Genomic DNA, 230,686 nt, shown 5'->3' with positions numbered 1-230,686 from the left:
TACTACTTCCATAAAGTAAAGCAGCATACACCTGCTTGCACTATCACTTATATATTGTGCCCATAAAGAAGCCAGTTCTGCCGACGTTAACCTGTTCGCACCTTCCCTCATATCTTTCTTAATCAGCCCTTATTTTCATTTTCCTAAAACCTTCAATTTTATGGTAGGAATAAAGTCAGAATCATGATACGTTATAGGTAACAAGACACAAGACGAAAATCACCATTTTTATGAGAACCTATATTTATAGTTGAGAGGCATTTATGTTAAAAAAAAGTTTACGATTTTGGATTCTGACATTGTTATGTTTAACTATGTTCGGGCTACTTAGCAGCACATTGTTGGTAAGTTACATTGTAACCAAAGAGAATGCAATAAATCATACAATGGAAATTAATAGAGTTTACTCTGAAAAACTTGCTCAAATCACAGATCAATCTTTTGAATCAATGAAGGAGAGTTTATCACTGAGAGCGATCGATATGGTGCCCTTACTTAATGATGAAGAAGGCTTAACAACAGCCCTTTATCACTATTTAAGAAGCAGCAATTATTTTAATTCCATAGCTGTTATTAATGAGGAAGCTAAAATTTTGACGTCCGCTCCTGCATTAGATGTTATAGGTTTTCATGTTCACTCTATTGGAATTACAGAAGCACTCCAAAAAAAAGAAACACTTATTTCAGATTTATATGACGGGGTTGTTGGGCAAAAAATTCTACTTATTTCAAGCCCGCTTCAAGATCACGAAGGCAATTATTATGGGCTGCTTGCTGGGGTGATTTACTTACAAGATCACAACATCATTGAAACAGTTCTTGGTGAACACTTTTCACAGGATGGATCCTATGTTTATGTTGTCGATCAGCATGGTTCTATTATTTATCACGCAGATCGCAATAGGATTGGAGAAGTCGTTAGTGAAAACCCGGTGGTTAAAAAGCTTATGAATGGTGAAAGCGGTGCGATGAAAGTCACAAATACTAAAGAAATTGATATGTTAGCCGGTTATACACATATCCCTTCTAGTAATTGGGGGATCGTATCACAAACTCCATATGAGGTTATTATGGAACCAGTGTTAGGAACAATTAAGAAAATGATGTTCTATTCTATTCCATTTGTTCTACTCACTTTCCTTCTCGCTCGTATGTTTGCCAATCGAATTGCTTATCCGCTCCAGCAGTTAGCTATGCAAACCTTTGAGTTAAAAGAGAATAACAATACAGTAAATGAAACAAAAATTCCAACCTGGTATTTTGAAGCCGAACGGCTAAATCACACATTTAAAGCCTATATTCAAAACCAGGAGTCTCAACTCCAATCTGCCACAAAAGAAGCATTAACAGACCCGCTTACCGGTCTTGCAAATCGTCGGGCTCTTATTAAGACCCTTCAGGCTTTACAAGAACAAATGCATTTTTCAATTATTTTAATTGATATTGATCACTTTAAAACAGTCAATGATACACTTGGCCACAAAACAGGAGATGAAACCCTTGTCTTTTTTGCAGAAGCAATGCAAAGAATTACTAGAGAGAAAGACGTCTGCGGGAGATTTGGCGGGGAAGAATTTATGATCATCCTCCCTGAAACCGGAACACAAGATGCCATAGATGTAGCAAAGCGTTTAAAAGATTTCTTGCAAGATACCATTTCACCTGCTGGCAGAGTAATTACCTTTTCTGCAGGAATCGGTTTTTACTGTGATTCATATGAAGGAGAGATTGATCAATTTCTTAACCTAGTAGATGCAGCCTTGTATAAGGCTAAAGATCAAGGACGTAATCAATATAAGACAGCATAAAAAAACAGTGTCTTTTAACAGGCACTGTTTTTTTACTCATGATACTCTAGTAGATCTAGAAATCATATTTTTCTTCCTCATTGTTCCTTCACCTTTCTTGAGGTGCTGGCAGATACTTTGTAAAATACGCTCCCATTAACAAGAGGAAGATAGTTAATCCCCAGCTGATCAGTCCCAGCATGCCAAATAGATTCGCTCCTGCATTAATTAAAGCAATAATGATAAAACAGACAGAGGTGATGAGTGATTTCCAGCCTGTAATGTGATGCTCTCTTCTCTTCTTCTGTATATAGAAAACAGAATATATAATTCCGCTTATAACGAATAATGTCAAAAGTAATTCCATTTAAGTTCCTCCTAAATGCCCTACTTTATAAATAAATAATAACCAATGATTCCACCAATCACTGCAGAGATTGAGGCAATCACCGTCAACGCCACTAAACTTAAATCGCCTGCAACAGCAGTTGTGCCAGCCATTACTACTGCTGTAAAGGCTGCTAAAAAAAATAAAATTGAAATATAGTTACGATTCATTACTACCCCTCCATTGATAACCTTATCACAATTAAACTGACAAAATATAGTCGTTCGATTACAATAGAGAGAGAACATTTATTAAAGGATGTTGATATCGAATGTTTGTAAAAAAATTCATTTATGAAATAATGAGCTGGACAAAAGCCATTGTGCTTGCCCTAGTCTTAGCTGTTGCTCTTAGTGTTTTTGTTATCCAGCCCTTTACAGTAGATGGGAGCTCGATGGAACCTACATTAGAAGGCTTGGATCATTATGATCAGCAAAAAGCTGGTGACCGGGTTTTTGCTTTTAAGACTCCTTACCTTCTCGGAAAGTCTCCTAAAGCAGGAGAAATTGTAATTGTAGACAGCCGGATCGATGACGAGCGAACATTAATGGATTCATTTGCAGAAAGTCCAATGCTTGCCGCTTTTATAGATCGACAAGTAGATTCTCGCCATAATTGGGTGAAACGGGTCATTGGCGAACCTGGTGATCGCATTGCCATAGAAGGCGGCTTTGTATATAAAAATGGGGTTCGTCTAGAAGAAGAGTATATTTATGAATCGATTTATCATGATTTTAGTGAGGTGATTGTTCCTGACGATCATGTCTTTGTAATGGGAGATAATCGAAACAGAAGTACTGACAGCCGGGAAATTGGTCCTGTTCCAATTGATCATGTTACGGGAAAAGTCATAGCAAGATTCTACCCTTTCGACCGTTTAGGGACGTTTTAACCCTTTTCAGACAGGATCCGAAACTTTTTAGCAATAAATGTATCATCTTGTTGGAATGTATGCGACAATCATTGTACAGCTTATAAAAACAGCTGAATTAGTGAGAGGAGTTGATCACTTGTTCAAGCTAGTAAGAGGTACAGGTATAGGTACAGAAAATAAGTTAGAAGCTTTAAAAGATTCTAGCAGCACCAAAGAAAAGATTTTCAAAGATGTCACAGAAGCAGAGCTTTTTGCCCAGAAACTTAATTCCAACACAGAACCAAGCCATCATTGGTACGTAGAAGAATATAAATAAATGACAAGTAGAGATGATTCCCTGCTTGTTTTTTTTGCAAAAAAACTCACTGGAGATGTTCATTCCAGTGAGTTTTTGATGTTAATTAGATGATGCATTAAAAATACTATTCGCTAATAGTCGGTAACTGTGTTCAGTATGTGCTCTGAACGCCAGGTCATTTGCAAATAATGTATAAGTGGTTCCATTAACCTCTGAGGTAAAGGCCATTGTTTGTCCTTTTGCTCCCGCATGTCCAGGCCACCAACCTGACACATAGAAATCTTCAGCGTCACTGAAAGTTAGCAGCACTTCTGCACTTTCAGGAACTTCGGTTATATATGACCCTGTCGTTACATAAAGAAGTTCATTGGCCTTATATCCTGCAGTCAACTTATGCGGATTCACGTTTGCTTTGACAAGCCCTTCATGAGTACCTCTTGTCTGCTCGTATTTGAATCCTTCTAACACTTCACTATCATATACAGACCTTAATGCACTGCCACCAATCCCGATGAAGGCTTTTCCTTCAGCCTGTTGAGCATTAAAATTACGAGCATCACTAACAATGACGTCTGCATCCTCAGTGTTTACTAATGTAAATCCTAATTTTCTTAACGAGAAATTCAACTGGCTTGAACCTGTAGCTGCAACCTTTGGCTGCACAACCTGCTCTGTCTCTACTCCCTTACCGTTACCAGTTGGGTGAGCTTCAAAATAGAAGGTAGATTCATAGCTTCGTAGATCCTGAGTAGAAATAATGTAATCACCGCGAGAAATATTTCCTTTACTCTCAACTGCCACTTCAACCTTTTTCCCTTCATTTAGGAGGGCATTAATAAGTTTTACCGTATCATTTGAAGTTGATCTAACCACTTGCTTAGGTGCATTACCCCTCAATTCACCAGTTGGCAAATTGACTTCAGCCATTTCTTGAGTAACTCCCTTGAACACGCCTTCTTCTCTTACCTCAAGCTGGTCGAATCCTCGAAGGGCAGGAAAGTTTACGACTACCGGATCATACATCGCATTCCAGTCCGAGACATTATCTCCTTGATAAAGTACTGCATTTGCGAGTCCTCTTTTAGCTTGGTTCATTGGGATAACAAATGTTCCTTTAGGAAACGTTTCGCCTTGTAGATGCACAGGGCGTGTTGTTTCTTCTACTTTCACACCATTACGAAGCAAGTATTCAGCCATTTTATGTGCTTCTAATACGTTTTTCTGGTGCTCCTTATCTGTCGGAATTACATAATAATCCGGGAAGAAGCTGTCATGCCCATGGCGGACGCGTCCTATTTCTTCCCCGTCTGCATTAACAAAATACTCATCCACAGCTCGATTATCTTCACCGTTAACTCCTCGTTTAAAGATTTCAAGCTGCTGTTTAAAAAGCTCGTCCTTATTCTCTGTCACAAAGTATGTGGAACCAAGTCCAACACCGACCATAGCATGCAATGAATCCTGGCTTAATGTCGGCACTTCAATTGTGTGGCCAAGCGAGCCATGAAGCATAGCATAGATCGCAGTGTAGGCAGGGGTCATATCATCCCAGCCGTCTTCCCATTCAAGCTGGGCAATGAAGTAATCTGTCAAATTTGAATTCCCAACACCCGCACGACCCATTGCATGTGCTTGGTCCATCATATTATGAATTAATAAATCATATTCAAAGTTAGGATTATGCGGCGGTGTACCTGGCTCAATTAAAAAGCCATTTACATAGCCATGCATATCAACAAAGGACAGCGGCGTCCATGTTGAGATCAATTCATTTACCTGCTGGGTTTCTACTTGTGTTTGATACGCATTATCTCTGTTCAAGTCAAACCCTTCAGCGTTTGCACGCGTATTAGCCACACGGCCGTCTGGGTTGCTTGTGAACATATATAAGAAGATTACATCATTAAGTACCTCATCCATATTTAATAAAACAGGCTCTTCGTTTCCATCCTCATCTGTATTCGTAAATGTCACTTCCTCTTCTAGTGCAAACTTCTTCAATAGTTCAACTTGTGCATCGACCCCTTCTACTTCATCAGGGTGAATATTATTAAACCAAATCGGAAGCTGATAGTCTCCCATTGTTCCATTTTCAAGCTTTTCTATTAAGCTCGCAGGATCTTCTAATGCTTGTGGCAGCGTTTCATTTAAGTATGTATCAACTGCAGCTTCATCTCTTGCTAACACAACAAAATGAATATCGCGACCTTCAGCCGACTCCCCTACCTTTTGGTAATCCAAATAGCGAGTATTATCTGTATCAGCCTTTGCTTCCTCAAACACTTGATCAATTGCAGGCTTTAATTCATCATAAAATAAGAATTCATCATATACATTCAGCCCGACAGCGGTAGCAGCCTTCTCGCCTGTTGCATGATTCACTAGTGATAGTTCATACTCTCCAATTAAATCTTGATATTGGACTCGAATCGTCCGGTTAGAAAGATCTGTACGATTAAAAGGCAGTCCAAATTCAATCGTTGCCGTCACTTCATTTGTACCTTCTACTACAGCAGGTCCTTCTATTACATTAATAAATGGATCACCATCATAATTCGACGAACCTGTCCATTTACGCCACTCTGATAAATCCTTCCCGCCAAACTGTACGTCAATTTGCTCAGGATCTACCTCTTCATTAAATGTCGCCCGGACTTCTGTTGTACGCGTTTCTGTTAGTGAAAAAAGTGATTGACTTACATCTAATTCAATTACATGATCAACCTCTACCGTGCTCTGTTCTGCGGCTGGTAATGAAGCAGGATAAGCAACTGACAGCACCATAACAATTGCTAGCCAGCTGATCATTATCTTTCTTAGTTTCATAGAATCGCCCTTCCTCTCCCAAACAATTATAGATTTATGGTTTCAAATATAGCAGAACCTTCCGAAATTCGAAATGTATGCTTCTTAATTTTAGAAAAAGGGTACTTTCGTACTGAATGAATATGCATCCACAGGCATGAATAATCAACTCGTGTAAGCTCCTTTTAGTAAAATGACCTACTTTCATATTCAGGATAAATGAATATTTAATGACCTTCATCCATATGATGTACATAACACTTATGAGGAGGGGATGAATATATGACAAATGAGAACGACCCCATCGCCAAACCATCACTAACAACGAAAAAGCTGTACCCTGAAAATCAAGAATCACCCATACATTTTCTTTTCAATAAACAGACACCAGCCTCCCTTTTTTATAAACGTAACCATTTTTCTTACCCACCTTTTAACTATGCTAACTTCTGGCTTTCCGTAAATGACTCTGTAAAAAAACCTATCGCTTTCTCCATTGAAGAGCTGCTCGCCCTTCCCTCAAAAACAGTGGAAGTCGTTATGGAATGCGCAGGAAATAAGAGAAGCTTATTCAGGCCTAAAGTATTTGGAGAACAGTGGGAAAAAGGAGCGATGAGTGTTGGTCGCTTTAAAGGTGTCCCCCTTAAAACTTTATTAGAAAAAGCAAACATAGATTCTGATTCTCAAGAAGTAGTCATAGAGGGTTATGATGATGGATATCGTTCAGATTTAGATAATGTGTATGCATACATGCGAAGCCTGCCATTAAAGAAGGCGCTGCATCCTGATACATTAATCGCTTATTCATACAATGATCAGCCTCTTCCTTTTAAACACGGCTATCCTATCCGCTTAGTTGTACCTGGCTGGTATGCAATGGCTTCTGTAAAATGGGTAAAACAAATAACGGTCATATCAGCATCTTTTGCAGGACCTTTCCAGACAATCGATTATATGTATTATCCAAACCAAGACAATGATGAAGACGCTTTTCCAGTCACAACCATCAATGTTAATTCAACGATTCAATATCCTTTAGATAGAGACATAGTAGATACCGGGAAACATACGATCAGAGGGGTCGCCTGGACAGGGGATGGAGTAATCAAGAAAGTGGAAATCAGTGTGGACGGGGGAGAGAGCTGGATGCCTGCTTCTGTAGATAACGGTCAGGAGTTCAGCCTGTCTCAATGGTCTCTCACTTATCCTTTTACAGCTAAGAAAGAGTATACCATTATGAGCCGTGCAACTGATTCGAATAAGCGTACACAACCTGAAACCCCTTTTTGGAACCGGAAAGGCTATGGGTATAATGCCGTTGATCAAGTTACTATAAAAGTAGAATAAAAAGACAAAAAGAGACGCACCTGACAGGGCGTCTCTTTCAATTTATTTCTCACATGAAAATGAATAACCAAGCACAAATGTATCAATTTCAACTAAGGGCGTGCCGCCGTGTGTGAAGCATTGTTCCGTAGCTGCCTGAATTTCTTTACTATTAAAGTAAGAAAGTGATCCTGCTAGAAGGATTCCAACAAAGAACGTGAGCGTTATAAGCAGTAGCCCTACTTTGATGTTTTTATTCATATATTTCAACCTCCTACACTTGTTTTGGACGCGGAAGCATAAAGCACATAATGGAAGCGGCAAGACAAAGAATGATCGCTGTCACAAACGTGATATCATAGCTTCCTGATTGATCAAATAATACTCCTGGAATAAAAGAACCAAGAGCTGCTCCTATTTGATGGCCAAAAAATAGAAGTCCGATCATAAGTCCAATAATCGTTTTACCGGCATACTCTGAAGCCAACTTCATCGTAGGAGCTACGGTGGCAAAATCAACGATGCCAAATGAAATAGCAAATATAAACAGAAGTTCCGTTTGCCCTAAGAAAAAGGTGAAAAAACGTTGTTCATGAACGATGACGAGCAAAATAATAATGGTTAACCCTCGCAGCCCATAAAGTCCTCCAAGCATCCACCTGCTGTCCCATTTATCTGATAGATACCCAGAGACAATCGTTCCGGAAAAATTGAAGAGAGCCAGTGTACTAACAGCTGCCCCTGCTGTGGCAGCTGTAAATCCGCAATACTGCGCAAACGGCACAAGATGGGTATCTATTAAACCCACTGTTGTAAAGCCGCAAATAAAAAAAGAGAAAAATAAAAATAGAAATGGCCTCTGTAAAAAGAACGAACCTTTTGGTTTTGATGTTAAACTGTTTCCCCCAGGAGATACAGGGGCAGTCTCAGGAAGTGCTCCACCATAAGGTTCGATTCCCTTCTCTTTAGGTGAGGCTTTAAATAAGAGTAAGATGATTGGAAGGAGAACAATGAGAACAATCATTCCTAAAATCATAACCGTCAACTTCCAGCCTATCGCTTCGATCATGAGAATAGACAAAGGAACGACACTAAACTGTCCTGTTGCCGTACCTGCTGACATGATTCCCATCGCAAACCCTTTTTTCACCGTAAACCATTTCGCAACAACAAGCGTACCAACTACATTAGACATTCCTCCAAATCCGATAGAGGCCATGATTCCGTACAACAGAACAATCTGCCAAGGTTTTGTTGCAAAAGCCGTTAGGATCATTGCTGCTCCAACCACGACTATACTCCAAATAACAACCCTCTTTACTCCAATACGGTCAATAAGCCTCCCGATAAATGGCTGCAAGACTGCAAATACAAGATAGCTTACAAGGGACACGGACGTAATTTGGGCACGGCTGGCTTCAAAACTCTCTTCCCAAGGCTCAATAAAGGCGCCAAACGATAGTCGTACTCCTTGAACAAATAACAGGGCAATAAATGTAACAAACAGTACAATCCAGCTGTAATGGATCCCTTTTTTCTTTGTCATTCCACTCCCCCTACTTGAATGCCCTCTCTTCTAAATTTCTCTTTATTTTAGAAGTTGGTCAATCTTCTTCTCTATTCGATCCAACTGTTCTTTTAATCGTTTTTGTTCTCTTTCTTTTTCATTCCATTTTTCTCCGACAAGCCATCTTAAAGTTAGGATGATTGCCAAGAAAAGAAGGAGCGGGAACATAATAAATAACGCAGCCCCTGCAAATTCATCCACTTTGAATCACCTCAGCTGTTATTTCTTTTCTTCCTATCATTTAATATTGAATAAATCACAAAAACTAATGCTAGAACATTAATGCTAAACATCACATAATCGTATGTATGTGTTGACCCATTAATAATATAAACCAAATACCTGATTCCATTATAAATTACGAGAATACTAAGAAATATAGTTAATTTTGTTTTCAAACACAATCACCTGCTTATTTATTCACTTTCCATATTATAACTGATATTCGAGCGTGGCAGGTGATAAGTAATTTTTCTTTAAGAATATAAAGAACCGCAGAGCAAATGTCTGCGATTCTTTAATATTTTTGAATCATCCCAATATCAACTGTCACACCTGGACTATAAAGCAGATGAGGTTCTCCTTTTTGAGAAGGCAGCCCGGCGGCCAAGATCAAGGAATTCTCTTTAATGTTGACTCCTGCTTGCTGCAGGGGCCATTGTTCATGTTTAATATCACCGTATTGAATGTCTCCATTTTTTGCTGTTGAATATAACCGATAACGCTCAGTCAGCCAATATTCTAGAGATTCTTCACGCGCAGCGAAAACGTCGCTTTTGGAGGAATACTCTCCTTTAAATACCGCTTGATTTGCCTTTCTTATACTTTCAAAATAAGTAAGATCGCCTTCTCTTTTCATTGTAATATCCGAGTGAAAATAGGGCATATCAAAAAAAGCATTTGCTCCAAGCACACTTATTTTACTATCTGTATCTAAGCTCAAAAAAAGAACTCCCTTTTTCCCATCTACCTCTACATAAGTACGGACATTAATTTCCGGCATAGAGAAACTAACTTTTTCAGGGAAGATTGTAGGGTGAATCTCATTCATCAGAAAAGAAACCACTCCAATATAAGCTTTCCCTTTGTAAGTATCAACTTTCATCCCCTTAGGCAGCTTTTCTTGTATAACATGTGGATCATATGCCCAATGCGCAAACAGAACATTCTCCCATTTCATTTTCACAAGGGATTTTTGAGATTTTGATAACATCGTTCAGCCTCCCATTTTGATGACCTTACTTCTTATATTACTTTAAAAACCCATCATTAAACTAGAAAAGCAGCACTCATCTAAGGGGATGAGTGCTGCTTGCTTTCTTATTTATCATGATAGGCTGTTAATGTATTCTCTACATTTATTAAATGTTCAAGCATCGCTTGGTTAGCTCCATTTGAATCTTTCTTTTCTATCGCCTCTAAAATCTTCTCATGCTCCACTTGAAGGCGGTCAAATGTTTGCTGATCCGAAAATAATGCAATTCTTCTGCTCTCAAACATGGTCCTCCCTAAAGTATCTGAAAGCTGCTGCATCATATCTTTCAAAATATTGTTTCCAGTGGCGTTAGCTAAAGCTAGATGGAATTTCACATCGGCCTTCTCCCCCAGATCTTCATCTCCTGAAGCGGCTTCCATCTCTTTTAAAGCCTCTCTCATTGCTTCAACATCTTTATCTTTTCGATTCTCAGCTGCTAAGCTTGCCGCCCCGACTTCAATTATTTTTCTCACTTGAAACAATTCCAGCATTTCTGGTTTAGAAATAATTCTTCTTTCAGCTACTGGTGCAATCATATTAGAAAAATCATATTTATTTACAAAGGTTCCTTCTCCTTGACGAATCGTAATTAACCCAACAGCTCTTAGGGCACTAAGTGCTTCTCTGACAGCCGAACGGCTTACATTAAATTCTTTAGCCAGCTTTTCAACAGAATCCAGCTTCTCACCAGGCTGCACCTCACCCGTCCGGATCATTTCCTCGAGCTGCTCTCTAATCACTTCAGATACCTTTTTTGTTTGTACATGTTTAAATGCCATTTCTTGCACCTCGTTCAATTCAATTGCTCTTATTATAGCATAGACCTCTTCCATCAACATAAGCCAGCCATTAAATCATGGCTGGCTTATCCTTACATATCGTCTACAATGATATAGCAGGCACGGACAGGCCCATGTACACCGACGACTAAATTCATCTCAATATCCGCACTATTACTAGGTCCTGATATGAAATTGATGCAAGAAGGAATGCGGCTTCCACTCTTCTTAGCCATTTCATGGATTGCACTAGTTGCCTGTGTCATACGAGGAACAAGAGTACTCTTAGGTATAATTGCGATATAGTAAGTCGGCAGCAAGCTGACAGAGCGCCCTTTACCTTTATCACTTAACAACACAACGGTACCTGATTCAGCTAAGGTGTAATCAGCAAAGGTAATTCCGACATCAGCACGTTCCGCTATTTCAACAGATTTGCTGTTTTCATCTGCCTCCCATACATCCACGGTATCTCTTTCCTGGAAAGAATTAAGGCCGTATTCCTTAAATCTTGAATCAGCCCACGTGATCACAGACTCGGCTTGGTACTCATCAAGTACTTCGTCAATAGCACTTACAAGAGTTTCTCGCTTCGTTTCCTTGACATCTGTATGAATAGCAAGACATTGTGTTTTAAGGACAGAAACAAGCTCATCTTGAGTGAAATCTTTCATCACCTCTAACTGAGGCTTATGACGATAATCCGGGCGGGTAACTCCTGTTGTCTTTCTCGCACGTCCGAGCTTCTTGGCTACGTTATTGAGAAATGTTTCGCGATGTTGAATCATGATGTGTCCCTCCCTTTTGGCCTTCACGTTTTTTAAACCAATCTCTGAATCTCTCTTTTTTACTTTCAGGAAAATCACGAATATCAGTCCATGATTTTAACGGGCCTGGACCATTTGAAACTTTTCCATCCTTCGTAAATGGTGAGAGCATCATTGGAGCCGTTCTTGTACTCATATTAAAGAGAGATGGCGAGCTTGCAACCATTCCAAATCCCTTCATAGCCAACGTTTCAGAAAGGGTCGTACGTTTCTCTTCCGCAATATTTCTTCTATGCTTAACGAGCAGTTCATGAAGAGGAATCTTTACTGGGCAAGCATCCGTACAGGCTGCACATAAACTAGAAGCATATGGAAGCTCTTTATGATCATCATAGCCCTCTAATAATGGCGTCAGCACTGCACCAATCGGGCCTGGATAAATCGAGCCATATGAATGGCCTCCTACATGACGATACACCGGACAAACATTAATACAAGCTGCACAACGAATACAGTTCAGAGCTGATTGGAATTCTGTTCCTAGAATATTAGAACGTCCATTATCAACAATAACAAGATGAAATTCTTCCGGTCCATCTAGGTCCCCTTCTGCTTTTGCACCTGTCAGCCCAGTAATGTAACTTGTCAGTTTTTGACCAACTGCACTCCTGCAAAGCATGCTGACTAAAATATCAAGCTCTTCCCAAGTAGGTACGACACGTTCCATCCCCATAACTGTGATCTGCGTTTTAGGAAGAGTTGTGGCAAGCCTTGCGTTTCCTTCATTTGTGACAAGTGAAATACTTCCTGATTCTGCGACCGCAAAATTACAGCCAGTTACCCCTATGTCAGCTTCAAGGAACTCTTTGCGCAGCTGCTCTCTTGCAAATAACGTCAGCTCTTCCGGTTTAGACGTGTTGGTGTAGCCTTTCTTCTCTTGAAAGGTTTCTCGTATTTGTTCCCTGTTTTTATGAAGAGCCGGCGCGACGATATGAGACGGGGGGTCATGATCATCAATTTGGAGAATATATTCTCCAAGATCAGATTCAATCACTTCACACCCAACACTCTCAAGCGCTTCATTCATACTAATCTCTTCTGTCACCATAGATTTAGATTTTATGACTTTTTTTGCGTTTTTCTTTTGAGCCACTTCTTTAATATAAGCATTTGCTTCTTCTGCCGTTTCCGCAAAGAAAACATATCCACCATTATTGCTTACGTTTTCACTTAGTTGATGCAAGTAATAATCAATATTTTCTAACGTATGCGTGCGAATCTCTTCAGCTAAATTACGCCACTCCTGCCAATTTTTGAGCTCATCTTCTGCTTTCGACTTTGCCATTTTCAGCCGTTCTTGAGCGGATGTAACAGCTTGTCGCATAAATGTATTTTTTAACCCTTTTTCTACTCGTGTATTAAAATTGGGGTCGCCTATTTTTACTGCCATGAACTATTCACCCTTTCTTCACAGATTCTTGGCTGTTTAATACTTGTGCAATATGCATCACTTTGACCGGCTTTCCATTGCGCTCTATCCGTCCGCCAATATTCATCAAGCACCCGCAATCTGCCCCAATTAATAACTCCGCCTTCGTTTCTTCAATATGACGAACCTTTTCATCGACCATTTGTTCAGATATAGGTGACATCTTCACTGCAAATGTTCCCCCAAACCCGCAGCATGCCTCGCGGTTAGGCAAGGTCTGCAGATTCAAGCCTTCTACTTGATCAAGGAGTTTAAAAGGAGCTTCTTTCTCCCCAAGCAGGCGTGTCATGTGACAAGATGTATGATAGGTTGCATTCGCATGTAAGCTGGCATTCACCTTTTCAACTTTAAGCACATGAACAAGAAATTGCGTAAACTCGTAGGTTTTTTTCGCCAAATCCTCTGCTCGCACCTGCCATTCTGGCTCATCTTTTAATAAATCATGGTATTCATAAATCATCGATGCACATGAACCTGAGGGCATCACTACATAATCAGAATGAGCAAATGTCTCAATCATATGCTTAGCCACTTTCTTTGTGTCTTTATGATAGCCGCTGTTAAATGCCGGCTGCCCGCAACAAGTCTGCTTTTCTGGAAAATCCACTTCGCATCCTAATCTCTCTAATACTTCAACCGTGTCTTTCCCCACTCCTGGATAAAATACATCGGCCAAACAGGTAATAAATAATGAAACTTTCATATAAATCAACCTCCGAACTTTTGCTGCCTGTGATCTTCTGTTGTCTTTTCCTTACGATTCTCTTTTATAATGATGGATACGATCGTGATAACAACGACTGCTGCCATGAATGTTCCGATATTTAAGCCAATACCATTTATAGCTATATACCCAACAGCGCCTGCAAAGAAGACATAATAGAAGGTAGGTATTAACATTTTTCGTATAAGCGTTCCTTCTCGCCCGACAAGACCTGCTGTAGCTGATGCTGCAACTACATTATGAACACAAATCATATTTCCTGCCGCTCCGCCAACGGCTTGTAGAGCGACAATTGTTGCCGGATTAATGCCAACATTTTCAGCTGTACCGAACTGAAACATCGCAAACATCATATTACTAATCGTGTTGCTTCCTGCCACAAATGCTCCTAATGCCCCAACGGCTGGTGCAACAAGCGGCCAATTTTGTCCCATTAATGCCGAGACACCCTCAGCTAATACTAGCGGCATACTCGTATACCCAGTTGTGTTAACTCCGGAATTAATAAATACTTGCACCATTGGCACAGCAAACAGCAAGGCCGGCGCTGCTCCAATAATCATTTTTGTTGAATTTTTCACTGCCGTTCCATACGTTGTCTGATTCATGCTGTATAAGATATAGCCTAATAGGGACATCAATACCATAATAAAACCTGGCAAGAAAAACGGCGTACTCTCAATAGCAATCTGTGTTCCAAATACCGATTCAATATGAATTTTGGCAAGCTTCAGCCAATCGCCAAACGGAAGGACATTTAATCGCGTAATGACGAGTAACACTCCCATTAAAATATACGGCAGCCATGCCTTTAACGGACTAATGGTCGTTTTTGATAAAGTTGTAGCTGACAGTGTTCCTGTCCATTCCGGATCCCATTTAGATGAATGTTCAAAATCCCATTTAGTTTTAGGTATAAACCAACCCTTTTTTGCAGCTGGTACAACAATCGCAAGACCAATTAACCCCCCGAATAATGATGGAAATTCAGGTCCAAGAAAATTAGCAACTAGTGCATATGGAATGGTAAAAGCAAGGCCTGCAAATAGAGCAAATTTCCATACTTCCATACCTGCCTTCAGCGACTTTTTAGGTCCAAAGAATAACGTCAGCATCGTGACCATAATTAATGGAATAAACAGCCCTACAATCCCATGAAATATAGCTACTTGACCGCCAATCATTCGAATATACTCTTCAAAACTCATACCAAGACTTGCTGCAGCCTGAACTACATTATCTGACCCGGTTAACCCAGACTGCACACCTATTAAGATTGGTGTTCCAACAGCCCCGTAAGATACCGGAGTAGATTGAATAATCAAGGCTACCATGACGGCTGCCATTGCCGGAAAGCCAATTGCAACTAGCAAAGGTGCTAGTACGGCAGCCGGTGTCCCCCAGCCGGAAGCGCCTTCAATAAAGGATCCAAACAACCAGCAAATAATAATGGCCTGCACCCGCCGGTCGGGGGAGATATCAATAAACCCTTGACGAATCGTTTGAATCGCTCCACTTTCTTTAAGGGTATTCAGCATGAGTACGGCACCAAAGACGATAAATAGCACCTCAAGTGCCGTCACCACACCTTTTGTACTGGCTGCTGCAATTTGTGCAGCCGGCACTTCCCAAACAAATAACGCCATTAGTACGGTAACCACAAAAGCTATTGGCATAGCATGCTTAGCCGGCCACCTAAAAATAACAAGAAACAAAAAAACCGTCAGTATTGGTATTAATGCAAATAACGATAAAATCCCTAAACTCATTCATGCCCCTCCCTTTATACCACAAATTGATCATACGGTCATCTGATGACCTTATATGTAAGTGCTTTCAATATAGCTGAAATGTTAAGAATTTTCAATAGTTGTTGGGGAATTTATTTTTTGGAATTATTTAGGTGGTCGATTTAAGCGTTTCCGTCCTTCCTGGCGCTTGCATGAAAAATAAAAAACGAAAGAAGAGAGGAATTCTTTCGTTTTTCTTCATTGCATTAAATTAGGAAGGAAGGTAATAATTTGCGGGAAGATAATAAAGAGAATTGTTATTAGGATCATAGATATTAACATAGGAATGACACTTTTAAAAATTTGTTCGAGTGGAATTGTCTTATCTATTCCATGAATAATGTAGCAAAGGACACCCAAAGGAGGTGTTAACAAGCCAATATTGATCATCATTACCATCATTACAGCAAACCAAACACCATCAAACCCTAGGCTAATAATTAGAGGATAAACAATCGGCAGAGTTAAGACTTGAATAGCAATCCCTTCCAAAAACAAGCCTAGTATTAAATAGAGACCTAGAATCATAGCCAACACTACATAGGGTGAAACATCTAATCCTGCCACTAGGGATGAGAGAGTCGATGGAATTTTCGTAATTGCTAAGAAGCTACCAAACAAACTTGCTCCAATTAAAATAATAAAAATCATTGCGGTCAGTCTAGCACTCTCATCAAATGCCTCTTTCATTTTTTTCCAGTTCAACCTTTTAGTTAAAACTGTGTATATAAAGGCTGAAAATGCACCTACACCAGCCGCTTCTGTCGGAGTAAATATACCAAAGTAAATTCCCCCAACGCTAATGAAGAAAATCAAAAAAAACGGCCATATAGGTATGAGTGATTTAAGCTGATCTCTCATAGAAGCCTTTGCTAAAGACCTTGGGGCAAGTAATGGATTCTTACGTACTTGAAAATAAATTGTTAAAATAAAAACAATCATACAAAGAATCCCAGGAACCAGGCCGGCAATTAATAATGGACCAATTGGCTCCATTGTTAGAACGCCATATAAAATGAGTGCCACACTTGGTGGTATTAATATCCCTAATGTTCCTCCTGCTGCTACACTGGAGGCAGCAAGACCCGGGTTATAACCATAACGCTTCATCTCAGGTAAAGTAACTCTAGCCACCGTTGCGGTTGTTGCATTTGCAGAACCAGAAATAGCAGAAAAGATGGCACTGGCCCCTATCGTAGCCATAGCAAGACCGCCCCGAACATGACCGAACCATCGATCAACCCCGTCAAATAAATCTTTTCCTAAACCGCTATAGGATAAGATCATTCCCATTAAAATAAATAAGGGCATGACACTTAACACATAAGAACTTGCTACATTAAAGGTTTGCATTCCCAGCTGAGCTAGACCGACATCCCACCTTGTTAAATAGGAATATCCAGTAAAACCAATTAATAATAATGATAAGCCGACAGGTGCACGAAGCAAGATTAGAACTAATAAGATCCCTATTCCAATTACTCCAACGATCTCATTACTCATGTCTTTTCACCGCCTCGTTCACTGATTTTAACAGCTCTAATAGTAAGGCCAAGGCAAAAAAGAAGAGACCGATACTGGCCATCGTAGCAATGATATAAATGGGGATTCCTAAGTCGGCTGTCTTATCATTTCCATTAAATAATCTTACAGCTTGTTGTACGACTTGCCATGTAGTCACACTTACTAGTGTTAAAAATATTAAATGAGTAATGATGTCGGCCGCTGCCTGGGCTCTTTTAGGCCATTTATCTACTAAAAAGCTTACAGTTATATGGCCTTTTTTTAATTGGGTATAACCAAGACTATAGAAGATCAATAAAGCCAAACCAAAGCCAGTTAACTCAAAAGCACCGTAAAGGGGCTTTGAGAACATTCGCCCCGATACGTCTATAAAGGTAATCAGCATCATAAGAAAAAGGACCAACATGGCAACACGATGAGCAATTGCATTTAGAGGATGTACGACTCTTTCTAAACCATGAATGACCTTGCTAAACAATTTAAGTCCTCCTCTATTCGTATTGATCACTTAAACGCATAGCTTCTTCATACACTTGTAAACCAGGAAGCCCATCGCCATCCATTTCTTGAACCCACGCTTCATGAATTGGATCGAGAGCTTCTTTAAATTCTGCTTTCACATCTTCACTTAATTCTGTAACTTCAACTCCGGAATCAAGTGCTGCTTTCTTTCCTAGTTCAGCATCCTCTGAATATACTGCTGCTGCTAAGTCTCTGTATTTATCCAGTAAACCGTTAATCGCCTCTTGATCAGCTTCAGATAAACTTTCCCAAGCCTGCTTATTCATCGTAATAGCAAAGTTTGTTGTATAAAAGTCACCTTCTGTAATATATCCGGTTACTTCATTCAATTTAAAATTTGCTACTGCAGAATATGGTCCAAGACGACCGTCAACAATTCCTCTTTGCATAGCTTCATATACTTCATTCATTGGCATAAACACCGGAATAGCTCCCCAAGCCTCAACCACTGCATTCGATGCAGGAGATGGTGTTGATATTTTCAGGCCGCGTAAGTCTTCAACAGTCTTAATTTCTTTATTGGTCGTTAAGATCTGATCGTTATCAATTCCAAACAACCACAGTACTTTATTTTCTTTATATTCTTCTTGAATCTCAGGAAACTCGTTATAAAGATCCCAGAGAATACTTGTAGCTTTTTCAGCATTCTCAGCAACAAATGGCAACTCAACCACTGAACTAAGTGGGAACTTCCCTGGTGTATAACCTTGAATAGCATACGTAATATCTGCAACTCCTGTAGTCGCCATATCATATTGAGCAGTTGGTGCTCCTAAAGCCGCACCTGGATAAATGGAAGCTGTAACACGCCCCTCTGTTAACTCAGCGACTTCTTCGCTAAATGGTTCAAATACTTTTGTATGTTGACCGTGCTGCGGAGAAACAAAGTGTGAAATGCGCAGTTCTACTGAATTACCAGCAGAAGGGGCCGCTTCTCCATCTGTTTCTTCTACTTCTGCACCTGTGTCTGCTTCAACCTCATTAGTGACCGTTTCATTTGAGCACCCAACAACCATGAGCATAAATGTGACTAGAAGCAATGTGATAAAACACTTACCAATTGAAATTGATTTCACTTTCACCATCCTGACACCCCTTAATATTTTTTTATTTCAGCCTGCCCCTCCATTAACTTGTGAGAAGCAAGGTTGATTTGACGAACAGAAATGAATCCGCTTTCATATTACCTGGAAGACAACTTCTTTATTAGTACATTTATACTAATTTAGCTTTGTTGTTAATACAATCCCTTCGTTCCTCTATAGAGAACGTTATCAAAGAAATCTAATAAATCTGAAAAATGTGTTTTTTACAGACAAAAAAACGACTGCTGCGATGGCGCAATCGTTTTTAAAATACAAATGATTATATACTTCCTTGTAATTTTTCCTCATTTTTAAAAGTCATAACGGCATTCCCGCTTCCCGATGACTGAGCATAACTTAAAAAAGCTGGCTTGAACTTACCTTTTAACGCCCCTAGCATCATTGCTAAATGACGTCCCCCTCCCTCAACTCCTGCAACTTTCGCATACTGAGGGAGCATTTCTTTTGCAAGGTCCATATCTCGATTCATCACATAGTCGATAAACTGCTTATCTAGAGCCTGCTCAGATACAGTAGGCATATGATGACGTCCTCGTACCAAGTTATGAGCAAGAGCTCCACTAAACACAAACACATAGCGTTTATCCGATTGATTTAATGTCTCTCCTATTACTTCGCCCCATTTATAGGTTTCATCGAGACCTGCAGCCATTGTTATCGATAAGTTCACTACAGGAATATCTCTATTAGGTACGAGATATCGGAGCGGTACTACTGTACCATAATCCCACACATATGTAGGATCGTTAACCGCAATAACTGGAAGACGAGCTTGTTTTCCAGCTAAGACTAAGGCTTCACCAAGTTCTTGATCCCCTGGATATTCATAGGCCACATCAGAAATAATATCAGGGCATTCAAAAGCGGTCAGGATGCCTTGATGTTGTGGTGATACATCCACATAGTGATGAAACGTAGACTGCCAATGACAGGAAACAATTACAACAGCATCAGGCTTCAGCTCTTTAATCTGACCCGAAATATCGTCTAATTTCTTTACAATATCCCATTGGAACTCAGGTACATTTTCTCTATGACAAATACTAGGAACATGAGCAGCTAAAACACCTAACTCTATCGTCATCCGAATACCTCCTTTTCACTAATTCAGTAGTTGACCACTATCTAGCGGCATTTCTCTTTTCAGCTGATTCTCCAGCAATACCCCAGTGAGATTTAGGGATCTCTGTAACTAGTACTCTAACTGTTTCTTTTGGCACTTCAAGAGTATTCGCGACCGTCTCCGTGACATCCGCTATAACTTGTTCTACTTTTTCCTTAGGTCTACCTTCCATCATATTTACATTTATAATTGGCATAAATGGCTCCTTTATTAACTTATTCTCCTACCGAAAAATGGACTTCACCTAGGCCATCAAGTTTAGCTGATACGTAATCGCCATATGAAAGGTGAACCGCCCCCGTGATTCCGCCTGTTAAAATCACTTGACCAGCCGTTAGCTTTTCCCCTTTACGGTGAAGCATGTTTGCAAGCATCGCAACTGAATTAGCTGGATGACCTAATACAGCAGCCCCCGCTCCTAAATCTTTGATCTCACCATTGATAGATAAAACTGTCCCGATAAGTTCAAGATCAAGCTCTTCTGGTTTACGAACCGTATTTCCAAAAACAACCTTTGAAGAAGAAGCATTGTCGGCAATAACATCAGGCAGAGTAAAGTTAAAGTTCTCATAACGACTATCAATAATTTCAAGCGCTGGGCAAACATACTCTGTTGCAGCTAATACTTGTGCACCCGATATAGATGGCCCTTCAATATCTTTTCCTAAAATAAAAGCAACTTCAGCCTCTACTTTGGGATGAATAAAGTCAGAAAGAGATATCGTGCCACCATCTGGAACAACCATATTATCAAAGATATAACCGTAAATAGGCTCTTCTACATTCATTTGCTTCATCTTAGCCAGACTAGTTAATCCCATTTTAGGACCAACGATAGAGTGACCTTCCTTTAACTTTAGCTTCACTAGTTCTTCTTGAATTAAATAAGCATCTTCTACATTAAGGTTAGGGACTTTATCAGACGTAATTCTGACAACATCTTTTCTCTCTAATTCAGCATCTAATAAAAACCTGGCTATCTCTTTATTCGAAATCGTGCTCATATGCTCCCCCTATCAAACCTTAAGGCTTTTTTGTTTATTAGCAATTTCTGCTGCTACATCTAAAATCATATCCTCTTGACCGCCAACGACTTTTCTTTTCCCGAGTTCAATTAAAATATCACGAGCATCAAGGTGAAAATGCTTAGCTGCTCTTTGGGCGTGTAATAAAAAGCTAGAATAGACCCCTGCATACCCCATCACTAGACTGTCTCTAGTAATTTCTTGGGGCTTTGGCAAGATTGGGGCTACAATATTTTCTGCTAAATCCATCATCTCATATAAATCAATACCAGTATTTATTCCCATGCGATCGAGTATAGCCACCAACACTTCAGTTTGCGTATTACCAGCACCAGCGCCTAAACATCTCACACTACCATCAATTCGTGTGGCCCCTTCTTCAATTGCTACTAGCGTATTAGCCATAGCAAGCGACAAATTATTATGGGCATGAAAGCCAATATTAATAGAAAGACTTTGTCTAAGAGCTTTAATACGTTCACGAACCTCGTTTGGTAAAAAGGCACCAGCTGAATCAACCACATACACCGTATCAGCGCCATAGCTTTCCATTAGTTTTGCTTGCTCAACTAATTTGTTAACAGGCGCCATATGTGACATCATTAAAAAGCCAACAGTCTCCAAGCCTAATTCTTTTGCCAGTTGAATATGTTGAGGAGAAACATCTGCTTCTGTGACATGTGTTGCAACCCGCGCCATTTTTGCACCAAGCTCAGCTGCTTCTTTTAATTCATTTTTTGTACCGATTCCTGGTATTAATAAAACGGCTATTTTAGTATCAGTACAAACTGAAGCAGCAGCTTCAATTAAACTCATTTCATTTGTTCTAGAGCGTCCGTATTGCTCAGAAGAACCGCCTAAGCCGTCTCCGTGTGCCACTTCAATATATGGAACCCCTGCTTGATCGAGTGAACGCGCTACACTCATTACTTGTTCAACCGTATATTGGTGACCGATCGCATGGCTTCCATCACGCAAGGCAACTTCTGTTATATAGAGATCTCGATTCTTTGCCATCTTACCCTTTCCCTTCTATAATAAGAGTTCTTTCATAAGACGATTTAATAGATTACAGTACCAAGGATCATTTTATAGAACAGCGGAATTATTAAGTTTATTCAAAGCAAGTTCTTCAGCCACTTTTACAGCTGCTGCAGTCATAATATCTAAGTTCCCAGAGTATTCAGGTAAATAATCACCTGCTCCTTCTACCTCTAAAAAGATTGTTACTCGATTTCCCTCAAATATCGGCTCAGACCTCAAACGGTAACCTGGCACATATGATTGGACACTTGTAACCATTTGATTAACAGATTCCTTTATTTTCTCTTTATTGAGCTTGCCTTCTTCAACAACCGCATATACCGTATCTCTCATTAAAATCGGAGGCTCTGCTGGATTTAAAATAATAATAGCCTTCCCTTGTTTAGCCCCTCCAATTTCTTCAATCCCTCGCTTAGTCGTTTGGGTAAATTCATCAATGTTAGCTCTTGTTCCCGGCCCCGCACTTTTACTAGAGATCGTAGCTACAATTTCAGCATACTCAACTGGCGAGATTCGATTTACAGCATGAACCATCGGAATTGTTGCCTGACCTCCGCATGTAATTAGATTAATATTCGGCACATCTAAATTTGAATCTAAATTAACTGGGGGAACAACAAATGGCCCGCGTGCAGCCGGTGTTAAGTCTAGTACTTGTTTGCCTGCTTCTTTTAATAATTTGGCATGTCGAACGTGAGCTTTGGCTGATGTCGCATCAAAAAAGATATCAGCCATCTCCCCATTAGATTGCAAGAAATCTTCTAAACCGTGCGTAAAGGTTTGGTAACCGCGTTCAATCGCACGAAAAACACCATCTGATTCAGGATCAATTCCAATCAATGCTTTTAATTCTAATGTGTCTGAGCGTTCTAATTTCAACATTAAATCTGTTCCTATATTACCGGTCCCTATAATCGCTACATTTATTTTACTCATATGAATCTCCTTTACTGTTAATTAGGAAGAGAAGCTTATTGAAACTTCACCTAAATGGGCTAATTTAGCTGTAAAAGTATCTCCTGGTTCCGCATTTACAGCTGCGGATAATGCTCCAGATAAAATCACTTCTCCAGCTTTTAAAGAAATATCATATTCACTTAATTTATTCGCCAGCCAAGCTACACAATTTGCCGGATGACCCATGACAGCAGCTCCTACTCCCGTATTAACGATTTCACCATTTTTCATTAACACCATACCAAGCTGTGAAAGGTCTACTTGATCGAGAGTAACTGGTTTACCGCCTAAAACGTATTGTCCGCATGAGGCATTATCCGCAATTGTATCTTGTAATTTAATCTTCCAATCTTTCACTCTGCTATCAACAATTTCTAAGGCGGGGAGTACATAATCAGTAGCTAGAACTACATCAAGAGCAGTGACGTTAGGTCCTTTAAGGTCTTCTTTTAAAATAAAAGCAATTTCACCCTCAACTTTTGGCTGCATTACTTTCCCAAATGAAAGCTCGCCCCCATTCTCTACAACCATCTCATTTAAGAGATGGCCGTAATCAGGCTCATCTACCCCTAATAGCTTTTGCATCGCCACTGATGTCAGGCCAATTTTTTTACCAACAATCGTCTGCCCATTTTCTGTTTTTTGTTTGATAATCTCTAATTGAACAGCATAAGCATCTTCTGTTGAAAATGATGGGTTCTGCTCGGTTAAGGCAGCAATCCCTGCTCTATTTTTCTCAGCTTGAAGCAATTGGTTAGCATATTCGACTGTTGAACTCATCAAGAAGCCTCCTTAAAGTTTGATACATATATTTTTTAATTCACTGTAAAACTCAAAACTATGCATGCCGCCTTCACGGCCGATCCCACTTTGCTTCATTCCGCCAAATGGTGTACGCAAGTCTCTTAAAAACCATGTATTAACCCAAATAATACCCGCCTCAATTTCATTTGCTACTCTGTGAGCCCGTCGCAAGTCATTCGTCCAAATGGAAGCACTTAATCCGTAATGAGATTCATTCACTTGTGCAACAACTTCATCTTCAAGATCAAATGGGATAACTGTTACAACAGGACCAAAGATTTCTTCCCGTACACACCTAGTATTACGGTCAAGACCTGTGATGATCGTTGGTTGAATGAAATACCCTTTATCAAATCCTTCAGGTCTTCCTCCACCAATTTCTATTTTTCCGCCTTCTTCACGGGCAAGATCTAAATAGCTAAGAACACGTTCATAATGTTCTTTTCCGATCATTGCACCCACTTTTGTTTTTTCATCAAAAGGATCACCGATTACCAATTCCTTCGTTTTTGCCACAAATTTCTCTACAAATTCATCGTAAGCCGGTCTTTCCACATAAATTCTTGATCCACATAAACACACTTGACCTTGATTAATAAAGCTAGATTTAATTGTTGTTTCTAACACTTCATCTAGATCTGAATCTGCAAAAATTATATTGGGATTTTTCCCGCCAAGTTCATATGAAAGCTTCTTAAGAGAATTGGCAGCCGCTTTCATAATTGCTGTTCCAGTGGACGTTTCACCAGTAAATGTAATTGCATCTACATCAGGATGTTCAGTTAGTGCAGCACCTGCGGAATCCGGTCCAAATCCATGTACTACATTCACCACACCGTCTGGAACTCCTGCCTCTTTACAAATTTCCGCTAGAATCGTAGCCGTCATAGGTGTCCACTCAGCTGGCTTCATTACCGCTGTATTTCCTGCAGCAAGACATGGTGCAAGTTTCCAAGTTAATAATAATAAAGGAAGATTCCATGGATTGATCAGCCCTACAACTCCAACTGGCTTACGAACAGAATAGTTAATAGCAAGGTCATCATGCTGATATGCTTCTGTCCCCATTGTCGTCATGTAATCTGCAAAGAAATGAAAATTATAAGCTGCACGAGGAATATCTATTGAGCTTGATAACCAAATGGGCTTTCCTGTATCTAATGATTCTAGACGTGCAAGTTCATCTTTTCTTTCTAAGATCAGATCCCCTACTTTGCGTAAAATTTGAGAACGTTCAGTCAGAGGCATCGTTTTCCAACGTCCATTCAGCGCTCTTCTTGCTGATGTGACGGCAAGGTTAATTTCTTCTTTTCCACCTTCAGCAACTGTACCTAATACATCCTCAGTCGCAGGGTTTGTATTTGAAAATGTTTTGTTATTAATCGAATCCATGTAGCGACCATTGATAAAGTGCTTGCAATCAATACCAGTAGCAGTAGTAACTGTTTTCATAATATATTCCTCCAGTAAATTAAGATCGTTTTATATTTTAAGCATACTCAGTTTTTGTACCTTATAAAACATCATAGTTCTTTCATATGGAACAATATTAAATTTTTTTATTTAATTTTTTGATTATTCAATTTTATTAAACGTTATGATATAGTGAATTTACATTTTATAAAAGAACTATGTTCCTATATGAAGAACAAAGGAGGTTTTTATGTCAAATACCGCTAAAAAAGACTACACATTATCCTCGGTAAAAAATGCCTTACGAATTTTACGAAGATTTTCTATGGATGAACCCGAACTCAAAATTACCGATCTAGCAAAAGACCTAGAACTTGGTAAAAGTACAGTCAGCCGCCTTATGTCTACTTTAGCTAGTGAAGGGTTTGTGGAGAAGAATCCTGAAAATCAACGCTATCGTTTAGGATTATCAATCCTTTCTCTAGCAAGTGTGTGTACATCTAATTTTGAAATTCATAAAGAGGCTATGCCAGTTCTGAATGATCTTGTAGAAAAAACCGGTGAAACATCTCACCTTTCGATCCTTGATGGCTTAGATGTTATTTATCTACATAAAGTAGAGAGTAAACATCATGTTCGGGCTTTCACACATATCGGAAAACGAAATCCCTCTTATGCGACAAGCTCTGGAAAGATTTTGTTAGCCTACAATGATGTCCATTTTGTAGATAAAATAATTGAAAACGGTTTAGAGCCTTTTACTGAGTACACAATAACGGATCCTCAGAAATTAAAAGAAACACTTGATGAAATCCGTCAATCAGGCTATGCAGTGAGCAGTGAAGAGATTTTTGAAGGGGTTGTCTCTATTGCATCGCCAGTACGCGATTACACTGGAAATGTTATTGCTTCTGTTAATATAGTCGGCCCTATTCAGCGCTTAAATCAGCACACAATCCCTTCCCATATAAAAAAAGTAATTGACGCTGGCAAACAAATATCGGCAAGGTTAGGTTACCGAGGATACTACTAATTAAGGAGTTGATTGTATGCATGATTTTCACACTCATTTCATACCTGAAGATGTATTAACTTGGATAACAGACAATCAGAAAACTGTTAATGCTCAATGGCTTAGGAAGAACCCTGAAAAAGAAGCGTTTTTATCAATTAATGATAAATGGGCCTTCGAATTAAAAAGGGAATTTGTTGATGCTGACCTCTACCTTGCAGAAAAAGAAAAGATTGGTGTTACTCATGCAGTTGTGTCTCCTATACCTCAACTGTTTTTGTACGACTTCTCGGCAGAGTTGACGAGTGAACTTGCAACCGTTTACAATTATTCTCTGGCAAAATGGTGTAAATCCAGTCCTGAAGGTCTCTCTGGCTTAGCTACCGTTTCTCTTAATCATCCTGGACTAGCTGCACAGAACTTACGTGAAGCTATGAATTCAGGTTTGAAAGGGGCTATTATTGGTCCAGGATTGGACGGTAAATTATTGTCTGATCCAAGCTTTGCTCCTTTTTTTGAAGAGGCCAATTATCAAAAAGCCATTCTATTTATTCACCCACTACTCTGTGAAGATCCACGCTTGAAGCAGCGAATGATGCCTAATTTAATCGGTGTTCCTTGGGAAACAACGATCGCTGCAACTGACCTTTTATTAAGTGGTATTCTTGATCAATATGACCAAGTTAAAATTCTCCTAGCACATGGAGGCGGCCTGCTCCCTTATCAAATCGGACGTCTTGATAAAGGGTATGAACAGTGGCCTCTTGTTTCAAATGTACTTAAGAAAAAACCAACTGAATACTTAAAAGACTTTTGGTATGATAGTGTGCTTTGGAACCCTACGGCGCTTGAATATCTAGCAAAAATGGTTGGCGAAGACCGTATTGTTCCAGGATCCGATTACCCTTTCGACTTAAGTGCATGGCCTCCTGAAAGAGCATTTGCTAAGGGAGGTGAATCCCTCCTTAAATAAGAATGAAGGCTACCAAGTACGGTAGCCTTTTTTATGCTTATATTTGCAAGGACCTCTCTTTTTCCCATTCAAAAGGCAGGCCGATATAGTTCTCTGATAAACTGGTAAGTGCTGCCCTTGAAGATGTAACATAATCTAATTCACTTAGCTGAACACTGCGTTCAAATGATGTATGGTTGAAATTAGTATGAAGCATTGTTGTCATCCAATAGGAGAATCGCTGAGCCTTCCAAATACGTCTTAGTGCAACTTCTGAATAATGATTCAACCAATTCATGTCCCCAGATTGGTAAAATGCAGTTATTCCTCTCTTTAAAACTTGAACATCAGCCATGGCCAAGTTTAATCCTTTAGCTCCTGTGGGTGGAACAATATGGGCTGCATCTCCTGCAATAAATAACCTTCCGTATTGCATCGGCTCACAGACAAAACTTCTCATAGAAACAATGTTTTTTTGAATAATAGGACCATCTGGCAGTTCCCACCCATCGGTTTCAACTCGAGCTTTTAACTCTGACCAAATTCGATCATCTGACCAATTTGCTATATCTTCAGTTGGATCTACTTGGAGATAATGACGTTGTATTTCTGGTGTACGCTGACTTATTAATGCAAAACCACGATCATGGTTGGCATAAATCAATTCAGGATTAGCAATAGGCGTTTTTGCAAGTACCCCTAGCCAGCCAAACGGATATATTTGCTTCTTCTCATTTCGAACGGATGCTGGAATCATTTGACGGCTTGGTCCATGATATCCATCACACCCCGCAATAAAATCACAAGCAAGTTCCATTTCTGCTCCATCTTTTAAGAATGTGATTCTTGGGGAATTGGTCTCTACATCATGTAAACCAACATCACTAACACCAAAAATTATTTCTCCTCTCGCTTCTAGTCTTGCAGCTACAAGGTCTTTAATTACTTCGTGCTGCGGGTAGACCATGATGCTTTTTCCACCTGTAAGCTCATGCATATTTACCCGTTGTCTGATTCCGCTATACTGAAGTTCGATCCCATGATGGAGATGACCTTCACGCATCATACGATCTCCTACTCCAGCTTCGTTCATTAAATCAACTGTGCCCTGTTCAAGTACACCAGCACGGATCGTACTTTCAATCTCTTCTCTTGTGCGACACTCTAAAATAACAGACTCAATACCTTCTAAATGTAGTAAGTGTGATAACATTAACCCTGCTGGACCTGCCCCAATAATTCCTACCTGAGTTTTCATATTTTTACACCCCTTTTATTTGTAAACGCTTACTTTTCTTAATTAAAATGTTATTATAAGAATGTTCAGAAAAAAATGTGTTTTTTCTTTTATGTGAAACAAATAATAAAACATCATACATTAGGGTGATTTTTCATGAAAACAAAAAAGTCTCTGCAATCTGTTCATAACGGTCTTATGATTTTGCATCTATTTTCAACTGAAAAGTCCACTTGGGGAGTAACAGAAATATCAGAAGAATTGTCCTTGAGTAAAAGTACCGTTAGCCGTCTTGTAAGTGAGTTGGTAGAGGAAGGTTTTTTAGAAAAAAACGGTAAGAAATATCAATTAGGAGTCTCTGTTCTTTGTTTGAGCGGAGTTATTACATCCCATTCTGATATTTATAGTGAAGCTAAACCAGCACTTGAAACTTTAGCAGCAAAAGTAAACGAAACTGCCCATATTTCAATTTTAGAAGACTCAAACATCACTTATTTACATAAGGTTGAATGTAGCCAGCCTATTGAACTCTTATCTTCTATTGGAAAAACAAACCCAGCAACCTGTACTAGTTCTGGGAAAGTCATTCTTGCTTATCAAAATGATCAAGTGCTTAATAAAATCCTCCATTACGAACTCGTAAAATGCGGTCCAAAGAGCGTAACAGACAAACAAATTTTACTAAATCAGCTTAAAGAGATAAAAAAACAAGGATACGCGATTTGTGTAAATGAAATGTTCGATGAAGTGGTGAGTATAGCAGCCCCTGTCAGAGATTTTACTGGAGAAGTAATTGCAGCTGTGAGTATTGTAGGCCCACTCTATCGGATGAAACAAATTAAGTTTGACGATTACATTAGAGAAGTTAGTCTAGCAAGTAATGAAATTTCTGATAAATTAGGTTTTCTAACTTTTTCATGAGTAGGGGGAGGAATATGAGATATAAGGCTTTAAATAATCATTCTTATTCATCGTTTAGAAACGCTTTACGTTTATTGAATTTATTTAGTTTAGATGAACCAGAACTTAACTTATCAGAGATTGCTGAAAGATTAAACGTAGCGACAAGTACTGCCCACAGACTAGTTCATACTCTAATGAATAATGGCTTCTTAGTTAAAGATCCTATATCAAAATGTTTCAGACCAGCTTCATCTATTCTATCAATGGGCAACCTCTTTCTAGCTAAATATAAACTCTACCAGACAGCCGTCCCTATATTAGAGAACTTAACAGAAACTACTGGAGAAACTGCCCATATCGCCATATTAAAAGGTAATAAGGTCGTTTACCTATATAAAATTGACTCAGAGCACCCCGTTCATCTGCTTTCTCATGCAGGCAGACAAAACCCCATCCATTGCACAAGTTCTGGACAGGTAATTCTTGCGTTTCAAAGTAAAGCTAAAATAGATTGCATCGTTAACCAAGACCTCACACGCTATACAGAATATACGATTACAAATCCCAAGATCCTTAAGCAACAATTATCTACTATAAAAAAACAAGGATATGCAGTCAGTCATGAAGAAATGCATAAAGGCGTAACTTCGATTGCAGCACCTATAAAAAGCGGGCAAGGAATCGTAAATGCTTCAGTAAGTATTGCCGGTCCTACTTCAAGAATAACTCAATTAAAATTGGACTCCCTATGTACATTGGTAAAGAGAGCAGCCAGCACTATAGAAAATCTTTCTTTCAATAAAACTAAAGCATAAATAACATGCTTAGACTGGAGTATCTATGAGTAAAAAATCTCCCCTTTCCTTTAAAACAATCCTTTTTTTAATTGGAATTGTTTTAGTTGCGTTTAACCTCCGTTCATCTATTACAGCTGTCGGTCCTTTAATTGGTGATATTCGAATTGCCACGAATTTGACTAACAGCTCAATAGGAATAATTACTACTCTGCCTTTACTTGCTTTTGCAATCTTCTCAACAATTGCACCTAGAATCGGTTTAAAAATCGGGAATGAGCGCACGGTCTTCATTGCTTTATTTATTCTGACGATAGGTATATTGGTACGTTCTACAGGAATGGTAGCTACTTTATTTATTGGTACAGCATTATTAGGATTAGGTATTGCTATTTGCAATGTGTTAATCCCAGCCATAGTAAAAGATAAGTTTCCATCTAAATTTGGCTTAATGACAGGTCTTTACACAACTTCTATGGGTACACTAGCTGCTCTTGCTTCAGGCTTAAGTATCCCGCTAGCTTATGGATTAAATCTGGGATGGGAAAAGTCGTTAAGTGTGTGGGCTGTCTTGTCAGGGCTAGCGTTACTATTTTGGCTCCCACAGCTTCGAACTCAAAATAAAGCGAAGCCAGTGCCTTATAGCAAACGCTCAATCTGGTCTTCAAAACTAGCTTGGCAGGTCACATTTTTTATGGGATTTCAATCATGTATTTTCTATTGTATTATTGCTTGGGTACCAGATATATTAATCAGTCAAGGAGTTGAAGTAACAACTGCCGGCTGGATGCTAACACTAACGCAGTTAGCAGGACTGCCTGCAACTTTACTAGTCCCAATCTATGCCGGTCGCTTTAGAGACCAACGAGGGTTGGTTGTAGGTATTGCTCTCCTCTATGTATCAGGGTTCATCGGGCTCTATATTGGTGGTGGGATCGGGCTTCTTAGTCTTTCTATTGTACTCATAGGGATAGCTCAAGGGGCCGGTATAAGTCTTGCCTTAACCTTATTCGGCCTAAGATCTGAGAGCGCATATGATGCTGCTAGTTTATCTGGAATGGCTCAATCTGCCGGGTATTTACTAGCTGCTTTAGGACCGATTGGCATGGGATTATTACTAGATCTATTTCTTACTCCTTCTCCAGCTATCTTACTTTTTATTATGCTCTCTGTTGCAATGATGAGTTTTGGTTTATTTGCAGGTCGAAATCAATTTGTATTCCAGCACGCTTCAGAGCAAATGAGAGCCTAGAGAGAGGAAAGATCCTGAATGAATTTATTTCATTCAGGATCTTTTTTATAGAAACATGCTCATATTCATAGTTGTCATGACTGTTTGATCAGGAATAATCGTTCTAGAAATGATTCTCCATTCACCTTCCATTTTAGTGATTACATCATGCCTCTCACCGAACATTTCTTCAATATCTGTTGTTGATCCCCTGCTTCTTTTAAAAAGGAAATAGCTGCGGACGTTATACTCACCCTTTTTTTCACCTTGATGTATAACTACATTGGAAATAAAATGCCGCTGCCTTGTAGCTGGATTTTCTACCCAGGCAGATTTAGTATATAAACGATTTACACGTGTTCGCAAAGAGGCTTTAGTCTCCTCAAAATAAGCAGAATCAGATGATATATTATTTATGTTTACCCCTTCAACTGTTTCTCTTAACGGCATTTTATAAGTCACATCTTCTGCTAAGAGTTCAATCCACTCTTTGTACATACGGTTATCTAAGTAATGCGCTTCTTGGTATAGGAGACTTATAATTTGATCTTTGATATCTAATGGCACTTCTGAATGCTTTTTAATACTCATCGACTTGCCTCCTCTACACGACTTGGCTTAGTCAGTAAATCGAGCCAATGTTCATGCATTCTTCTAGATAGGGCATCACAATATGTCGTCGGGTAAGCAACCCCAGGACCTGTAAAGGTATGATCAACTTCTACATTAGAAAAGCCCATTAAATAATTACTAACATTATTATAATTTAATTCTTTGTTGCGCATCATCGTTGCCCCGCTGACTTCAACAATCCTAGCCCAAGTCTCTGTATCGTCTTGCTCGAGTGTTCCTGTTGGTCCAAATGACCCTAGATAGCCTTTATAAGCATTATCCTTGTATTCTTTGGGAGCATTTTTATCAATCAAGAACCAGCACCATACTTCGACTTTATCTGGCCCAAGCGGTCTCCACACTCTGAAATTAAGATAATTATGCAAATACCCCTCTGTTCCATGAATAGGGCTGACGAAGGAAAGATTAGGGTAAACCCCACCGACAAAAACTGTAACCCGCTCTAGTATATCTCTTTGTTCTGATGATAAATTCCTCTCAAACATCGGCCACATCGATTCAGGCATCCCTTGATACTTTGCCCTAGACCGGCCCGTTTTTGAAGTGATGACATTAATACCATGTGCATTATCCATTACAACTTGATGACCATATCCAGCGTATAACGGATCTTCAGGGCTTATTCCCATTTCTACCGTTGATCTATGGGTGGTTTGAACATGGTATGGATCTGCAGCAAAGTTTTCGGCAGTTGATTTCCAGTTTGCTTTTGCTATCCACCTTTGAGGCAGCCCAATAACTTCCATCCCATCATCACTTCTTCCGAGCATTAAATCAAAATACCATTTCATATCCCCTAAATAATCCTCTAGTGGCTCAGCATGTGGATCTAAACATCCAAATACCATACCGCGGTAACTTGCTACTTGTGGAATCTCACGGAGTCCCCACTCATCTTTACACATCTCTTCACCGTATACTTTATTCCCTGCAACGATACCAACCAATTCTCCATCTAAATTGTAACTCCATCCATGGTAAGGACAGGTAAACGTTTTTTTCTTTCCGCGATCAGCTGTACATAGTTGCGTTCCACGGTGAGTACATGAATTTAGGTAAGCTTTGATCTTCTCTTTTCGATCTTTTACAATTAATACAGGATCGTTAACCATCCACCTCGTTACAAAAGATCCCGCCTCTTTTAACTCAGTTTCATGACATAGAAACTGCCAAGTTTTTCCGAATATTCTCTCTCGCTCAAGTTCATAAATATCTGGGTCTGTAATAACCCATTGCGGCAATAGTCCTTCTTTCATTTTATCTTTTAATTGCTGAACTAGTTTTGAGTCAATTTCCCGTTTAATCATTAAATGTCCTCCTTCAAAAAAATGCACTTCACAGGTTAAACCCTTTGAAGTGCACCTCTTTTATGAATTATTTTGCCTAGAACGCAAATTCACGATATTGCGTTTGAACTGAAACCCATTTTGTCACCGTAAACTCTTCCACCACCCACGGGTTACCAAAGCGGCCTAAACCACTTGCTTTGTTTCCACCAAATGGGATATGAGGTGCATCATTTACAGTCTGATCGTTAATATGAGTCATTCCTGCCTCGACTTGAAGAGCCAACTCTTCTCCTCTCACAAGGTCGCTAGTAAAGATAGCTGAGCTGAGCCCCATTTCTGTATCATTGGCAATTTCAATTGCCTCTTCATCACTTGACGCTTTAATAATAGAAGCAATTGGAGCAAACAACTCGCTTTGGGCAAGTTTGCTCGAATTATCAACATTCGTAAATACAAATGGTGTCAAAATATTACCTACCCGTTCACCCTCAAGGGCAACGGTAGCACCTTCCGCTTTAGCCTCCTCAATATAACGAATAGCTTTATCCATTTGAGTTTTATTAATAAGAGGTCCAATAACCGTTTTTGGATTGCTTGTATCCCCGTATGGAAGGGATTTAACCTTATCAACAAATTTACTCACAAATTCATCATGTTTATCTTCATGGACAATGATACGGTTAATAATCATGCAAATTTGTCCTTGATGAATGAACTTCCCAAAAACAGCCGCATCTACTGCACGGTCGACATCCGCATCAGACAGGACTATAAATGGACTATTACCACCAAGTTCAAGAGCCACACGTTTTAAGTTACGGCCTGCTATCTCTCCAATCTTACGACCTACTGCTGTTGAGCCAGTAAAGCTGATTAACTGCGAATGTGGGTTTGTTAATAGATCATCGCCAATCTCCTCTAAATCAGTCATAATCACATTGAGCACACCTTTTGGAAGTCCAGCATGTTCAAAGGCTTTAGCAATTATGGTTCCTCCGCTTAACCCAACTTGAATGTCTGGTTTATGCACCACTGCATTCCCCAAAGCAATAGCAGGTGCAATGGTCCTCATAGAAAGGTTCATTGGGAAATTAAATGGAGAAATAGATGTAATAACGCCTAAAGGCACTCGGTGTATCTGATTTAATTTGCCTTCAACATGTCCAGGCACTTCCTTTTTAGTGAATACTTCATCTGCATATTTAATGGATTCCTCTAAAAATTCAAGCGTCAGATGTAATTCCACATTTGATTTTAATACAGTGCCCCCTGTTTCACGACCTAGGATACTAACGATTTCTTCACGATTGTCCTTCAGATATTGAGCAGCTTTACTTAAGACGTCTCTTCTCTCTTCAACTGTACTTTTTGCCCATACTTTTTGAGCTTCTTTAGCTGCAACAAAGGCTTCCGAAACTTGCTCTTTTGTTGCTAAAGTCATTGTAGCAATAAGAGATTGATCATATGGATTGGAGATTTTATACGTTCGTTTGCTAGATCCTGCTACCCATTTTCCATCGATAAAGCTTTTGTCGTAATTTTCGAAATTCTCCACAGACAAGTCACCCTTTCATCTCTTTACTAAAATACTACCCTCACCTAAACAATCACTTAGTAAACGCTTACATATACTATAAAATATTTAAGTTGCAAATAAAATAGATGCGTTCTTGTAGGTGCAACAAAATTAAAACAAAAATAAAAAAACTTAAAATTAAGCTTAATTGAACGATTTTCCCCCTCTAGCTTTCACTTCAACAACAAGCTCTATTTCAAGAGGAATACGATAGGGCAAGGATTCAACACCGATAGCAGATCTTGCATGCCCGCCTCTCTCTACTCCAAAGATACTTATTAAAACATCTGATGCACTATCTAGAATATGAGGAAGTTGGTCAAAATCAGACTGACAATTAATATACCCTGTCATTTTTATAATTTGTACTACATGGTTTAAGCTCCCTAAATGACTTTTTATCGAACCGAGACAGTTAATTACCGTTTGCTTTGCAGCTTCCCTTCCCTCTTCTATCGTTAAATCAGTTCCAACTTTCCCCTGGTAAAGTAATTCATCTCCCACTCTGCAATCATGTCCAGACGTGTAGAGAATATTCCCTGCTTGCTTTACGGACAATAGTGATACACCTTTTGGTGTAAATGCGGTTGGAAGGTTTATCTTTAATTGGTTCAATTTCTCTTCATACGACAACTTTATCTCCTCACTTCGATTAATCTAACCTCGCATTAGGTTTGGTAAAGTCATAACAATTTCCGGGAAGATTACTAAAATGATAGTAAAGATCATCATTGCGATTAACATTGGTGTAACGCCTCTAAAAATAGTTTGAATTGGAATATCTTTAGCGACCCCGTTAATTACGTATACACTAATACCAAGTGGCGGAGTGACAACTCCCATATTAAATACCATAACCATAATAATCCCAAACCAAATTCCATCAAATCCTAATTGAATAACCAAAGGATACACGATTGGCAACGTTAATACGAGAATAGCTATCCCTTCTAGGAAAAGGCCTAGTAAGAAATAGATTAATAAGATGATGGCAATGATTACAAATGGTGACACATCTAAACCAATTACCATCGATGTCACTGCGGTTGGTACTCTACTCATTGCTAAAAATTGCCCAAATAAAGTAGCTCCAATCAAAATAATAAAAATCATTGATGTTAAACGAATGGTTTCTTCTAAAGAATCAAAAAATCCTTTCCAACCTAAGCGTTTCGTTAACACAGAAAACAATAATGCTCCTAATGCTCCTACCCCTCCAGCTTCTGTTGGTGTAAAGAAGCCGAAATAGATCCCGCCAATACTAAGCATAAATATTAAAACAAACGGCCAAATTTTTCCGAATGAACCCATTCTTGCTTTAAATGTTGAAGGTGTCTGAACGTTTGGAGCAAGTGATGGGTCACGCTTTACCCTAATATAAACTGTCAACATAAATAAAAATGTCAGTAAAATACCTGGCACAATACCAGCTATTAAAAGTGCGCCTACAGGCTCCATTGTCAGCACCCCATATAAAATGAGAATGACACTAGGAGGAATTAAAACGCCGAGAGTCCCGCCTGCTGCTACACAAGCTGAGGATAAACTAGGCTTATAGTTGTAATCCTTCATCTCTGGAATCGCGACCTTAGCAAGTGTCGCAGTCGTCGCATTTGCAGAACCAGAAATCGATGAAAAAATTGCTGCAGCTCCGATTGTAGCCATTCCAAGACCGCCTCGGACATGCCCTACCCAGTGATCAACCGCTTTAAATAAATCTTTCGCTAAGCCACTATAGGATAAAAACATACCCATTAAAATAAACATCGGCATTACACTTAAACTATATTTACTGGCTGTCCCAAAGGCACTCATCCCAAGCTGTGCTAGAGCGACATTTGATCCAGATAATGTAAGGTATCCGGTAAAACCAACGAGTAACAGAGCAATGCCCACTTGTACTCGTAGTAAAATTAAAATAAATAGAGTAACAATCCCTATGACTCCTATCAATTCAGGACTCATTTGGATTCACCACCTTCCGGAGCGCTTTCAATAAATCTAAAATTACTGTTAATGCATAAAGTAAAATTCCAACAGCGCATACAATGACAAACATATATACCGGAAGTCTAAGGTCCCCGGTTACATTATTTGAAATTTGCTGAGCATAGAGAAATGTTTGTCTAGACATCAACCCAAGAATAGACAACATAATTAAATACGTAATAATATCAACAACCGCTTGACCGCGGACTGGTAATTTATCAATCAGCACGCCAACTGAGATGTGTCCTTTTTTCTGCTGAGTATACCCTAAGCTCAGAAAGACAATTAAGGCTAACCATAAGTAAGTTAGCTCATAAGTGCCTGTAACAGGACGCCATAAAAAGCGTCCTGTTACATCACTAAAGGTTAATATCATCATTAAAAAAAGGAGGGCAGCTGATATTTTGGCTGATATATTGTTTAGAAAACTAACCACCATCTCAAACGAATGTATCAACTTTGTCATAAGTCATTACTCTCCTTGATCACGCAGTCTAATAGCCTCATCAAAAATTGCTTGGCCAGGTAATCCTTGTGCTTCCATTTCTTCAACCCACTCTTCATTCAAGTGTTCAAGTGGTGCTTTCCAAGCATCAAGCTCTTCATCAGAAATTTCATAGATTTCAATACCGCCTTCTCTTGCAGCGTTCCAACCACCTTCGCCGTCCTCATCATAAATTTCTCCGGCTTTAAGAGCCATTGCTTCACCCATTAATTCTTCAATAGCCACTTGATCCTCTTCAGCGATTTGAGACCAAGTATTTGGATTTATTACTACAAATAAGCTGCTCGTATAGAAGTCACCTTTTGTGATATAGCCTGTCACATCAGCTAGCTGAAAGTTCGTAATAACTGAGGCTGGAGCTAGTGCACCATCAACAACCCCTCTTTGCATTGCTTCATAAACATCACCCATTGGCATTGATACAGGTATCGCCCCGTATGCTTCTAGAATGCCGTTAGCTGCAGGTGACGGCGTTCTAATCCTTAAGCCATTTAAATCTTCAGGTGATTGGATAGGTTTATCGACAGTTAAAAGTTGAGCTGGATCATTTTTAAATAACCATGCAACCTTCGTTCCTTCATGTTCTTCAGCAATTTCAGGGAACTGTTCATGCAAGTTCCAGAAAATCTCCGTTGATTCCACTGCGTTCCCACCCATAAAAGGCAGCTCTGTTACCCCTGTTAATGGGAATCTGCCTGGTGTATATCCGTGAAGAGCCATAGACATATCAGCAACACCATTCACAACTAAATCATATTGGGCATTCGATTCACCAAGTGCATTAGCCGGATACATCGTACCCGTAACACGTCCTTCTGTTACCTCTTCCACCTGCTCAATGAATGGTTCAAATAAGTCAGTATGCTGTGGATGGGGACCAGGCATAAAAGAGGAGATTGATAGATCTACTACTGCCCCAGATGGAGCAGGTGTATCTTCTTCCGCTTCTGCTGTAGGAGAACCTCCCGTTGATTCGCTTCCTCCACAAGCTACAAGTGCACTTAGAGCCACACTTACCACACCGAACCCTAGTAAACGCTTCCATTTCTCTTTCTTCATAAACATTCACCCCTTTAATATGATTAAATTCCACTTCTATTTTTTACATAGTCAACTAGAAATGACTAAAAGGTATAGCACTTTTACCTGCCAGTTACACGAACATCGATGACTGCCGAACGCCCTCCCTTAACAACTTCTATTGCTTTTTTAAGCTCTTGTTTTAAAATATCTGGACTTGTAATAGTTACTGCATAGGCCCCGCCAGCAGCTTCGGCTACTTTTGCGAGATCTGAAGATGGGCCAAACTTCGTCCAAAATTCCCCTATCTCATTTGCAACACCATTTGGATGAACACCAAGGGCCGAAAATTTTGGTGCATTCCATTGTTCGTTATTATAAATAACCGTTAAAAATGGAACATTGTATTTACGTGACATCCAATGTACAGGAGTTGGATTACTGAATATGTAGCATCCATCCCCGCTTAAGCTGACAACGAGTTTATCAGGTGATGCTAACTTGGCACCGATTGAAGCCCCCCCATTCCATCCGAGTGAACTTGCCCCCATACTGAAGTATGTGCCTGGTTTCTCCCTAGGCAGATGTTTATTAACCGTGGAGAAGTTTGTTATTGTTTCACTCATTATGATGGTTTCACTATCAACTACCTCTCTAATACAAGTTGTTAAGAATTCGGGGGTAATAGACCCTTCAGTTGTTGGTGCCTCTAATGCTGCCCAGTCTATCCGCTGCTTTGAGTGATAGTCTGAAACTTTATTGTATCGACTTGTGACGAGCTTTTCATTAATTGTTTGATGAGTAAGGAATTCATTTATTTGCTGTAGAACAATATGAGTATCAGCTTTGAAGTAACTTTCTGATGGAATATACCATAACGGTGTTTTTTCTTTTAGTGGGTCAACATCGACATAGTATATTTTACAATTCTCTTGAGGCTTATTATTTAATGGAATCCATGGAACATCACTATCAAGAACTAGTATAAGGTCAGCATTAGCCAATTGCTCGTCTTGAACAGGTTCATTCCAAACATACCCTACATGAAGCGGATGTTCAGATGGAAAATTCATATAACTTGGTGCAGATTCTAGGACAGGTATGGCTAATCTTTCAGCAAGCTTTATTAGCTCTTCCACACTTTCATGGTTCCTACCTAAGTATGTTGTGACAATGAGCGGATTTTCTGCTTGGAGTAACTCACTGCCAATCTCTGCAATTCTGTTTGGGGGAATTGCACTAGGTGACAATGCTCCCCACTTACTTAAATCAAGTGTTACTTCCTCTACCTTTTCTTCAAGAACTTCTCTTGCTGCCATTAGATATACAGGACCTTTTGGATCACTAGTTGCAAGCTGCATTGATCGTTGAAGTAATTGCTTTACATTTTTCCCTGTTCTTATTTCATTTGTATATTTCGTGTACTCTCTTACAATTCCACGTTGATCTGAAACATCTTGTATCCAATGAATATACTCATTCCTGCTCCCCATCAGTTCCCCTTCTTGCGTAGCTGGGGAAGTCCCTGCAAAAATCAATACTGGAATTCGTCCTCTGGCTGCATTATGAACAGCCCCTCCTAAGTTCTGTGTCCCGCAGTCCACATGAATTAAGACAACTTGAGGTTCACCAGTTAATTGAGCATAACCATGAGCAGCGCTCAAGGCGACCATTTCATGCTGGCAAATAAGGACCTCTGGCATTTCCCTGCCTTCTTGTTGGAATCTAGCAAAACTCTCAATAAGTGCAGGGTGATCACTACCTAGATTCGCAAAAATATAGGATACCCCCATCTCTTGGAACGCTTCTAGCATTTGATCTGCTGTTGTATAAACCCGCTTTTCAACCGAGATATTTTTATTAGTATTCTGAAGCTTCATTCTCAGTCCCCCTTTTATTTGAAGCGCTTACATTATTTTTGTTTAAATAACTGAATATTTTAAATTATACTTCTTTTACATCTTATCATATGGTAAATTATATGAATAATATAAAAAAAGTCTTGATTATATACTTTTTTCATATAGATAGGAGTGAAAAGTAATGGATATGCGTCAACTTCGATACTTTGTGACGGTAGTCGATGAGGGACAAATTACCCTGGCTGCTCAGAAATTAAATATGGCTCAGCCCCCTTTAAGTCAATCAATTAAAAAAATGGAGCATGAAATTGGTGCAAAACTTTTGGTTCGTCATGGACGAAAACTAGAAGTCACTGAAGCTGGAGAAGTTCTCTATTCAAAAGGTCTTCAACTTCTTAACACATTTGATGAAACACTAGGGGCAGTTAGAGAGACTGGCGAAGGAATGAGGGGTACATTATCTCTCGGATGTGTCATGACGTGCATCCATCAATTGCCCGAGAGAGTTCAAACCTTCCATAGGCTATACCCGCAGGTTAAATTAAAAATCTTAGGGGGTGACCCTCACCAATTATCTGAACTAGTAGAAAGCAGAGACATTGAGCTGGCTATCGTTCGATCGCCTTTGCATTATAAAAATGTGAATATGATAGAAATAGCTAATGACCCCTTTGTCTTCATAGTTCCTAAAAGTTGGACAGATGTCTCTTCTTTATCTTCTATCACCATGAACCAAATCTCAGAATATCCACTCATTGCTCTGCACCGTGTAAATGGAATTGGGATTTATGAAATTATATTAGATGAATTTAGGCGTCATGGAATTAAACCTAAGTACATTTGTGAATCTCCTGACGCAACAATATTACTCTCAATTGTTAAAGCTGGTATAGGAGCTATTTTATTACCTGAGTCAGCATTGTTTAACTTTACAAGTAAAGATCTTGCCACAATTAAAATTGATGATTTTTCAGCAACTACTCAAACATGTGTAATTTGGCAGAAAGACCGCTATATATCGAAGGCTGCGAGAAAGTTTATAGAATTGTTTTCATAGGAAAGGAGTAAGGAAGCGCTTTCACTCTTCCCTACTCCTTTTTCACATATTAAAAGCTTACTTTAAGACTCGCGTACGTTCTGCTACATCTTCATCAATTTCAATGCCCAAACCTGGTTTATTACAAGCTGTCAGAAAAATACCCTCTTCGCTCTTCACTTCCTTAAACATTGGACCTTTTAATAAAGAATTCTGGAAGGAGGTGCGATCTGGCGTAAAGTATTCTATCCATTTAACATTAAATAAACCTACCGCTAATGGGATATGAATTTGTTGAAGATTCCAAGGTGAGACTGGTACATTCAATGCTGTTGCATAATTATATATTTTTAACCATTCAGTAATTCCTCCAGTCGCACTCGCATTAGGCTGTATAATATCTACTGCTTTTGAGTCTATTAGCTGTCTAAATTCATTTAATCCTCCGTTTTGTTCACCACCTGTAATATAAGTATGACCTGCTCGTTCACGGACTCGTATATAACCAGGAATATCTTCAGGTGCCACTGGTTCCTCCAACCAATATACGTTATAAGGCTCCCAAGCTTTAAGTTGTTGAATAGCAGTGTCTGCATCCCATGTACCATTTACATCCACTAAGAGTTTAATATCTGGCCCGATTGCTTCTCGTACCGCTTGAACTCTCATTGTAGACTCTTTAATAGAGACCGCGGTTTTACTCCCCCTAATTTTAACTGCTGTATGGCCCCTCTCAACATATTCTACGGCTTTCTCACCTAATTTTTCAGGAGGTAATTGATGACCTACATTTGCATAAGTTAATACTTGATCACGATGATTGCCAAATAGATCAGATATTGGTAAATTTTGTGCTTTACCCTTAATATCCCATAGTGCAAAGTCGATAGCTGCAATACAATCCCTAATCATACCCCTCATTCCTATTCTCCAAGGTCCTTCAAATAATTTTTGCCATATTCGTTCAGTGTAAAGAGGATTTTCCCCAATAATGTTGTTTCTTAAGTTCCTTGAAATCAAAGTTGCAGCAATATCTCCAGTTACCCCGTGAGAAAAAACAGGCGTGCCAATAAAGCTGATTCCTGTGATATCGGTATCCGTATGAACTTTTATAATGAGTATTTCATGCCCCTCTGCATGTGCCATATCAGGATTAGCCATTTGTAAATAACGTTCAACAGCTACATCTGTTATTTTCATATAATTCCCCTCTCTCCTTTTAATTTAAGTCACTCTATTGAGATATACTTCTATCGTATCGTCAACAAACTTCGCAGATTTTTCAAATTTCCCTCTTTCATCTTTAGATATCTCCCACTCATCAATACTAAGTATGCCTTTATTACTTATTGTTAAGGGTACTCCTAAGCTTACATTTGATACACCATATTCCCCATTTAAAATAGCAGACCCTATAATTGTAGAAGATTGCAAAGATAACAGTTTGTTTATTACTTGACCCATTCCTCTGGCTGTTGTCCACCCTGTGGTTCTATTAATACTTAATTTGTTAAATTTATGAAACCATCCGTTTAATTCATTAAGAATCTTTTCTTTAATATCATATGGAACTGTTGAAGAAAATTTATTGATAACTACTTGACTAAAGAGAGGTACTTGACTACTACCATGTTCACCAATAACAGGACTGAAAACATAATCAGTTGGAGTTAATTTCATTACTTTTCTAATTGCCCATTCAAACCTCAGACTATCGTTCATTGTATATCCTATAAGCTTATGCCTACTAAATCCAAATTCTTTATATAAGTAATAGTTTAAAATATCGACTGGATTTGATGCCGTTATTATTATTGAGTCGGGTGCGTGGATACTTAATTTCTTTCCAAACTCTTTAAATAACTTTAAATTTCCTTCTAGAAATTCATTACGTGAGGAAACATCATTTCGATTTGGTATACCAGCCGTAATAACAACTACATCTGAATTTTTTAGATTCTCATATGAGCCAGAATATATATCCTTATTAGGAAAAGCATTCTGTAAGTCCAATAAGTGGTTTAATAATAGTTTTTCATTGACATCTAATAAACATATTTCAGTAATTTCAATATTACTTGCTAAATCATAGGCAATTGCAGCTCCTAGTGTTCCTGCTGCACCAATTATTGAAACCTTGTACATTACATACCTCCTCCAATCCTTTTACCTAGTACAAGATGATATATTACGTATGAGGTAATACTTCGACTAATTATTCCTCTAGCTCTAAGAAAATAGATTCATAATGATTAACTTCATCGTTTAAAAATGTCTCATATTCTTGCGACCCCAACCAGCCATCTTTCAAATGTAAAAATTGACTTTCAGCAAACTCTTGATATCGTTCGGTATTAAGAGCTTCTAATAAAGCTTCTTCTAATTTATTTTTTATTCCGTCAGATACCTCAGACCGCATAACAAATCCTCTAGACATCCCAGATGTTAAGTTCCATCCCATTTCTTCAGTAGTTGGAATATCCGAATAATCTTCTAACCTCTCTTCTGCAAATAGCAAGAGCATTTTGGCACTTCCGTCCTCAATCATTGAAATAGCAGGTCCTGGTTCTTCTAATAAAGCATCAACGTGCCCACCAAGAAGAGCAGTATGCATTTGTCCTGCATTCTCAAAAGCTACATAATTCAAATTTATCCCCGCTTCTTTTTCAAAGCTTTTTACTGTCAATTCATCTATACCTAAAGACGCTGTTCCACCAATCGTGACTTTACCAGGGTTAGATGTTGCTTTGGAAATAAAAGCATTAATATCTTCAAATTCTCCGTCTTTAACTAAAATAGTGTACATATCATCATGAAATCTAGCTAATGAACTAACCTTCCCATCTTCAAGGTAATTTTCTGTTCGATTTGCAGCTATATTAATCTGAAAATCCGAAACGGTAGCTAAAACAGTGTAACCATCGGCTGGCATGCTCATCAGTTCTTGTGTTGCAATAGCTCCAGCTGCTCCAGGGTGATTCACAACATTTACATTTACATCCAATATATCCGAAAGTTCTCTTGCAACTGCACGAGCAAAAGTATCAGTTCCTCCCCCAGGTCCGCCCCCCGCAATAATATCTATAGATCTTGTAGGGAAATCTGTCTCGCTAGAATCTGAATTTATTACCCCTTCTGTTTCAGTTTCTGCAGCCTCACCAGTCACTTCTTCATCTTGACTACAACCAGCCATCATTACTACAACTAGAATAATTAGCATAAACCATTTTTTATTCATTGCATCTCCCCCTAAAAATTAATATTAGATTTATTTTTGTTTTTATTACTAATAAACCATTTTTTAATTGTAGGAAACACTAACGCTACAAATGCTAAACTGAGCAGAGTAGCACTAATTGGTCTTGTGAAAAATACTGTAAAGTCTCCGCCCGAAATTTGTAAGGTTCGTCTGAACTCTTCTTCTATCATAGGCCCCAATACGACCCCGAGTATTATAGTAGCAATCGGAAACTTGAGCTTTTCTAGGTAATATCCAACTATGCCGAATAACAACATTATGCCAACATCAAACATTGAGTTTCTCACTGCAAATGTCCCAATGATACATAATATAATTATAATTGGTCCTAAAATCGTGTAAGATATTTTAACAGTATAAGAAAACATTGTTATAAAGGGCTTCGCAAATACTAAGATCAATATGTTTACAATAATAAGTCCAGCAAAAATGGTATAGACTAAGTTAATTTCATTAGTAAACAACATTGGCCCTGGTTGTAAACCATGTAGTATAAATGCTCCCAATATAACGGCTGTAGTTGCACTTCCTGGGATGCCCAAAGATAATAGTGGCACCATAGCTCCCATTGCTGCAGCATTGTTAGCTGATTCAGGTGCTGCTATACCATGTGGGTGACCAGTTCCAAACTTTTCAGGGGTCTTAGACCAACGAACTGATTCGCTATAACTTAGTAGTGCAGCCGTTGTTGCACCAACGCCTGGCAAAACACCTACAAAAACACCTAAAAGTGATGAACGAGCTATTGTTCCTGCTATTTTCTTTAAAATAAATGCTTCAAAGATTTTCGTTTTTACTTTTTGTACATTATTTTTTATTCTATGATCCTCTCTAGTTCTTCTTAATACTTCTGAGATGGCAAAGAGTCCTATTAAAATAGGTACGAATCCAACTCCTGACATGAGATTAGGATAATCAAATGTGAATCTTGTGTTGCCAGAAAGCACGTCAATGCCAATTGTCGCTATAAATAACCCTATGAGTACGCCTATTAAGCCTCTTAGTAAGTCTCCTCCACTAAGTGATGCTACAACTGTTAATCCTAATACTGCTAAAGCAAAATATTCTGGGGAGGAAAATTTTAATGCAAAATCAGCTAATAAAGGGGTCAAAAAGATTAAAAAGATTACTCCTATTAAACCTCCTGCTACAGAACTGAAAATAGCAATACCTAGAGCCCTTCCAGGTTCACCATTTTTAGACATAGGATACCCATCGAAAATGGTTGCTATTGCCTCAGGAGAACCAGGTGTACGGAATAAAATTGCGCTAATCATTCCAGAAAAAACGGCTGCTGCATATATACCTGTCAAAAGTAAAAAGGCTGTGGTAGTTTCCATACCATAAGTAATCGGCAACAATATAATTACAAGCATAGCCCCACTGATTCCTGGCATTGCCCCACCTAAAAAACCTATAGTTACAGCTAGAAGTAATATTAATAAGTGTATAGGGTCTAATACTTGTAAAAACCCATTTAGTAGATTGGTTATTTTAACCTCCCCCTCAATAAGTCTAGAGTCAATAAATTAATAGACTAAAAGCCCTGAAAATTCCAACCCCTCTAGGGAGAGGCACATTTAAAACAATTGTAAAAACATAAACTATAACAAAACTACTACTTAAAGCTGTAATTATTAATTTAATCCAATTACTCATTCCAAGTAAAAATGCTAATATAAAAATAAAAAACGGTGTTGCAGTTAAAAAGCCTAATATATTTATCGATAAAACGTAACTAAATATTAAAAGCGTTACTATTAGATGCATTCTAGGAAACTTGATTTCTATTACATCACCCCGATCTTGTGTTTCCACCTCTCCTCGATATTGAAGCGCTTTCATTTTTTTCGAACTTTTGACGAGTAATATAATTCCCAAACTCATTAAGAGCAATAAAACAGTGGTAGGCCATGCACCTGCACCGATGTTACTACTAGTACCAATTGGCAATTTTAAAGACTGAATTAAAAAAAACATAGAGAAAACTACTATTAATAACGAAAAAATAATGTTAGGCATGATACCACACCTCCGTCTAAATGTAATGTAATTAGCTTTACTTTACCCCCTCTCTAGTTAAAATTATAAGAAAATTTAGAAAAAATAGTTGTTTATTATACTTTTAAAATATATATTTTAGTTATAAAAAGTGGATTTACTCATCAAAAAGAAAGAGGGTGTTTAAATTTAATAAGAAATTCAGGCTTACATTTCAAACAAAGATAATTTTTTTCGTAACTCTTATTACTTTTATAACTCTTGTAATTGTAAGTATTTCTACCTATACAATCTTGCATAATTCTGTAGAAGAATCTGTTGGTAATTATACGTTGAAGGTAGCTCAAATCCTTTCAAAAATGGACGTTGTAGAAGAGACCCTTAAGGCACCTCCAAAAAATAATAATCTTCAAAGTTCATATGAAAATTATTTAAAAGAGGTTTCAACAAGTGATCAGATCTTCATGGTATTAATTAATCAGGAAGGATTAAGATACACACATCCTAACAACAATTTAATTGGTAAACATATTACAGGTGACGATATTAATGAAGCCTTAAATGGTAAAACTTATATTTCTAAAGCGAAAGGTATATCAGGTACTACAATACGAACTTTCGTGCCGATTGTCGATTCTAATACGAATAAACAAATAGGGGTAATTTCAATTGGAATTTCCCAATCAAATTTAACAGCCGTTGCAAAAGAATATGTACAATCTCTATTTTTTTGGATTCTTGTGACATTATTAATTGGTTTTTTAGCTTCAATAATTCTCTCGAAACGAATCAAAAAAGTCTTACATGGATTTGAACCAAATGAAATTGCCTCTTTATTTAGGGAGAAAGATGCTATTTTGGAGTCGATGAGTGAGGGAATCATAGCTATTGATAATGATCAGAGGATTATACTCGTTAATAAGTCAGCGCAAAAATTACTCTCTCTTGAAAAATACTTAGCAGGGAAAAAAGTTGATGAAATTACAGTTTTTAAATCAATTTTTTCCTATATAAACAAAATTAGTCCTGGAGAGAGTATTGAGATACTTGTAAACAATATAATTATTTTAGCAAATTATTATCCTTATTTATCAGACAACAAGAAAGAATTAGGAATGATCGTTACATTTCGGGATATAACTGAGGTTCAAGAAATGGCAAATAAATTAACTGGTGTGGAACAATATATAGATGGTCTACGAGCAAAATCACATGAGTTTATGAATAAATTGCAAACGCTTTCAGGTTTAATTGAATTAAAACAGTATGATAAAGTGCACGCTTACATTGCTCAGACGACACATAAACAGCAAGAAATTATGACCTTTTTTAAAGATAGAATTAAAGAACCAAAGATTACAGGATTATTATTAGGGAAATTTCAACAAGCTGAAGAACTACATATCGATATTGTCTTTACTCCTGGTAGCTATTTAGGGGTTCTACCCAAAAATATACCCGTTAATAGCATTGCATTAGTATTAGGTAACCTTTTACAAAATGCAATGGATGCTTTAGTGGAGACTCAAAACGGAGAGATTCACCTCACCATACTTGATTCACCAGATTCTATCAAAATAGTTGTGGAAGATAATGGAGCAGGTATAAACTCCTCGGTAAAGGACGTCATCTTTATCAAAGGTTTTTCTACCAAGGGTGAAGAACGAGGAATTGGCTTGCACTTAGTTAAGTACCATATAAATCACATTTTAAATGGCAGTATAATATTTGATTCTGTATTAGAGGAAGGGACTTCTTTTTTTATAACTATACCAAAATAATGTTTATGATAAGGTGTAACTTTAGAAATTTTTAACTCAGTATTTAATCTTTTTTAGGGGGGACTATATTGAAAATTAAAACGCTTATTGTTGAAGATGACCCTATGGTAGCTAGTATTAACCAAGGCTATCTAGAAAAACTAGACTCTTTCTTTGTGGTAGATATAGTCACCAATGGTGAAGAAGCACTTAGTAAAATTAGGATGAAAAAGATTGAACTACTTCTCCTTGACGTATATATGGCTAAGATGAATGGTTTAGAATTATTAAGAAGAATAAGAAAAGAAAACGAAAAAATTGATGTAATTATGATAACAGCTGCAGACAGCCCAGAAATTATTGAAGAAATATTTCGGTTAGGAGTTGTAGATTGTATTCTCAAACCTTTTGATTTTAAACGTTTTGAAAGATCTTTACTAACATACTATAAACGCTACAATATGTTCAATACAAAAGAACCTATGAATCAATCAATAATTGATTCAATAAACATTAATGAAGAAAATAAGAAATTAACTTTTAATCCGTTGCCAAAAGGGATTGATTCAATTACTTTAAATACTATAAGAAAAGTATTAAAAGAAGCACCTTGTCCATTGACAATACAAGAATTAGAAAAGCATGTTCAAATATCTAAAATTACTATACGAAAATACTTAGAATTTCTTGCTCTAAATAATGAAATAAAGTTAGATCTAAACTATTCAACAAAAGGGCGACCCTCTAAGTTATATTCATACAAGCTAAAATAACCAAATTAATCTCACATTTAACGTAACCATTAAAGGTTACGTTTTTTTATTGTGTTTAATCCAATTCAAAATTATTGTCACTTCTCCTTTATTCCCCCCGAAACTTTTTTATCATTCACTTACAATTTCCGTCACCTTTTTCACCGGAAACCCCTTACAATATATTGAAAAAGTGAACCTGTTAAGGGAAGTGAAATAATTGAAATGCCACCTGGTAATCTTAATGATGATAACTTTGTTATTCTCAAGCGGCTGTACAATGAAAACAATGACGGGGGACCGAGTCTCAGCTGATGAAAAATTATACGCTGCGGATCACATCTATATGAAGGTAGAGCAAAAGAGCTTTCAAGCCCCTATACCCGCTTATAAAGCGGTACATATAGAAAAACAAGAAATACCAACTCTTACATACGAATCTAAAGCAGAAAGTACATTTGATTCTGCCTTGTTTCCTGAGGAGTATACCGATATCCCTGGTGTTCTTACATTTAGAGGAAACCATAGTCGCACGGCACCCGCCTACGGACGTATCTCTACAAATGTTTCTCACATTGAAAAAGCATGGAATTTCCGCACCGGGTCACATCATAAATGGGGCGGAGGGGCCGGCTGGACAGGACAGCCTAGTATCATCACATGGGATGACGAGGTACGTGCCATTATGAATGTTGATGAGTCTTTTAAACATCAAACAGGATTTACAGAGGTCATTTACGGATCGCTTGATGGATCTGTCTATTTTGCTGAGCTAGAAACGGGCATTCAAACAAGACCTTCAATTAAAGTAGGCGGCCCAATTAAAGGCACTGTTTCTATTGATCCTCGCGGCTATCCCCTATTGTATGTGGGGCAAGGAATTCCTGAGAGTCCGATAGGCTATCGTATATTTAGTCTAATTGATGGAAGTGAACTATTTTTTATTCCTGGAATTGATTCTTGGGCTTATCGAGGATGGGGTGCATTTGACGGGGCAGCACTCATTAACCGTGAGCTTGATCAACTAGTGCTTGGCGGAGAAAACGGCTTATTTTATCATGCAAATCTTAATACAACGTTCGACCTTGAACAGAAATCTATTTCTGTAAAGCCTGAGATTAAAAAAGCGCGATATAAAGTGGCAAATAACTCACATCAAGGAATTGAAAATTCGATCGCTGTTTATCGAAACATTGCTTATTTTGCAGATAATGGCGGGAGTGTAATAGCAGTCGATATAGAAGATTCTACTCCGATATTTGCGCTAGAAGCAACCGACGACACAGATGCGACGATTGTTATAGATGAAGAAGAAAACCACCCTTTCATCTATACAGGAACAGAGGTAGACCACCAAGGACCATTCGGTGATTGTCTGCTCCGCAAAATAGACGGCATTACTGGTGAGGTTATATGGAGCCTTAGCTATCCAGCTTACTCCATCCCAGATGTGAACGGTGGGATGCTAGCCACTCCTATAGTCGGCAAGGAGAAAATAGATCATCTCGTTATTTTCACGATAGCACGTTACGACACGATAAATGGTGGATTAATGGTCGCTGTAAATAAAGAAACAGGCGAAGAGGAGTGGCGTCTTCTGATGACCAATTATGCATGGTCCTCTCCAGTAGATGTTTATACAGAAAACGGAGATGTGTATATCCTTCAAGCAGATTCAGCCGGCAATATGCATTTGATCAGTGCACGTTCAGGAGAAGTGCTAGATGTAATGAATCTTGGGGCAAATGTGGAAGCATCCCCTGCTGTTTATAACAATTATGTCGTTGTCGCAAGCCGTGGCGGCGAGGTGTTTGGTTTGAAATTAAATTAGTAAAGTCAGGGACATAATTAAAGTGTTTGACTCAGGATACGAATGAAGCGCTAATTTAGCGGATGAAATATACGTAGACTCCTGTGTGGACTAGAGCAAATGTGAGATCCCACAGGGCGAAAGCCCGAGGAAGCTCGCTAGCTCCACACGGAAAGCGAAGTATATTTTAAGAGCGGTGTACAAAGGCCGCATCTGTAATATCTATATTCCTAGAAGTTATAATACTTTTGTTTCAGCCTCATTTGCTTTTTCACCTATACCACTTTGGAATATTGCTCTGGAAATAGTCATGGTCCTCTAACACTTCAAAAGCTCGTCCTGACAAAAATTCAAACTGCTTAGGGCCCATTTTCATCCCCCATACAAAAGCAGAAACTATATGCATCGCACTATACAGACCATAAAGCGGCCAGAACCTATCTTCCTCCCTTTTGTCTCTAAGGTAGCCGTCAATATTTCCTTTAGCAAAGGCCGGACTGACTTGCTTAGTAAAGAAACCTATCTTTTGCAAGTCATGAATAGGATCACCCCAATCCATCCTCTGAAAATCAATAATCCCGCTAAATTGGTCATGATGAAAGACTAGATTAGAAGGATGAAAGTCGTCATGCTGAAACTGATTTGGCCGCCCTTGCATTAAAGGTTCATTTTCTCTTATATAATTGGTCAAACGATCTTTCGTATGTTCATCTAAATTTATGAGTTTAAGTTCCTTTAAATAGTTATCGCTTTTATTCTTTTTAGCAATATGCCATTCCGGAAGTTCTAGCGGAGCATTCAATTGATGGAGTTTCTTTAATTCTTCTGCTGCTTTTACTCCTGCCCTGTATTGCTCACTTTCATTTAACCTCGTTAAATTTTCTTCTCCGTCAGTACCTGGTATGTAGGATAAAACCATATACCCCTTCTCCTCATCTATTAACTCTCCAAACTCTATTGGCCTTGGTATCTTTTTAGAAAAAGACGTCAGCTTAGAGATCGTTTCAAACTCGATCGTTCGCCGTTCTAATTCCTCTTTAGGGAAGATTCTAAGTAAATAGTTTTGATCAATAACATATTTTTCATCCGTCGAAAATCCTTTAGTAAGAGGCTGTATGGTATGTGCTTCTTTATAAATTTTTAAGTATTCTCGGTTCATCTGATTCACCCTCTCACATTCTTATTACCTTCCATTATATCAAATACTGGTGTAATTAATTTCATTCAGATATTGACTCTCACGTCACGTGATAGCTTATAGTAAGGTTTGAAGGGAGGGTTAGAAGTGAAAGTGAAGGACCTTGCAGAGCTCGTGGGAATTAGTGTGCGCACACTACATCATTATGACGAAATCGGCCTGTTAAAACCAGATACGATATCAGAAGCAGGCTACCGGTATTATTCAGAACGTAATTTAGATACACTTCAGCAAATTCTCTTCTATAAAGAACTTGGATTTTCATTAAAACAGATTAAAGAAGTACTCGAAGAGCCTGGTTTTAATCAGCAAAAAGCATTAGTGTGGCAACGTAAAATGCTCTTGGAAAAGCGAGATAAACTTAACCAAATGATTCTAACGATTGACAAAACCATACAGTATAAAAAAGGAGACATTCATATGACAAGCGAAGAAAAGTTTAAGGGATTCGACTTCAGTCATAACCCTTATGAAAAGGAAGCAAGAGAACGTTATGGTGATAAGAAAGTAGATGAGACTGCTAAAGGTATGACTCAGGAACGACAAGAAGAGATGAATAATCTCTACCGGGAACTAGCTGCTATTCGTCACACGGACCCAGCCTCAAAAGAAGCACAGGAAGCTATTAAAAAGTGGTTTATCTTATTAAATAAGATAGGCAGCTATTCTTTAGATGCTTTTAAAGGGTTAGGCCAAATGTATATCCTAGACGATCGGTTCACTAAAAACATTGATCAATTCGGAGAAGGTCTTGCCCAATTTATGAGTGAAGCAATGGGCAGTTATGCAGATGATCACCAAAAAATTTAACTATGATTAAGCGATACAGAAAAGATGCTGTATCGCTTTTTTTGTTGTAACCCCTTTCCTCCTTTACCTGTTCATCTCGAAAAAAGCTTTGACATTCATCAGAAAATGATGTAAATTACCAAATGTACGAACGATTCTTTTTAGATATAATTTAAATATTCGTTTTTAGGGGTGTAATTATGGAAAATGTGTTTGATTACGAAGATATTCAACTGATTCCAGCAAAATGTGTAGTAAATAGCCGATCTGAGTGTGATACAACCATCACTTTAGGTAAACATACATTTAAAATGCCAGTCGTACCTGCGAATATGCAGACGATTATTGATGAAACAATTGCAACGTTCTTAGCGAAAAATGGCTACTTCTACATCATGCATCGCTTCGAACCTGAAAAACGAGTATCTTTTATCAGAGATATGAAATCAAGGGAATTAATCTCCTCTATCAGCGTTGGAGTAAAAGCTGAAGAATACGATTTTGTACTTCAATTAGCTGAGGAACAATTAGTGCCTGATTATATTACGATTGATATTGCACACGGCCACTCGAATGCCGTCATTGAAATGATTCAACATATTAAAAAACATTTGCCTGATTGCTTTGTTATTGCTGGTAATGTTGGGACTCCAGAAGCTGTTAGAGAGCTTGAGCATGCTGGGGCAGATGCTACAAAGGTTGGCATTGGACCAGGTAAAGTATGTATCACGAAGATTAAAACTGGTTTTGGTACAGGAGGCTGGCAGTTAGCTGCGCTTCGCTGGTGTGCCAAAGCTGCAAGCAAACCTGTTATTGCGGATGGCGGTATTCGTACGCATGGTGATATTGCCAAATCTATCAGGTTCGGCGCGTCTATGGTGATGATTGGTTCACTATTTGCAGGTCATGAAGAATCACCTGGCGAAACGATTGAAAAAGATGGAAAGCTTTACAAGGAATATTTTGGATCGGCTTCAGAATTCCAAAAAGGCGAGAAGAAAAATGTTGAAGGGAAAAAGATGATTGTTGAGCACAAAGGTTCATTGAAGGATACATTAATTGAGATGGAGCAAGATCTTCAATCATCGATTTCTTACGCTGGCGGAACTAAATTAGATGCCATTCGTCACGTAGATTATGTTGTTGTAAAAAACTCTATCTTTAATGGTGATAAAACGTACTAATACAAGAATAACCTTATTTCCGTTTAGGAGGTAAGGTTATTTTTATATAAACGAAACCCTTATTGGTGTAAATAACGATGGATGACATTATGAAGATTACTTTGAAAAGAGGCCTCTACCTGATACCCATTCGTATTAAAATAAATCGCGTGTTCCGGTTTCACCCCAATAATAGTAACTGTTAAACCCATTACTTCAAATTGTTGAATCATCTTAATTAAAGCTGTAACACCCTCAGTAGATAATGTACCTATTCCACTGAAATCAATTAATATCACTTCAAATTCTTTCTCATAAGCCTTTGTTAACAGTTTACATTCATTTGCTTCTATTAAAGTTTGAGTCATGTCGCCAAAAAACAGAATTAATCCAGCGTAGTGGGTAATCCTTATCATTGGTGCTGAGAGCTGATGAATGTCTTGAATCGTCACCTCTACCTTTTCTTTATTATCAAGGAGCTCAAAATTTGTAGTAGATAGTCTCTTTTTATGGTCAAAAACTAATTGTTCAAGATGTTGAATCTTTTCAAGCTTCTTGATAAAAATTAAATGGCCAACTCTTTCTTCCCACTTTATATGACAATCAAACAACACGAAAGGAAGATCCTTTGTTCTTACTACAATCTCAAGTTCTTGACGCTTTGCAGCTGGTGACACATGGTGCTTAAATTTGTTCTTGCTTTCCACATCGATTAATAATAATACATTCTCACACGCTCCAAATACATTGATAGCTTCATCTGATTGTGCTAATACTTCATACTGTGGATCGATCTGAAAATAAGGAAGAATGATATGTTTTACTTGTGACACCTTGCCACGCTCCTTTCGAATGACGACGTAACCATCTTTTCAATTCTTCTACATCATCAAATAGAAGCGTTTGTTCAGTGATAAAAGAGGATAATTGATAGGTGGTTACCAATCTCCCGCCAATCATCATAACAGGTTTTAAGCCTGACTGATTTAATTCTTTAATATAATTCTCAATTTGTGCTAGATTGTAAGTGAGTGTAATGGAAATACCGATAACGTCTGGCTTCCACTGTTTCACAAACTGAACAGCATCTGCACAAGGGACGTTTGGACCAAGAAGTTTAGTAGACCACCCAAAGTCTTCAAACAAGTGAGAAACCATCGTTATTCCTATATCATGGTGCTCCCCTGCTGGGCATAAAAACATCGCTTTATGCTGAGACGATTGATAATTCTTTGATTTCTTAGAGTGATAGTAAGTCATAATAAAATCTATAGTAGATGTTGCTAAATGTTCATCAGCCACAGTAAGATCATTACTTTCCCAGCTACGTCCGATCTCTCTCATTGCAGCTGTGATCAAGTCTTCATATATATGTATATTATCTTTATATGTTTGCTCTGCTTTTAAAACAATCTCCCATGCCCTATGTTGATCGCCCTGAAGTATAGCTTCTATAAAGGACTCTAGCATCTTGTGCATTCTATCTCTCCTTTAGGCCCTCTCTTAAGAAAACAGTTATTTATAATTAACGTAACTTCTATTTATTATTACATCTTTTTATTATGTCATATCTTCGAAAAATAGAGAAGAAATTGCCCTTTTTACCTGTGAGTTCCATTTTCTTTTAAGATACCGAGTACCCGAAGCTGCATTTAAGATCCCTCTAGCACCCTCTGAACCTTTTCAAGTTCTTTTAGTGAGTTTATCATTTCAATAAACTCTAGTACGAGAAACCATAAGCCTACCAAACTACATAAAATCCCAACGATTCCCAACAGGACCCCATAGTGACCGTTTTTCTTTATATCTACAAATCCTACAATTCCAAACACGATGCTAATAACGATAAGAGGAAGGATAAAGATAAATAAAATGTGGTGAAATATAATTGCTAGCATTCCGAAAATTAGCGATGTGATAGTTCGTGTGTTATAGCCTTGAAAAGTATTCATCTTACCCGCCCTTCTTCTCAATTAACTTATCTTCACCATTACGAGTTCCCTTTCATAACACGAGAAATGATCGAGTCATACACGACATCCTCTTACATATTCCTGCTACAATAGAGTAAGTTAGGGCAAATTTTAAAAATAAAAAGGTGACTTCGTATGAGTCACCCTCCCTAACGTATAAATCCGCCTTCTGAATGAATCACCTGTCCAGTCATCCAGGCTGCGTCTTCAGTTACTAAAAATTTAATAACCTTTGCTGCATCTTCTGGCTCTCCCACTCGACCCAAAGGAAATTTAGCTGCTAAATCTTGCTTGATTTCCTCTGTCATCCATCCCGAATTTGTCGGTCCGGGGTTCACCGCATTTACCGTTATACCGAGCGGCGCCACCTCTTGAGCGAGAGTGACCGTTAATGCATCAATAGCTCCTTTGGTCGTTGCATACGCTAGCTCGCCCGGCATGGGTCCTTGAGATTGACCAGACGTAAGGTTGATAATTCTCCCTCCGCTGCCCTTTCTAAATGCTTGAGCAAAGTGATTTGAAAGCAGCATCGTTGCTCGTACATTAACAAAGTAATGCTTGTCTAATTCTTCAGCAGTTAAGGTTGTATAGCCATTATTGCTTGAATAGGCGGCATTATTAATTAATATATCTGGATCACCCAGTTGTCCAACCACTTCTTTAAATAACTTCTCGGGGGCAAGAATATCTCTTAAATCCAGTTCCATACACTGGACTTCCACACCAGATTGCCGAAGCTTTTCTTTTATCATTAAAGGTTCATTTACTTCGATCTGGTAGGACATTTGTTCATCATAGTCTGTCCAATATGTAAAAAAGATCTGACATCCTGCTTCTGCAAGCTCCTTACAAATAGCAGCGCCAATTCCCCTCAAGCGGCTGACGCCTGTTACTATCGCGATCTTTCCATCTAATGTTCCCATATTGAAGTCCCCCATTTCGCAGTCTTACTTTATCAAATCATATGACTTATGTATTAACCGGTTACCATCATAACAATAATCACAAAATACCAGCTTATTCCTATGACAGTCATGATAATATAAGCTATCCCTATCATTTTTAGAGCCTTGTTATAGCCTTTATTGATCGTTACGGCAATCATATAGAAAAGCACTGATAAGACTACTGGTACAAACCATAGCATGGAACCAAATAGTTCGGGTAAATTGCTGTTTTGAACGAGTCTTTCATAAACAAAAATAAGTGCAAACAGGATACTAATCCCACTGATGATCTTAGCTGAACTTTTCACCACTTCATACCTCCCTATTCCCCTCATCTTATCATAAATATAAGCTTTATATTCATGATGAATTGTCGAAAACAATGAGTATTCAAGCATTAAAAAGCGAGCAATTGAAGTCCCATATGCTCGCTCTTCCTTATATTACCTCATACTTTGCATCTGCCAATCGGGAAATCTCATCCTTATATGGTTCGAAAGCTCCATTCCCGCGATCCACTTCAACTAAGCGGATGTACTTTTCTTTTTCCAAGAATTTTAAATGCTGCATTAGTGGAGGATAAATTTTATATGTGCCTTGTGAATAAGTTGATGCATCAAATCCTCGGTTCTCAATCAACCATTTACAGATTTCCACAACCGTTTTACCGTCTTTCAATAACATCATAATATCCTCATCTACATGTAAAAACTTTGCCGAAGAACGCGGTACTTTCTCTGATTGTTTCGGCTTGGCTTCTTTATGATCATTTTCTTCCGAAGGATCTTCAAAAAGACTTAATTGTTCCATTAATACCTCACCTCATTTAACTTGCATGAAACTCTTGTTCTTTATTGTATCAAATGACTTGTAACAATTAAATTGTATTAATTGAAAGGAATTAATTGAAAGGTATAAGGTTCACTGATTGCTTGTATGTATCGTTAATGAGCTTTATATTTCAAAATGTTTAGATACTTACCTTTTTCGTTATGTTAGTATAAAAAATTAAAAAACTACCTGGTAATTATGACTTCATTTAATATTCTTAATTCTTTTTAAGCGGTTGAAACCTTTGATACATAGGCGTAATATAAGAAATCGTGTGACATGCAGCAAATAATTTGTTTGGAAAATCAAGATTAAAACCATAATCAAATTTAACTGTTGAGAAAAGGAGACTGGTCTTGGTAAAAAGTATAAACACTCTAGAATTTTCGGCTTGTTTAGAAGTTACGTTAGAGCACCCCTTAAAAGAATTTGGGGATACCTCCATGTCCGTCATGAAGTTTGATCAAAATAAATATCTATTCTCCATTCCAGTACACAACTGGACATACCTTAAACATGAAAATGAATCGATCAACCTGCGTACTGCCCCTAGCACTTATCGATATAGTCAATATCAAAAGGATTTAATTGAAACGATGCAAAAAGCCATATATGCAATTGATCAACCTACACTATCATAATTCCTGGAAAGACCGAGTATAGACACGTCTACATCCACTTGTTCATACTCGGTCTTTTTAATTTAAATTATCGTACATTTTTCAAATCCCCATTAGCATTCTTACAAAAAAGTCCTATCTTCCTTCATAAAACTCAAAAACTTTGTCGAAGCTCTTAACATCTAAGCAAAAGTGATCTAAGATAGAGAACGGTTACTTTTCACCTATAAATTGGATTAATTATATATAGATGGGAGTTACATACGTTGTTTAATGATGCATTACTAATAAAATTAGAAGGTCGAATTGAAAAGCTTCGCTGCGAGATGATTAAAAGCGGTCTTAAAAATGGTTTAAATCATCCAGATACAATTAAATACAGCCAGCAATTAGACATGCTCTTAAATCGTTACAATCGAATGAGAACCTCGTTATAATCCCCAGTATTAGTCCTGCATCCACTTCACTATCTACAAATTTGCCACCTCTTTAATTCCTTTTCCACAATAATAATAATTAATTTTGAAAGCGGTCGAGTCTTGTAAAAATCTTCTTTAAAAATTGATAAAACAGCTCCTCAGCTGGCAATAACGGTCTTTCCCCTGGAATAATGACTCCGACAGTCCGTGGAATCATTGGTTCTTCTACAGGAACTCTTACCGTTGAAGGAGGGACATGGTCCATTAACGTAATTTCTGGAATCAATGTTATACCGAGACCTGCTGCGGCAAGCCCTTTTAATGCATCAATATCATCACCTTCAAATGACACTTCAGGAGTAAAGCCTTGACTCTCGCAAGCCTTAACAATAATGTCTCTTAAAATATATCCTTCAGGTAATAAAATAATGGATTCCTCTTTAAGCTCTCTTAGCATTAAGCTCTTATAGTTTGCGAATGGATGGTGTATAGGAACTAGAGCGACAATTTTTTCTGTAAATAAGATCTCGCTTTTAAGTTTAGGTTCATTTCTCGGTACAGGCCCAATCAAAGCCATATTAAAATCTCCATTCACTACCCCGTTAATTAGTTCAAGATATGTTGCTTGCTTTAATTTGAATTTCACCTTCGGATATTGCTTTCTGAAGGCTACCACAGCCGTTGGCAATGTATATGCAGCCATGCTAATCGGAAAAGCAATGCGAATTGTTCCTTGTTCTGGGTCTAAATATTCTTCAACTTCTAATTTAGCATTGTCAATCACGTTCATCGCCTGATTCATCCGCTCTAAAAATAGACGTCCAATTGGGGTTACTTTTACTCTTCTTCCTTCTCTAATAAATAGCTTGACTCCCAATTCTTCTTCTAAATTTGAGATTTGTCTGCTGACTGCCGATTGTGCGACATGCAAGGCATCTGCAGCCTCTGTCATATGTTCTCGTTTTGCCACTTCAATAAAATATTTGATTTGTCTTAATTCCAATTTACCCACTCCATTATTAATTGATCTCAATTCGGCATTAATTTTATCTAAACTTCATATTGTTCATATCAATCAGTCAATAATAAAATACTACATAACAGAAAATCTAACAATCAGAACATTCAAAATCACTATCGGATATTGGGGGAGATTGAAATGGAGACATTAGAGAAGGTACTAGATTCAAAAACAGAGGAAGCTAGACTATATGTAGATCGAGTATTTAGTTCCGTTAAGGAAAGAAATCCTAATGAGTATGAATTCCATCAAGCCGTAAAAGAGGTGTTTGACTCGTTAGTACCAGTGCTTGCAAAGGATCCCTCTTATAGTAAGAACGGGATTTTAGAACGCATAGTTGAACCTGAACGAGTGATCAGTTTCCAAGTTCCTTGGGTGGATGATCATGGAACTGTCCAAGTAAACCGTGGTTTTCGTGTACAGTTTAATAGTGCCATTGGACCTTACAAAGGCGGAATCCGCTTCCATCCATCAGTTAATACAAGCATTGTGAAATTTCTTGGTTTCGAGCAGATCTTCAAAAATTCCTTAACGGGTCAGCCTATCGGCGGTGGAAAGGGCGGAGCTGACTTTGATCCAAAAGGAAAGAGTGATGCTGAAATTATGCGCTTCACTCAAAGTTTCATGAGCGAACTGGGCAAACATATCGGAGCAGACACTGATGTTCCTGCTGGAGACATTGGAGTGAGTGCTCGTGAAATTGGCTATATGTTCGGTCAATACAAGAAAATGCGCGGTCAATACGAAGCGGGTGTTCTAACTGGAAAAGGCTTCTCTTATGGCGGAAGTCTTGCAAGGAAAGAAGCAACAGGGTATGGAACCGTCTATTTTGTTGAAGAAATGCTCAAAGACAAGGGATTAACTTTTCAAGGAAATACTGTTGTCGTTTCTGGGTCAGGTAATGTTTCCATTTATGCAATGGAAAAAGCGATTCAACTAGGCGGCACTGTTGTTGCATGCAGTGATTCAAATGGTTATATCTATGATGAAGCTGGCCTTAATCTTGATACCATTAAACGTTTAAAAGAAGTGGAAAACAAACGAATCAGCGAATATGTGAAAGAACACCCACAAGCAAAGTATATCAATGACTGTACAGCTATTTGGGAGGTTCCTTGCAACATCGCTCTCCCTTGCGCAACACAAAATGAAATTGATGAATATCATGCAAAAACACTTGTAAACAATGGTGTCCTCGCAGTAGGAGAAGGGGCTAACATGCCATCTACTCTTGAAGCTGTGCATGTATTTCAAACAAACGGGGTTTTATTTGGACCTGCAAAAGCCGTTAATGCCGGCGGGGTAGCAGTATCTGCTCTTGAGATGGCACAAAACAGCATGAGACTTAGCTGGACATTTGATGAGGTAGATGCTAAGCTGCAGCAAATCATGAAGAACATCTACAAAACAAGCTTAGACGCTTCATATGAATATGGCGATCCTGGTAACCTCGTCCTCGGTGCAAACATTGCCGGATTTAAAAAGGTTGCAGATGCCATGATTTCTCAAGGAGTTATCTAAATAATCAACAAGCCGACTAATCTCTTGTTTCTAGTCGGCTTTTCAACATTATTTCTACTCTCTTTCTGGCCAAAGATGTTCTTCTAATTCTGCCTTTATCTTCTCTGGAATAGATTCAGTCTGTTGTGTATGGAGGTTGAAATTCACATAGATTGCTTCATTTTTAGCACATAGCATGCCCTTTTGATGAATTTCCTCATACAACTCTAAACTACTGTTCCCAATCCGCTTGATCCACATTTTCACTTCGACCTTTTCACCGAAATAGATTTGCTTTTTATACTCGAGTGTTGTCTTCACGATGACCATTTTCCAATCTTCAAATGAAAGGTCTGGGGTAAATAATCTGAATAACTCATGTCTGCCCGCTTCAAGCCACACAGGAATGGTTGTATTATTTATATGACCGGCTCCATCCGTTTCAGACACCCGCGGTTCAATCTCTGTAACATACATCTTTATTTTCCCTCCTTATTTAAGGGAACAGACTCATATAAGCAAATTCCATTAAATGCCATTTCATAGATACGATAAATGTCTTCTTTAGTTAACGGGAGCGGACTTCTGGCTAACAATCTAGTTTGCTTACATGCATCAGCAGTAAGAGCTTCTAGATCTTCTTCTCTTACCCCGTATTCTTTTAATGAAGTTGGTAAATTGACGTCTTCAATGATCTGCCTGAGGAGGACTAAGTAATCATCTCTTTCATACCTTTTAGTTGGATGATAACTCGGGTCAAGCAAAGCTGCCACTTGCTGCATTTTATCAGGACAGCTTTTGCTTATGTACGATAGAACGTATGGTAAAAGCACTGCATTCGATTCCCCATGCGGAATATGAAATTTACTTCCAAGAGGGTATGCAAGAGCGTGGACACCAGCAACCCCTGCGTGAAAAAAAGAAAGACCTGCTAAGTAGCTTCCTTCGCTTAAGTCCCTCCTTGCCTCCTTGTTATCACCATTATCTACCGCCTGTTTTAAAGACCCTGATATCAATTGCATTGCTTTTTGTGCTAACCCATCCGTGACGGAGTTAGCTTGTACAGAAAGAAAGGCTTCAACGGCATGAGTAAGAGCATCTACCCCAGTCGCAGCTGTTAACCTAGGGGGCACAGATACAGTTAATGCAGGGTCGACAAGAGCGACATCAGCAATTAAGTAATCATGTGCTACCACATCTTTCGTTCCAGGCAGGGAAAGTACTGAAATGTTTGTTACTTCACTCCCTGTCCCAGAGGTAGTAGGAACTAGAATTTTTGGCAATCCTCTTGCGATAATCTTTTTTTCTCCAGTTAGATTCAAATAATCTCTTACTGTCCCCTCATGAACGGAAAGCACGGCTGCTAACTTAGCTAAATCCAGCACACTGCCTCCACCTAACCCTATTACAACATCAACATTTTTTTCTTTTGTATAATTCACCAATCTTTCAGCACATTCAAGCGTAGGTTCGGCTTCCACATCTGAATACACATGAACACTTGCTACTGTCATGATATTTTTCACGATGTCTTTTACACTCTCTAATTCAAGCAAAATATCATCTGAAATAAGCAGAATCTCCTTCGCTTCCATTTTTAATACTTGTTCCATAAGCGATTGGGTCACTCCCCACCCAATTTCTGATACGCTCGGAAATCTCAATGCATACGACAAGTTAATCAGCCTCCTTATTAATTCTTTCTGTCCCTTTCATTATTTGACATAAGAAATGCAACGACCTTTATTTTTCTTATTTTGCAATTGGATTCTTCCTTTTTTATGTAAATGTTCATCAAAAAAGCTAACCATTCTTCAATATAAAAAAACGCCTCAAAAGGCGTTTTTTTATATTTGAAGAGACTAATTATCCGTAGTATAAGTGTCTTTGTCCTTTATTTCCTTTCTTAAACTCGCACTATGCATAAGCCTTAAAACCGGCCTAACAACTAAAAAAGTACTCCCAGCGAGATAACAAATGAGACCAATTTTTTCTGCCTGATCAAAAAAATTAAGGATACTTCCTATCACAAACAATATTCCAATTAATAAATCGTTAATCGTAGAAATAACTCTATATCTCTTATCGAAAAAGATTCGCATTCGGCCCAGCTTCACGTCCAGATACTCTTCACCATTTTTAATCTTTGTAACTTTATTCTTCATGAACATCCTCCTGTGCAGACTCACTGAGTCATTTTACCCGCTATCGAAATACATGAAACCGGTCCCAACTGCTTTTTCCCATGATAAAACATGGTCAATGCAATTAACAAGTTAGGAAGCTACACCTAGCCAGACTCTATTACAAAAAATATAACATGTGAATTGATAAGAATAGGAAGAAGTACATTATTCTCTTTTTCAAAATTTCATGTTTATTATGAAAATTAGAGTGGTATGAGTGTGAGTGAGCCAGATATACCAAATTATTGGGTATCTGAGACTATGTAATGGGAGTGTTTGCACATGCAAGATTTTTACCCTTCAAGAGTAAGCGATAAGCCGCAGATCACGAAGCGTAAGGACCCTGTGATTCATACCGACCGCAGACTAGACCATGAGGCTCCTCTTTCCAAAGAGCAGCTTGATTTTTATGAGAAAAACGGCTTTTTGCAAATTGAGAACCTATTCTCAGAAAAAGAAGTAGCAGCCATGCAAAAGGCCATTTTTGAGTTACAGGATTCAAACAAACACACACAGTCGGATAAAATTATCCGTGAACCAGATTCTGATGAGATTCGTTCGATCTTTTCTGTAGACCAAGACGACGAATACTTTAAAAACATAGCTGGAGATGAAAGATTACTTAAAATTGTTAACCACTTATTAGGAAGTGATGTCTATGTTCATCAATCTCGAATAAACTATAAGCCAGGCTTTTCAGGTAAGGAGTTTAACTGGCATTCGGATTTTGAAACATGGCACACAGAAGACGGTATGCCGCGGATGCGTGCCTTAAGTATGTCGATTGCTCTATCCGACAATTATATCCATAATGGCCCGCTCATGCTCGTACCAGGATCTCATAACTACTATGTGAGCTGCGTTGGTGAAACGCCTGAAAATAACTACAAGCAATCATTACAAACTCAAAAAGTAGGTGTTCCTGATAATGACAGCTTGAAATGGCTGGTAGAAAAAGGTGGAGGATTATCGGTTGCCACAGGTAAAGCTGGTACGATTACTATTTTTGAATCGAACACGATGCACGCCTCTACCAGTAATATGACTCCTTATCCGCGCAACAATTTATTTATGGTCTATAACAGCGTAGAGAATAAGCTCTTGGAACCATTCTCAGGAGCTGGCAAAAGACCAGAATACATTGCCGTTCGTAAAACGACAGAACCGCTTGGAAAGGAAACCGTACTTAAATAGAAAAAAGGCAATTCAGCATTGGGCTGAATTGCCTTTTTATTATTTTAATAACCCTACCATTTTCAATCCATGAACAATACCATCCTCATCTACTGATTTTGAAAGGTATCTCGCTGCTTCTTTCGTCTCTTCATGTGCATTTCCCATGGCTACACCGTGAGCGACAGTAGAGAGCATTTCAATGTCATTTAATCCATCACCGAATGCATACACATTTTCAGGATTGATTCCAAGCTTCTCAATCATTTTCTCAATTCCCTTTGCTTTTGAACCACCTGCTGGCAATACATCTACCGATAAAGGATGCCATCTTATGAAGTCAAATGCATTGAATTTCTCTTCATAGTATTTTTCCTCTTCGTGCTCACAAAATAGCAGTGTTTGATAGATATGTTCCATTTTGAAATAATCAGGATCATGAGTAGGAAAAGCCTCTACTTTTAACGTTCCGATACTTTCATCGATATGATCATGCTGTTCTACGTTCGCCTTCATTGTTTTTTTTCCCATATAAACAAGAGGATGGTCATTTGTAGCAGCAAGCTCAGTAATTTCTTCAAGCTTATCTTTATCAAGAGGGTTGCCGTAAATCATCTCACCATCCACTTCAACATATTGACCGTTATAGCTGACAAAATTATAGATGCCTAATTCCTCACGCAGATCTTCATACATAAAAGGAGCACGGCCTGTAGCAATTGCTACTTCATGCCCAGCTTGCTTTAACTCATTAATGGCTTCTTTTGTTGATTGAGGCAGCTTTTTATCATGGTCTAATAGCGTACCGTCAATATCAAAGAAAATGATTTTTTTGTCTGTCATCTTTTCACCTCATAATGTATGCATTTGGTTTCTCTCTTTATCTCCTACAGCTTTATCGTAACAAAGAATGGCAAATAAGATAACCATTTAACCATATCAAGTTAATGATTATTGCTTTCCTTCACCTCTCTCCTCAATCAATCTTTGAAATTCTCTTTCTAGAGTTATTTTATATGGTATAATTTAACAAACGAATGTAGAGGAGTTGATAAGATGAACGAGCAACAAAAAGATAAGGACATGCTGCTAAGCACCACGATTGGCATCATCGGTGATGTTGTACTATTTATCCCAAGATTAATCACGGGCTTTATTCGAGGTATTTTCTAAAACCTTACTCCGCTATTAAATGAAACCTGCCTGATCCTTTTTGCGTATACTATTATATGCGAAAGGAGCGAGAACTTTGTATTTCCCTTCAAAAAAAGATACGTGGCTGACTATTTTATTGTGGGGTGTGATTCTCTTATTTATTATCACTCCCATTTTATCTATACAAATTGACCAAAGTCCTCTAACTCAAGTCTTTGAGATTTTTATTACGTCTCTCCTTGCTGTCTTTATCGCATGGATTTGGTTTAAGACTGGCTATACCATAGAGGACACTACCTTAAAAGTCGTATGCGGTCCTTTTAAGAAAAACGTCCTTATACATGAAATTAATGGCCTTAGGAAAACGAAGAATCCATTTTCCGCACCTGCCCTTTCTATCGACCGATTAGAACTCAGCTATGGAAAGGTAAAAGTGTTAACGATCTCCCCAGAGGATGAAGCCGAGTTTATACGAATGTTGCTAAAGAAAAATCCAGAGATAAAATTATGGTATAATAAGCCTTCAACAACCAATCGATAGATGATGGAGGCACTATGTTAACATTTGAAGAAAAACTAGCGATAATTGAATCTTTTCCGGAGCTTGAGCGCAAAGATGTATCTCTTGGCCGAGTGAATTTTCATTACAATGAAAGCTCATACGATAATAAGAATGTTGTGTACCACTTGCACCCGAATGGAAACGGGTTTGTGTACGCAGGTAAAATGACTGGGTATAGTACAAATGACAAGGGTATGGTCAATATTCGTGACTTCACTGAGAAAGCTCTGCGTGCGACGATCCGTAAATCAATTCTTTCATTAACTCCTAAAGAGGAAGTGACCGATGAACCATTAGAGGAAACATGGATAAATGAGAATACGGTGACTCTTACTATTCTTAAAGAAGAAGATATGTGGAATGTATATGCTGATGATGACAGCTTAGACGGAACATTTACAACCTACCGGGAAGCCGCTAATTATTTAGAGGCTGAAGGGTTTGAGAGAATATAAAAAAAAACAGCTTCCATTGTGTGAAGCTGTTTTTTTATTGAGTTCAAAGCGGAGAGTTTAATCAGCAGTAGAAAGTTGATAAACCTTTCGAACCTTTTCTTCAAACGTTTCGATTGGAACAAATCTAGCTTCTCTTATCGTCTCTTTTCCATCGATAAATAGGAGCAGAGCCGGAACTGTGAATATAGACAACCTGCCAGCTATTTCTTCTAGTTGATCCGCATTTACGAATCCTTGGTTAATCAGCGGGAATTCCGACAATACTTCTTTAACTTGCGGCAGCAAGGCATGGCATACACTGCAATTCGTCCTTGATACGTAGACGAAACTAAATTTGTTCTCTTGTATAAACTCATCTACCATTTCAATTGTAGTTAAATCCTTCATCCGTTCCCCTCCTTTTTGTCCTTATTTTTTATCGTAACACAGAACGACAAGGGGTATTCATTACTATATAAAATCTACCACAATATAAAAGCAAGTTTCTTAGCCAAAACCCTCTCTACACATAGTTGTAGAGAGGGTTTTTCACTATAAATTAATCTGCATGATGAACGGCACAGCGGTTAGGTCCGATTTCAAGCTCTTGCATTTTTTCCTTATCAGCAGTTTCTACCCCACGGTTGATCCCCACAATTTCTTCAAAATTCGGAGGTTTTACTGAACTTGCAGACTTCTCTACATTATCTAAGAAAGCATCTCTTGTTGCGTTAAACATTTTCTCATTGCGTTCACGAATATTTCCTAGTGTATCACCGATATAGCCGTCCTCATTCATTTCTTCATCAAAGTCAGCATAATGACCAGGAAGCACGAATACATCATCAGCAATATCAGAAACTTTTGTGTAAACTGTATCATACAAATCATTCGCCCACTCACGAACTTTATTACCTAGGTCCGGGCGACCCAACCCGCTGACGAAAATCGTATCTCCAGAAAAAAGTAATGTATCATTTACAAAGAAAGAAACGCTTCCTGGAGTGTGGCCAGGAGTTTTCACAGCTAATACTTCAAGCTTCACTTGGTTAAATTCAATTTTATCGTGATCTTCTAGTGGTTCAAAGTCAAACACAGCACCCTCGCTTTTCATTAAATAATAGTTAGCCCCTGTTTGTTCGGCTAGAATTTTCCCACCTGAAATATGATCAGCATGAAGATGCGAATCCACAATATGAGTTATTTTAGCCCCGAGTTCAGCTGCTGCCTCTTTATACTCTTCAACAAAACGGGAAGGGTCTACAATTAACGCTTCACCATTTGAAACCACCATGTAAGATAAGCAGCCTTTCCCTACACGAATAAATTGATGGACAGAAATATTTTCATCTTCATATACCTTTGTTTGATAGAGATACTCACTCCATGATTTCATTCCGCCTTTCAAATAAGAAACATCATACCCAGCTTCTGATAACATTTCAGCAACCATCATAGATGAGCCTTCCTTTGCACAAACAACGAGGATTTCTTTATCTTGCGGAATGTTTGCTCTCACTTCATCAATTCCATCAATAAGCTCGAAATATGGAACATTCAAATACTCGAAGTTTTCCCCTTCAATTTTCCAATCTTCAAAATCACTTACATTACGTACATCAAAAATAAATAAATTCTCTTTGTTCAATACCTTTTCTGTCACTTCTTTAGCAAGCATTGCTTTAACTGTCATGATAAAACCTCCTAGTAATAAATTTATACACATCTATTTATATACCTAATAGGGTATATAAATAGGTAAAAAAATATACCAATTAGTGAAATTGTTCAGAATTCTTAATACCTCTATAGGTATATAATATAGCGGTTTCATTAAAATGTCAATACCTTCTTTAAAAATGGGCTTAATCCTATTATAGCAGCCTTTAGACGCAAAAAAGCGAATCCTTAAAAGGATTCGCTTTCTACTTTTAACGCTCTTCTAAACGTGCAATACGCTCATCAAGGTCTGGGTGAGTAGAGAATAATCTCATCACTCCACCTTTTCCGTTAATTTTCATCGTTTGAACAGCACTGTCATTCGTACGATCATGTACATTCGCACGGTCTACATATGCTTTAAGTGAACGTAGGGCATGTGCCATTTTGTCACGTCCCGCAAGATCCGCCCCCCCGCGGTCAGCATGGAATTCTCGGTGACGCGAATACGCACTGACAACAAGACTTCCAAGGATAGAGAAAAGGATTTGGAAAATAATAATAGCAGCAAACTGAACAATCCATTGTAATTCCTCACGTGCAAATCTTGAAACGATAATCGCTACAATACGCGAGAAGAAGACAACAAATGTATTAATGACCCCTTGCAAGAGCGTCATCGTAACCATATCTCCATTCGCTACGTGAGCTACTTCATGAGCAATAACTCCTTCTACTGCATCATCATCCATTGTATTTAATAATCCTTGCGAAACTGCAACAAGCGACCGTTTTTTTGATGGGCCTGTAGCAAAAGCATTGACCTCTGCAGATGGATAAATACCAACCTGCGGCATATGAGCCAGCCCTGCAGCACGTGATAGACGATGCACTTTCTCTACCACTGTGCGTTCTTCGTGAGTCAAATTCCCATCAGGATCTAGAATTTTTACTTTCATCATCATTTTTGCAACAAAACGTGACATTGCAAGGGAGATAAATGCCCCTGAGAAACCTACAAGCAAACTGAATACACCAAGCGCAATAAAGTCAATTCCAATACCAGGAGCACCTGTTTGGAATGATCCATTAATTCCCGTATAGGTCGTTATGAGTGACCAAACAATGACGATGGTCGTCATAACGAGAATATTTGTGACAATTAATAATAATAATCGTTTTCCCATTCTTCATCCTCCAATTACATTAATATGTGCTAGTTTAACACGACTATCTAATAAAGGGTGCACAAATGATAACAAAAACGTGAACTAACTGCCGCCTACCATTGCAAATGGAATTTCCTCGCCATTTTTATATGCGTTGATTTCCTCAATTGGTTTATCCAACTTAACAAGATACAAACGGTGGTTATTAGACCCTTCTTCTGCTTGCTCTTCTTCATAATAAATGTGTAATACATCCCCCTTACGCTCTACATTAAAATTAGAAATGTGCAAAGGTCTTTCTCCTTGGGTGAGATGACCGCTCGTTACATAAACATAAAAGCTGTCATCATTATGGAAGAAGAGATAAATCCCGTTCTCTGGTTCTGCTTGTTGAATGAATGCATCTAGATTGGATTCTACATGATCAATCGAGACTTCAGAGTAAGTTAAATCATTCCCGCAACCAGTTAAAGTTATGAGCAGTACGAAAGTCAATAATAAGATGAAAGGTGATTTTTTCATCACGGCAGCTCCTCTTTTTTAGATGTCACCCTACCTTGTATGTACGGGTGACATCGAATAAGGTTTCAATTTTCAAATGATATATTCAACCTCAAATTCTGTTGATAGTAACTCCCTTTTATCAAAATCCCAATCGAACAGTAATATCGCTGATTCTCTTGAATGATGGGCAAGCAAGTGTACCCCATGATCAATCACTAGACTTTTAGCTTCCCAAAAAGTAACGGTCTCATCTTCCCCTGTACGATTACATACAAACATCGGCAGACCGGTATCTATTGTTCTAGCTTCCCACTCTCCATTTGGCCCATGCAGCCCCGGTCCCCAGGAAGAGGGAGCAATAAGGATTTCCGCCCCTTTATCTCTAAGAGTTACAGCATTTTCTTTTGTGTAGGAATCAGCACAAATGAGAATACCAGCTTTTACATGATCAATTGTTATTAGTTGAAGACACTCTCCTGAAGAGGACCAGTCATCCGTCACACTTGAGCGCTTCCTCTGTCTTCCGATCAGCTGCCCCTCTCGATTAATGACAAATACTGAATTAAACAATTCCCCTTCAGGATCTTTTTCAGGTGCCCCTATAAAAAGGTTTACTGCTGAAGACTTAGCCAATTCCATTAAACTAGACATCCATTCATTTGGCTGCTGCTGAATCCAATCAATGCCGCATTCTTTGGTAAACTGAAGCCCGCTGACAGCTAGCTCTGGAGTAATAATCCATTCTGCTCCTTTTTCAGCTGCTTTTTGTACGGCTTGTGTTATGAGGCTTTGATTTGTTTTAATCTCTCCGGCATTAAGTAATAAATGCAGCATAGCTATTTTTCGTTTGTTCATGATTCATCCCCATTCTTCATTCCTTAAGAAAAAGCATCTCTGTGTGACAGAAATGCTCCCTTAAACATGCTTTTGGTCTTTACTCACGTGTCTGGCATAGTCTATTTTCTTTGTTTCAAGATCAATCTTCTTGTGTTCTAATTCTAGTTCTAACCGTTTTATATCATAATTCTTTTTTCTTTTATATCCATTATAAATGAGCGATAATGCAACAATCACTATGATAAATAGATACATATCTTCCATTCAATCACCTCACTCTCCTGCCGCTAGATACAGGGCGACTTCTCTAACTCGCTCATCTGTAAGGACCTCAACCGCTTCACGATCTTCGGTATAAGTGTATAGGGTGTCACCATTTATTAAATGATCAGAAAGAGTTAACAAACCTACAGCTCGTTTATTAAAATACTTTGCCGCTGCTATGGTCACAGCCGTTTCCATATCTACTCCTATACACCCTTTTCTAGCCCATGCTTTGATCAGACCCTTTGTTTCAAGCAGCAGGGTGTTAGTTGAATAAATAGAACCTGTAGTATAGCTGTATCCTTTGTTTTCACAATACTTCACAGCTAATGCAACAAGCTCAGGATCTGACTTCACAATTATCTGTCCAGGCAAATAGGAAGTGGAGACCCATCCCCCATCACAGCTTCCGTTACAATGAAAATATCTCCATACTTAACTTCTGAGGACAATCCGCCAAAATAGCCTGTTTGAATAAAGACTTCAGTCCCGCTAGCCGCAAACTGATGGACGATATTTGCAGCCATAGGCGCTCCGTATACATTGGCAAAACCTACTTGCGCCCCCTTGTGTCTGCCCATTACACTATTCCACTTCGGCAGCCGCATTTCCTCTTTTAATATATCTCTCCATTGAGTGATGTTCTCTTCATGCGCCCATTCCCCGTGAATGATAAATGAAGCAGGAACATCAGCTTTACTTATTTGTAGTGCATTCAGCCAATCCACTTGTGAAAATTCACCGTATAGTTTCATGAAGTCTCCTTACCTTATTATCTATTTAGAACATCTCTTACTCGAGTATTAAAAAGGGAGCCATCACATCATGTCATTGCTCCCTCCTTATCTATCTTAGCCCTGCTACAATTTGCAGTGCTTTTTCTTTTGTCACAAGGTCATTTTCAGGATAAAAACTGTATTGCACGCCGTCTTCTTGCCATGCAACCATTTTTAGTGAATGATCCCAAATTAACAAGCCCGGAGATTCTCTAACCGTTATTTCTTCTTCATTTCCAAAGACTGCTGCTAGCGGCTCATCCCGTTTAAATACCTCATATGAGAAAAGATGTCTTCCTTCTGCATCACTGTAAGTAAGAGTCACTCCCATTTCATCCTCTGGCCTAGGATACGTAGTCGCCTCATGAAAATGATATTCTTCCGACGGGATTAAAATGTCAAAGTCTGCTTTCTCTTTTGCCTCTTCTAAGTCAATGACCTCGTTTGTAACTAGATCATTTAGAGAGACTGGTTCGAAATCAATTGTATCATCAATGATAAAGAGCGACTCTTCCATTTTAGGATTTATGTCAAAAGCAGCTGCTTCACTTGTCATCCATTCCTCATCAAATACAAAATTCGTCTTCAGGAGTACCCAATTTTCTTTATCAATCCAAAGCTCCATTTCATCGTTATCACTTTGCTTTGAACTAAGTTCTAGTATAAATACTTCTCTATCAAGAAGCTTGGCTTCCTCTTTCATTTTAATGTCGTAATGATCATGCATTGCTTCAAGCATCTGCATCATCGACTCACGAGGTGTTTGTGTTAAATAGGATGCCGTTTCCGGTGAATCATACGTGATCAGCTGTTCTTCTTCATAATCTAAGAGGACGTGTCCAATGTCACTGTAAAGCGAAACATAAACAAGTTTCTCTCCTTCATACATTTCTGTACGAAACTTGCCATCCGCCATCCGCCATTCTTTCATTGTAAACGGATCACCGTCATTCCCCTGATAATCCGTTTCCATATAATAAGAGATCGCCGTTTGATTTGCTTCAAGCATGCTTGCCATGACCTCGTTGCCGCTTAACCCTCTCATCTGACATCCGCTTACTATGATAAGGAGTATACTCATGACCCCAATAGCTACATTTTTCAATCTTTTTCCCCCGCTATTCTTCTTTTTTTAAGGCGAAATAAAAGCAGCTGCCAACCCCTAATGTAGAAGCAGCACCAATCACACCGCCGTGCAGCTCGATTAGTTGTTTACTAATGGCAAGACCAAGACCAGCTCCCTTTCCCCGATCCTTACTTCTTGCACTGTCTGCTTGATAAAATAATTTAAACACATGAGTAAGGTCGTCTTTCGTTATGCCTGATCCTTCATCTTGTACGATGAAATAAATCCAATCATCTTCTGCCGGCACATCTGACGGCAGGAGATCTCGCTTAGTCGTGGCCGTTAATTCAATCTTTTTCCCTGTTTTCGTATGCCTGATTGCATTCATCACAAGATTATCCATCACTTGAACTAGGCGATCGACATCACAAAGAATGTCACATGGTTGGATGTCAATTTGAGTGATGAGTTCAATTCCATTTTGATGACACACTTCCGCGTATCCATCCACTAACATCTCTGCTACTTCTTCTCCATCAACGACCTGTCTATTTAACTCCAAACTGTTCATCTCAAGCCTAGAATACAAAAGAAGATCTTCCACGAGTTTTTCCATATAATTAGCTTTTCTAATAATCACATCCCGGTACTCTTCTTGCTTCTCGGGATGGTGAGCTAGTCCTTCTGCGTAGGCTTTTATAGAAGTTAAAGGGGTGCGCAAATCATGCGAAATGGCAGCTATGAGCTTTTGCTTAACCTCTTGAACCTCTTTAATCTCCCCACTCATCGTATAAAACCCTTCAAGCAGCTCACTAAATTCATCATTCATTCCGTAATCCGTTTTCTTCTTTGGAAAGGTTCCTGCCCCAAAATGTTTCATCTCTTTTACTAGAGTAGTCACAGGCCTTACGATTCTCCGCCTGACTAAGAAGTGCGTAATTAGTAATGTTAAAATAAGCACGCTAATCATAAAAAGAACCGTATAAATAGAGCCCCGATCAATTTGTTTCATCAATTCTGTTCTCTCTTTTTTAATTTCAAAATAGCCAATGATCTCATCTTCATAATACACTGGCTCCTTGTACGTAAAATGAGAAAGCGATTCCTCTGTTTCGTATAAGCCTTGCATTAATTGGTTTGCAGGGACGGCACCAGTATATAACGTCTGCCCATTAATATTTAAAAGGGCTTGGCGGTCTTTTGAATAAATATGTACAATTTCATCCTCCTTGATTTCACCCGCTAGGGCTTCTTCATCTACTGGAGGAAACTGATAAAGACGAGGATTTTCTTTTAAGGTGGAGGCAAGATGATGAATGCGAATAGAGGTATCTATATATTCTTGAAATTGTTCACGTTCAATCCAATCATTTATGTAGCCGATAAAGAAATAAGTCGATACAAAAGGGACCACCATCACGATACATAAAAGGAGAAGAAGCCAGTTACGAATCTTCATGTTTTTGACCTATAAATTTATAGCCGATCCCCCACACTGTATCAATAAAACGGGGGTGCTTACTGCCGTCGCCTAACTTTCGACGTACATTTTTTATATGAACCGTTACTGTACGAATATCATCCGCATCATCTTGCTTCCATACCCGGTTGTACAACTGTTCCTTAGAAAAGACTTGCCCCGGAGCCTCAGCAAGTGTCAGCAGAAGTTCAAATTCCTTCATCGTTAACGTCAGCGGCTTGCCGTCATTTTCTACCATTCTACGATTGGTGTTAATCGTTAAACCATCGAAGCTGAGCACTTTCTCTTGTTCCTTTAGACCATTGTAACGGTGATAACGTCTTAAATGGGATTTAACACGGGCAACAAGCTCGAGCGGACTAAACGGCTTAGTGATGTAGTCATCTGCGCCTAGCCCTAAACTATGTATTTTATCAATATCGCTTTGACGGGCGCTTACAACAATGATCGGCACCTCGCTTTGTTGACGCACCTGTCTGCACACTTCAAACCCGTCCACCTTAGGAAGCATTAAGTCTACTAAGAGGAGATGGGGATGAATCGAAGCAAAGCGTCTCAACCCGTCCTCTCCGTCATGAGCCATGACGACTTTATATCCTTCACGAATTAAGTATTCATTTAGTATTTTACTAATCTCTCGGTCATCTTCTATTACGAGAATTGTCTCTGTCATTCTCTTCATTCCTTCTAATGAATTATCATCCATTTCTCTATTTTCCTATTATAGTAAATTATGTGATTCGATAAAAGACCTCCTCGGAACTTCATACTTTCTTTATAAATTCCTTTCTTTTTCTTTATTTTTCCTCTTTATAGTTATATTCAGTTAGATAAATCAAAAATGAGGTGAAAAATTATGAAAAAAATCAAAGCTGTCTTCACGCTAGCAACTGCCATTTTCTTTACAGCAGGATGCTCTCTTGAAGATACTGACGAAATTATTGAAAAGGCTGTTGAAGCCCAAGAGAACTTAGAAAGCTATTATGCTGAGGTTTCCTCCACCTTTAATTTTAAAGGGGAAAATAATGGAAATGAGAATGAATCTTCGACGTATAAAGAATGGAATGTTAAACCTGACAAATATCGTACAGAAATGGAAGATGGTTATCTTCATATTTCTAATGGCAAAGAATCATGGTCCTACGATCCTCATGAAAATACGGTAACTGTCTTTGAAACATCAGATGAATTAGCTGAAGAGACTCCTAGCGAGGGAGAGATCATCCGCGAAATCCTGACTGAAATGCTTGATTCGACAGATGTGACTGTAATGGGAAAAGAAACGATTGCCGGACGCAGTACGATTCACTTGGCGCTGGCTAGTAAAGAAGGAGAAGAAGAGGATTTTCTAGGCGAAGTCAATTATGATATTTGGGTAGATGAAGAAACCTATATGCCGCTCAAGATGATGTGGATCAGTGATGAGTTTTCATCGGCTGTAGAATATACACATATTGAATACAATATTGACATTGATGAAACCCTTTTCCAATTTGATATACCAGAAGATGCAGAAGTTCTTACGATTGACGATTTCATGCCCGAATCTTTAACACTAGAAGAGTTAAAAGAAGCAGCACCTTTCTCCATTCCAGAATTAGAAGGCATCCCTCAGAATTTTGAATTCGAAGAGGCAACCTATTTTGAGGATATGGACATGGCTACGATCCATTACATTGATGGAACGGATTATTTAATGATCTCTTTAACAACTGACAAAACAGAAATGCTTGAAGAGTCAGAGCCAGTCTCTACAGAAGACTTTGAAGGCCACTATATGAACATGTTTGATATGCACTTTCTTTTTTGGTCGCAAGATGAAGTGTATATCGAGTTAATGGCATCTGGAGAAGAGATGAATAAAGATTCTCTTCTTGAGATCGGTGCCGTTCTTCAATAAGCAAATGACAATGTGAATGACAATGATAAGGCCCGTCCTGTATTAAGCAGGCGGGTTTTTATCGATTAGTGGCCTTCAAATCTTTATTAGCCTTTTAAGCAATTCCTCAGCATAATTTACTCGTGAGGTGAGACGCTATGACTGAGGTGATTTATATGCGAGTAAATATTTTGTATTTCTTTTTTATCCCCTGGATCCTTGCCACTTTATTATTTAGAAAGAAAAATAAAATGATTCTCTATAAAATTACTCCCTTTGCAACAGTCATTGCTACGATTTTATGTGTCTGGGGAGACCGTCATCATTTCTGGGTGCTGAAGCCTGTGCTAAAGAAAAATCAGGTACTAACTACAATGCCGCTTAATCTCGGATTGTATCCAGTGTTCTCTTCAATCATGGTTTATTTAATTAGGAAAACCAAGGAATCAGCTTCCTCATGGATCCTCGTATTTACATGCTTTACAACCATTCTTGAATTTATCATGAAATGGATTGGCAGGGCTGCATATGGTAACGACTGGAATTTAAATAAAACGTTTATTTCCTATTTCATCCCTTATTATTTGATTCACAAATACTCTCAGTGGTTCTTGTGAAAATTCATAGGCACTCCTTACTTTTGTGCACATAGGATGTGTATAAAGGAGTGATCTTCATGCAATGGCTGCAAAAGGTTCCCTACCTGACGAACCAGCCAATCGGGGTCTCTTTTATGAATGGAACAGGAACATCCGGTATATTATGCGGAACCTCAGATCAGAAACTCCTCGTACTAGAATACCTTTACCACTCTCAATTTGCTCTTAAACAATACGATTTTGTCACTATCCAAGATGTCCATGCTTTTCCTCCTTGCCAATTGAATTAACTCCACATAAAAAGCGTTCCTGCCTTTTGCAGAAACGCTTTTTCAACTATTATTTTTTGACTATAAGCTTTGTTCTTCTTTTTTTTCATTCATTAAACGTTTTAATGCTTTGATCGTTTGTTTGGCAACAAGAATATAGAGAATATCACCGGGCTTAATCACAGTTTCTCCATGAGGGGTAACGAGATCACCATTTCGTATCACTGCACTAATTAATACATCATTAGGTAATTCAAGATCTTTCAACGCTTGGCCAGTCACTTTCATATTTTCATTCACTGCAAATTCTATGATTTCTGCATTAGCTTTCCCAATCGAGACGAGCTCTAACGTATGTGGCGGCTCTACCTTTTCAGGTCCATTTAATCCAAGCTTTTCAGCAAAGTATGAAATGGTTGATCCTTGGATAAGTGCTGAAGTTAACACAACGAAAAAGACAACATTGAAGAACAACTGGCTGTTTTCCACACCCATTGTCATCGGGAAGGTGGCTAATACAATAGGGACTGCCCCTTTTAAGCCTGCCCACGATAAGAATATTTTTTCTCGTGTGTTAAACCCCATTCGAGGAGTGGATAGAAACACGGCAATAGGACGAGCTACAAAGATTAATATTAAAGCAAGTAAGAATCCTTTTACGATAATATCAAATGATAAAAGTTGTGCTGGGAAGACTAACAGCCCTAAAATAACAAACATTAAAATTTGCATCATCCACGCAAAGCCTTCATTAAACCTGAAAATTGAATGCTTATAGGTTAAATCACGATTTCCTATAACTAAAGCAGCTACATATACAGCTAATAAGCCGCTAGCGCCAATCAAATCATTCAAGCTGTAAGTCAATAAAGCAAATGCTAAAGCAAAGATAGGATACAAACCACTTGAGTCCAGATTAATTTTATTGATGGCATAACTTGCAAGAAGTCCTAAGCCATATCCTAATGCTAGACCAGCCCCCATTTGCCAGAAGAATGAGCCAATCAGCATAATATAGGAGGATTCACTTATTGTAAGTAGTTGAATAAAGGATAAGGTAAGAAAAACAGCCATTGGATCGTTTGTCCCAGACTCTGCTTCTAGTGTGGCACTTAGATTGTTCTTAATATTTTGGCCTTTCAACACAGCAAAAATAGCAGCGGCATCCGTGGAGCCGACAATCGCTCCAAATAAAAATCCTTCTAACCAACTAACTCCAAAAATAAATTTCGCAGCAACGGCCACTACAATCGTTGTTAATAAAACACCTATGGTAGCTAGTGATAAAGAAGGCTTTGCCACAGCCTTAACAGCTGACCATTTTGTTTGCAAACCGCCCTCAAACAAGATTACAACAAGTGCTATGATTCCAATGAGCTGAGCAAGATAAGGGTTATTAAATGGGATAAAGCCAAGCCCATCACTACCCATGGTCATCCCTACAAGTAGGAATAATACTAGGGCAGGGACACCAAGACGAGTGGAGAATTTAGTCGTCAACACCCCGATAATGAGCAGTAGTGCCATTAACAAAATAAAATAATCAATATTGATAGAACTTAACATGCATGTCCGTCCCCCTGGTATTGCCTTATTTATAAATTAACATCTATTCTTACTTTCACATTATCTTTATCAATTCCAATGTAGCGCAGCGTTTCAGCTCGAGTAGAATGATTGAAGATATTCTGAAGGAGTGAGATGGCCACACCTTTTCTGTATGCATGATACCCAAAGGTTTTTCTTAAGGTGTGAGTACCAATTTTCTCCGTCATTCCAGCTTCTCTAGCAACTGAATTAATGATTCGATACGCCTGCTGCCTTGTAATGGGCTGATTATTCTTGCGTGACTTAAATAAATAATCTTCCTCTGTTAAACCCGCATCATGAATATGAATAAGCAATGCATCTAATACATTTGAATTTATATAAAACAGCTTGTTCTCACAGTCACCTTTTTCCTTTAAATAGTAATATTCCGACACTGTACCTTCAGTAAATAATTCCTCGACTTTCATTTTTAAGAGATAACTGATTGAGATGCCGGTATTAATACCAAATACAAATAGTAAGTAATCTCTCTTAGACTTTTGTTTTAAGATTTTTTTGATTTCTTCAATCATTTTGAGCTCTTTAATCGGTTCTACGTATTCCATAACTCACCTCATACGATGTTACTTAATAATCATTTTATCAGATGTTATGTAACATTGCATGCATTTACACTTGAAATAAAAAAAGATTCCTACTATTAAGAGGAATCTTTCGCCGCAACACTTTATTTCTTGATTTTAGCTTACTCGCCCGCAGAAACAGCGGGTACAATCATCCCTTCAGATTCTGAATAATACTCCGGAACCTCTCCTTGAATCGTGCGGACACCGATTGGAATGACGGTATGAATGGCTTGTGTATCTGTTGCAAATGGAATGACAATTTTAACATCCACCGTTATATCTATCCCAAAAATCAGTGTGGTGTTATTAATGCCCGTATTTATCACTTCTCTATGGAAATCAGTTTTCACATCACCAATGACTGAGAAGCGAACAGGAATCCTTGGTCCCATTTGAGCTAGTAGTGCATTATTTGTTGCTTGCCCAAGAGGAATATCATACACTACACCCCCATCTGACGTATGGACCTCCCCCTCACTCCCACTATAAATATCAAATGGTTCACCATGTTCAATCGCTTTCAAATGTCGCTGTACTCTGTTCGTTGCTTCTGATAAGACCCTATTATAAACTTGAGTATTAAACTGCATAGAAGTTACCTTATTATCGGCATCTGTTTCAATTATAAATAACTCTGCTTGATCAAGTTCCGATACAATCTTCTTTGACACAGCATCATTTATCGCTTGTGTCGCAATAACTCTTGTTTCAGTAGTAGCAATTTGTAAGAGCGTTGGTTTAATTCCTTTTTCAATGATCCATAACCCCCAGATCGTTAGGGCGACAAATAGGATTATAGATAAAATAAAAACATACCTAAAAGGTAAAGGCCCTCTCTTTTTTCGGGGTTTATATTTAAATGTTCGCATAAAAAACTCCCCCTTTAATCCATTCCTATGCAAGATTAAAGAGGCACTGAACACATTTATAACAATAAGGACCTTGTACCATTAATCTATGTACTTGTCGATTACATTCTGTTTCACTTTGCTGTACAAATGAATACGACCGGCTCTAACAATCGTTACAAACAATAACATCATAATCGTTGAAATACTTAAAAGTACCAAAGCCATAACAAATCCTTCCTCTAAGATAAGCAGCGGGAATCCTACGATCCATGCAAACATCAACCATACGAGAGGGAAAAAATAAACAAGTAAAAACATCATGCTTTGCATCTTAAGTCCGCGGAAATACATTTTACCAGTCTTAGATGACGTTTGCTCTGCTAGCTCGTTACATTCCTTCACATCTCTTTTTGTTAATAGCCACATCTGAAGGACATATTTATCATACAATCTCCTCACCTAATTCCACCTCCTGTCCTTTAACCTTTTTCTGCAATTTCTAGACATAAATCGATACTACCACATCCAAATCATACCATATCATTATAACAAATAGACGTTCTAGCTCTTCTATCATTTGTTCGTTACAATAACAGTAAATAATCTTTTATCAGCCGGAAAGATGGTGATCAATTGACTGTAAAAATAGGATTTATTGGTTCTGAGCACTCCTCCATTAAAGCACGAGAAATTAGTGAAACCTTACCTGAGATTTCATTAAACATTTATCCCTATCAAACGCCTGATGAGATCAAGCTTCTGCATAGAAAGGCCATAGAAGAAACAGACGTTATCTGTTTTTCAGGAATTGTTCCTTTTCATTTTAGAGATAAGTTCATTCGTACAGACAAACAAGTTGTGATCGCGCCCTTCCATGAATATATGGTGGCAGCTTCTTTACTTCACTGCGTCCTAAAGTACTCCTGTATGGTTGAACAGTTATCTATCGACCTGCCAGATCGAAACGTATTACATAGCGTAGCAGAGGACATTGAGCTTTCCTTCAATGATGACCAGGTGTACGACTATAAATGGATCTATGCAGATGAAGAAGATCGAGAATTATCCTTTTTACAGATAGCCGATTTTCATATTCACTTATTCAAATCAGGCAAAACCAAAATGGCCATTACGAGCCTTCATTATGTTCATGACTTGTTAAAAAAAGCGGACGTACCTGTCATTTATATGATTGACACAGAACAAACCTTAAAGACTACCTTGAAGGATGCTGCTAAACAAGTTCAATTCTCCCGCCTCAAAGACGGGATGCCTGCTGTAATTTCGCTCTCTTTCCTAGATAGTAAGATTACTTCTCATATGCAATCGGTACTATCTTCTTTCTTTGAGACACTTACTACGAAGCAGCAAACTTCATCATTAACAAGACATGAGACAGCAACTTTCTATTCAACTGTAGGTATGGTTAAGGAACATCTGTTAATGGTGAATGACTCTTCTTGGATTAAATTCCTTGAAGACAAACTCACAACTCCGTTTCAGATTGGCATTGGATACGGCCGTCATTTATATGAAGCAGAAGAGCATGCAAAACAAGCCATGCAAATAGCGAAACAAGAGACCTCTCCCACAGAAAGCAACGGCTACTTGTTGACTGAAGATAAAAAATTGAAAGGCCCTATAAGAGGGGTTGTAAAAGAAAAACCAGTCAGAGTCACCGATAAATGGCTTCATGGCTTGATGAAGAAAACCAATATAACCCTAAATACATTCAATCGATTTTTTCATTTTATAAGAGTGCATCAATATCAGCCTTTTACTGTAAATGATTATGCCTCCTATTCAAAAGTATCAACACGTACATCCGAACGTTTTATTAAACGTCTTTATGAATCTCACATTATTGAAATAAGAGGACTAGAACAAAACAGCCAATCAGGCCGACCACGAAAAGTGTATATTTTAAAAGAAGAAATTGAAAAACAAATTAGAACAGCAACGGAGGTATAATCATACCTTCGTTTTTTATGATCGAAATTATTAACAGAAAAGTTTGACACCTCACTCGAATTCTATTACTTTATAATTAACGACATCAAAACGACAAAAATAAGGAGGTTAGTAATAATTATGAGGATATTCAAAGTGGATGTGCATATGATTGAGCTCCCACTAAATGAACCATTTATTATTTCCTATGCGAGCTATGATAAGATGCCCGCGATTATTATCAAAATGTACACTGACCAAGGAATCATTGGCTACGGAGAAAGCGTGCCTGATGAGCATGTAACTGGGGAATCAGTCCATAGTGTATTTGATGCCTTAAAGTATCAGCTGATCCCCGCTATTATTGGTAAGGACCCGTGTAATATTATGGAGATCCATGATCTTATGAATGCTGCCCTTGTAGGAAATGGTGCAGCTAAAGCTGCTGTTGATATTGCCTGTTATGACATCTTAGGGAAAGCTAGCAACCTTCCAATCTATTCATTACTTGGCGGCAGAAAAAAGGGTCAGCCTATGATTCCAGAAGTATTTAGTATTCTTGAGCCTGATGTCCTGGCAAAGAAAGCGATCCAAGCTCGTAACAACGGCTATAAAGAAATCAAAATGAAACTTGGAATTGACTCAGAAAAAGACGTTACTCGTGTGAAAGCCGTAAGAGAAGCAATCGGGGAGGACCTACTCATTCGTGTGGATGTTAATCAAGGCTGGGGCTCCTTTCAGAAGGCAAAACAAATGATCAAAAAGCTTGAACCCTTTAATGTAACATGGGTTGAGCAGCCTATTCCCCAAATGGATTTATCTATGTTTCAAAGATTGCAAGAATCATCTTCCACTCCTTTAATGGCAGATGAGAGCTTAATTAATGCCCAGCACTTACGAACATTGGTTGAGCATCAGTCTGTGGACTATATTAATATTAAATTAATGAAAAGCGGCGGAATTTATCCTGCCTATCAACTGGCCACCCAAGCAGAACTTTTCGGGATTCACTGTCAGATTGGCTCGATGGTTGAATCATCCATCGCTTCAGCAGCAGGCTTTCATGTCGCTCTAGCAAAAAAGAATATCGTTTCCACCGAAATCTCAGGGCCAACGAAATTCACAAAAGATGTTGGGGACCTGACCTACTCTCTCCCTTATGCCAATATAACAAGTAAACCTGGTCTAGGAATTAACGTAGATGATGATGTAATTAAAGAATTGACGACTCGGTCTGAGGAGATGATGCTGTAATGGGAAACGATAAAAGGAAATGGGTAACACCCCACACATATGCGATTATTTTTGCTGTCATTGTGTTAGCAGCTATTGCTACATATATCATCCCAGCAGGCGAATATGAGCGTCAAGAAGTGGACGGAAGAACCGTTGTAGTGGACAACAGTTACCAGTCAGTTGAGCAGAATCCGATCACTTTTTTTGAATTATTTAAATCTATTCCTCAAGGTATGCAAGACGGAGCGACGATTATTTTCTATATCTTCTTAATCGGCGGAGCTTTTGGGGTCATCAGGTCTACCGGTGCCATTGATTCTGGTATTAACAGACTGGTTCACAAATTAGAAAATAAAGATATGTTAATTATACCAATGGTTATGTTCACCTTCTCGGTTCTTGGGTTTACTACGGGTATGTCTGAAGAAAGTATTATTTTTGTACCAATCGGTATTGCCATTGCTAGATCTCTTGGCTACGATTCTATTGTCGGAACCGCTATGATTACACTCGGGGCCGCTAGTGGATTTATAGGCGGCATGCTCAACCCGTTTACTGTAGGAGTTGCTCAAGGGATTGCTGAAGTACCGCTGTTTTCAGGAATTGCTTTTCGCTCAATTGTTTATATTTTAATACTCGTTCTTGCGGTATGGTACGTATTACGTTATGCCAAAAAGGTGAAAAACGATCCGAGGTCATCCGTTATGTATGATCTTGAACATACGGTAGAGGCGGATGCTGAACAAGCACGTAGTCAAATCGCTGATTTCAACAACCGTCATGCTCTTGTTCTGCTCGCTCTCTTAACGGGTGTATTGATTAATATGTACGGTGTCTTTAATTGGGACTGGTTTTTAACTGAGCTTGCTGCTTCATTTATTATTATTGGGCTGCTTTGCGGGCTTGTTGGCGGGCTTGGTATTAATAAGACCTTCTCCTCCTTTGTTGACGGCATGAGACTTGTCGTATTCGGGGCTTTAATTGTAGGCTTTGCACGAACGATTCTTGTTGTGATGCAGGACGGTATGATCATAGATACTGTAATCTACTCTCTAGCCACTTTCATTCAACATCTGCCAGCTTCGTTAAATGTGATCGGCATGTTTTTCGTTCAAACGTTTATTAATTTCTTTGTCCCTTCAGGAAGCGGACAGGCAGCAGCTACAATGCCAATTATGGTCCCTCTAGCTGATATTTTAGGACTTGAACGCCAAGTCGCCGTGCTCGCTTATCAATACGGCGATGCAATCAGTAACTCTATCATCCCAACTTCTGCCTCACTCATGGGATATCTTGCTGTAGCCGGAATACCGTATGAACGGTGGGCAAAGTTTATCTGGAAGCTTATTCTTTTATGGTCTATCGTTGCCATGGCAGCACTTGTAGCCGCTGTGATGATCGGAGTGAGTTGATTCGCATAGATAGTAAAAGAGCCACCAGTGTGAACTGGTGGCTTGCTTATGAAGTCGCGCAATACCATCAGGAAAAGAAACAATAACAAATTAAACAGACGCGATTAGTTCTTTAATACACGCAAATATGAATTGAAATTATACAATTAAAAGATAACCCTTTTCTTAACCCTTTAACCTTCCTCTCAACTGATGATACAAAAAAACAGCTCCATAATACACCACAGCACCACCTGCAATAAATAAACGATACTCCCATAATTTTTCTACAGAATAGTACTCTAAGTAAATGCCTGCATCAATGATTGAATTAAGGAGCATGCCCCCAAACACAATCACTCCAAAGATATACAGCAGCTTTTTCGTTTCAACAGCTTCAGATCTCACCTTATTTCTCCTCTCTTTTATCTATCACGAGTCTTTCTACACACCATCTATTTACGGCATTTCGACCCTTCTGGTTTCAATATATTGTAAATTTGATAAAAGACATAAAAAAACAAGGCCACATGAATAGAGCCTTGTCTCTTGATTAAGCTTTCGTTAAATAGTCAAATACATATTGGGGAACGGCGTGCTGGTCTTGTTCAGATTGAATCGGTTCATATGCTTCATAGCAGAATAAATCATTCCCATTTTCAACTGCCGTCAATTTTATGATTTTTTCGTTGTTCGTTCCTTTTGTTTCTAATTTAAAATCAATCAGGCCTACTGTCAGGCGATATTCATTAAAGATAAGTCCTAACCATTCTTCTGTTTTTTTGACCGTTTGTTTATTCGTTAGAATAGCCTCTGCTAAATGATGAACAGCAATTTTATGCGTTTTTTCATGCGAAAACTGTTTAAGTACTTCTTTACTCATGCTTTTTGAAAACGTGGTAATTCGCTCAACTAATTGACTCATCTTCATGTGTAGACCTCCCAAATGTTACGTTCACTTTCTTAGTTTATACAACCTTCGCAAGTTTATGATAAATAGAAACAGCCCTTGAAGTTTCATTCAGGGGCTGTTTCTTAGTTCGTTTCACCTTTGTCCATTTGCTTGCTCTCTTGTAATAGCTGTGATTCTCCCGTCTTCTCCCAGTCCTCTACCTGAGCAATCGCCTCCTCAGGTGAGAAGCCTTGGCCGACAAGAACGCCGGCTAAAATATATTCTTGAAATAGATGAGTCAAATTAATTCCTTCTTTTACTTCTTCAAGAGCGAATGTGACGAGCGGCTGAATATATTCCACCCACTGATCAGCCATTGACACATCTTCTGTTTCATTTAGATCGACTCGGGTATCTGTTATGACGGGTTGTGGACCGCCATATTCTGAGTGCTTCAAGTGTTGTATTTCATCAAAATAATTACCCATAAAGCCCCCTCCTTATTTTCCTCATTAACCTTACTAGATTATGGAAGAGAACTGGCTGATGTTACGCGTCCAATACCTTCTTTATTTTTTACTGAGCCATTCGCCAGCTTCAGCCAGATACATATTTTTAAATGATTCAATCGTTTGAAAGAAGTGCTTGTTGTATCCTCCCTCTTCATCAACTGTCCATGCAGTTGCTAAAACGGAGTGAGCATAGCCGTAGAGAAGCAGCCTTCTTCTATCCAAATTGAGCTGCTCTGTAAATAGGGTGATACGCTGCATAAGGACTTCTTCGATCCCTGCTTCCGGTAATACATTTAACATAAACTGAATAAGATCGTACTCTCTTTCGCCAACAAGCCCCTTAGGATCGATTGCTTTCCATCCTTTTTCACCTTTGAGAATATTGTAGTGATGAAAATCTCCATGCAAAACATACCTTTTCTTTGTGGAGTCATTTAGATAGGTAAAGACCTTTAACGCTTCATCAAGCATATCTCTAGAAAGAGGACCAAATCCTTCAGGATGTTCTTCAATCATCTTTTGAAGGCTCTCCTCTCTATTTTTCGCTGTGGAAAGAGAGAGATTATTCTCTTCTTTTACGATCGAGCCTTTTAATTCTTTGTACACATTGGCTGCTATCAGGCATGCTTCTTTTTCGCTCTCACAAGAAGCTAACGTATCACCAGGGCTTACTTTCTGAAGAATCATTACACCGAGCTTGGCATCAGACCCAAGTACCTGAACAATTCCACCTCCCTTTAGATTCTCGAGAGCAGCCAGTTCGCTTTCAAAGCCTAAACCAGGCAAACAAATTTTAACAACAACCTCTTCTCCTTCAAAAGTCCTTGCAGGTGCAACATAATTAATAGACAGCTCATACGGCTGCCCCATTTTTACATTGAATTTTGTTTCAATTTCTTTAATTACAAACGGTAGGTTTTTAAGCCACTTCACTCCAGCGTCTTTAAAATAATGAGTGACCGATTGTACAAAAAAGCTTTGCAGATCCATGGTTAAACCTCCTTATTAGGCAAACAGCCACTCTACTCAAGTAAAGTGGCTGTGACTCATTTAATCTAAATACTCTTCAAACCAAACTTTAATATGATTCAACCTTTCGATCCGAAGCTTTGGATTACCGCTTCTTGAAAGTTCGTGATTGGCTTCTGGGAAACGAACAAATTTTGTTTCTTTCTTTTGTTTCTTAAGTGCCACAAATAATTGCTCAGCTTGTTCAATTGGACAGCGGTAATCTTTTTCTCCGTGAAGGATGAGAAGCGGTGTTTCCACTTTGCTAACATAGGCTATAGGAGAGTGTTTCCAAAGCTTTTCAGTTTCTTCAATCAAATCTCCGCCTACTTCCCACTCTGAAAAATAGTAGCCGATATCACTCACCCCATAAAAGCTCAGCCAATTGGAAATGGAACGCTGTGTGACAGCTGCTTTATAACGATTAGTATGACTGACTGCCCAGTTCGTCATAAATCCGCCATAGCTCCCGCCAGTAATTCCTAGGTTGTCTGCATCGACATATTCTAGATATTCCACAGCATAATCAGTCGCAGCTATTACGTCTTGATAATCTTTCCCGCCATAGTCCCCTCGAACAGCATCTACAAAGGCTTGACCGTAGCCATGGCTGCCGCGCGGATTGGTAAATACGACGACATAGCCTGCTGATGCGAGCATTTGAAACTCATGAAAATACGTATTGGCATACATTGCGTGAGGTCCGCCATGAACTTCAATAATCGTCGGATATTTCTTCCCTTCTTCAAAACCAAATGGCTTCATTACCCAGCCATGAACCTCCCAGCCATCCGGTGCATCAAACGTGATTGGTTCAGCTGAAGAAAGTTCTATATCCTTAAAGAAATCGTCGTTTACATACGTAAGCTGTGTTCTCTCACCTGTTGATAAGTTCACTTTGAAAAGATCACCGGGATGTGTCGGGTTACTTATTGCTGCAACAGCCTCGTGAGTATCAGGATTGATGGTCATTCCGTACACATGCTCATTATCATTCATTGCCGGATACATTTCACCTTCAATCGTGCCATAATATACAGCTGTCCTCCCTTGATCGGTTACAAGAAAATAAAATCCTTTACTGTCATTCGTCCAAACCGCCCCTTGGTCTACGATAGCAGAGTGAAAATCGCCTATTGCAATATCTCCAACATGAATATCCAAGTCTGCGGTCAGACAATGCAGTGATTGTGACTCCAATTCATAAAGCCATACACGAGATAATGTCGCACTCTTGTATTCTTTTTCATGTCCAATCAATGTTATGTATTTGCCGTCTGGTGAATAATTTGGACTTCCGAAGAAACCAGTACTTGGCGTAATCTTTGTGAGCTGTTTGTCAGCAAGGGACATGATGTATACATCAGATATATGGCTAAAATCAGGATCCTCTCCTAAGTCTGCAGAAAACACAATACTCTGACCGTCTGCTGACCAAGCGCCAGCAGCATGATCACGATCACCATCAGTCAGCTGCAGGACCTCTCCAGTCTCAACCGTCACGATTCCCAAGTGCTGATTTTTATCATCAAGAAACCCGGTCGCATCGGACTTATAGCGGATTCTTTCAACCACCATCGGCTCAGGCAGCTTGTCGCCATTTTTTTCTTTCTTGTCCCTCTTCTTATCTGTGAGCTTCTCATTTGGTGCTAATGAACCTTCAAAAAGAATTTTGGAGCTGTCGGGTGACCATATTGGATTCTTCGCTCCATTTAGACAAGACGTAATCTGTCTTGCTTCTCCTCCCTCAGCACTGATAAGGTAAATTTGAGATTTTCCGCTGCGAGTAGATGTAAAGGCAATAAAACGTCCATCTGGAGACCATGCAGGTGTATTATCTGATCCATCTCCAAATGTCCATTGACGTACTTGTTTACCATCTATGTCACTGATAAACAAATGTGATTCATAGTCGTGTTTGTCCTCATTGATTACTGTTTGTACAAACACAACATTTTTCCCATCCGGGGAGAGTTGTGGGTTTTTTACTGATTTTAATTTGTATAAATCTTCTGCTCTCATTCCGCGCTTCATGTTTATTCACCTCGATTAATTACTTTCGATATATTTCGATTACAGAAATACTTTTCATTAGTATAAACGAAATTAGAGAGAGAACGCTATCCATTTTTTCATTTTTCTGAAATGAACTTCTTTTCATCTATAAACAGGATAACCGCATGTATTTATGGTAAATTTAACTAACCAATACCTACGCATATTGCAAAATGAGGAAGTGAACAAATGAAGCCAAATGAACAAACAAGCATCAAGCCTTTTATTTCTCTTATCCTTTCAACAAAGATCCCTAAACTAGCACTAACTCTTGGCCTTGTGGGCAGCTTGATTACAACACTCGTCGGTCTTTCGATTCCCTTGTTAACAAGAGAACTTGTAGACGGCTTTTCAGTTGAATCCTTAAGTGTGTGGCTGATCGTTTTAATTGGGGTTGTATTTATCTTGCAAGCTGTAACGGATGGATTTTCTATGTATTTACTTGCCTATGTCGGGCAAAAAATTGTAGCTGCCTTGCGTGAAAAGATGTGGTTTAAATTACTACGCCTGCCTGTTAACTACTTTGATAAGAGAACGAGCGGTGAATCAGTAAGCCGTGTCGTAAATGATACAGGAATAGTAAAAGACTTGATCTCACAGCATTTTCCTAATTTCATTTCAGGGATTATCACCATCATCGGAGCAATTATTATCTTATTTATTATGGATTGGAAAATGACCTTGCTTATGTTCCTCTCTGTTCCGCTTACAGCTGTCATTCTTATTCCGCTCGGCAGAAAAATGGCTAAAATTTCACGAGGCCTTCAGGATGAAACAGCTGCCTTTACTGGAAGGGTTCAGCAAACCTTAAGCGAAATCCGCTTGATGAAAGCTTCAAATGCTGAGGTCGTTGAAGAAGAAAAGGGAGTAACAGGCATCAATAAATTATTTGGATTTGGGCTTAGAGAAGCTCGTATCTTTGCTATGATTGGCCCATTGATTTATTTAGTGATAATGGTAGTCATTGTGATCATTATTGGTTATGGCGGAGTTCGTGTAGCAGAAGGAACAATGACTACTGGGTCTCTTGTAGCTTTCTTACTTTACTTATTTCAAATTATCTTCCCTATCACCTCCTTTACGATGTTCTTTACTCAGCTTCAAAAAGCGAAAGGAGCAACTGAACGGATTATTGATATTTTAGAGATCCCGCTAGAAGAAGGACAAGAAGGAATAACGATGGACATTACAAACCAACCGCTGTATGTCCGTGATCTCACTTTCGGCTACAGCTCAGATGAACCTGTTATTAATGACGTGTCATTTGATGTGTCACCAGGTGAAATGGTTGCATTTGCGGGTCCTAGCGGCGGTGGTAAAACAACCATGTTTGCGATAATCGAGAGGTTTTATGAGCCTTTGTCTGGTGAGATCATTGTTGGTGAAACACCTATATCAAAATTGTCGATGGCATCCTGGAGAAGTCAAATCGGCTATGTCTCTCAAGACAGTCCAATGATGGCAGGAACGATACGTGAGAATTTATGCTACGGATTAGATAAAAAAGAAGAGATTTCTGATGACCGTCTATGGGAAGTTGCGAAAATGGCTTATGCCGATCAATTCATAAAAGAGTTTCCAGAGCAGCTTGAAACAGAAGTAGGAGAACGAGGGGTGAAACTCTCCGGCGGACAACGGCAGCGAATTGCGATTGCCCGCGCTTTCTTGCGTGATCCTAAAATACTGATGATGGATGAGGCAACAGCAAGCCTTGACAGTCAATCTGAAGCAATCGTACAGGAAGCTCTGACTCGTTTAATGGAAGGACGAACAACCTTTGTCATTGCTCACCGATTATCAACCATCGTTCATGCGGATAAAATCATCTTTATTGAAAAAGGAAAAATTACAGGGGTTGGTACTCACCAAGAATTAGTTTCCACTCATGATTTATACCGTGAATTTGCTAAGCAGCAATTAACGTAAAGTTTTTTTCATTCTACTAATGTTGACGCATAAGGATAGAGGGTAGTAGCTCTATCCTTATTTTATTGAAACTTGATGTGCTGCTATAACGTATGAATATCAACTGATTATTAGGATGCCCGCAAATGTTCATGTTCATATGCAAGTTGGAGGATCTAAAAAGCAGCTAAAGAGACATGGCCAAAGCTCTTATCGTTTTTAAAGGAACATACTAAGTAAAAAACGAGAGCTGCTTCGTTGCAGCCCTCGTTTTTACTTTTCGTACACTTCACTTCTTATTAAAATGTCATAAGCGTCAACACGAGTAACGGAAGATAACTCTTCTGAATTCAACGCTTGGAGTATCTCATTTTGCATTTCTTCAGCAATTGATTGATCTTCTGAAGTCGTAATGGAAATCGATTCTTGGTAGTTGATTTGAACATCCCCAATAATCTCATAATCAGCTAAAGCCTTCATAACAGCTTCAGATATGGAAACCATTTCTTGATGAGCCAGCTGACTATCGAATTCAGTGTGTTCTAATACAACATCCTCGACAGGCGGGTCACTAAATATTGTTGATACGATGATGGCTGTCGTCAAAATAGCCCCTGCCCCAACAGCTATAATTCTTTTCTTCAAAACATCTCCCCCTTTCTAGAGGGTATGTCCATCTAAAGACAGGTATTCCCTAAAAAGAACCATTCTCGTTTGAAATGGTTCTAAGGCAAAACTTCTTCTTTCTCACCTTCAATCAATCCTTGTGTTTCTGCAACCGCTTCTGTTGCGGCACCGAACGCTTCAAACCAGCTGCCGATAATGCCTAATTTCAATCCTTTACGCTGAATTTCTTCATCAGATGAGAGCTGCTGCCAAGCCCCGATTGCTCCTAAAAAGGACCCAATCACCTGCAGCCATATCCCAAAAACAGCCTGCCTTTCTGCCTCTAATCCTTCTTCCCCTTCTTCTGCTACTGTGATTAAATATTCTTCTGTAACCCCTTGGGCCTCAAACAGTGTCCCTACTGCTTGAATCCAGGTTCCAGCTAACACTTTATTTTCAGCAGCAGTAAGTCCTGGGTGCCTCTCTTTCTCTGCCTCATTTAATCTTTGCATTAATTCAACTTTGCTTTCTTCACTGATCTGTCCATTATCATCTAAAACGTTCTTTTTAAACGAACGATTGTATTTACGATTATGTTTGCGAAACATAGGCATCACCCACTTGAACTAAAGATCATATATTGTATTCATGCCTATTTATTTTGTTCATTGGCGCAAGGTTGTTCGTGGTTTTCCAGATGATTCACTTATGAGTTTGCGTCAAGACGTAAAAGAATCAATATCTATATATTAAAAAAGCCCAACGGAGGTTGGACTCTTTATCTTTAGTTTTGTTTAATATCATCAAGCGTTCCTGGTTCATTCGTTCTCGTACGTTGTTGAGACAAGGGAGCTCTAAACACGAGGTCTAACCAATCCTTATAACGAAACGGTGCAAAAGGAGACGTATAATAAGAACCGAAACTTCGCAAGCCGACCAAGTGAACATTTATTGTGATATAGGAGATGACAATGCCATATAATCCAAACATAGATGCTGCAATCATAAATGAGAAACGGAGCATTCTAAGAGCTATACTAAAACTATAAGAAGGAATAGCAAACGATGCTACTGCAGTAATGGCAACAACAATTACCATAACAGGACTTACAAACCCCGCCCTAACCGCTGCATCTCCAATGACGAGCCCTCCAACAATCCCAATTGTTTGACCTATCGCACGAGGCAGACGAATTCCAGCTTCACGCAATAATTCAATTGTTATTTCCATTAGAAAAGCTTCTAAAAATGCAGGAAAAGGCACTCCTTCACGCGTACCAGCAATGGAGAGAGCAAGTGTTGTAGGAATCATTCCATGATGATACGTCACCATAGCAATATATAAAGAAGGCAAAAATAGAGCAAAGAAGGCCGCCAAATAGCGGATGAGTCGAATCAGCGTTCCAATGTGCCAGCGATCATAATAATCTTCAGGTGACTTCAATAACTGCTCAAATGTAGTTGGCGTGATCAGTGAGTACGGAGTTCCATCAATCAATATGATCACTTTTCCATTCATTAAAGCAGCTGTCGTTTTATCAGGCCTTTCAGTATGCATTAACTGAGGAAAAGGAGATAATACATTATCCTCAATTAGCTGCTCTAATGTACCTGTTTCTAATACTTCGTCAGTCTTTATGCAGCTGATACGATACCTTACCTCATTGACTAACTCCTCAGTGACAAGACCTTTAATATATCCAATAGAATATTTAATCTTGGCTCTTTGTCCGATTTCTCCTGTCTGTATTATAAAGTTAGGATCGGCAATACGTCTTCTCAATAAAACAATATTCGTTTGTATATCCTCAATAAATCCATCTCTTGGCCCTCGGATAACCACTTCACTCTTGGGCTCTTCTATTCCTCTTTTTTCATACCCTTTTGTGCCTAAAATAATTACCTTATCCACACCATCTACTATAAGCAATGAATCTCCAGTCATAAGAAGATGGACTGATTGGTCAAGCGATTTAATTGACTGTACAGAAGAAAGGTTTATCACCTCTTGTGATAATTTCTTTATAAGTTCTTCATGACTTATATTAGCAACTTCACGTTGAGACATTTGCATAATCGGCTTAATAACACTATTGTCAATCATATCCCTGTCACTTAAACCGCTCACATGAAAGAGGGTCGCTTTAATTAGGCCTGCAATGACCATATCGTGCTGAACGATATCACTGCTTTCTCCAATATAACCTTTCACTAATTTAGTTAAATCAACTAAACCTGAAGAATCAATAGCATTCGTTTTTAACGGTTGAATCGTATCTCTTTTTTTCTTTAATAACTTCCTATACACATAATCACCTAGTTCAATGAAGTTAGCTTACTTTCTCCTGAGTCATATAGTGACTGATCAAAACGTCTGAATGTATCGTAATAACAGTATCTTTAAACAAACCATTTTCACCTTCCCACCGATCTTTTGTTTCTTTCCAATAGTGATAATTCTTTCTTTTGAGGAGTTTCTGAAAAGAAAAAATGTCACAGTAGTATTCTTCTTGCATTTTCGTAACAATTTGTTGAGATTGCTTTTTTATTTCTGCTTCTAAGATCTTTTCAATTTCCATTAAAGCTTTAGGATCATCTATTTGCAGCCCTGACATCCAACTTTCCGCAAAAGTTCCCTCTGCCTTAATATGAACATCAAATACATTTTTACCATTTTCCCTTTTATAATTAAGTTTTGTTTCCTGTGATAATATTTCAAAAACAAAGGGGTCACCGTTTTTCCCCTCTGCCTCTAAGATGCCATTCATCGCTTCACCAATTACCCAGTTATAGCCTCTGACATCTCCTTCATCTAACCAACCCATCATTTTATTGGTTGATCCATTAATAATGGCTGCACCTGAAAGCCTTAAGTCTCCTCTTTGCGGCTTATATACTCCGGGTATTAGATAGCTGCTGTTGGCAGCCACTTTCTCAGAGATCATTCCAATTTCTCTAGTATCGATCATCCCTAGCACATTTTGATTATTTTCATCTATCATATCCATCGAGATTCCCGGCATATCTTCTAGTGGTAATTTATCGATGTAAACATCCTTCGCCGCTCCATTAGAAATTAATACATGTGTTTTTCTTCTCATCTCATGGTCTCTTGTATAAAGATCAAGTACACCTGTAATGAAATCTTGTCTAGCAAGCTCTTCATTAATCACTATTACTTTTAAATGTTCGAAATTAAGGGATCTGCTTCTTCGAGAATTAATGTTACGAATCATCTTGAAATTGGTTGAACCACTGGATGTAATATTAAAAAAGGGTTGAACCCCACTAGTTCCGCCCTCAACATGCCCATTGCCAAAAGCAGATGGAATGGCAATATGAAACGTCGAATCAAAGACCTTAGGATTATCTCTGCTTGGATCAAATGCAACCCCAATAACAAATCCCACTTCTTCAAGTTCAGCCCGATCCCAGCATCCGGTTAAGCTTAACAAGAGAAAGAATAAACACGTTACCCCCCTTATTATCCTCATGATTGATAGCTCACATCCTTACCAACCTTCCCGGCCTTCCGTCTTCTGCTAAAGAAAAAAAGGTATCCACACCCTAAACTTACGAAATATAAAGTTAAACCCAGCCAGCCAATCCATTCTCCAAACTGAAACGTTTCAGTTATGGAGTGAGGGATAAAAGCTACAATGAAAATAAAGAAAATACTTATGGCAGGTAAATAGGTTGTGATCGCTTTTTTCTTTACAAAGTGCTTTTCTAGTAACTGAATAAAAATCAATTGGGAAATAGAGATCGTGTTAAAAATGGTCATGATCCAAACCGTAATTAATAAGGATTCCAGCCTCTCAAAAAATCCACCTGGTATTTCTATCTGCTTTGCTAATTCAACTGTTGGAAAAGTGATTTGCGTAGTTGTGTCAACACTGAAATTAGCATATGAAATAATCGTTACTAATAAATAAAGAAACATAATTAACATAATACCTGCCATTAAAGGGGATACTTTCAAATCACTTTTCTTCATGTAACCCATCAGGAAAAATAAGATTTCAAGACCTAAAAATGAAAATAACGTTACCTTCATAGTAAGCAGAATAGGAAATATTCCTTCCGGCATAACTGGAAGCAGATTCGTCATATCAGAGTTGATAGAAGTAAATGAAATTAGCCCTAAGAGCACAAATACAACAATAGGTAAAAACATGAGACTTAAATGAACGATTCCTTGGACCCCTTTTGAAACAGCATAGGTCGTAATGAACAACATGAGGGCAGCAATAACTTCTGAGGGTGTTTGGTCTAAAATGTACATCCTCATCAGGGAGGTTAGTATTCGCACTTCATAGCCCATTAAACATAAAAAATAGACTAGAAATAGTAAGGCAAGAACGGGAGCAAACCACTTGCCCACTTTACCACCTGCTATATATTGCAGAAGTGTCTCGCCTGGAAACTGCTGCTGCAGTTTCACATATAAAGCCACCAAACTCATAATGATTCCACTAGCTAAAAGAATGGAGATCCAGCCGTCTGCCAAACCTAATTCTGTTGCTAAAACTCTTGGTAACGTAAGAATACCAACCCCTATAATCATTGAAACAAGCGTCAAACACATCTCTCCAGGTGAGATAGAATAGGAAATAGCATGTTTCATTTTTCAAGCTCTTCTCTAGTTGATTTTTTAAAATTGTTGATCATCTGCTCTTTATTCTTTTGATTTTCTTCTCTCATCCATGGAAGTTCAACTTTCTTTTTATACCTCGTTGTGCCCCATTGAAATAGAGCAGCTAAAATAGTGGCGCCAATTGCTGACCAAATAACTACTCCCTCTGGTGAAAATCCTATTATTCGATCAGCAAACTCTTTCAATTCTTTCACATCCTTGCATAAAATAAGTTAACAGTTATATTATTTATTGCTTTATCCATTTTTATGTATTGAGTAAGGGATCAGAGACAGATTTTTCTAATATATTTGACCGAATCTTCCATTTACTTTATCTTAAAACTAACAACATCAATTTATATAGAAGCATCTCATACACAGAAAGCAGGGATTTCATTGAAGATAGCAGTCTATCAAATGGATATCATACCGGGAAAGCCTGAACAAAACCGAAAGAAAGTAGCCAATTGGGTGGAATCTGTTTGTAATGAGGATAAGCCAGATACGGTTGTCCTTCCTGAAATGTGGACCACCGCCTACACATTAAATGACCTGGAGGATTTAGCAGAAGATGAGTCAGAGACGACTATTCACTTATTAAAAGAACTGGCAGTAAAGTTTCAAATTAATATTGTAGGCGGTTCTTTTGCCACAAAAGAGGATGCAAAAATCTACAATCGTGCTGTTGTGATTAACAGAGCAGGTGAGCTTATTTATCAATATGACAAGATGCACCTTGTCCCTATGCTTAATGAACACCTTTATTTAGAAGGCGGCAAAAGCAGCGCGGGAATTTTTGAACTGGACGGGCAAAAAATGGGGTTAATTATTTGTTATGACCTTCGTTTCCCTGAGCTCATGCGAGGGTTAGCTCTTCAAGGTGCACAAGCTGTATTTGTTTTAGCAGAGTGGCCTGAAGCTAGAAGCAATCACTGGAAAGTACTCCAGCAAGCTAGAGCAATTGAAAATCAAATGTACATCATCTCTTCTAACCGAGTCGGCGAATATGATGGCGTTGAGTTTTGCGGACATTCTATGATCGTGGACCCGTGGGGCGATTTCATTCATGTAGCATCACAACATAAAGAGGAAACCGTCGTTGCATCTCTTAATTTAGAGAAGGTTAAAGAAGTGCGTGAGAATGTACCTGTATTTAAGAGCAGGACACCGGAGTATTATTTGCCACATTAGAAGATGGCCTCGCCCAGAATGTTCTAGGCGAGGCTTTACTTTGTATTAATTAAGCCTCGGCACAATTAAATACCTTGTCTTCGGTGAAAGCTCTATTTGTTCTTCGTAATTACCTGATTCATCACGCCAATGAATGGTTAAACGTAATTCGTCGTCTCGATTATTCTCTGCCTCTCCTAATGATAGATACATATACTCGCCTTTGCTGCTTATGTGTTCATTCTTTTCCCAGCCGTGAATCGCATTTCCGTTCCTTGATAGCTCCACTTCAGTAATAATCACCTCATGCTCCCCATTCCAAAAAACCATACCTTTCCACGTTTCTTTCAAACTATGTTCCACTTCATATGTTGTGGTCCAACTTTTATCAGCAGAATGACCGACCCACACAGGCGGCTGTAGAATCGAAATAATAAACCATGTTCCAATGATCATTCCAAGTAATGAAACCAACACCCAATTCACTTTTTTCATATCGCACCTCTATATATTTGCGTAGCTTCTATTTTAACATTTTATTCCACAAAAAAGACCGACCCTTTTCGATCGATCTGAACTTATTTATCTATTTCTACCTCGGTATTTATCATCACATCTTTTCTACGATATACACTCAACATAAATCCAATAATAAACGAGTAGTAAAGTTTCTCATTCCCGCCGTAACTGATGAAAGGAAGGTTCGCACCTACAAATGGTGCATAACCGAAAGACATTAGTGTATTAAGCACAAACGGAAATAATAGCAGCACTCCCCCGCCAACCATCAAAAGTCGTTCTTTCTCAGTTTGCATTTTCTTAAATGCGAGCAGTAATCTCACAGACAAAGCAGCAAAAATTACGAGGATGATAGAAGTTAATATCCATCCACCGTGATAAGTTAAAGCCACTAGGATCAGTTCTGTGTGCCCAAGAAATAGGTCATTCGTTAATTCTGATTTTGGGCCAAATAAACCGGCCTTACTTAATACTTCTTTCATCATTATGTATATATAGCCTGAGCCGTTTGAAGAAGCTTCTGGATTTAAAAAGGAAATGAAATTTTCAAGTCTATGTGAAAAGGGAAGAAAGGCCACAAACAAATAAGCAAAAAAGAATATGCAACCAGAAAGTACCCATAAAATCCATGACCTTACCTTATAATTTTGATTGGAGAATATGACAATTGTTGAAAATAATATGATGTACTGAACGGCAAGCATTGTCTCAGGTATTAACATAAAGCATCTTACAAATACAAACAGTAATAATAAACTCCATACAATACGTTTACGATCTGTCCATTTCTTCTCACTCATTAACCCTACAATAGTTATAAATAAAAGAAAAAGCAGAAAGTAATGAGAGATATTCATTCCTAAGATGGAGATAAACACTCTCCCATTCACCATTGAAGTAAGCCCCTCAACGTTTAAGGCAACCATATAAAATCCAGCCGCTAATCCAAACCATTTCCAGTAGTGAAGTACCTTACGATAATCAATGAACATCAAAGTAAAAATAATAAGGACAGATACACTTACTGATATTAACTGGGCATAGATATTCATTTGGTAGTCGAAAAATAGAAAAGGCGCAAAACTTAGCAGTAATAGGCTTCCTACAATTGAAACAAGCCACCAATCTACTCTTTCACGATGAAGCTTATTCATCTTTTGTCCAAGCAGAACAGCATTTCCCATCTGTTCAACGGCCATCTTCTCAGCTTCTTCCTCATGATGCCCCCTTTTCATAACTGTTTGCTTACTATGATTTAAATGAGACAGTAATTCTTTTTCAACCAGCTTTTGACCTTCCTTGGATTTCATTTGCTGCTTAACTGCATTTAAAAAAGTTTGGAACTGCGCATTCATACCCAGCCCTCCTTCTTTAAACGATGGGAGTGATGACTAAATCTTTCTTGCTGAAGTTTCTTCAATTGCTTCAGTCCCTGTTTTGTTAGTTGGTAGTATTTTTCTTCTTCACTGCTCCAATTACCTTGGATGGTTTGTTCCCTCTCAAGTTGGTGAAGAAGTTGATATAACATTCCCTCCTGTGATTCGAAATGTGTTATTCCCATCTGCTCTATATGCTGCAAAACCTCAAAGCCTGTTTTCGCTTCATGCTGTAAAGTCTGCAGTAAGTATAATTTTGTTTGTTCTTCGTTCATAGTTTGTTTAATTCGAGCTTTTACCTTCTCTTGGTTCTTAAAATCAAATGCCAACCCTTTAAAGTGAGTTTCGTCCATAGCTTTTTTAAAGTGTTTAAATTGATCTTCCACTTAGTTCACACCTCCAACAAAGCTTTGTTTCAATTTCTTTCTTGCTTGAAATAATCTTGTTTTTACCGTGTTTTTATTTATCTGCAGCAGTTCACTAATTTCCTGGATAGAATACTCTTCATAATAGTAAAGATAGATGACTTCTTTATACATAAGAGGAAGACTTAAAACCTTTGTTACTAATTCCTCTTCTTCTGTCCGCTCTATTAAATTACTTTCCGGTGTTCTTAAGTCAACCATATGTTCTATCATGTTACCCTCTTCGGATGTTTGTACATTTTTGGTATGCCAGCTTTTTAAATAATCTTTACTACTGTTAATCGCTATACGGTATAACCATGTTTTCAAGCTGGCACGTTGTTCGAATTGATCAATTTTTTGATACACTTTCACAAAGACTTCTTGGGCTAAATCTTCTGCTATATCTTGCTGATGAACATATGAGAAAATGAGCTTCAAAACACCATTTCCATATTCATTCATCAGCTCTGTAAGCAAGGCTTCTTTATCCATCTCTTTTTCCTCTGTCTTCTCATAATACGTATGCATCCCTTCCCTCCTTTCAATCATTAGACGATAGCTAACTATTTTTGGTTTTTTCTTTTAAACATATATTTCAACAAATAACATTACTGCAAAACTATTGTTATTTACCTGCTTTTCACTTGAGGAAAAACTTAGGCCAGCTGCAAATGCAGCCGGCCTTATTATTACCCCTCGATATCTCGCTTTCGATACCCCATAAATCCAAGCATGATTAGTCCTGCAGCAATAAGAGTTAAGATAACAAGTGTCCATCCATTTATCTCTTCAACCGGATATTCGGGTATATAACCAAATGGTGAAATCTTAGCCATCCATTCAGGAAATTGCAGCAATCCGCCTAAATACACAACTAAAAAAGAGTATCCGAGATATAGCCATGATAAGCCTGTAGCTTTTGGTATCCAGCCAAGTGCCAACACTGCTAGAGCAATCATTACCCAGATGGCCGGCAGATAGACCATCGCAGCAAAGAACATTGATGAAAATGGGATTGCTTCTTCTATCACTGTGTTGGCTGTACTCCAAAGACCAAGCATGGCAAGAAACAGCATAATGAAACTAAACAAGATTGCAAGAATCACATAGCTTCCTAGCAATTGATTCCTTGATACAACACGAGTCAGTAAATGCTCGCTTCGTCCTTTTTTCTCTTCACCTTTTAGTTTCAGTACAAATAATAAAACTGGCACCGTAGAGATCATTGACATAACTGCCATCAGCATTGTAGAGAATTGCTCTGTTAACGATACTCCTTCAACAGGAGAAAGCATTTCTACCAGCATTTCATTGCTAGTAAAAAACGACTCTAAATCGCCAAAGATCGAGCCGTATGAGACCCCGAGGATAAACATTCCGATTGCCCAGGCAATGATCGCTGTTCGCTGTAGTTTTACAGCCAACCCAAAAGGACTAAGTAAAAGCTTACTTGCATAGGTCTTCCCAGGTTTAGATGGTAAAAGCCCCGACTCTAAATCTCTTTTTGTCATCAAATACATAGCTAGAACGTAGACAATGACTGAGGCTCCTAAAGTCAAAATAATTGGCCACCAGTAATTATTCACATAGACTTCTGTACTTAAAATCCAGCCAAGAGGTGAGAAGAGTGAAAGTGTTTCATTACTAACATCTCCTACTGCACGAATCAAATAAGATAAGCCAAGAATGGTAAACGAGTAGCCTATTGTACCTCTTGAATTTTCTGAGAGCTGGGCGAAAAGCGTTGTAATAGCAGCAAAAAAGATCCCCGCTGAACCGATTGCAGACCCGTAAAGCAAGGATGCAGAAAGGTCCATGCTTTCAATCTGAAGAGCTGCTAAACCAAATCCCGTTAAAAGAGCTAACAGAATATTGGCTGCCACCATCATCGTCATCACGGAGCTTAGGTTCGTTAGCTGTCCTACAGGCAATGAACGAATGAGTTCAATCCTTCCGTCTTCTTCATCTGCCCTTGTATGCCTGGTGACTAAGAGAATACTCATAATCGCAGCAACAATGGCCGTAAATAATAACATTTGATGAGACATCATCGCGCCTTCAGTATAATGGTCAAGCCCATAACCAGGTCCGACCATTGCAGTCATCGCTGGATTTCTCATTGTTTCAGCAATCGCTTGTCTTTCCTCTTCATTTTGATAAAGATCAGTAAAGGATGTCGCTGTCAAAATAGTGATAAAGACGATAGACAGAATCCATATAGGGAGGCGCACCCGGTCTCGCCTTAAGATAAACCGAGTCATCTTGCCTGTATTTATAAATGCATGTCTACCCATCTTATTGCCCTCCATGAGCAGACGAACCCTCGTAATGACGCATGAATAAATCTTCTAGAGCAGGCGGCGAACTCTCCAACTTAACTAGACCATATTCGCTGATTTCTTTCATTACTTGATCTAATGTCTTGGCATCGACTTGAAAGCTGACTCCCCTATCTTTTCGTTCAATATTATAAATTCCAGGAATGTTCTCGAGATTTGTAATTGGTGTTTTTGTTTCGATAAACATTTGAGTACGTGTTAAATGTCTAAGCTCATCAAGCGTACCGGTTTCAATAATCTCTCCTTCGCGTATGATACCAACGCGGTCACATAACCTTTCGACCTCAGATAAGATATGACTGGAGAGCAGTACACTTTTACCGGCTTCCTTGGCTTCCATTACACAGTTCTGAAACACTTTTTCCATCAGCGGATCCAGCCCTGATGTCGGTTCATCAAGGATATATAAATCCGCCTCAGATGCAAAAGCTGCGACAAGTGCAACCTTTTGACGATTCCCTTTTGAATACGTACGGCATTTTTTAGCAGGATCTAATTTAAATGTTTCAATTAATTGATCGCGACGGGCTCTATTAACACCTCCGCGCAGCTTCATAAATAAATCAATGACTTCTCCGCCAGTCAGATTCGGCCATAGATTGACATCACCAGGGACATAAGCCAGCCTTTTGTGTATCTCCACTGCATCCTTCCAAGCATCCTTACCAAAAATGGCAGCAGAACCTTCTGACGCTTTTAATAGTCCAAGAAGAATTCGAATGGTTGTCGATTTCCCTGCGCCATTCGGTCCAATAAATCCAAAGACTTCCCCTTTATTTACTTCTACATTTACCCCATTTAATGCCGTGAACTTCCCGAATCGCTTCGTTAAGTTCTTCGTTTCTAAAATGGTCATGTATGTTCCCCCTCAATGTTTATAACACCTTATTCAAGTTTTGAAATTTATTAACCTCTTTAGTTCATAATATACAAAAAGGGAATCCTTGACAAGAGTTTATGAACTATTTCATTTGTTTTATTACAAATTTTTTATTAAACTATGTTATAGAGGTGAACATTATGGACGGATTTGAGCGCAGACGCGAACAAAAGAAACAACAAATTTTAGGAGCTGCTCTAGAGTTATTTATGGAGTACGGTATTCAAAAGGTCTCCATTTCTGAAATCGCAAAAAAAGCAAATGTATCACAAGTAACGATCTACAATTATTTTGAGAGTAAACATAAACTTATACATGAAGTCTTTATCTATTATGTCGACCAAGCTTCAGCTCAATTTGAGCAGACTGTTTTCTCAGATATCCCTTTCCCAGAGAAAATCAAGAAGCTTATTTTCAATAAAAAAGAAGTCGCAAAACAAATAAATGAAGAATTTTATCAATACTTAATGAAGGAGTATACAAAAGAAGAGAATTATATTGAGAAGATCTATACAGAAAAAGCACTGCCTTATTTTGAACACCTTTTTAAAGAGGGAAAAGAGCAAGGCTATGTAGATCCTAATCTCTCGGACCAAGCGATTATCTTCTACATTCAGATGTTGAAGGACTATGTGCAGCGTGAAGATGTTTATAAAAATATCCTGCCTCTTACTGAAGACATTACAAATATCTTCTTCTACGGCATATTAGGGAAGCGTGATGAAGACTAAAGAAGCCGGCTCCACCAATTGAGGAGTCGGCTCTCTTTGTTTACTCAGACTTTAATTCAAACCAGAGTTCAGCTTCTGTACGTCTCTTAAACGCAGCAAGAGGATTCTGATCATCTTTATCGACTAAGAAATAGGTATACCCAGTACGCTCTGCGCCGGTATACAGCTCATTTCCTAGGTCTGGTTCGAGTCCTGCTACAGATATAAATTCATCATACGTGTTTCCCGATTCACTAACAGCGTCAAACTGTGCATGATTTAGATCAAATGGTTCTTCTTCTACTTGATTAGCTTTAACATTATATTTAGCAAGTACATATTCTTGATTTTCACCGGGCTCATCATTAAAGGGATTTCCTAGACTGACAAGCTCCGCTGCCTCATCTCCGCTAATTACTTCTAATAATTCAATCTCAAGACTGACATTCCCGTAAAATAAATCATTATAGTCTAATGTCACACGTTCACCCATTTGTAATGGTGCGCTTCTCGTTCCAACCTCACTTGCTTCAGAAGGCTCTTCCTCAATATCAATATCTTCCCCTTCTGTTCCTCCATTTGAAGCTGCCTCCGCTGATACCTCAGTTGACTCTTCTACTTTTTCAATGGCAGCTTCCTCGCCGCATCCTGTGATTAACATTGCCGCAGTTACGGCTGACACAATTAACGCTGTTTTTTTCATGTGTAATCCCTCCGATTGGTTTGTTTTAATTAATTTGTTATACCTAGAGAATACCAAGGAGAAATGACACAATCATGTCAGCGAACAAATGTTTTATCAATAAAAAGTAAGATTTATTTCCTATAAAAAAAGAAGCGAGACCAAACTTGGTCCCACTTCTAATCTTTAATACAAGAAGTAAATCAATACACTTGTAATAATTCCTACCCACACACTTAATAAAATACAATAGCCCATAATATGCCTAATATGAAGCCCAACGACACTTAAAATAGGCAGCGCCCAGAATGGCTGAATGAGATTTGTCCATGCATCTCCCCATCCAACAGCCATCGCTGTCATAGCTGGATCTACACCAAGCTCAATAGCAGCAGGAATTTGAAGGGGTCCTTGCAGTGCCCATTGGCCTCCCCCTGAAGGAGCTAGAATGTTAATAAATCCTGCAGCCCAGTAAGTGAACACATTAAATGTCTCTGCTGTGGCAACAGAAGTCATCCCATTAATAATCGCATCTCCTAAACCCGAGCCTCCAAGTACAGCAATAATCCCAGCATAGAAAGGAAATTGAAGGACGATGGGTGAAATTGATCCTACTGACTGCTTGAATGCCTGTGCAAATTGGCCGAGAGAACGATGAAAGAAAAGGCCCATTGATAGGAAAAATAAATTGATAAGATTCAAATCAAGGTCACGTCCTGATAGAAAGACCCCCACTGTATATACAACCCCTATTGCCCCGATAAGCATTCCTAATACAGGTGTATACGCTAACTTTTGTGCAGGAGTAAGTGACTCTTTTTTAGGAACGTCAAAAGTCATTTGGTTTGATTCCGATGGTGGTTCATAAGAGCTTATATCTCTTTTAGGAGCCATCAGAATAATGAAAAGAGGGATTGAAATGGCTAGCACTAAGAAAATAATGATGGTTGAAGGATGAAAAATAGTAGCTGATGTAGGGATCACACCCATCGTTTCTTCTAAAAAATGTCCTTCTGTAGCAATTGTTAATCCAATTGAACTTGAAAAACCAGCTGTATAGAGCACTGTTGGAGCATACGCTGCCGCAATGAGCAGCGGAAAATGTGCTCGTTTATTCCTTTTTCCAATTTCTCTGGCAATAATTGCACCTACAACCACAGCTAAACCCCAATTAATATAATAAGCCGCTGCTGCAACAAGGAAAGTAACTAAATACGCTTTAGTTGGAGTGTTTGCGAATTGAGCTATCGCACTTAATCCCTTTTTAATAAATGGAACAGACGCTAACACCATACCCGTTAACAATAAAAGCACCATTTGCATCGTAAAAGCTAAATAAGTCCAAAACCCATCTCCCCATGCTGCAACCACTTGAACAGGCTCACTAGAATTAAAGAAAATCGCCACGGCTATAACAATAATAGTCATAAGAACAGCAATAACAAAAGCATCAGGTAAATATCTCTGAATCCCACGAGAAAAACGATCAGCCACTCGTGTAAGCATACATATCCCCCCTTTTTGTTTGTCTTGCTACTCATTGTATTTAGCCATGTAACTATTTATGATGAGTCATTAGGAGGAGATCATAAAAAAAGAAGGCATTCGCCTTCTTTAATCAAATTTCTTTGCGGTTGCACCAAGCGTCGCTCCACGAATGAAATCCACCCCATTAAACTGACTTAATTCATCTGCTCTGCCAGTGACTACAACACCAATGATCTCAATATTTTCAGGGACAAATTCTTTTTCACCATCATTGGTAATTCCATTGATCATCTGGTTGATTTCATATTCGAATTCATTTGTTTCTTCTTGAAGGTATTCGATCGTATGGATGAAGGACTGAGCAGAATCCTCTGCCGATAAACCTGCATAAGGATAACCACGTACCCAGCTGCCCATCAGTGTGTGAAGATGATCAAATACCACTCCCTCTTCCTCGCGTACACTATTCATTTCATTAAAATCGGTAATTTCCTCGTCTGTATACGTATCTATCCAATACCATTCTAATTGATCACCAAAGACGTCAATCACTTCTTCTAAAGGGTATGCTTGATCAAACGAAAAAGCCATTTCTGCTACCATATATTCCGGGATATTTTCAAGCAGTGGACGATCATCGTATACCTCTTTATAGTTGACTTCCGGGTGAAAGAACTCGATAACTCTCTCTCCTTGAAAATATGAAATAGGTCTTTCCCCTTCTTGGTGAGTAATGCTTGTCGATGTCACAGATGAGAGAGGCTTTTTCGTTCCAAACATGGTGTATTCAGTTTCTTCTGCTCCCCAGTTTAAGGAAACTCCATCGATATATTTCTCCCTATCCCTTGTCTCAATCGCACTAAATAAGGAATACGTATAGGAGGCCCCTTTTCCTTCTACATTTGCGTCACTAACCATGCTCCATAACGCATTATCGCCAGATTGGTCGATTGCCCTCTGTAGGACATGGCTTCCCAACCAATACAACGAAAATAAAACAACCATACTCGCGATGATAGATATAATCACTGTTTTAATCATTGATTTTCTTCTCGCCTTTTTAACAAGCTGGCCAAGACCTTCATTTCCACTCGAAAAAAGCTTTTTATCGGTCATCTTCTAACCTCCTGTATTCCTTAATAAATTGTTGTCTCGCCCGGTATAAATTCGTTTTCACAGTTCCCTCTTTCATACCCATAACTTCAGCTATCTCTTGGATAGACAGGCCTGTGCTGTACTTCAATAAAAGGAGTTCACTGTATTTCTCTTTCAACTTCCCGAGCACTGCTCTTACAACGCTCCCTTCTTCAAGCCTCAGAAAGGTTGATTCCGGTGTTGCTTCTTCTATTAGTTTTTCGACGTTAAAGGTAAGAAGTATTTTTCGTCGTCTTGTCTGCTTTCTCGATAGATCATAATAACGATTAACTGCTACTCGAAAAAGCCATCCTTCCACATTTTCAATCGTTACTGAGTCCATATACAGAAGAAATTGATACGCTGTTTCTTGAATAATATCTTCTGCATCTTCTTTTACCGCACCCATTTTGAGCAGATATGACCGAATCATGTTTAGCGGCTCTAAAAGCAGCTCCCCTACTTGTGCATCATTCATTCCCGCCCTCCCATCTAAGAAGCTCTTATCAGCTGTTCATAGTAAAGACGCGCTTCAACTAAAAAGGTGAACAGAGATTTTAAACAAAGGTATGTATGAACATTTTTTCATCATAAAGCAGGCAGCAACCCTCGTTGCTGCCCTGCTCTTATCGTTTATATTTTTCCAGCCATCCCTCTAACATTTCCTGCATCTTATCGCGGTAATGCACAGGTTCTAAGATCTCAGCATCCACCCCGTACTGCATTAACCACTGCAAAAACTCCCGATCATGATTTAATGTCACTTCAAATAATAAGCTTCCATCTTTATTTTCTGTCAGTTTCGGATTGACGAATAACTCTTCTTCTTTAATATAACGTGCAACCTCTTTACTAAACAGCACTTTAAACCTAATGTTGTCTTTCCCCTGAATAATTGACCATGTATTCTTAAAATATTGCTTTAAATTAAACTCTTTTTTATCAAAGGTTTGACTGGTCTGCGTTACTTTAAGGAAACGACTCATTCGAAAAGTAAGAACTCTTTTCTTTTTATGACAGTAAGCAATTAAGTAAAAACGGTGATCTCTGGGGATTAAATAATAGGGATCAAGTTCTCTTGACGTCGTTACATCCCGGCTTTGTGTATGGTAGACAACTTCGATCGTTTTCGAGTGCAGGATAGAGTCAATAACGGGAGATAAATAGTTATTTTGTTCTTCTTGAAAGGCAGGTGTTCCCATTTGAATAATAGAAACCATCTTTTGAAGAACGTCTTGCAACTCTTTCTTTTCTTTTTGGTGAGTAGCCATTGCTTTCTCATAAGCCGAATAGAAATCAGGCGGAAATAGATGAGTCATTTGATCAATTATCTTTGGAAGCATACCAAAGGCCATTGCTTCTTTCTCTGTCCAATCTAGAGGATATACCGAAAAGTTCCCGAGGTATTCATACCCTTTTCCGTACCCTTCATTGGTAATTGGAACATTCGCTGCGCTTAAGAGCTCTAGATCCCGATAAATCGTACGAGCAGTCGTTTCACAGCGCTCCGCTAATTCCTTTGCTGTAATCCCCGGACTTGATTGAATAAGGATGATAATCCGAAGTAATCGAATTAAACGTTCAGACATCTAATCTTCCTTTCTAGTACATAAACATAAAGATTTGGATTCCGCCTTCATTGTACAAGGGATGGAAGTAGAATGGAAGATATATTCTTATGAAACAAGATGCTAAAAAGGGCATTACTGCAAAAGAATTAGAACCTTAAACAATTAATAAGGTATATACAAACACAAAGCGGCCTTTTATCCCATTACTCAACCGGATAAAAGGCCGCTACACTATCGATTCTTCTAACATATACTTGTTAATTCCTTTCTAATACCATTACCATGTATTTATTTCTTCTAAGGTCCCCATGTATCTCATATCATCGATACATTTCGCTTTCGCTACGTCATTGGAATCAGTCCCTTCAAAGAGTTCCAAATTGGTGTAGCCATGCTCCTGCCTTATCTTACATATCCTATCCCCTTTCCTAAGAAGTTGTGTTGGGGTGTTGCTTGGGTGTTGCTTGGGTGTTACTAAGTATTGCTTGGTGTTGCTTGTCCTTACTATAACTAATTATTTAATTTTTGTAAATATTCAGATAAGTTATTTCGGACGGTTTTCCCTTATGATTCAGCTTCTTTCTCTTTATATCGACATCATTCTAATTAATTCACTTTTTTTCATTTTTTTAATGGACATGTGGGTTGAGAAACTGGAATTATATTTTTTGGGGTCAATTATGCGTCCATTCGTAAGGTGATTGCTCGGATTGATTAGATAAATGTATCTTTTGAAAGTTGAATTGCGTCCCTTTACGATTATTGTTCTAATTCAACTGCGGTATGCGTCAATACTCAGAGGTTTATCATTTTTCAGAGGAGAATTGCGTCAATTGGATTTAACACAAAAAGCTGCCTCATTTTATGATGAGGCAGCATCTAGCTTGTTCACTTTAGAATATTTTTCCCGGATTCATAATTCCTTTAGGATCCAGGGTGTGCTTAATTGATTTCATCACTTCATAGGCGGCACCATGTTCCTTTTGCTGATACTTCACTTTTCCGACGCCGACACCGTGTTCACCTGTACATGTGCCTCCCCGTTCTAGTGCATAAAGAACGATCAGTTCATTTAGCTCCTTCGCCTTTTCTACTTCTGTCTCATCTGCTAAATCAACCATAACAAGCGCATGATAATTACCATCCCCTACATGGCCCACCACTGCGCCCACAAGTCCTGTCTTTTCAATGGATGCTCTTGCATGAAGAATAGCTCCTGCAAGCTCAGTTATAGGAAGACTGACATCTGTCACCATCAGCTTCTTGCCTGGATGCCCGTGGATAAATGAATAAGCTAGATTGTGTCGTGCTTCCCAAAGTTCAGCGCGTGATTTTGTATCCATTTCAAAATGAATATCCATACAACCTAAGTCACTGACTATTTCTTTCATAAACTCTACATCTTGCTTGAGACCTGCTTCATTACCATGAAACTCTAAAAATAGTGTCGGCTTCAGTTCGTAGTTTCTTTCATTGGCAATATTCACTTGCTGAATGGAATGCTCGTCCACAAATTCCATGCGGGCAACCGGAATATTAGCAGCTAATATACTTGTCACTGCCTCCACAGCTCGCCCTGGATCAGGAAAAGTAGCTCTCGCTGCCATGATGCATTCTGGTATGCCGTGTACTTTTAATGTTAACTCCGTAATAACACCAAGTGTCCCTTCAGATCCAACCATTAATCCATTTAAATGCAACCCTGAAGAAGACTTAGCTGAGAGACCTCCCGTATGAATAACTTCACCACTCGCTAATACAACTTCCAAATCACGTACCTGATCTCGCATAATCCCGTATCTTACAGAGGTAGTCCCGCTTGCATTTGTAGCAGCCATTCCACCGAGCGTTGCGTCAGCACCGGGATCTACTGTAAAAAATAATCCGTACTTCTTCAGCTCTTTATTTAACTGGAGTCGAGTAATCCCTGGCTGCACTTTAATTAAGAAATCATTTGGTCTTACTTCAAGCACTTGATTCATAAGAGACATATCTAGAGAAATTCCTCCTTTATAAGGAATCGCATTTCCCTCTAAACTTGAGCCTAGCCCAAAAGGCACTACCGGAATTTCGTATGTATTTGCATAGTTTATGACCTTTTGAACATCTTCTGTCCTTTTTGGAAAGATGACCATATCAGGCAAAGATGGAATGTGATAGCTCTCATCACGGCTATGCTGCTCACGCATCGTTTGATTTGTGGTCACTTGATCTTCTGTTAAAAGCTTACTCAGTTCTTTCACATGGTCCATTTGTAAACACCCTCCAGAAACAAAATTTTCCGAATTATCATAACTCCACCTCTATTCTATCGTATTTTTAGATTTCAAGCAGTAAGATTCAAGGTCATTCCTTCACCTTATTTGCCTGCCTTTCATACAATAGTTCGAGTAAAATAAGGCGGTGAATTAATGAATACGAAGACAAATCTTATGCTTTTTATGGTTGCTACCCTTTCCATTTTGTTTGTTTTAACCGTCTCAATTATCAGCCAAAGTAAAACTCCTGCACCTGGTTCGGTCGTGTTTGATGGAGATGCTGCGATTAAGAATAATATCCAAAATAACATTGATTCTGAGAATGCAATTGTCGAGAACTCCATTGATAACCAGGTAAATAACGGAGAAACCAATGAAAATGATAACAATGTACTCAATAATATATCCGTTAGTGTAGATGTTACCGTTAGAAATGCCATCTCTAATCAAGTAGATAAAGAGGGTAAAAGTTCAAATGAAAATGGCACTAGCGGGGGGAATGGCAGTAATAATGGCAATGCTAACGGAGACAGCAATGGAAATGGGGACAGCGAAACGCCTGATATCGTATGGGGAGTGGATTCAGCAAGCTTAACAGATGATGAACTGTTAGCCTGTGTACGGGATAATTTCGGTAATCCCGAAGTATGGGGTCGTTATCTAGGGGACAAAGATGGCGTATCGTTTGGATTAACTCAGGAAGAAGTTGAATTGCTCCAATCAAATGACATTCAAATCCTTGTCATTTGGAATCAATTTAATGAACCCGTTGGATTTGACAAAGGTCAAAGTGAAGCATCTGCTGCCATTGAGCTCGCACGAGACTTTGGAATTCCTGAAGGTGTTGCTTTATTTGCAAATGTCGAACCGATCTATCCGATTGATGATCAATTCATTTTAGGCTGGCATGAAACGATGATGGAATCTGAATACAACTCTGGTATTTATGGCATTTTCAGCCCAAGTGAAGAACTATATACTGCATACGTTGCAGCTGCTGAACAAGATAGTACTATTTACGATGAAATGTACATTTGGACAGCATCCCCTAATGAAGGAATTACGACAGAAGCGAACGCACCTGCCTATAATCCAGAATTCCCTGAAGGAGGGCTAATCGGAGGGTGGCAGTACGGGATCGATGCAGAAACTTGCAATATTGATACCAACTGGTTTGATGGAAATGTATTAGATGTTTTGTGGTAAGTCTATAAATAGTACGAAAGAGACTACAAAAGAGAGCATGAAAAGAATAGCCGCTGTGATGACACAGCAGCTGTTCTTTTATTGTTTCTTTGTTTCATTAGAAAGATCTTTTAAGGACTTAATCTTTCCATGTGGATGCTGTGATTCTTTACGCTGTCTCCATTGACGTTCTTCTTGTGATTTTGATTGTGACATAGGATTCCCACCTTATTTTTTAAATTAATGGTACAGGTGTATTTTGTCATAATCATAAAGATACTATTCCGATAACTCTTTGTTTTGAAGGATCTTAATAGACCCTAACAAAAATACAATAATCAGTACGACCGTCACACTAACAGTAAGCCATAGACCTTCAGGAACCATCTCCTCAACCAGAATAGAACCTAGATGACTTGTAAGCTGTGCGGGACTCCATTCCATCCAACTCTCGAAAGTGCTAGTCATTATTGAAAGAATGATAATGGTTGTAATAGTAACAAATGCTACTAATCCAGGCACCTTAAGCGCGGCGTTGAAAAGAATAATTAATGTAAATATAAACAAGAACCATAAGGCTAATAACAGGTAGCTTTGTAAAAAGACTGCAAAGGATACAGTTTCAAATAACACTACAACATAATACCAGCCTGCCAAATACCCTAAAAAAAGCGATAAAAGGCCAACAATGCTAAGGCCCGCCCACTTTGCTGTCACATAGGACGCATATGATACTGGCTTCACTAAAATCATACCCGCCAAGCCGCTTCTTCGTTCTTCGGAGATAATTCCCATTGATGCCAAGACAATAATTAATACTCCTAGCATATTTAGTTGAGAAATGACCATCATTAATACCTCTTGTGCTGCGGGTGTCGGCATTTCAAACACAGCTCCCTCAGGCAAACCGCCTGACATCTCAAGGATTTGAGGCATATAGTAAGTAGTTAGGGGATCTGTCATGCCTAAAAGGATAAACACGATTGGCAGCCAAATTAATTTATAATTACGTGTCATTTCTAGTACTTCTTTTTGAAATAAAACAACCCATTGCCTCATCCTCTCACCACCTTAACAAATAAATCCTCAAGTGATGATTTTTCTACTTCAAAGCGGGTAAGGGGGATATTTTGTTCTACAATATCTTGAAGCATTGCTCTCTTCGTCTTCTCAATGTCATTGAGACGGACCTTTGCAGAGTCTTCTTCATAATCAACCTCAAGTACATCCTCCCATTTCTCCCAATGTTGAATGTAGGTCTGAATCGGACCTTTTGTTTGGATTGAGATAATCGGCTTCTGATGCTTTTCTTGAAGATTGCCCAATTTGTCTGCTACCTTTATTTCACCATTATGAATGATTATGACATCATCACTCACTTCTTCTGCATCATTTAGTACATGAGTGGAAAAAAGGATCGTTGTATCTTTCTTAAGCTGACGAATTAACTCAAGCACTTCACGCCTACCAAAGGGATCAAGTGCTGAAACCGGTTCATCTAATAATAGCAGCTTTGGCTTGTGTATAATGGCCTGAGCGATCCCTAACCGCTGTTTCATTCCACCAGAGTACTTTCCAATTCTGCGGTTTGCCGCATCACTTAAACCCATTACTTCAAGCAGCTCGCTTGTACGCGCCTTCACCTCAGCTTTAGGCAAATGAGCTAATTTCCCAACGTATTCTAGAAATTCTCTTCCACTCATCCAGTTATGAAAAACAGGGTATTGAGGAAGATAGCCAATCTGCTCTCGTAAATCTGAATCCGAACTAAAACCTGACATGCTAATAGTGCCGCTAGTAGGCTTCAACAAATGAGTCAGCATTTTTAAAGTGGTGGTTTTTCCAGCACCATTCGGACCAAGCAATGCTACACAACGCCCCTCTTCAAGTGAGAAAGAAACGGAATCAACTACTTTATTATCACCATATACTTTAGTTAGCTGGTCAACCTGAAAAAAGGACATTAATCTTGCCTCCTGCCGATTACAAAATACAATATTGGACCGATTAAATTAACGAATACAATAATAATTAGCCACAACCATTTAGGGCCATTCGTTTTCTCGATTCGAAACCAATCAAATAAAGCTACAAGCATTAAAATGAATTGAATAACTAGAAAAGGTGCAATGACAGCTAAGTTAAGCTGGTCAAGCTCTGTAAGGATCTCATTCATAGGTTTACTCCTCTCACACAAAAAATACTTTTTATCATCTTCCTAAGTATACGTTGATTCTCATACAAAAGTTTCCTTAATTGAAACAATCGAAACAAGGACGTACCCCGTTTCGATTGTTTTATCACTTTATTTTCTCCTGTGCATCGACTGCAAGCTCTATCAACTCTGAGCGAGTATAAGCTGGACTAACCCCTTCAAGGCTTAGTAAGTAATCAGCTGCTTCTTCTTCTAATAACCCGCATTGGTTCATCAACCCTTTTAAAATCGTCTTTAAGTAAGGGATAGCTGGGGGAAACTCTGACTCTACTTCGGGCCGTTTCGGATTCGTAAATGTAAAAATAGGGAAGCCATCCATTGTCCCTACGTTCATCATCTTTCCATATAACCCTTTTAATAAAGCGGTCTGGTCATTAACGAGACGTGACAACTCACTTTCTACCTCTAAGAGACCATTTTCTTGAGCCATCACATCTAAATATTGTTCCATTGTTACTAAGTAGCAAACAAAAAAGGAGTGCTTATCCCCTTTATTTGGATCGATAAAAACAGGGGCTCCTCCCCAGCGGTCGGCATAGTGAGCAAAATAGGCTTCATATGGTAAAGATAACGTCCGAACCTCAACAGGCAGAGTGTGATCTCGACAGCCTTTTTCGGTTTTTGTTGACCCTTCAGGCTTCCCACCTTGAATATAACAATAAAATCGCTCTGGATTCATATTTGAACCATAGCTTGCATACCACACATGGGTTGTCTTTAAAATGTCGTCACTCTTCATAATTGTTTCCTCTTTCACATCCACATTTACACACACCTTTATCACTTTTCGTTCCATTAGGATAACGATTTTTTGCTAAATTGTCTAACCCGCCCGAAAAGTTCTTAGTATTACTATTGTCATTTCTTAGCAATTAGATTATAATCTAATTAGATAACGATCTAAGGGGATATGAAGATGCAATTAAACCGTTTAGTTAACTTCCATAAAACATTAGGGGATAAAACCCGTATTCAAATTATTGCTTTATTAAAGAACGGCTCGCTTCATGGGCAAGCCATTGCGGGAAAGTTAGGCTTAACTCCTCCCACTATTTCTCACCATCTCGCTAAATTAAGAGACATAAATCTTGTTTACCAACGCAGAGAAAAAAATACGATTTACTATCATTTAGATGAGAAGAAACTTGAAATAATGGCAGCAGCGATTATTAAAGTAGGGGGTGAAGTAGAGATGGACCCATTTAAAGTAGAAGACCAAGAGAAATACAAAGTTATTCAAAACTTCTTCACAGACGATGGTAAATTAAAAACTATTCCGGCCCAACGCAAGAAAAAGCTTATCATTTTAGAATACCTAGCTAGCAAATTAAACGTTGGAGTCATCTACAGTGAAAAAGAATTAAATGAATTTATTAAACAATACCACGAGGACTTTGCAACAATTAGACGTGAATTTATTATGTGTCATTTTATGCACCGTGAAAATGGGATGTATCAACTGAATCCTGAGGAAATGTGGCTCATCTAGCAGACGTGTTATAATCCTTATCAGCTCAATTGAGAATGACTAGATTAGAGTAAGCATTTTACAGTTGCTTTTCACACGAACAACTGTCAAGCTAGGAAGATAAATATAACTACTTCTAAGAACGCGAAGGTGACGCAAATGATTACAGTCAAAACCTCCCCTGTCAGTGGAGGAGAATTTAATAGAGGGGTCTTTGCAACAGAAGATATCCCAAAAGGAACCATGTTTCACGAGGCTCCTGTCGTACCTTATCCGAATATCGAGCACATTTTAATCCAAGAAACGGTCTTAGCTGATTATGTATATGAATATGGCAAAAATCATACCGCGATTGTGCTGGGCTATGGAATGCTTTTTAATCATTCTTTTACTCCAAATGCAACCTATGATATTAATTTTGATAAGCATATTTTCAGTTATTATGCCTATCGCGATATTAAAGCTGGCGAGGAAATCTTCGTGAATTATAACGGAGAAGTAGCCGATGAGACGCCGCTATGGTTCATGAAAGATAAATAAGCAAGGACCTAAAAATATGAAGCTTAATCTGGCTTCATATTTTTTTCTATCTTAATAGAGGTGTACTAGGCAAATAGGGTAAAATGTTGAGATACGTATGTCATGTCTTGGAATGCTCGAAAAAGTATAAGCGTTATCATACATCATACAGTGATATGCCCTAGAGTATCTTTTTCCATAGGTGTTATGGTAAGATTTTAGAAAGAACTGAAAGGACGATCCTCATGTTTGATTTAATTGAAACGTTGTTAGGTAACGTCTTCTTTTTGCTACTTGGAATGCTTTTTTATTTAATGATCATCGAATACAAAAAGACAACGGATGGAAATGTCATCATACTAGCTCTCTTATCTAGCATCGTCATGGTGTTGTGTATGTCGTTCCCTATCCATATCAGCCATGGTTTTATATTTGACCTTAGGTATATACCATTTATTATCGGTTCTTTATTCGGCGGGTTTCCGGTTGCCATTCCTATTTACGCTGTACTTAATATATACCGGTTAATCATTGGCGGGCCAGGGTGGGTCCCTTCCTTTTTTATTTCAAGCCTTGTTGTGGTTACGATCCCTTTTCTACATACGAGCTTTCTGGCATCTAACGATTTAAAGAAAATCGTTATGGCTTCTGGCTTAGCTCTTTTTCATGTGTTCTTTTATGTATCTTCGTTAAGCTTCTTTTTCACCTCTCTTACAAACGAGTTTTACGATGCAGCAAAACTAATGATCACAATGCAAACCTTAACCATGGTCTTCCTAATGGCTTTGCTTATATTCTTACTTAAGTTCCATCAGAAGACGAGATAAAATGAAGCACCCATGCTGGATTCATGAGTGCTTCAAGCCGCCCCCTATATCTATCACTCTCCTAACCTCTTTTCAAATTCTCTGTATTCTTTAGATGTTAAAATTCTTCTCATATAAAGAGACTTTGCATGTCTGTAAGTTTCCATATCTTTTCCTTCAAACATTAACTTCAACTCATTATATTGAATGACCTCACACGGATATGCGACAAAGTATGCTTTTACTTTCCAGAAATGATCTAACTCTGAACCTGCAGCTGTTAACTGTAATCCTAAAGGCAGAAGGTCTTCCTCGTCTTCAAACGCACAAAAGAATGACGTTTGCGTGCTCCCGGTATTAATGGTGTAGTGCTTTAACAAGAAGCTTTTTGCATGGTCAAACTCCTCTATTGGAATACGAACTTGAAGGTCAACATCTCCTTTTGTTAAAGACCCTTCAATTGCTGTGCTGCCAACATGAATCACACAAGCATTTTGCAGGCCGTTTTTGATCCTTTCCGTATGCTTAGCTACCACTAAAGCTGCACGCTCCCGAAAGACCTCTTCCCTTTTAAAATGGACGATTTGTTTCATAATAGGTGACTCCCTCTCTTTGTTCCTAATACACTCCTCTTACATGTATTAGCCAATAATAGGAAAATCCCTTCTGACACTACTTGTATAAGTATGTTTATATAATTATTGATTGCTTCCTGATCTATTGCACTTTATCATTAATATTATAATAGTTAGAATTATCTATCTATTTAGACTCATATTAGATAGATACTTACAACTAAATAAATAATTGGAGGAAGATGAAAATGAGACATCTTTTATTGGCGCTTCTATTAGTGTTCACAATGCTATTACCAGGACAAGCAGCTTTCGCTCAAAATAATTTTGCTCAAAACGAAACGAAAGAGTATTTAGTTTCATTTGACGGCCCGTCTCAAAAAGGATTGTTGAAGGCGTTTGGAGTGGAGGAAGAAGATATTATCCATGAATTTAATCTGCTCCCGGTCGTTCAAGTAGAACTACCTGAAAATAAAGCTCGCGGTCTAAAAAACCACCCCCATATTAAATTTGTTGAGGAAAATGCAGAGGTAACGAAGCTTGCACAAAACGTACCTTGGGGTATTCCTCGTGTTCAAGGAACTGACGCACAAAATGCTGGATACACTGGCAATGGTGTAAAAGTAGCTATTCTTGATACAGGAATTGACCGCAGCCATCCAGATCTTACAGCGAATGTACAAGGTGGTCACTCTGTATTTACAGATTCAGCAAACCGCGATCCATTTTTTGATGGTGACGGCCATGGAACACATGTTGCAGGTACCGTAGCTGCCGTTAATAACGACATTGGTGTCGTTGGAGTAGCAAGTGAAGCAGATCTTTATGCTGTCAAAGTACTAAATAATGCTGGAAGCGGCTCCTATGCAGGGATTGCAGAAGGAATTGAGTGGTCCATTAATAATGGAATGGATATTATTAATATGAGTCTAGGTGGTTCTCAAAGCTCTGCTATTTTAAAAGAGTTCAGTGACCTTGCCTACGCCGAAGGATTACTAGTTGTCGCTGCTGCTGGGAATAGCGGCAATCGCGGCGGTAATAACGACACAGTTGGCTACCCTGCTAAATATGAATCTGTCATCGCTGTTGCTGCAACAGACCAAAACAATCAACGTGCAACGTTCTCTAGTACAGGACCAGCTGTTGAGATTTCAGCTCCTGGTGCCGGTATTTTAAGTACAACTCCTAATAATAACTATGCTTCATTTAATGGAACATCTATGGCCTCTCCACATGTAGCTGGTGTCGCTGCACAGGTATGGCAAGCGAAGCCCCATTTATCTAATGTTGAGCTTCGTAATCTCTTAAATGATACTGCCCTTCCACTAGGCGGCTCAAATCAGTTCGGAAATGGTTTGGTGCAGTCAATGGCTGCTATTCAACAATAATTGTTAAAAGCGTGGACACTTCCACGCTTTTTTTGTTTTTGCTAGTAAACCGCGTGTACCTCTATTTAACAAATAAGGCTGGTCCATTCACACATGGACCAGCCTCCTGCTATTGTTAATTTTCTAAATAACGACGTCCGCTGTGATAGCTTGATGCATAACTCGATTCATCAATCACCACAATTTCTACGGTGCTGGCTGTATTGGGTGAGTGAATCATTTTCCCTTCACCAATATACATTCCGACATGGTGAACGGCTCCTGTGCCATTGTTACGGGCAAAGAATACAAGGTCTCCTTTTTGCAAATCTTCTCTTTCAACAAATGTACCATGCTGAGCTTGTATGCTTGAATCACGAGGGATCGTTATTCCATGAGCCTTATAAATCGTGTGTGTAAATCCTGAACAATCAAATCCAAAGCCTGATACACCAGCCCATAAGTATGGTAAATCTAAAAACAATTCACCAGTAGCTAGTAAATCATCAGCTGTTGGTTTTGGTATATCTTGCTCTGATTCATATATTTCAATATCTGCTAGGTCGAACCACTTGTTTCCATCAGCTGGTGTCGCAACAAGTACTTTATTTCCCTGCTCGGCCATAACCGGCAATCTTGTATTGAAACTCACTTCCATAAATTCTTTTGATAAAGCACGATCTTCGTATAAAGAAGCAGTCGGCACAGTGACTGTCGCAAACGGACGGTTAGATAAATCTTCTAGCCGTTCATTATTTGTTAACTGAACTTTAGGAACCCAGCCTGGATAACCTGATTCTTCACGAGGCGTAGGCTGGCCTTCTACTGAAATCTTAACCCAGTCACCCGCTTCTTCTAACACATTAACTTTCATTCCGTATAGAGCTTGTGTTTCTAGCTTTCCGACTAGCCATAGCTTTTCCTCATAGGTCATGTCAGTAGTCCACTTCCAGTGATCAACTGGATTCGATACAGCAGGTGCATCAATCGGCCGGTCCAAATTCGGCTCAGCCCACACCGTCAACACAGATACATCAACAAAGGCAATATCTCCTTTTCCTACCTCTTTTGCTAGGCCGGCCGGTGTTAGGATCATTCCAGCCATACTTACCATCAACAGCATAAGCAACCATTTTTTCATTAGACATTCTCCTCCTGTTTTGAATTTATATTGAAAGCCTTGCCTCTGTTGACTTGCGCCAAGAAACAACCCCGTCTTCATAGAAGAGATTGCTTTTTGCTTCCTCATCTTCTAACCAAAGTGGTGCATCTAAGTCCACCATGGTAATATTCGGATGTGCGCTGGCCAAAGCGGCGATCGGTGCAACAGATAGATGTGATTCCATCATGCTGCCGACCATACAAGGCATTCTTACTGTTTGCGCGAGGTCTGCAATGGCTCTTGCTTCATTCAGCCCCCCACATTTCATCAACTTTATATTCAACATATCAGCAGCACCCATCTTAATAATGTGATGAGCATCCTTTAGAGTTCTACAGCTTTCATCTGCCATAATAGGCAGATGTACGTGCTCCCTCACGTACTTTAACCCTTCTAAATCATCTGCTGCTACAGGCTGTTCTATAAATTGAACGGGAACTTGATTTGCTTCAAGAACGTGAATGAGTGTGATCGCTTCTTTTGGTGACCAAGCTTGATTTGCATCAATTCGAAACTCAATGTTCTCATTTGCGTTCTCTGCTAAATACAAAATCCGCGCAATGTCCTCTTTTCCTGATGTTCCAAGCTTTACTTTCATCTGAGTAAAACCAGCTCTAGTATGACGCTGCATTTGCTGATTCATTTCTTCTTTTGAGCTAAGACTAATTGTCATATCATTTTGCAAAGGAATGGAGCCTCCGCCAAAGAATTCGAGCAGATCGATTCCTAAGCTTTTCGAATAAGCGTCATGCAGTGCCATGTCAACGGCTGCTTTTGCACTATAATTTTGAATGCAGCTCTTTTGAACGAGCCTTATCATTTCTTGAAATGAGTAAACAGGTGTGTGTAAAAGAGCATCTGTAATTGGATGTTCAATTGCAGCTATAATACTCTCTTTTGATTCGCCGGTAATGGCATAGGTCGGAACAGCCGAACCCACCCCTGTAATCCCTGAATCCAGGGTAATCTTCACCTCAATCACCTCTACCTCAGTCACTGTCCTAAGAGCCGTTATGAAGGGTTCCTTAAGAGAAACAACCTTCTCTGTTACATCTATTTGTTGAATGTTCATATAAAAACTCCTTCGACATCAATTAAAAAAATCCAGCTAAGTTCTGTAAAGAACTTAGCTGGATTTTATCCTGTAAGGGACAAAGCAGCTTACACGTTATGTAGTTGATTAAACTTTTGACTTGCATGACGAAAGGCAACAATGACAGCTTTTTGAGAAGAGCCGTAATACTTCTCCTCAATGGCCTTCACTATCTGATCTGTCTCTCGGATATTTTTTCCGACAAATAAGTGCCTTATAAATGAGCTTGTAATCGATAATATAGACGTTGCTTCAGCATCAATGATTTTTCCAGATAGTCGGTCAACCACAAAACCAATGAAGAATACTTTGTATTGTTCGGTTATCGGATTATTAGATGGTGATTTTGCTTCACCAACAATATAGATAGAATCTTGATCGAACATGTACTTCACCTACTTACCACTTACTGATTGATCATCGGATGGCTAGCTTATGATGACCAGAGCAAATGATTATCTGAAAATTATGATATATCATATCACTTCTTAATACAAGCAGACAAATGACATATTTTTCAAATAGGGCAGAGTTACCTATTTGTTTGTTACAGTCCAACTCTTTACTCACATAAAAAAGCACATGCACTCTTTTGTAAGAATACATATGCTGCGAATTAGTAGTGCGGCATTTCAACTTTTTCCATTCGCGGGTTAGGATTAAACTTTCTGCCCGCTTTTGCTTCAGGCTGATCATCAAGCAAGACATCATCCCCGGTAAAACCAACTGACAGCTTTAGTAAACTGCCTCCGACACCATAGACGTCAACAGGAGCATCATTCTTCTCAAATTCACGAATTCTCTCAGCTGAGAATCCCCCGCTCACGACAATTTGTACATGATGATAGCCTTCCTCATTTAAGGCTTCCCTTAATGCTTTTACAAGCGGAATATTCACACCACGAGGGTCGAAGCTTCCTAAAATATGTTGATTACGAATAAAGTATTGATCAATCATCGTTCTTGACGTATCAACTCTAACCCCTTTTAGTGTAGCACCAAATTCCCTAGCTACTTTTAAAGAGTCCGTAATTACATCATTATTGTAATCAACCAACGCAATTAATTCATCTTCAGGATAGGTTTCATGATAGGCAATTGATGCTTCTACTACATCCCCATTAAACAGCTGAATAAGAGCATGGGGCATTGTACCAAGACCCTTTTCTCCCCACCATTCATTCATCGCATGAGTAGCTTGTGCAGACATCCCTCCGATAAATGCGGCATAGCCGTCTCCTGCTTGATTGCTGAAATGGTCATCACGATCACCCATAAAGATAACCCGCTTATGCTTAGCAGCTGAAACAACCCTGTATACATTCGTTGCAACACTTGTCCGTCTCGCTAAAATACCATCAATAATTCCTTCTAAAAAGCCGAATTTATGATAGGATCCTCTAATCGTGAGAACTGTTTCAAAAGGGCTGATTTTATCACCGTCATGCAAGGCATGGATTTCAAGTTCTTCAGGATCTTCTGAGAACGTGTGCAAAAGAGCAATCGCTTCATCAATTCCGCATAAAACAGCCTCTTCTTTTTGAAAAAACTGCATCGTGACTATTTTATCAGGCTTATATCTTTTCGCGATTTCTTTTGTTTTAAGGAAGTATACCGCAGAGTACCAGCCCTCTTTAATTCTCTCGTCAAATTTAAATGTATGATTTGTTAACCGTGAAAGCTCGCCAGCCATCTTCATTTCAATTTCTTTTTTCATTATTCGGCCTCCAATTAGTTGGCTTGCTTTTATTTATACCTAGTAATTATCCTACTTACTATTTACTCTTTTTCCAAATCTTTAAACCTATACGCCCCATTATTATTTCCGAAATAGAACTCATTTATAAACTATATCATTCACATAACGTATCATGTTTATTTCCTCATTGCATCGCTCTCCATACACCTACTAAAATGACCACAATCAGCCCCCAGGCCAACACTTGCCAGTATGCCTTGCGCTTTTCTTTTTGCATACGGATTCCCCTTTTTAGGAAGACATAGTTATCTCATTCAACAGTCTAACCAAAGATTTTGAAAAAAAGCACCTTACACTAAGTAAGATGCTGCACAATCAAGCAGTCGCAACCGCTTCATTTAATTGCTCGGCTGATAATGCTACGTTCATACTAGCTTTCTCTATCTCTTTTACGACACGAGTAAGCTCGTCCATTTGGTTTTTTACTTTCATAACGGTATGGCTGCTTTGTTGAATGGATTCCACCATTTGACCAAACACCACATCGGTTTGTCCCGATGCCTCAAGCCCCATCTTCACAGCTTGAATAACCTGGCTTAATGATTGTGCCACTTCTTGTTTGTAGTGATCTGAATTAGCGATTAATTTATCAATTTGACTGATTGAATTCTTCGTTTGTTCTGCAAGCTTTTTCACTTCTTGTGATACCACCGCAAACCCACGGCCATGCTCTCCTGCTCTGGCAGCTTCAATTGCTGAATTTAACGCAAGTAAATTTGTTTGTTCAGCAATATCTTTTACAATCGTAATTACATGAGTAATTTCACTTGTTGCTTGTCCAAGATGATTAATAGCTTTTTGCATATTATTGGTATACTCTTCAATTGAATGGATTTTATGAAGCATGTCATTTAATTGTCCTTGACCGTCATTTGCCTTTTTCTCAGCAATAATTGATTGCTCATTACTTGCTAATGAATTTCCGCTTACTTCATTGAAGTGAGAACTTAAAATCTCTACTGAAGCTTGAGTTTCTTCGGCCAAAGCTACTAATCCTTCACTAATCTCCATAATTTTAGTACGGATTTCTGTTTTCCCAACTTCAAATTGTTCTTTCATTTTGGCAACGGTTTCATTTTCATAAGCTTCGAGTACAATTTGCTGTTCTAAACTAAATAATTTATTAACTGCAGTTGTGACTTGCTTAATTTCATCAATTTTATTAGACCCTTGATCAAACTCCCGGCAAATAACAAGAAACATAGCTTGTTGAAGGTTTTGAAAGGCACTCATATACCAAGAAGTCTCTACACCAATCTTGTAATGAACCTTTGCGACTTTCACTCTATTCTCCACAAACTGTTCATTAATATTCCCTTCAAATAAGTTAATTAGATGCTTCTCTAACGTTCTTTCAAGTCGATCTACCGAACTATGCTGCTCAATTTTTTCTCTTAATACCTGCACTTGAAGGATCGTATCATAGAAACCACGAACCAGCTCATTAACATGTGATATGACTAAAGGTTGTATGCTTTTAATGACTTGCAGATCTTGCTCTGTCAATTGAACCATTCTCATTTTGTCATGAATCGTCGAATCGGCCACATCTACCTTCACTTGCAGCTGACCTACTTGCTCCATCCAATCGTTTTGACTTTCTTTGAAAAATTTGATTAACGAAAACAGGCTCATGTAAAGTATCCCCTTTATCGGCCGGTTGCGCTACTTACTCCAACTTCTCAAAGCGCCCAATTTACAGAGAAGTTTTCAACGTATCCGTCAATTTACCTATATTATACTAGAAAGAGGCAAAAAAACCCTTTTTTTCGCAATCAATAAATGACAAACACACGAACATTTTCCTATCAGCGATGTATATCAAACATGTGTTGTTTCTTGAACATTCCAACTAAACCACTCGCCGTGTCCAGCAGTTTCTGCTAGAGTTTCTTCTGTTTTCCTTCCATCAATATAAGAATCTAAATGTAAGAATCGATCTGAAATATTATTATACAAATGAAAGATATCTCGGTCTCTTCCTAGCTCATCTATTGTTTGAAGCAGTTGCTTTTTTGTCTCCAACGGCATTTGATTGGCAACATGCGTACGGAACACGCAAACGGTTACATTTTGAGGCAGCCCTTCTACTATTTGAGGCAGTAATTCAATTCCGTCCCCTTCTACCAAATTCAACTCATCTACACTTTCTTTTAAGATAGAGGCTGCTGCTTCAAATTCATTTCTTCTCTCCATATGTTCTGGCCAAATCAATGCCTTAAGCCAGCATATGTCTTCTTGGTCTCTTAAATCATTAATATGCAAATCAATCCCGCAGCGAGAATGCACAGGATAAGCTTCCTTTTTAAACGATGGAACATTCTCTCCTATTATTTCAGAGCTTAGAGATAAAGGTGAGTTAAGGTTCCCATATCGATGTAACCCATCATATGAATACTGATATTGATCACATAGCAATTGCAGACCGGCACTTGTACCGATCTCAATTAAAGCCAAAGGTTTGTTTGTTTTCTCATATATACAGGAAAAACTCGGATATAGATATGCACAGCGCCGCACTTCATTCGTTTGTACGAGTTTCGTTTGTAAAAGGTGAATAATCTCTTCTTTATACTCCTCGCAGAATGACTTAAAGTGAACAAATGCATGGGTAGATTTTTTCGGTTCTTCAACTAAACTAAGATAATAATCCGCAAGCTCATGCCTTACTCCTTTTAATAGAAGATAGTGAACCGCCCCAAAAAATAAATTAGGGATGGGCTGGCCCTCTTTCGCATGCGAACAAATGATGAGAAGCTCTTCGTCTTTCGCTGTTTCTTTGGATAATGTCTCATATAACTTGCTAGAGTCTGCACACTCATCATTGGCAAAAAGAATAAAGCGTTTTGAAAGCTGATTAATGTCCATGTTGTCCTCCTAGAATGTATGTCTAAGGAAGATATCCTCCCTCAATATACAAAATTCGATTCCAAAGAGGGAATTTCCTTGTTCAAAAAGAAAATAGGAAGCTGACAGCTTCCTATTCTTAAGGATTAATATCTCCTTGCTTCCAATAATCGATTAATCCAGTAAATATCATCATTCATCTCATACTTTTCTACCACTTGATCTCTTAACGTTGCAAAAGAACCATCCCCTAAATAAATGCCAATAAAACTTGGGGTATTACTTTCGGTTTCTTCACTGAAGAACATCACATCGCCTCGCTCTAATTCTTCAATATGAATGGAGTCCCCGCCTGAACGAAGCGTATGAATATTTCCTGATAACTGTTTATTGGCAGCTTCTAAGTACATGTTTTGTACAAATTCAACAGAAGAGCCATGAAACACTTCTCCCACATAATTCTCTGTTAGGACAGCAACGGCTTCAAGAGTAACATCTTCTATTTCATACGTTCTGGCTCCATAAAGTCGTGGCGGCCAATAGGAGCTTACAGTGAGGTCAACAATCATCACCCCGTTTGCTTGAGTAGCCACAACCATTTGGTTATTCCCTAAATAAATTGCAGGAATCAATGTCGTCCCTTCAAAGAATAACAAATCTCCAGGTTCAGCATTATCAGGATGTATCTCCATTCCAACTTGCCATTGCTGGCTGCCGTAGCGTGGAAGATCATATTGATATGCCTGCTTGTAAATATATTGTGTAAGCCCTCCTGTATCAAATCCCTGCTCAGGATCAGCTCCACCTAATTGATAAGGGCTTCCTAGTACTTGATAAGCCTCGTAAACCGCTGGATGATCTAGTTGGACTGAAAGATCATCAAAGCGTTTAACCCCTGTGAAATGTTCACGCCAATATGAATTCATATAAGAGATTGTTGTCATTCCTTCTTCACCAGTTGCATGAATCATATAGTTATCTCCTAAATAAATGGCGACATGTGAAATACCTTCTTGCCATGTGCCTGAAAAATAAAGAGCATCCCCAGGTCTGATATGATCATCAAGTGTGATCTCTTCTATATTGGTGCCTTCCGGCAGAATGGTTTCTCCTACTTCCCATTGTCTATAACTGATTCTTGGAAGGTATATCCCTTTTCCTTCTCTAAAGGACGTTTGAATCAAGAAAGAACAATCAAAGGCTTCGAGTGTACTTCCAGTCATAAGATAAGGTGTTCCCATATATTTCATTGCCTCTTGGATGACTGGATTTTTATGATTTAGATACGTATTTGGGTTAGATTTATTGAGAATCGCGTCTGTATATCTTACTGCTCCAACATATCGATCTGAATAATAGGTATGGAAGTCTAAATGACGTTCCTGCACTCCTTCTGATGCAGCTATGATAAACCGGTCATCTCCTGAATAAATTCCGGTCAGCCACTCGTCATTATTCTGAAAGAACACAAGATCCCCTTCTTGAAGCTCATCGCGTTCAACTTCAAGACCAGCTTCAAATTGCGCGTAAGATAGTTTTGAGAGCCAGCTTCCGGTTACTTCCCGGTACACATAATAAGCAAAAGAACCTGTATTAAAACCATCTACAGGATTATCCCCTCTTCTGTTATAAGGAGTCCCGATTAATGAACGGGCTTTTTCGACAATTTCATTTGACGTAGGAGGCGGAGTAAGATTTTCATCCGTATAGTGCTTAGCTCCAACGAACGCATTGGACCAGTACTCGCTCGTGTTCATATTCCGTTCTGTTATTCCCTCACTAGTTATAATGACAAAACGACCATTTTCTATATAGATTCCTGACATTAAAAATGCACCTTGGAAAAAGACAACATCCCCCGGCAGCAAGTCTTCTAAAGCTACTTCCTCTCCTAGCAGCCACTGATCACTAGCTGCCCGAGGAAGTTCTAACCCTTTAGTTTCTTTATAGATGTATTGAACGAATTCGGATGTAATGAAACCTTGATGGTTTTCACCCACCATTTCTAGTGCTAAGTTTGCTGAAGAATCTTCGATACTGCTTCCCTCGGTATAGCGATTGGCTCCAACATAAATTCCTGACCAATAACTACTAGAATATAAATTAGCCTGCGTAATTCCAGAACTAGTAACAATAACAAATTGACCATTTTGGATATAGATCCCTGACATTAATGAACTTCCTTGAAAAAAGACAACATCACCTGCTTCTAGTTTATCTTTTTCCACTTCAGCCCCTGTTAAGAGTTGGTCTCTTGCAAGACGTGGCAAATCTATGCCTTTACTCTGTGCATATACATGTTGAACAAATTCGGAAGTTAAAAACCCTTGTTCATTTGGTCCAATCATTTCTAATGCAAGACTAGCTGCAGGGTCCTCTACGGGAACAGCATCCTCGAAATAGCGGTTAGCTCCGACATAAATTCCTGACCAATAAGTACTGGCATCAAGATTTATCTCTGTGATTCCTCCACTTGTTACCACTACAAAGCGGCCGTCCCCTATATAAATTCCTGACATTAATGAGCTTCCTTGAAAGAAAAGAATGTCTCCTGCTTGCAGGCTTTCACGGGCAACTTCCTCTCCTACTTGGCGCTGCTCCCTTGCTAACCGAGGTAAATCTATTCCTCTTGCCTCTGCATATATGTATTGAACAAATTCAGAGGTAATAAATCCTTGATTATTCGGACCAACCATTTCTAAGGCAAGATCAGCTGCAGGCTCACCAGTTGTTTGTGCTAGAGTGCTGGATGAAAAAAAGACCACTAACATTAAAAAGATAGTGATATAAATACATTTTTCTTTCAAAAGAATCCCTCCTTTTACTAAGTCTACTAAATGGTTTTTCTTATTGTCTTTAGTCCTTTCTGATTCATTTCAAACATTAATCTACTAATAAAGGAAAGCGAAGTGAAGCTTACTTATATAGGCAAGGTAATAATTTAAAAAAATTAGGCAAAACACTTGAAAGTCAAAAAAGGTCAAAGTATAATAAAGTCAAATAAGGTCAAAGAAAGTCAAAGTCAAACTTTGATCTTTAAAATCAAGATGAACCTTTCAACAAGATAAACAGCCGATGAAATAGAAAAAATGAATGATAATCGAGGAGGTTATGTTAATGAAATGTCAAAACTGCGAACAACGACAAGCAACAGTGAATGTTAATATGCAATTCAATTCTGAGAAAAGGCAATTTAAGTTATGCCAGACATGCTATCAAGAAATGCGTGCTGCAAATGGAATTCCATCAGGTTTTGGGCATGGATTTTCTCATATGCCGTTCGATGACCTATTTAAGCAACTAACAAACAACCATATGAATGCAGCAGCTCATGATCCGAAACCATATCCACCCCATGCTGAATCTATGAATGGAGGGCATAAAGGAGGAGGCGGTTTCCTCGATCAATATGGGAAAAACGTGACGCAGGCTGCCAAGGCTGGATTAATTGATCCTGTCATTGGACGTGATACAGAGATTGAACGCGTGATTGAGATATTAAACCGACGCAATAAAAACAACCCAGTGCTTATAGGGGAGCCTGGCGTTGGTAAAACAGCTATTGTAGAAGGTTTAGCATTAAAAATTGTTGAAGGTCATGTTCCTTCAAAACTTTTAAATAAGGAAGTCATCCTATTAGATGTAGCATCACTTGTTGCCAATACAGGAATCCGCGGCCAATTTGAAGAGCGGATGAATCAGCTTATCGCTGAGCTTAAAGAACGTAAAAATGTGATGCTGTTTATCGATGAAATTCATTTATTAGTAGGTGCTGGTTCTGCAGAGGGTTCTATGGATGCAGGCAATATTTTAAAGCCAGCTCTAGCGCGTGGCGAGCTCCAAGTTGTTGGTGCAACAACGCTAAAAGAATACCGTGAAATCGAAAAAGATGCGGCCCTTGAACGTCGATTCCAGCCTGTGATGGTCAATGAGCCGTCTATAGAAGATGCCATCAACATTTTAAAGGGTATTCAAAGTAAATATGAAGATTATCATCAAGTAAGCTACACTGAAGATGCGATCAAAGCTTGTGTGAACTTATCACACCGCTATATTCAAGACCGCTTTTTACCTGACAAAGCGATTGATTTACTAGATGAAGCTGGTTCGAAGTTAAACTTGCAAGCAGGTGCAGCAAGCCACGACGATATTGAATCACGCCTTGCAGAAATTCATAAAGAAAAAGACAAGGCACTAAAAGAAGAGAACTATGAAGCAGCTGCAAAATTACGGGATGAAGAAGTAAAGCTAGAAGCTAAACTAAATAAATCAGAAGATAAAAAAGCGAATGTAGACACAGCTCAAATTGAAGCCATTATTGAGAAGAAAACAGGGATTCCAGTCGGTAAACTGCAAGCAAACGATCAAGAAAAAATGAAAAACCTAGCGGATCAGCTTCGCGGCAAGGTCATTGGACAAGAAAAAGCGGTTGAAAAAGTAGCCAAAGCCGTTCGCCGTTCACGTGCCGGCCTAAAAGCAAAACACCGACCGATCGGATCCTTCTTATTTGTAGGTCCAACTGGTGTGGGTAAAACAGAATTAACTAAGTCATTAGCAGAACAATTATTTGGTACAAAAGAGGCAATGGTTCGGCTTGATATGAGTGAGTACATGGAAAAACACTCTGTCTCTAAATTAATTGGATCGCCGCCTGGATATGTAGGTCATGATGAGGCGGGTCAGTTAACAGAGAAAGTGCGCCGCAACCCGTACTCTATTATTCTGCTTGATGAAATTGAGAAAGCTCACCCTGATGTTCAGCATATGTTCCTGCAAATTTTAGAGGACGGGCGCTTAACTGACAGCCAAGGAAGAACAGTGAGCTTTAAAGATACAGTCATCATTATGACAAGCAACGCTGGTGTCGGAGTGAAAAAGAAGACAGTTGGATTTGGCGCAAGCGAGGCTGTTGCCGAAACTTCCGTGCTTGATGCTTTATCAGCTTACTTCAAGCCAGAATTCTTGAACCGCTTTGATGCGATCATCGAATTTAACCAGCTAAGCAAAGCAAATCTTGTACAAATTGTTGACCTATTGCTCCTTGACCTTGAACACACATTATCTGAGCAAAACATTACAATGTCAGTGACTGCACCTGCTAAAGAAAAAATAGCAGAACTTGGCTATCATCCAGCATTTGGTGCGCGTCCGCTTCGCCGTGTGATTCAAGAGCAATTAGAAGATCAAATAACGGATCTATTATTAGATGAAGAGGAAGTTAAAGCAATAGCTGTAGATGTAAAGGAAGATAAGATTGTCATAGCAAAGGCTTAAGTTGCGAAAGATTAGGATAAAAAGATAGAGTTGACGAGATTTTGATGTTAAATTAGTGTATTCTTCTCTACATTCAAATAAGTATGGTCCTTATCGCGTACACTTCAATTAGAAGAGTACCTGATAAGGACCTTTTTAGTGTAGAGGCACGTAAGAAAGAAAGCGTGTGCCTGCAGCAGAAATCATTAACTATATAAAGAGAGGAATTTCACTAGTGAAGTTCAAAACTCATCTTCAAAGTTAGTACACATTTATAAGTTTCACTGTTTAACCACTCTTTATGTCCTAACCTCTTTATTTTCAGGGTATTCAGCTAATGTAACGAGTAAAACTCTGTACAGCGTATACCAGCCGATATAGGCTCCGCTAATTAAAAACCACTTATTTAGGAAAATACCGTGAATACTAGTCATAAATACTTCTTGGTCTCTTAAGATCGTATGAATGGCACTCGAAGCAATAAATCCAAAAATAACGAACGCCGCATATGCGAGAGCATTAAAAAGAAATCTTCCTTTATACCAAAAGCGCTCAATGATTATCATGAAAAAAGGAACAACAACGATGCCTGCTGCTATTAAAACCTTCATCAATTCACCTACTCTAGAGCAATCCATTTTTCATAGTATAGGCACACTAAGGCGATAGTAAACCTTAAGTAACTTCATAACGTTTGAAGCGCGCCATTGAAATAATTCCAAGAACCGGCCCAACTGCAAGTATCGAAAACACCCATTCCCAGCCCATTAAAGCCTCAGCGTACGGAATTAGATTGATAGAAAAGATGGTAATGAGAAAGCCGACACACATTTGAAAGGTTAGTGCAGTTCCAATGTATTCCACCTCTGCAAATTCTGAGACAGCTGCAGAAAATTGAGCAGAATCTGAAATCACTGACGCCCCCCATATCATCGCTAATGTAAGAGTCAGCCAAATAGACTGCCCGAATGTAAACCCTACTGTCAAACAGCAAAGGGAACTAATGACCATTGAGTAAACCGTTAAGCGTGCCCTGCCTACTTTGTCAGCTACAAGACCGCCTATTATACTCCCTGCACCTCCCGCAACTCCAATACATAGAAACGAAGCAAAGGCAATAAAAGCTAATGATGTAGAAGCATCATACGTTAAAAAGCTTGCTGAGAAAAATAACGGCAGCCAAGTCCACATCGCATACAGCTCCCACATATGGCCGAAGTAGCCGTAATTCGCTAACATCACAGGCTTGTTTCTGATAACCCTTTTTAAGAGGTTAAATGAGAAATAGGTTTTCTTTTGAGTAACTGGAGCATCATCAAGTATGAAATAGATGATTGCTGCTGCAATGACTGCCAGAGTTGAACTGGCTATGATCACATACTGCCAATGGAGGCCTCCAATGAACGTAATGAAAAATTGCGGCATGGCAGATCCCATTGTTAAGCCAGCAATAAGTACTCCTATAGCCAAGCCTCTTTTTGCAGGAAACCACTGCGATAACAGCTTAACCGCCGTAGGATAAACTCCAGCAAGCATGACGCCGGTTAACACCCTTAATAAGATTCCAATGATTGCTTGGTCTGTAAATAGAATTAACCCATTAAAAAGAGCACCGAATAACGCAGCAAGGGCAAACACATACCTCGTATTAAAGCGATCAGCCAACCCTATAGACGAACTGATCAGCGCTCCAATCACAAAACCTGCAGGTACAGCAGCAGATAACCAAGGTGATAAGCCCTCGTTCACTCCCCACACCTCGATTAAATCAAAAGCAACCACAGATCCGCTAAACCAAAGGCTAAGTGCAAACAGCTCAGCTGCTGCAATCCATCCTAACGCCTTCCATTTACTTGTCATTCCACCACTCCCTTCCATCCAATCTTGTACTTATAAGTGTACCTTATATAAAGTAAAAAGTGCTCCCTTTATAAAGAGAGCACTCTAAAAAAATCATTAGCTAACGATGCTTAACCGAATAAAACAGTCGTAATAATCAGGTAGCCTATAAAAATTAGAACCGTGTTTAATACTCCAAGCCAGCTTCTTCCGCCTTTTTTTCTGAGCATTGCTTCTTGCTTTTCTAGTTCTGTGGTACTCGCTGCGGTTAACTCAATCTGCTTATTCATATGGAGGCGATACATATAATTTCCAAATAATCCTGTAGCAACCGCTAACCCCATTCCGACTGAGTTATTTAATCGCATCACCATAGCCTCATCTCCTGAAGCTGCTAAGAAAATCAGCAGATCGACTGCAAGAAATAGTCCCATGATAATAAAAATGTAACGATACATTTTACGATAGCCTAACCAAAATAAACTTAAGAAAAAAGCAGCAAAATTCCACGATGTCTGTCTTTTCTTCTCGTCCATTTCATTCCATTTTTTCTTGTAATATGTAGTGTAGTTTTTTCCAACAAAAGCCTCTTCAATGCTTGCATTATGGTTCTCTACTTCTAGCCGGACACTATTTTCACTCATCATTTTCTCTCCCCTCTTACTTCTCTATCCAATATTTTCATTTACAACATATTACAATATATAGTTGATTTATGTGTGTGTAAAGCAAATGTGAGAATAATAGGCTATAAGTCTTGAGATAAGCGCTAAAATTAAGAAAGGATAAATACCTATTTATCCAGTTTTAATCTTACCAAACCAAAATGACAGAATTATTTGACTCATAGAGAATATTGCTTTATTTTGATAAAGAAAGCTTTTATGTAATACTGATATAAATATATGCAGACAAGGAGTTTTTCAACATGATCAGTCCCGTATCTTTTAGAGAAGAAATAAGAACAAATAAGTTTAATACAAGTACTGCCGGTTACTGCCAAGATTATGTACAAGCCAACTTAGTCATCGTACCTAAAGAATATGCATTTGATTTCTTTCTCTATACGTACCGTAATCAAAAGTCGTGTCCCGTTATTGATGTATTAGAACCAGGCCAAGTAAAGTCTGCCCTTGCAGAAGGCTCTGATATCCGCACAGATATCCCCAAATACCATGTCTTTAAAGATGGGGTTTTCGAAACAGAAGTAACGTCAATTGAATCTTACTGGCAAAAAGATTTTGTTTCCTTTTTAATCGGATGCAGCTTTACGTTTGAAAGCGAAATGGTGAAATCAGATATTCCTCTAAAACATATTAACTTAAATAAAAATGTTGCGATGTACCGCACATCCATTCAAACAGAAGCGGCTGGTCCGTTCGCTGGCCCGCTCGTTGTTTCGATGCGCCCTATTAAGAAGGCTCTGGTTGACAAGGCTGTAGCCATCACTGAAAAATACCCGCAAATGCACGGCGGCCCTGTTCATATCGGCGATCCAGCTGAGATTGGCATTACGGCAATCGAGAAGCCGGATTACGGAGAATTTGTTGAGATCGCAGAAGATGAAGTTCCTGTTTTTTGGGCTTGTGGCGTGACACCTCAAGCAGCTGCAACTGAAGCTAAGCTTCCACTTATGATTACACATGCGCCAGGCCATATGTTTGTCACCGACTGGACGAATGATGAGTTATTGAATAGAAAGTAAAATGTTGGCACCGTAGAGGCAGAACACATCAGAGAGGGGTGGGCGCGGTTACTGATTGCGCCGGTTCAAGATGTTATTGCGTCGCTCTCTCTGCTAATTGCGCTTATTTTTGAGGCAATTGCGCCGGTTCCGATGACTATTGCGTCAGTTCCTCTGAATTGCGTCTTTTCAGGGACTAATTGCGTCGCTCAGACCACCAATTGCGCCGGTTCATCGCACAATTGCGTCCATTCGTCCGAAGCAGCAACACGCTCTGCCCATTTAACTAAGAAACCAGGATCAGTCCTCATCTGATCCTGGTTTCTTAGTTTCCTTGCAAGTACTTATGGAGGGTTCGTTGTTTTGAGGATGTGCCGAAAGCATGAGTTACTTCCCAGACCTTCTCCACCTCTGCGCCGTTTAACGTGGCGTCCAGATCGTGAAAAATTCGATGTAAATAACGCAGCGACATAGAGTCACCCGTTTCGGCTACATACATAAAGGCTCGAGCATTTTTCATATCATTTTTAATGCGCGAATCAGCAAGCCCTTCGTCATGAAGCCATTTTATATCAGCTCGTAATTTTTTCCATTCCTTTGTATACATTGTCGCTGCTACATTTAAGTCTTCTGCTCTTCCCCATCCAGCTAGAGTATTTAAATAGCTGTGCTGTGCGGAGATGATTGCTTTGACCTTTTTTTCCTGACCGTCTTGATAGGCAATCTCTTCTTCATATTCACCATATTGTAACGTGACTAGAAAATCAGCTTCTTCTTGCATCATCTCAGGGTCCGGATGATCCGATGGTATCATTCGTGCTTCTGCATGTGCAGTTGTTTCGATGTTTGGTTGATGAAACATATAAAAATAGCTGACACCGCAACTTGCTATTACAGCTGTCATGATCGATAAAACCAGCCACTTTCTTGACACCTAATCCCCTCCCTGTGCAGTAATGGTATTTGGTACATTCTACAAATCATGCCGAAATTCCTCTATCTATTTACCTGGTCAATCCTTTTCCTATTTCACCCAACGTGAAAACCCCCTTGCCAGTAGTGCAAGGAGGCTTTCTTTAAAAGGTAAGAAGTTCTTTGATCTCTTCTGCAGATAAAGAGGACATTTGTGCTTCTCCTGGTTGAATGACTGCATCCACCAACGCTTTCTTCTTTTCATGCAGGGCAAGGATTTTTTCTTCAATCGTTCCGTTTGCAATCAGCTTGATTACCTGAACATTTTTGGTCTGTCCAAATCGGTACACTCGATCAGCAGCCTGCTCTTCAATTGCCGGGTTCCACCACGTATCATAGAGGATCACGGTGTCGCCTCCTGTAAGATTAAGCCCCGTTCCTCCTGCTTTTAATGAGACGAGAAACAGACTTTTTTCTCCTTGGTTAAACTGATCAGCAAGCCTCAAACGCTCCACTGCTGGCGTTTGTCCGTCTAAATAAAAGAACTCCCAGCCTCGCTCTTCAAATTCAGCTCTTATTATGGCTAACATGGACGTGAATTGAGAGAAAATAACCATCCGCTGGCCCGCTTCCATTCCCTCTTCCACATACTCCATCAGTCTCAATAACTTGCCTGACTCTACCTCGTCTTCTTCTGATACGAGTCTAGGGTGACAGCAAATTTGTCTGAGCTTTGTTAAGCCGGCTAAGATTTCTATCCGTTTCTTCTGGAATTGATCACTAGAGATTGCATCATCGACATCAGATCTAAGCTGCTTGACCTGGGCTAAATAATACTTTTTTTGTTCCGGCAAAAGATCAGTGTATTGAACAGACTCCATCTTCTCTGGAAGCTCTTTTAATACCTCGCGTTTGAGACGTCTTAAGATAAATGGACGTATTCGTTTAGCGATCTCTTCATGAGAACGTTCCCGAAACTGTTTCTTTGTACCAAGCAAGCCTGGCAAGATTGTCTGCATCAACGTATACAATTCATCTATACGGTTCTCAATTGGTGTGCCGCTTAAAGCAAATCGACTTGAGGCTTTTATGGCTCTTACCGCTTTTGTCGTTTTCGCTTGTTCATTTTTTATGGCCTGCGCTTCATCTAACACCATTGTGTCAAAAGTGATCCCTTCATACTTTTCATAATCTCGTTGAATCAGCGGATATGAAGTAATCCATACATCAGCTTCTTTTATCGTGCGGGCATGTTCTCTTTCTGCTTTGGCACCAGCTATAACGACAACATGGAGTTCTGGAGCAAATCGCTTAATCTCTTTTTCCCAATTATAAATGACAGAAGCGGGTGCAATAATCAGAGATTTTGCTTGTGATGCAGCTTCTTTGTCAGCTTGCAAATGTGTAATGGTTTGGAGCGTTTTACCAAGTCCCATGTCATCAGCTAATATGCCGCCAAGTCCAGATTTGGCAAGCGTTCGGATCCACCTGTAACCAGTTTCCTGATAACTTCTAAGATCGGCATCAAGTCTCTCAGGTGTCATCCATTCACTGAACTCAGGTGACTGAACATCTTGAATAAGCCGGTGCAGCTTTTTTGATAACTTCAAACCTGCTTGACTCTCATCTAATGAGAAAGCTTTATGCAGAGGCACATTCATGCTTTTATTTAATTCTTTAGCAGAGGCGCCTAATGAATCCACTGCCTTCTGAAGAGAACCATACTGCTCTTCTTCTAAATGAATGAATGAGCCGTTTGAGAGTCGATGATATTTCTTTTTGTTGTAAAGGGCACGAAGGACATCGACAATTTCTTCATCAGAAATTCCATCGATAGAGAAGCTTACATCAAGCCAATTGGATTCCCCCTCAACATCGATCGAAACAGACGGGGAAGAAGCCGGCTGAAATAAGAGCTTTTTTGCATCACTCGTTAAGTAGATATCAGCATACGATTTCAGACTTGGCAAGTACTCAAATAAAAACTCAATGATTGTCTGAATTCGATGTAGGACAAGTTTCTCTCCCTCTACTTCAAATGGATATTGCTCGAGGACCTGAAGGATCGTTTGCTCCTTTTCCACATCCCGCACCATAATTGTATTTGAATCAGCAACGTCTTTTTTAGCAAAAGGATTTCGCACTTCTTGTCCATATCTAAAAGAGACCTCAAGCACTAATTCATCATCTTCGTAATCAACTTTAATAGAGGCTTGAAGTGGTTTTTGATCAATTTTATCTTTTAGCGTATCCTCCATTTGAACCGTACCGTACTGAGAAATAACCGGTAGTACTTCTGAGCAGAAGGACTCTAGCTGGTCATTAGGAATAACATCAATTGGTTCATCCTCTTCATATTCATTAGCCAGTATCTCGAGCGACTTAGCCTGCTCCTCCGTCAGCTTATAGAACGTGTCTTTTTTCAGAATGCTTTGGTATGGCTGATCGACAAATAAAACATCGGGGTGGAGATTTGCCTGAAGTTCCACTATGTCATCGGTTTCCTCGAGTAAAAACGTGAAAAAAGAATCCCCTTTTTCAAGCGTCTTCACCTGCAGACTCTCCTTGTATTCTTTTGTACTGTCAACATGTAAAGTAGTATAGCGACCGGCTAATAAATCCAAAAAGGAATGCATATACACAGCCGGCATTAACAAATGACGTTTGGTGGACTTATGGCCGTATGTATTTCTTGTGTGATGCTCTTCAACGGCAAGCAGCCTAAACAGAAGTTCAAATACAGCTTCGTCTTCCTCATCAAAAACATACTGATCAGGTTCATAATTAAATTTATTAGTGAATGCGTACGGTCGCTTTTCATTTACCGCTTTTAAAAAAGCATACAAGTCTTTTACAACATACAGTCTGTTTTCTCCTACTTTCATACCTAGCTGAATGTAGTTAACCATATGTTTAAAGTATCCACCAGCAGCCATTACTTTCAGTTCAAACTCGACTTGAAGCTTTTGTTTTTTCTTAAGAGAAGGCTGTTTCCACTTTTGAACGGACTTAAATTCTGTTAACAGCGAACTCTTCTTTGAAAGGATTTGCCGCTTCCGCTCAAAAACAGTACCTCTCTCCTGAAGTTCAAGCAAGGTTGCCACAACATGTTTACAGGCGCCCGGATATGTATAAGACGCTTCACAATCACAAGCAAAATCAAGGCTGCCATCATCTTCTATGTCAATTTCCACCTCATACATGTAGCTGCCTGAAACCTTCGCCTGATAGGAATTGTATAGTTCACTATAAGAGATATACTCTACTAGCCCAGCTCGGTAATATTCTAATCCACGTTTATAAACTGGCTGACTCGACGCTAATTGTCGAATGAGAAAATCACTAAGTACAGTGGTCAAAACCGATCATCCTTTATACGAATTATAGTCATTCAATCATAGCATATCTTCATAGCATACCTGTATCTCTTTGTGAGCTTAAAGCTGTGGTACAACGTTTAACCCTTGTGATTAAGGGAATAGTAAACTTGACTTAAGAACTTTCAGAAGCAGGTGGAACATTTGCCATATTTTAGAATCATCCTAACTGGAATAGCTAAACTATTAAGTAAAGTATTCAGCATGGCTACTCTCACCTTCTTTGGGCGCATTCCATCACAAGACGATTCAAAAGTTAGTTTCATGGGACTTTTATCTCTTTATTGGATTTATATTTTAGTGACAACTGTTTTCCCAGACTTAGCCGAAACATTTATCCCTTTTATGCCAGATGATGATACAATCGTACGAATAGCCTCTATTGTGTTAATCCTTCTTATTCCTTTAATAAATGGGTATATCTCTACTAAAATGAAAAATAGGGATCCAGATTGTTCAAAAATAAAGCAGACCTTCATGGGTTATCCATACACGCTCATTTTAGGTGTCATGTCGATGGTCCTGCTTGTATTAATTCCACTTATAAAGCTGCCGAATATCCTTCAAATGCACTCGCAGCAGCAGTTTGCCATCATGATCCGAAAAGGGAAGTATGATGATGTACTAAAAGAAGTGGAAGAAACGTTAAAAAAACATCAGATCAAAACCTATATACATGACCCTAAAAAGCTGGTTTGGTTCAATTTCGTCATGCTATCCTATGTTCTCGAGCATATTTTCAATTTTAAAATCGCTAAAAAAATGAAATACATTACAGCTGAACTAGAGGATAATGAGGTCGAGATTACCGTTCATGCGACTGATATTTCTATTGTGGGACCAAGGCAGGATGTGTGTGAAGTAAAGCATATTTTATCAGAGGAAATGAGGCCAGTTGACTTCTATTTCACATGGGATCACAGCTTGCAGAAGCTTGAGGATCAAATTCAAGAAATGAGACATGAGATTGAGGACGGATCCGACATAAGTATGGACAAGCTCGAGGAGATAACGGAAGAATTGCGTAAAGCCTCACTTGGGAATGAAGACTGGAATGCGATGAGAAGGCAGATTTATAAGCTAGAATGCGATTATTACAAATGGAAGTATGAAGAATGTAATGAAGGTGTGGAAAAAGAGAACGATTAAAGAAAAAGCTGCTTAAAAGCAATATTAGTAAAAATTCCCATAATACCTAATCAAAAAGACGACTTTCATTAATTAAATGAAATGTCGTCTTTTTGCGAGTGCTGCTCCTCCTCTTTTATACTTGTTTTATTTGCAGCAGACAATAACAACTAATAGAAGGATGGCATATTTATCTTTGATATGGAATGCCTGTTAATTCGGGTACAGTTACAAACTCAAATCCTTGCTCTTGGAGAATAGGGATAAGCTGGCGTACTGCTTCAATGGTATTCGTCCGATCACTATCATACTCGCCGCCGTCATGCATAAGAATGATTGCGCCTGGATTCACATTACTTATCACTGTATAAGCAATTTCTTCAGCCGGCATCTCACGCCAATCAAGTGTATCAAGTGACCAGCCTATCACGGAGTAATCCATTTCTGCTAATTTCTCAACGAGCTGATTATATAAGAATCCATACGGTGCACGGAATAAACGAGTACGGTATCCGACAATATCGTTAATCACTTCTTCGGTTTGATTGACTTCTCGCTCAAGAGTCGCGATATCTCCCTCTTCTACCAGATTGGGATGCCAGTAGGTGTGATTCCCTATAATATGACCTTCATTATTGATTCGCTCTAGAATTTCTGGATACCTTTCAGCTCTTGCTCCCATAACAAAAAACGTTGCCGGCACCCCGTACTCGCTTAATACATCAAGTAACTCTGGAGTGTACCTTGGATCAGGACCATCATCGAATGTTAATGCAATACGATTGGATGTATCAGGACCTCTTAAAATAACTGTATCTGGGTAGCGCTGTTGTAAAATGATATTTGAGACAGGCTGCCTTACGCGTTCTGTATATTCAGGACCACCTTGAGGCTCAGGAATCTCATCATCGACTTGCCTCTCTTCATCTTTCTTCCCCCACCATTTTTGATGAACCCCGTCTAGTTCGTTTGCACATACAACACCAGCATAGCTTCCTACCATCAAACTAATCATTAACACGATCATAATTCTCTTCATTTTTTCATCTCCTTTTTTTTACAGGCTTCTTTAGTGTCCTAATAAAAAAAGAAGATTATTCATAATGAAAACGACCAATCATACGGATTGGCCGTTAGACTGTATTATGATTGAAGCTGAAAAGCAGGATGGTATACAAGCTTAGGTCCAACTGAACTTCTTAAGATGAGCTTCTCACAATTAGTGGCATATTCAGCTAATGCAAACGCCCCCTGGTTCGTTTCTAAAAGAGCATCCACATTTATGGAAAGTACGTTAAGGAGCTCTACTATTTTCTGCGCCACACTCTGCTCTAAAATCCTATTGGTCCTGATGACCATATCTATATCACTATTTTTATGGGTTGCAGGGTACGATGTTACTAATTCAAAACCTACACTCCCAGCAGGTCCCCAAGTTAGGTCAGGGAAATCATCCATGATATTTTGAATTTGGATCAATCCAATGTTAATTAAATCAATACTTGTTTTTACTTCCTTGACCTTAATTGATTCTGGAGAAAAACATTGTTTCATTTCGGTCATGTTTATAGCACTGGCACAGCGCTGGCTTCTATGATTCCCTCTGATGCCCACTGGAATGATGCCATCCATTTGTGGTGCTCTTCGCACAACGACAAAGGGAGCCTCTCTGAGAACTGAATAAACCCAGTCAGGGAACGTTTCTTTTGATAGAAAACCTTCCACGTCTTTAAGTTCAACGAGGTCATGAACTCTTACCATTGCTCTCTCAACAGCTCTCTAACTTTGACTGAAAACGCTCGATTCTTTGTCCCAAAGTCTGATTTAAGTCGGTGGCTAAGATCAGGTGTACTATATCGCACTTCATTAATAGCATTTGAAATTTTAGAATGAATGAATTGTACATCCTCAAATGTCGGAGCTTCTCCGTTAACACCCTCAATTAAATCATCCAATGTTCCTAATGTTGAAAATGAACGTACGTCATATGCCATTGCAGGAACTTTGCCTGTTGCTTCTTCTAATTCTTGAATCGTTCTCCTTGTAATTTTGGCAGCAGATTGTTTGGACATAACATGAACATTTACAGCATCATCATCTAATGCTAAGATCCGGTTTGATTGGAGTCCATGAGCTAAGAAAGCACCAGAAATGGCTTTACCTACTACTAAGCTGATGACAGGATGCCCTGCCTGCCTTGCTGTAGCATAGGCATCTACACTCGCTGCCAAAGCTTGATGGATGCCAAAAAGCTCCTCATGATATCCATAAGCTTGACTCGGAACATCGACTATTGCTACAATCGGTCTTTTTTCTCGACCATTATCCGCTTCTATTACTTCGCGGATATACTTAGCTAGCTTCCATCCTTCCACAAGCCCGACTTCTCCATCTTTTGCTCTATAAAATGAGGCTTGTGGATTGGCTGTCACACATAAATAACGAATCCCACCTTTGTCAGCACAGAGTACCGAGGAAAGTTCATTTTTCTCCTCCGCTCCTTCTGTTAATTGTTTAAACCATCTTGCCCCTCTAGTCAGCAATTGATTTGAACCCACACTAGATTCTGAAAGGTCCTCTATATTAGAGGAGTTTTCCCATAACTTTCTTGCCTGTATGGGAGAAACTTTCTCCTCCACACTTACTGATTGTAGAAATGAAAGATACCGTTCGACTTGAGTACTGCGTGGTTGACCCACCCCATTTTTATAAACACCATGTATACATTCCTTTATTTGATCCACATCATCATCGACTAAGTGATCGATTAACCCCATTGCTAAACGTTGCTCTCCACCAATCATACCCCAAATCCCTTGGCGGTCTTTTGAATCTACTTCTTCAATCCCTGCTTCAAGTTCAACCACTTCGGGTCCGTTTAAACCGATACGCCCTTCTTTGGTTGCAATAATAGAACTTAAAAGTCCTGAATTTATTGACATACCTCCGAATGACCCCACCTTACCTGGAACAACCCCTACTACAGGTACGTATTGCCTAAGCGCTACAATCGCGGAACCTATTTCAGAAATTGAAAGTAAGCCGTAATTGGCTTCTTGCAGCCTTACTCCACCAGTATCAAAAATTAAAGCCGCACGTGTCATATGACCTTTTTTATTTTCTTCAAGAGCAAGTTCTAGGGCGCCTGCTATCTTTGCACCAGAAACCTCACCGATTCCCCCTCCTTGAAAGTTCCCTTCAATGGCAATCATTACAGCTTGGACTCCGTCTATTTTTCCCTTTGCAACAACCACCCCATCGTCACTTTGGGGTACAATTCCTTGGTCACGTAAATGTGGAGATTCTACTCCATCAAATGGATTAATTAGTTCCTTAAAGGTACCTTCATCTAATAAAGCCCTCACTCGATCCCTTGCATACTTTTCTACTAGACTATCTTTGAGCATATTCATGAGTATTAGACACCTCCAATGCTTGTGCTAACCGCATCGTTACCATTCCCGGCGTTGCACCAAAATCATTAATCTTCACATTCATCGCATAATGATTTGCTTCAAAAAAGCGCTCCAGCACCACTTCCCATATATCTGCAAATCCATCAATGCTCGTGTTCACTTCCACATTAATCACTTTCTGATCATTAGGAACCATAATAATTTCTAAATCACCAGAACCTACAACTCCTACATGAGAGCACTCCGGTAAAGGGGTTTTCGCAGGATAATTAAATGTTAGACATTCCATCCAATCCACCTCCAATTAGTTTAAGGGTTTGCTACACCTTGTACTTCTTTTTTTCTCAGATTAGTTTTAGCCGATATTTTATCAATAAATAGAGTGGCAGCTAATAAATCAGCACACCCACCAGGTGATGCATTGTAAGCATGCATCGTTTCATCAAGCTCACGTAAATGTTTAGCGCCTTCAATTGTTGAGACACCACCAGCATTTAGAACTTGATGGGCAATTTTTTTGGATTCATATAAAGCCTGACTGCCCCCTCTGTGAAGAATGCACGTATCATCTAAATGAGCAATCAATGATACTAGTGCATTCAATCTTGCCTCTTCTTCTTTCACCCCACTTAAACGACTGCCTACTAACGTTGGTAAACTATAATGTTTAATAGGGAGAAAGCCTGATTCAGCCACTTCTTTCGCTCCACGAATATTGTATTTCTTTTTCACAATTAGCCCATTTGTGAGGTTATTAGGTACATAACGATCTCGGTTTCGAGCTATCTTACCAGCCGTTTCAAGAAATTCATCTGCTTCTCCAAGTCCTTTCTTTGAAGCAGCACTTGATACGAGCAGACCTAGTGACCAGATCGCTCCTTTATGCGAATTTGTTCCTCCTGTCGCTTGGTACATCGTTTTTTCACCATCTCTGCCAATTCGAGCAATCTCTTCTCTAAGCATTTGAGAAGGTTCCTCGTTATAGGATACAGCTGCAATTTCTTCAAATGTTTGCCGTAGAGATTCAGCAGACTTCAACATGATCGGCAGACTTAGATCGTTATGAACCCCATTGTTATTCCTATCTACAAGTCCTGGCTTAGGGGTAAGATTTACTTCATCAATTAAAGCTTGGACGGCACAATCCGATAGAAAACGCTTACACTTTTCAAGGTCATTATTTCTCATCCATCCCACCCTCTCCTTACCAGCTTCTAAATTTTGCAGGCGGTGTATAAAGTCCTTCTGACCAATCAACTAAATCCTCAATGTTTTTGGCTGCGAGTAGTGAACGTTTAGCATCAGACCTTCTGATCTCTAAGTCCTCAGGCAAAGCAATAATGCCTCGCTCCCTCAACTTTCTAGACGTTTTCATGTCACGATCTAATCCAATCGGAGTAACTCCAGCTACGCTCGCTATCGCCTGACGTCGTTCTTCTATGCTGTCTGTTTTGTATAAATAAGCAATTCCTTCTTCTGTTACAACATGCGTAACGTCTTCTCCGTAAATCATCACTGGTGTCGTAGCAAGGCTAGCATCTTTTGCAACATCAATCGCGTCTAATGATTCAACGAAAACAGGTTTATTGGCTGCTTGATGAGTTTCCACCATTTGGACAACCAATTTCCTTCCTCGAGCTAGAGGATTATCTGATTCAATCATATTTAACCATGCAGGGCTTGAATGCCTTCTTCCACCTGGATCATGTCCCATATTAGGTGCCCCGCCAAATCCAGCTAATCGACCTGATGTTACAGTGGATGAGTTACCGTCTGGGTCCATTTGTAAAGTAGACCCAATGAATAAATCAACGGAATATTGTCCTGCTAGCTGGCACAAGGTTCGGTTAGAGCGCATACTTCCGTCACTGCCTGTAAAGAAGACATCAGGTCTTGCTGCGATATAAGGCTCCATCCCCACTTCTCCGCCAAATGAATGGACATTCTCAACCCAGCCGCTTTCAATAGCCGGAATAAGGGTGGGATGCGGGTTTAATGCCCAGTACTTACAGATCTTATTCTTAAGTCCTAAAGATTCTCCGTAAGTAGGCAGTAATAATTCAATAGCTGCAGTATTGTAGCCAATTCCATGATTCAATGATTCTACTTGATGCCGTTCATATACACCTCTGATCGTCAACATCGCCATTAATACTTGTATATCTGTTATGTGTCTTGGGTCTCTAGTGAAAAGAGGTTCAAGTTGATAAGCACTATCCGCCACGACAACAAAATCAATCCAAGACCCTGGAATATCTACCCGTGGTAATTCATCTGTTAATTCATTAACCTGAGCAATGACAATTCCATCTTTGAAGGCAGCAGCTTCAACAAGAGTAGGGGTTTCCTCTGTGTTTGCCCCTGTGTATAAATTTCCATCTGCATCAGCTTTATCTGCCGCTACTAAAGCAACATTTGGAATTAAATCAATGAATAATCTTCCGTAAAGCTCAACATACGTATGGATTTCGCCCATCTTTAACTGCCCATCCTCAATCATTTGTGCAATACGTAAGCTTTGCGGTCCGGCATAAGCGAAATCAACCGTATGTGCAATTCCTTTTTCAAATATATCGAGATGCTCCGGCCTCGAGATACTTGACATGATCATATGTAGATCATGCAGCTTATCAGGATTTACAAGAGAGAGTGACTTTGAAAGAAAGGAGGCTTGCTTTTGGTTATTCCCCTCCATCACCACTCGGTCATGAGGCTGTATGACTAATTCCATAGCTTCTACGATTGATTCTGTTGGTATCACTTTACTTGTTGTAATCTTTTTGATATTTTCAAGCCTTCTTGCCTTTGCCTCTCGTTTAGTCGTCCAAGAACGCTTTGTCTTTACTTGTGACCTCGCCATAGATAAAGTCCTCCTCTAATATTTAATTAAAATAATTTTGTTTATAAACTCAGTTCACGTTTTGCTAAAACTTGAACTGTCTTTAACCCGCTCACTGAGGCTGCGATAGATCTTGCTTCAGGAAATGATTGTTTTGCTAAATCTGATAGCACCTGACCCGGCGGCATCTCTATAAATAAGCGGACACTTAACTCATAAAGTGTGGTTGTAACATTGTGCCATAGTACAGGTGATGAAATGCTTTTAGCCAAATCTGAAATGATATCTTCCTTCTTAAATAATCTTCTTGCTTTCAAATTAGATATATAAGGAATTTCCGGATCATAGATGTTGATTTTTTGTAAGTGGGATTCTAGGTGGTCACTTATGTGTGAATAGATTGGACAATGTGAAGGGACGCTGACATTTAGCAATTCTGCTTTTCTTGCTTTTGCCTGCCTTGCTTCTATCAAGGCTTTTTTAATCGAATCAATTGAACCAGAGATGGTTATTTGATCTGGTGAATTCCTATTTGTAACGTATAAAGGGGTAGATTCAGTATGAATTTGTTCTACTATAGAAGTTAGTTTTTTTTCAGATAAACCAACTACTACTCCCATTCCATACCCAGCGGGTGTCTTATTCTCCATTAGCTGTCCTCGCAACCTTACTATTTTGATCGCATCAGAGAATGTCAGGACCCCTGAAGTAACAGCCGCACTAAATGCCCCTACAGAATGACCAGCTACATAGTCTGGACTTATACCTTCTGCTTTCAATGCACTTGCACAAGCCACACCAGCAGTAAGCAAGCATATCTGAACATTTGTACTGGATTTAAGAGCTTCTTCACTATCTAGAGATAAGATGTCTTGTTGTAGTGTTTGATTAGCTTCTTCGATCATTTCTTTCACAGAAGGGTGGGCCGGTAAGGAATGGAGCATGCCTGGAAGTTGAGAACCTTGTCCTGGAAATAAGTAAGCAACACTCAAAACATCACTCCTCTCTAGTTGAAATTCTTGTATACTAGTCGATTGTCGACTAATTTAACTGAAATAGATCCTAACATATAGTTAGGTAATCTATTGCTGCCGTCTTATTTTTGCTTATCTTTTATTTGCTTTTGTATACTTTCGATTACATCACGATTATGTTTGTTCAGAAGTTCGAGAGCAACTTCCACTTGATTTTCTTGAAGCAATTGTAAAAGTAGTTTATGCTCCTTGATCGATTTCTCAATATTGCCTGAAGCTGAAAACGACATATTCTGAATCGATAATAACGGCATTTCTAAACGTTCATACATTTTACTAATGATCTCACTTCCACTCATTTCTATTAGGCACATATGAAAATCATGATTAAGATGAGTGTATGCTTTACTATCCTCTTCTTCATACATTTTATCTAAGAGTAGATTCATGCGTTCTAAGCTAATAGATTGAACTCCTCGCTCTTTAATTCTTTTCATAGCTAACTCTTCAAGCATGGTTCTTATTTCTAATAGATCGAAAATTTCAGAGGGGCTGTACCCTTTTACCAATGCTCCTTTTCTTGGAATTCTCTCAACTAACCCTTCGATTGTTAATAGGTAGAGTGCTTCACGAACTGGAGCCCTGCTTGTTCCAAACTCATCTGCATACATATACTCACTTAACTTCTCTCCTGGCTGTAATTCACCTGAAATGATCTGTTGTGTAATTTTTTTTGCAATTTGAGTGGACAATGAATTATCTGAAAATTTATTTGGCTCCATAAGGTATATCTCCTTTTAAAACAAAATAATGTAGCTTAGAATAGTCGACTGTTGACTCAAGTATACACAGGAAAGGAGGTTATATCAATTATTTTTTGAAAATTTAAAAATCTTCTTGCTTTTTTATAGGTTGTTCACTAAGATGAGAAATAGAATAGTCGACTGTTGACTTGATTTATTTTTTGTAAGCGTTATCATCATAGTCCACTCATTACTCTGCGCGTTTTTCTATCAAAATCTCTTCCATCATGAATCGTACACATCACGAATGACTTCACCTAATGCTTTAATAAAAAAGAAGGAGCTGAACAAATGGTCATTTATGGCGTAGCACTATTGTCTGTTTGTATGTTAGTAGGTGTACTATTGGGTGATTTTATTGGAAATTTAATTGGGGTAAGTGCAAATGTCGGTGGTGTAGGTATTGGAATGGTTCTTCTCGTATTAGTTATTGATTATTTACGCAGGAAAAAGAAGCTCGATATCCCCGCAGAGGAAGGAATTAAATTTTGGAGTGCGATCTATATACCAGTCGTTGTAGCCATGGCTGCACAGCAAAATGTTGTATCTGCTTTGTCAGGAGGACCGATTGCTATTTTGGCCGGTACACTAGCAGTTGTTGTCAGCTTTCTGCTCGTTCCAGTTATCAGCAAGGTTGGTAAAAGTTCTGATAACACATTTAATAACCATACTCGTGATGTTTAATATTAGGGGGGACTAATAGATGGATGCGATTATTTCTGTACTCGAAAAAAATGGACTGGTAACAGCTTTTGCAGTTATTGGTATTTTGATGTACGTTTCCTATGTTATTTCAAAGAAGTTAACTAGAGGGCGTGTTCATGGTTCAGCGATAGCGATTATTCTTGGTCTAGTGCTTGCTTATTTTGGGGGGATTACTACAGGCGGAGATAAGGGGCTTGCTGATCTATCTATTTTTGCTGGGATTGGAATAATGGGCGGTGCAATGCTTCGTGACCTCGCAATCATTGCTACTGCATTTGGAGTGCATTTAGAAGAGGTGAAAAAAGCGGGACTGAGTGGAATTTTATCTTTGTTCGTTGGGATCGCCTCCTCCTTCCTGATTGGTGTATTGATTGCACTAGCATTTGGATACACCGATGCTGCAAGCCTTGCAACAATTGGTGCAGGAACCACAACTTATATTGTCGGCCCTGTAACCGGCGCTGCTGTCGGTGCAAGTTCAGAGGTTATTGCATTAAGTATTGCTGCTGGCTTAATAAAAGCCATTTTAATAATGATTGCCACACCGTTTATTGCTAAATATATTGGGCTTAATAACCCACGTTCAGCCATTGTTTATGGTGGACTAATGGGCTCAACAAGCGGTGTAGCCGGCGGACTGGCTGCTACAGATCCTAAGCTTGTGCCATATGGAGCTATGACCGCTACGTTCTACACAGGACTCGGCTGCTTATTAGCACCATCAATCTTATTTTTAGCTGTAAGAGCTGTATTTGGAGCTTAATTTGGGGGAGAGAGGGATGAAGAATTCCTTCTCTTTTTTTGTTTTCGACCAAATGAGGGGGCTTGCATTCAGCAAGCCCCCTCATTTCATTCACACTCTTCTCTGCTTTAACTCCGCTAAAATAATAGGATACTGACGGTCTAATTTATACATCCATAATAATAAAATCTGTAAGAAACACAAACCTAAAGGTAAATAAATATTAAGTGCGATAATCATGGTTGTAGCCATGGCTGTCTGCTCTGCTGCTGCACCAACGTAGCCTCCATATGCCAACATCCATCCTATTAAAGCACTCCCGATTCCTGTTCCAACCTTCATCCCAAAGCTCGCAGCACTGTTTATGAGTCCTTCCGTTCTAAACCCATGCTTCCATTCGCCGAATTCATTGGTATCATTAATCATTGCATATAAAAGAGTAAGAACTGGAATTAAACTGAATCCTTGAATGACTGTCCCTGCTAAGAACAACGAAGCATTTGTAGGATCTATCATCTTAATAATTGGACCGAAGATCGCAATAACAGTAACAACAAGAGCAATATTTCGTTTTCCAAATCGCTTAATTAAATTGGCGATAAAAAAGAAGCAGATAATACTTGGAATGAATAACGCTAAACTAATAAGTGAAAAATAGCTGCCGCTTCCTAACACATACGTTGCATAAAAAATACCCGCACCTGTCAGAAGAGCATTTACTGTATACGTCACCACACAATAACCTGTGATTACAAGCCAATATTTATTTGTCAGTAACGCCTTTAACCCCATGTTAAGCGGGACATCATCTTTCACTTGTACGCTCGCATCTTTACCCACTCTTTCTTTTGTAGCTTTAAAAGCAATTAAGCTTGTGGTCACAATAATCAACCCGGCTGCTATAGCTACAACCGTCCACCCGAGCTGCCCTCCAATCGCACTGGCAACAGGCTGGGCTGCCATCATCACAAGCAAAGTACTAGTCATCGTGAAAATACCCGTATAGACATTGGTCGTTGAGCGTCCTTGCTGGTCTTGCGTCATAAGGCCAAGTAGGGTTTTATATGGGATAGAAATGGCCGTATAGACTAAAATCAATAATATATACGTGATATAAGCATAGATGATCTTTCCTGTCATTCCTAAGTTAGGAACCGTAAAGAGCATGACGGTTGTTACTGCAAGAGGGACCGTCATCCAGATAATCCATGGACGTGCTTTACCGTGACGGGACTTTGTCCGGTCTACAAGGGTGCCCATCCCAATATCTGTGATGCCATCAAACAGTCTGGCAACTAACATGAGTGTGCCTACTACTCCAGCAGATATCCCTGCCACATCTGTATAGTAAAATGTAAGAAAAGAACCAACTAACGTCCAAACAAGGATAATGCCAAAGAAACCTAATCCATAGTTGAGCATTTCTTTATGTCCTGGCTTATCCACTTGCCTTACTGATTGCATCTGCTTCTGTTTAGCTTCTAACATACCTCTCCCCCTCTACACCATAAGTAAACGCTTTCAACTTATTATTTTTCATACTAACCATTCAGTATGTAATCATTATATACACATTATTCTGAAAATTAAAAGGTTTTTTCTCGACATTTTTATGAGATGTCCACAACATGAAAAAAGTCCCCTTCTGTATTATAAAGTGTACCCTTTGTAAAGGACATTTTTAAAAAGCCTAGGCAGCCTTAATAAGATGATCTCTGTACTGAACAGGGGTCATCTTATTTCTATTCCACTGGTATCTATAGTGATTGTAGTAGGTCATATATCGTTTCATTTCTTTTTTTACTTCATCTAGAGTTGAACATTCTTTAATAGAGGCTTCATCCTTAAGGTGGCCAAAGAAAGATTCCTGAGGGGCGTTATCCCAACAGTTTCCTCGTCTTGACATCGACTGATGATATCCCATCTTCTTCACTAACTTTTGAAAAGCAGGACTTGTGTAATGAAATCCTTGATCCGAGTGAATGAAAGCATCCTTTGCTTTCTTGAAGTTTCTATTCTTCTTTAACTTTAAAAGAGTGTCTGTAGCTAAGTCCATCGTTAGGCGGTCTAACACATGATAAGCCAAAGCTTGTCCAGAGGTACCATCTATTATGGTTGATAAGTAAGCCTTTTGATTTTTACCGTAAAATAAATAGGTGATATCTGTTAAGAGGACTTTTCCTGGAATACCTTGCCTAAACTCCCGATTCAATAAGTTTGGCATTGTCCGATGTTCATGTGTAGCTTTCATCATTCGTCTATAAGGGTTGGCCTTCCTAATAGGACAAATAATGTTGTATTTCTTCATGATTCGTCGGATCCGCTTCAAATTGTAGACAACACTAAATTGACCCGCCAATGTCATTTTAATTTGACGTGCCCCTTTCTTACGACCTTTAAAATGGAAAGCTTTTAGGATGACCTTCTTCACTTTTTGATCGGCTTTATCTCGTTGTTTCCTGTGTTCCTGTGACTTTAATGAAAAGTAATTATAGTACCCGCTTCTTGAGACACCAGCTAATTCACAAAGATATTTAACCATATGTTTCAGTTGATACTTTTCAATCACAGTACGAATGAGGATATACTTCTGGCTAGGGGGAAGGACTATTTCTTCATCCCCCTTTCCGCGAACCGAATCTTTTTTAAAAGTTCGTTTTCCGCCTTTAGTAAGTTAATTTGAGCTTCTAAGCGAGCATTCTTCTCCTCCATGGAAAGCTCCTTTTCCTTTGTACGCCCTGAATTTTCAGCTCTCGTGTCACGTAGTCCCATTAACCCGTCTTGATTGTAAGCTTTTTGCCATCTTTTACTCGCTGATTTAATCCTTTCTGTTCCTAAAACTTCAACGTCAAATCCGCATACTTCAAATATGTCTCTGGCAAACCTCCCTTTCTCTTTTTCCGCTATAAATATGTGTTTAAATTCATCTGTATAAGTGATGCTTTTTGAACTAACAGATCTAACGTACTTATTAGATGATAATCGCTTAATCTCGTTTTTAGTAAAGTCCTTTTTACTCATTATGTACTCCCATCTCATGATGTATTTCTCTAGTAGTAATGTTATTTATTATACAAAAAAGTACCCTATAGGTAGACTTTTTTTAAGTGTCTACTCTATAGGGTACATTTTATTAAGAAGGAGACTTAATAAATCATTCTTACAGTAATGACATAATTAAAGAAATAACTACAATTGCACCAATAATCATTAAAATTGTTCTAAGCATTTTTATCATCCTCTCTTATCTGTGTGTTTAGTGATATGTTCCCTCAAAATCCAAAAGATAAACTGGTTTAATGTGGGATATTATTGTACATTCTGATACACAAGATAAGACTCATGCTTAGAAAGATTATCCTCGTAATAATCTCAAACCATTCAAGATCACAAGAATGGTACTGCCTTCATGTCCAATCACCCCTAGAGGAAGCGAAACATGCCCCATAAAATTAGAGATAATGAGCAATGCGATAACAGCAATAGAAAAAACAATATTTTGTTTAATAATTCGATTCATTCGTTTCGATAAACGAACAGCTTCAGCAATTTTTGATAAATCGTTTTTCATTAAAACGATATCAGACGTTTCAATCGCAGCATCAGTACCTCCTCCCATTGCGACTCCGATATTTGCCGCAGCCAAAGCAGGTGCATCATTAATTCCATCCCCGACCATCGCAATAGTGTGATACTTTTCTTTAAGCTTTTTGATTTCCATTACTTTCCCTTCAGGTAAACAGCCTGCCACCACTGTATCAATCTGAGTCATTTCTTTCACAGCGGCAGCTGTTGCCGCCTGATCTCCAGTGAGCATAATCGTATAAAGCCCTTGGTCTTTGAATGATTTCACGGCCTCTTTTGTCGTTTCACGCAACGTATCTTGGACAGCGAACAGTCCAGCTACCCCCTTATCATCTGCCACATACACAAGAGTTTTCCCTTCCTCTTGAAGTCTATTTGCTTCATTTCCGTAAAAAGAGCCGGCCAAAGAATCCCCAATAAAACTACGCTTCCCCACTTTCCACGGAATATCGTTTATCTTAGCTTCTACCCCACACCCTGGGATTTCATGCATAGAATCAACAGAGAGTGCTGAATGAATGCCTCTATCTTTCATATTATGATCCTTCACATAATGAACAACAGCCTCCGCTAATGGATGGGTCGATTGCTTTTCAATTATATACACACTTTGTAAAAATACTTCCTTATCTAAACCTGGGCGGATAAAAAGATCCGTTACAGAAGGCTTTCCCTTTGTTAATGTACCTGTTTTATCAAAAGCAATGGCCTTAAGTGCTGCTAAGTTTTCAAGATGGACACCGCCCTTGAATAGAATTCCTTTACGCGCTCCATTCGATATCGCTGATAATGTAGCAGGCATAATTGAAGCCACTAGAGCACAGGGTGAAGCTACAACAAGCATCACCATGGCTCTGTACCATGTTTCACTCCAACTCCATCCAAGAATATAATGAGGTAAAAATAACATTAATCCTACAATGAGCAGAACAATTTTCACATAAGGACCTTCAAATTTCTCAATAAATTGCTGGGAAGGTGTTTTTTCCTCTTTCGCTTGTTGTACAAGTTCTATAATTTTTTGGAACAATGTCTCCTCGCTTTTTTTCGTTACTTCAATGGTAATTAAGCCATTTTTATTTACTGTACCTGTAAATACTTCATCATTTACTGTTTTAAGAAGAGGAAGCGCTTCACCGCTTAACGCTGCTTCATCAATCATCGATGTACCCTTAACAATCTTCCCATCGGCTGGTATACGTTCCCCTGGTTTTATGAGTACGAAATTACCAATCACTAAATGGTCTACCCCTACTTTACGTTCTTTCCCATTGACCAAAACAGTCGCTGTTTCAGGTCGTAAGTCCATAAGGGATGAAATTTCTCGGTGACTTTTATTCATCGTGTAGGTTTCAAGAGCCCCGCTTAAAGAAAAAATAAAGATCAAAATTGCGCCTTCCACCCAATAACCAATGAAGGCTGAACCGATTGCAGCGAAGATCATTAAAAGCTCTACATTCAAAGTTTTATTAGATAGTGCATCTTCTATGCCTTCCCTAGCTTTAAAATAGCCCCCTATGACATAGGCACTTAAAAATAGGGCGACCGAGAGCGCTGGATATTCATATCTTTGCAGTAACCAAGCCATAATGATGATACTGCCGCTTATAAGTGCTAATGTTAACTCTAAATGTTCTTCTACGAATTTCATTTTGTTCTTTTTAAGTTGACAGCTTTCTGTTCCGTAACACTTTTCCATATGAGCACAACTTGAGCAGCCTCCCGCCTTAACTGCGTCCAATTAAACCCCTCCCGTAATCAGTGATTGAAGAATGTTTTCCATAATTTAGTCATGGTTTTAATTGATAAAGATTATTATTTATAATAATTACAAATAAGGAGTTATCACTATCATATTCAATCGAGGGGTCTTTGTCTACTCATTTTTACATAGTGCAGGATTCTAATTAAGATCCATGCAGGGATACTTGGTTATACTTGTTAGAAACGGATGGATATTGGAGGGATATTATGTGTGGACGTTTCTCTTTATTTAGCGGTAGAAAGCAGCTGCAAGAAGAATTTAAATTTATGAATGACGTTCCTAGTGATTATTCTGCTCGCTATAATATAGCCCCTCAAAGTCAGATACTTTCCATTATTCAGGGAGAAAATGGTGATAGGAGAATAGGTTATTTACGCTGGGGCCTTACTTTCCCCTTATCAATCTGATCCCATGATGGCTGACCAAGCTTCAACCATCGTTAATAACCCAAGAAATAATGAAGCGGAGTGTGTCAAACCGATTTATTAAACGTATATAAAGCAAGTGGCTGCCCAAAAATTGGACAGCCGCTTCCATGTTACCCTCTGCGATAAGGGTTTTGTGATAATTGTTCTTTTGAAACAGGCATCCAGCCTTGCCCATCTACCCAATCAAGCTGGATTTGATATGGGGTCGTTTGCTCAGTTGGTCCACTTACTGTCCCGACAACAGAAGTAGGTCCGCCATTTTCGATACGCCATACGATCATGTCATCGCCAAGACCTGCAGCATAACGAAGAGCTCGTTCCATTTCATTCCAGTTTTGACCGCCCTTCGTAAAGTCATGTGAGAATTCTCCTGATTGGTTTGTACCAACCGGTTCCCAATCACCGTCTTCAACCGGCTCTAGGTCATCCTCTTCTGTACCTTCTTCGTCTTCATCTTCTTCTAATGCTTCATCATCAGGTGCTTCCTCAGGTGAATCAGCTACTTCTTCCGGGTCAACCGTTGCTTCAGGTTCTGTTTCAACTTCTACATTTTCTTCAGATTCGTCATCTATTTCAAGTGCTGCTTCTTCTGTATTAGAAGAGCCGAGGAATATTTGCGCTGCAAACACAATAATTAAAACCACTACGAGTCCTATAGCTACATTTAAAATTGTATTCATACGCTTCTTTTTTCGATGTTCAAAACGTGTTCCTTGCACAGTTTCCACTTCCTCTCTCTTAAACTATCAACTACTAAATGGATTATCTATGAATAGTATTATACAAAATCTCTCCCTAAAAGGCGACTATGTCTAAGGAAGTATTTTCATCTTTTTCGTGATGGTACACACCTTCCACTTTTCCTATCCTATCAAATGTAAGCAAAGTAATGTGAAACTTCCGATATTCTACATATTTTTTTACGACCATGCGACCTATTTGAAAAGAACACATTTTTCCGAACAGGCAAGGTTGTTTTTTTGCGTTTTATGAAAGCTTTGCGTATTCTGTTTATAAGTTTATTTGAACAAGGAGGTCAAGTTGTGGGTAGTAACTTACACCAAACAGATGAGCGCTTAAAAGAATTACAACCTTTTGTAGAACGATTCCGTAAACGAGCTGCAGCTCATGATCTAGATGCGAGCTTCCCAAAAGAAAATATAGAAGAACTAAAACAGATAGGTTACACAAGTTTGACCGTGCCAAAGAAATACGGGGGAGCTGAGATAACATTATACGAACTTGTGCGCTTACAGCAACTCTTGGCACAGGGTGACGGGGCTACGGCTTTATCCATTGGCTGGCATATGGGAATCATTAAGAATTTAGGAGAACAAAATAAGTGGAACGAAAACATTTATAAAGAGATTTGTGAGGAGGTATTCCATCACGGCAAATTAATTAATGCTGCGGCAACTGAGCCTGATACAGGAAGTCCTACCCGAGGGGGCAAACCGCAAACGACTGCTGTGAAAGATGGCACAGAGTGGGTGATTTCAGGAAAGAAAACATTCACGACAATGGCTCCTGTACTTGATTATTTTATTGTCACAGCCTCTTTAGAAGATGAAGAAGGAGTGGCTAACTTTCTAATTCCGCGTGAGAGTCCGGGCATAATAATTGACGAAACCTGGAACACCGTTGGAATGCGTGCTACAGGCAGTCACGACCTCCTGTTAAAAAATGTGCGAGTACCTAACCGTTTCTTAGTCGAACGGCTTTCAAACAAAGAAAAAACGCCGATGGGCTGGCTTTTGCATATACCTGCATGCTACTTAGGCATTGCTGAAGCTGCTCAGAGAGAATCGATCAACTTCGCAAAAACGTATTCGCCAAATAGTATTTCAGGCACAATAAGTGAGCTGCCAAATGTGCAGCAGCGCATTGGAGAAAATGAAGCGAAGCTGATGCAAAGCAGACATTTTCTCTACTCAGTAGCTAAAAAATGGGATAGTTCATCACAAGAAGAAAGATCATTCATGAAGCCGGAGCTTGCTGCCGTTAAAATGATGGTAGTTAATTCGGCCAACGATGTTGTAGACCAAGCAATGCGGGTGGCCGGAGCAAGCGGTCTCTTTCACGATAATCCTCTGCAACGTTACTACCGGGATGTCCGGTTTGGTTTGCATAATCCACCAATGGATGATATGACGGTCATTCAGCTAGCAAAACAAGTATTGGATCAATAAAACATATTAAAAAACAAAAAACCGCCCGTAGAGGCGGTTTTCTTCATTGCTTAGTTAATTTCTAAGATTTCAATTTTCATTTCACCAGCAGGAGTGTTAACTGTTACTTTATCTCCTACAGAGCGTCCTAGTATGCTTTGTGCCATTGGTGAATCGTTTGAGATCTTGCCTTCTGCAGGATCACTTTCTGCACTACCTACGATTGTATACTCTTCTTCATCTCCATCAGGAAGTTCAATAAATTTAACACGCTTACCTAATGATACAGCATGAGAAGAACCTGCTTCTTCTTCAATCATAACCGCGTTACGAATCATTTTTTCAAGCTGAGCAATACGTCCTTCAACGAAAGCTTGCTCTTCTTTTGCTGAGTCGTACTCAGAGTTCTCAGATAGATCACCAAAGCTGCGGGCAATTTTTATACGCTCAACGACTTCTTTACGTCGCTCTGTTTTAAGAAATTCTAATTCTTCTTCTAATTTTCGCTTTCCATCTTCAGTCATATAATGCTTTTTTTCTTCTGCCATTGACTTTCACTCCTCGTCATATATCCAATATCAGTTGTATATAGTATTCCCATCTAAAATAAGAAATTCTATACATATGTAGAAAAAGAAGCAAGGTCTATGGAACCTCGCTTTCTTTATGCTATTACAAAATGGCTTTTTCTTCAATAATTGTGCGAATTTTTGTCACCATTAGATCAATTGCGACACGGTTTTGGCCACCCTCTGGAATGACTACGTCCGCATAACGCTTTGTCGGCTCAATAAATTGGAGATGCATAGGTCTTACAACCGTTGTATATTGGTCAATTACTGATTCAATCGAGCGGCCGCGTTCTTTAATATCACGAACAAGACGGCGGATAATACGAATATCAGCATCAGTATCGACGAATAATTTAATATCCATCATATTACGAAGGCGTTCGTCTTCTAAAATCAAAATCCCCTCAACAATAATTACGTCTTTTGGGTCGATCACAATAACATCATCAGAGCGTGTATGTGCTTTGTAATCATAAACTGGCTTCTCTATCCCCTCACCGCGAGCAAGCTGCTGCAGGTGCTCAAGTAATAAATCATTATCAAAAGCAAAAGGGTGATCATAGTTTGTTTGAAGACGTTCCTCAAATGCAAGGTGGCTTTGATCCTTATAATACGCATCTTGTTCGATTAACACAATAGACTGCTCATTAAACTGTTGAAAAATTTCTTTTGCGACAGTGGTTTTACCAGAACCTGTTCCGCCTGCCACACCAATCACTATCGGTTTCTTCACCATTTATCGTACCTCTTTACGCATCATATTCTGAGGATAAACCGGACGGTCTACCTTGAAACGAACGATCTCAAGCGGATGTCTTGCTGCATCAATCTCATCGCCTTCTTCGTTCCAAATCGTTCCTACTGTTTGGACAAAGTTTTCAATTTCTGGACCAAAGAACTCGATCTCATCACCAGGTTTGAAGTGATTGCGCTGCTGTAATGTTACCATGCTTGTCTCCGCATCATAATCAAGCACAAGACCAGCAAAATCATATTTCGTACGCTTTGGATGCGTTCCATACATTTGCTCTTCAAACGTCGGCTTGCCTTCAAAGAATTGAGGTGCAAAATCACGGTTAGCACATTTCTCAAGTTCATCTAACCAAGATTTATCAATAACAAAATTTTCAGGATCCGCACAATAGGCATCAATTACTTTACGGTACACACTTGTTACAGTTGCTACGTAATGGATAGATTTCATACGTCCTTCTACTTTTAAACTGTCAATTCCTGCTTCAATCAGCTTAGGAATGGCTTGAACAAGGTTCAAATCTTTCGGGCTCATCGTATAAGCTGCATCATCTGGGTTAAATAATGCTTTTTCCCCGTCTTCATTCGTTTCGTAAAGATCATATTCCCAACGGCATGATTGACAGCAGCCTCCACGGTTTGAATCACGTGCAGTCATATGGTTACTTAATACACAACGTCCTGAGTATGAAATACACATTGCTCCGTGTACAAATGTTTCAATTTCAATATCCACATTTTTCTTCATCTCAAGCATTTCTTCTAAACTGACCTCACGAGCTAAAACGACACGGTGTAAGCCTTCTTCTTTCCAATACTTCACAGCGAGCCAGTTAGAAAGAGATTGCTGTGTGCTAAGGTGCACCTCTACTTTAGGTGCCACTCGCTTACAGGTTTCAATAATCAATGGATCAGCAACGATAATCCCTGTTATACCAACATCCTGCAAGTCACGCAAGTATTCTTCAAGCCCGTCCATATTTTCATTATGAGCATAGATATTCGTTGTAACATATACTTTTGCCCCGTATTTACTTGCAAACTGTACACCTTCACGCATTTGATCGATTGAGAAGTTGTCTGCATTAGAACGCAGGCCAAATTCCCGGCCTCCGATATACACAGCATCTGCACCGTAATGTACAGCGACTTTCAGCTTATCTAAACTTCCTGCCGGAGCAAGAAGCTCAGGCTTTTTCACGATAATACGCTTGCCTTCTTTTGTTGTTTCAGCAATCGTCTGCATCATATTCCCTCCTTAATAAACCGTTTCTTTAAAGAAGAATCCTGTATCTAACTTACGGTTAGCTGGCTGGATTGCTTCGATTTGTTCAACAAACTCATCTTTCGTCTCTTCATAGGCATCACGGTCTAGAACACATAAATCGATCGCCGCACGATACGCCGCTACTACTTCTTCCATATACTCAGTTGATTTTAAGATTCCTTCAATCTTAAAGCTGTCCACTCCAGCATCAATCATCTCTTCTAGCTCATCAATAATAGAAATATCATTAGGGCTCATAATATGCGTCCCATTTTCATCTTCAAAAATAGGATATTTTGCATCACGTTCTTCATCAAATAACACCATATTACGAGATTGACCCGTACGTTCTACAGCTAGATTCTTTCCTTGGAACTTCATATAGTTTCCGATTAGCATACGTTTTGATTGGAACATACATGTCATGCCATGTACTTGAACCTCAACCTCAACATCCGCTTCTTCTTTAATTTCAACGATGGCATCCATATTAAGCTCACGTGCCAACACAGCACGTTTTGCTCCCTTACGTCCCCAGTAATTTGCTGTAAACCAGTTCGTTGCCGTTGTTTCTGTATTCCAGTGCAGCTTCATATCAGGAGCCACTTCTCTTGCTGTCATTAACACAGCAGGGTCCCCAAATACAATTGCGTCCACATCAGCCTCTTTTAAGAATGCAATGTAATCTGCTAGTTCCCCTACTTTATCATTATGAAAAAGTGCATTCATCGCCACATACACTTTTTTACCTGCAGCGTGTGCAAGCTTCACACAAGCTTTGATATCGTCTCTTGTAAACTCCCCTGCTAGACGAAGCCCGTAACGTTCTTCACCGATGATGACCGCATCAGCACCTGCTTTAAATAAGCGTTCTGCTGCTGTTAGATCTGCCGGCGTGCATAGTAATTCTGGCTTTTTACTCATGTTACTCTCACCCTCCTGTACTTCTATTTCTTAATACTTATCGCAAGCCCATCTCCGACCGGTAAAATTCTAGTATCATAGTCAGGATGCTGCATTAACCACTCATTATATGTTCTTAATTTCCTAGCAATAGAGCGTAATCGCTTTTCTTCTATTTCATCTTCGGCAACTAGGCCTCTAAATAAAACATTATCAGAAAAAACAACACCATTTGGCTTGACCATTTTCCCATATAAGTCAAGAAAACGTTGATATTGCCCTTTTGCGGCATCAATAAATAATACATCAAAAAGGGGCTCTGATTCAAGTATTTGAGCTAAATCAAGTGCATCACCAAATCGTACCTCAATTCGGTTAGACAGCTCATTTTTTTCAATATTTGCCACAGCTTCCTTATAGCGGACTTCATCACGCTCAATTGTAACAATGGTTGTATTCGGAAGCTCTTGTGCCATTCGGATTGCAGAATAGCCGATGGCTGCCCCCACTTCAAGGATGCGTTCTGGCTGAATCAGTTTAAGCTTCCAAAGCAGGCTCTCCATCCCGACTAAATCCATAATCGGCACTTGATGTTCTTTGGCGTACGCTTCCATCTCCATAACGAATGGCGTTCTTTTAGGGACAAGTGATTTTAGATAATTTTCAACTTGGTTATTAATCACAGTTTCCACTTCTTTCTACCTCTTATTTGGACGTAGAAAGAGAGGGAGTGCCACTGCCACATCCCCCTCTGTTTGTCCTACTCTGTCTCAGTTTCTGTTTCACCTTCATCTTGTGCAGCCTCTACCCATTCCTGGCGGTACTGCTGATGAGTCCGGTTATGTGCTTCATATGTTTCATTGTAAATAACCTCTCCGTTATAACGCGCATAGAAGAATAAATAATTTGTATCTTCTGGGTTGATTGCCGCTTTAATCGCATCTTCCCCAGGGTTTGCAATCGGTCCGATTGGAATCCCTGTATTACGATACGTATTATATGGGGACTGAACTTCAAGGTCAGCAAAGGTAGTCATATATCTGTGCTCCCCAATCGCATAAGCGACTGTTGGGTCAACCTCAAGTCTCATATCTTCATCAAGTCGATTGTGAAGAACCCCTGCAATTTTATAACGGTCCTCAGACGTTTGTGCTTCTCTTTCAATAATGGATGCAAGCGCTAAGATCTCGTGTACTGAATAGTCACTTTCTTCAATCGCAGCCATATTCTGATCAATAATTTCCTGCGTACGGCTAAGCATTGCTTCAATCACCGTTTGAATGCTAGGTTCAGCTTCCAAAAAGTCATAACGTGCCGGGAATAAATACCCTTCAAGAGGATAGCGGATATCTTCTTGCAAGATATCATCTGTCAGCATACTAAAACGATTAATCAATTCTTCTAAGTACTCTTCGTCATTCAGTACAGACATGACTTCTTCTGCATCATGACCCGTTTCATTCGCAATCATAACAGCTACATCTTCTAACCATCTGCCTTCAGGAATGGTGAAGATTAACTCAGGCTCTTCAATGACACGTCCTTCTTTTAACTCTTGAATCATTTCATCCATAGTCATTGAAGTAGACAAGGCATACGTACCTGCTTGAAATCCAGATTCATTTTTGTAACGTACGTAATATCTGAAAATCGTTCCGTTATTAATAAGTCCTTCTTCTTCAAGAATTTGTCCGATTTGCGTAGACGATGACCCAATCGGGATCGTTACTTCAACCGTTTCCCCTTCTCCTGAATCTACCGGACCTAATGCATTACTAAAATAAAAATAACCACTAATTATGGCTATTAACGCCATTGCAGCAAGTCCAATGACACTATAAAAGACGATTTTGCGAACTACTTTCGCCTCTGATACCCGTTCTTCATATAAATCATTTCGTGGTTTTTCGTTGGAATCAGACATCGTTCTCCCCCTTCCACCGTATCATTATACTATAATTCTGCAATATGTCAGTAAACAAATTATTTGATAGCCGAAAAACCTCTATATTGTGACAAAACAAAGAATGTCTGAACACATGAAAAAGCCCTTTTGCTAAGCTTTGGCAAAAGGGCTTTTCCTTATTCTGATTTAGAGCAAACTAATTCTTACTCTTCCTCTTCTGCTGAGAACGTGTTAAGCATTTCCTCAACCATTTCCCATTCTTGATCTGTTTCCACTGCGAATAAAGCAATGTCGTTGTCTTCGCCTTCACGATCTTCATAACGGAAAGCAAATACTTCTACTTCTTCCTCTGAATCATCGTCAATATCTCCAACTGGAGTAACTAAAATATAACTTTTTCCTGTTTCATCTACAGTGAATTTAAATAGCTCATCAAATAGATGCTCATCACCGTTCTCATCAGGAATAACAATGCGTTCTTTTTCTTCTTGTGACATAATGTCTACACCTCTTCTATTTAAGCTACATTCCTTTTCGATCAAGATACCCTTGAAGGATCATTACTGCAGCCATTTTATCAATTACTTTTTTACGTTTCTTACGACTCACATCAGCACTTACAAGCATTCTCTCAGCAGCTACTGTTGTAAGGCGCTCATCCCACATTACAAATTCACAGTCCACATGCTCTTTAAGAGAGTCTGCAAATTCCATGCAGCGCTCACCGCTTGGGCCGATGGTGCCATTCATGTTTTTGGGCAGTCCAATGACAATGGTTTCAACATCATTCTGTTTTGCTAGCTCGGCAATTTTCAGGAAGTCACTCTCTGGATCTTCTTCATTTCTGCGTAGGGTTTCAATGCCTTGTGCCGTCCACCCTAATTCATCGCTGAGGGCAATCCCTACTGTCTTGGTGCCTACATCAAGTCCTAAAGCTCTCATTCATTCTCCTTACGGTGCTGTGACAAATAAGACTTTACCAATTGCTCAATCAACTCATCACGCTCAAGCTTTCTGATAAGTGCACGAGCGTCCTTGTGGCGAGGGATATACGCTGGATCACCAGAAAGTAAATAACCTACAATTTGATTGATCGGGTTGTACCCTTTTTCCTCAAGTGCCTCATATACCGAAAGTAATACCTCTTGGACGTCAACATCAACGGAATCATCAGGAAAGTTAAATTGCATTGTCTTGTCCATAGAGCTCATCACAAACACCTCTTTCTTTCTTTACCTTTATTGAATTCTTAAATCGAATTCTCGTACATAAAAGGTTGTCTTATTCTATTGTACACGAAGTTGGCCAAATTAGGAAATTGTTTTAACGAATTCAGGAACATAAGCCAGTGCTTCAGCTAACTGTTCTGGCTTTTTACCGCCTGCTTGCGCCATATCAGGACGGCCGCCGCCGCCGCCGCCGCAGCGTGATGCTACTTCTTTTACAAGTTTCCCTGCATGGTGGCCCTGACTAATTAAATCTTTTGTTACACCAGCAACAAGATTTACTTTTTCACCAGAAACGGCACCTAGAACAATTACGCCTGAATCAAGGTCTTGCTTCAACTTATCCACGATCGCACGAAGTCCGTCCATATCACTTGCATTGACTTCTTTAGATAGAACTTTAACACCATTTACTTCTACTGCTTCATCAATAAGGTTCCCAGCTTCCATGTTGCCCAATTTTGATGATAATGATTCGTTTTCACGCTGCAGATCTCGAATTTGCTGCTGCATCGCTTCAATTCTTGCAGGAACATCTTTTACATTTTTCGCTTTAACTAGTTCAGATGCTGTCGTCAATAAACGCAGCTGATCATTCATGAATTCATATGCACCTTGCCCAGTGACCGCTTCAATCCGTCTGACACCTGCACCAATCCCAGATTCAGATACAACTTTAAATAATCCGATCTCTGCTGTATTGCGAACATGACAACCACCGCAAAGCTCTAATGAGTAATCGCCAACTTGTACGACGCGTACAGTATCTCCGTATTTCTCACCGAAAAGCGCCATTGCGCCCATTTCTTTCGCTTCAGCAAGTTTCTTTTCACTGATATCTACAGAAATGGCATTCCAAACTTTTTCATTCACGATTTCTTCAATTTTTGTTAACTCTTCTTTCGTTACTTGACCGAAATGAGAGAAATCAAAACGAAGGCGATCTTCTGATACAAGGGAACCTGCTTGGTTAACATGAACTCCTAGAACATCTTTTAACGCTTGGTGAAGCAAGTGAGTCGCTGTATGGTTTTTAACAATGCCGATACGAGAGGTTTCCTCTACCGTACTTGTCACTGTAACACCTTCCTTCAGCTCTCCTTCTTCAACAACTACGGTGTGAAGGTGTTGGCCGTTTGGAGCTTTTGTTACTTCTGTTACACGTGCGATAACTCCCTCGCCAACGATCGTCCCCGTATCAGCTACTTGTCCGCCGCTTTCTGCATAGAAAGGCGTCGTACTTAAGATCACTTGTGCAGTTTCCCCAGCTGGTACACTTGACATGCGTTCTTTACCTGCAATTAACACACTTACAGTACCTTCTGCTGATAATTGGTTATATCCTACAAACGTACTTTCTGCGTTAATCTCACCTAGAAGTTCATCTTGTACCTGCATAGAGCCAGATTCTTGACGTGCTGCTCGTGCACGGCTTCTTTGCTGTTCCATTTCTACCTCAAAGCCATCACGATCAATCGTTAAACCTTTTTCTTCTACATATTCTTCCGTAAGATCTACCGGGAAGCCGTACGTATCGTAAAGGCGGAACACATCAGAACCAGAAATCACTTCTTCATTCTTACCCTTCGCTTCAGCCAGAATTTTATCAAGAATGCCGAGGCCTTCATTTAATGTTTCATGGAAACGCTCTTCTTCTGTTTTCATCACTTTTTGGATAAATTCCGTTTTCTCTTTAACTTCAGGATAGAAGTCTACCATAATCTCCCCAACAACCGGCACGAGCTCATACATAAACGGACGATCGATACCGATCAGCTTAGCATAACGTACTGCACGACGAAGCAAGCGGCGAAGGACATACCCGCGGCCTTCATTCGATGGAAGCGCACCATCACCTACTGCAAACGTAACAGTACGAACATGGTCTGCAATGACTTTAAACGCTACATCCGTTTCAGTATCAGCACCATATTTCACAGATGTTAACTGCTCTGTTGCTTGAATGATTGGCATAAATAAATCTGTTTCAAAGTTTGTTTTCGTATCTTGAATAACCGATACCATACGCTCAAGACCCATTCCTGTATCAATATTTTTCTTAGGAAGAGGTGTGTATGTACCGTCTGGATTATGGTTGAACTGAGAGAAAACCAAGTTCCAAACTTCTAAGTAACGTTCGTTCTCTCCTCCAGGGTATAGTTCTGGATCATTTGCATCATCACCATATGAAGGGCCGCGATCATAGAAAATTTCAGTATTAGGACCACTTGGACCTTCTCCGATATCCCAGAAATTCCCCTCTAAGCGAATAATACGCTCTTCTGGCACCCCGATATTCTTTGCCCAATAATCATACGCTTCATTGTCCTCTGGATGAACCGTAACTGATAATTTTTCTGGGTCAAAACCGATCCATTTTTCACTCGTTAAGAACTCCCACGCCCACTCAATCGCTTCTTCTTTAAAGTAATCACCTATAGAGAAGTTTCCTAACATTTCAAAGAAGGTATGGTGTCGTGCCGTTTTACCGACATTTTCAATATCATTTGTACGGATTGACTTTTGCGCATTGGTAATACGAGGATTTTCCGGAATGACTCGTCCGTCAAAATACTTCTTAAGAGTTGCCACCCCGCTGTTGATCCATAAAAGAGATGGGTCCTCATGTGGAACAAGTGATGCACTTGGTTCAATGTCGTGACCTTTTTCTTTAAAGAAATCAAGATACATTTGTCGTACTTGTGCTGATGTTAATGAATTCATTTTGTCATCTCCTTTTTATTTTGATCGAACATTTGCATACAAAAAAACCCTCATCCCAAAAAGAAGGGACGAGAGTTGTAATCACGCGGTGCCACCCTAATTATGAATTACCTATTGTAATTCATCACTCAAAGCCGTAACGAGGCTGACGGCAGGTTTTTCCCTGCACTCAGGAGCAGCTTTCCAAATCCCTTCACACAGCAGCTCTTTCAGCCTAAGGAGCTGCCTCTCTTTGTGCGGTCTGATTCGTACTTATTCCGTCGACGTGTTTTGTATACGATTCGTTCGTTGATCTACTCTTCTAACCATCGAGTTAAACCATTTGATTCCTATTATAGAAAAGCGTTTATACACTTGTCAATGACTGATGAAATATAGTCTTAAATGTAGAAGAGTCACCTTTAAAATAGCAAGGGCAGGTACGGCCAATAGCAGCCCGATCACGCCCCCTGCTTCAATCCCTATTACCAAAGCGAGGATAATTAATATAGGGTGCAAATGTAATGTCTTACCAACAATCACGGGAGATAATATATTTCCTTCAATCTGTTGTAAGATTAATATAAATCCAGCTGTTATCAAAGCTAGCTGCCATGACTCAAACAATGCAATGATAATAGCAGGGACGGCACCAATGTATGCTCCAAAGTATGGTATCATCTCTGTCGCCCCCATAAATACTCCTAAAAGAATTGGGTAGGGAACACCGATCAACCAAAAACCCAAACTCGAAATAATTGTTACGGCAAGTGCAACTAATAATTGTCCTCTTATATAGCTCCCAAATGAATGGTCCACATCTTTTGCATAGCGCTTTAAACCCGGCCTCCATTTTCTAGGAGTTAGATACCAGGAAACTTTTTCTATTAGGTCAAAGTCTTTTAAGAAGTAAAAAACAAGAAAGGGGACGACCATTAAACTAAAAATAGATTGAATCAACCATAGTGCAAGAACTTCTATCTGATCGAGTGCTTTTGCTCCAAGCACGCCCGCCTGAGTCGACCATTCATTAATATGAACTCGGATAGGGGATGGAAGAGCTCTGGCTTGCGTTTGAATTTGAATAATCATTTTCTCTATTTCGGTAATTTGCTGTGGTAAGACTGTCATTGCGTGCTGAACTTGTTCAATTAATAACGGAACACCAAACATGAGAACAAGGCCTAGGGTAACTAATAAAGCGAGAAATACGAGTAATACACTTAGCGAACGCGGCAGCCCATGCTCATGAAGCCCCTCTACTAGCGGATGCAGCAAATATGTAAATAAGAAGGATAGGGAAAGAGGAAGCAGCAATGCTTTTATAATGCTTAGTACTGGAGTTACTAAAGGGAATAATTGCATTGCCATAAATACAATCAGCATGAGTAATAAAATAAGAATAAGTCTTGTGATCCACTTATTCTCAAGTGTTTTCCACATTCCCAACACCTCCTTTTCATTTCCTGTTCTTGTTATCATTAGTGTGTACAAATTAATTTACATTATCACTCTCCTTATTTTTTCACAAAAAAAAGCCTGCCTACATGTGTAGACAAGCTTATCGCTGCATTTACGAAAAACGTTTGGTTAAGCGTTTCATCGTTTTATTCCACGTTCGTTTATTCAGATATTTATCCATATCTAACCGCGTAATAGGCTGGATAAACTGGTCAAATTTACGCTTTTTCTGGCGACTACTCATCGAATAAGCAGCAGCTCCCACTCCAACAGCAAGTAAGGACGTAAAAGCTTTTCTCATCGGATGACACCACCTTTATATTGGATTACATTCCAACATGCAGATCCTCATCATCAAACAAATCATCTAAGGAACTAAGCGAACCATCTTCTTCGACCTGATGTAAACTTAGCATTCCTTTTTGCAAGCTCATTTCCACAAAGCAATTCCAGCAATAGTACTGATTTGTACCGATTTTCCCTATATCTTTTGATTTACAGTTTGGACATTGCATACGCAGGGCCTCCTTAAATCGACACGATGGCGCGATCCTTGCCAACTACAAGAGGGCCCTTGGTCTTAACTACCTTCCTGCCGTCTACTAAGTCAGCTACTAACCCATCGGTCACTTCATACCCTACGATTGTCCCCACTTCTTCATCAAAATATACATCTTCGACAAGCCCGACTTTTTCGCCTTCAGTCGTCAACAAGGAAATTCCCTGAAGACGTCTTTTGCCTAGCTTTAATGGATGGGCATGATGGTTTTTTCGATCATATCTCGACACATTTTTAAAGCTTTCCACCATTACCCCGTCATATCCAAAGCTTGCAACTGCGCCTATCGGCAGAAAAAGATGGTGATTAAGCCACCCTTTCTTGTCAATAACAAACCCTGAGATACGCTCGCCTCGGTCAACTAACACATCAAGAACATGCCCGCATTCTATTCCTGAAGCTTGTTCGATGACTGGAAGACCTTCTACGGTTGAAAAAGTTCGCAAAGTACTCCCCACCTTTCCGAACAACCTTAGTATGCATGTTATGTCCCTTCGTTATGTTAGTTGACCATTTCCATTCTCATATTCCTGTTGAGATTGTTTTAGGGAGACAAGCTTGTCTTTTAACATCGAATACCTGATTAACTCATCTTCTCGTGTAACTGCGGTATGAAAGGATTTTAATTCGCCGCATAGAAGCAGGAATTTTTTTGCCCGAGTAATCCCTGTATAAATTAAATTTCTCCTCAGCATCCGAGAATAATTACGTACTACAGGCATGACAACGATTGGAAATTCGCTTCCTTGCGATTTATGGATCGAACAGCAATAAGCATGTGTAATTTGATTTAAATCTTTCTTATTGTAGACAACCTCTGTTCCATCAAAACTAATCACAACCTGATCTTGTTTTTCTGTATTTTCTTTTGCATAGAAAATCGCCACAATTTCTCCGCGGTCTCCGTTGTACACATTTTCATCAGGATTGTTTACAAGCTGAAGTACAACATCTCCTGTCCGGTAAGCAAGTTCCCCGTATAAAAGCTCTCGTTTTTGCTCTGTCTTAGGGTTGAAAAGCTCCTGGAGAATACGATTGAGTTCTGTAATCCCAGCCTGCCCTTTATACATCGGAGCCAGCACTTGTATGTCTCTGGCAAGATACCCTTTTTTTATAGCATTTTCACAAATCTGTGTCACAACATGCTGGACGTGATCGGTTGTACACGGAAAGAACCGTCGATCAGGCTTCGCTTCAGGCAGGTCGCTAGGCATTTTCCCTTGTTTCATCTCGTGGGCGAGTTCGATGATCGAGGAGCCTTCCTTTTGTCTATAGATCGCTGTTAACGGAACTGTTGGAACGACCTCTGCATCTAAGAAGTCTTTAAGTACTTGGCCAGGTCCAACTGAAGGCAATTGATCTTGATCTCCTACAAAAACGACCTGCATGCCTTTAGGGATCGCCTTTAACAATTGATTAGCAAGCCAGATGTCAACCATTGAAACCTCATCGACAATAATCAATTCTCCTTCCAGCTGCTCATGTTCTCCTTTTTCAAATCCACCATTTCCGCCTTTCCAGCCAAGCAGCCTATGAATGGTAACAGCAGGCAGTTCTGTTGCCTCGCTCATCCGCTTTGCCGCTCTTCCAGTTGGTGCGACAAGTAAGATTGGAAATGGATTGGATTTAGTGTACGCTTTAGGGTCAAGTGATAAACCGTTAAGCCTTGCATACGTTTCGACAATTCCTTTAATAACGGTTGTCTTTCCCGTTCCCGGCCCCCCTGTAAGGAGCATAAAAGGATTAGCTAACGCTGTTTGAATCGCTTCTTTCTGCTGCGGTGCGTATTCAATTTTTAACTCTTCCTCAAGCTCGCCTAGTGTTTTTAAGAACTCCGATTCCGGGAATTCATCCTTAACCTCTGTAGCCATGAGTCTCCTTACACTTGAGACAATTCCTTTTTCAGCAAAATACAGTGATTTTATATAGACGCGCGTTTCCTCAAGTACAAGCGCATCCTCCTCTTCCATCGTTAAAAGCTCATGCTCGACTTCTTCTGTACTTATTGATGCATCTGGTGACGATAACAGTTGTTTTACATGAGGGATCAATTCTTCTTTTTCGATATAGACATGTCCATCTTGTAAGCATAATTCTTGTACAACAAACAAAAGCCCCGCTCGGATCCTGTCTGGGTGATTCCCTGTTAAACCAATCGCAGCTCCAAGTAAATCAGCCTTCCTAAATCCGATCCCTTCTACATCTGCAATCAGCTGATAAGGATTTGTTTGAATAATATCAAGTGCTTGAAACCCATACTTTTGATATACCTTCATTGATAGTTCAAGACCAAATCCGTGCTTTGACAGCGTCATTAGGACCTGTTCAACTCCTTGTTGGTCTATGAGCTGCTGATATAATTGGTCTGCTTTTTCTTTAGAGAGCTTTGGTACAGCTTTTAGTACAGCTCGGTCTTCAACAATCCGAGTAATGGCCCTTTCCCCTAATACCTCAACAATCGTTTCTGCTGTCCTCTTGCCGATCCCAGGGAAGCGATCACTTGAAAGATATTGAATGATGCCGTTCTTTGTTTGAGGCAGATCTCGTCTAAATTGCTCTACTTGATACTGCTGTCCAAAACGTGGATGGTCAGTGATGGTCCCAAAAAACAAAAAGGTTTCTGCTACATCCAGCTGCGGAAGGATTCCCACTACCGTTATTTTCTTATCCTTTAGCTCTTCATTTGTTTCACTGACCCGAATCAGAGCTACAGTGTAGGCATTTTCATCATTTCTAAAGACGAGATGGAGAACCTCGCCTTTTATATAGCCACGCTCTATTCCGTTATCTTGTTCTAAGGATTGTTGTTCATCCATTCATAATCACCCTTATTGCAAGGCTTCTGATACGGTCTTTCGTCCATTAGCAGCTAGTGCATGATCCGGCTGGATACGAAGAGCTTCTTCAAATGCTTGAAGAGCTTTCGTCAAATTTTCCTGATACGCATAAGCAACACCAAGGTTAAAATGAGCATCCGCATGTTCAGGTGCCAGCTTAACTACTTCTTCAAGCTCAACTACCGCATCCTCTACCTGTTCGAGCTGAGCTAACGTTAGACCGTAATGGAAGCGCGCATCTACATCTGACTTATTGAGTTCAACCGCACGCTTAAAGTTTGCAAGTGCATGCGGCAGAGCCCCAAGCTGATAATAACTCATTCCAAGCATAAAAAAGACATCTGCCTCTTCAAGCTTTTCTACTAACGCTTGTTTAAACATTTTTGCAGCTTCTTCAAACTGATCTTGCTTAAAATAAATCGTTCCCGCACCGTAATAAGCAGTGGCAGCATGTTCATCTAGTTCAATCGCTTTATCAAAGAAAATAAGCGCACGTTCATAGTCATTTACGGCTCCAAGCAGATTTCCAAAGTTAATAAAGGCTGTTGCATCCCTTGGGTTTTCTTCGATTGCAGCATTAAACGCTTTTGCCGCTTCCTCGTAATTTTGTTCATTCATATACGAAATTCCTTTTTCATTCCAATTCGTCTTATTACTACTTAATTCATTATTGCTCATTATTTTCATCCTTTCACTGCTTCTATCCTTTATTTATTATCTCACGCCGGAACACAGAGAAAAAGGGAAAATACCATTTAGGCATTTTCCCACTTTTTAATCACTCGATCAATCGTACCTCCACCTAAACATACATCACCTTCATAGAAAACGACGGCTTGTCCCGGTGTAATTGCACGCTCTGGCTCATCAAATTTCACGAGCGCGCCTCCGTCTTCCTGCGGTATAACCGTCACGCCTTGATCATCTTGGCGATAGCGGAATTTAGCTGTACAACGGAATTCACTAGTTGGTTTTGTTGGTGAGATCCAATTCAAATGAACGGCTTCTAGTCCCTCTGAATATAAACCTTGGTTATGAAACCCTTGGCCAACAATCAATACGTTGCGTTCTAAGTCTTTATCAATAACAAACCACGGCTCGCCAGCTCCGCCAATGCCAAGACCTTGACGCTGCCCTAATGTATAGTACATTAATCCGTCATGCTGACCCTTTACTTCACCATCAACGGTTTGCATTTCACCAGGCTGTGCAGGCAAAAATCCACTTAGAAATTCTTTGAAATTACGTTCTCCGATAAAGCAAATTCCAGTGCTGTCTTTTTTCTTAGCCGTAGCAAGATCCGCAGCTAACGCCTTCTCACGCACTTCCTTTTTAGGAATGTGACCAATTGGAAACATCGTTTTTGATAACTGCTGCTGTGAGAGGGCATTTAAGAAATAGGTTTGATCTTTATTGCTGTCAACACCACGCAGCAATTGGAACTCTCCGTCTACTTCTTCCACACGTGCATAATGACCGGTTGCCACATAATCAGCACCAAGTGCCATCGCATGGTTTAAAAACGCTTTGAACTTGATTTCTTTATTACACATGACATCTGGGTTAGGCGTACGCCCCGCTTTATATTCCTCGAGGAAATACGTAAATACCTTATCCCAATATTGTTTTTCAAAATTAACTGCATAATAAGGAATGCCGATTTGATTACATACACGAATCACATCTTCATAGTCCTCAGTAGCTGTACAAAAGCCGCTTTCATCAGTATCATCCCAGTTTTTCATGAATATCCCGATGACATCATAGCCTTGTTCTTTTAAAACGAGGGCGGTTACAGATGAATCTACGCCACCTGACATCCCTACTACGACCTTTGTATCTTCAGGTCTTTTTTTCATCATTTCCACCACCTAATGCTCCTAGCTGATAAACTGCTGCTGTTCTTGGAGTCTTTTAACAATTTTTGCAATCTCTTTTGCCGCATGTTCAATTTCTTCTTCAGTATTGGTGATACCAAAACTAAATCTAACAGCCGAAAAGATGCGCTCTTTCCCCTCATTACCGTACATCGCTTCTAGAACATGTGAAGGCTCAAGTGAACCTGCCGTACATGCTGAACCGCTTGATGCTGCGATATTAGCCATATCAAGTGCGACAAGCAGCGCTTCGACTTGAACACCCGGAAAACTTATATTTAATACATGAGGAAGGCGCTCGACCGGATCCCCATTTAATCCAAAATTGATGTCCATCTTAGTAAATGTATCAAAAAAGATCCGGGAATAGCCAAGATAACGCTCACGTTTTTCATTGGCAGTTTCAACAGCAATTTCCATTGCTTTCTTAAACCCAACAATAGCTGCTACATTTTCCGTACCCGCTCTTCGCTTACGCTCCTGCTCTCCCCCAAATAACAGAGGTCTTGCTGTGATACCTTTTTTCATATATAAAAGGCCGATTCCTTTAGGGCCGTTAATTTTGTGAGCGGACAATGAAAGCATATCTACAGGCAGCTCTGCTAGGTTTATATCCACTGTACCCAAAGCTTGAACGGCATCTGTATGAAAGGCTGCTTGATGCTCCCTCACTATCTCGCCAATCTCTTTAATAGGCTGAATCGTTCCTACTTCATTATTCCCATACATAATCGTTATAAGGATCGTATCATCGCGCAGCGCTTTACGAACGTCTTCAACACTGACTCTTCCGATTTCATCCACCGGTAAATAGGTAACCTCAAAGCCTCTCTGTTCTAGTTCGGCGCAAGCATGTCCTACTGCATGATGCTCAATTTGCGTGGTAATTATATGCTTGCCTTTTGACTCATTTTCTAATGCGTAACCTATGACCGCTAAATTATCTGCTTCAGTACCCCCGCTAGTAATAATTAATTGATTAGGGGACGTATGAAGGCATTCTGCAAGTTTTGCTCTTGCCTCATCAACTGCCTGACGAGCTGCGCGTCCAATATGATGGATGCTAGACGGGTTGCCAAACTGCTCATAAAAATACGGCAACATCGCATCAACTACCCTCGGGTCCATTGGCGATGTTGCAGCATGGTCAAGATAGATGGAATCCATCATTGATCACCTTCTTTATTTATTAAATGTAGAACATATAATATTCTTGTTTGCCTTTATCTTCAAATTTCGCTAAATCATCTAATGTTGTATTATCAAGTACATCTTTTACCGCATCACGAATTTTAATCCATAAGTCACGCTTTGCAGGCTCTTCATCATCCATTACTTCCACTGGACTGATCGGTCCTTCAAGTACACGGATAATATCTCCCGCTGTAATCTCATTTGCATCCTTTGCAAGCATATAACCGCCATAAGCACCGCGTACACTCTTTACAAGCATCGCATTTCTAAGAGGTGCAATCAGCTGCTCTAAATAATGTTCAGATAGTTTATATTCTTTTGCGATTGATTTTAATGAAACTGGACCTTCACCTGACTTTTTAGCTAACGCCATCATGATGGTGAGTCCGTAACGTCCCTTGGTTGAAATTTTCATTTTTCGACCCTCTTTCTATCAAAATATCGACCATTCGCTGACATTGGGGCATCGTAAAGCCTACGACCGAACCAATCCCAAAGCAAAATAATAACGTTCCTATAAAGACCGGACCTCCTAGAAGCCACCCTGCAGTCAATACAATGACCTCCATCGAACTACGCACCCATTGAACTTTCCATCCTGTGCGCAGTGTCAGAGCAAGCATTAAGCTGTCTCGTGGTCCGGCTCCAAGCTTAGGTGCAATATATAAGCCAATTCCGTATCCAATGACAATAATTCCTAGTAATAGCATAGCCAATTTCAAAGCAAATCCTTCAGGGGCCGGCAAGATCCATAGAAAGATATCAATAAACACCCCGACTAATACCATATTAATAAATGCGCCAAGCTGCGGCCATTCTTTTGTTAAAAAGCTTGTTGCACCAATAATAAGAAAACCCATGATAATAGACCATGAGCCTACTGTAAGTCCTAGCTGCAGGGTGAGACCGATATGCAATACATCCCACGGCGCACTCCCTAAGTCTGCCTTAATCATCATCGATATTCCAAACGACATGATGACGAGGCCAACCATAAACACTGCCCAGCGAACAAATAACTTGCTCGGTTTTCTTCTATTCTCAACTCCGCTCAAAGGTTACCCCTTCTCTCCTGCTAATTCTTTGTCATTATAGCATGAATTCCATTTATTTTGGCGTCTAAATCACTGTCGTACCCATTCACTCCCTTGGTGTATTCTAAGTATGCTGGATCATTGGCTTTTCCCCTCTATTGGGCTACACTATAGGTGAATGCTTGTTTATTGGAGATGATCGGATGAAAAAGGAACCACTCGCATATCGTATGCGTCCAAAGAAAATTGAAGACATTATTGGCCAGAGCCACTTAGTAGGCGACGGCAAGCTCCTGCGCCGGATGGTCGATGTCGGTCAACTTTCATCGATGATCTTATATGGTCCTCCTGGTGTAGGTAAAACTTCTATAGCAACAGCCATCGCAGGAAGTACCGACACTCCTTTCAAATTGTTAAACGCTGTGGTCCACAATAAGAAAGACATGGAAATTGCTGTTGCCGAAGCAAAAATGCATGGGCAGCTCATCGTTATTCTCGATGAAGTACATCGGTTAGATAAAGCAAAACAAGATTTCTTGCTGCCGCATTTAGAAAAAGGACTTATCATTTTAATTGGAGCTACTACGGCTAATCCTTATCACTCTATTAACCCAGCAATCCGCAGCCGTTGTCAAATATTTGAACTTGAATCCCTTACTCCTGATGATATAAAGACTGCTCTAATTCGTGCGATTCAAAATCCGGAGTCGGGATTTGGCAAAGAGCAGATTGAGATGGAAGAGGATGCCATCAGCCATCTTGCTCATATGTGCGGTGGCGATGTCCGCTCAGCTTTAAACGCCCTAGAGCTTGCTGTTAAATCAACGTTTGCAACGGAGGACGGAATTAAACATATCTCACTTGAAACCGCCGAATCATGCATTCAAAAGAAGAGCTTTCATCATGATAAAGATGGCGATGCTCATTATGACGTATTATCTGCCTTCCAGAAATCAATCCGTGGAAGTGATGTAAATGCTGGGCTTCATTACTTAGCCCGTCTGCTTGAAGCAGGTGATTTAACAAGTATAGCAAGAAGGCTTCTTGTAATTTCCTATGAAGATATTGGGCTAGCAAACCCACAAGCTGGAGTGAGAACATTAGCTGCGATAGAGTCAGCCGAACGCCTAGGAATGCCAGAAGCACGCATCCCTCTCTCAAACGCTGTGGTCGAGCTTTGCCTTTCTCCAAAATCTAATTCTGCATATAAAGCAATAGATGCGGCTATTGCAGATATTAGAGGAGGCGCCTCTGGAGATGTACCTAAACATTTGAAGGATGCTCATTATAAAGGAGCAAAAGCACTTGGGCGCGGTGTAGAATATCAGTACCCTCATGACTTTGATCACGGATGGGTTAAGCAGCAATACCTGCCGGACAAACTAAAAAAGGCCCGCTATTATGAACCTAAACGCACAGGGAAATTTGAACAAGCTCTTGCCGATATTTATGATAAATTAGATCAACGCTAAAAACTGGCGCCTTTGGCAGCCAGTTTTTTTAGCGGTACATTTTCAATTCATACAAAGGAAGTTGAATCATAAACGTGGTTCCCACACCTTCCTTGCTTGTCACAAGAAGCTTGCCGCCGATCTCTTCGACAATTCTAAATGAGGTCATCAGCCCGAGTCCGGTGCCTGTTTCCTTTGTAGTAAAAAACGGTGTACCAAGCTTTTCCATCGTTTGAGGATTCATCCCGATGCCCGTGTCCTCGACTTTTATTTCGATTATCTCTCGTTCTGTATTCTCATAAGCAGAAAGAGCTAGTGACCCGCTTCCATCGATCGCTTCTAATCCATTTTTCACTAAATTCATCACGACTTGGTGCAATTTACTGCGATCTAAATAAACGGTTGGCAGCGGTTCTACTTGCAGTCTCATTTTAATTCCTTGCTCGTTTGCTTCTGGTTCGTACAAAGTATGAATATCGGTTAACACCTCACCAATATTTGTTTCTGTTTTTGATGTGCCAGATTTAGGGTTAGCCATTTGCAGCAGTTCCCCAATAATGGAATTCACTCGATCAATCTCTTTGATCATGACATCATAATGAACTTTATGTTCATCTTTCGTCGCATCTGATTGATGGAAGATTTGCATAAAGCCTCTAATCGTCGTTAGCGGGTTGCGAATCTCATGTGCAAACCCAGCAGCCAGCTGGCCGACGAGCTGAAGCTTCTCAGAGCGAATTAACTCCTGCTCAATCTTGCGTTTATCTGTTATATCAATAAAGATCAGCAGAACATCTTCAAGTTCTTCTTCATTATTTAGTTTAGGCAGGGTTGAAACACTGGCAAAAAAGATTCGCTTTTGACCGCCTAAATAACACTCAAATTCATACTTTTTATTAAAGTCTTGATTCCTGAGAACATCTGAGAGCTTTGAACAATCAATAAACGTTTTAAACGCTCCGTTCTGCTCAATGACTTGATCGAGTGTTGCGCCCAAGGCTTGTTCTTTCGCTAATCCGAACAATTGCTCACATTGACGGTTAAACGTGGTCACCCGTTGACTGCTTTGTTGAAAAGCCAATACCCCGTTATCGGTTGTTTCTAAAATCAAAGTCGATTTACGATGGCTTTTCTCACGTTCAACCAACCGTCTTGTCATCATATTAAATGTGCGTGTGAGCGTATCCACTTCATGATAAGCATCGGGTGCTAAAGGGTACACTTTCTTGCCAAACGCAAAATCACTCGTTGCAAAGACAAGTTTTTGCAATGGTTTCACGATATAAGAGGATAACTTTATGACCCCTATGGATGTAATAAGCACGACACACCCAAACAATACGAGGTACTTTAAAATGAGTTCTTTAATAGGCGAATTCATTCGTTCGTTTGGAACAGAAATACTAAGGTACCATTCATTATCAAAACCAGGTGCTTTTGCGATTCTAGAAAACGTTTGAATCATGTCATTGCTTTTGCTGTGAAATAAGTTACGATTTTGAACCAGTCCATCAAACATGTCACTCGTTAAATCATTTTGCTCCAAATAATTGTATGAGAGAATTAGATTTTCATTTGGATGAGCAATAATGTCACCTCGTCCGTTCACCAAAAAAGCATATCCTTCAAGGCCGTGGCTTTTTTGCTGCTTGCTGTAATGAGCCAAACGCTCCCATAAAGCATTCACATCAAAGATGGCCGAAACGACTCCCAAAGCTTCACCATCTTCACCCTTCACCACACTCGCTAAAACGATAGCTGGCTGGTGAATAACATCGGAATAAAAAATATCAGAGAAATAAATACCGTTTTGATTGGTCGCCTGTTGATACCATAATCTGTCTGTGACATCTGTTCCGACAATCGTATTATCTAAATCGACACTGACTACACCTTCTGGATTTACAAATAAGGCTCCATAATAGATAGAATGTGCACTAACAAAAATACGTAGCTCTTCTCTAATCTCTTCTCTTGTTGCAGTCGAATCTCTCAGGATTGTATTATTTGCTAGAATCGTTACATCTGCCATTCGTTCATTGACGATCTCTTCTATTGATATAGCTAAATTATCAGCCATTGTATACATTGTTTGTTGAAGCTGTTGATTGGTTTCTATTTTTTGCGATTGAAAAGTGATGTACCCTACAAATAATAAGGGAAGCAACGTCGCAAATAGGAAAAAGAACAATAGTTTTGCTCGTAAAGTTTTTAACATGGAATACTCCTCGAATAATGTCGAAATGTAAGAATAAATTTTTCTTCTATATCTTACACGTTTACACCATATAAAAAAAGGTTCTTTCATACTTTTTCATAATGATTAGGCTTACAATTTCAACAAAAAGAAGGAAATGGAGTAAATTTTCTATGTGCCTTGTATAAACAATCTTCTTTCTGACCATAGTAGCTAGTAACAAAAACTATCTATGGATTAGGAGTTGAAAAGAATGAAAGTTAGACAGGATGCTTGGTCCCACGAAGATGATGTATTACTTGCTGAAACCGTATTAAAACATATTCGTGAAGGCAGCACGCAGCTGCAAGCCTTCGAAGAGGTAGGAGATGAATTAAATCGCACCTCTGCAGCATGTGGTTTTAGGTGGAATGCTGTTGTAAGGCAGCGATTTATTAAGCAAATTGCTGAGGCAAAAAAAGAAAGAAAGCAGAGAAAACGTGCAATGTCTTTCTCCTATTACACTCAGCGCAAGCCTTTATGGGCACCACCAGCCGCACAACCTTTAATGAATGCAGTATCTTCATATAATCCAGAGCAGCCTGCATCTAGTTCTTCGCTGTCACTCGATGCGGTTATTCAATACTTACAGACATTATCCGACCAAACAAACTCCAAAGAGGTGGAGGAGGAAAACCAAGCTCTTATTAAAACCAATCTTGAGCTGATCAACCGTAATCGTGAATTAGAAATCGAAATCCAAAAGCTTAAACAAGACAGTTCAATCATTGAAGAAGATTACCAATCTCTTATTCAAATTATGAACCGTGCAAGAAGAATGGCGATCTTAGAGGATGAAGAGTCTTTATCAAATGCTTCGTTTAAAATGGACAAAAACGGTAACTTAGAGAAGTTAGCAAAATAATTCACAAAAAATGGCATCCACAAGCGGACGCCATTTTTTTATTAACGATTAATTTCTATTCCATCAAGTAATTTCGTAATTACATGACCTGCCATAATCAATCCAGCTACAGATGGAACAAAAGCATTTGAGGATGGAGGCATTTTTGCTTTTCGAATTGGGCCCTCCTCAGCTTTTTGTGGAACAATTTCTTTTCTGATATCTTCACGAATCTTAATCGGCTGTTCATCAGAAAACACAACTTCAATTCCTTTATGAATCCCGTCTTTACGAAGCTTCGTACGAATGACCTTAGCAATAGGATCATAGCTTGTCTTTGAAATATCAGCAATACGAAGGCGGGTCGGGTCCATCTTATTAGCAGCACCCATACTAGAGATGATCGGTATTTTACGCTCTAAACATTGTTTCATTAAATGAATCTTATAAGAAATGGTATCACTTGCATCAATAACATAATCAAGACCATAACTAAAAAACTGTTCATATGTCTCTTCTGTATAGAACATTTTAAGAGCAATGACTTCACAATCAGGGTTAATATCTGCAATTCTTTCTTTCATAAGCTCTACTTTCTCACGGCCGACAGTGGAGAGAAGAGCATGAATTTGGCGGTTCACGTTCGTAATATCCACATCATCTTTATCTACAAGAACTAAACGTCCGACTCCAGAGCGTGCAAGCGCCTCAGCTGAAAATGAACCCACTCCTCCAATTCCTAGAACAGCTACTGTACTATTTTTTAATTGATCAAGACCATCATGACCAATGGCTAATTCATTTCGTGAAAACTGATGTAACATGGATTGTTTCTCCTTCCAAGAGTAAGGTGTACGTATTATATAGTATACCCTTTTAGTACCATACTAAAAAGCTATCTATTATCGGATTTGAATATATCACAGCCTGCAAAAAAAGTCTAAGGCGTTTTCACAGCGAAAAAAGCTGATTTGCTCTTATGAACAATTCAGCTTTTTTCCGAGTTATGTAGGATAAGAATCCCAGCTATGCCGTATTTGACTTACGTTTTGAACCTGCTCTCACAGGTGGGTGCCTAGTGTTCATTCTCTTACGTCCTTGACGTAGAAGGCATGTAATCCAACAAACAACTTATTGCTCCCTTTTCAAAAGTGTTGGCTCAAAACAATCAGTTTTTACGAACAATGTAGGACTCTTATCTTGTTGACTATAATATACCATGACAGAAAACGACATGCAAGTATTTTATCTAAATTTTCTGTTATTTATTTTTTTGTTCTTTTTTATGAGGTATGGTACGGTATGAATAAACCTATTTAGGAGGCTCCATCTATCCATGAAAAAAGCACTTGCCACTCAGCGCTGTATTGAAATCAGTCAGGAAATCGGCTGGACAGAAAAGCGCATTGTTGAAACATCATATGATATGTTCCTGTTTGAAGATAAACTAACCGTGAAAGATGATCATTACCCGATCCAATCTATTTTTGATATTTCTTACCGTAAAAAGCCAGAAAAAGATGCCATGGGCTTTTTGTATCTCCATACAAACCGCGGAGTTCGAACGTATTATATTAAAGAGGAACCCATTGCGTTGATTAATGCGTACCGTCAATTAATTCAACCATAAGCTCTTACGTTATACTAATTTGTTAGCTTACTTTCACTTCGTTCGCACTTGTGATTCTTTGAATATTTCCATACAGCTGATAAACCGGCTGGCTCAACTCATATACAGCAGCATTTTTAACAATCCATGCCTCACCTTCTGAATGCGGGATGGATTCAACGATTTCAACACTATATGCTTCAGCCCAGTGCAGACATTCCCCGTAACTTGCTTGATTGACAAATACTATTGAATAGCTGCTCTCTTCTTTTGCTTCATGTTGCTCTTCTGCCACCACACGATCACCATCATAACGACTATGAAGAATAAAATCTTCTACCATACTATTCGCTGTAGCAGCCCCTCCAGCTCCTGGGCCGGCAAACGATAGTTGATCAATATCTTCCCCGTAAAGGACAACAGCATTTACGACCCCGTTGATAGATGCTAGAAGTTCATCACCAGCAACAAAGGCAGGGGACACAATACCTCTCACTTCTCCATCTTCTAGCTTTGCATCACCAATTAGTTTCACCTGACAGCCAAGTTCATTTGCTACCTCTACATGCCAATTTTCAATCTCACTTACCCCGTAACGAGTAATCTGTTCCGTGTCACCCCATTTACCAAAACAGAGTCTGCTTAAAATGATCAATTTATACCACGCGTCATAGCTTTCAATATCATCAGTTGGATCACTTTCTGCATAGCCTAGCTGCTGAGCCTCAAGCAGCACATCAGCAAAGCTTCTCTCTTTTTGAATCATTTCCGTTAACATATAGTTTGTTGTTCCATTTAAAATGCCTCGAACTCGATCAATCGAAGTTGTGCTAAGGGTGGCACGCAGCGCATTTATAATAGGAATAGCACCCGCAACAGCCGCCTCATATCCATAAAAGGTGCCGCCAGCTTGTGCACAAGCTTCAAGGTCTTCCCCTCTTGATGCGATCAATTTCTTGTTCGCTGAAATAACCGGAATCCCTTGAGTAAGAAAATGTTTCGTATATGAATACGCTGGTTCAATACCTCCGATCGCTTCAAAGACAATATCATAGGAGTGATGATTTTTAAATTCATCCCAATCAGTAGTCACAAAACCTTCCTCTAAAGAAGCCCGATCTTTTTGACGATCTTTAACTAAAATCGCTTCAATTGCAAATGACTCCCCTAATTGACGTTCAATCGTTTCTCTCGTTCTATGAAAGCGGTCATACACTCCCTTACCAACTGTTCCAAAACCAAGTATTCCTATTTTAAGCATGTGCCTCTCTCCTCGTCTCATCTAAACTTGTATAATCATGAATGCAAAAAAACCTTTCCAAAAGGAAAGGTTTTCACTGCCTTCCCTTATCTTTCAGAATGAATTCATTCTGCTGAACGTAGCACCTTTGTTTGTATAGGCATACAAACCGGTTGCCGGGTTTCATCGGGTCAGTCCCTCCACCACTCTTGATAAGGATGAGATCTCCATCTCATACTGTTTCGAATTTTCTATTGAGTCTGATTATACGCATCTCAAATGAAACAGTCAATCATTTTTTCACTTATATTTTCTCTCTGTATTATTTTAAATGCTGCTCTCGTTCCTCAGGTTGTAAATAGACTTAAAAAAGAGACTGCCCAATGATCTAGGCAGTCTCTTAGAATGCTTTATACTTCGACCTTATCCGTCTTATTACCGATGATGGATAAATTAAGGTCAATTAACTGATCAAGACTTACTTCGCTTGGTGCATTAGTTAATAAGCAGCTTGCACTTGCTGTTTTAGGGAACGCAATCGTATCACGTAAGTTTGTACGCCCTGCTAGAAGCATGATTAGACGGTCAAGTCCAAGAGCGATTCCCCCGTGCGGTGGTGTACCATATTCAAATGCTTCAAGTAAGAAGCCGAATTGTTCTTTTGCTTCTTCTTCTGAGAACCCTAGCGCTCTAAACATATGCTCTTGAATTTCACGCTCATAAATACGCTGTGAACCGCCGCCAAGTTCATAACCATTTAATACAAGGTCATAAGCCTCGGCACGAACAGATGCAGGATCTGTAGCAAGCAGGTCACGATCTGCTTTCTTAGGACTTGTGAACGGGTGGTGAAGAGCGACATAACGCTTTGCATCCTCATCATATTCAACGAGCGGGAAGTCAACAACCCATAAGAAATTAAATGCATCTTTATCAATTAAGTCGAACTCTTTACCGAACTTCAGACGAAGTGCACCAAGGCTGTCAAAGACAACTTGCGCTTTGTCTGCTGCAAAGAATAATAAATCGCCTTCTTCCCCATTCATCGCACTTAGAAGGTTCTCTGCATGTTCCCCTTCAAAGAATTTAGCAATCGGGCCTTTTAAGCCATCTGCTTCAACCTTCAGCCAAGCAAGACCTTTTGCACCATACGGCTTAACAAATTCAGTTAACGCGTCAATTTCCTTACGAGACATTTTACTTGCCCCGCCTTTAAGATTTAAGCCTTTCACAATACCGCCGCCGTTAATCGCACTTGTAAATACTTTAAAGCTTGAGTCACGGACTACATCTGAGAGCTCAATTAACTCCATTTCAAACCGTGTATCCGGCTTATCAGAGCCATAACGGTTCATTGCTTCATCATACGTCAGACGAGGCATTGGAAGGGAAACTTCTACACCTTTTGTTTCCTTTAAAACTTTTGCCATCATTTTCTCTGTCATTGAAAGAAGGTCTTCTTTATCCATAAAAGAAGTCTCAATATCAATTTGGGTGAATTCTGGCTGACGGTCTGCACGTAGATCTTCATCACGGAAACAGCGAACCACTTGGTAGTAACGTTCAAAACCAGACACCATTAAAAGCTGCTTGAAGATTTGCGGCGACTGCGGAAGAGCATAAAATTCACCATGGTGCACGCGGCTTGGAACAAGATAGTCACGAGCTCCTTCAGGTGTACTCTTTGTAAGCATTGGTGTTTCAATTTCAAGAAATGCTTCTTCGTCTAAGAAATTACGAATTAACTTTGTTGTTTTGTGGCGTAGTTTAAATGTTTCCTGCATATCAGGACGGCGTAAATCTAAGTAACGGTAACGCAGACGCACATCCTCTGATGCATCTGTATCAGCTTCGATTTGGAATGGAAGTGATTTTGAAGCATTGAGTACTTCTACTTTTGTTACATGAATTTCGATCGTCCCTGTCTCAATCTTGTCATTTACTGTACGCGCGTCACGCGCAACGACTGTACCTTCTACTTCAAGTACGTATTCATTACGAACACGTTCTGCTGTCTCAAGTGCTTCTTTATTAACCTCTGGGCTAAAAACAACTTGTACAATGCCTGAGCGGTCTCGCAAATCAAGGAAAATAACATTTCCTAAATCACGGCGCTTTTGCACCCACCCTTTTAATTGTACGGTCTCCCCTACATGTTCACTTCTTAACTCTCCACAATGATGCGTTCTACCTATCATCTTATTTGCCTCCCTCAACTTGCTCTTTCATGTATGTGATAAAAGTATCGAGTGCAACCTCGACCTGTTCGCCTGTTTCCATATTTTTCACATTAATTCGATTTTCATTAAGCTCATTATCACCAAGAATCGCTGTATAGCGTACGTTTAGGCGATCTGCAGCTTTAAACTGTGCCTTCATTTTTTTATCTAAGTAATCTTTGTCACAGCGAATCCCCGCTTGTCGTAACTGATACAAAAGCTCAACTGACTTCGCTTTGGCCGCATCACCAAGAGTAACAAGGAAACAATCAAGCTGATTACCAAAATCAGGGACCTTCCCTTGTGCCTTTAACGCCATGATCAATCGTTCAATACTGAAGGCAAAGCCGATTCCTGGTGTTTCTGGGCCGCCAAACTCTTGTACAAGGCCATTGTATCTTCCGCCGCCGCATAATGTTGTAATGGCTCCGAATCCTTCTCCTTCAGCCATTACTTCAAAAGCAGTATGATTATAGTAATCCAAACCGCGCACTAATGTTGGATCTACTACGTAAGGCAGATTCATTTGATCAAGATGCTGCTTCACTTCTTTGAAATAAGCAGCAGACTCTTCTGTATAGTAGTCATGAATAGAAGGAGCTGTTTGCATTAATGGATGCTCACGGTCTTTTTTACAATCAAGAATACGCAATGGATTCTTCTCTAAGCGGTTTTGGCAATCTGAACAAAATTCACCGATGCTAGGCTTAAAGTGATTGATCAGTGCGTCTCTGTGAGCTTCACGGCTTTCTTTATCTCCTAAACTGTTTAACACAAGTTTGATATCTGTTAAGCCAAGCTCATAATAGATGCTCATCACTAATGCTAGAACTTCTGCATCGATGGCCGGATCTGCACTGCCTAACGCTTCTACTCCAAATTGTACGAACTGGCGCATGCGGCCTGCTTGCGGTCTTTCATAACGGAACATTGGACCAGTATAAAATAGTTTTGTCGGCTGACTCGCTTCTCCGTACAGTTTGTTCCCTACAAAAGAGCGCACAACTCCAGCTGTTCCTTCAGGACGAAGAGTCAAACTGCGCTCGCCGCGGTCAGTGAATGTGTACATTTCCTTTTGAACAATATCTGTTGTTTCCCCTACTCCACGCGCGAACACTTCAGTATGTTCAAAGATCGGAGTGCGAATTTCTTTGTAATTATAGCGGCTGCATATTTCTTTTGATTTTTGCTCGATATATTGCCAAATTTCAATTTCACCTGGTAATAAATCTTGCGTACCGCGTGGGATTTGCATACTCATTTTTGTTCCTCCTGCACGTATAAAAAGTCTTTTTTAAAACACAAAAAACTCCCGCCTCTGATGTATCTACATCAGGGACGAGAGTTATATACCCGTGGTGCCACCCTAATTGAAGCAAACTGAACTTGCTTCCACTTTTAAACAGTTAACGCCTGTTAACGTCATCTCCTACTGATCTACACGTTCAGAGAAAATCCTCAGAGGTGTTCATTCATCAAGACAAATTGGGAGGGCTCTCAGCCGCGGCCTCTCCTCTCTTTACAACCTGCTACCTTAATTACTCTGCCTCTTCACCGGAATAATGCAAATTTGTAATTGGTTTGTTTACTACTATACGAATGAAACTCCAAGCTGTCAATAGGCTAATTTCGTCCGAGCTTATGCTTTAGAGCCCTCACATCTCTAAGGGATAAGCCAAACTCTGAAGCGAGCTCCAAGTTTGTATTCGTATTTTCTTTTTCCACAAAGCTGTGAAAGTCTACATGAAACATTTGATCTGTGCTTTGATGCATAGATTGCTGCCGCATACTAGAGCGCATATAGTGGATCTTCCTTTCTGATACATCCATTAATATACCTCTAGCATGACCACAATTAATAAAAAACTTACAGCCAAACGCAAATAATTTATTTTAAATAAATTATTTACTTTCCACAATTAAAGTGACAGGTCCATCATTTGTTAGAGAAACATCCATCATTGCTCCGAATGTTCCTGTTTCTACATGGATCCCTTTATCACGAAGAACTTGGTTGAAATAATCATAGCGCTCTTTTGCTATATCAGGCTTTGCCGCATCCATAAAGTTTGGACGACGGCCTTTTTTACAGTCGCCGTAAAGAGTAAATTGAGAGATCGATAAAATCTCTCCTTCTTTGTCTTTAAGAGAATGATTCATCTTCCCATTTTCATCCTCAAAAATACGGAGGTTAACGACTTTGTCCGCTACATATTCTACATCTTCATTCGTATCCTCATGAGTGATTCCAACTAGCAGCACTAAGCCAGAATTAATTTTACCCACTACTTCATCCGCTACTGTAACTGAAGCTTCTTTCGATCGTTGTAATACGACTCGCACAACTAACACCTCAAATGATATAGATTAATGCATAATTCGGCGTACAGAATAGATATCTTGTAAATGTTTAATTTTTTCCACTACTTTATGGAGATGATCAATATTTTGAATTAAGATCGTCATATTAATCGTCGCCACTTTATTACGGTGATCACTCTTTCCTGATACCGCGTTAATCATCGTTCTTGATTCAGTAACAGCTTGTAATACCTCATTTAATAAACCATTGCGGTCAAAACCAGTAATTTCAATATCTACGTTGTACGATTTTGACTGCTGATGATCCCCTTCCCACTCAACAGGCAAAAGGCGAGTTTTCGCTTCTTCTGTGTTCACATTCGCACAATCAGCTCGGTGGATAGAGACGCCGCGGCCTTTGGTAATATAGCCGATAATGTCATCACCAGGTACGGGGGTACAACAGCGAGATAGACGAATAAGCAGGTTGTCCACACCTTTTACACGTACGCCTGAGCTTGCTTTCTTCTTAGGTGTAAAAGAAGGAATCTCTGATATAGCTTCTTGCAGAGACTGCTCTTCTTGCTCTTGGTCTAGCTGCTTACGTAATTTCTCGGTCATTCGATTAACAATTTGTTTAGCACTGATCCCGCCATACCCAGCTGCTGCAAACATGTCTTCTTCGCCTGCAAAGCTGAACTTATTGGCAACCAGTTGAATATTTTCTTCCGTCAGAACCTCTTTTGGTTCAAAATCAAGAGCACGAATTTCCTTCTCAACAATTTCGCGGCCCTTTTCGATGTTCTCTTCACGGCGTTCTTTTTTAAACCATTGCTTAATTTTATTTTTCGCATGAGAAGATTGAGTGATCTTTATCCAATCCTGGCTAGGGCCATAGGAATGCTTAGAAGTCATCACTTCAACGATATCTCCTGTTTTTAGTTCGTGATCAAGCGGCACCATTTTTCCATTTACTTTGGCCCCAATACAACGGTTGCCGATCTCACTATGAATTCGATACGCAAAATCAAGCGGCACAGACCCGCGCGGGAGGTCAAGCACATCTCCCTTTGGTGTAAACACGAAGACCATGTCACTAAATAAGTCCATTTTTAGGGATTCCATAAATTCTTGAGCATCATTTGTTTCGTTTTGCGATTCAATAATGTCACGGAACCAAGTCAGCTTGTCCTCAAATGAGTCTTTAGACGAACCTGAAGATTTTCCTTCTTTATAAGCCCAGTGAGCCGCTACCCCAAATTCGGCAACGCGGTGCATCTCTTCTGTACGTATTTGAACCTCGAGAGGATCACCGAACGGACCGACTACAGTTGTATGCAGGGATTGATACATATTGGCTTTTGGCATCGCGATGTAGTCTTTAAATCTTCCAGGCATCGGTTTCCAGCATGTATGAATGACACCTAGCACGGCATAGCAATCTTTAATGTTTCTTACGATGATGCGAACAGCTAAGAGATCATAAATTTCATTAAACTGCTTGTTTTGCAGCACCATTTTACGATAAATGCTGTAAATATGCTTCGGTCGGCCGGATAACTCCGCATTCACTTTGACATCAGTTAAGTGTTCATTAATTGTGTCCATTACTTGTGATAAATACTGTTCACGCTCCGCTCGCTTGCGCTTCATCAAGTTAACGATGCGGTAATACTGTTGCGGATCTAAGTAACGCAAGGCCGTATCCTCAAGCTCCCACTTAATTGTCGAGATACCTAGTCTATGAGCCAGCGGCGCAAAGATTTCGAGTGTTTCATTTGACGTGACTCGCTGCTTTTCAGGCGGCATGTATTTTAGAGTTCGCATATTATGAAGACGATCAGCAAGTTTAATCAAAATCACTCTAATATCTTTTGCCATAGCGACAAGCATTTTACGGTGATTTTCCGCCTGCTGTTCTTCTTTTGATTTATACTTAAATTTTTTAAGTTTGGTTACCCCATCAACAAGCATAGCAACTTGCTCGTTAAATTCTGCTGTAATTTCTTCTACAGTTACCTCAGTATCTTCTACAACATCATGTAAAAAAGCAGCAGCTACTGTATTAGGGTCTAATTCAAGTTCCACTATAATTCCTGCAACTTGAATTGGGTGTAAAATGTAGGGCTCGCCAGATTTCCGGTACTGCCCGCTATGAGATTTCTCAGCATACTCGTATGCTTTACGTAAAAAAGCAATGTCATCTTCACTAAGATATTGACTTGCTTTTTCTAACACTTGATCTATGGTCATGGAATCACCTATTCACGATTCGATTTCTTCTTATTATCGTTAAGTTTTCAATGGATGTAAAGGGATAAAGGCGAAAAATGTCGAGGTAGTATAGAAAAATATTTCCACCCCTGTGCCCGCTTGTATGTAATCACTACTACTATGCCCTTTTCTGTATTTAGATAACAGAAAAGAGCACTCATCATTTATGAGCACTCTGATCTTCTAGTTGTTTATTTATATGTCATTAATGAGAAAATGTCATGGCCTTTAAGTTTCTCACGGCCATCTAGGTAATCAAGTTCAATCATGAACGCGATTCCAACAACAATCCCGCCTAGTTCTTCAACCATTTTAATTGTTGCTTCAATGGTACCACCTGTAGCAAGCAAGTCATCAGCAATCAGTACGCGCTGCCCTTTTTTAATAGAATCACGGTGGATCGTCAAGCTGTCTTTACCATACTCTAAACCATAATCAACTGAGATCACTTCACGCGGAAGCTTTCCTGCTTTACGTACAGGAACAAATCCAGTTCCTAGAGAGTAGGCAATTGGACAACCAACAACAAAGCCACGAGCTTCAGGCCCAACAACAAGATCGACTTCTTTATCTTTTGCAAATTCTGCCATTTCATCAATAGCCGCTTTGTATGCTGCACCATCTTGCATCAAGGTCGTAATATCTTTAAAGCGAATACCTTCTTTAGGGTAGTTTTCTACAATTGTAATATACTGTTTAAAATCCATTTTTACACCGTCTCCTTGATTTGTCGTTCATCTATTTCATTTCGGGGAATCACGCGATTGAACCATTGCTTTAATTCCTCATAAGAAGAATAAACGAATTGATTTTCTATTTGTGCTTGCTCTTGTTTTCGTTGATACGTAATTGACGCATCGAGCGCTTTTTTCTCTGGTGCATCACTTAGAGATAGAACGCCATTGTCTATTGTAACAAAACCGAGCTCTAAAAACACCTGGGACATAAAATCGATCGTATGTCTAGACCAGCCTTTATGCTTAGCAAGGTCTGTTCCATGTTTTTTCACATCGAATGTTTTACGCTTTAATAAAAAAGCATAGAACCATTTAAATTGATCACGATTTGGATTTGTCGTAAAAAACGAATCGTCCTGTTGATGAAAAATAGTATAAATCCTGCTAGGTATTCCTTGTTCTTTAAATAAAAGAGAAAGCTCTTCTCGAGTATTAGGCACATCTAATAATACCACATACTTCCCTTCAAAGCCTCCGCTCATCTCCGTCAGATCACTCGCTTTTCTCAAGTCATCCAGCTGGAGTCCGAGCTCTTCTTTCGTGGATTCTTTGAAGAAAATAAGTACACGGTCATCAATCGGAATTTCCATCAATCGATCTTCTAACCTCTTTTGTTTAATACTGCGCCAGTCAAAAAGCTGCCATTCCTTTACTGCAAGATCTTCAAGCATCATCTGCGGTTTTACATGTCCATTCCATTCATTGATAGAAAGAGTGCCAATCGCAGAGAGCTTTGCCGTCTGACTGATTTCATCATGTAAATGCCCCAAATGAAAGCCAATCCCATCAAGACTCGCTCCGTTTTGAACAAAAGACATTTTTAGATGATTAGACTCACTGCCAATACGGCGCATCTGATCGATATGAACTCCTTCAAGCATCACTTTTGGTGTTGGATTATTCACTCCAAAAGGAGCTAGAGCTTCTAACTGCTTAATCACCGTTAAGGAGATGCGGTCTACCGTTGTGGATAAATCGATCTTCGTAAGCGGCTTGAAGTCTTCCTCAGTTAGAACTTCCTTCGCCTGATTATTTAAACGTTCACGCAGTAAATTAAGATCAGGTTCTTTCATTGTCAATCCAGCCGCCATTGGATGTCCTCCAAAATGAGGCAGGATATCTCGGCTTTTCGATAATTCTTTAAACATATCAAAGCCTTCAATACTCCTTGCTGAACCTTTGGCTAACCCTTTTTCTTCGTCAATACTTAATACGATTGTCGGACGATAGAAACGCTCAACAAGGCGTGAGGCAACAATCCCAATAACACCTGCATTCCAGCCGGCTCCTGCAATGATCAACACATCATTCTCATCTGGAGGATACTTAGATTCTACGACCTCGACTGCTTCTTCAGTAATCGTATTAACAATCGATTGACGTTGTTTATTTAAAGAATCAATTTCAGCAGCTAGGTGTTCCGCTTCATTTGAATCATTCGTAATCATCAACTCTACTGCCGGATCAGCTGAATCAAGTCTTCCTGCAGCATTGATCCGCGGTCCAATTCCAAAGCCGACATGATCGCCCGTTAAGGCATCCTGACCAATTCCACACACTTTCATCAAAGCACGCAACCCTGGCTTCGATGTTGATTCTAGGGCCTTCAGTCCTTCTTTAGCCATTAAACGATTCTCATCAATCAGCGGTACTAGATCAGCAATCGTTCCGATAACAACAATATCAAGCAGCTCTTTAGGAATTCTGCCGAGGAGTGCTTGTGACACTTTGAACGCAACCCCTACACCAGCTAATCCTTTAAAAGGATACGTACAATCTGGCTGCTTCGGGTTTACGATAGCATATGCCTCTGGCAAAACTGGAGGGGCCTCATGGTGGTCGGTCACAATAAAATCAAGATCAATCTCTTTTGCGACATTCGCCTCGTGAACAGCAGAAATCCCTGTATCTACTGTTACGACTAAGGAATACCCCTCTTCTTTCGCACGCCTCAAAGCCGGCTCATTAGGCCCGTAGCCTTCTGTGAACCGATTAGGAATATAATAATCAAACACAGCACCAAGTTCATTTAACGTGTAAATCATAACAGATGTGCTGCTTACACCGTCCGCATCATAGTCACCAAATATTAAGATCTTCTCTTGGTTTGCAATGGCTTCTTTAATTCGTGCCACAGCCTTGTCCATACCCTTTAACAAATAGGGATCATGGTACGTCATTTCCTTTGTATATAAAAAAGTTCTCGCAGCTTCTGGTGTCTCTATGCCTCGATTAACTAATAATTGGGCAACAAGTTCATCAACGCCCAGCTCGCTTACAAGCCTACCTGCTTTATGTTCATCTTGTTCTTGGATTTTCCATCTTGCCTTAGGTCTTAACATAAGTTCACCCCTTGACCATCCTATTATACAGGAGGTGCCAAGGGGTGACAATGATTGAATGCGTCTATATTGTTTACTTTATTTGGGATCTTGATCTAAGGTTGTGTCTTTAATGACGGTATTCTCGTCTTCTTCCACTTTGTCAATAGAAGATTCCGTTTTAACGGCTGACTCTTGATGGCCCTTTAACGTCTTCAGTTTTTTAAGCTCGGCTTGAAGACGGTAGATTTTAACCATTCCAAGTGCACCTGCTACAATGGCCCCCATAAATACAGAACCTAAAATAACGAGAATTAACGGCCATTCTGCTGTACCAAATAGATAATTCACCCGGACGCCTTCTACATTAATGACTGCAAAGATTGCGATAATAATAGCAACTAACAAACCTAAGATAATATTCCATTGTCCCCTCATCCCATAACCCTCCTCATGGTATTTTTCTACTTATTCTTTTTCTCTATATGGATTAATATGAACGAGAACATCTTGCACATGCTTTTCTTCTAATAACCTTAACTTCACATTTTTCCCTATCGTATGGCCTTCTTCAACAGTTATGTTCGGGTTAACACCAATTTTTATATCGATAATGACATAATGACCGTGTTCACGAGCATAAAACTCATCAATATTTAATACACCCGGAACTTCAGCTGCTGCTTTTTTCATTTCGATCGTATCTTCTTCGTGAAGAACATGGTCTAATGCATTATGAATCGATTGTTTCCCCAAGCTGTAAGCCATTTTCCCAATTAAGATGGCCACAAACGCACTCGCTATCGCATCCCCGTATACAAGCCAGGAAATATTAAGCATACCACCTAAAATAGCAGCACCAATACCGATAAGAGCAGCCAGCGATGAGAATACATCTGAACGGTGATGCCAGGCATCTGTCATTAAAGCTTCACTCTTATACTTTTTACCCAGCTGATACTTATATCGAAACATAATTTCTTTTGTAACGATCGAAAACAGCACCGCATAGATCGCAATCATCTTCGGTACAACAACGGGCTCAAAGAAGGACTTTATTGCACTAAGCGCAATTTCAAAACTCACGATAAATAAAAGAACCGCCACTATAATGGCTGCTACAGATTCCGCTTTCCCATGACCATATGGATGATCTTCATCCGGCGGTAGTTTTGCTGCGCGGACGCCAATTAAAACGACCACAGATCCCACAACATCGGATGCAGAATGTGCAGCATCAGCAATGAGCGCTCGGCTGTTAGCCATAAATCCAATAACCGCTTTAATAATCGCAAGTATGATATTTCCTATAATCCCTACCCAAGCAGCAAAGCGTACTTTACGGTACCGAATATCTGCTTCTTCCATATGCTCACCTCACATAGATAGTATACCAAAACCTGCCACCACTCCAAGTTATTGTACCAAAAAAAAGATCATGGTATGCACCATGATCTCATATTATGTCTCTTGCTTTGCACCTGTTCATTTACTAAACAGTCGGCTCTTCTTCTGGCTGAGGTTTACTCTTAAACTTTTGTTTTTTAAGCTGTTTTGACTTCCAGATCAACCATAACTGTGAAGCGAGGAACATAGATGAGTAGGTCCCAGCTACAAGTCCGATTAATAAAGCAAGCGCAAATGATCGAATCGCTTCCCCGCCAAATATAAATAAGGCAGCAGCTGCAAATACGACTGTTAATACGGTGTTAATTGAACGAGCAAGCGTCTGCACGAGGCTTTTGTTTACAACGGCTGCAAGATCATTAAAATCCTTCACTCGTTTTGTTAGCTTCATGTTCTCACGAATCCGGTCAAAGGTAACAATTGTATCATTAATGGAATAACCGACAATCGTTAATACGGCTGCTATAAAAGGAACATTCACTTGAATCTGCAGTAAACTGAATACCGCAATAATAAAGAATGCATCATGCAAGAGTGCCACAATCGCAGCAACCCCATATAAAAATTCAAATCGAATCGTTACGTAGATGATAATCCCGACAGAAGCAATTAATACAGAAATTAACGCATTACGAGCAAGCTCTTGCCCTACTGTAGGAGATACTGTGCCAATATTTGGCTCAGCCCCGAAATTCTCGGAAAAATACGATTGAATTTCTGCAATCTCACTTGCATCAAGCACACCGATAAAGCGTGCTGTAGCCATTTCATTACGATCTCCGCCTAATGTAATGTCATCAGGCGTATATCCTGAACCAATTTGAGCAAATTCTGCTTCCACCTGCTCTGCTGTAAGCGGCTCTTCAGCAAGAATCTCCACTTGAGATCCACTTTCAAAGTCAATTCCTAAATTCAACCCCATCGTCAGCAAAAGGATGACACCAATGAGCATAGCAGCAAGCGAGAACGTAAAGAATTTTTTACGATGCTGAACAAAATCAATCTCGCGGTTTTGAAAATTAAAGCTCATCGATTTCACCTTCTTTCACACCAAACATGCGCGGCTTCTTATTCAGTGCACGACTGTTTACCCATAATCCAAGCAATAGACGCGAACCATACACCGCTGTAACAAAGCTTGTTAAAATACTTACAATTAACATTACAGCGAACCCTTGAACCGAGCTTGTCCCATAAGCAAATAGAACACCTGCTGCAAGAATCGTTGTAATATTGGCATCGAGAATTGTTGATAACGAACGACGGCTGCCTGCTTTGAATGCCGACATAATCGATTTACCTGAGCGAATTTCTTCTTTAATGCGCTCGTACGTGATGATATTTGCATCAACAGCCATACCAACACCTAAAATTAACGCAGCAATCCCAGGGAGTGTTAAAATCGCATTCATCCAGTTAAACACAAGAAGTACTAGATAAATGTACATGCTCAGGGTAATCACAGCGATCACACCCATAAAACGATAATAGAAAAGCATGTATAAAAAGATTAACGCAATCCCAATAAATCCGGCATAGATCGTCTTCTCCATTGCCTGTTCCCCAAGAGAAGCCCCTACTGAATTCGAATACATTTCTTCTAGCTGAACAGGCAAAGAGCCTGCATTCAATACTTCAGCAATAAAGCGAGTTTCCTCAACTGTAAAATTCCCTTCGATCATAACATCTCTTGAAGGAATGACTTGACGAACAGAGGCAGCAGATAAGAATTTCGGATCCTCACTCATCATCTCTGCTTCGTAAGAGTCGACCCCTTCTTCAAAATCAAGCCAGATCACTAGTAAATTTTCACCAGGAGGCCTGCTAGAAATCTCCCTTGTTATGTCTTCAAATAACCGCGCATCTCGTAATGTGAGCGTGACAATCGGTTCATTCGTCTGGTCTTTAAATGAAGAGCTTGCCCCGTTTTGCTGCAAGTCACTTCCGTCTAAAAGCACTTCATCATTTACATCCCGAAATGTTAAGTTTGCTTCTGTAGATAAAAGATCACGTGCCGTTTGCTGGTCATCTACACCCGCTAACTGAACACGAATACGATCATCACCTTCAATTTGAATGTTCGGCTCTGATACACCGAGTACATTAACACGCTGGTTCAACGCGCCTACCGTTGCACTAAGTGCTTGTTGATCAATCACATCTCCTTCATTTGCAGGATTGACTTGATATAAAATTTCAAACCCGCCTTGAAGGTCTAGTCCAAGCTTGATTTCCTTCGTAATTCCCATAACCGTCTGGCTGATCAGCCCACCGAAGATGAGTACGATGAGAAAAAAAGCGATAATTCGGCCTTTTTTCACCATGTTGCTCTAATGCCTCCTCCTATTAACGCACTAATGCTTGTCTACTAGGAGACAAGCATTTACACAATAGTCTTATTATAGCTTTTAATGAAAATTCCTGTCAATTTCATCTAGAATATTCTCATTCTTTAGTCATGATTATGTAAAAACTACACTACCTACACGATTGTTTCTTTTGCAAACCAATCGTTCTTTTCACGGTAGCTTTCTTTTGTAACCCACGTCATGTAATCTTGGACCTTTAACGATAAAATAGCCTGAACAAAGGCATGAAGATGAATAAACTCTTTTTGTTTTCGCAGACGATACATTAAACAAGCCCATACTTGATCTTCTGTTACTCGTTCATACCCTAAAAAATGAAACTCATCTACTTTAGAAGATAAAGCAGGCTGTACGTCATATCTCCAACTCTCAAACTGTTGTTTATCCATCCTATCATGCTCCCTTCAAGTGTTGTGCAAGCTTCCTTAAAAAACCATATACATAACGCCTGCAACCCCTACTCCTGCAATAACAACACCAATTGCAATCGCTAGAAAAGCCGATTTTAGCGGAATGAAGAATAAAATGGCTGCAAGACTTGCTGAATAGGCTCCTGTGGTCGGAAGCGGCACGGCCGTAAATAAAATTAATCCCAGTGCACCGAACTTTTCAACATTATTGCTTTTTTTCATTGTGCGGTTATATAACCAATCATAAAATCGTTTGTACATTGAGAATCTCAGCATCCACTTACTTACCGGACGAAATAATAATAAGATCGGAATAATCGGCAGCAAATTCCCTAAGATGCCAAAAAACAGTGCTTCTCCAAATGAAAATCCAAGCTGATGCGCAAGTGGAATGCCTCCCCTAAGCTCTAAGATCGGCATAGCTGAAATAACAATAACTAATAATTCCGGCGGCAGAAAACCAAATGTGTTAATTAAAAATTCCTCAATCGTGTGTTTCACTCAGTACTCTTCCTCTCTATTCTCAAATCCCATACCAACGACTTTTAAACAACTTGTCATGCTTGCCCCACTACTAAGCATATAAATAATAGCGGAAAATATCCATATTTTTTTATGAAAGTAGGGCTGCACATGTCAAAACAGACCTTTATAAAAGGGACGTTGATCCTCATCATAGCAGGACTCATCACGCGCTTTCTAGGCTTTGTTAATAAAATCGTTGTTGCACGTATTATGGGAGCTGAAGGCGTCGGACTTTATATGATGGCTGTTCCTACCTTACTTCTCGTTATAACCATCACCCAGCTAGGCCTTCCTGTCGCCATTTCAAAGCTTGTTGCTGAAGCAGAAGCAAAAGGCGACCGAAGCAGAATAAAGAAAATTTTAGTCGTATCGTTAGCTATTACAGGTACGTTGAGTATTATTTTCACTGCAGCCATGATTCTCTTTGCACCCATTATATCAAAGACAATGCTTACAGATGCACGGGCTTATTACCCACTGATTGCAATTGCTCCAATTGTCCCAATTGTTGCTCTCTCTTCTGTCATGCGTGGATATTTCCAAGGGCGCCAAAACATGAAACCTACTGCCTACTCACAAGTAATTGAACAGGTCGTAAGAATTACATTAGTTGCAGTCATGACAAGTGCCTTTTTACCAATGGGTGTAGAGTATGCCGCAGCAGGAGCCATGATCTCAGTTGTATTCGGAGAGCTTGCATCCCTTCTTTATATGATTTATATGTTCAAATCAAACAAACGATTTAAGATCCGCTCTGACTTCTTTAGCTATGTGAAAGAAGGAAAACATACATTCAATGACCTCATGCGAATTGCGCTTCCTACGACTGGGAGCCGTCTCATTGGTTCCATATCCTTGTTTTTTGAACCGATCGTTGTCGCTCAAAGTTTAGCGCTTGCAGGGGTTGCGACAGTCATGGCGACAAGGCAATATGGAGAGTTAGCTGGTTTTGTTATTCCGCTTATCTTGCTTCCAACTTTTATTACGTACTCTTTATCCGTCTCACTCGTTCCGGCAATCAGTGAAGCTGCCGCTAAAAAACAATTCAAAACGATCCATCATCGCTTAGGTCAGGCACTAAGACTCGCCCTTATCTCTGGCGGCGTATCAGTTGTCGTTCTTTACGTCTACGCAGAACCAATTATGGAGCTTATGTATAATGCTCCGTCCGTTGCAACATATGTGAAAGTAATGGCGCCGTTCAGTATCTTCTTATACTTTCAAGGTCCGCTTCAAGCAACACTTCAGGCATTAGATTTAGCCAAAGCTGCGATGATGAACAGTTTATTTGGAGCCGTTGTTAAAATAGGTGCGATCTTTGCATTAGCCACAAGGCCAGAACTCGGCATTATGGGTGCAGCCCTTGCCATTGTCATTGGTTTTATTTTAGTCACTCTGCTTCATTTTGCAACGGTTGTAAAAACAGTAAGCTTCACTATCGATATCAAACTAGTCGTTAAAGTCATATTGCTGATCGGCTCATCTACCTGGATTGGCTTCCTTTGCTTAAATCATGCTTTCCTTGACCAGTCACTAGTCACAAAAACATTACTCAGCATCTCTATAACCACTCTTTTCTACAGCATCTTAATGATTTTCCTTGGGCTTATCAAAAGAGAGGAACTTAACCGCATACCTGTAGTCGGCCGATATGCAGCAAAATTAGTACCAAAAGAATAAATAAAGAAGAGCTTCAGCACATTTGCTGAAGCTCTCTCTTATTTAAGATTTAGAAAACTTATCAATGATTAAATTAATTGCTCCGTCTCCAGTTACGTTTGTAGCAGTACCAAAGCTGTCTTGAGCCATGTAAAGAGCAATCATTAAGCCGATTGCTGCTTCGCTGAATCCAAGCATAGAAGTTAATACTCCTAGTGCAGCCATAATTGCTCCTCCTGGGACCCCAGGGGCTGCAACCATAATCAGCCCAAGCATAAAGATAACCGGAAGCATATTTGCAAGAGTCGGTGCTGCTAACTCTGGCGTGATCATCATCACGGCCATCGCACAAGTCACAATGGTGATGACACTACCTGATAAATGAATCGTCGCACAGAGCGGCACTCCGAAGTTTGCAATATTTTCTTTTACGTTATTCTTTTTAACTGATTGTAATGTTACCGGAATCGTTGCTGCACTACTCATTGTTCCGATCGCCGTTGCATAGGCCGGAGCCATATTTGCTAGAAGCTTAAATGGATTTTGTTTACGAAGAGCTCCTGCAGTTGAATATTGGATAACAAGCCAAACTAAATGAAGAGAGATCGCTAAAATTAATACAACAGCAAATAAGCTCAATGTTTCAAAAACTGTTCCTTCATAAGCAAGCTCTGAGAAGATCCCTGCGATATAGAATGGTAATAACGGAATAATGATTGCTGCAATAACGAGTTCAATAATATCACGGCCTTCATCAAAGAAAGCTTTAATCTTTTCGCTTCCTGTTTTAGAAACCCCAATACCAAAAACAAAGGCCATGACTAATGCTGTTACAATCCCCATTAATGGTTCAATCTCAAAACTTAAAAACGGCTCAAGTCCTCCTGCTTCCTCCACCGCTTCACTAGGTGTTGTCAGCATTGGAATGATGAATGAGGCCACTGCGAAAGCTAAAAGGCCGGCAAGAACAGTTGAAACATACGCAAGACCGACTGTACTTCCAACCAGCTTTCCGCTTCGTTTTCCAAGTCCTGCTACGCCGCTTGCAATAAAGAATAAAATAATAAATGGTACGATGAATGTAATAAAGCTGCCGAAAAGAGTTTTAAAAGTGACTAATACTCTAACGACCCATTCTGGTGCTGCCAAACCGATAATGATACCTAAAATAATACCAATGAGCAGTTTCCCTAAAAGTTTCATTTCTCTACCCCCGTTATGTCTCCTAAAGATTGTCTCCTGTAGAAGAACAAATGTATAATGCTATTTTACATATCTATTTCAATAAAACAAGCATTCACGTTATATTCAGAATAGTAAGTTATTACCCCGTAATAAAAAGCTAATCCCATTATAAAGATTAGCTTAATGAATTAGCTTACTAAATTGAGGTTCTTACCACCAGAAGAACGCACTAGCTAAAGCAAAACCGCCTATAGCCGCAAGAGCAATTGGAATGACATTGTTTTTTGGACATGGCGGCGGGTAAGGTGCTGGATATGGCGGCTGATAATAGCCATATCCTCCGCTCCGATCATACGAATCCTGCTCATACATTTCATTTGTGTCTTGCTCTACCTCAAGGTATACATGTTCGGTATCGACATTCATCAATCTGCCAGTATAGACGGCACCAGACCGATCTGTAATCGTTACTCTTTGACCTTGATGTTCTTTGGCAAGTTCATAGTAATTAGACACACAGAAACCTCCTTTATCGTTCATATCTATCATATGAACAAACAAAAAAGCCTGTCTCCACTTCTAACCATTTTGCTGCACATTTGCTACATACAACAAACGATTATTGTTCGTCCTTCACATCTACAAAAAAAGATTGATCATCCCTCAATGCACAATAAGAAATTTTCTTAATATCACGATAACCGATCTTTCGCATCTCCTGCCTCAACCATAGAGGTGTTTTATTAATTTTATCTAAATGTTCTTCTTGTACTTTCCCATCTAATATAAGGGGTAATGGCATATTGGGACCGCTATTCTCATTTTGTTTTGACTTTTCTATAACAGAAAGCTTACCGGATGGCTCTAGAATAGCAAACTCCACATCAGAAAGCTTTGCCACTTTGTTTTGCCTCAGCTGAACAAGTAAATCATCGAAGTTATATCGCTGTTTTCTCATTTCATGTTCATCAATCTTTCCTTCTTTAATCAAAACAGAAGGCTCTCCATCCAAGAAATCACGCAGCTTCTCACTTTTTAAAGAAATAACTGCAAAGGTGATTTGAATAATGGATAAGACAAAGATAGGGATTAATGAATGAATCATTGGTGAACTAAAATTATCAATTGAAATAACGGCTAATTCAGCAATCATGATAGAGACAACAAAATCAAGTACGGATAATTGTCCGATCTCTCGTTTACCCATCAAGCGTAAGACGAGGAGAATAATGACATACACCAAAAATGTCCGCAGAATGATTGTCACAAAATCCATCGCCAACGCTCCTTTCATCACCAAACAAGTCTCTGCAAATAGTATGTGCAAACTTTAAATGGTGATGAATTGAAGCTTTTGGTAAGTCTGATTTAGCTTTATTTAATCGAATACGTTTATTGAAAATGAATAAGGTAGCGTAAGTAAATATAGATACTTGATATCACAAACGAAAGAATCGCAATAGGCGCTCCAACTTTTAAAAACTCCCAATAACTGAACGGCTGTTTTGCTTTTAGAGCCATTCCTGCCACAATCACATTCGCCGTGGCCCCGATAATAGTGGCATTTCCTCCTAAACAAGCTCCTAATGCAAGCGCCCACCACAGTGGATCAAGATTCGCCATACCATATTCTTGAAACTCTAAAATAACTGGGATCATAGCGGCTACAAATGGAATATTATCCACAAACCCTGATAGTATGCCTGAGCCCCATAAGATAAACATAGCCGTTTTAGGCAAATCACCATCAGTATAGTAAATAATGGCTTTAGCAAACTCATCAATTAATCCAACTTCTTTTAATCCTCCAACAAGCATAAAGAGACCAACAAAAAAGAACAACGTTACCCACTCAACAGATTTAAACACCTCTTCTACATCCAGTTCTTCCTGAGTGATTAACATTAATAATAAGGCTCCGACCATAGCAATACTTGTCAGCTCAATATGAAGCATTGGTTGAATAATAAATGCAAATGTGGTGGCAAAAAGAACCGTCACTGATTTAAATAAAAGAATTTTATCTTTGATAAAATCTCTCGGATTAAGCATTTTGAGCTTCATCTGATGTTCTGTCCTTACTGAGAGCTGCTTTCGATAATAAAACACAAGTCCAGCCATAACGATGATAAAAATAACAATAACTACCGGACTTAGATGAATCAGAAAATCATTGAAATTTAAATGACCTACCGCCTGCCCAATCATTAAGTTAGGAGGGTCACCTATTAATGTTGCTGTCCCTCCTATATTTGAAGCCATAACAATCGATAATAAGAACGGCACTGCATTTAACTTAAGAAGCGAGGTCAAAGTAAAAATAATCGGGACAATTAAAAGAACCGTCGTGACATTATTTAAAAAAGCTGACCCAAAAGCCGTCAGTGTGGAAATGACAATTAATAGGGGGATTGGCCTCCCTTCTACCCACTTTGCCATTGAAACGGCTACATATTCAAAGAAACCACTTTGGCTTGTGATGGAGACTAAAATCATCATTGCGAGTAACAACGTGATTGTGTGCCAGTCGATGTGCTGCAAGAAAGCAGCTTCTATTTCATAAATACCAAACACAAGCATTAACACGCCGCCAAGACAGGCAATAACTGCTCGGTTTAGTTTTTCAGTCATAATAAAGAAATAGCTGATAATAAAAATGATTAACGCAAAGGTTACCGCCATGTTTGTACTCCTCTCGTCCACATTTCTACCATCCTATGACAAGCTTGATTTAAACATGTCCCTTATTCTTCTGACTGAATGTTTTATGTCTATTTTATACAAGCCCGAATAAGCTGTAGAAAGAGATTAAACTTTAATGAAGGGGAGTGTGTAAAAAGTGGCTTCTAGAAGTTTCTTCCCAGCTGTCCTTTGGGGATTATGTGCAATATTAGTCATTGCTTTATCCTTTAGCCTGCTCGCATCGTTGTTTTTGACCTTTACCTCCTATACAGAGGAATCGATCCGCTGGTTAATTATGGGGGTTGCATTTCTTTCTATGTTTATCGGGGGTTTTATGTCTGGTGCCAAAGCGAAAGCAAAAGGGTTAATGGCAGGTGCGCTGACCGCCCTCCTGTTTTCAATGCTCACATTTTTAGTTCAATTTTTAGGCTACAATGAATTGTTTACAACCAGTCAATATGCATTTCACGGAGGATATCTGCTCCTAGCTGCACTCGGAGGCATCATTGGAGTAAATCTTACAAGCAATTCTTCATCTAACTACTAAAGAAAGAAGCACAGCCTAATGGCTGTGCTTCTTATGTATGTGCAGTCTTTAGTTGTCCAGCTTCATGATTCAGATATTCTGTGCCTTCACTTTGCCAAACGAAGCAAAAAGCGCTTCTTTTTGTCAAACCTCCAGCCCCTCATATCTAAACGAATCATTCCGCTTTTCTTTTATCAATCTGGGTTGACTACTTCGCGGACTGCTGCGCGGTCAAAAGTCAGCTTGCGGTTCTCATTTACAAGGATGATAATAACATCCTCATCAATTGCATCGATTACCCCGTGCATCCCTCCAATTGTGATGATCTTATCACCACGCTGAAGGTTAGCATGCATGTCACGAATTGATTTCTGACGCTTTTGTTGTGGACGGATAAGCAAGAAATAAAAAATCGCAAACATAAGGATTAATGGTAATAATGTACCGATAATTTCCATTCAAAATTCCCCCCTTTCCATACTTTACTGTACAAGCTTATGATTAGAAGTTCTTTGCGTTCGGTTTATTGAAACCGTATTGTTCAAAAAACTCTTCTCTAAAGTCAAGCAAACGATCATCGCGAATTGCCTGTCTTACCTGTTCCATTAAGTTTAACAGGAAATAAAGATTATGATAAGTCGTAAGCCTAAATCCGAACGTTTCTTCACATTTAATAAGATGTCTGATATACGCTCTAGAATAATTTTGACACACATGACAATCACAGTTCTCATCAAGAGGGCGGAAGTCGCGTGCAAACTTTGCATTACGAACCACTAAACGTCCCTCGCTTGTCATACATGTCCCATTTCGTGCAATACGAGTAGGCAGCACACAGTCAAACATATCAATCCCACGAATGGCCCCATCAATAAGTGAGTCTGGAGATCCAACTCCCATTAAATAACGAGGTTTGTTATCAGGAAGCCAAGGAGTAGTGAACTCAAGGACACGATTCATAACATCCTTTGGTTCTCCTACCGATAATCCCCCAATGGCATAACCAGGGAAATCCATTGATACTAGATCTTTTGCACTTTGCTTTCTAAGCTCTTCATACTCTCCGCCTTGAACAATTCCAAACAGTCCTTGATCTTCTGGACGCTTGTGCGCTTCAATACACCGCTCTGCCCAGCGGCTCGTACGTTCTACTGAATCTTTCATATAGCTGTATTCCGCAGGATATGGCGGACACTCATCGAATGCCATCATAATGTCAGAGCCAAGTGCATTTTGAATGTCCATTGCTCCTTCAGGGCTTAAGAAAAGCTTTTCACCGCTTAAGTGATTGCGGAAGTGTACACCCTCTTCTTCAATCTTACGCAAGTCGCTTAAACTAAATACTTGAAATCCGCCAGAATCTGTTAAAATCGGACGATCCCAGTTCATAAACTTGTGCAGACCGCCTGCTTCTTTGACAATATCATGTCCCGGACGCAGCCAAAGGTGGTACGTGTTGCTTAAAATAATCTGTGCATTCATATCATACAAATCTTCAGGGCTCATCGTTTTGACTGTAGCTAATGTTCCTACAGGCATAAAAATGGGTGTTTCAAATGTACCGTGTGGTGTATGCACACGCCCAAGTCTTGCACCTGATTGTTTACATGTTTTAATTAACTCATAAGTGACTGCTGCCATAGCGTCCCATCCTCCTTATCGGTTTAACTTAACGAATAAACATAGCATCACCAAAGCTGAAGAAACGATAACGCTCTTTAACAGCATGGTTATATGCCTGTAGAATATGTTCTCTACCAGCAAGCGCACTTACAAGCATTACAAGTGTAGACTTTGGTAAATGGAAATTCGTCAGTAATCCGTCAATTCCTTTAAATTTATAACCTGGATAAATAAAAATCGATGTCCATCCAGATGCTTCGCAGTATGTGCCGTTCTCATTCATGATGGTTTCAAGCGTTCTAGCAGAGGTGGTACCGACCGCTACTACCTTACCGCCATTTTCTTTGACCTCGTTTAATAACCGTGCGGTTCCTTCGCTCATCTGGTAATACTCAGCATGCATTTCATGTGATTCCACATCTTCTACACTTACAGGTCTAAAGGTCCCAAGTCCAACGTGCAGTGTAATGAATGCCAAATGTACTCCTTTATCTTGAAGAGTTTGCAAAAGGTCTTCTGTAAAATGCAGACCAGCTGTAGGAGCTGCGGCTGAACCGCGATTTTTCGCAAATACCGTTTGATAACGCTCTTGGTCATCAAGCTGTTCTTTAATGTATGGAGGCAGCGGCATTTCGCCTAATTGATCAAGCACCTCATGAAGAATCCCTTCATATGCCAACTCCACTACACGGCCGCCCTGGTCAGTTTCTTCAATACAAGTAGCTGTTAACAGCCCCTCACCAAACGTGATGGTTGTTCCTTTTTTCACACGTTTTGCGGGCTTTGCTAACGTCTCCCATTTATCGCCTTCTAATTGTTTTAATAAAAGCAGTTCAATTTTAGCACCGGTATCTTCCTTCACACCATATAAACGAGCTGGAAGAACTCTCGTGTCGTTTAAAACCAAGCAATCACCAGACTTCAAATAATCCGTTATCGAAGAAAATACATCGTCTTTAATTGCCCCATTATCTTTATCTAAAACAAGCAAACGAGACGCCGTTCGGTCTAGGAGCGGCGTCTGTGCGATCAATTCATCAGGTAAGTAAAAATCAAAATCACGTACATCCATGTTGGTTCACCTTTTTCATACGAATAAACTTTGTATTTGAATATTGTATTTTAGTACTAAAATTCACTAATTAATTTAAAACAGCAATAAAAAGCATCTTTTCTAGAATACCGAACCTTTATTTATTAAGCAAGAATTATCTAAAGCGCTCAAAAAGAAATAGAATTAATGACAGAACAATGCTAATCACAATGGAAGTCATAATTGGAAAGTAAAACGTAGAATTCTCCCGTTTAATTAAAATATCTCCAGGCAGCCGGCCAATCGGTGTTTTCGAAATAATCGGCCATAGAATACCAATAATAATACAGAGAACTCCAATGGCAATTAACACTTTAGACGCTGTACTCATCTACTTGGCTCCTCCAGATTAAAATGTTGATAACAAAGCGGTGTAACCATTCTTCCACGAGGTGTTCTTTGCAGGAAACCAATTTGCAATAAATACGGTTCATACACATCCTCGATTGTTTCTGATTCTTCTCCAATAGTGGCAGAGATTGTTTCAAGACCAACCGGACCACCCCGGAATTTTTCGATCATTCCTATTAATAATTTATGGTCAATATGATCAAGTCCTAGACGGTCAACTTGTAATTTCTCAAGAGCATCTTCAGCAAGATCTACAGGAATAGTGCCATCACCTTTCACTTGAGCAAAATCCCGGACTCGTCTTAGCAGCCTATTGGCAATACGTGGTGTACCGCGTGATCGTCTTGCGATTTCTAGAGCAGCTTCATCATCTAACTCTGTCTCAAAAATAGATGCCGTTCGTTTAACGATAAAGGCTAATTCCGCTTCTGTGTAATATTCCAGACGCGCCATTACCCCGAACCGATCTCTTAGGGGAGCAGAAAGCATGCCTGCTCTAGTTGTTGCGCCCACCAATGTAAACGGAGGCAGATCCAGCCTCACAGAACGTGCTGTCGGCCCCTTTCCAATTACGATATCTAAACAAAAATCTTCCATTGCCGGATAAAGAACTTCCTCTACCATTCGATTAAGCCGATGAATTTCATCAATAAACAAGACATCACCAGGTTCAAGTGCTGTTAAAATGGCGGCTAAGTCACCTGGCCTTTCAATAGCCGGACCAGACGTTGTTCGCATCTCAACTCCCATTTCAGAAGCAATAATACCAGATAGAGTCGTTTTTCCAAGTCCAGGAGGGCCATATAAAAGAACATGATCAAGACATTCTTCACGCATTTTGGCAGCTTCTATAAAGATTTTCAAGTTCTGCTTCACTTTTTCTTGGCCAATGTATTGATTTAAATCCATTGGCCTGATCGATTGATCAATGGAGTCTTCTAATCCTTGCGCTTCAGCAGAAATCATACGTTCTTCCATTTTCCCCACCTCCTTCATAATGAGTAAGTCCCTAGAATTTCAGCATTAAAATTTCAACATTAACTGAAGTGCTTTTTTAATATAAGCGTCCGTGGCCATATCCTCTTGTTCAAGCTTAGGACGTACTTTCTTAAGTTCTTTTTCTACATATCCAAGTGCACGCAAGGCTTCAAGGGCTTCTTCCAGCTCAGTATTTTCTTTATTCACCTTCGTCATTTTCTCTGATACAAGACCGGTTGATTCATTAAATAAATTAGGAGAAAATTCATCAAGCTTCCCTTTAAGATCAAGAATGATTTGTCTTGCTGTCTTTTTGCCCACTCCAGGAAATTTAACGAGAAACGCTTCATCTTCCTCTTCAATAGCCCTTACTACATGTTCTGGCTGTCCTGATGCAAGGATTGCTAATGCACCTTTTGGGCCAATTCCAGATACGTTCAACAATTTTTCAAACAGAGCACGCTCAGATTTGGATTCAAACCCAAATAAACGAATAAGATCTTCACGAACATGCTGATATGTATATATTTTTACCTTCTCATCTAATTGTTTAGAAAATTGATAAGGATTAGGACAATAAATTTGATACCCCAGCCCTTGATGATCTAACACCACATATCGAGTTTCAATATCAACTAATACGCCATTTATGTAATCAATCACAATTAACTTCCTCTCCATTATACGAACATTTATTTCTATTTTAGCATATTACACTGACCTCGTATAATGGCCTTAGCAGAAAGTGAAAAAAGCTGCCTCACAAAAGACAGCTTAAAACTCCGATTCCTTATATTCAGCAAATGCTTCTAAGACTTCTTCATAATGGTGTTTATCCCCAACAGGAATTCCATTGACAAGCTCAGAATGCTGCTTGCTTTTAAGTTTTTTTGTATCGACTTGAAAAAAAGATTGAATGACTTGTTCATCTTGGGGAACCCCTTCAAATATAGATAGCACACCGTCTTCAGTAATTCCAAAATATCCATTCATTTTTAATGCAGGAGAGATATCGTCAATTTCCATTTGAAAAACCATTCCGCCTTCAGACTGCCTAAGCAAGGTCCAATCCTCATACTGCGCCCAAAAATCTTCCATCGACCAAATCGTTTCTTTCGTCTTTTCCTCTATGACTTCCCCGTCTAAATACATGTATTGCAATGTAACATCCATAGTAGCTGGACCTGAAACTTCAAACGCTTCACCTAGATCACTTTCTGGCTGTCCCCGCTCAGCTGAACTAAATGCTTGGTTAAATAGAACACTTACTCCTGAAACGAGCAGCAAAAATAATATAATAAGCAACGTATGGCCCTTTTGTTTTTTTATAACTTGGAATACCTTCACAACCAAGTTCACCAACTTTCAATTGATCTAGAGTTTTAAATTTTCCTTTCCAAATTACTTCTAATTACAGCTACATTCTGTCCGAAATCATTCCTTTTCATTCCCCTTAACAGCATTTCATCTAAAAAAGACACGCAAAAAGACAGAAGCATAAGCCTCTGTCTTTTAGGTTCTTATTAACGTGAGCGCTCAAAAGGTCTTTGCACTGCTCGACCAAGGTCTTGAAGCATGTTTTTAAATGTTGCTCCTACTTCATCAAAAGCAGCACCTGTACGTAATTGGTCATCCATTGTACGAATGCGTCCAACTGTGTTTTTATCTGTTACTACACGCACAGCTTTTCCATCTACATTTTTTTCCACAACGTTTTGTACGCGTTGTTTGATTTTTTCATTATCAGCATCCGTTTGAACACCTACAACGACGTCGTTTTCATGTACAATGACACGACAATCTTCTACGCCTTCAATATCATCCACACGGTTAGCTAATTGCTGAGCTGTTTTACCATCATAGTCTTTATGGTAATTAACTGTATTGGTACGTTGACCCGTTAAGTTTTCCGCACCACGTCTTACTGTACCCATACCGCGAGCAGCACCATGTTCAAGTGCACCAGCCCCACGCTCTAAAGCATTGGTTCCACGTTGTACACCATGCTCCATAGTACCTGCGCCTCGACGAGCCATGCCGTGATCACGAACACCTTTACCAGTCATCGCACCACGTTGACCAAAGTTCATTGCTCCTTGACGATTGTGTGTACCATAGCGCGTGTTGGCATGGCCACGTAAAAGCCCATCTTCATCGACCATTCCAGGACGGTCATTACCAGTTATACCTGCTCGTCCCATACCTGGTCTTGTTTGATTTGCACGATAACCATCACGTCCTGCAGACTGGAATCCTTTATCTCCGCGTGTTGTGTAATTATTTAAATGCGTACGCGTTCTTTGACCAGCTTGCTGATCAAGTCTTCCATATGTGCCACCACGGTGATCAGGTGTCATCATATCAGTGACAGGCCCTTGGCCACCGTAACGTTGGCTTGTATATGCACCACTCATGTCTTGTGAGGCAAACCCTGTTTGTTGATAGTTATTGTTCATTGTTCTTGCTTGATTATCTGTACCACAAGCGGTCATACTGCCTAAAATCATAGTTGCAGCGGCTACCGTCATCGCGATTTTTTTCATGTTTGAATTCCCCCTTTCATCAATTAATGTGGCTTTTAAAGGGGAACTTTAATCTGTTAGTTACTGGACATTTATGAAATGTTAGCAGCATACGGCATACTCTTGTTTTTAATGCGGTTAATTTCATATTAAATTTGACGCGGGCGGACCGGAAGCCTCCTCGTCGCATTCGCTCATGCGGAGACCCACTGGCCACGCGCTTACTGGCAGGGCTGAGATCCCGCAGGGCTAAAGCCCGAGGAAGCTCAGCAGCTCACCGCGGAAAGCGAAGCATATTTTAGGAGCGGCATGCTTACACTACCTCCTGCGACTCACTAATATGGAGCGTAATCGAGCGATTCCAAAACACAGAAAAGACGACTTCTCATTTAAAATGATTGAGTCGTCTTTTTAGATTTAATCTTTACTCTCTATATCTTAGTATTTTAATTTCATTAATCTTCGTAGTCATCCGTTTCGCGGTATTGATTTAAGTGCTGGAGCTGTTCATAATCACTTTGAGACATCATTTGACCATTTGTACCATACATCATCGGCTGGTTCATCTGCCCCATCATTTGCATTTGTTGGTTAGATTGAGCCATTGGCTGCATTGGTTGGTTTGATTGCGGCCCTATATTCATTGGCATCATTGATTGATTTGCTTGAGGCCCTACATTTATTGGCATCATGGACTGATTTGCTTGCGGTGCAACATTCATCGGCATCATGGACTGATTTGCTTGCGGTGCAACATTCATCGGCATCATTGGTTGATTTGCTTGAGCCATCATCTCGGCAGAATCCTCACTATAATCCCATTCAGGCATTTCGTAATAAGGCTGCCCGCCAAAGCCTGCTCCACAATTAGCACATCCAGGCATCATTGGGCTGATCGGCTGCCAGCAGCCATCTTGATATCCATGATGCTGGTAAGGCATCATTTGGGGCATTTGATACATAGGCTGCATCTGACTCATTTGCGGGTACATATTAGGCTGCATTTGCGGTTGGATATTTGGCTGTACATTTGATGGATGCATTTGTGGGTGGATATTCGGCTGTACATTTGACGGCTGCATTTGCGGTTGGATGTTCGGCTGCATATTCGATGGCTGCATTTGTGGCTGAATATTCGGCTGAGCGTTCGGCTGTTTCATTTGCGGCTTGATGTTCGGCTGAGCATTTGGCTGTTTCATTTGCGGCTTGATATTTGCCTGTACGTTTGGTTTTGTATTAGGCTGAGTTTTTTGCTGCGCTTGCGGCATTGGTTTTGGTGCCGGCTTTTGTGCTTGAGCTTTTGGCGCTGGTTTTGGTGCCGGCTTTTGTGCTTGGGCTTTTGGCGCTGGTTTTGGTGCCGGTTTTTGTGCTTGAGCCTTTGGCGCTGGTTTCGGTGCCGGCTTTGGCGCTTGAGCCTTAGGTGCTGGTTTTGGCGCTTTTGGCGGCTGCTTTACTTGCGGCATTGCTTTCGCTTTAGGTTCTGGTTTATAAAAGAATACGTTCATATTGGTTTCATAATTTTTTGTTGTAGGCTTTTGCTGAATTGTAGGCTGCGGCATTTTGGGCATTTCCATCTTTGGCATCTGCATTTGCACTTGCGGCGCTGGCGCAGGTGTAACAGGAGCCTCCTTCTTTGGCATCTCTTTTGGCATTTCTTTCGGCATTTCTTTTGGAGCCATCTGAACCATAGGCTGCTCTTTAATCGCTTGAGTTTGTGCGATCGTGTCATTTTTTACTGGTACACTATTGGACGGAATTTTAATTTTCATCCCTGGCATAATCATGTCGGGATTGGAAAGCTGAGTGTTCGCTGCCTTTAATTGTTCAAAATCAACCCCATATTTTTTTGATAACTTCCAAAGTGTATCCCCTTTTTGTACAATATGAATTTTCACGTTCTTACTCCCTCCTCTAACCATTCTTTTTCATCGTATGCCGATATAGGCGTATTGACACTTCTATTCGTCCAATAGCTTTTTGGTCAGCTATTCTTTCAAGAGAATTACCGAGAAGAAACCGTTTCTAGCACAATGTATGATGACAAAAATAGGTTTATGCCTAAGCGTTCAATAAATTCAAAGGGCTAGGATCAACACGGCTATACAACTCATTCGTGTTATACTAAGGATAAGAAATTGGTGTTGGCAGAAAAGGAGAATGGAACATAATGAACGATAAAAAATTATATGGAGACGAACGTCGTGAACAAATAATTGATTGGCTAAAAGAAAGTAAGGAAGCACTTACTGGTAAAGAATTATCTGTTCGTACAAATGTCAGCCGCCAAGTGATCGTACAAGATATGTCATTGTTAAAAGCGAAGGGACACCCCATCATTGCGACATCAAATGGCTATTTATATATGCAGACTCATCCAAAGGAAAAGCACCAAAGGCTGATTGCATGCCAGCATCAACCAACTGATGCAATGGATGAACTTTATACATTAGTGGACTATGGTGTGAAAGTGATCAACGTGATTGTAGAACATCCGATGTACGGAGAACTCACAGCTTCTCTCCATTTCCATACGAGACAACAAGTTCAGCAATTTAATGAAGAAATGAAAGCAACGAATGCCACACTCCTCTCAGAACTGACAAATGGCGTACATCTTCACACTATTGAAGCAGATACACCTAAACAATTAGAGGATGCCATTTCGGCTCTTCGTAAAAAAGGATATTTATTAGAGGATTAAACATAAGCTAAAAATAAAAAAACAAGCCCTTAGCACGATGTAGGGCTTGTTTTCTTTGATTGATGTTGATAATGAACACATGGATAACTTCCTAAAATATCTACTCCGCAGCCTAGAGCTTCAAGTTCTGATTTTACACCCGGAATGAGCACATCGTCTTGTAGCTGGTCGACATCAATGAGAAAAAAGTAATTGCCTAAGCCGGTTTTAGTTGGCCTAGATTCGATTTTCGACAAGTTCAGTTTTCTCCAAGCAAACGCAGACAGAACTTGATGAAGTGCACCTGAATAATCCGAAGGCAGCGTGACCATTAACGTTGTCTTATAGCCGCTATTTAGAGCAGGAAGCTTAAGTTTAGTTTCTTCTTTTGCTAAAACGATAAAGCGTGTGTGATTGTTATTGTAATCATGGATGTCATACCCTACAAAATCGAGCTCATACTCAGATGCAGCTAATTCATTTGCAATGGCTGCAATCGGCCGATTAGGATGATTAGCTACCATCTGTGCAGCTTCCGCTGTTGAATTCATAAATTCCGTATCAACAAGAGAGTATTCACTTTGTAAGTAATCATGACATTGGGCAATAGCATGGGGATGAGAAATAATCTTCTCCGGTGTCTTCCCCGCCTGTTTAGGGTGCATAAGCAAATGTTGAGCGATTGGGATCGTAATGGTTCCCATAATAGGCAATCGCTGCTTATGTACAAGATAATCAATGGTCATGTTTACAGAACCCTCAATTGTATTTTCTATAGGAACGACACAAGCATCACATGCATCTTCGGCCACTGCCTCTATACAAGCAGGGATCGTCTTAAATGGCACCCGGTCACTTAATGGGAAAAAGGCTTTTGCAGCCATCTCTGTAAATGTTCCAACAGGTCCTAAATAACTCACTTTCATCTTACTCACTCCTCAACTCTACTCGTCTAAGCAATCGATTCCCTAAAACCCTGATCCAACAAGTTCAACCTTTTCAACTGAATCAACAACTTCAACTTGCTCCATTAATTCATCAAGGTCGATCTTCATCGGGGATGTATCAATTGACAAGGTAATATGAGCTCTGCCTTGTAATGGAATTGTTTGATTAATGGTTAATACATTCGCTCCGGTTTCTGCAATTTTTTGTAACAGTTGAGACAACGTGCCTGAGCGATCTACTAAGTTGATTGATAATGTAATGATTTTCTCTTTAACCATTGTATTAAAGGGGAAAATTCCGTCCTTATATTTATAAAATGCACTACGGCTCAGTCCCGCAATCGTGACTGCTTCATTTATTTTTTTTATCTTCCCTGAGTCAAGCAGCGCTTTAGCATTTAACGTTTTTTGCATTGCATCAGTCAGCATATCCTCACGGACTAAATAAAATTGTTTACGCGACATACACTTCACCACCGTCTTCTAAATCTTCTCCCTATTATAATAACGGTTATCCTTATTTGACAACCGTTTTCTGACATTTTGTCCACACATAAAGAAAAACTGTCTCTTTAGACAAGACAGTTTTTCCTTTATATGCATAATATCTTATGGTTTCTATTCAATAAATTCGAATTCAAACTTGAGCAGACGAACAAGATCGCCATCTTTTGCTCCGCGTTCGCGCAATGCATCATCAACACCCATATGACGAAGAGTTCTTGAGAAACGGCGAATGGATTCATCATGAGTGAAGTCGGTCATTTTCGTTAAGCGTTCAATTTCAGCTCCGCTGATAACAAACGTTCCACTATCATCACGGCTGATAACAAATGGCAGCTCTTTTTTCTCATGCTTATAAACCACACGAGTTGACTCTTTCTCTTCTTCATCGTAAAGAGGGAACTCAGGAGTCGTTTCAATTTTGTCAGCAATTGTAAGAAGTAAGTCACGAAGCCCTTGTCTTGTTACCGTTGAAATAGGGAAGATTTCTACATCGTCTTCCATTTTTTCTTTAAAGTTCTTAAGATTCTCTTCAGAATCAGGCATGTCCATTTTATTAGCCACAATAAGCTGCGGACGTTCAAGAAGACGCATGTTGTATTGTTTTAGTTCTTCGTTAATCTTTAAATAATCTTCATAAGGATCTCTGCCTTCAAGAGCAGACATATCAATCATATGAACAATGACTCTCGTACGTTCAATATGACGCAAGAATTGATGACCTAACCCAACTCCTTGGTGAGCTCCTTCAATCAATCCAGGCAGATCTGCCATAACAAAACTACGGTGATCTTCGGTTTCTACAACTCCTAGGTTAGGAGTAATTGTCGTAAAGTGATAATCAGCAATTTTAGGTTTAGCTGCAGAAACAACGGATAATAATGTTGATTTACCAACGCTTGGGAATCCAACTAATCCAACATCAGCTAACACTTTCAACTCAAGCACCACATCACGCTCTTGACCTGGTTCACCATTTTCAGCAATTTCAGGTGCTGGATTTACAGGTGTTGCAAATCGAGTATTCCCACGTCCTCCGCGGCCTCCTTTTGCAATAACTGCGCGTTGACCGTGCTCTGTTAAGTCCGCAATTACCTGCCCTGTCTGATCATCTAGTACCGTTGTACCAGGTGGAACTTTAACGACCATATCTGGCGAATTTTTACCGTGCTGGCTTTTAGAGCGTCCATGCTCCCCGCGCGGCGCCTTAAAATGTCTTTGATAGCGGAAATCCATTAATGTACGCAAGCCTTCCTCTACTTCAAAAACAACGCTTGCTCCTTTTCCCCCATCTCCACCAGCAGGGCCTCCGTCTGGTACATATTTTTCTCGGCGGTAAGCAACCATTCCATTACCACCGTCACCGCCTTTTACATAAACCTTAACCTTATCTACAAACATGTATTTTCACCTCAATTTATTGTGAACGTTGTTTGGAGAACACATTCATGTTCATTCCATTCGATCAGATCGACTTTAACATCCACTTCAAGCTCCAAACTCTTTAAAATTTGGCGCCATTCTTCTTTATTCATTTGTAATATTCCTTGATAGTCGAATGTCAGTTGACAGTTGTTGTGATTTCCCGACTCTTCTTCAGTATGTGTAAATAAAAATGTTATAAGAAGGTGGTTTTCAGAACTACTAGAACTTAATTCTGCCATTTGATTAATGATGGTTTGACAGGTTCTGTACAGCTTGTCTTCATTGGCTTTAAGGGATTGAATTTCACCGATTACATCAACATCAATCTTCATTTTAGTGCACTCCCAATTGTATGTGAGCAAAAATGCCGCTACATCCGGTGTACCCATGACCGATAATTTACTTTCATTTAAAGATTGGGCAGTTACTTCCTCAATAATCTGTTCAATTCGATCATAGCGCTTTAAAGCTAAATTCCCCTTTATTAGTTGAATAACATTCAGCCAATCATGACGAGTATGACGTAGTGCATCTATTAATTCCCATTGTTTAGTCATCTTGGCTCTCCCCGTCTTCTATAATTATCGTTATCCATTAAGATAAAACGGTAAAATATATCAATTTGTATCAAATTGCTTAATCACTTCAAGTAGATTACAACGCTTAGTTTACCACAAAGTTATAGAATGATGGAAATTGAACTAAAAATCAACACATTTCTTTTACCACATTAGATTTATTTAGTTTTCAAAAAACGATTGACACTTCCCTAAACTCTACATAATACTAAGAACAACTAAAACCTACTAAGTTGATATGATTTATAAAATATTAGCATTTTAGAAAGGAGCAACCAATGGCTGGTGTATCAATTAAGAGTGTTGGTAAAACATTCGATAATAAACAAGACAATACCGCATACACGGTATTTGAAGAGATAGATTTAGAAGTGAAATCAGGTGAGTTTGTTTCATTGCTCGGGCCATCAGGCTGCGGAAAATCAACCTTATTAAATATTGTTGCTGGTCTTGATGAAGCATCAAAAGGAACTGTTTCAGTCGGAAATAAGCCTGTAGCAGGACCAGGAGCAGACCGCGGGGTCGTCTTCCAAGAAGCTGCATTAATGCCTTGGCTAAGCGTGATTGAGAATGTCACATTTGCCCTTAAAAAACAATACAGCAAACAAGAAGCTAGAGAGCGCGCTATTCAATATTTAAAGCTGGTTCATTTAAGTAAATTTATCGACTCCTACCCACATGAACTATCAGGAGGAATGAAGCAGCGTGTAGCCATAGCCAGAGCTCTTGCTATGGACCCAGATGTTCTTTTAATGGATGAACCATTCGGCGCATTAGATGAACAAACACGATCAATGCTTCATAAAGAAGTTCAATATATATGGGAACAAACAAGAAAAACCATTCTTTTTGTCACTCATAATATCCGTGAATCAATCTTATTATCTGACCGTATCGTATTGATGGGCACTCGCCCTGGTGGTATTATTAATGTTTTTGATGTGAATCTCCCACGTCCAAGAAAGCCGTCTTCAAAAGAGTTTGCAGAACTTGAAGAGAAAATCAACGATCAATTAGCTGGAGAAATCGAAAAAGTTATGAAGGAGGAAATGGGAGATGACTACAATAGTCAGAAGGCTACTCTTCTTTATCGCTCTCATCGCGATATGGGAGATCATATATAGAATTGACCTTTTTCAAACACGAATGTTCCCTTCTCCCCTCCTCTCATTCGTTGAGTTATATAGAGGATTTTTTGAGACTGGGATTTTAACAGCAGCACTTACTACAAGTTTGGGACGGATTAGTTTGGGCTTCGCACTAGCCGTCATTATCGGATCTATACTCGGTATCATTCTTGCTACTTCAAAACTAGCAGACGAAACCCTCGGATCTCTCGTTGTAGCTTTGCAATCCGTTCCGAGTATCGTCTGGCTTCCATTAGCTCTTGTCATGTTTCAAGGCGGCTCCTTAGCAATTTTGTTTGTTATCATTTTAGGCGGCACATGGCCGATGACAATGAACATGCGGATGGGTATAAAAAATGTTCAACCACTACTCATTCGAGCTGCACGAACAATGGGATATAAGGGTCTTGAACTTGTTTGGAAAGTTCTTATCCCTGCTTCAATCCCTTCTGCTCTAACTGGTGTCAGACTTGCTTGGGCATTTGGCTGGCGGGCATTAATGGCAGCTGAACTACTTGGCAGAGGCGGTCTTGGTCGTACACTTCTAGATGCACGTGACTTTTTCAATATGGAATTAGTTATAGCTATTATGATTATTATCGCTGTTATAGGCTTAATTGTAGAATATCTAATTTTCAATCCGATCGAGCGTAAAGTATTGCAAAGATGGGGTTACTCAAAATAAAAAAGATTATGGGGGAGAAAATGATGAAGAAATGGTTAAAAGCAAGTGGAATTGCTTTAACGATTGCTGCACTGACTGCTTGTGGAGCGGGCTCTACAACTGGAGATGGCCCTGCAGAAAATATCAACGTAGGATACTTTCCAAACTTGGATCACGCAGCTGCAATTGTAGGTAAGGAAAAAGGCTTTTTTGACGAAGAGCTAGGAGAAGTAACTGCAGATTATCAGCATTATCCTAATGGAAATGACTTTATTGAGGCACTAGAAACGGGAAATCTTGATATCGGGTATGTCGGACCCGGCCCTGCGATTAACTACTTCCTGACTGGCGGAGATATTGTAGTGTTAGGTGCTGCAGCAAATGGCGCAACCCTGATTGTTGCACGTGACGGCTCAGGCATCGAAACACTTGAAGATTTCGGCGGCAAGTCTTTCTGTACACCAGGTAATGGCTGCACACACAATGTTCAACTTGAAATGATGCTTAAAGAGCTCGGTTTAGAATCGAACCGCGTAGGCGGAACAGTTGAGCATCAATCTCGAATTGCTCCTGCAAATATGGTTGCTATGTTTGAACAAGGTCAAATTGATGCAGCAGCAGCTCCAGAGCCATGGGGTACGTATTTAGTGGAAGAGCTAGGCGCTAACGTTATTACTGAATGGGATCAAGTTTTCTTAGGCGAAACGCTTCCTAGTGTTGTCATCGTTACATCTAAACAATTTTTAGAGCAGAACCCTGAAACTGTGGATGCATTCTTACGCGGTCATAAAACAGCTGTTGAATATACACAAGAAAATACAGAAGGTACATTAGAAACAATTAACGATTCACTCTTTAATTTAACCCAGCAGCGTCTTCCTGAAACGGTATTATCTGAAGCTTGGGAGCGCATGGTAGTTACAACTGAAACACATCCAGAAGCACTACAAGCTTGGGCAGATGCCTCATATGAATTAAAATTCATGGATAAAGAACCAGATCTTGATGGTTTTGTAGACACCTCCCGCCTTGATGCAATTTTAGCAGAATAAACAAAAAATACCTTCCCCTTAATGAAATGGGCGAAGGTATTTTTATTATGTTGATGTATTAAAAGGAATGTTAGCTATTACTCTCCCTCCCTTACTTATTAAGCCTTTCCTTATCTTTACCTTCCTTAAAGTATTAGATTATTAATCTATAAGAATAATTTCACGCCACTACTTGTCAACCCTCAACATCAAAAAGACAAACAAATTTCATAATTCCCGTTTACAAATTCCACTTTTATGTATATAATTCCATATGTAAACAAATTTGAGTGAAAAGGAGGCTGAACAAAATGATGAACTTATTACCAGTTAGTGTAACGGATCGCTGCGATTTACCTACATCATGTTCACAACCTGCTGCCTCACTCAAAATGGCTAGTTCGTTTTAATTTACGTTCTATACATATTGAGCTAAAAGCTGCAGGTGTCATAGACCTGTGGCTTTTTTATCTTCATTCAGCCACAGGACTCACTACCTGTGGCTTTTTTGCGCTCATTTTCACACCCATTTTTTACCACAGGGGTCACCATAGCTTGCTATGTACTCATATAATAACCCTTTGAGAGAGGAGGTGGATAGTCATGACATTTTCCATATTATTTTTAACAGTCACCATTCAAAACAAGAAACTAGACGGGAAGCAATTAGAAAAAGTAGTACGGCAGCAGCATCATGAAGAAAAGCATGAACAGCTTATTAACAAACTTTATATGTAAAAAACCACAAAATAAAAGGAGGTTATGAAGATGATGATTGAAAACAGAAACGAAGGAAATGGCAGCACGTTTTTATCATGGTATGAGCAGGTGAAAGGCCTCACCTGAATAACAATTTAACTATATTCGGAGGCGGTTTAATATGACACTATCATTTATTTTTTTTACAATCACTATAAAAAAACGCAATTATTCTGGTAAAGAGCTTGAGCGTTTAGTGGAACAGCAAAAATATGAAGATCAGATCCAACAACGTCTAGCACGTTTTCAACATTGGATGTAATAAACAGGAGGAGCCCTGCGGCTCCTCCTGTTTTAATACTTATATCGATTGCAAAATGCACTCTGCAGCTCTTTCCCCTTGATCAATACAATCTGGCAAGCCAACACCATCTAACCCTGCTCCGGCTATATGAAGCCCTGGGAGGTGGCGCGCGATATCTTCTCTCATTTTAGCAATCTTATACGTATGGCCGACAGCATATTGCGGCATCGATTGCTTCCAGCGAGTTACTTCATAAAATAACGGCTCACCTGTTATATTCATGATTTGTTTTAAATCTTTCATTACAGCCGCTACAATTTCTTCATCCGTTTTATACACAATGTCTGAATCTCCGGCACGCCCAACATAGCTTCGGAGTAATGCATGCCCTTCAGGTGTAGAATGACGCCACTTTTTGTGTGTCCATGTACAAGCAGTAATATCAAATGAACTCTTCTTAGATACCACAAATCCTGTACCTTCATACGGATTATCGACAGCAGACTTATGAAACCCTAATGCCACCGTTGCTACAGTGCTCGACTCTAATTCTTTAAAATACTTAAAATAATCATAAGCACCAAGCATTTTAGCTGTAACATGAGGAGGCGTAGTAATAATCACTTGATCATACTCTTTTATGGTTCCATCATCAAAAGTCAACCTAAATACATCTGCATCTTTTTGAATGTTGTCAATCTGAACCCCGGTATGAACAGAGTTTTGATCAAGCCTTGCTGCAATGGCTTCAACAAATGATTCAAGCCCTCTTTCGAACGTTAAGAACATCCCTTTTTTCTTACCTGCTGAATCCTTCGCTTGAGTCTGCTTGCCCCGTGTCGCCTGCAAGCCTTTGATCAGGCTGCCATGTTTTGATTCAAGCTGTTGAAAATGAGGGAACGTTGCTTTTAAGCTGAGTTTATCTAAATCCCCTGCATAGATGCCTGATAAGAGCGGCTCGATCAAATCATCAACCACTTGGTTTCCAAGTCTCGCTCTAAAAAAGTGACCAAGAGACACGTCTTCATCACGGCCTACTACAGGCGGAATAAAGAAATCCCCGAGTGCTCGCAGTTTCCCTAGCGGCGAAAATAATTTTGTCGTTGCAAATGGTTTAAGCTCTGTCGGGATCCCCATCACAGCACCGCTTGGCATTGGATAAAGCGTATCATCCTTTAAAATGTAAGCTTGACCCGTATCATTAGATAGAAGCTCCCCCTCTAGCCCGACTTCTTTAGCAAGACGTGACATGCTTTGCTTTCTCGCTAAAAAAGAATCAGGTCCACGCTCAATCACAAATCCATCACGTACAATCGTTTGAATTTTTCCACCTAACCGGTCGTTTTTTTCAAATAGATCGTAATGAATACCCTCATGTGACTTAGCCTGCTCTAACTTAAACGCGGCTGCAAGACCTGTCATTCCACCGCCAATAATCGCTACTCGCTTCTTACTTTCCATAAGACGCTCACTCTTTCTCTTTAAGCTTATTAGAGACCACTGTTGCTAGGCAATCAAGGAATTCGTCTTTTGCATTAGGCATTTCCGGACGGTAATAATCAATACCAAGCTCATCAGTAACTACCTTACATTCCACATCATTATCAAAAAGAACTTCAAGATGGTCAGCTACGAATCCTACTGGGCAATAGACCATTGACGTGTATCTATGCTCATTGTACAAGTCACGAGTTAGATCTTGAACATCAGGTCCAATCCAAGGATCAGGTGTGTTCCCTTCACTTTGCCAGCCGATCGTATAATTTGTAATTCCTGCTTCTTTTGCAATGAGATCCGCTGTTTCTTGTAATTGATCTGGATAAGGATCTCCCATTGCAATAATCCGCTCAGGCAAGCTGTGAGCAGAAAAGATCACACAGGCTTTTTCTTTATCCTCAATCTTCTCCATCGTTTGCTTTACTTGATCTGCCCAGTATTGAATAAATTTCGGCTCGTCATACCAGCTTTCAATACTGTGAATCACAGGGCCGCCAATTTTCTCTGCCTCTTCTTTAGCACGTCCGTTATACGATTTTACACTGAAGGTTGAGAAGTGAGGAGCAAGCACGATGCTTACTGCTTCCTCAATGCCATCCTCTTTCATTTGCTGTACAGCATCTTCTACAAATGGATCAATATGCTTCAGACCAAGATAAGCTTTAAATTGACGATCTTCATATTGATCGTTTAAATAACGTTCAAGACCGTAAGCTTGATCTTCAGTAATTTTAGCTAAAGGACTGATTCCGCCAATTGCCTCATAACGCTCAGTTAAATCAGTTAACGCTTCTTCAGACGGCTTACGGCCGCGGCGGATATGTGTATAATAAGGTTCAATCTCCTCTTTACTTCTTGGTGTTCCATATGCCATGACAAGTAATCCATATTTCTTTTTAGACACTCGTTTTCACTCCTTAAAATGAATGTTATCTTGAATGTTTTGCTGAATATTCATGAACAAATGCCGTTAAGCGTCTTAATGTATCTGGATTAACCTCAGGAAATACACCGTGTCCTAGGTTAAAGATAAAGTTATCAGACTGCATACCTTGGTCAAGGATTGCTTTCGCACGCTCTTCAATTACATTCCAAGGAGCAAGTAGAATCGCTGGATCTAAATTTCCTTGAACGGTTTTTTGGATACCGCGCTCACGAGCTTCATTAACTGATAAGCGCCAGTCAAGTCCTACAACATCTAGCGGCAGGTCATTCCATTCATTTGCTAAATGACTTGCACCTACACCAAACATAATTAAAGGAACATTTTCTTTTCTTAGTTCGGTAAAAATGCGGTTCATAACAGGTTTAACGAATGCACGGTAGTCAGCAACATTTAGAGCGCCCACCCATGAATCAAAAATCTGGATTGCTTGCGCACCTGCTGCAATTTGTGATTTCACATACGTGATTGTGACATCACCAAGCTTGTCCATTAACATATGCCACGCCTCAGGCTCTGCATACATAAATGCTTTTGTCTTATTGTAATTCTTTGATGGACCGCCTTCGATCATATAGCTTGCAAGCGTAAACGGCGCTCCTCCAAAACTAATTAATGGCACGGTTAATTGCTCACGAAGAAGCTTAATCGTATCAAGTACATAAGGTACATCCTCTTCTGGGTTAATCATCCCAAGCTTTTCAACGTCGCCTTTTGAACGAATCGGATTATCAATAACCGGACCAATGCCAGATTTAATTTCCACATCTACTCCGATTGCTGGAAGCGGAGTCATAATGTCTTTATATAAAATCGCCGCATCGTTGTTATATTGATCCACTGGGAGTTTAGTAACATAAGCACATAACTCTGGCTGATGAGTAATTTCAAAAAGAGAATACTTCTCTTTAATTTTACGGTACTCTGGCTGTGAGCGCCCTGCTTGTCTCATATACCATACAGGTACATGGTCGTGCGCCTCTCCTCTACAGGCTTTTAAAAATGTATCGTTAAATGTTGGTTGAGTCATCTTGCCACACCTTTCTCAAAGTTCACTATGTATTAGTTTAATCGAATCCGTACAAAAAATCATGTTTTCTACCTCTTTTACTATAATGACCATACAACGTAGTGTATAGCCATCCTTTGAAACTGTCATAAAATTGATGAATGTTTTTGTCTAAATGATGCTATTTGCTTGCATGTTTCAAGCATTTTCATGAAAAAAGAATGGCCTAAAGATCAGCCATTCTTTTTTAGCGTTCTAATTCACATTAAAATCCAAACCCAAAATTAAATTCAGCTTCCGCTCTGTTCGATGGATCTCCTTCTTGATTCGTCACAGAATCTACAGGAGTGACCTCATATTGTTTAGTTGAAAAAGGATTAAAGCGGCTGACAATGTATTCGCTGTTTCCTCTCACTGTCGCAAGCCTCTCACGCTCTCCTTTATAAATCTCATAGACATGATAATACACGCGTTCATCATCAGAGCCTGTCCAATCAAGTTCTACACTCATCAGACCGCCGCCGCCCATTTGCAGTTTAGCCGATAAATCCTCTATTTGGGCTAACCTTACTGGCGGCAGAAGCTCTTCTGCTTGATCTGGCTTTTTAAAGGCAACATTTTTCAATGGATCGTCTAAATCATTTATAATATCCTTCATCATAACTGTTGGATAGGAACTGCCGCCTAGTAAGTATTGATCTGTCGTAGTGGTGTCATATCCCATCCACACCGAGCCAACTACAGTAGGAGTGTATCCGACAAACCAGGCATCCATCGTTCCTCCTTCTACCCCAGGGAAAGTGGTTGTACCTGTTTTCCCTGCTAAAGGTGTTTCCACATTCCCGCTTCTAGCTGTCCCCTCTTTTACGACTGATTCAAGCATTCTCGTCATGTACCAAGCAGTTTGAGGTGAAATGACTTCCGTTTCCGTTTGATTTGCTCGCCCGACAAGTTCACCATTACGATCATAGATTTCCGAGATGAAATAAGGGTCGACTACCTTTCCATTCCCTGCAAATACTCGGTACGCTTTAGCCATTTCAAGTGGAGTAACTCCCTCTTCTAAGCCGCCAAGTGCAATGGATAAGCCTTTATCAGGAATATCTAACCCTAAATGTTCTAGAAAACGAGTAGATTCTTTAACGCCGAGCTCATTTAATAACCAAACGGCTGGCGCATTCGTGGAGTTCGTAATTGCATCATACATTGTTATTTGCCCGCTGTATTCACCATTTAAGTTACGCGGTGAATAATCACCGTATGTGAGCGGTTCATCACGAAGCATTGAGTATGGTCCATAATCTCCCTCTTCAAGTGCGGGTGCAAATACAGCTAATGGCTTAAATGCTGATCCAGGCTGGCGCTTTGATTCTACTCGGTTTAATCCGCGGCGTACATATTCCCTGCCGCCCTGTGCCGCAAGAACACCGCCTGTCTCTACATCCATAAATACGGCTGCTGCTTCTGCTCCTTCATTTCCATCAGGAAAATAATCATCATTTTGCAGGCGTTCAAACGCAGATTGCTGCAGCTTCTGATTCATTGGTACAACAATTTTGTAGCCGCCAGACAGTACCTCTTGACTCGATAATTGGTATTTACGTTCAGCCTCTTCTAACACCATGTCAATATACGTTAGAAAAGCCTCATTTTCTGTAATCTTATTATGGTCCACTGCAATGGTGCGTCCTTTATAACGAACAGATTCCTCTGCTGTGATATAGCCCCTTTGCTCCATGACCGATAACACGACATCACGACGTTGTTTACTGCGCTCTGGGTTTGAGATTGGCGAGTAGCTGTTCGGTGCTTTTGGAAGCCCTGCTAAAAGAGCCCCTTCATCAACCGTCAATTCACTAACAGGCTTATTAAAATACAATTTAGAGGCCGCTTGGACCCCATATGCACCATGTCCAAAGTAGATACGATTTAAATACATCTCAAGAATTTCATCTTTACTGTATTTCCGCTCAAGGTTCATGGCAATCATGACTTCTTTTGTTTTTCTCAGCCATGTTTTTTCATTTGATAAAAAGACATTTTTTGCCAGCTGCTGAGTGATTGTACTTCCACCTTCAACTTTAGCACCCGCTAAAATATCTCTATATACTGCTCTTCCTATCGCCCGAAAATCAATTCCTTGATGTTCATAAAACCTCGCATCCTCAATCGCTACGAAAGCTTGTTCAACATGGTCTGGTATATCATCAATCGATACAATTTCTCTATTTTCAATATATAATTTCGTTAAGAGTTCGCCTTCTTCATCGACGAGAGAGGTTGTTGCACTCATTACCAGCTTCTCATTATCTATAGCGAAGTTACCCGCCAGGAGAATAATAAGATATCCTACGAGTCCTATCAACACAGTTGAAAGAACAAAGATTATGGCAATTGATATTCGTTTAAGCAGCATACCATCCCTCCTTTATTACTAGTATATCCCAATTCATAACAGCCACTCTAACCCAAGTCTTCTATTATAACTGAGATTGCCTTTATTTTAATCGTAATCATCTCTTTTGCCAATATTCGAGTGAATGCGATATACTTTCTACGCAGAAACCTAGCTAAATGTTTCAAAACCTATTTTATATGAATAAGTCAAAGATAATCCTTAGGAGGGAAATGCGTGTGAGAAAAGTGGTTATATCAAAAGTGCCATTCAACGATGCTGCATCGATTCAACTTACATCCGCACAACAAAACGTATATTACATTGAAGATACACGAGAGGATTCAGGAGCTGGTGAAGTATATTCTGTTTTAAATGAAACAGGAAGCCTACCTGATGCGGGATTTGTTGTGTTAAATAATATCCCTGTTACAGCAGAAGGGCGCGGAATGTTTGAAGAAAGATTCCAAAATCGTGCTGGTTTAGTCGAGAAGGAGCCTGGCTTTAAAGCGATACGAATTTTAAGACCAGAAACATCTGACACCTACATTGTGATGACGGTTTGGGAAAGCAAGGAACACTTCAAGAAATGGCAGGAATCGAATGCCTATAACCACGCTCATAAAAAACGCGGGACAAAAGAAGGACTTGGCTCCTCGATTTTCCCACGGCCTTCATATGTGACAGAATATACGATTTAATTTAAAACGACTCGAGTACACGCTCGTGTCGTTTTTGTTTATTTTACGAGCCCGTGCCTATGAGCATAGATAGCAATCTGGGTACGGTCTTCAAGAGCTAATTTTTGAAGAATATTACTGACATGTGTTTTGACCGTCTTAATTCCTATAAATAAACTCTCAGCTATTTCTTGATTTGACTGCCCCACACCTATCAGCTTTAACACTTCTAATTCACGAGGGGTTAATTCTTCATGCAACGCTTTTTCTTTTTGCGACCTCATATGGTTCATCATCTTATTCGTTACTTTCGAAGCTAGTACAGGTTCCCCGTCCGCAGCTTGACGGATCGCTTGAGCAATCTCTTTGGCCGACGATGTTTTGAGTAAATAGCTAAACGCGCCAGCTTCAATCACTGGGTAGACTTTCTCATCATCAATAAAACTTGTTAAAACAATCACTTTACTAAGAGGTTTATCCTTCATGATGGCTCTTGTGGCTTCAATACCATCCATTTTCTCCATCACAAGATCCATTACAATGACATCTGGCTCGAGCCGTTTGGTCATCTCTACCCCTTCTAGTCCATTACTAGCTTGGCCTATCACTTCAATATCAGGCTGTGTTTGAAGAAAAGCAGACATCCCCATACGGACCATTTCGTGATCATCCACTAAGAGTACTTTCACCAGGTTGTTCCCCATTTCGCTCCCCCTTGTGTTCATCTTTCTCATTACCTTTCCATGCAATAGGAATTTTCACTTCCAGCTGTGTTCCTTGTAGTGGTACGGATACAATATTCAATACTCCTCCGATATCATTCATCCGTTCTTTCATCGTTTGAAGTCCGTATGATTCCTGCGAAATATCATCTACTTTAAATCCTACTCCATTGTCGATGATTTTCATGATGACCTCTTGAGGCATTTCTTTTAACAAGAACTCAACTGCATTAGCTTCTGAATGTCTTAAAATATTTGAGATCGCTTCTTGAATTAAACGATACATTTGATCCTCTATCCCTTGTGGCAGGTCTGAATCAATATCAACGAGGAAGCTTACTTCTACATCATGCTTTTTTTCTAATTCTAAAAACAGCTGCCCCGCTCCCTCTTCTAAGCTTTTCCCTTCTAGGTGAGCCGGACGTAAATGAAGCAATAGTGCACGCATCTCAGCTTGAGCGGTGTTCGCCATCTTTTCTACCATTTCTAACTGTTCTTCCTGTTTTTCATCACTCGACCTTAACGCAGCAGTCATCATGGAGATGGCAAATAACTGCTGGCTCACAGCATCATGAAGCTCCCTTGCTAAACGCTGTCTCTCTTCTGTGACAGCAGCCTTCTTGACGGTATCCTGCATCTTAACCCTTTCTGTAGAAAGCCTTTGAAGGGAAGCGATTTGCTCTTCAATTTGAGCAGCCATCCGGTTCATCCGGACTGCAAGCTCAGTCAGCTCATCGGCTCCTTGTTCTGTGAGTCGATGAGAAAAAGTACCTCTCTCAAAACGCATGGCTCCATGCACGACTTCATCAATTCTCCTTTTTAAAGGCAGAGCTTGAATGACGCCTGCTATGATGCCAACAAGTAAAAACGTCGCTATCAGCCAGACAAAAAGAGGAATTTCAATTAATCGGAGATCAATTAATAAAAGAAGTCCTCTCGGTTCTTGATACGTTAACAAAAAAGCTGCAAAGATGGTCATTAAAAGAGCTAAGAACACATTATGACGGATAAACTGCCAGAGAAGGCGGGCAAGTCTCATTTTCATATCCTTCTCACCGTCACTTCCCCAAGTGCCATTGATATGACCAGCTTCACTCTTCTTTTTGACTGCTTGTATTGAGAAGGTGCCAGACTCACTTGCTGATTAATACCTGAATGTTTCTCATGAAAAACAGTTAATTCTCCTGCAAGAGAAGAGGCTTGAACGGCTACTGTTAAATCATCCGGGACATACACATTGACCTCTCCAATAAATGCTTGAATAACAATAATGGTCTCACCTTCTGAAATCATTGCTTTTGACAGATCTATTTTTACGCTTCCAAGGGCAGACCATATCGTTAAATCTCGCAATTCAAACTGTTGGTTCATGTAATGGATATCTCCAACAAAGTTTTTTCTTACAATCGGCTCATAGGCTGCCTGTTGAGCTTTGGATGAAGTTGAAGTAGAACCACTAGGAGAAACAGAGTGATCTAGGTCTCCCTCCGAAATGAAGGGTTCTTGCTCACTTTTAGATGTATTTTCCTTCACAGGTGTTTGCTTAGGGGCCTCTTCATGTGTGATCTTAAGCCTTCGTTCGCGTTCGGCATGAGATTTTTTTGTCTTCTTCTGGCTTTTCACTAATTTAAGTCCGTAATAAAAACAAATAACAGCTAAAATAAGTCCAATAAAATTAATAGAAAATAATTGATCTAAAAGAATACTGCCGCTGATGATAAAGAAAATAGCCGCAATCAGCTTGCGTTTGTTTTGATAAAAATAATAACCAAGGAAGAAGAAGATGAGCGGGGCAATTAATCCGCCTGTTGCAAAGCTAAGCACACCCATCAGAAACCAAATTCCAAGGATCACCACAATAACTCCAATTAACCCATGCTTACTCATCCACACTCCCCCTTTCCTCTACGTTCACTACCACTATTTATTTAATAATTTGGTATCACCCGATACAGTGACAGCCGTAACAACATATTCTCCGCTTCCAGCTGTTCCTTTTAAACTTTTCGATTGAAATTGCTGCTCTGTTAATTGCTCATCGATCGTAAATCCACCTGAGGTTGTCTTTAAATCTACCTGGGCATTTAAATTTCTTACCCACATCGTAATATCACCGGATACCGTTTTCAGATGAGCATCTTTATGATCGTGTGTATATGTTACCAAAATATCTCCTGAAACGGTATTAGCATCTAGTTCTCCACTGAAACTTTCTACCTCAATATCTCCAGACGTACTCTTTATGACTAGTTTCTCACTTTCAATAGAATCTGCTTGGAGATCGCCTGAGGTGGAATGGATTGAGACCTCATCAGCGGTTATGTGGCTAGAATGAACATCCCCTGAAATGGTTTTTAAAAATACCTCTTCACTTTCAAGCGGGGTATTTATTGTTATGTCTCCTGATACAGATTTCGCCTCAAATGAGAAAATATCGACTTCAGGAATATATATAATCATTTCTGTACTTCTTCGTGGGGATAAAAACGGAATAGAGATGCTGTTTCTTTCTTCCATTCTTATTGTAAGTCGATTTCCACGTTCTTCTACACGTAATGTTTGGTTTCGTCTTTTATCGATCACATCCACACTCATATTTTCATTGGATGACGGTTCTACTCTAATATCAACAGAGGTGCTTTCAATGAATAATTCCGTGTTTCCTTCTAAAGGTTGATCTACATTTTCCACTTTTTCTCCTCCATTATTAAGACCTGATAAATTAAAAACCGATAAGGAACCAAAAGTTGATAAAAAGAGCACAGCTCCGATGATAATCAAAGCGACCCCAGCAATT

At 39.5% G+C, this 230,686-nt stretch carries 230 protein-coding genes, 1 other RNA gene, 1 pseudogene, 2 riboswitches and 2 other annotated features (2 of these 236 running past the window's edge); of the genes and pseudogenes, 54 read left to right on the top strand and 178 right to left on the bottom strand.

What is annotated here, in order from left to right; genetic code table 11:
* Positions 1-111, bottom strand: a pseudogene (locus BPOF4_RS22620) (DUF3231 family protein); it reaches 208 nt to the left of the window's first position.
* Between the two features lie 152 nt (positions 112-263).
* On the opposite strand from BPOF4_RS22620, the gene BPOF4_RS04865 reads away from it, so the two are divergent.
* Complete coding sequence (locus BPOF4_RS04865) at positions 264-1,808, top strand: sensor domain-containing diguanylate cyclase (RefSeq protein WP_012957960.1); 1,545 nt, start codon at positions 264-266, stop codon at positions 1,806-1,808.
* Positions 1,809-1,896: 88 nt separating this feature from the next.
* Here the strand turns inward: BPOF4_RS04865 and BPOF4_RS04860 are convergent, their stop codons facing one another.
* On the bottom strand, positions 1,897-2,154 hold the full coding sequence (locus tag BPOF4_RS04860) for a hypothetical protein (RefSeq protein WP_012957959.1): 258 nt from the start codon (positions 2,152-2,154) through the stop codon (positions 1,897-1,899).
* A gap of 20 nt (positions 2,155-2,174) precedes the next feature.
* Positions 2,175-2,345: a hypothetical protein gene (locus tag BPOF4_RS22115; RefSeq protein WP_012957958.1), complete on the bottom strand. Its 171-nt coding sequence runs from the start codon at positions 2,343-2,345 to the stop codon at positions 2,175-2,177.
* Positions 2,346-2,446: 101 nt separating this feature from the next.
* Here BPOF4_RS22115 and lepB point away from each other — a divergent pair, with 101 nt between their 5' ends.
* Complete coding sequence (lepB, locus tag BPOF4_RS04855) at positions 2,447-3,067, top strand: signal peptidase I (protein WP_012957957.1); 621 nt, start codon at positions 2,447-2,449, stop codon at positions 3,065-3,067.
* Between the two features lie 37 nt (positions 3,068-3,104).
* The gene (locus BPOF4_RS04850) at positions 3,105-3,365 is read left to right on the top strand and encodes a hypothetical protein (RefSeq protein WP_012957956.1); all 261 of its coding nucleotides are present in this window, start codon (positions 3,105-3,107) and stop codon (positions 3,363-3,365) included.
* Positions 3,366-3,446: 81 nt separating this feature from the next.
* On the opposite strand, the gene BPOF4_RS04845 is transcribed toward BPOF4_RS04850, so the two are convergent.
* Positions 3,447-6,173: a M14 family metallopeptidase gene (locus tag BPOF4_RS04845; RefSeq protein ID WP_012957954.1), complete on the bottom strand. Its 2,727-nt coding sequence runs from the start codon at positions 6,171-6,173 to the stop codon at positions 3,447-3,449.
* A gap of 261 nt (positions 6,174-6,434) precedes the next feature.
* Between BPOF4_RS04845 and BPOF4_RS04840 the strand changes: the two genes are divergently transcribed.
* Positions 6,435-7,499: a sulfite oxidase gene (locus tag BPOF4_RS04840; RefSeq protein WP_012957953.1), complete on the top strand. Its 1,065-nt coding sequence runs from the start codon at positions 6,435-6,437 to the stop codon at positions 7,497-7,499.
* A gap of 42 nt (positions 7,500-7,541) precedes the next feature.
* Here BPOF4_RS04840 and BPOF4_RS04835 read toward each other — a convergent pair whose 3' ends face one another.
* The 19 genes from BPOF4_RS04835 to BPOF4_RS04745 form a co-directional block, all read right to left on the bottom strand.
* Complete coding sequence (locus tag BPOF4_RS04835) at positions 7,542-7,739, bottom strand: hypothetical protein (RefSeq protein WP_012957952.1); 198 nt, start codon at positions 7,737-7,739, stop codon at positions 7,542-7,544.
* 13 nt (positions 7,740-7,752) lie between these two features.
* A complete protein-coding gene (locus BPOF4_RS04830) occupies positions 7,753-9,024 on the bottom strand; it encodes an MFS transporter (protein WP_012957951.1) in 1,272 nt (423 codons plus the stop codon).
* A gap of 42 nt (positions 9,025-9,066) precedes the next feature.
* Positions 9,067-9,246, bottom strand: coding sequence for a hypothetical protein (locus BPOF4_RS04825; protein WP_012957950.1), 180 nt, complete (start codon positions 9,244-9,246; stop codon positions 9,067-9,069).
* A gap of 316 nt (positions 9,247-9,562) precedes the next feature.
* A complete protein-coding gene (locus BPOF4_RS04820) occupies positions 9,563-10,258 on the bottom strand; it encodes a YqjF family protein (RefSeq protein ID WP_012957949.1) in 696 nt (231 codons plus the stop codon).
* Between the two features lie 107 nt (positions 10,259-10,365).
* Positions 10,366-11,133, bottom strand: a complete 768-nt coding sequence (locus BPOF4_RS04815) for a FadR/GntR family transcriptional regulator (RefSeq protein ID WP_012957948.1) — start codon at positions 11,131-11,133, stop codon at positions 10,366-10,368.
* Between the two features lie 38 nt (positions 11,134-11,171).
* Positions 11,172-11,867 (bottom strand): LutC/YkgG family protein, encoded by a 696-nt coding sequence (locus BPOF4_RS04810; RefSeq protein WP_012957947.1) that lies wholly within the window; start codon positions 11,865-11,867, stop codon positions 11,172-11,174.
* A complete protein-coding gene (locus BPOF4_RS04805) occupies positions 11,836-13,296 on the bottom strand; it encodes a LutB/LldF family L-lactate oxidation iron-sulfur protein (RefSeq protein ID WP_012957946.1) in 1,461 nt (486 codons plus the stop codon). The genes BPOF4_RS04810 and BPOF4_RS04805 overlap by 32 nt, the downstream gene beginning before the upstream one ends.
* Positions 13,297-13,303: 7 nt before the next feature.
* Positions 13,304-14,038: a (Fe-S)-binding protein gene (locus BPOF4_RS04800; RefSeq protein WP_012957945.1), complete on the bottom strand. Its 735-nt coding sequence runs from the start codon at positions 14,036-14,038 to the stop codon at positions 13,304-13,306.
* A 5-nt stretch (positions 14,039-14,043) separates the two neighbouring features.
* Positions 14,044-15,828 carry an L-lactate permease gene (locus tag BPOF4_RS04795; protein WP_012957944.1) on the bottom strand — a complete coding sequence of 595 codons (1,785 nt, stop codon included), beginning with the start codon at positions 15,826-15,828 and terminating at the stop codon, positions 14,044-14,046.
* A 219-nt stretch (positions 15,829-16,047) separates the two neighbouring features.
* Positions 16,048-17,352 (bottom strand): TRAP transporter large permease, encoded by a 1,305-nt coding sequence (locus tag BPOF4_RS04790; protein WP_012957943.1) that lies wholly within the window; start codon positions 17,350-17,352, stop codon positions 16,048-16,050.
* Positions 17,345-17,851: a TRAP transporter small permease gene (locus tag BPOF4_RS04785; RefSeq protein WP_012957942.1), complete on the bottom strand. Its 507-nt coding sequence runs from the start codon at positions 17,849-17,851 to the stop codon at positions 17,345-17,347. Before BPOF4_RS04785 ends, BPOF4_RS04790 begins: the two co-directional genes overlap by 8 nt.
* 13 nt (positions 17,852-17,864) lie before the next feature.
* A complete protein-coding gene (locus tag BPOF4_RS04780; protein ID WP_012957941.1) occupies positions 17,865-18,980 on the bottom strand; it encodes a TRAP transporter substrate-binding protein in 1,116 nt (371 codons plus the stop codon).
* A gap of 280 nt (positions 18,981-19,260) precedes the next feature.
* The gene (locus tag BPOF4_RS04775) at positions 19,261-20,085 is read right to left on the bottom strand and encodes a DODA-type extradiol aromatic ring-opening family dioxygenase (RefSeq protein ID WP_012957940.1); all 825 of its coding nucleotides are present in this window, start codon (positions 20,083-20,085) and stop codon (positions 19,261-19,263) included.
* Positions 20,086-20,122: 37 nt separating this feature from the next.
* A complete protein-coding gene (locus tag BPOF4_RS04770) occupies positions 20,123-20,320 on the bottom strand; it encodes a 4-oxalocrotonate tautomerase (protein WP_012957939.1) in 198 nt (65 codons plus the stop codon).
* A gap of 19 nt (positions 20,321-20,339) precedes the next feature.
* Positions 20,340-21,128 (bottom strand): 2-keto-4-pentenoate hydratase, encoded by a 789-nt coding sequence (locus BPOF4_RS04765; RefSeq protein WP_012957938.1) that lies wholly within the window; start codon positions 21,126-21,128, stop codon positions 20,340-20,342.
* Positions 21,129-21,140: 12 nt separating this feature from the next.
* Complete coding sequence (dmpG, locus tag BPOF4_RS04760; protein WP_012957937.1) at positions 21,141-22,166, bottom strand: 4-hydroxy-2-oxovalerate aldolase; 1,026 nt, start codon at positions 22,164-22,166, stop codon at positions 21,141-21,143.
* Between the two features lie 72 nt (positions 22,167-22,238).
* On the bottom strand, positions 22,239-23,129 hold the full coding sequence (locus BPOF4_RS04755) for an acetaldehyde dehydrogenase (acetylating) (protein WP_012957936.1): 891 nt from the start codon (positions 23,127-23,129) through the stop codon (positions 22,239-22,241).
* Positions 23,130-23,150: 21 nt separating this feature from the next.
* Complete coding sequence (locus BPOF4_RS04750; RefSeq protein ID WP_012957935.1) at positions 23,151-23,930, bottom strand: 2-keto-4-pentenoate hydratase; 780 nt, start codon at positions 23,928-23,930, stop codon at positions 23,151-23,153.
* Between the two features lie 12 nt (positions 23,931-23,942).
* Positions 23,943-25,406 (bottom strand): aldehyde dehydrogenase, encoded by a 1,464-nt coding sequence (locus tag BPOF4_RS04745; RefSeq protein WP_012957934.1) that lies wholly within the window; start codon positions 25,404-25,406, stop codon positions 23,943-23,945.
* Between the two features lie 211 nt (positions 25,407-25,617).
* On the opposite strand from BPOF4_RS04745, the gene BPOF4_RS04740 reads away from it, so the two are divergent.
* Positions 25,618-26,400 (top strand): IclR family transcriptional regulator, encoded by a 783-nt coding sequence (locus tag BPOF4_RS04740; protein WP_012957933.1) that lies wholly within the window; start codon positions 25,618-25,620, stop codon positions 26,398-26,400.
* Positions 26,401-26,416: 16 nt separating this feature from the next.
* Positions 26,417-27,352, top strand: a complete 936-nt coding sequence (locus BPOF4_RS04735; RefSeq protein WP_012957932.1) for an amidohydrolase family protein — start codon at positions 26,417-26,419, stop codon at positions 27,350-27,352.
* Between the two features lie 37 nt (positions 27,353-27,389).
* Here the strand turns inward: BPOF4_RS04735 and BPOF4_RS04730 are convergent, their stop codons facing one another.
* Entirely contained in the window at positions 27,390-28,589 is a 1,200-nt protein-coding gene (locus BPOF4_RS04730) for a 4-hydroxybenzoate 3-monooxygenase (protein ID WP_012957931.1), read from the bottom strand.
* 135 nt (positions 28,590-28,724) lie between these two features.
* Between BPOF4_RS04730 and BPOF4_RS04725 the strand changes: the two genes are divergently transcribed.
* From BPOF4_RS04725 to BPOF4_RS04715, 3 genes are read left to right on the top strand one after another with little or no spacing between them, the layout of a single operon-like run.
* Positions 28,725-29,489, top strand: coding sequence for an IclR family transcriptional regulator (locus tag BPOF4_RS04725; protein ID WP_012957930.1), 765 nt, complete (start codon positions 28,725-28,727; stop codon positions 29,487-29,489).
* A gap of 14 nt (positions 29,490-29,503) precedes the next feature.
* Positions 29,504-30,286, top strand: coding sequence for an IclR family transcriptional regulator (locus tag BPOF4_RS04720; RefSeq protein ID WP_012957929.1), 783 nt, complete (start codon positions 29,504-29,506; stop codon positions 30,284-30,286).
* 25 nt (positions 30,287-30,311) lie between these two features.
* Complete coding sequence (locus BPOF4_RS04715) at positions 30,312-31,517, top strand: CynX/NimT family MFS transporter (protein WP_012957928.1); 1,206 nt, start codon at positions 30,312-30,314, stop codon at positions 31,515-31,517.
* Between the two features lie 45 nt (positions 31,518-31,562).
* Here BPOF4_RS04715 and BPOF4_RS04710 read toward each other — a convergent pair whose 3' ends face one another.
* From BPOF4_RS04710 to BPOF4_RS04675, 8 genes are all read right to left on the bottom strand, one after another.
* The gene (locus BPOF4_RS04710; RefSeq protein WP_012957927.1) at positions 31,563-32,087 is read right to left on the bottom strand and encodes an aromatic-ring-hydroxylating dioxygenase subunit beta; all 525 of its coding nucleotides are present in this window, start codon (positions 32,085-32,087) and stop codon (positions 31,563-31,565) included.
* Positions 32,084-33,436 carry an aromatic ring-hydroxylating oxygenase subunit alpha gene (locus tag BPOF4_RS04705; RefSeq protein WP_012957926.1) on the bottom strand — a complete coding sequence of 451 codons (1,353 nt, stop codon included), beginning with the start codon at positions 33,434-33,436 and terminating at the stop codon, positions 32,084-32,086. The genes BPOF4_RS04710 and BPOF4_RS04705 overlap by 4 nt, the downstream gene beginning before the upstream one ends.
* Positions 33,437-33,512: 76 nt before the next feature.
* A complete protein-coding gene (locus tag BPOF4_RS04700; protein ID WP_012957925.1) occupies positions 33,513-34,973 on the bottom strand; it encodes an aldehyde dehydrogenase family protein in 1,461 nt (486 codons plus the stop codon).
* Between the two features lie 165 nt (positions 34,974-35,138).
* Positions 35,139-35,627 carry a RidA family protein gene (locus BPOF4_RS04695; RefSeq protein WP_012957924.1) on the bottom strand — a complete coding sequence of 163 codons (489 nt, stop codon included), beginning with the start codon at positions 35,625-35,627 and terminating at the stop codon, positions 35,139-35,141.
* Positions 35,628-35,651: 24 nt separating this feature from the next.
* Positions 35,652-36,959, bottom strand: a complete 1,308-nt coding sequence (locus BPOF4_RS04690) for a TRAP transporter large permease (RefSeq protein WP_012957923.1) — start codon at positions 36,957-36,959, stop codon at positions 35,652-35,654.
* Positions 36,949-37,449: a TRAP transporter small permease subunit gene (locus BPOF4_RS04685; RefSeq protein ID WP_012957922.1), complete on the bottom strand. Its 501-nt coding sequence runs from the start codon at positions 37,447-37,449 to the stop codon at positions 36,949-36,951. Before BPOF4_RS04685 ends, BPOF4_RS04690 begins: the two co-directional genes overlap by 11 nt.
* A gap of 6 nt (positions 37,450-37,455) precedes the next feature.
* A complete protein-coding gene (locus BPOF4_RS04680; RefSeq protein ID WP_012957921.1) occupies positions 37,456-38,547 on the bottom strand; it encodes a TRAP transporter substrate-binding protein in 1,092 nt (363 codons plus the stop codon).
* An 83-nt stretch (positions 38,548-38,630) separates the two neighbouring features.
* Positions 38,631-40,388 carry a thiamine pyrophosphate-requiring protein gene (locus tag BPOF4_RS04675; protein WP_012957920.1) on the bottom strand — a complete coding sequence of 586 codons (1,758 nt, stop codon included), beginning with the start codon at positions 40,386-40,388 and terminating at the stop codon, positions 38,631-38,633.
* Between the two features lie 163 nt (positions 40,389-40,551).
* On the opposite strand from BPOF4_RS04675, the gene BPOF4_RS04670 reads away from it, so the two are divergent.
* On the top strand, positions 40,552-41,427 hold the full coding sequence (locus tag BPOF4_RS04670; protein ID WP_012957919.1) for a LysR family transcriptional regulator: 876 nt from the start codon (positions 40,552-40,554) through the stop codon (positions 41,425-41,427).
* Positions 41,428-41,484: 57 nt separating this feature from the next.
* Here the strand turns inward: BPOF4_RS04670 and BPOF4_RS21115 are convergent, their stop codons facing one another.
* From BPOF4_RS21115 to BPOF4_RS04645, 5 genes are all read right to left on the bottom strand, one after another.
* Complete coding sequence (locus tag BPOF4_RS21115) at positions 41,485-42,606, bottom strand: mandelate racemase/muconate lactonizing enzyme family protein (RefSeq protein WP_012957918.1); 1,122 nt, start codon at positions 42,604-42,606, stop codon at positions 41,485-41,487.
* Between the two features lie 24 nt (positions 42,607-42,630).
* Entirely contained in the window at positions 42,631-43,551 is a 921-nt protein-coding gene (locus BPOF4_RS04660; protein ID WP_012957917.1) for a malate dehydrogenase, read from the bottom strand.
* 70 nt (positions 43,552-43,621) lie between these two features.
* Positions 43,622-44,644, bottom strand: coding sequence for a tripartite tricarboxylate transporter substrate binding protein (locus BPOF4_RS04655; protein ID WP_012957916.1), 1,023 nt, complete (start codon positions 44,642-44,644; stop codon positions 43,622-43,624).
* An 11-nt stretch (positions 44,645-44,655) separates the two neighbouring features.
* Positions 44,656-46,104, bottom strand: coding sequence for a tripartite tricarboxylate transporter permease (locus BPOF4_RS04650; RefSeq protein ID WP_274378534.1), 1,449 nt, complete (start codon positions 46,102-46,104; stop codon positions 44,656-44,658).
* An 82-nt stretch (positions 46,105-46,186) separates the two neighbouring features.
* Positions 46,187-46,687, bottom strand: coding sequence for a tripartite tricarboxylate transporter TctB family protein (locus tag BPOF4_RS04645; protein ID WP_012957914.1), 501 nt, complete (start codon positions 46,685-46,687; stop codon positions 46,187-46,189).
* Between the two features lie 272 nt (positions 46,688-46,959).
* Here BPOF4_RS04645 and BPOF4_RS04640 point away from each other — a divergent pair, with 272 nt between their 5' ends.
* From BPOF4_RS04640 to BPOF4_RS04630, 3 genes are all read left to right on the top strand, one after another.
* Positions 46,960-48,447, top strand: coding sequence for an ATP-binding protein (locus BPOF4_RS04640; RefSeq protein ID WP_158305552.1), 1,488 nt, complete (start codon positions 46,960-46,962; stop codon positions 48,445-48,447).
* A 68-nt stretch (positions 48,448-48,515) separates the two neighbouring features.
* On the top strand, positions 48,516-49,199 hold the full coding sequence (locus BPOF4_RS04635; RefSeq protein ID WP_012957912.1) for a response regulator: 684 nt from the start codon (positions 48,516-48,518) through the stop codon (positions 49,197-49,199).
* Positions 49,200-49,422: 223 nt separating this feature from the next.
* Positions 49,423-51,009 carry an outer membrane protein assembly factor BamB family protein gene (locus tag BPOF4_RS04630; protein WP_148229494.1) on the top strand — a complete coding sequence of 529 codons (1,587 nt, stop codon included), beginning with the start codon at positions 49,423-49,425 and terminating at the stop codon, positions 51,007-51,009.
* Positions 51,010-51,259: 250 nt separating this feature from the next.
* Here BPOF4_RS04630 and BPOF4_RS04625 read toward each other — a convergent pair whose 3' ends face one another.
* Complete coding sequence (locus BPOF4_RS04625; protein ID WP_012957910.1) at positions 51,260-52,147, bottom strand: aminoglycoside phosphotransferase family protein; 888 nt, start codon at positions 52,145-52,147, stop codon at positions 51,260-51,262.
* Between the two features lie 126 nt (positions 52,148-52,273).
* On the opposite strand from BPOF4_RS04625, the gene BPOF4_RS04620 reads away from it, so the two are divergent.
* Positions 52,274-52,996: a MerR family transcriptional regulator gene (locus BPOF4_RS04620; protein WP_012957909.1), complete on the top strand. Its 723-nt coding sequence runs from the start codon at positions 52,274-52,276 to the stop codon at positions 52,994-52,996.
* A 179-nt stretch (positions 52,997-53,175) separates the two neighbouring features.
* Positions 53,176-54,159: a GMP reductase gene (gene guaC, locus BPOF4_RS04615; RefSeq protein WP_012957908.1), complete on the top strand. Its 984-nt coding sequence runs from the start codon at positions 53,176-53,178 to the stop codon at positions 54,157-54,159.
* A gap of 59 nt (positions 54,160-54,218) precedes the next feature.
* Here the strand turns inward: guaC and BPOF4_RS21110 are convergent, their stop codons facing one another.
* From BPOF4_RS21110 to BPOF4_RS04585, 6 genes are all read right to left on the bottom strand, one after another.
* The gene (locus BPOF4_RS21110) at positions 54,219-54,971 is read right to left on the bottom strand and encodes an STAS domain-containing protein (RefSeq protein ID WP_049779869.1); all 753 of its coding nucleotides are present in this window, start codon (positions 54,969-54,971) and stop codon (positions 54,219-54,221) included.
* The gene (locus BPOF4_RS04605; protein ID WP_012957906.1) at positions 54,916-55,617 is read right to left on the bottom strand and encodes a cobalamin B12-binding domain-containing protein; all 702 of its coding nucleotides are present in this window, start codon (positions 55,615-55,617) and stop codon (positions 54,916-54,918) included. Before BPOF4_RS04605 ends, BPOF4_RS21110 begins: the two co-directional genes overlap by 56 nt.
* A gap of 173 nt (positions 55,618-55,790) precedes the next feature.
* On the bottom strand, positions 55,791-56,090 hold the full coding sequence (locus BPOF4_RS04600; RefSeq protein ID WP_012957905.1) for a hypothetical protein: 300 nt from the start codon (positions 56,088-56,090) through the stop codon (positions 55,791-55,793).
* A gap of 170 nt (positions 56,091-56,260) precedes the next feature.
* Positions 56,261-57,034, bottom strand: a complete 774-nt coding sequence (locus tag BPOF4_RS04595) for an SDR family oxidoreductase (RefSeq protein WP_012957904.1) — start codon at positions 57,032-57,034, stop codon at positions 56,261-56,263.
* Positions 57,035-57,087: 53 nt separating this feature from the next.
* A complete protein-coding gene (locus BPOF4_RS04590) occupies positions 57,088-57,441 on the bottom strand; it encodes a hypothetical protein (RefSeq protein WP_158305551.1) in 354 nt (117 codons plus the stop codon).
* 55 nt (positions 57,442-57,496) lie between these two features.
* The gene (locus BPOF4_RS04585; RefSeq protein WP_012957902.1) at positions 57,497-57,868 is read right to left on the bottom strand and encodes a DUF3895 domain-containing protein; all 372 of its coding nucleotides are present in this window, start codon (positions 57,866-57,868) and stop codon (positions 57,497-57,499) included.
* Between the two features lie 464 nt (positions 57,869-58,332).
* Between BPOF4_RS04585 and BPOF4_RS04580 the strand changes: the two genes are divergently transcribed.
* Complete coding sequence (locus tag BPOF4_RS04580) at positions 58,333-58,530, top strand: hypothetical protein (protein ID WP_148229493.1); 198 nt, start codon at positions 58,333-58,335, stop codon at positions 58,528-58,530.
* A 245-nt stretch (positions 58,531-58,775) separates the two neighbouring features.
* Positions 58,776-58,946, top strand: a complete 171-nt coding sequence (locus BPOF4_RS22615) for an aspartyl-phosphate phosphatase Spo0E family protein (RefSeq protein ID WP_012957900.1) — start codon at positions 58,776-58,778, stop codon at positions 58,944-58,946.
* 79 nt (positions 58,947-59,025) lie between these two features.
* Here the strand turns inward: BPOF4_RS22615 and gltC are convergent, their stop codons facing one another.
* Complete coding sequence (gltC, locus tag BPOF4_RS04570; protein ID WP_012957899.1) at positions 59,026-59,931, bottom strand: glutamate biosynthesis transcriptional regulator GltC; 906 nt, start codon at positions 59,929-59,931, stop codon at positions 59,026-59,028.
* Positions 59,932-60,087: 156 nt separating this feature from the next.
* Here gltC and gdhA point away from each other — a divergent pair, with 156 nt between their 5' ends.
* Entirely contained in the window at positions 60,088-61,470 is a 1,383-nt protein-coding gene (gene gdhA, locus BPOF4_RS04565) for an NADP-specific glutamate dehydrogenase (protein WP_012957898.1), read from the top strand.
* A 54-nt stretch (positions 61,471-61,524) separates the two neighbouring features.
* Here the strand turns inward: gdhA and BPOF4_RS04560 are convergent, their stop codons facing one another.
* The 3 genes from BPOF4_RS04560 to BPOF4_RS04550 all read right to left on the bottom strand — a co-directional run bounded on the left by BPOF4_RS04560 (position 61,525) and on the right by BPOF4_RS04550 (position 63,614).
* Positions 61,525-61,926, bottom strand: a complete 402-nt coding sequence (locus tag BPOF4_RS04560) for an acyl-CoA thioesterase (RefSeq protein WP_012957897.1) — start codon at positions 61,924-61,926, stop codon at positions 61,525-61,527.
* A 2-nt stretch (positions 61,927-61,928) separates the two neighbouring features.
* Entirely contained in the window at positions 61,929-63,125 is a 1,197-nt protein-coding gene (locus BPOF4_RS04555) for an iron-containing alcohol dehydrogenase (protein WP_012957896.1), read from the bottom strand.
* Positions 63,126-63,311: 186 nt separating this feature from the next.
* A complete protein-coding gene (locus tag BPOF4_RS04550) occupies positions 63,312-63,614 on the bottom strand; it encodes a YrhK family protein (RefSeq protein WP_012957895.1) in 303 nt (100 codons plus the stop codon).
* Between the two features lie 303 nt (positions 63,615-63,917).
* Between BPOF4_RS04550 and thpD the strand changes: the two genes are divergently transcribed.
* Positions 63,918-64,829 carry an ectoine hydroxylase gene (gene thpD / locus BPOF4_RS04545; protein WP_012957894.1) on the top strand — a complete coding sequence of 304 codons (912 nt, stop codon included), beginning with the start codon at positions 63,918-63,920 and terminating at the stop codon, positions 64,827-64,829.
* A 39-nt stretch (positions 64,830-64,868) separates the two neighbouring features.
* Here the strand turns inward: thpD and BPOF4_RS04540 are convergent, their stop codons facing one another.
* Positions 64,869-65,651 carry a Cof-type HAD-IIB family hydrolase gene (locus BPOF4_RS04540; RefSeq protein WP_012957893.1) on the bottom strand — a complete coding sequence of 261 codons (783 nt, stop codon included), beginning with the start codon at positions 65,649-65,651 and terminating at the stop codon, positions 64,869-64,871.
* A gap of 406 nt (positions 65,652-66,057) precedes the next feature.
* Here BPOF4_RS04540 and BPOF4_RS04535 point away from each other — a divergent pair, with 406 nt between their 5' ends.
* Entirely contained in the window at positions 66,058-66,504 is a 447-nt protein-coding gene (locus BPOF4_RS04535) for a PH domain-containing protein (protein ID WP_012957891.1), read from the top strand.
* A 14-nt stretch (positions 66,505-66,518) separates the two neighbouring features.
* Positions 66,519-66,980: a hypothetical protein gene (locus tag BPOF4_RS04530; protein ID WP_012957890.1), complete on the top strand. Its 462-nt coding sequence runs from the start codon at positions 66,519-66,521 to the stop codon at positions 66,978-66,980.
* Positions 66,981-67,037: 57 nt separating this feature from the next.
* On the opposite strand, the gene BPOF4_RS04525 is transcribed toward BPOF4_RS04530, so the two are convergent.
* The 10 genes from BPOF4_RS04525 to BPOF4_RS04475 form a co-directional block, all read right to left on the bottom strand.
* On the bottom strand, positions 67,038-67,367 hold the full coding sequence (locus tag BPOF4_RS04525) for a thioredoxin family protein (protein WP_012957889.1): 330 nt from the start codon (positions 67,365-67,367) through the stop codon (positions 67,038-67,040).
* 151 nt (positions 67,368-67,518) lie between these two features.
* Positions 67,519-68,652: an MBL fold metallo-hydrolase gene (locus BPOF4_RS04520; RefSeq protein WP_012957888.1), complete on the bottom strand. Its 1,134-nt coding sequence runs from the start codon at positions 68,650-68,652 to the stop codon at positions 67,519-67,521.
* Positions 68,653-68,890: 238 nt separating this feature from the next.
* Positions 68,891-69,805 carry a protease HtpX gene (htpX, locus tag BPOF4_RS04515; RefSeq protein WP_012957887.1) on the bottom strand — a complete coding sequence of 305 codons (915 nt, stop codon included), beginning with the start codon at positions 69,803-69,805 and terminating at the stop codon, positions 68,891-68,893.
* A gap of 84 nt (positions 69,806-69,889) precedes the next feature.
* Positions 69,890-70,309 carry a hypothetical protein gene (locus BPOF4_RS04510; RefSeq protein ID WP_012957886.1) on the bottom strand — a complete coding sequence of 140 codons (420 nt, stop codon included), beginning with the start codon at positions 70,307-70,309 and terminating at the stop codon, positions 69,890-69,892.
* Between the two features lie 72 nt (positions 70,310-70,381).
* Positions 70,382-71,146: a carbon-nitrogen hydrolase family protein gene (locus BPOF4_RS04505; RefSeq protein WP_012957885.1), complete on the bottom strand. Its 765-nt coding sequence runs from the start codon at positions 71,144-71,146 to the stop codon at positions 70,382-70,384.
* Between the two features lie 255 nt (positions 71,147-71,401).
* Entirely contained in the window at positions 71,402-71,749 is a 348-nt protein-coding gene (locus BPOF4_RS22610) for a phosphorylase family protein (protein WP_238446483.1), read from the bottom strand.
* A 2-nt stretch (positions 71,750-71,751) separates the two neighbouring features.
* Positions 71,752-72,147 (bottom strand): hypothetical protein, encoded by a 396-nt coding sequence (locus BPOF4_RS22605; protein WP_041822242.1) that lies wholly within the window; start codon positions 72,145-72,147, stop codon positions 71,752-71,754.
* Between the two features lie 91 nt (positions 72,148-72,238).
* The gene (locus tag BPOF4_RS04485) at positions 72,239-73,273 is read right to left on the bottom strand and encodes a LolA family protein (protein WP_012957883.1); all 1,035 of its coding nucleotides are present in this window, start codon (positions 73,271-73,273) and stop codon (positions 72,239-72,241) included.
* A gap of 13 nt (positions 73,274-73,286) precedes the next feature.
* Complete coding sequence (locus BPOF4_RS04480; RefSeq protein ID WP_238446507.1) at positions 73,287-74,651, bottom strand: HAMP domain-containing sensor histidine kinase; 1,365 nt, start codon at positions 74,649-74,651, stop codon at positions 73,287-73,289.
* A 28-nt stretch (positions 74,652-74,679) separates the two neighbouring features.
* Complete coding sequence (locus BPOF4_RS04475) at positions 74,680-75,420, bottom strand: response regulator transcription factor (protein WP_012957881.1); 741 nt, start codon at positions 75,418-75,420, stop codon at positions 74,680-74,682.
* Between the two features lie 150 nt (positions 75,421-75,570).
* Here BPOF4_RS04475 and BPOF4_RS04470 point away from each other — a divergent pair, with 150 nt between their 5' ends.
* The 3 genes from BPOF4_RS04470 (at position 75,571) to BPOF4_RS04460 (ending at position 77,482) form a co-directional block, all read left to right on the top strand.
* On the top strand, positions 75,571-76,614 hold the full coding sequence (locus tag BPOF4_RS04470) for a LolA family protein (RefSeq protein ID WP_012957880.1): 1,044 nt from the start codon (positions 75,571-75,573) through the stop codon (positions 76,612-76,614).
* 137 nt (positions 76,615-76,751) lie between these two features.
* Positions 76,752-77,210, top strand: coding sequence for a CBO0543 family protein (locus BPOF4_RS04465; protein ID WP_012957879.1), 459 nt, complete (start codon positions 76,752-76,754; stop codon positions 77,208-77,210).
* A 59-nt stretch (positions 77,211-77,269) separates the two neighbouring features.
* Positions 77,270-77,482 (top strand): hypothetical protein, encoded by a 213-nt coding sequence (locus BPOF4_RS04460; RefSeq protein WP_012957878.1) that lies wholly within the window; start codon positions 77,270-77,272, stop codon positions 77,480-77,482.
* Between the two features lie 60 nt (positions 77,483-77,542).
* On the opposite strand, the gene BPOF4_RS04455 is transcribed toward BPOF4_RS04460, so the two are convergent.
* The 4 genes from BPOF4_RS04455 to BPOF4_RS04440 all read right to left on the bottom strand — a co-directional run bounded on the left by BPOF4_RS04455 (position 77,543) and on the right by BPOF4_RS04440 (position 80,948).
* Positions 77,543-79,027, bottom strand: a complete 1,485-nt coding sequence (locus BPOF4_RS04455; RefSeq protein WP_012957877.1) for a potassium/proton antiporter — start codon at positions 79,025-79,027, stop codon at positions 77,543-77,545.
* 29 nt (positions 79,028-79,056) lie between these two features.
* A complete protein-coding gene (locus BPOF4_RS04450) occupies positions 79,057-79,617 on the bottom strand; it encodes a tyrosine-type recombinase/integrase (RefSeq protein ID WP_012957876.1) in 561 nt (186 codons plus the stop codon).
* Between the two features lie 140 nt (positions 79,618-79,757).
* Positions 79,758-80,507, bottom strand: coding sequence for a sporulation protein YunB (yunB, locus tag BPOF4_RS04445; protein ID WP_012957875.1), 750 nt, complete (start codon positions 80,505-80,507; stop codon positions 79,758-79,760).
* A gap of 81 nt (positions 80,508-80,588) precedes the next feature.
* Positions 80,589-80,948 (bottom strand): hypothetical protein, encoded by a 360-nt coding sequence (locus tag BPOF4_RS04440; RefSeq protein WP_012957874.1) that lies wholly within the window; start codon positions 80,946-80,948, stop codon positions 80,589-80,591.
* 174 nt (positions 80,949-81,122) lie between these two features.
* Here BPOF4_RS04440 and BPOF4_RS04435 point away from each other — a divergent pair, with 174 nt between their 5' ends.
* From BPOF4_RS04435 to BPOF4_RS04425, 3 genes are all read left to right on the top strand, one after another.
* The gene (locus BPOF4_RS04435; RefSeq protein WP_012957873.1) at positions 81,123-82,460 is read left to right on the top strand and encodes a hypothetical protein; all 1,338 of its coding nucleotides are present in this window, start codon (positions 81,123-81,125) and stop codon (positions 82,458-82,460) included.
* A gap of 120 nt (positions 82,461-82,580) precedes the next feature.
* A complete protein-coding gene (locus BPOF4_RS04430) occupies positions 82,581-83,693 on the top strand; it encodes a mandelate racemase/muconate lactonizing enzyme family protein (protein ID WP_012957872.1) in 1,113 nt (370 codons plus the stop codon).
* Positions 83,693-85,087, top strand: a complete 1,395-nt coding sequence (locus tag BPOF4_RS04425) for a YfcC family protein (protein ID WP_012957871.1) — start codon at positions 83,693-83,695, stop codon at positions 85,085-85,087. Before BPOF4_RS04430 ends, BPOF4_RS04425 begins: the two co-directional genes overlap by 1 nt.
* A gap of 165 nt (positions 85,088-85,252) precedes the next feature.
* Here BPOF4_RS04425 and BPOF4_RS04420 read toward each other — a convergent pair whose 3' ends face one another.
* The 5 genes from BPOF4_RS04420 to BPOF4_RS04400 form a co-directional block, all read right to left on the bottom strand.
* On the bottom strand, positions 85,253-85,474 hold the full coding sequence (locus BPOF4_RS04420) for a hypothetical protein (protein ID WP_012957870.1): 222 nt from the start codon (positions 85,472-85,474) through the stop codon (positions 85,253-85,255).
* A 145-nt stretch (positions 85,475-85,619) separates the two neighbouring features.
* The gene (locus BPOF4_RS04415) at positions 85,620-85,997 is read right to left on the bottom strand and encodes a hypothetical protein (RefSeq protein ID WP_012957869.1); all 378 of its coding nucleotides are present in this window, start codon (positions 85,995-85,997) and stop codon (positions 85,620-85,622) included.
* Between the two features lie 104 nt (positions 85,998-86,101).
* Positions 86,102-86,446 carry a hypothetical protein gene (locus tag BPOF4_RS04410; RefSeq protein ID WP_012957868.1) on the bottom strand — a complete coding sequence of 115 codons (345 nt, stop codon included), beginning with the start codon at positions 86,444-86,446 and terminating at the stop codon, positions 86,102-86,104.
* A gap of 81 nt (positions 86,447-86,527) precedes the next feature.
* Positions 86,528-87,460: an aminoglycoside phosphotransferase family protein gene (locus tag BPOF4_RS04405; RefSeq protein WP_012957867.1), complete on the bottom strand. Its 933-nt coding sequence runs from the start codon at positions 87,458-87,460 to the stop codon at positions 86,528-86,530.
* A 60-nt stretch (positions 87,461-87,520) separates the two neighbouring features.
* The gene (locus tag BPOF4_RS04400) at positions 87,521-89,512 is read right to left on the bottom strand and encodes a S9 family peptidase (RefSeq protein ID WP_012957866.1); all 1,992 of its coding nucleotides are present in this window, start codon (positions 89,510-89,512) and stop codon (positions 87,521-87,523) included.
* A gap of 210 nt (positions 89,513-89,722) precedes the next feature.
* On the opposite strand from BPOF4_RS04400, the gene BPOF4_RS04395 reads away from it, so the two are divergent.
* On the top strand, positions 89,723-91,459 hold the full coding sequence (locus BPOF4_RS04395) for an ABC transporter ATP-binding protein (RefSeq protein WP_012957865.1): 1,737 nt from the start codon (positions 89,723-89,725) through the stop codon (positions 91,457-91,459).
* A gap of 252 nt (positions 91,460-91,711) precedes the next feature.
* Here the strand turns inward: BPOF4_RS04395 and BPOF4_RS04390 are convergent, their stop codons facing one another.
* The 6 genes from BPOF4_RS04390 to BPOF4_RS04365 all read right to left on the bottom strand — a co-directional run bounded on the left by BPOF4_RS04390 (position 91,712) and on the right by BPOF4_RS04365 (position 96,886).
* Positions 91,712-92,083, bottom strand: coding sequence for a hypothetical protein (locus BPOF4_RS04390; RefSeq protein ID WP_012957864.1), 372 nt, complete (start codon positions 92,081-92,083; stop codon positions 91,712-91,714).
* Between the two features lie 80 nt (positions 92,084-92,163).
* The gene (locus BPOF4_RS04385; RefSeq protein ID WP_012957863.1) at positions 92,164-92,652 is read right to left on the bottom strand and encodes a hypothetical protein; all 489 of its coding nucleotides are present in this window, start codon (positions 92,650-92,652) and stop codon (positions 92,164-92,166) included.
* A gap of 176 nt (positions 92,653-92,828) precedes the next feature.
* Entirely contained in the window at positions 92,829-94,352 is a 1,524-nt protein-coding gene (locus BPOF4_RS04380; RefSeq protein ID WP_012957862.1) for a spore germination protein, read from the bottom strand.
* A gap of 22 nt (positions 94,353-94,374) precedes the next feature.
* The gene (locus BPOF4_RS04375) at positions 94,375-95,538 is read right to left on the bottom strand and encodes a Ger(x)C family spore germination protein (protein WP_081457619.1); all 1,164 of its coding nucleotides are present in this window, start codon (positions 95,536-95,538) and stop codon (positions 94,375-94,377) included.
* Positions 95,535-96,671: a GerAB/ArcD/ProY family transporter gene (locus tag BPOF4_RS04370; protein WP_012957860.1), complete on the bottom strand. Its 1,137-nt coding sequence runs from the start codon at positions 96,669-96,671 to the stop codon at positions 95,535-95,537. Before BPOF4_RS04370 ends, BPOF4_RS04375 begins: the two co-directional genes overlap by 4 nt.
* A complete protein-coding gene (locus BPOF4_RS04365; RefSeq protein ID WP_012957859.1) occupies positions 96,668-96,886 on the bottom strand; it encodes a hypothetical protein in 219 nt (72 codons plus the stop codon). The genes BPOF4_RS04370 and BPOF4_RS04365 overlap by 4 nt, the downstream gene beginning before the upstream one ends.
* 192 nt (positions 96,887-97,078) lie before the next feature.
* On the opposite strand from BPOF4_RS04365, the gene BPOF4_RS04360 reads away from it, so the two are divergent.
* On the top strand, positions 97,079-97,873 hold the full coding sequence (locus BPOF4_RS04360; protein WP_012957858.1) for a carbon-nitrogen family hydrolase: 795 nt from the start codon (positions 97,079-97,081) through the stop codon (positions 97,871-97,873).
* A gap of 45 nt (positions 97,874-97,918) precedes the next feature.
* Here the strand turns inward: BPOF4_RS04360 and BPOF4_RS04355 are convergent, their stop codons facing one another.
* From BPOF4_RS04355 to BPOF4_RS04330, 6 genes are all read right to left on the bottom strand, one after another.
* Positions 97,919-98,347, bottom strand: coding sequence for a hypothetical protein (locus BPOF4_RS04355; protein WP_012957857.1), 429 nt, complete (start codon positions 98,345-98,347; stop codon positions 97,919-97,921).
* An 83-nt stretch (positions 98,348-98,430) separates the two neighbouring features.
* Complete coding sequence (locus tag BPOF4_RS21100; protein ID WP_012957856.1) at positions 98,431-99,726, bottom strand: FtsW/RodA/SpoVE family cell cycle protein; 1,296 nt, start codon at positions 99,724-99,726, stop codon at positions 98,431-98,433.
* Positions 99,723-100,133: a PadR family transcriptional regulator gene (locus tag BPOF4_RS04345; RefSeq protein WP_012957855.1), complete on the bottom strand. Its 411-nt coding sequence runs from the start codon at positions 100,131-100,133 to the stop codon at positions 99,723-99,725. The genes BPOF4_RS21100 and BPOF4_RS04345 overlap by 4 nt, the downstream gene beginning before the upstream one ends.
* The gene (locus tag BPOF4_RS04340; RefSeq protein WP_012957854.1) at positions 100,134-100,682 is read right to left on the bottom strand and encodes a sigma-70 family RNA polymerase sigma factor; all 549 of its coding nucleotides are present in this window, start codon (positions 100,680-100,682) and stop codon (positions 100,134-100,136) included.
* 161 nt (positions 100,683-100,843) lie between these two features.
* Positions 100,844-102,448 (bottom strand): ABC transporter permease, encoded by a 1,605-nt coding sequence (locus BPOF4_RS04335; protein WP_012957853.1) that lies wholly within the window; start codon positions 102,446-102,448, stop codon positions 100,844-100,846.
* 1 nt (position 102,449) lies between these two features.
* Positions 102,450-103,349 carry an ABC transporter ATP-binding protein gene (locus BPOF4_RS04330; RefSeq protein ID WP_012957852.1) on the bottom strand — a complete coding sequence of 300 codons (900 nt, stop codon included), beginning with the start codon at positions 103,347-103,349 and terminating at the stop codon, positions 102,450-102,452.
* A gap of 164 nt (positions 103,350-103,513) precedes the next feature.
* Between BPOF4_RS04330 and BPOF4_RS04325 the strand changes: the two genes are divergently transcribed.
* Entirely contained in the window at positions 103,514-104,104 is a 591-nt protein-coding gene (locus tag BPOF4_RS04325) for a TetR/AcrR family transcriptional regulator (protein WP_012957851.1), read from the top strand.
* Between the two features lie 40 nt (positions 104,105-104,144).
* Here the strand turns inward: BPOF4_RS04325 and BPOF4_RS04320 are convergent, their stop codons facing one another.
* The 6 genes from BPOF4_RS04320 to BPOF4_RS04295 form a co-directional block, all read right to left on the bottom strand.
* Positions 104,145-104,786, bottom strand: coding sequence for a hypothetical protein (locus BPOF4_RS04320; protein WP_012957850.1), 642 nt, complete (start codon positions 104,784-104,786; stop codon positions 104,145-104,147).
* A 165-nt stretch (positions 104,787-104,951) separates the two neighbouring features.
* The gene (locus BPOF4_RS04315) at positions 104,952-106,271 is read right to left on the bottom strand and encodes a short-chain fatty acid transporter (RefSeq protein ID WP_012957849.1); all 1,320 of its coding nucleotides are present in this window, start codon (positions 106,269-106,271) and stop codon (positions 104,952-104,954) included.
* 108 nt (positions 106,272-106,379) lie between these two features.
* Positions 106,380-107,369 (bottom strand): anti sigma factor C-terminal domain-containing protein, encoded by a 990-nt coding sequence (locus BPOF4_RS04310; protein ID WP_012957848.1) that lies wholly within the window; start codon positions 107,367-107,369, stop codon positions 106,380-106,382.
* Positions 107,359-107,865 (bottom strand): RNA polymerase sigma factor, encoded by a 507-nt coding sequence (locus BPOF4_RS04305; RefSeq protein ID WP_012957847.1) that lies wholly within the window; start codon positions 107,863-107,865, stop codon positions 107,359-107,361. The genes BPOF4_RS04310 and BPOF4_RS04305 overlap by 11 nt, the downstream gene beginning before the upstream one ends.
* Before the next feature lie 148 nt (positions 107,866-108,013).
* The gene (locus tag BPOF4_RS04300; protein WP_012957846.1) at positions 108,014-108,976 is read right to left on the bottom strand and encodes a helix-turn-helix transcriptional regulator; all 963 of its coding nucleotides are present in this window, start codon (positions 108,974-108,976) and stop codon (positions 108,014-108,016) included.
* Positions 108,977-109,851: 875 nt separating this feature from the next.
* Positions 109,852-111,210 carry an FAD-binding oxidoreductase gene (locus BPOF4_RS04295; RefSeq protein WP_012957845.1) on the bottom strand — a complete coding sequence of 453 codons (1,359 nt, stop codon included), beginning with the start codon at positions 111,208-111,210 and terminating at the stop codon, positions 109,852-109,854.
* Between the two features lie 159 nt (positions 111,211-111,369).
* Between BPOF4_RS04295 and BPOF4_RS04290 the strand changes: the two genes are divergently transcribed.
* Positions 111,370-112,422, top strand: coding sequence for a glycoside hydrolase domain-containing protein (locus tag BPOF4_RS04290; protein WP_012957844.1), 1,053 nt, complete (start codon positions 111,370-111,372; stop codon positions 112,420-112,422).
* Between the two features lie 78 nt (positions 112,423-112,500).
* Here BPOF4_RS04290 and BPOF4_RS22600 read toward each other — a convergent pair whose 3' ends face one another.
* From BPOF4_RS22600 to BPOF4_RS04270, 5 genes are all read right to left on the bottom strand, one after another.
* Entirely contained in the window at positions 112,501-112,617 is a 117-nt protein-coding gene (locus tag BPOF4_RS22600; protein WP_012957843.1) for a DUF6254 family protein, read from the bottom strand.
* 63 nt (positions 112,618-112,680) lie between these two features.
* Positions 112,681-113,460 carry an ABC transporter permease gene (locus tag BPOF4_RS04285; protein WP_012957842.1) on the bottom strand — a complete coding sequence of 260 codons (780 nt, stop codon included), beginning with the start codon at positions 113,458-113,460 and terminating at the stop codon, positions 112,681-112,683.
* Positions 113,457-114,365 carry an ABC transporter ATP-binding protein gene (locus BPOF4_RS04280; RefSeq protein ID WP_012957841.1) on the bottom strand — a complete coding sequence of 303 codons (909 nt, stop codon included), beginning with the start codon at positions 114,363-114,365 and terminating at the stop codon, positions 113,457-113,459. Before BPOF4_RS04280 ends, BPOF4_RS04285 begins: the two co-directional genes overlap by 4 nt.
* On the bottom strand, positions 114,365-114,577 hold the full coding sequence (locus BPOF4_RS04275) for a PLD nuclease N-terminal domain-containing protein (RefSeq protein ID WP_012957840.1): 213 nt from the start codon (positions 114,575-114,577) through the stop codon (positions 114,365-114,367). Before BPOF4_RS04275 ends, BPOF4_RS04280 begins: the two co-directional genes overlap by 1 nt.
* 124 nt (positions 114,578-114,701) lie before the next feature.
* Positions 114,702-115,379 carry a hypothetical protein gene (locus tag BPOF4_RS04270; protein ID WP_012957838.1) on the bottom strand — a complete coding sequence of 226 codons (678 nt, stop codon included), beginning with the start codon at positions 115,377-115,379 and terminating at the stop codon, positions 114,702-114,704.
* Between the two features lie 153 nt (positions 115,380-115,532).
* Between BPOF4_RS04270 and BPOF4_RS04265 the strand changes: the two genes are divergently transcribed.
* The 3 genes from BPOF4_RS04265 (at position 115,533) to BPOF4_RS04255 (ending at position 117,430) form a co-directional block, all read left to right on the top strand.
* A complete protein-coding gene (locus tag BPOF4_RS04265) occupies positions 115,533-116,105 on the top strand; it encodes a DUF2087 domain-containing protein (protein WP_012957837.1) in 573 nt (190 codons plus the stop codon).
* Between the two features lie 138 nt (positions 116,106-116,243).
* The gene (locus BPOF4_RS04260; protein ID WP_012957836.1) at positions 116,244-116,624 is read left to right on the top strand and encodes an SET domain-containing protein; all 381 of its coding nucleotides are present in this window, start codon (positions 116,244-116,246) and stop codon (positions 116,622-116,624) included.
* A gap of 224 nt (positions 116,625-116,848) precedes the next feature.
* Entirely contained in the window at positions 116,849-117,430 is a 582-nt protein-coding gene (locus tag BPOF4_RS04255; protein ID WP_012957835.1) for a LytS/YhcK type 5TM receptor domain-containing protein, read from the top strand.
* Positions 117,431-117,483: 53 nt separating this feature from the next.
* On the opposite strand, the gene BPOF4_RS04250 is transcribed toward BPOF4_RS04255, so the two are convergent.
* On the bottom strand, positions 117,484-118,002 hold the full coding sequence (locus BPOF4_RS04250; protein WP_012957834.1) for a GrpB family protein: 519 nt from the start codon (positions 118,000-118,002) through the stop codon (positions 117,484-117,486).
* 230 nt (positions 118,003-118,232) lie between these two features.
* Here BPOF4_RS04250 and BPOF4_RS04245 point away from each other — a divergent pair, with 230 nt between their 5' ends.
* The gene (locus BPOF4_RS04245) at positions 118,233-119,372 is read left to right on the top strand and encodes a S8 family peptidase (protein ID WP_012957833.1); all 1,140 of its coding nucleotides are present in this window, start codon (positions 118,233-118,235) and stop codon (positions 119,370-119,372) included.
* A gap of 115 nt (positions 119,373-119,487) precedes the next feature.
* On the opposite strand, the gene BPOF4_RS04240 is transcribed toward BPOF4_RS04245, so the two are convergent.
* The 7 genes from BPOF4_RS04240 to BPOF4_RS04210 all read right to left on the bottom strand — a co-directional run bounded on the left by BPOF4_RS04240 (position 119,488) and on the right by BPOF4_RS04210 (position 129,019).
* Positions 119,488-120,492 (bottom strand): C40 family peptidase, encoded by a 1,005-nt coding sequence (locus tag BPOF4_RS04240; RefSeq protein ID WP_012957832.1) that lies wholly within the window; start codon positions 120,490-120,492, stop codon positions 119,488-119,490.
* Between the two features lie 25 nt (positions 120,493-120,517).
* Positions 120,518-121,585, bottom strand: coding sequence for a dipeptide epimerase (locus BPOF4_RS04235; protein WP_012957831.1), 1,068 nt, complete (start codon positions 121,583-121,585; stop codon positions 120,518-120,520).
* A gap of 89 nt (positions 121,586-121,674) precedes the next feature.
* The gene (locus tag BPOF4_RS04230; RefSeq protein WP_012957830.1) at positions 121,675-121,992 is read right to left on the bottom strand and encodes a DUF3870 domain-containing protein; all 318 of its coding nucleotides are present in this window, start codon (positions 121,990-121,992) and stop codon (positions 121,675-121,677) included.
* A 230-nt stretch (positions 121,993-122,222) separates the two neighbouring features.
* A complete protein-coding gene (locus BPOF4_RS04225; RefSeq protein ID WP_012957829.1) occupies positions 122,223-123,323 on the bottom strand; it encodes a nicotinate phosphoribosyltransferase in 1,101 nt (366 codons plus the stop codon).
* 357 nt (positions 123,324-123,680) lie between these two features.
* Positions 123,681-125,000, bottom strand: coding sequence for a globin-coupled sensor protein (locus BPOF4_RS04220; RefSeq protein WP_012957827.1), 1,320 nt, complete (start codon positions 124,998-125,000; stop codon positions 123,681-123,683).
* A gap of 10 nt (positions 125,001-125,010) precedes the next feature.
* A riboswitch (cyclic di-GMP riboswitch) is annotated at positions 125,011-125,095 on the bottom strand.
* A gap of 91 nt (positions 125,096-125,186) precedes the next feature.
* A complete protein-coding gene (locus tag BPOF4_RS04215; RefSeq protein WP_012957826.1) occupies positions 125,187-126,233 on the bottom strand; it encodes a DUF2332 domain-containing protein in 1,047 nt (348 codons plus the stop codon).
* Positions 126,234-126,358: 125 nt separating this feature from the next.
* Positions 126,359-129,019, bottom strand: coding sequence for an NlpC/P60 family protein (locus tag BPOF4_RS04210; protein WP_012957825.1), 2,661 nt, complete (start codon positions 129,017-129,019; stop codon positions 126,359-126,361).
* A 310-nt stretch (positions 129,020-129,329) separates the two neighbouring features.
* Between BPOF4_RS04210 and BPOF4_RS04205 the strand changes: the two genes are divergently transcribed.
* Entirely contained in the window at positions 129,330-131,486 is a 2,157-nt protein-coding gene (locus BPOF4_RS04205; RefSeq protein ID WP_012957824.1) for an ATP-dependent Clp protease ATP-binding subunit, read from the top strand.
* Positions 131,487-131,764: 278 nt separating this feature from the next.
* Here BPOF4_RS04205 and BPOF4_RS04200 read toward each other — a convergent pair whose 3' ends face one another.
* The 3 genes from BPOF4_RS04200 to BPOF4_RS04190 all read right to left on the bottom strand — a co-directional run bounded on the left by BPOF4_RS04200 (position 131,765) and on the right by BPOF4_RS04190 (position 133,951).
* Positions 131,765-132,076 (bottom strand): hypothetical protein, encoded by a 312-nt coding sequence (locus BPOF4_RS04200; protein WP_012957823.1) that lies wholly within the window; start codon positions 132,074-132,076, stop codon positions 131,765-131,767.
* 64 nt (positions 132,077-132,140) lie between these two features.
* Entirely contained in the window at positions 132,141-133,325 is a 1,185-nt protein-coding gene (locus BPOF4_RS04195) for an MFS transporter (RefSeq protein ID WP_012957822.1), read from the bottom strand.
* Positions 133,326-133,435: 110 nt separating this feature from the next.
* Positions 133,436-133,951: a DUF2628 domain-containing protein gene (locus BPOF4_RS04190; RefSeq protein ID WP_041822237.1), complete on the bottom strand. Its 516-nt coding sequence runs from the start codon at positions 133,949-133,951 to the stop codon at positions 133,436-133,438.
* Between the two features lie 281 nt (positions 133,952-134,232).
* Between BPOF4_RS04190 and BPOF4_RS04185 the strand changes: the two genes are divergently transcribed.
* A complete protein-coding gene (locus BPOF4_RS04185) occupies positions 134,233-135,009 on the top strand; it encodes a putative hydro-lyase (protein ID WP_012957820.1) in 777 nt (258 codons plus the stop codon).
* A gap of 304 nt (positions 135,010-135,313) precedes the next feature.
* On the opposite strand, the gene BPOF4_RS04180 is transcribed toward BPOF4_RS04185, so the two are convergent.
* Positions 135,314-135,922 (bottom strand): adenine nucleotide alpha hydrolase family protein, encoded by a 609-nt coding sequence (locus BPOF4_RS04180; protein ID WP_012957819.1) that lies wholly within the window; start codon positions 135,920-135,922, stop codon positions 135,314-135,316.
* Between the two features lie 142 nt (positions 135,923-136,064).
* On the bottom strand, positions 136,065-139,259 hold the full coding sequence (locus BPOF4_RS04175; RefSeq protein ID WP_012957818.1) for a DEAD/DEAH box helicase: 3,195 nt from the start codon (positions 139,257-139,259) through the stop codon (positions 136,065-136,067).
* 162 nt (positions 139,260-139,421) lie between these two features.
* Between BPOF4_RS04175 and BPOF4_RS04170 the strand changes: the two genes are divergently transcribed.
* Positions 139,422-140,426, top strand: a complete 1,005-nt coding sequence (locus BPOF4_RS04170) for a hypothetical protein (RefSeq protein ID WP_012957817.1) — start codon at positions 139,422-139,424, stop codon at positions 140,424-140,426.
* A 169-nt stretch (positions 140,427-140,595) separates the two neighbouring features.
* On the opposite strand, the gene BPOF4_RS04165 is transcribed toward BPOF4_RS04170, so the two are convergent.
* The 8 genes from BPOF4_RS04165 to BPOF4_RS04130 form a co-directional block, all read right to left on the bottom strand.
* On the bottom strand, positions 140,596-141,444 hold the full coding sequence (locus BPOF4_RS04165; protein WP_012957816.1) for a polysaccharide deacetylase family protein: 849 nt from the start codon (positions 141,442-141,444) through the stop codon (positions 140,596-140,598).
* 104 nt (positions 141,445-141,548) lie between these two features.
* Positions 141,549-142,166, bottom strand: coding sequence for a malonate decarboxylase holo-ACP synthase (locus BPOF4_RS04160; protein ID WP_012957815.1), 618 nt, complete (start codon positions 142,164-142,166; stop codon positions 141,549-141,551).
* Positions 142,160-143,818 (bottom strand): biotin-independent malonate decarboxylase subunit beta, encoded by a 1,659-nt coding sequence (gene mdcD / locus BPOF4_RS04155; protein ID WP_012957814.1) that lies wholly within the window; start codon positions 143,816-143,818, stop codon positions 142,160-142,162. The genes BPOF4_RS04160 and mdcD overlap by 7 nt, the downstream gene beginning before the upstream one ends.
* Positions 143,799-144,110 carry a malonate decarboxylase subunit delta gene (locus BPOF4_RS04150; protein WP_012957813.1) on the bottom strand — a complete coding sequence of 104 codons (312 nt, stop codon included), beginning with the start codon at positions 144,108-144,110 and terminating at the stop codon, positions 143,799-143,801. Before BPOF4_RS04150 ends, mdcD begins: the two co-directional genes overlap by 20 nt.
* 20 nt (positions 144,111-144,130) lie before the next feature.
* The gene (locus BPOF4_RS04145) at positions 144,131-145,009 is read right to left on the bottom strand and encodes a triphosphoribosyl-dephospho-CoA synthase (protein ID WP_012957812.1); all 879 of its coding nucleotides are present in this window, start codon (positions 145,007-145,009) and stop codon (positions 144,131-144,133) included.
* A 16-nt stretch (positions 145,010-145,025) separates the two neighbouring features.
* Entirely contained in the window at positions 145,026-146,681 is a 1,656-nt protein-coding gene (mdcA, locus tag BPOF4_RS04140; RefSeq protein WP_012957811.1) for a malonate decarboxylase subunit alpha, read from the bottom strand.
* A gap of 41 nt (positions 146,682-146,722) precedes the next feature.
* A complete protein-coding gene (mdcH, locus tag BPOF4_RS04135; protein WP_012957810.1) occupies positions 146,723-147,652 on the bottom strand; it encodes a malonate decarboxylase subunit epsilon in 930 nt (309 codons plus the stop codon).
* Between the two features lie 104 nt (positions 147,653-147,756).
* The gene (locus BPOF4_RS04130) at positions 147,757-148,416 is read right to left on the bottom strand and encodes a GntR family transcriptional regulator (protein ID WP_012957809.1); all 660 of its coding nucleotides are present in this window, start codon (positions 148,414-148,416) and stop codon (positions 147,757-147,759) included.
* Positions 148,417-148,728: 312 nt separating this feature from the next.
* Here BPOF4_RS04130 and madL point away from each other — a divergent pair, with 312 nt between their 5' ends.
* Both madL and madM read left to right on the top strand, forming a co-directional pair.
* Positions 148,729-149,121 carry a malonate transporter subunit MadL gene (gene madL / locus BPOF4_RS04125; RefSeq protein WP_012957808.1) on the top strand — a complete coding sequence of 131 codons (393 nt, stop codon included), beginning with the start codon at positions 148,729-148,731 and terminating at the stop codon, positions 149,119-149,121.
* Between the two features lie 19 nt (positions 149,122-149,140).
* Positions 149,141-149,905: a malonate transporter subunit MadM gene (madM, locus tag BPOF4_RS04120; protein ID WP_012957807.1), complete on the top strand. Its 765-nt coding sequence runs from the start codon at positions 149,141-149,143 to the stop codon at positions 149,903-149,905.
* A 90-nt stretch (positions 149,906-149,995) separates the two neighbouring features.
* Here the strand turns inward: madM and BPOF4_RS04115 are convergent, their stop codons facing one another.
* The 3 genes from BPOF4_RS04115 to BPOF4_RS04100 form a co-directional block, all read right to left on the bottom strand.
* The gene (locus BPOF4_RS04115) at positions 149,996-151,372 is read right to left on the bottom strand and encodes an MFS transporter (protein WP_012957806.1); all 1,377 of its coding nucleotides are present in this window, start codon (positions 151,370-151,372) and stop codon (positions 149,996-149,998) included.
* Positions 151,373-151,574: 202 nt separating this feature from the next.
* Positions 151,575-152,905, bottom strand: a protein-coding gene (locus BPOF4_RS21550; protein WP_235806211.1) for an IS3 family transposase whose coding sequence is annotated in 2 segments (ribosomal slippage) — positions 151,575-152,524 and positions 152,524-152,905 — 1,332 coding nt in all. Because the reading frame shifts where the segments join, the coding sequence is not laid out codon by codon here.
* A 334-nt stretch (positions 152,906-153,239) separates the two neighbouring features.
* The gene (locus tag BPOF4_RS04100; protein ID WP_041822606.1) at positions 153,240-155,168 is read right to left on the bottom strand and encodes a heavy metal translocating P-type ATPase; all 1,929 of its coding nucleotides are present in this window, start codon (positions 155,166-155,168) and stop codon (positions 153,240-153,242) included.
* Between the two features lie 272 nt (positions 155,169-155,440).
* Here BPOF4_RS04100 and BPOF4_RS04095 point away from each other — a divergent pair, with 272 nt between their 5' ends.
* Entirely contained in the window at positions 155,441-155,641 is a 201-nt protein-coding gene (locus tag BPOF4_RS04095; protein WP_012957804.1) for an SOS response-associated peptidase family protein, read from the top strand.
* 131 nt (positions 155,642-155,772) lie between these two features.
* Here the strand turns inward: BPOF4_RS04095 and BPOF4_RS04090 are convergent, their stop codons facing one another.
* Entirely contained in the window at positions 155,773-156,390 is a 618-nt protein-coding gene (locus BPOF4_RS04090) for a YrrS family protein (protein ID WP_238446482.1), read from the bottom strand.
* 315 nt (positions 156,391-156,705) lie between these two features.
* Between BPOF4_RS04090 and BPOF4_RS04085 the strand changes: the two genes are divergently transcribed.
* On the top strand, positions 156,706-157,851 hold the full coding sequence (locus tag BPOF4_RS04085; RefSeq protein WP_012957802.1) for an acyl-CoA dehydrogenase family protein: 1,146 nt from the start codon (positions 156,706-156,708) through the stop codon (positions 157,849-157,851).
* Between the two features lie 50 nt (positions 157,852-157,901).
* Here the strand turns inward: BPOF4_RS04085 and greA are convergent, their stop codons facing one another.
* From greA to BPOF4_RS03985, 20 genes are all read right to left on the bottom strand, one after another.
* Entirely contained in the window at positions 157,902-158,378 is a 477-nt protein-coding gene (greA, locus tag BPOF4_RS04080; RefSeq protein WP_012957801.1) for a transcription elongation factor GreA, read from the bottom strand.
* Positions 158,379-158,502: 124 nt separating this feature from the next.
* Positions 158,503-159,138: a uridine kinase gene (gene udk, locus BPOF4_RS04075; RefSeq protein ID WP_012957800.1), complete on the bottom strand. Its 636-nt coding sequence runs from the start codon at positions 159,136-159,138 to the stop codon at positions 158,503-158,505.
* Positions 159,139-160,401: a peptidase U32 family protein gene (locus BPOF4_RS04070; protein ID WP_012957799.1), complete on the bottom strand. Its 1,263-nt coding sequence runs from the start codon at positions 160,399-160,401 to the stop codon at positions 159,139-159,141.
* Positions 160,402-160,413: 12 nt separating this feature from the next.
* Positions 160,414-161,346 (bottom strand): peptidase U32 family protein, encoded by a 933-nt coding sequence (locus BPOF4_RS04065; RefSeq protein ID WP_012957798.1) that lies wholly within the window; start codon positions 161,344-161,346, stop codon positions 160,414-160,416.
* Between the two features lie 23 nt (positions 161,347-161,369).
* Entirely contained in the window at positions 161,370-162,008 is a 639-nt protein-coding gene (locus BPOF4_RS04060) for an O-methyltransferase (protein ID WP_041822604.1), read from the bottom strand.
* Positions 162,009-162,085: 77 nt separating this feature from the next.
* Positions 162,086-163,249 carry an endolytic transglycosylase MltG gene (mltG, locus tag BPOF4_RS04055; protein ID WP_012957796.1) on the bottom strand — a complete coding sequence of 388 codons (1,164 nt, stop codon included), beginning with the start codon at positions 163,247-163,249 and terminating at the stop codon, positions 162,086-162,088.
* Between the two features lie 185 nt (positions 163,250-163,434).
* A complete protein-coding gene (locus tag BPOF4_RS04050; RefSeq protein ID WP_012957795.1) occupies positions 163,435-163,728 on the bottom strand; it encodes a DUF1292 domain-containing protein in 294 nt (97 codons plus the stop codon).
* Between the two features lie 25 nt (positions 163,729-163,753).
* Positions 163,754-164,173 (bottom strand): Holliday junction resolvase RuvX, encoded by a 420-nt coding sequence (gene ruvX, locus BPOF4_RS04045; RefSeq protein ID WP_012957794.1) that lies wholly within the window; start codon positions 164,171-164,173, stop codon positions 163,754-163,756.
* Positions 164,170-164,442 carry an IreB family regulatory phosphoprotein gene (locus tag BPOF4_RS04040; protein WP_012957793.1) on the bottom strand — a complete coding sequence of 91 codons (273 nt, stop codon included), beginning with the start codon at positions 164,440-164,442 and terminating at the stop codon, positions 164,170-164,172. The genes ruvX and BPOF4_RS04040 overlap by 4 nt, the downstream gene beginning before the upstream one ends.
* Before the next feature lie 99 nt (positions 164,443-164,541).
* Positions 164,542-167,181 (bottom strand): alanine--tRNA ligase, encoded by a 2,640-nt coding sequence (alaS, locus tag BPOF4_RS04035; protein ID WP_012957792.1) that lies wholly within the window; start codon positions 167,179-167,181, stop codon positions 164,542-164,544.
* A gap of 61 nt (positions 167,182-167,242) precedes the next feature.
* Positions 167,243-167,454 (bottom strand) — a binding site (T-box leader).
* 84 nt (positions 167,455-167,538) lie between these two features.
* Positions 167,539-168,603: an AI-2E family transporter gene (locus tag BPOF4_RS04030; RefSeq protein WP_012957791.1), complete on the bottom strand. Its 1,065-nt coding sequence runs from the start codon at positions 168,601-168,603 to the stop codon at positions 167,539-167,541.
* 130 nt (positions 168,604-168,733) lie between these two features.
* A complete protein-coding gene (locus tag BPOF4_RS04025; protein ID WP_012957790.1) occupies positions 168,734-168,922 on the bottom strand; it encodes a DUF3918 family protein in 189 nt (62 codons plus the stop codon).
* Between the two features lie 25 nt (positions 168,923-168,947).
* Positions 168,948-169,136, bottom strand: coding sequence for a hypothetical protein (locus tag BPOF4_RS04020; protein ID WP_012957789.1), 189 nt, complete (start codon positions 169,134-169,136; stop codon positions 168,948-168,950).
* A gap of 13 nt (positions 169,137-169,149) precedes the next feature.
* Positions 169,150-169,626, bottom strand: a complete 477-nt coding sequence (locus tag BPOF4_RS04015) for a PRC-barrel domain-containing protein (protein WP_012957788.1) — start codon at positions 169,624-169,626, stop codon at positions 169,150-169,152.
* Positions 169,627-169,677: 51 nt separating this feature from the next.
* Entirely contained in the window at positions 169,678-171,996 is a 2,319-nt protein-coding gene (recD2, locus tag BPOF4_RS04010; protein ID WP_012957787.1) for an SF1B family DNA helicase RecD2, read from the bottom strand.
* A gap of 12 nt (positions 171,997-172,008) precedes the next feature.
* Positions 172,009-172,695 (bottom strand): tetratricopeptide repeat protein, encoded by a 687-nt coding sequence (locus tag BPOF4_RS04005; RefSeq protein ID WP_012957786.1) that lies wholly within the window; start codon positions 172,693-172,695, stop codon positions 172,009-172,011.
* 77 nt (positions 172,696-172,772) lie between these two features.
* Positions 172,773-173,876 carry a tRNA 2-thiouridine(34) synthase MnmA gene (gene mnmA, locus BPOF4_RS04000; protein WP_012957785.1) on the bottom strand — a complete coding sequence of 368 codons (1,104 nt, stop codon included), beginning with the start codon at positions 173,874-173,876 and terminating at the stop codon, positions 172,773-172,775.
* A gap of 21 nt (positions 173,877-173,897) precedes the next feature.
* Positions 173,898-175,061, bottom strand: coding sequence for a cysteine desulfurase family protein (locus tag BPOF4_RS03995; RefSeq protein WP_012957784.1), 1,164 nt, complete (start codon positions 175,059-175,061; stop codon positions 173,898-173,900).
* A gap of 22 nt (positions 175,062-175,083) precedes the next feature.
* Positions 175,084-175,503 (bottom strand): cysteine metabolism transcriptional regulator CymR, encoded by a 420-nt coding sequence (cymR, locus tag BPOF4_RS03990; protein WP_012957783.1) that lies wholly within the window; start codon positions 175,501-175,503, stop codon positions 175,084-175,086.
* Positions 175,448-176,143, bottom strand: coding sequence for a YczE/YyaS/YitT family protein (locus tag BPOF4_RS03985; RefSeq protein WP_012957782.1), 696 nt, complete (start codon positions 176,141-176,143; stop codon positions 175,448-175,450). The genes cymR and BPOF4_RS03985 overlap by 56 nt, the downstream gene beginning before the upstream one ends.
* A 182-nt stretch (positions 176,144-176,325) precedes the next feature.
* Between BPOF4_RS03985 and BPOF4_RS03980 the strand changes: the two genes are divergently transcribed.
* Positions 176,326-177,594 (top strand): replication-associated recombination protein A, encoded by a 1,269-nt coding sequence (locus tag BPOF4_RS03980; RefSeq protein WP_012957781.1) that lies wholly within the window; start codon positions 176,326-176,328, stop codon positions 177,592-177,594.
* A gap of 28 nt (positions 177,595-177,622) precedes the next feature.
* Here BPOF4_RS03980 and BPOF4_RS03975 read toward each other — a convergent pair whose 3' ends face one another.
* Positions 177,623-179,791 carry a sensor histidine kinase gene (locus tag BPOF4_RS03975; RefSeq protein ID WP_012957780.1) on the bottom strand — a complete coding sequence of 723 codons (2,169 nt, stop codon included), beginning with the start codon at positions 179,789-179,791 and terminating at the stop codon, positions 177,623-177,625.
* A gap of 232 nt (positions 179,792-180,023) precedes the next feature.
* Between BPOF4_RS03975 and BPOF4_RS03970 the strand changes: the two genes are divergently transcribed.
* Positions 180,024-180,674: an RsfA family transcriptional regulator gene (locus tag BPOF4_RS03970; RefSeq protein ID WP_012957779.1), complete on the top strand. Its 651-nt coding sequence runs from the start codon at positions 180,024-180,026 to the stop codon at positions 180,672-180,674.
* Between the two features lie 41 nt (positions 180,675-180,715).
* On the opposite strand, the gene BPOF4_RS03965 is transcribed toward BPOF4_RS03970, so the two are convergent.
* Positions 180,716-181,477 carry a tRNA threonylcarbamoyladenosine dehydratase gene (locus tag BPOF4_RS03965; RefSeq protein WP_012957778.1) on the bottom strand — a complete coding sequence of 254 codons (762 nt, stop codon included), beginning with the start codon at positions 181,475-181,477 and terminating at the stop codon, positions 180,716-180,718.
* A 191-nt stretch (positions 181,478-181,668) separates the two neighbouring features.
* A non-coding RNA gene (gene ssrS, locus BPOF4_RS21545) (6S RNA) lies at positions 181,669-181,849 on the bottom strand.
* Positions 181,850-181,989: 140 nt separating this feature from the next.
* On the opposite strand from ssrS, the gene BPOF4_RS03960 reads away from it, so the two are divergent.
* Positions 181,990-182,283, top strand: coding sequence for a hypothetical protein (locus BPOF4_RS03960; protein WP_012957777.1), 294 nt, complete (start codon positions 181,990-181,992; stop codon positions 182,281-182,283).
* A gap of 22 nt (positions 182,284-182,305) precedes the next feature.
* On the opposite strand, the gene BPOF4_RS03955 is transcribed toward BPOF4_RS03960, so the two are convergent.
* The 14 genes from BPOF4_RS03955 to BPOF4_RS03895 all read right to left on the bottom strand — a co-directional run bounded on the left by BPOF4_RS03955 (position 182,306) and on the right by BPOF4_RS03895 (position 198,041).
* Positions 182,306-183,523, bottom strand: coding sequence for a homoserine dehydrogenase (locus tag BPOF4_RS03955; RefSeq protein WP_012957776.1), 1,218 nt, complete (start codon positions 183,521-183,523; stop codon positions 182,306-182,308).
* 83 nt (positions 183,524-183,606) lie between these two features.
* A riboswitch (SAM riboswitch) is annotated at positions 183,607-183,721 on the bottom strand.
* A gap of 191 nt (positions 183,722-183,912) precedes the next feature.
* A complete protein-coding gene (gene aspS / locus BPOF4_RS03950; protein ID WP_012957775.1) occupies positions 183,913-185,700 on the bottom strand; it encodes an aspartate--tRNA ligase in 1,788 nt (595 codons plus the stop codon).
* A 1-nt stretch (position 185,701) separates the two neighbouring features.
* Entirely contained in the window at positions 185,702-186,982 is a 1,281-nt protein-coding gene (gene hisS / locus BPOF4_RS03945) for a histidine--tRNA ligase (protein ID WP_012957774.1), read from the bottom strand.
* Between the two features lie 70 nt (positions 186,983-187,052).
* Positions 187,053-187,285: a binding site (T-box leader), on the bottom strand.
* A gap of 59 nt (positions 187,286-187,344) precedes the next feature.
* Complete coding sequence (locus tag BPOF4_RS03940) at positions 187,345-187,551, bottom strand: hypothetical protein (protein ID WP_022626518.1); 207 nt, start codon at positions 187,549-187,551, stop codon at positions 187,345-187,347.
* 72 nt (positions 187,552-187,623) lie between these two features.
* The gene (gene dtd / locus BPOF4_RS03935) at positions 187,624-188,064 is read right to left on the bottom strand and encodes a D-aminoacyl-tRNA deacylase (RefSeq protein ID WP_012957772.1); all 441 of its coding nucleotides are present in this window, start codon (positions 188,062-188,064) and stop codon (positions 187,624-187,626) included.
* Between the two features lie 24 nt (positions 188,065-188,088).
* Positions 188,089-190,275: a RelA/SpoT family protein gene (locus BPOF4_RS03930; RefSeq protein ID WP_012957771.1), complete on the bottom strand. Its 2,187-nt coding sequence runs from the start codon at positions 190,273-190,275 to the stop codon at positions 188,089-188,091.
* A gap of 212 nt (positions 190,276-190,487) precedes the next feature.
* Entirely contained in the window at positions 190,488-191,003 is a 516-nt protein-coding gene (locus BPOF4_RS03925; protein WP_012957770.1) for an adenine phosphoribosyltransferase, read from the bottom strand.
* 2 nt (positions 191,004-191,005) lie between these two features.
* Positions 191,006-193,375, bottom strand: a complete 2,370-nt coding sequence (gene recJ / locus BPOF4_RS03920) for a single-stranded-DNA-specific exonuclease RecJ (protein WP_012957769.1) — start codon at positions 193,373-193,375, stop codon at positions 191,006-191,008.
* Between the two features lie 78 nt (positions 193,376-193,453).
* Positions 193,454-193,792, bottom strand: coding sequence for a LapA family protein (locus tag BPOF4_RS03915; protein ID WP_012957768.1), 339 nt, complete (start codon positions 193,790-193,792; stop codon positions 193,454-193,456).
* Positions 193,793-193,822: 30 nt separating this feature from the next.
* Entirely contained in the window at positions 193,823-194,722 is a 900-nt protein-coding gene (locus BPOF4_RS03910) for a cation diffusion facilitator family transporter (protein ID WP_012957767.1), read from the bottom strand.
* Positions 194,723-194,846: 124 nt separating this feature from the next.
* Positions 194,847-195,791, bottom strand: a complete 945-nt coding sequence (gene secF / locus BPOF4_RS22415; RefSeq protein WP_012957766.1) for a protein translocase subunit SecF — start codon at positions 195,789-195,791, stop codon at positions 194,847-194,849.
* Entirely contained in the window at positions 195,781-197,085 is a 1,305-nt protein-coding gene (gene secD / locus BPOF4_RS22410; RefSeq protein ID WP_012957765.1) for a protein translocase subunit SecD, read from the bottom strand. The genes secF and secD overlap by 11 nt, the downstream gene beginning before the upstream one ends.
* A 158-nt stretch (positions 197,086-197,243) precedes the next feature.
* Positions 197,244-197,519, bottom strand: a complete 276-nt coding sequence (locus BPOF4_RS03900) for a post-transcriptional regulator (protein ID WP_012957764.1) — start codon at positions 197,517-197,519, stop codon at positions 197,244-197,246.
* A 36-nt stretch (positions 197,520-197,555) separates the two neighbouring features.
* Positions 197,556-198,041 (bottom strand): COG2426 family protein, encoded by a 486-nt coding sequence (locus tag BPOF4_RS03895; RefSeq protein ID WP_012957763.1) that lies wholly within the window; start codon positions 198,039-198,041, stop codon positions 197,556-197,558.
* 132 nt (positions 198,042-198,173) lie between these two features.
* On the opposite strand from BPOF4_RS03895, the gene spoVB reads away from it, so the two are divergent.
* The gene (gene spoVB / locus BPOF4_RS03890) at positions 198,174-199,745 is read left to right on the top strand and encodes a stage V sporulation protein B (protein ID WP_012957762.1); all 1,572 of its coding nucleotides are present in this window, start codon (positions 198,174-198,176) and stop codon (positions 199,743-199,745) included.
* 42 nt (positions 199,746-199,787) lie between these two features.
* Here spoVB and BPOF4_RS03885 read toward each other — a convergent pair whose 3' ends face one another.
* The 4 genes from BPOF4_RS03885 to BPOF4_RS03870 all read right to left on the bottom strand — a co-directional run bounded on the left by BPOF4_RS03885 (position 199,788) and on the right by BPOF4_RS03870 (position 203,591).
* Positions 199,788-200,927, bottom strand: coding sequence for a dicarboxylate/amino acid:cation symporter (locus BPOF4_RS03885; RefSeq protein ID WP_012957761.1), 1,140 nt, complete (start codon positions 200,925-200,927; stop codon positions 199,788-199,790).
* A gap of 192 nt (positions 200,928-201,119) precedes the next feature.
* The gene (locus BPOF4_RS03880; protein ID WP_012957760.1) at positions 201,120-201,425 is read right to left on the bottom strand and encodes a hypothetical protein; all 306 of its coding nucleotides are present in this window, start codon (positions 201,423-201,425) and stop codon (positions 201,120-201,122) included.
* Between the two features lie 103 nt (positions 201,426-201,528).
* Complete coding sequence (locus BPOF4_RS03875) at positions 201,529-202,185, bottom strand: DUF421 domain-containing protein (protein WP_012957759.1); 657 nt, start codon at positions 202,183-202,185, stop codon at positions 201,529-201,531.
* 116 nt (positions 202,186-202,301) lie between these two features.
* Entirely contained in the window at positions 202,302-203,591 is a 1,290-nt protein-coding gene (locus tag BPOF4_RS03870) for an ArsB/NhaD family transporter (RefSeq protein WP_012957758.1), read from the bottom strand.
* A gap of 157 nt (positions 203,592-203,748) precedes the next feature.
* Between BPOF4_RS03870 and BPOF4_RS03865 the strand changes: the two genes are divergently transcribed.
* Positions 203,749-204,138 (top strand): TIGR04086 family membrane protein, encoded by a 390-nt coding sequence (locus tag BPOF4_RS03865; protein ID WP_012957757.1) that lies wholly within the window; start codon positions 203,749-203,751, stop codon positions 204,136-204,138.
* 173 nt (positions 204,139-204,311) lie between these two features.
* Here the strand turns inward: BPOF4_RS03865 and yajC are convergent, their stop codons facing one another.
* The 9 genes from yajC to safA form a co-directional block, all read right to left on the bottom strand.
* Positions 204,312-204,575, bottom strand: coding sequence for a preprotein translocase subunit YajC (gene yajC / locus BPOF4_RS03860; protein ID WP_012957756.1), 264 nt, complete (start codon positions 204,573-204,575; stop codon positions 204,312-204,314).
* 43 nt (positions 204,576-204,618) lie between these two features.
* A complete protein-coding gene (gene tgt, locus BPOF4_RS03855) occupies positions 204,619-205,758 on the bottom strand; it encodes a tRNA guanosine(34) transglycosylase Tgt (protein WP_012957755.1) in 1,140 nt (379 codons plus the stop codon).
* A 28-nt stretch (positions 205,759-205,786) separates the two neighbouring features.
* A complete protein-coding gene (gene queA / locus BPOF4_RS03850) occupies positions 205,787-206,812 on the bottom strand; it encodes a tRNA preQ1(34) S-adenosylmethionine ribosyltransferase-isomerase QueA (protein ID WP_012957754.1) in 1,026 nt (341 codons plus the stop codon).
* 136 nt (positions 206,813-206,948) lie between these two features.
* Entirely contained in the window at positions 206,949-207,164 is a 216-nt protein-coding gene (locus BPOF4_RS03845; protein ID WP_012957753.1) for a DUF2905 domain-containing protein, read from the bottom strand.
* Complete coding sequence (gene ruvB / locus BPOF4_RS03840; RefSeq protein ID WP_012957752.1) at positions 207,161-208,162, bottom strand: Holliday junction branch migration DNA helicase RuvB; 1,002 nt, start codon at positions 208,160-208,162, stop codon at positions 207,161-207,163. The genes BPOF4_RS03845 and ruvB overlap by 4 nt, the downstream gene beginning before the upstream one ends.
* 45 nt (positions 208,163-208,207) lie before the next feature.
* A complete protein-coding gene (ruvA, locus tag BPOF4_RS03835; protein ID WP_012957751.1) occupies positions 208,208-208,825 on the bottom strand; it encodes a Holliday junction branch migration protein RuvA in 618 nt (205 codons plus the stop codon).
* A 111-nt stretch (positions 208,826-208,936) separates the two neighbouring features.
* Positions 208,937-209,509, bottom strand: coding sequence for an intercompartmental signaling factor BofC (locus tag BPOF4_RS03830; RefSeq protein WP_012957750.1), 573 nt, complete (start codon positions 209,507-209,509; stop codon positions 208,937-208,939).
* A 176-nt stretch (positions 209,510-209,685) separates the two neighbouring features.
* The gene (locus tag BPOF4_RS03825; RefSeq protein ID WP_012957749.1) at positions 209,686-210,705 is read right to left on the bottom strand and encodes a YhcN/YlaJ family sporulation lipoprotein; all 1,020 of its coding nucleotides are present in this window, start codon (positions 210,703-210,705) and stop codon (positions 209,686-209,688) included.
* Between the two features lie 434 nt (positions 210,706-211,139).
* Entirely contained in the window at positions 211,140-212,579 is a 1,440-nt protein-coding gene (gene safA, locus BPOF4_RS03820; protein ID WP_012957748.1) for a SafA/ExsA family spore coat assembly protein, read from the bottom strand.
* Positions 212,580-212,851: 272 nt separating this feature from the next.
* Between safA and BPOF4_RS03815 the strand changes: the two genes are divergently transcribed.
* Positions 212,852-213,385: a transcription repressor NadR gene (locus tag BPOF4_RS03815; protein WP_012957747.1), complete on the top strand. Its 534-nt coding sequence runs from the start codon at positions 212,852-212,854 to the stop codon at positions 213,383-213,385.
* Positions 213,386-213,414: 29 nt separating this feature from the next.
* Here the strand turns inward: BPOF4_RS03815 and pheA are convergent, their stop codons facing one another.
* The 4 genes from pheA to BPOF4_RS21095 all read right to left on the bottom strand — a co-directional run bounded on the left by pheA (position 213,415) and on the right by BPOF4_RS21095 (position 216,797).
* Complete coding sequence (pheA, locus tag BPOF4_RS03810; protein ID WP_012957746.1) at positions 213,415-214,290, bottom strand: prephenate dehydratase; 876 nt, start codon at positions 214,288-214,290, stop codon at positions 213,415-213,417.
* Between the two features lie 42 nt (positions 214,291-214,332).
* Positions 214,333-214,776, bottom strand: coding sequence for an ACT domain-containing protein (locus BPOF4_RS03805; protein WP_012957745.1), 444 nt, complete (start codon positions 214,774-214,776; stop codon positions 214,333-214,335).
* A 153-nt stretch (positions 214,777-214,929) separates the two neighbouring features.
* Complete coding sequence (obgE, locus tag BPOF4_RS03800) at positions 214,930-216,216, bottom strand: GTPase ObgE (RefSeq protein ID WP_012957744.1); 1,287 nt, start codon at positions 216,214-216,216, stop codon at positions 214,930-214,932.
* 11 nt (positions 216,217-216,227) lie between these two features.
* Complete coding sequence (locus tag BPOF4_RS21095) at positions 216,228-216,797, bottom strand: sporulation initiation phosphotransferase B (protein WP_012957743.1); 570 nt, start codon at positions 216,795-216,797, stop codon at positions 216,228-216,230.
* A 299-nt stretch (positions 216,798-217,096) separates the two neighbouring features.
* On the opposite strand from BPOF4_RS21095, the gene BPOF4_RS03790 reads away from it, so the two are divergent.
* From BPOF4_RS03790 to BPOF4_RS21535, 5 genes are all read left to right on the top strand, one after another.
* On the top strand, positions 217,097-217,942 hold the full coding sequence (locus BPOF4_RS03790) for an ABC transporter ATP-binding protein (RefSeq protein ID WP_012957742.1): 846 nt from the start codon (positions 217,097-217,099) through the stop codon (positions 217,940-217,942).
* On the top strand, positions 217,875-218,630 hold the full coding sequence (locus BPOF4_RS03785) for an ABC transporter permease (RefSeq protein ID WP_012957741.1): 756 nt from the start codon (positions 217,875-217,877) through the stop codon (positions 218,628-218,630). Before BPOF4_RS03790 ends, BPOF4_RS03785 begins: the two co-directional genes overlap by 68 nt.
* A 20-nt stretch (positions 218,631-218,650) precedes the next feature.
* On the top strand, positions 218,651-219,661 hold the full coding sequence (locus BPOF4_RS03780; protein WP_235806151.1) for an aliphatic sulfonate ABC transporter substrate-binding protein: 1,011 nt from the start codon (positions 218,651-218,653) through the stop codon (positions 219,659-219,661).
* Positions 219,662-220,243: 582 nt separating this feature from the next.
* On the top strand, positions 220,244-220,378 hold the full coding sequence (locus tag BPOF4_RS21540) for a YrzI family small protein (protein ID WP_012957739.1): 135 nt from the start codon (positions 220,244-220,246) through the stop codon (positions 220,376-220,378).
* A gap of 142 nt (positions 220,379-220,520) precedes the next feature.
* The gene (locus BPOF4_RS21535) at positions 220,521-220,661 is read left to right on the top strand and encodes a YrzI family small protein (protein WP_012957738.1); all 141 of its coding nucleotides are present in this window, start codon (positions 220,521-220,523) and stop codon (positions 220,659-220,661) included.
* A 39-nt stretch (positions 220,662-220,700) separates the two neighbouring features.
* Here the strand turns inward: BPOF4_RS21535 and hemY are convergent, their stop codons facing one another.
* The 4 genes from hemY to BPOF4_RS03760 all read right to left on the bottom strand — a co-directional run bounded on the left by hemY (position 220,701) and on the right by BPOF4_RS03760 (position 226,508).
* Positions 220,701-222,104, bottom strand: coding sequence for a protoporphyrinogen oxidase (gene hemY, locus BPOF4_RS03775; protein ID WP_012957737.1), 1,404 nt, complete (start codon positions 222,102-222,104; stop codon positions 220,701-220,703).
* 7 nt (positions 222,105-222,111) lie between these two features.
* On the bottom strand, positions 222,112-223,044 hold the full coding sequence (hemH, locus tag BPOF4_RS03770) for a ferrochelatase (RefSeq protein ID WP_012957736.1): 933 nt from the start codon (positions 223,042-223,044) through the stop codon (positions 222,112-222,114).
* Between the two features lie 25 nt (positions 223,045-223,069).
* On the bottom strand, positions 223,070-224,113 hold the full coding sequence (gene hemE, locus BPOF4_RS03765; RefSeq protein ID WP_012957735.1) for a uroporphyrinogen decarboxylase: 1,044 nt from the start codon (positions 224,111-224,113) through the stop codon (positions 223,070-223,072).
* A 244-nt stretch (positions 224,114-224,357) separates the two neighbouring features.
* The gene (locus BPOF4_RS03760; RefSeq protein ID WP_012957734.1) at positions 224,358-226,508 is read right to left on the bottom strand and encodes a transglycosylase domain-containing protein; all 2,151 of its coding nucleotides are present in this window, start codon (positions 226,506-226,508) and stop codon (positions 224,358-224,360) included.
* A gap of 218 nt (positions 226,509-226,726) precedes the next feature.
* On the opposite strand from BPOF4_RS03760, the gene BPOF4_RS03755 reads away from it, so the two are divergent.
* Complete coding sequence (locus BPOF4_RS03755; protein WP_012957733.1) at positions 226,727-227,188, top strand: antibiotic biosynthesis monooxygenase family protein; 462 nt, start codon at positions 226,727-226,729, stop codon at positions 227,186-227,188.
* Positions 227,189-227,226: 38 nt separating this feature from the next.
* On the opposite strand, the gene BPOF4_RS03750 is transcribed toward BPOF4_RS03755, so the two are convergent.
* The 4 genes in view from BPOF4_RS03750 to BPOF4_RS03735 are tightly spaced (at most 33 nt apart) and all read right to left on the bottom strand, a layout consistent with a single transcriptional unit that may run on beyond the window.
* Complete coding sequence (locus tag BPOF4_RS03750; RefSeq protein ID WP_041822596.1) at positions 227,227-227,859, bottom strand: response regulator; 633 nt, start codon at positions 227,857-227,859, stop codon at positions 227,227-227,229.
* Positions 227,834-228,934, bottom strand: coding sequence for a HAMP domain-containing sensor histidine kinase (locus BPOF4_RS03745; protein ID WP_041822231.1), 1,101 nt, complete (start codon positions 228,932-228,934; stop codon positions 227,834-227,836). The genes BPOF4_RS03750 and BPOF4_RS03745 overlap by 26 nt, the downstream gene beginning before the upstream one ends.
* Entirely contained in the window at positions 228,931-229,776 is an 846-nt protein-coding gene (gene liaF, locus BPOF4_RS03740) for a cell wall-active antibiotics response protein LiaF (RefSeq protein WP_012957730.1), read from the bottom strand. The genes BPOF4_RS03745 and liaF overlap by 4 nt, the downstream gene beginning before the upstream one ends.
* Positions 229,777-229,809: 33 nt before the next feature.
* Positions 229,810-230,686, bottom strand: the 3' portion of a protein-coding gene (locus BPOF4_RS03735) for a DUF4097 domain-containing protein (protein WP_012957729.1). 8 nt of this gene lie beyond the right edge of the window; 877 of the gene's 885 nt are visible here — the last part of the coding sequence; its start codon lies beyond the right edge, outside the window; its stop codon occupies positions 229,810-229,812.

The organism is Alkalihalophilus pseudofirmus OF4, from assembly GCF_000005825.2.
GTDB classification, from domain to species: Bacteria; Bacillota; Bacilli; order Bacillales; family Bacillaceae_D; genus Alkalihalophilus; species Alkalihalophilus pseudofirmus.
The sequence above is the reverse complement of the archived record's forward strand: the minus strand, read 5'-3'. Positions and strand labels throughout refer to the sequence as shown.

Excerpts from the sequence above, each read along its gene's own strand:
- thpD (WP_012957894.1), top strand. The coding sequence starts at position 63,918 with ATGCAAGATTTTTACCCTTCAAGAGTAAGCGATAAGCCGCAGATCACG.
- BPOF4_RS04020 (WP_012957789.1), bottom strand. The coding sequence starts at position 169,136 with ATGCAATGTCCAAACTGTAAATCAAAAGATATAGGGAAAATCGGTACA.
- BPOF4_RS03995 (WP_012957784.1), bottom strand. The coding sequence starts at position 175,061 with ATGGATTCCATCTATCTTGACCATGCTGCAACATCGCCAATGGACCCG.
- yunB (WP_012957875.1), bottom strand. The coding sequence starts at position 80,507 with ATGCGAACATTTAAATATAAACCCCGAAAAAAGAGAGGGCCTTTACCT.
- BPOF4_RS04865 (WP_012957960.1), top strand. The coding sequence starts at position 264 with ATGTTAAAAAAAAGTTTACGATTTTGGATTCTGACATTGTTATGTTTA.
- BPOF4_RS04450 (WP_012957876.1), bottom strand. The coding sequence starts at position 79,617 with ATGGAATACGTAGAACCGATTAAAGAGCTCAAAATGATTGAAGAAATC.
- BPOF4_RS03780 (WP_235806151.1), top strand. The coding sequence starts at position 218,651 with ATGATGAAGAAATGGTTAAAAGCAAGTGGAATTGCTTTAACGATTGCT.
- mdcD (WP_012957814.1), bottom strand. The coding sequence starts at position 143,818 with ATGAATATGCTCAAAGATAGTCTAGTAGAAAAGTATGCAAGGGATCGA.
- BPOF4_RS04260 (WP_012957836.1), top strand. The coding sequence starts at position 116,244 with ATGATTACAGTCAAAACCTCCCCTGTCAGTGGAGGAGAATTTAATAGA.
- BPOF4_RS04835 (WP_012957952.1), bottom strand. The coding sequence starts at position 7,739 with ATGAATAAAAACATCAAAGTAGGGCTACTGCTTATAACGCTCACGTTC.
- BPOF4_RS04735 (WP_012957932.1), top strand. The coding sequence starts at position 26,417 with ATGCATGATTTTCACACTCATTTCATACCTGAAGATGTATTAACTTGG.
- BPOF4_RS04465 (WP_012957879.1), top strand. The coding sequence starts at position 76,752 with ATGACTGAGGTGATTTATATGCGAGTAAATATTTTGTATTTCTTTTTT.
- mnmA (WP_012957785.1), bottom strand. The coding sequence starts at position 173,876 with ATGAAAAAAAGACCTGAAGATACAAAGGTCGTAGTAGGGATGTCAGGT.
- BPOF4_RS04790 (WP_012957943.1), bottom strand. The coding sequence starts at position 17,352 with ATGAGTAATGAGATCGTTGGAGTAATTGGAATAGGGATCTTATTAGTT.
- BPOF4_RS04415 (WP_012957869.1), bottom strand. The coding sequence starts at position 85,997 with ATGAAGATGAGTCAATTAGTTGAGCGAATTACCACGTTTTCAAAAAGC.
- BPOF4_RS04850 (WP_012957956.1), top strand. The coding sequence starts at position 3,105 with ATGTATCATCTTGTTGGAATGTATGCGACAATCATTGTACAGCTTATA.
- BPOF4_RS04370 (WP_012957860.1), bottom strand. The coding sequence starts at position 96,671 with ATGAAACATGCTATTTCCTATTCTATCTCACCTGGAGAGATGTGTTTG.
- BPOF4_RS04065 (WP_012957798.1), bottom strand. The coding sequence starts at position 161,346 with ATGAGTAAAAAGCCAGAATTACTATGCACGCCGGCAGATCTAACAGCA.
- BPOF4_RS04315 (WP_012957849.1), bottom strand. The coding sequence starts at position 106,271 with ATGCTTACACGAGTGGCTGATCGTTTTTCTCGTGGGATTCAGAGATAT.
- BPOF4_RS04030 (WP_012957791.1), bottom strand. The coding sequence starts at position 168,603 with ATGTGGAAAACACTTGAGAATAAGTGGATCACAAGACTTATTCTTATT.
- BPOF4_RS04525 (WP_012957889.1), bottom strand. The coding sequence starts at position 67,367 with ATGAAGGATTTAACTACAATTGAAATGGTAGATGAGTTTATACAAGAG.
- BPOF4_RS04715 (WP_012957928.1), top strand. The coding sequence starts at position 30,312 with ATGAGTAAAAAATCTCCCCTTTCCTTTAAAACAATCCTTTTTTTAATT.
- BPOF4_RS04355 (WP_012957857.1), bottom strand. The coding sequence starts at position 98,347 with ATGAAAAAAGTGAATTGGGTGTTGGTTTCATTACTTGGAATGATCATT.
- BPOF4_RS04710 (WP_012957927.1), bottom strand. The coding sequence starts at position 32,087 with ATGAGTATTAAAAAGCATTCAGAAGTGCCATTAGATATCAAAGATCAA.
- BPOF4_RS04230 (WP_012957830.1), bottom strand. The coding sequence starts at position 121,992 with ATGTTCGATCAAGATTCTATCTATATTGTTGGTGAAGCAAAATCACCA.
- BPOF4_RS03925 (WP_012957770.1), bottom strand. The coding sequence starts at position 191,003 with ATGGATTTTAAACAGTATATTACAATTGTAGAAAACTACCCTAAAGAA.
- BPOF4_RS03980 (WP_012957781.1), top strand. The coding sequence starts at position 176,326 with ATGAAAAAGGAACCACTCGCATATCGTATGCGTCCAAAGAAAATTGAA.
- BPOF4_RS04385 (WP_012957863.1), bottom strand. The coding sequence starts at position 92,652 with ATGTTTCGCAAACATAATCGTAAATACAATCGTTCGTTTAAAAAGAAC.
- mdcA (WP_012957811.1), bottom strand. The coding sequence starts at position 146,681 with ATGGCGAGGTCACAAGTAAAGACAAAGCGTTCTTGGACGACTAAACGA.
- BPOF4_RS04725 (WP_012957930.1), top strand. The coding sequence starts at position 28,725 with ATGAAAACAAAAAAGTCTCTGCAATCTGTTCATAACGGTCTTATGATT.
- BPOF4_RS04550 (WP_012957895.1), bottom strand. The coding sequence starts at position 63,614 with ATGAAGAATAAAGTTACAAAGATTAAAAATGGTGAAGAGTATCTGGAC.
- BPOF4_RS04255 (WP_012957835.1), top strand. The coding sequence starts at position 116,849 with ATGTTTGATTTAATTGAAACGTTGTTAGGTAACGTCTTCTTTTTGCTA.
- BPOF4_RS21095 (WP_012957743.1), bottom strand. The coding sequence starts at position 216,797 with ATGACTAAACAATGGGAATTAATAGATGCACTACGTCATACTCGTCAT.
- BPOF4_RS04050 (WP_012957795.1), bottom strand. The coding sequence starts at position 163,728 with ATGTCACAAGAAGAAAAAGAACGCATTGTTATTCCTGATGAGAACGGT.
- BPOF4_RS04160 (WP_012957815.1), bottom strand. The coding sequence starts at position 142,166 with ATGGTAAGAGTTCATGACCTCGTTGAACTTAAAGACGTGGAAGGTTTT.
- hemE (WP_012957735.1), bottom strand. The coding sequence starts at position 224,113 with ATGACTCAACCAACATTTAACGATACATTTTTAAAAGCCTGTAGAGGA.
- gdhA (WP_012957898.1), top strand. The coding sequence starts at position 60,088 with ATGGAGACATTAGAGAAGGTACTAGATTCAAAAACAGAGGAAGCTAGA.
- BPOF4_RS04705 (WP_012957926.1), bottom strand. The coding sequence starts at position 33,436 with ATGATTAAACGGGAAATTGACTCAAAACTAGTTCAGCAATTAAAAGAT.
- BPOF4_RS04805 (WP_012957946.1), bottom strand. The coding sequence starts at position 13,296 with ATGGCAGTAAAAATAGGCGACCCCAATTTTAATACACGAGTAGAAAAA.
- BPOF4_RS03960 (WP_012957777.1), top strand. The coding sequence starts at position 181,990 with ATGAAAAAAGCACTTGCCACTCAGCGCTGTATTGAAATCAGTCAGGAA.
- BPOF4_RS04005 (WP_012957786.1), bottom strand. The coding sequence starts at position 172,695 with ATGAGCAATAATGAATTAAGTAGTAATAAGACGAATTGGAATGAAAAA.
- BPOF4_RS04070 (WP_012957799.1), bottom strand. The coding sequence starts at position 160,401 with ATGCAGACGATTGCTGAAACAACAAAAGAAGGCAAGCGTATTATCGTG.
- BPOF4_RS21115 (WP_012957918.1), bottom strand. The coding sequence starts at position 42,606 with ATGAAAATAACAGATGTAGCTGTTGAACGTTATTTACAAATGGCTAAT.
- BPOF4_RS04325 (WP_012957851.1), top strand. The coding sequence starts at position 103,514 with ATGGACGGATTTGAGCGCAGACGCGAACAAAAGAAACAACAAATTTTA.
- BPOF4_RS04245 (WP_012957833.1), top strand. The coding sequence starts at position 118,233 with ATGAGACATCTTTTATTGGCGCTTCTATTAGTGTTCACAATGCTATTA.
- hemY (WP_012957737.1), bottom strand. The coding sequence starts at position 222,104 with ATGGAAAGTAAGAAGCGAGTAGCGATTATTGGCGGTGGAATGACAGGT.
- BPOF4_RS04470 (WP_012957880.1), top strand. The coding sequence starts at position 75,571 with ATGAAAAAAATCAAAGCTGTCTTCACGCTAGCAACTGCCATTTTCTTT.
- BPOF4_RS04300 (WP_012957846.1), bottom strand. The coding sequence starts at position 108,976 with ATGTCTGAACGTTTAATTCGATTACTTCGGATTATCATCCTTATTCAA.
- BPOF4_RS04655 (WP_012957916.1), bottom strand. The coding sequence starts at position 44,644 with ATGAATAAAAAATGGTTTATGCTAATTATTCTAGTTGTAGTAATGATG.
- BPOF4_RS04605 (WP_012957906.1), bottom strand. The coding sequence starts at position 55,617 with ATGCACAAGATGCTAGAGTCCTTTATAGAAGCTATACTTCAGGGCGAT.
- BPOF4_RS04840 (WP_012957953.1), top strand. The coding sequence starts at position 6,435 with ATGACAAATGAGAACGACCCCATCGCCAAACCATCACTAACAACGAAA.
- BPOF4_RS04275 (WP_012957840.1), bottom strand. The coding sequence starts at position 114,577 with ATGAATGAGATCCTTACAGAGCTTGACCAGCTTAACTTAGCTGTCATT.
- obgE (WP_012957744.1), bottom strand. The coding sequence starts at position 216,216 with ATGTTTGTAGATAAGGTTAAGGTTTATGTAAAAGGCGGTGACGGTGGT.
- BPOF4_RS04475 (WP_012957881.1), bottom strand. The coding sequence starts at position 75,420 with ATGGATGATAATTCATTAGAAGGAATGAAGAGAATGACAGAGACAATT.
- BPOF4_RS04505 (WP_012957885.1), bottom strand. The coding sequence starts at position 71,146 with ATGAACAAACGAAAAATAGCTATGCTGCATTTATTACTTAATGCCGGA.
- BPOF4_RS04480 (WP_238446507.1), bottom strand. The coding sequence starts at position 74,651 with ATGGTGGTCCCTTTTGTATCGACTTATTTCTTTATCGGCTACATAAAT.
- madM (WP_012957807.1), top strand. The coding sequence starts at position 149,141 with ATGGATGCGATTATTTCTGTACTCGAAAAAAATGGACTGGTAACAGCT.
- BPOF4_RS04680 (WP_012957921.1), bottom strand. The coding sequence starts at position 38,547 with ATGAAGAAAGAGAAATGGAAGCGTTTACTAGGGTTCGGTGTGGTAAGT.
- secD (WP_012957765.1), bottom strand. The coding sequence starts at position 197,085 with ATGGTGAAAAAAGGCCGAATTATCGCTTTTTTTCTCATCGTACTCATC.
- BPOF4_RS04150 (WP_012957813.1), bottom strand. The coding sequence starts at position 144,110 with ATGGAATGTCTAACATTTAATTATCCTGCGAAAACCCCTTTACCGGAG.
- BPOF4_RS21100 (WP_012957856.1), bottom strand. The coding sequence starts at position 99,726 with ATGAATGCGCAGTTCCAAACTTTTTTAAATGCAGTTAAGCAGCAAATG.
- BPOF4_RS03930 (WP_012957771.1), bottom strand. The coding sequence starts at position 190,275 with ATGACCATAGATCAAGTGTTAGAAAAAGCAAGTCAATATCTTAGTGAA.
- BPOF4_RS04780 (WP_012957941.1), bottom strand. The coding sequence starts at position 18,980 with ATGGTGAAAGTGAAATCAATTTCAATTGGTAAGTGTTTTATCACATTG.
- mltG (WP_012957796.1), bottom strand. The coding sequence starts at position 163,249 with ATGTCTGATTCCAACGAAAAACCACGAAATGATTTATATGAAGAACGG.
- BPOF4_RS04400 (WP_012957866.1), bottom strand. The coding sequence starts at position 89,512 with ATGAAGCGCGGAATGAGAGCAGAAGATTTATACAAATTAAAATCAGTA.
- cymR (WP_012957783.1), bottom strand. The coding sequence starts at position 175,503 with ATGAAAATTTCAACCAAGGGACGTTACGGACTCACCATCATGATGGCG.
- dmpG (WP_012957937.1), bottom strand. The coding sequence starts at position 22,166 with ATGGCAAAGAATCGAGATCTCTATATAACAGAAGTTGCCTTGCGTGAT.
- BPOF4_RS04455 (WP_012957877.1), bottom strand. The coding sequence starts at position 79,027 with ATGTTAAGTTCTATCAATATTGATTATTTTATTTTGTTAATGGCACTA.
- BPOF4_RS04295 (WP_012957845.1), bottom strand. The coding sequence starts at position 111,210 with ATGGACCATGTGAAAGAACTGAGTAAGCTTTTAACAGAAGATCAAGTG.
- BPOF4_RS03885 (WP_012957761.1), bottom strand. The coding sequence starts at position 200,927 with ATGAAACTTTTAGGGAAACTGCTCATTGGTATTATTTTAGGTATCATT.
- BPOF4_RS04375 (WP_081457619.1), bottom strand. The coding sequence starts at position 95,538 with ATGAGGATAATAAGGGGGGTAACGTGTTTATTCTTTCTCTTGTTAAGC.
- BPOF4_RS03975 (WP_012957780.1), bottom strand. The coding sequence starts at position 179,791 with ATGTTAAAAACTTTACGAGCAAAACTATTGTTCTTTTTCCTATTTGCG.
- BPOF4_RS04800 (WP_012957945.1), bottom strand. The coding sequence starts at position 14,038 with ATGAAAGTTTCATTATTTATTACCTGTTTGGCCGATGTATTTTATCCA.
- BPOF4_RS04630 (WP_148229494.1), top strand. The coding sequence starts at position 49,423 with ATGATGATAACTTTGTTATTCTCAAGCGGCTGTACAATGAAAACAATG.
- BPOF4_RS04130 (WP_012957809.1), bottom strand. The coding sequence starts at position 148,416 with ATGGAGCCAAATAAATTTTCAGATAATTCATTGTCCACTCAAATTGCA.
- BPOF4_RS04335 (WP_012957853.1), bottom strand. The coding sequence starts at position 102,448 with ATGGGTAGACATGCATTTATAAATACAGGCAAGATGACTCGGTTTATC.
- BPOF4_RS04585 (WP_012957902.1), bottom strand. The coding sequence starts at position 57,868 with ATGGAACAATTAAGTCTTTTTGAAGATCCTTCGGAAGAAAATGATCAT.
- BPOF4_RS04310 (WP_012957848.1), bottom strand. The coding sequence starts at position 107,369 with ATGACCGATAAAAAGCTTTTTTCGAGTGGAAATGAAGGTCTTGGCCAG.
- BPOF4_RS04625 (WP_012957910.1), bottom strand. The coding sequence starts at position 52,147 with ATGAACCGAGAATACTTAAAAATTTATAAAGAAGCACATACCATACAG.
- pheA (WP_012957746.1), bottom strand. The coding sequence starts at position 214,290 with ATGAAAGTGAGTTATTTAGGACCTGTTGGAACATTTACAGAGATGGCT.
- BPOF4_RS04580 (WP_148229493.1), top strand. The coding sequence starts at position 58,333 with ATGTCCGTCATGAAGTTTGATCAAAATAAATATCTATTCTCCATTCCA.
- BPOF4_RS04200 (WP_012957823.1), bottom strand. The coding sequence starts at position 132,076 with ATGAAGGTTTTAATAGCAGCAGGCATCGTTGTTGTTCCTTTTTTCATG.
- htpX (WP_012957887.1), bottom strand. The coding sequence starts at position 69,805 with ATGGGAAAACGATTATTATTATTAATTGTCACAAATATTCTCGTTATG.
- BPOF4_RS04205 (WP_012957824.1), top strand. The coding sequence starts at position 129,330 with ATGAAATGTCAAAACTGCGAACAACGACAAGCAACAGTGAATGTTAAT.
- BPOF4_RS04305 (WP_012957847.1), bottom strand. The coding sequence starts at position 107,865 with ATGAATGATGCACAAGTAGGGGAGCTGCTTTTAGAGCCGCTAAACATG.
- BPOF4_RS04740 (WP_012957933.1), top strand. The coding sequence starts at position 25,618 with ATGTCAAATACCGCTAAAAAAGACTACACATTATCCTCGGTAAAAAAT.
- BPOF4_RS04520 (WP_012957888.1), bottom strand. The coding sequence starts at position 68,652 with ATGACAGTTAAAGCAATGCTTGCTAAAGAAGTGACAGAAAAGGTATTG.
- BPOF4_RS04320 (WP_012957850.1), bottom strand. The coding sequence starts at position 104,786 with ATGAAAAAAACAGCGTTAATTGTGTCAGCCGTAACTGCGGCAATGTTA.
- BPOF4_RS04405 (WP_012957867.1), bottom strand. The coding sequence starts at position 87,460 with ATGGATCTGCAAAGCTTTTTTGTACAATCGGTCACTCATTATTTTAAA.
- BPOF4_RS03915 (WP_012957768.1), bottom strand. The coding sequence starts at position 193,792 with ATGAGGGGACAATGGAATATTATCTTAGGTTTGTTAGTTGCTATTATT.
- BPOF4_RS04215 (WP_012957826.1), bottom strand. The coding sequence starts at position 126,233 with ATGGACATTAATCAGCTTTCAAAACGCTTTATTCTTTTTGCCAATGAT.
- BPOF4_RS04040 (WP_012957793.1), bottom strand. The coding sequence starts at position 164,442 with ATGAGCTCTATGGACAAGACAATGCAATTTAACTTTCCTGATGATTCC.
- BPOF4_RS03970 (WP_012957779.1), top strand. The coding sequence starts at position 180,024 with ATGAAAGTTAGACAGGATGCTTGGTCCCACGAAGATGATGTATTACTT.
- BPOF4_RS03965 (WP_012957778.1), bottom strand. The coding sequence starts at position 181,477 with ATGTTACATCAGTTTTCACGAAATGAATTAGCCATTGGTCATGATGGT.
- BPOF4_RS04100 (WP_041822606.1), bottom strand. The coding sequence starts at position 155,168 with ATGGAAAAGTGTTACGGAACAGAAAGCTGTCAACTTAAAAAGAACAAA.
- BPOF4_RS04845 (WP_012957954.1), bottom strand. The coding sequence starts at position 6,173 with ATGAAACTAAGAAAGATAATGATCAGCTGGCTAGCAATTGTTATGGTG.
- BPOF4_RS04395 (WP_012957865.1), top strand. The coding sequence starts at position 89,723 with ATGAAGCCAAATGAACAAACAAGCATCAAGCCTTTTATTTCTCTTATC.
- BPOF4_RS04660 (WP_012957917.1), bottom strand. The coding sequence starts at position 43,551 with ATGTACAAGGTTTCAATAATTGGTGCAGCAGGAACACTAGGAGCTGCA.
- ruvX (WP_012957794.1), bottom strand. The coding sequence starts at position 164,173 with ATGAGAGCTTTAGGACTTGATGTAGGCACCAAGACAGTAGGGATTGCC.
- secF (WP_012957766.1), bottom strand. The coding sequence starts at position 195,791 with ATGAGCTTTAATTTTCAAAACCGCGAGATTGATTTTGTTCAGCATCGT.
- BPOF4_RS04460 (WP_012957878.1), top strand. The coding sequence starts at position 77,270 with ATGCAATGGCTGCAAAAGGTTCCCTACCTGACGAACCAGCCAATCGGG.
- madL (WP_012957808.1), top strand. The coding sequence starts at position 148,729 with ATGGTCATTTATGGCGTAGCACTATTGTCTGTTTGTATGTTAGTAGGT.
- BPOF4_RS04755 (WP_012957936.1), bottom strand. The coding sequence starts at position 23,129 with ATGAGTAAAATAAATGTAGCGATTATAGGGACCGGTAATATAGGAACA.
- BPOF4_RS04250 (WP_012957834.1), bottom strand. The coding sequence starts at position 118,002 with ATGAAACAAATCGTCCATTTTAAAAGGGAAGAGGTCTTTCGGGAGCGT.
- BPOF4_RS04290 (WP_012957844.1), top strand. The coding sequence starts at position 111,370 with ATGAATACGAAGACAAATCTTATGCTTTTTATGGTTGCTACCCTTTCC.
- BPOF4_RS04830 (WP_012957951.1), bottom strand. The coding sequence starts at position 9,024 with ATGACAAAGAAAAAAGGGATCCATTACAGCTGGATTGTACTGTTTGTT.
- BPOF4_RS04220 (WP_012957827.1), bottom strand. The coding sequence starts at position 125,000 with ATGAGCCTGTTTTCGTTAATCAAATTTTTCAAAGAAAGTCAAAACGAT.
- BPOF4_RS04185 (WP_012957820.1), top strand. The coding sequence starts at position 134,233 with ATGATCAGTCCCGTATCTTTTAGAGAAGAAATAAGAACAAATAAGTTT.
- BPOF4_RS03825 (WP_012957749.1), bottom strand. The coding sequence starts at position 210,705 with ATGAAAAAAATCGCGATGACGGTAGCCGCTGCAACTATGATTTTAGGC.
- BPOF4_RS04145 (WP_012957812.1), bottom strand. The coding sequence starts at position 145,009 with ATGAGAAATAATGACCTTGAAAAGTGTAAGCGTTTTCTATCGGATTGT.
- BPOF4_RS03790 (WP_012957742.1), top strand. The coding sequence starts at position 217,097 with ATGGCTGGTGTATCAATTAAGAGTGTTGGTAAAACATTCGATAATAAA.
- BPOF4_RS03845 (WP_012957753.1), bottom strand. The coding sequence starts at position 207,164 with ATGAGTACAGCGTCTAAAGTGTTAATTGCCATTGGAGTTCTCTGTATT.
- BPOF4_RS04720 (WP_012957929.1), top strand. The coding sequence starts at position 29,504 with ATGAGATATAAGGCTTTAAATAATCATTCTTATTCATCGTTTAGAAAC.
- BPOF4_RS04690 (WP_012957923.1), bottom strand. The coding sequence starts at position 36,959 with ATGAGTCCTGAATTGATAGGAGTCATAGGGATTGTTACTCTATTTATT.
- BPOF4_RS04820 (WP_012957949.1), bottom strand. The coding sequence starts at position 10,258 with ATGTTATCAAAATCTCAAAAATCCCTTGTGAAAATGAAATGGGAGAAT.
- BPOF4_RS04115 (WP_012957806.1), bottom strand. The coding sequence starts at position 151,372 with ATGTTAGAAGCTAAACAGAAGCAGATGCAATCAGTAAGGCAAGTGGAT.
- BPOF4_RS21540 (WP_012957739.1), top strand. The coding sequence starts at position 220,244 with ATGACATTTTCCATATTATTTTTAACAGTCACCATTCAAAACAAGAAA.
- recD2 (WP_012957787.1), bottom strand. The coding sequence starts at position 171,996 with ATGGATGAACAACAATCCTTAGAACAAGATAACGGAATAGAGCGTGGC.
- greA (WP_012957801.1), bottom strand. The coding sequence starts at position 158,378 with ATGGCAGAAGAAAAAAAGCATTATATGACTGAAGATGGAAAGCGAAAA.
- BPOF4_RS04235 (WP_012957831.1), bottom strand. The coding sequence starts at position 121,585 with ATGAACATTCAACAAATAGATGTAACAGAGAAGGTTGTTTCTCTTAAG.
- BPOF4_RS03900 (WP_012957764.1), bottom strand. The coding sequence starts at position 197,519 with ATGGATAAACAACAGTTTGAGAGTTGGAGATATGACGTACAGCCTGCT.
- BPOF4_RS04165 (WP_012957816.1), bottom strand. The coding sequence starts at position 141,444 with ATGAAGAGAATTATGATCGTGTTAATGATTAGTTTGATGGTAGGAAGC.
- ruvB (WP_012957752.1), bottom strand. The coding sequence starts at position 208,162 with ATGGAAGAACGTATGATTTCTGCTGAAGCGCAAGGATTAGAAGACTCC.
- yajC (WP_012957756.1), bottom strand. The coding sequence starts at position 204,575 with ATGGAAATTATCGGTACATTATTACCATTAATCCTTATGTTTGCGATT.
- BPOF4_RS04540 (WP_012957893.1), bottom strand. The coding sequence starts at position 65,651 with ATGACAGACAAAAAAATCATTTTCTTTGATATTGACGGTACGCTATTA.
- BPOF4_RS03760 (WP_012957734.1), bottom strand. The coding sequence starts at position 226,508 with ATGCTGCTTAAACGAATATCAATTGCCATAATCTTTGTTCTTTCAACT.
- BPOF4_RS03815 (WP_012957747.1), top strand. The coding sequence starts at position 212,852 with ATGAACGATAAAAAATTATATGGAGACGAACGTCGTGAACAAATAATT.
- BPOF4_RS03785 (WP_012957741.1), top strand. The coding sequence starts at position 217,875 with ATGACTACAATAGTCAGAAGGCTACTCTTCTTTATCGCTCTCATCGCG.
- udk (WP_012957800.1), bottom strand. The coding sequence starts at position 159,138 with ATGGTGAAGAAACCGATAGTGATTGGTGTGGCAGGCGGAACAGGTTCT.
- BPOF4_RS22605 (WP_041822242.1), bottom strand. The coding sequence starts at position 72,147 with ATGAAACTATACGGTGAATTTTCACAAGTGGATTGGCTGAATGCACTA.
- BPOF4_RS04595 (WP_012957904.1), bottom strand. The coding sequence starts at position 57,034 with ATGGGAACATTAGATGGAAAGATCGCGATAGTAACAGGCGTCAGCCGC.
- BPOF4_RS04410 (WP_012957868.1), bottom strand. The coding sequence starts at position 86,446 with ATGGGTAATTATTTTGATGAAATACAACACTTGAAGCACTCAGAATAT.
- BPOF4_RS04775 (WP_012957940.1), bottom strand. The coding sequence starts at position 20,085 with ATGACGATAGAGTTAGGTGTTTTAGCTGCTCATGTTCCTAGTATTTGT.
- BPOF4_RS03875 (WP_012957759.1), bottom strand. The coding sequence starts at position 202,185 with ATGGATTTTGTGACAATCATTCTGCGGACATTTTTGGTGTATGTCATT.
- aspS (WP_012957775.1), bottom strand. The coding sequence starts at position 185,700 with ATGATAGGTAGAACGCATCATTGTGGAGAGTTAAGAAGTGAACATGTA.
- BPOF4_RS04330 (WP_012957852.1), bottom strand. The coding sequence starts at position 103,349 with ATGACCATTTTAGAAACGAAGAACTTAACGAAGCGATTCGGGAAGTTC.
- BPOF4_RS04280 (WP_012957841.1), bottom strand. The coding sequence starts at position 114,365 with ATGTCCTTTTTTCAGGTTGACCAGCTAACTAAAGTATATGGTGATAAT.
- BPOF4_RS03745 (WP_041822231.1), bottom strand. The coding sequence starts at position 228,934 with ATGAAAATGAGACTTGCCCGCCTTCTCTGGCAGTTTATCCGTCATAAT.
- BPOF4_RS04025 (WP_012957790.1), bottom strand. The coding sequence starts at position 168,922 with ATGAGAAAAGCTTTTACGTCCTTACTTGCTGTTGGAGTGGGAGCTGCT.
- BPOF4_RS03955 (WP_012957776.1), bottom strand. The coding sequence starts at position 183,523 with ATGCTTAAAATAGGAATACTTGGTTTTGGAACAGTTGGTAAGGGAGTG.
- BPOF4_RS04560 (WP_012957897.1), bottom strand. The coding sequence starts at position 61,926 with ATGTATGTTACAGAGATTGAACCGCGGGTGTCTGAAACGGATGGAGCC.
- BPOF4_RS04745 (WP_012957934.1), bottom strand. The coding sequence starts at position 25,406 with ATGAAAACAGTTACTACTGCTACTGGTATTGATTGCAAGCACTTTATC.
- BPOF4_RS04730 (WP_012957931.1), bottom strand. The coding sequence starts at position 28,589 with ATGAAAACTCAGGTAGGAATTATTGGGGCAGGTCCAGCAGGGTTAATG.
- BPOF4_RS04530 (WP_012957890.1), top strand. The coding sequence starts at position 66,519 with ATGTTAACATTTGAAGAAAAACTAGCGATAATTGAATCTTTTCCGGAG.
- BPOF4_RS04190 (WP_041822237.1), bottom strand. The coding sequence starts at position 133,951 with ATGATGAGTGAAAATAGTGTCCGGCTAGAAGTAGAGAACCATAATGCA.
- BPOF4_RS04670 (WP_012957919.1), top strand. The coding sequence starts at position 40,552 with ATGGATATGCGTCAACTTCGATACTTTGTGACGGTAGTCGATGAGGGA.
- BPOF4_RS03940 (WP_022626518.1), bottom strand. The coding sequence starts at position 187,551 with ATGGATGTATCAGAAAGGAAGATCCACTATATGCGCTCTAGTATGCGG.
- liaF (WP_012957730.1), bottom strand. The coding sequence starts at position 229,776 with ATGAGTAAGCATGGGTTAATTGGAGTTATTGTGGTGATCCTTGGAATT.
- alaS (WP_012957792.1), bottom strand. The coding sequence starts at position 167,181 with ATGAATTCATTAACATCAGCACAAGTACGACAAATGTATCTTGATTTC.
- BPOF4_RS04225 (WP_012957829.1), bottom strand. The coding sequence starts at position 123,323 with ATGAAAAAAGAAATTGAAATGAAGATGGCTGGCGAGCTTTCACGGTTA.
- guaC (WP_012957908.1), top strand. The coding sequence starts at position 53,176 with ATGGAAAATGTGTTTGATTACGAAGATATTCAACTGATTCCAGCAAAA.
- BPOF4_RS04685 (WP_012957922.1), bottom strand. The coding sequence starts at position 37,449 with ATGACAAAGTTGATACATTCGTTTGAGATGGTGGTTAGTTTTCTAAAC.
- BPOF4_RS21535 (WP_012957738.1), top strand. The coding sequence starts at position 220,521 with ATGACACTATCATTTATTTTTTTTACAATCACTATAAAAAAACGCAAT.
- queA (WP_012957754.1), bottom strand. The coding sequence starts at position 206,812 with ATGGATGTACGTGATTTTGATTTTTACTTACCTGATGAATTGATCGCA.
- BPOF4_RS22115 (WP_012957958.1), bottom strand. The coding sequence starts at position 2,345 with ATGAATCGTAACTATATTTCAATTTTATTTTTTTTAGCAGCCTTTACA.
- BPOF4_RS03910 (WP_012957767.1), bottom strand. The coding sequence starts at position 194,722 with ATGGAAGAAGCAGATATTCGGTACCGTAAAGTACGCTTTGCTGCTTGG.
- BPOF4_RS04795 (WP_012957944.1), bottom strand. The coding sequence starts at position 15,828 with ATGAGTTTAGGGATTTTATCGTTATTTGCATTAATACCAATACTGACG.
- BPOF4_RS03870 (WP_012957758.1), bottom strand. The coding sequence starts at position 203,591 with ATGGCGGTAACCTTTGCGTTAATCATTTTTATTATCAGCTATTTCTTT.
- BPOF4_RS04425 (WP_012957871.1), top strand. The coding sequence starts at position 83,693 with ATGGGAAACGATAAAAGGAAATGGGTAACACCCCACACATATGCGATT.
- BPOF4_RS04430 (WP_012957872.1), top strand. The coding sequence starts at position 82,581 with ATGAGGATATTCAAAGTGGATGTGCATATGATTGAGCTCCCACTAAAT.
- BPOF4_RS04600 (WP_012957905.1), bottom strand. The coding sequence starts at position 56,090 with ATGAATACTTTTCAAGGCTATAACACACGAACTATCACATCGCTAATT.
- BPOF4_RS04510 (WP_012957886.1), bottom strand. The coding sequence starts at position 70,309 with ATGAAAAAATCACCTTTCATCTTATTATTGACTTTCGTACTGCTCATA.
- BPOF4_RS04240 (WP_012957832.1), bottom strand. The coding sequence starts at position 120,492 with ATGAAAAAATGGTTGCTTATGCTGTTGATGGTAAGTATGGCTGGAATG.
- BPOF4_RS04810 (WP_012957947.1), bottom strand. The coding sequence starts at position 11,867 with ATGATTCAACATCGCGAAACATTTCTCAATAACGTAGCCAAGAAGCTC.
- BPOF4_RS04675 (WP_012957920.1), bottom strand. The coding sequence starts at position 40,388 with ATGAAGCTTCAGAATACTAATAAAAATATCTCGGTTGAAAAGCGGGTT.
- recJ (WP_012957769.1), bottom strand. The coding sequence starts at position 193,375 with ATGTTAAGACCTAAGGCAAGATGGAAAATCCAAGAACAAGATGAACAT.
- BPOF4_RS04265 (WP_012957837.1), top strand. The coding sequence starts at position 115,533 with ATGCAATTAAACCGTTTAGTTAACTTCCATAAAACATTAGGGGATAAA.
- BPOF4_RS04195 (WP_012957822.1), bottom strand. The coding sequence starts at position 133,325 with ATGACAAGTAAATGGAAGGCGTTAGGATGGATTGCAGCAGCTGAGCTG.
- tgt (WP_012957755.1), bottom strand. The coding sequence starts at position 205,758 with ATGGCAGCAGTCACTTATGAGTTAATTAAAACATGTAAACAATCAGGT.
- hisS (WP_012957774.1), bottom strand. The coding sequence starts at position 186,982 with ATGAGTATGCAAATCCCACGCGGTACGCAAGATTTATTACCAGGTGAA.
- BPOF4_RS04860 (WP_012957959.1), bottom strand. The coding sequence starts at position 2,154 with ATGGAATTACTTTTGACATTATTCGTTATAAGCGGAATTATATATTCT.
- BPOF4_RS04645 (WP_012957914.1), bottom strand. The coding sequence starts at position 46,687 with ATGCCTAACATTATTTTTTCGTTATTAATAGTAGTTTTCTCTATGTTT.
- BPOF4_RS04095 (WP_012957804.1), top strand. The coding sequence starts at position 155,441 with ATGTGTGGACGTTTCTCTTTATTTAGCGGTAGAAAGCAGCTGCAAGAA.
- BPOF4_RS22600 (WP_012957843.1), bottom strand. The coding sequence starts at position 112,617 with ATGTCACAATCAAAATCACAAGAAGAACGTCAATGGAGACAGCGTAAA.
- BPOF4_RS04765 (WP_012957938.1), bottom strand. The coding sequence starts at position 21,128 with ATGAGCACGATTTCGAATAAAGAGATAGCCAGGTTTTTATTAGATGCT.
- lepB (WP_012957957.1), top strand. The coding sequence starts at position 2,447 with ATGTTTGTAAAAAAATTCATTTATGAAATAATGAGCTGGACAAAAGCC.
- BPOF4_RS04340 (WP_012957854.1), bottom strand. The coding sequence starts at position 100,682 with ATGCATACGTATTATGAGAAGACAGAGGAAAAAGAGATGGATAAAGAA.
- BPOF4_RS03805 (WP_012957745.1), bottom strand. The coding sequence starts at position 214,776 with ATGTCGCGTAAACAATTTTATTTAGTCCGTGAGGATATGCTGACTGAT.
- BPOF4_RS04285 (WP_012957842.1), bottom strand. The coding sequence starts at position 113,460 with ATGAGGCAATGGGTTGTTTTATTTCAAAAAGAAGTACTAGAAATGACA.
- spoVB (WP_012957762.1), top strand. The coding sequence starts at position 198,174 with ATGTCAAAACAGACCTTTATAAAAGGGACGTTGATCCTCATCATAGCA.
- BPOF4_RS04815 (WP_012957948.1), bottom strand. The coding sequence starts at position 11,133 with ATGGAAGAGGTCTATGCTATAATAAGAGCAATTGAATTGAACGAGGTG.
- BPOF4_RS04770 (WP_012957939.1), bottom strand. The coding sequence starts at position 20,320 with ATGCCAATTATAAATGTAAATATGATGGAAGGTAGACCTAAGGAAAAA.
- BPOF4_RS04750 (WP_012957935.1), bottom strand. The coding sequence starts at position 23,930 with ATGAGTTCAACAGTCGAATATGCTAACCAATTGCTTCAAGCTGAGAAA.